Origin of the sequence: Mesorhizobium sp. M0910, from assembly GCF_040319465.1 — a bacterium.
Classification (GTDB): domain Bacteria; phylum Pseudomonadota; class Alphaproteobacteria; order Rhizobiales; family Rhizobiaceae; genus Mesorhizobium.
In genome coordinates, this window is the sequence record NZ_JAMYNZ010000011.1 from 1 (window position 1) to 208197 (window position 208197).

189 protein-coding genes and 2 pseudogenes are annotated in these 208197 nt (G+C 61.8%); 89 read left to right on the top strand and 102 right to left on the bottom strand.

Going from position 1 to position 208197, the window contains the following annotated elements; translation table 11 throughout:
* Positions 1-44 precede the first annotated feature (44 nt).
* From NKH78_RS24440 to NKH78_RS24450, 3 genes are read right to left on the bottom strand one after another with little or no spacing between them, the layout of a single operon-like run.
* Positions 45-2366 carry a xanthine dehydrogenase family protein molybdopterin-binding subunit gene (locus NKH78_RS24440; RefSeq protein ID WP_352740124.1) on the bottom strand — a complete coding sequence of 774 codons (2322 nt, stop codon included), beginning with the start codon at positions 2364-2366 and terminating at the stop codon, positions 45-47.
* Positions 2363-3346, bottom strand: coding sequence for an FAD binding domain-containing protein (locus tag NKH78_RS24445; protein WP_352740122.1), 984 nt, complete (start codon positions 3344-3346; stop codon positions 2363-2365). Before NKH78_RS24445 ends, NKH78_RS24440 begins: the two co-directional genes overlap by 4 nt.
* Positions 3343-3828 (bottom strand): (2Fe-2S)-binding protein, encoded by a 486-nt coding sequence (locus tag NKH78_RS24450; RefSeq protein ID WP_352507171.1) that lies wholly within the window; start codon positions 3826-3828, stop codon positions 3343-3345. The genes NKH78_RS24445 and NKH78_RS24450 overlap by 4 nt, the downstream gene beginning before the upstream one ends.
* 719 nt (positions 3829-4547) lie before the next feature.
* Here NKH78_RS24450 and NKH78_RS24455 point away from each other — a divergent pair.
* A complete protein-coding gene (locus NKH78_RS24455; protein WP_352705635.1) occupies positions 4548-5180 on the top strand; it encodes a TetR/AcrR family transcriptional regulator in 633 nt (210 codons plus the stop codon).
* Positions 5181-5198: 18 nt separating this feature from the next.
* Here NKH78_RS24455 and NKH78_RS24460 read toward each other — a convergent pair whose 3' ends face one another.
* Entirely contained in the window at positions 5199-5639 is a 441-nt protein-coding gene (locus NKH78_RS24460) for a lipid-binding SYLF domain-containing protein (RefSeq protein WP_352507169.1), read from the bottom strand.
* A gap of 264 nt (positions 5640-5903) precedes the next feature.
* On the opposite strand from NKH78_RS24460, the gene NKH78_RS24465 reads away from it, so the two are divergent.
* Positions 5904-6839 (top strand): hypothetical protein, encoded by a 936-nt coding sequence (locus tag NKH78_RS24465; protein ID WP_352740121.1) that lies wholly within the window; start codon positions 5904-5906, stop codon positions 6837-6839.
* 29 nt (positions 6840-6868) lie between these two features.
* On the opposite strand, the gene NKH78_RS24470 is transcribed toward NKH78_RS24465, so the two are convergent.
* Both NKH78_RS24470 and NKH78_RS24475 read right to left on the bottom strand, forming a co-directional pair.
* Positions 6869-8392 (bottom strand): serine hydrolase, encoded by a 1524-nt coding sequence (locus NKH78_RS24470; protein ID WP_502896214.1) that lies wholly within the window; start codon positions 8390-8392, stop codon positions 6869-6871.
* Between the two features lie 171 nt (positions 8393-8563).
* Positions 8564-9997, bottom strand: coding sequence for a coiled-coil domain-containing protein (locus tag NKH78_RS24475; protein WP_352756019.1), 1434 nt, complete (start codon positions 9995-9997; stop codon positions 8564-8566).
* A gap of 453 nt (positions 9998-10450) precedes the next feature.
* On the opposite strand from NKH78_RS24475, the gene NKH78_RS24480 reads away from it, so the two are divergent.
* Positions 10451-11191, top strand: a complete 741-nt coding sequence (locus NKH78_RS24480) for an ATP-binding cassette domain-containing protein (protein ID WP_254819718.1) — start codon at positions 10451-10453, stop codon at positions 11189-11191.
* 55 nt (positions 11192-11246) lie between these two features.
* Positions 11247-11972: an ABC transporter permease gene (locus NKH78_RS24485; protein ID WP_352884519.1), complete on the top strand. Its 726-nt coding sequence runs from the start codon at positions 11247-11249 to the stop codon at positions 11970-11972.
* A 69-nt stretch (positions 11973-12041) separates the two neighbouring features.
* Here the strand turns inward: NKH78_RS24485 and NKH78_RS24490 are convergent.
* Positions 12042-12314 (bottom strand): annotated as a pseudogene (locus NKH78_RS24490) (ABC transporter permease); the annotation flags it as partial.
* On the opposite strand from NKH78_RS24490, the gene NKH78_RS24495 reads away from it, so the two are divergent.
* The 4 genes from NKH78_RS24495 (at position 12309) to NKH78_RS24510 (ending at position 16127) form a co-directional block, all read left to right on the top strand.
* On the top strand, positions 12309-13283 hold the full coding sequence (locus NKH78_RS24495; RefSeq protein ID WP_352884521.1) for a sugar-binding protein: 975 nt from the start codon (positions 12309-12311) through the stop codon (positions 13281-13283). The pseudogene NKH78_RS24490 and the gene NKH78_RS24495 overlap by 6 nt on opposite strands.
* A 48-nt stretch (positions 13284-13331) precedes the next feature.
* A complete protein-coding gene (locus NKH78_RS24500; RefSeq protein ID WP_254819721.1) occupies positions 13332-14081 on the top strand; it encodes a glucose 1-dehydrogenase in 750 nt (249 codons plus the stop codon).
* Between the two features lie 181 nt (positions 14082-14262).
* The gene (locus NKH78_RS24505) at positions 14263-15174 is read left to right on the top strand and encodes a DUF930 domain-containing protein (RefSeq protein ID WP_352705644.1); all 912 of its coding nucleotides are present in this window, start codon (positions 14263-14265) and stop codon (positions 15172-15174) included.
* A 152-nt stretch (positions 15175-15326) separates the two neighbouring features.
* Positions 15327-16127 carry a class I SAM-dependent methyltransferase gene (locus NKH78_RS24510; RefSeq protein WP_352507161.1) on the top strand — a complete coding sequence of 267 codons (801 nt, stop codon included), beginning with the start codon at positions 15327-15329 and terminating at the stop codon, positions 16125-16127.
* 122 nt (positions 16128-16249) lie between these two features.
* Here NKH78_RS24510 and NKH78_RS24515 read toward each other — a convergent pair whose 3' ends face one another.
* From NKH78_RS24515 to NKH78_RS24530, 4 genes are all read right to left on the bottom strand, one after another.
* The gene (locus tag NKH78_RS24515) at positions 16250-16825 is read right to left on the bottom strand and encodes a dihydrofolate reductase family protein (RefSeq protein WP_352507160.1); all 576 of its coding nucleotides are present in this window, start codon (positions 16823-16825) and stop codon (positions 16250-16252) included.
* A gap of 93 nt (positions 16826-16918) precedes the next feature.
* A complete protein-coding gene (locus tag NKH78_RS24520) occupies positions 16919-17452 on the bottom strand; it encodes an SRPBCC family protein (RefSeq protein ID WP_254819403.1) in 534 nt (177 codons plus the stop codon).
* Positions 17449-17838 carry an ArsR/SmtB family transcription factor gene (locus NKH78_RS24525; protein ID WP_352740146.1) on the bottom strand — a complete coding sequence of 130 codons (390 nt, stop codon included), beginning with the start codon at positions 17836-17838 and terminating at the stop codon, positions 17449-17451. Before NKH78_RS24525 ends, NKH78_RS24520 begins: the two co-directional genes overlap by 4 nt.
* A 143-nt stretch (positions 17839-17981) precedes the next feature.
* The gene (locus NKH78_RS24530; protein WP_352740115.1) at positions 17982-18617 is read right to left on the bottom strand and encodes an ankyrin repeat domain-containing protein; all 636 of its coding nucleotides are present in this window, start codon (positions 18615-18617) and stop codon (positions 17982-17984) included.
* Positions 18618-18846: 229 nt separating this feature from the next.
* Between NKH78_RS24530 and NKH78_RS24535 the strand changes: the two genes are divergently transcribed.
* Positions 18847-19701: an aldo/keto reductase gene (locus tag NKH78_RS24535; RefSeq protein WP_352884524.1), complete on the top strand. Its 855-nt coding sequence runs from the start codon at positions 18847-18849 to the stop codon at positions 19699-19701.
* A 536-nt stretch (positions 19702-20237) separates the two neighbouring features.
* Here the strand turns inward: NKH78_RS24535 and NKH78_RS24540 are convergent.
* Positions 20238-20543 (bottom strand): hypothetical protein, encoded by a 306-nt coding sequence (locus tag NKH78_RS24540; protein WP_352507157.1) that lies wholly within the window; start codon positions 20541-20543, stop codon positions 20238-20240.
* A gap of 165 nt (positions 20544-20708) precedes the next feature.
* Here NKH78_RS24540 and NKH78_RS24545 point away from each other — a divergent pair, with 165 nt between their 5' ends.
* From NKH78_RS24545 to NKH78_RS24600, 12 genes are all read left to right on the top strand, one after another.
* Positions 20709-22100, top strand: a complete 1392-nt coding sequence (locus NKH78_RS24545) for an Nramp family divalent metal transporter (RefSeq protein ID WP_352740111.1) — start codon at positions 20709-20711, stop codon at positions 22098-22100.
* Positions 22101-22706: 606 nt separating this feature from the next.
* Positions 22707-23264 carry an FMN reductase gene (gene msuE, locus NKH78_RS24550; RefSeq protein WP_352740109.1) on the top strand — a complete coding sequence of 186 codons (558 nt, stop codon included), beginning with the start codon at positions 22707-22709 and terminating at the stop codon, positions 23262-23264.
* Positions 23265-23317: 53 nt separating this feature from the next.
* Positions 23318-24682 (top strand): LLM class flavin-dependent oxidoreductase, encoded by a 1365-nt coding sequence (locus NKH78_RS24555; RefSeq protein ID WP_352740107.1) that lies wholly within the window; start codon positions 23318-23320, stop codon positions 24680-24682.
* A gap of 44 nt (positions 24683-24726) precedes the next feature.
* The gene (locus NKH78_RS24560) at positions 24727-25575 is read left to right on the top strand and encodes an ABC transporter permease (RefSeq protein WP_352740105.1); all 849 of its coding nucleotides are present in this window, start codon (positions 24727-24729) and stop codon (positions 25573-25575) included.
* A gap of 64 nt (positions 25576-25639) precedes the next feature.
* Positions 25640-26638, top strand: a complete 999-nt coding sequence (locus NKH78_RS24565) for an ABC transporter substrate-binding protein (RefSeq protein ID WP_352884527.1) — start codon at positions 25640-25642, stop codon at positions 26636-26638.
* Positions 26639-26670: 32 nt separating this feature from the next.
* Positions 26671-27441, top strand: a complete 771-nt coding sequence (locus tag NKH78_RS24570) for an ABC transporter ATP-binding protein (RefSeq protein ID WP_352740101.1) — start codon at positions 26671-26673, stop codon at positions 27439-27441.
* A 178-nt stretch (positions 27442-27619) separates the two neighbouring features.
* The gene (locus NKH78_RS24575) at positions 27620-28258 is read left to right on the top strand and encodes a BA14K family protein (protein ID WP_352737390.1); all 639 of its coding nucleotides are present in this window, start codon (positions 27620-27622) and stop codon (positions 28256-28258) included.
* 121 nt (positions 28259-28379) lie between these two features.
* A complete protein-coding gene (locus NKH78_RS24580; RefSeq protein WP_352737389.1) occupies positions 28380-28703 on the top strand; it encodes a DUF2934 domain-containing protein in 324 nt (107 codons plus the stop codon).
* A gap of 14 nt (positions 28704-28717) precedes the next feature.
* Positions 28718-28867: a hypothetical protein gene (locus tag NKH78_RS24585; protein WP_352737388.1), complete on the top strand. Its 150-nt coding sequence runs from the start codon at positions 28718-28720 to the stop codon at positions 28865-28867.
* Between the two features lie 161 nt (positions 28868-29028).
* Positions 29029-29235 carry a BA14K family protein gene (locus tag NKH78_RS32685; RefSeq protein ID WP_502899839.1) on the top strand — a complete coding sequence of 69 codons (207 nt, stop codon included), beginning with the start codon at positions 29029-29031 and terminating at the stop codon, positions 29233-29235.
* Positions 29236-29416: 181 nt separating this feature from the next.
* Positions 29417-30358 (top strand): KAP family P-loop NTPase fold protein, encoded by a 942-nt coding sequence (locus tag NKH78_RS24595; protein ID WP_352737387.1) that lies wholly within the window; start codon positions 29417-29419, stop codon positions 30356-30358.
* Positions 30322-31608 (top strand): hypothetical protein, encoded by a 1287-nt coding sequence (locus tag NKH78_RS24600; RefSeq protein WP_352737386.1) that lies wholly within the window; start codon positions 30322-30324, stop codon positions 31606-31608. Before NKH78_RS24595 ends, NKH78_RS24600 begins: the two co-directional genes overlap by 37 nt.
* 56 nt (positions 31609-31664) lie before the next feature.
* Here the strand turns inward: NKH78_RS24600 and NKH78_RS24605 are convergent, their stop codons facing one another.
* The gene (locus NKH78_RS24605) at positions 31665-31841 is read right to left on the bottom strand and encodes a hypothetical protein (protein ID WP_352705670.1); all 177 of its coding nucleotides are present in this window, start codon (positions 31839-31841) and stop codon (positions 31665-31667) included.
* A 136-nt stretch (positions 31842-31977) separates the two neighbouring features.
* On the opposite strand from NKH78_RS24605, the gene NKH78_RS24610 reads away from it, so the two are divergent.
* The gene (locus NKH78_RS24610; protein ID WP_352507145.1) at positions 31978-32238 is read left to right on the top strand and encodes a hypothetical protein; all 261 of its coding nucleotides are present in this window, start codon (positions 31978-31980) and stop codon (positions 32236-32238) included.
* 3 nt (positions 32239-32241) lie between these two features.
* Positions 32242-32502, top strand: coding sequence for a hypothetical protein (locus tag NKH78_RS24615; RefSeq protein WP_352737385.1), 261 nt, complete (start codon positions 32242-32244; stop codon positions 32500-32502).
* Here the strand turns inward: NKH78_RS24615 and NKH78_RS24620 are convergent.
* Entirely contained in the window at positions 32499-33203 is a 705-nt protein-coding gene (locus NKH78_RS24620) for an SOS response-associated peptidase (protein ID WP_352507144.1), read from the bottom strand. The genes NKH78_RS24615 and NKH78_RS24620 overlap by 4 nt on opposite strands.
* A 112-nt stretch (positions 33204-33315) precedes the next feature.
* Positions 33316-33537 (bottom strand): hypothetical protein, encoded by a 222-nt coding sequence (locus tag NKH78_RS24625; RefSeq protein WP_254819423.1) that lies wholly within the window; start codon positions 33535-33537, stop codon positions 33316-33318.
* 301 nt (positions 33538-33838) lie between these two features.
* Between NKH78_RS24625 and NKH78_RS24630 the strand changes: the two genes are divergently transcribed.
* Positions 33839-36037 carry a sensor domain-containing diguanylate cyclase gene (locus NKH78_RS24630; RefSeq protein WP_352737384.1) on the top strand — a complete coding sequence of 733 codons (2199 nt, stop codon included), beginning with the start codon at positions 33839-33841 and terminating at the stop codon, positions 36035-36037.
* An 852-nt stretch (positions 36038-36889) separates the two neighbouring features.
* Here NKH78_RS24630 and NKH78_RS24635 read toward each other — a convergent pair.
* The 6 genes from NKH78_RS24635 to NKH78_RS24660 all read right to left on the bottom strand — a co-directional run bounded on the left by NKH78_RS24635 (position 36890) and on the right by NKH78_RS24660 (position 44178).
* The gene (locus NKH78_RS24635; protein WP_502899840.1) at positions 36890-38677 is read right to left on the bottom strand and encodes an ABC transporter ATP-binding protein; all 1788 of its coding nucleotides are present in this window, start codon (positions 38675-38677) and stop codon (positions 36890-36892) included.
* Positions 38678-38686: 9 nt separating this feature from the next.
* Positions 38687-39673, bottom strand: coding sequence for a glycosyltransferase family 2 protein (locus NKH78_RS24640; RefSeq protein WP_502899842.1), 987 nt, complete (start codon positions 39671-39673; stop codon positions 38687-38689).
* 48 nt (positions 39674-39721) lie between these two features.
* A complete protein-coding gene (locus NKH78_RS24645) occupies positions 39722-40828 on the bottom strand; it encodes a glycosyltransferase family 2 protein (RefSeq protein ID WP_352737383.1) in 1107 nt (368 codons plus the stop codon).
* 2 nt (positions 40829-40830) lie between these two features.
* Positions 40831-42024, bottom strand: coding sequence for an acyltransferase family protein (locus tag NKH78_RS24650; RefSeq protein ID WP_352737382.1), 1194 nt, complete (start codon positions 42022-42024; stop codon positions 40831-40833).
* Positions 42024-42359: a hypothetical protein gene (locus tag NKH78_RS24655; RefSeq protein ID WP_352690348.1), complete on the bottom strand. Its 336-nt coding sequence runs from the start codon at positions 42357-42359 to the stop codon at positions 42024-42026. Before NKH78_RS24655 ends, NKH78_RS24650 begins: the two co-directional genes overlap by 1 nt.
* A gap of 226 nt (positions 42360-42585) precedes the next feature.
* Positions 42586-44178, bottom strand: coding sequence for an MFS transporter (locus NKH78_RS24660; RefSeq protein ID WP_352884529.1), 1593 nt, complete (start codon positions 44176-44178; stop codon positions 42586-42588).
* Positions 44179-44196: 18 nt separating this feature from the next.
* On the opposite strand from NKH78_RS24660, the gene NKH78_RS24665 reads away from it, so the two are divergent.
* Positions 44197-45099, top strand: a complete 903-nt coding sequence (locus NKH78_RS24665; protein WP_352737381.1) for a sigma-70 family RNA polymerase sigma factor — start codon at positions 44197-44199, stop codon at positions 45097-45099.
* Positions 45100-45187: 88 nt separating this feature from the next.
* On the opposite strand, the gene NKH78_RS24670 is transcribed toward NKH78_RS24665, so the two are convergent.
* A complete protein-coding gene (locus NKH78_RS24670) occupies positions 45188-46390 on the bottom strand; it encodes an MFS transporter (protein ID WP_352743691.1) in 1203 nt (400 codons plus the stop codon).
* A 217-nt stretch (positions 46391-46607) separates the two neighbouring features.
* Here NKH78_RS24670 and NKH78_RS24675 point away from each other — a divergent pair, with 217 nt between their 5' ends.
* Positions 46608-47027, top strand: coding sequence for a VOC family protein (locus NKH78_RS24675; RefSeq protein ID WP_352884531.1), 420 nt, complete (start codon positions 46608-46610; stop codon positions 47025-47027).
* Positions 47028-47118: 91 nt separating this feature from the next.
* On the opposite strand, the gene NKH78_RS24680 is transcribed toward NKH78_RS24675, so the two are convergent.
* A complete protein-coding gene (locus tag NKH78_RS24680) occupies positions 47119-48012 on the bottom strand; it encodes a LysR family transcriptional regulator (protein WP_352884532.1) in 894 nt (297 codons plus the stop codon).
* Between the two features lie 97 nt (positions 48013-48109).
* Here NKH78_RS24680 and NKH78_RS24685 point away from each other — a divergent pair, with 97 nt between their 5' ends.
* Together NKH78_RS24685 and NKH78_RS24690 are read left to right on the top strand one after the other, a co-directional pair.
* Positions 48110-48859 (top strand): SDR family NAD(P)-dependent oxidoreductase, encoded by a 750-nt coding sequence (locus NKH78_RS24685; protein ID WP_352884533.1) that lies wholly within the window; start codon positions 48110-48112, stop codon positions 48857-48859.
* A gap of 152 nt (positions 48860-49011) precedes the next feature.
* Positions 49012-49395, top strand: coding sequence for a YybH family protein (locus NKH78_RS24690; protein WP_023677276.1), 384 nt, complete (start codon positions 49012-49014; stop codon positions 49393-49395).
* Positions 49396-49464: 69 nt separating this feature from the next.
* Here NKH78_RS24690 and NKH78_RS24695 read toward each other — a convergent pair whose 3' ends face one another.
* Positions 49465-49926, bottom strand: a complete 462-nt coding sequence (locus NKH78_RS24695; protein ID WP_352884534.1) for an Lrp/AsnC family transcriptional regulator — start codon at positions 49924-49926, stop codon at positions 49465-49467.
* 155 nt (positions 49927-50081) lie between these two features.
* Between NKH78_RS24695 and NKH78_RS24700 the strand changes: the two genes are divergently transcribed.
* Positions 50082-51089 carry an ornithine cyclodeaminase family protein gene (locus tag NKH78_RS24700; protein WP_352884535.1) on the top strand — a complete coding sequence of 336 codons (1008 nt, stop codon included), beginning with the start codon at positions 50082-50084 and terminating at the stop codon, positions 51087-51089.
* An 80-nt stretch (positions 51090-51169) separates the two neighbouring features.
* Here NKH78_RS24700 and NKH78_RS24705 read toward each other — a convergent pair whose 3' ends face one another.
* Both NKH78_RS24705 and NKH78_RS24710 read right to left on the bottom strand, forming a co-directional pair.
* Positions 51170-52102: a dimethylarginine dimethylaminohydrolase family protein gene (locus tag NKH78_RS24705; protein WP_352884536.1), complete on the bottom strand. Its 933-nt coding sequence runs from the start codon at positions 52100-52102 to the stop codon at positions 51170-51172.
* Between the two features lie 33 nt (positions 52103-52135).
* On the bottom strand, positions 52136-53728 hold the full coding sequence (locus NKH78_RS24710) for a zinc-binding metallopeptidase family protein (protein WP_352884554.1): 1593 nt from the start codon (positions 53726-53728) through the stop codon (positions 52136-52138).
* A gap of 75 nt (positions 53729-53803) precedes the next feature.
* On the opposite strand from NKH78_RS24710, the gene NKH78_RS24715 reads away from it, so the two are divergent.
* The 6 genes from NKH78_RS24715 (at position 53804) to NKH78_RS24740 (ending at position 59259) form a co-directional block, all read left to right on the top strand.
* Complete coding sequence (locus NKH78_RS24715; RefSeq protein WP_352617243.1) at positions 53804-54691, top strand: LysR substrate-binding domain-containing protein; 888 nt, start codon at positions 53804-53806, stop codon at positions 54689-54691.
* A gap of 252 nt (positions 54692-54943) precedes the next feature.
* A complete protein-coding gene (locus NKH78_RS24720; protein ID WP_352884537.1) occupies positions 54944-56038 on the top strand; it encodes an ABC transporter ATP-binding protein in 1095 nt (364 codons plus the stop codon).
* A 67-nt stretch (positions 56039-56105) separates the two neighbouring features.
* Positions 56106-57221 (top strand): ABC transporter substrate-binding protein, encoded by a 1116-nt coding sequence (locus NKH78_RS24725; protein WP_352884538.1) that lies wholly within the window; start codon positions 56106-56108, stop codon positions 57219-57221.
* A 17-nt stretch (positions 57222-57238) separates the two neighbouring features.
* Positions 57239-58072, top strand: a complete 834-nt coding sequence (locus tag NKH78_RS24730; RefSeq protein ID WP_352473751.1) for an ABC transporter permease — start codon at positions 57239-57241, stop codon at positions 58070-58072.
* 4 nt (positions 58073-58076) lie between these two features.
* The gene (locus NKH78_RS24735; protein WP_352685248.1) at positions 58077-58883 is read left to right on the top strand and encodes an ABC transporter permease; all 807 of its coding nucleotides are present in this window, start codon (positions 58077-58079) and stop codon (positions 58881-58883) included.
* A gap of 88 nt (positions 58884-58971) precedes the next feature.
* Entirely contained in the window at positions 58972-59259 is a 288-nt protein-coding gene (locus NKH78_RS24740; protein ID WP_352475640.1) for a DUF982 domain-containing protein, read from the top strand.
* Positions 59260-59302: 43 nt separating this feature from the next.
* On the opposite strand, the gene NKH78_RS24745 is transcribed toward NKH78_RS24740, so the two are convergent.
* The 4 genes from NKH78_RS24745 to NKH78_RS24760 all read right to left on the bottom strand — a co-directional run bounded on the left by NKH78_RS24745 (position 59303) and on the right by NKH78_RS24760 (position 62939).
* Entirely contained in the window at positions 59303-59611 is a 309-nt protein-coding gene (locus NKH78_RS24745; RefSeq protein WP_352455430.1) for a HigA family addiction module antitoxin, read from the bottom strand.
* Between the two features lie 26 nt (positions 59612-59637).
* Positions 59638-59916: a type II toxin-antitoxin system RelE/ParE family toxin gene (locus tag NKH78_RS24750; RefSeq protein ID WP_352737374.1), complete on the bottom strand. Its 279-nt coding sequence runs from the start codon at positions 59914-59916 to the stop codon at positions 59638-59640.
* 154 nt (positions 59917-60070) lie between these two features.
* The gene (locus NKH78_RS24755; RefSeq protein ID WP_352737373.1) at positions 60071-61138 is read right to left on the bottom strand and encodes a glycosyltransferase family 2 protein; all 1068 of its coding nucleotides are present in this window, start codon (positions 61136-61138) and stop codon (positions 60071-60073) included.
* A gap of 469 nt (positions 61139-61607) precedes the next feature.
* On the bottom strand, positions 61608-62939 hold the full coding sequence (locus tag NKH78_RS24760; protein WP_352737372.1) for a dicarboxylate/amino acid:cation symporter: 1332 nt from the start codon (positions 62937-62939) through the stop codon (positions 61608-61610).
* 236 nt (positions 62940-63175) lie between these two features.
* Here NKH78_RS24760 and NKH78_RS24765 point away from each other — a divergent pair, with 236 nt between their 5' ends.
* The gene (locus NKH78_RS24765; RefSeq protein WP_352737371.1) at positions 63176-65035 is read left to right on the top strand and encodes a sensor histidine kinase; all 1860 of its coding nucleotides are present in this window, start codon (positions 63176-63178) and stop codon (positions 65033-65035) included.
* Positions 65036-65041: 6 nt separating this feature from the next.
* Positions 65042-66397, top strand: a complete 1356-nt coding sequence (locus NKH78_RS24770) for a sigma-54-dependent transcriptional regulator (protein WP_352737370.1) — start codon at positions 65042-65044, stop codon at positions 66395-66397.
* 31 nt (positions 66398-66428) lie between these two features.
* Here the strand turns inward: NKH78_RS24770 and NKH78_RS24775 are convergent, their stop codons facing one another.
* Positions 66429-67172, bottom strand: a complete 744-nt coding sequence (locus NKH78_RS24775; protein WP_352737369.1) for a 2OG-Fe(II) oxygenase — start codon at positions 67170-67172, stop codon at positions 66429-66431.
* Positions 67173-67333: 161 nt separating this feature from the next.
* Between NKH78_RS24775 and NKH78_RS24780 the strand changes: the two genes are divergently transcribed.
* Positions 67334-68059: a 3-keto-5-aminohexanoate cleavage protein gene (locus NKH78_RS24780; RefSeq protein ID WP_352737368.1), complete on the top strand. Its 726-nt coding sequence runs from the start codon at positions 67334-67336 to the stop codon at positions 68057-68059.
* 217 nt (positions 68060-68276) lie between these two features.
* Positions 68277-69323, top strand: a complete 1047-nt coding sequence (locus NKH78_RS24785) for an acyltransferase family protein (protein ID WP_352737367.1) — start codon at positions 68277-68279, stop codon at positions 69321-69323.
* Positions 69324-69480: 157 nt separating this feature from the next.
* On the opposite strand, the gene NKH78_RS24790 is transcribed toward NKH78_RS24785, so the two are convergent.
* Positions 69481-70332, bottom strand: a complete 852-nt coding sequence (locus NKH78_RS24790) for a hypothetical protein (protein WP_352737366.1) — start codon at positions 70330-70332, stop codon at positions 69481-69483.
* 383 nt (positions 70333-70715) lie between these two features.
* Between NKH78_RS24790 and NKH78_RS24795 the strand changes: the two genes are divergently transcribed.
* From NKH78_RS24795 to NKH78_RS24820, 6 genes are all read left to right on the top strand, one after another.
* Positions 70716-71219: an Lrp/AsnC family transcriptional regulator gene (locus NKH78_RS24795; RefSeq protein ID WP_023677254.1), complete on the top strand. Its 504-nt coding sequence runs from the start codon at positions 70716-70718 to the stop codon at positions 71217-71219.
* Entirely contained in the window at positions 71216-72379 is a 1164-nt protein-coding gene (locus NKH78_RS24800; RefSeq protein WP_352737365.1) for a saccharopine dehydrogenase family protein, read from the top strand. Before NKH78_RS24795 ends, NKH78_RS24800 begins: the two co-directional genes overlap by 4 nt.
* A 99-nt stretch (positions 72380-72478) precedes the next feature.
* Positions 72479-73267 carry an ABC transporter substrate-binding protein gene (locus NKH78_RS24805; RefSeq protein ID WP_254819451.1) on the top strand — a complete coding sequence of 263 codons (789 nt, stop codon included), beginning with the start codon at positions 72479-72481 and terminating at the stop codon, positions 73265-73267.
* 110 nt (positions 73268-73377) lie between these two features.
* The gene (locus NKH78_RS24810; RefSeq protein WP_352737394.1) at positions 73378-74049 is read left to right on the top strand and encodes an amino acid ABC transporter permease; all 672 of its coding nucleotides are present in this window, start codon (positions 73378-73380) and stop codon (positions 74047-74049) included.
* Positions 74046-74720, top strand: coding sequence for an amino acid ABC transporter permease (locus NKH78_RS24815; RefSeq protein WP_023677250.1), 675 nt, complete (start codon positions 74046-74048; stop codon positions 74718-74720). The genes NKH78_RS24810 and NKH78_RS24815 overlap by 4 nt, the downstream gene beginning before the upstream one ends.
* Before the next feature lie 29 nt (positions 74721-74749).
* Positions 74750-75478 carry an amino acid ABC transporter ATP-binding protein gene (locus NKH78_RS24820; protein WP_352737364.1) on the top strand — a complete coding sequence of 243 codons (729 nt, stop codon included), beginning with the start codon at positions 74750-74752 and terminating at the stop codon, positions 75476-75478.
* Between the two features lie 24 nt (positions 75479-75502).
* Here the strand turns inward: NKH78_RS24820 and NKH78_RS24825 are convergent.
* The 6 genes and pseudogenes from NKH78_RS24825 to NKH78_RS24850 all read right to left on the bottom strand — a co-directional run bounded on the left by NKH78_RS24825 (position 75503) and on the right by NKH78_RS24850 (position 81893).
* Positions 75503-75933, bottom strand: a pseudogene (locus NKH78_RS24825) (DUF6841 family protein).
* A gap of 246 nt (positions 75934-76179) precedes the next feature.
* The gene (locus NKH78_RS24830; RefSeq protein WP_352507114.1) at positions 76180-76536 is read right to left on the bottom strand and encodes a hypothetical protein; all 357 of its coding nucleotides are present in this window, start codon (positions 76534-76536) and stop codon (positions 76180-76182) included.
* 207 nt (positions 76537-76743) lie between these two features.
* Complete coding sequence (locus NKH78_RS24835; RefSeq protein WP_352737362.1) at positions 76744-77802, bottom strand: Gfo/Idh/MocA family protein; 1059 nt, start codon at positions 77800-77802, stop codon at positions 76744-76746.
* 53 nt (positions 77803-77855) lie between these two features.
* Positions 77856-78641 carry a ThuA domain-containing protein gene (locus NKH78_RS24840; RefSeq protein ID WP_352737361.1) on the bottom strand — a complete coding sequence of 262 codons (786 nt, stop codon included), beginning with the start codon at positions 78639-78641 and terminating at the stop codon, positions 77856-77858.
* 360 nt (positions 78642-79001) lie between these two features.
* Positions 79002-80510 carry a tlde1 domain-containing protein gene (locus NKH78_RS24845; RefSeq protein ID WP_352737360.1) on the bottom strand — a complete coding sequence of 503 codons (1509 nt, stop codon included), beginning with the start codon at positions 80508-80510 and terminating at the stop codon, positions 79002-79004.
* Between the two features lie 570 nt (positions 80511-81080).
* Positions 81081-81893 carry a class I SAM-dependent methyltransferase gene (locus NKH78_RS24850; RefSeq protein WP_352475658.1) on the bottom strand — a complete coding sequence of 271 codons (813 nt, stop codon included), beginning with the start codon at positions 81891-81893 and terminating at the stop codon, positions 81081-81083.
* Between the two features lie 191 nt (positions 81894-82084).
* On the opposite strand from NKH78_RS24850, the gene NKH78_RS24855 reads away from it, so the two are divergent.
* On the top strand, positions 82085-82507 hold the full coding sequence (locus NKH78_RS24855; protein WP_352649657.1) for a hypothetical protein: 423 nt from the start codon (positions 82085-82087) through the stop codon (positions 82505-82507).
* Between the two features lie 231 nt (positions 82508-82738).
* Here NKH78_RS24855 and NKH78_RS24860 read toward each other — a convergent pair whose 3' ends face one another.
* The 4 genes from NKH78_RS24860 to NKH78_RS24875 all read right to left on the bottom strand — a co-directional run bounded on the left by NKH78_RS24860 (position 82739) and on the right by NKH78_RS24875 (position 86509).
* Positions 82739-83335, bottom strand: coding sequence for a cation efflux transmembrane domain-containing protein (locus tag NKH78_RS24860; RefSeq protein WP_352645553.1), 597 nt, complete (start codon positions 83333-83335; stop codon positions 82739-82741).
* Between the two features lie 179 nt (positions 83336-83514).
* Positions 83515-84735: an NAD(P)/FAD-dependent oxidoreductase gene (locus NKH78_RS24865; protein ID WP_352884540.1), complete on the bottom strand. Its 1221-nt coding sequence runs from the start codon at positions 84733-84735 to the stop codon at positions 83515-83517.
* The gene (locus NKH78_RS24870; RefSeq protein WP_352737357.1) at positions 84732-85445 is read right to left on the bottom strand and encodes a class I SAM-dependent methyltransferase; all 714 of its coding nucleotides are present in this window, start codon (positions 85443-85445) and stop codon (positions 84732-84734) included. Before NKH78_RS24870 ends, NKH78_RS24865 begins: the two co-directional genes overlap by 4 nt.
* On the bottom strand, positions 85442-86509 hold the full coding sequence (locus NKH78_RS24875; RefSeq protein WP_352737356.1) for a type III polyketide synthase: 1068 nt from the start codon (positions 86507-86509) through the stop codon (positions 85442-85444). The genes NKH78_RS24870 and NKH78_RS24875 overlap by 4 nt, the downstream gene beginning before the upstream one ends.
* A 264-nt stretch (positions 86510-86773) precedes the next feature.
* Between NKH78_RS24875 and cueR the strand changes: the two genes are divergently transcribed.
* Positions 86774-87172 carry a Cu(I)-responsive transcriptional regulator gene (cueR, locus tag NKH78_RS24880; RefSeq protein WP_254819466.1) on the top strand — a complete coding sequence of 133 codons (399 nt, stop codon included), beginning with the start codon at positions 86774-86776 and terminating at the stop codon, positions 87170-87172.
* A 42-nt stretch (positions 87173-87214) separates the two neighbouring features.
* Here the strand turns inward: cueR and NKH78_RS24885 are convergent, their stop codons facing one another.
* On the bottom strand, positions 87215-87697 hold the full coding sequence (locus NKH78_RS24885) for a DUF2127 domain-containing protein (protein WP_352452336.1): 483 nt from the start codon (positions 87695-87697) through the stop codon (positions 87215-87217).
* A gap of 41 nt (positions 87698-87738) precedes the next feature.
* Here NKH78_RS24885 and NKH78_RS24890 point away from each other — a divergent pair, with 41 nt between their 5' ends.
* Together NKH78_RS24890 and NKH78_RS24895 are read left to right on the top strand one after the other, a co-directional pair.
* Entirely contained in the window at positions 87739-88281 is a 543-nt protein-coding gene (locus NKH78_RS24890) for a phosphatase PAP2 family protein (RefSeq protein WP_352507104.1), read from the top strand.
* A gap of 17 nt (positions 88282-88298) precedes the next feature.
* On the top strand, positions 88299-88856 hold the full coding sequence (locus tag NKH78_RS24895) for a cytochrome c (protein WP_352737355.1): 558 nt from the start codon (positions 88299-88301) through the stop codon (positions 88854-88856).
* A gap of 5 nt (positions 88857-88861) precedes the next feature.
* On the opposite strand, the gene atzF is transcribed toward NKH78_RS24895, so the two are convergent.
* Genes atzF through NKH78_RS24935 form a run of 8 tightly spaced genes read right to left on the bottom strand, consistent with a single transcriptional unit; the run spans position 88862 to position 97135 of the window.
* Positions 88862-90670 carry an allophanate hydrolase gene (atzF, locus tag NKH78_RS24900; protein WP_352737354.1) on the bottom strand — a complete coding sequence of 603 codons (1809 nt, stop codon included), beginning with the start codon at positions 90668-90670 and terminating at the stop codon, positions 88862-88864.
* Positions 90667-91017 carry a cupin domain-containing protein gene (locus NKH78_RS24905; protein WP_352884542.1) on the bottom strand — a complete coding sequence of 117 codons (351 nt, stop codon included), beginning with the start codon at positions 91015-91017 and terminating at the stop codon, positions 90667-90669. The genes atzF and NKH78_RS24905 overlap by 4 nt, the downstream gene beginning before the upstream one ends.
* Complete coding sequence (locus tag NKH78_RS24910; RefSeq protein WP_352737352.1) at positions 91010-91678, bottom strand: cysteine hydrolase family protein; 669 nt, start codon at positions 91676-91678, stop codon at positions 91010-91012. The genes NKH78_RS24905 and NKH78_RS24910 overlap by 8 nt, the downstream gene beginning before the upstream one ends.
* On the bottom strand, positions 91678-93210 hold the full coding sequence (locus NKH78_RS24915) for an ABC transporter ATP-binding protein (RefSeq protein WP_352737351.1): 1533 nt from the start codon (positions 93208-93210) through the stop codon (positions 91678-91680). The genes NKH78_RS24910 and NKH78_RS24915 overlap by 1 nt, the downstream gene beginning before the upstream one ends.
* A 10-nt stretch (positions 93211-93220) precedes the next feature.
* Positions 93221-93922: a biuret amidohydrolase gene (gene biuH / locus NKH78_RS24920; RefSeq protein WP_352576462.1), complete on the bottom strand. Its 702-nt coding sequence runs from the start codon at positions 93920-93922 to the stop codon at positions 93221-93223.
* 14 nt (positions 93923-93936) lie between these two features.
* Positions 93937-94863: an ABC transporter permease gene (locus NKH78_RS24925; RefSeq protein WP_352737350.1), complete on the bottom strand. Its 927-nt coding sequence runs from the start codon at positions 94861-94863 to the stop codon at positions 93937-93939.
* Positions 94863-95987, bottom strand: coding sequence for an ABC transporter permease (locus NKH78_RS24930; RefSeq protein ID WP_352778036.1), 1125 nt, complete (start codon positions 95985-95987; stop codon positions 94863-94865). Before NKH78_RS24930 ends, NKH78_RS24925 begins: the two co-directional genes overlap by 1 nt.
* Before the next feature lie 20 nt (positions 95988-96007).
* Complete coding sequence (locus tag NKH78_RS24935; RefSeq protein WP_352737348.1) at positions 96008-97135, bottom strand: BMP family ABC transporter substrate-binding protein; 1128 nt, start codon at positions 97133-97135, stop codon at positions 96008-96010.
* A 322-nt stretch (positions 97136-97457) separates the two neighbouring features.
* Between NKH78_RS24935 and NKH78_RS24940 the strand changes: the two genes are divergently transcribed.
* Positions 97458-98117 carry a GntR family transcriptional regulator gene (locus NKH78_RS24940; RefSeq protein WP_352737393.1) on the top strand — a complete coding sequence of 220 codons (660 nt, stop codon included), beginning with the start codon at positions 97458-97460 and terminating at the stop codon, positions 98115-98117.
* 99 nt (positions 98118-98216) lie between these two features.
* Here the strand turns inward: NKH78_RS24940 and doeB are convergent, their stop codons facing one another.
* The 10 genes from doeB to ehuR all read right to left on the bottom strand — a co-directional run bounded on the left by doeB (position 98217) and on the right by ehuR (position 107935).
* Positions 98217-99218, bottom strand: coding sequence for a N(2)-acetyl-L-2,4-diaminobutanoate deacetylase DoeB (doeB, locus tag NKH78_RS24945; RefSeq protein ID WP_352737347.1), 1002 nt, complete (start codon positions 99216-99218; stop codon positions 98217-98219).
* 5 nt (positions 99219-99223) lie between these two features.
* Positions 99224-100402: an ectoine hydrolase DoeA gene (doeA, locus tag NKH78_RS24950; protein ID WP_352737346.1), complete on the bottom strand. Its 1179-nt coding sequence runs from the start codon at positions 100400-100402 to the stop codon at positions 99224-99226.
* A 38-nt stretch (positions 100403-100440) separates the two neighbouring features.
* Positions 100441-101433, bottom strand: a complete 993-nt coding sequence (locus NKH78_RS24955; RefSeq protein ID WP_352778032.1) for a cyclodeaminase — start codon at positions 101431-101433, stop codon at positions 100441-100443.
* Positions 101430-102422, bottom strand: a complete 993-nt coding sequence (gene eutB / locus NKH78_RS24960; RefSeq protein WP_352737344.1) for a hydroxyectoine utilization dehydratase EutB — start codon at positions 102420-102422, stop codon at positions 101430-101432. Before eutB ends, NKH78_RS24955 begins: the two co-directional genes overlap by 4 nt.
* 10 nt (positions 102423-102432) lie before the next feature.
* The gene (eutA, locus tag NKH78_RS24965; protein ID WP_352737343.1) at positions 102433-103206 is read right to left on the bottom strand and encodes an ectoine utilization protein EutA; all 774 of its coding nucleotides are present in this window, start codon (positions 103204-103206) and stop codon (positions 102433-102435) included.
* Positions 103203-103862 (bottom strand): ectoine/hydroxyectoine ABC transporter permease subunit EhuD, encoded by a 660-nt coding sequence (gene ehuD / locus NKH78_RS24970; protein WP_254819480.1) that lies wholly within the window; start codon positions 103860-103862, stop codon positions 103203-103205. The genes eutA and ehuD overlap by 4 nt, the downstream gene beginning before the upstream one ends.
* Before the next feature lie 16 nt (positions 103863-103878).
* Positions 103879-104538 carry an ectoine/hydroxyectoine ABC transporter permease subunit EhuC gene (gene ehuC / locus NKH78_RS24975; RefSeq protein WP_352507092.1) on the bottom strand — a complete coding sequence of 220 codons (660 nt, stop codon included), beginning with the start codon at positions 104536-104538 and terminating at the stop codon, positions 103879-103881.
* Positions 104539-104724: 186 nt separating this feature from the next.
* Positions 104725-105576 (bottom strand): ectoine/hydroxyectoine ABC transporter substrate-binding protein EhuB, encoded by an 852-nt coding sequence (gene ehuB / locus NKH78_RS24980; protein ID WP_254819482.1) that lies wholly within the window; start codon positions 105574-105576, stop codon positions 104725-104727.
* Positions 105577-105641: 65 nt separating this feature from the next.
* Complete coding sequence (gene ehuA / locus NKH78_RS24985; protein ID WP_352524912.1) at positions 105642-106427, bottom strand: ectoine/hydroxyectoine ABC transporter ATP-binding protein EhuA; 786 nt, start codon at positions 106425-106427, stop codon at positions 105642-105644.
* Between the two features lie 122 nt (positions 106428-106549).
* A complete protein-coding gene (gene ehuR / locus NKH78_RS24990) occupies positions 106550-107935 on the bottom strand; it encodes a MocR-like ectoine utilization transcription factor EhuR (protein WP_352737342.1) in 1386 nt (461 codons plus the stop codon).
* A gap of 82 nt (positions 107936-108017) precedes the next feature.
* Here ehuR and NKH78_RS24995 point away from each other — a divergent pair, with 82 nt between their 5' ends.
* The 4 genes from NKH78_RS24995 to NKH78_RS25010 all read left to right on the top strand — a co-directional run bounded on the left by NKH78_RS24995 (position 108018) and on the right by NKH78_RS25010 (position 112653).
* Positions 108018-108509 (top strand): Lrp/AsnC family transcriptional regulator, encoded by a 492-nt coding sequence (locus NKH78_RS24995; protein WP_352737341.1) that lies wholly within the window; start codon positions 108018-108020, stop codon positions 108507-108509.
* A 127-nt stretch (positions 108510-108636) separates the two neighbouring features.
* Positions 108637-110130, top strand: a complete 1494-nt coding sequence (locus tag NKH78_RS25000) for an NAD-dependent succinate-semialdehyde dehydrogenase (RefSeq protein ID WP_352737392.1) — start codon at positions 108637-108639, stop codon at positions 110128-110130.
* 33 nt (positions 110131-110163) lie between these two features.
* Positions 110164-111543: an aspartate aminotransferase family protein gene (locus tag NKH78_RS25005; RefSeq protein ID WP_352737340.1), complete on the top strand. Its 1380-nt coding sequence runs from the start codon at positions 110164-110166 to the stop codon at positions 111541-111543.
* A 9-nt stretch (positions 111544-111552) separates the two neighbouring features.
* Positions 111553-112653: an alcohol dehydrogenase family protein gene (locus NKH78_RS25010; protein ID WP_352737339.1), complete on the top strand. Its 1101-nt coding sequence runs from the start codon at positions 111553-111555 to the stop codon at positions 112651-112653.
* 5 nt (positions 112654-112658) lie between these two features.
* On the opposite strand, the gene NKH78_RS25015 is transcribed toward NKH78_RS25010, so the two are convergent.
* On the bottom strand, positions 112659-114035 hold the full coding sequence (locus tag NKH78_RS25015; protein WP_352737338.1) for an aspartate aminotransferase family protein: 1377 nt from the start codon (positions 114033-114035) through the stop codon (positions 112659-112661).
* A 165-nt stretch (positions 114036-114200) separates the two neighbouring features.
* On the opposite strand from NKH78_RS25015, the gene NKH78_RS25020 reads away from it, so the two are divergent.
* Both NKH78_RS25020 and ftsZ read left to right on the top strand, forming a co-directional pair.
* Positions 114201-115319 (top strand): NAD(P)/FAD-dependent oxidoreductase, encoded by a 1119-nt coding sequence (locus NKH78_RS25020; protein ID WP_352737337.1) that lies wholly within the window; start codon positions 114201-114203, stop codon positions 115317-115319.
* A 220-nt stretch (positions 115320-115539) separates the two neighbouring features.
* Entirely contained in the window at positions 115540-116547 is a 1008-nt protein-coding gene (gene ftsZ, locus NKH78_RS25025) for a cell division protein FtsZ (protein ID WP_023677189.1), read from the top strand.
* 96 nt (positions 116548-116643) lie between these two features.
* Here ftsZ and NKH78_RS25030 read toward each other — a convergent pair whose 3' ends face one another.
* The 6 genes from NKH78_RS25030 to NKH78_RS25055 all read right to left on the bottom strand — a co-directional run bounded on the left by NKH78_RS25030 (position 116644) and on the right by NKH78_RS25055 (position 125632).
* Positions 116644-118014, bottom strand: a complete 1371-nt coding sequence (locus NKH78_RS25030) for an alpha-glucosidase/alpha-galactosidase (RefSeq protein WP_352737336.1) — start codon at positions 118012-118014, stop codon at positions 116644-116646.
* A 21-nt stretch (positions 118015-118035) separates the two neighbouring features.
* Entirely contained in the window at positions 118036-119703 is a 1668-nt protein-coding gene (locus NKH78_RS25035; RefSeq protein WP_352475744.1) for an ABC transporter ATP-binding protein, read from the bottom strand.
* 10 nt (positions 119704-119713) lie between these two features.
* Complete coding sequence (locus tag NKH78_RS25040) at positions 119714-120847, bottom strand: ABC transporter permease (RefSeq protein WP_292653801.1); 1134 nt, start codon at positions 120845-120847, stop codon at positions 119714-119716.
* A 1-nt stretch (position 120848) separates the two neighbouring features.
* Entirely contained in the window at positions 120849-121856 is a 1008-nt protein-coding gene (locus tag NKH78_RS25045; protein ID WP_352650414.1) for an ABC transporter permease, read from the bottom strand.
* Positions 121857-121961: 105 nt separating this feature from the next.
* Positions 121962-124040 (bottom strand): ABC transporter substrate-binding protein, encoded by a 2079-nt coding sequence (locus NKH78_RS25050; RefSeq protein WP_352884544.1) that lies wholly within the window; start codon positions 124038-124040, stop codon positions 121962-121964.
* A 125-nt stretch (positions 124041-124165) separates the two neighbouring features.
* Positions 124166-125632 (bottom strand): alpha-glucosidase/alpha-galactosidase, encoded by a 1467-nt coding sequence (locus NKH78_RS25055; RefSeq protein ID WP_254819493.1) that lies wholly within the window; start codon positions 125630-125632, stop codon positions 124166-124168.
* A gap of 277 nt (positions 125633-125909) precedes the next feature.
* On the opposite strand from NKH78_RS25055, the gene NKH78_RS25060 reads away from it, so the two are divergent.
* The 5 genes from NKH78_RS25060 to NKH78_RS25080 all read left to right on the top strand — a co-directional run bounded on the left by NKH78_RS25060 (position 125910) and on the right by NKH78_RS25080 (position 131035).
* Positions 125910-126707: an AraC family transcriptional regulator gene (locus NKH78_RS25060; protein ID WP_352475745.1), complete on the top strand. Its 798-nt coding sequence runs from the start codon at positions 125910-125912 to the stop codon at positions 126705-126707.
* A gap of 490 nt (positions 126708-127197) precedes the next feature.
* On the top strand, positions 127198-127635 hold the full coding sequence (locus tag NKH78_RS25065) for a CBS domain-containing protein (protein WP_352472517.1): 438 nt from the start codon (positions 127198-127200) through the stop codon (positions 127633-127635).
* 113 nt (positions 127636-127748) lie between these two features.
* Positions 127749-128675 carry an NADP-dependent oxidoreductase gene (locus tag NKH78_RS25070; RefSeq protein ID WP_352737335.1) on the top strand — a complete coding sequence of 309 codons (927 nt, stop codon included), beginning with the start codon at positions 127749-127751 and terminating at the stop codon, positions 128673-128675.
* A 360-nt stretch (positions 128676-129035) separates the two neighbouring features.
* A complete protein-coding gene (locus NKH78_RS25075; RefSeq protein WP_352737334.1) occupies positions 129036-130727 on the top strand; it encodes an FAD-dependent oxidoreductase in 1692 nt (563 codons plus the stop codon).
* Positions 130724-131035 (top strand): UBP-type zinc finger domain-containing protein, encoded by a 312-nt coding sequence (locus NKH78_RS25080; protein WP_036238601.1) that lies wholly within the window; start codon positions 130724-130726, stop codon positions 131033-131035. Before NKH78_RS25075 ends, NKH78_RS25080 begins: the two co-directional genes overlap by 4 nt.
* A gap of 111 nt (positions 131036-131146) precedes the next feature.
* Here the strand turns inward: NKH78_RS25080 and NKH78_RS25085 are convergent, their stop codons facing one another.
* From NKH78_RS25085 to NKH78_RS25095, 3 genes are all read right to left on the bottom strand, one after another.
* The gene (locus NKH78_RS25085) at positions 131147-132316 is read right to left on the bottom strand and encodes a GNAT family N-acetyltransferase (protein WP_352737333.1); all 1170 of its coding nucleotides are present in this window, start codon (positions 132314-132316) and stop codon (positions 131147-131149) included.
* Positions 132313-133308, bottom strand: a complete 996-nt coding sequence (locus tag NKH78_RS25090) for a sterol desaturase family protein (protein WP_352737332.1) — start codon at positions 133306-133308, stop codon at positions 132313-132315. The genes NKH78_RS25085 and NKH78_RS25090 overlap by 4 nt, the downstream gene beginning before the upstream one ends.
* A gap of 236 nt (positions 133309-133544) precedes the next feature.
* Entirely contained in the window at positions 133545-135473 is a 1929-nt protein-coding gene (locus tag NKH78_RS25095; protein ID WP_352737331.1) for a heparinase II/III family protein, read from the bottom strand.
* A 116-nt stretch (positions 135474-135589) separates the two neighbouring features.
* Between NKH78_RS25095 and NKH78_RS25100 the strand changes: the two genes are divergently transcribed.
* Entirely contained in the window at positions 135590-136831 is a 1242-nt protein-coding gene (locus NKH78_RS25100; RefSeq protein ID WP_352507200.1) for a glycoside hydrolase family 5 protein, read from the top strand.
* Between the two features lie 166 nt (positions 136832-136997).
* Entirely contained in the window at positions 136998-138923 is a 1926-nt protein-coding gene (asnB, locus tag NKH78_RS25105) for an asparagine synthase (glutamine-hydrolyzing) (protein ID WP_352507201.1), read from the top strand.
* Here asnB (NKH78_RS25105) and NKH78_RS25110 read toward each other — a convergent pair.
* Complete coding sequence (locus tag NKH78_RS25110; RefSeq protein ID WP_352507202.1) at positions 138897-140015, bottom strand: glycosyltransferase family 4 protein; 1119 nt, start codon at positions 140013-140015, stop codon at positions 138897-138899. The genes asnB (NKH78_RS25105) and NKH78_RS25110 overlap by 27 nt on opposite strands.
* A gap of 169 nt (positions 140016-140184) precedes the next feature.
* Between NKH78_RS25110 and NKH78_RS25115 the strand changes: the two genes are divergently transcribed.
* Complete coding sequence (locus tag NKH78_RS25115; protein ID WP_352507203.1) at positions 140185-141624, top strand: lipopolysaccharide biosynthesis protein; 1440 nt, start codon at positions 140185-140187, stop codon at positions 141622-141624.
* A gap of 43 nt (positions 141625-141667) precedes the next feature.
* Here the strand turns inward: NKH78_RS25115 and NKH78_RS25120 are convergent, their stop codons facing one another.
* From NKH78_RS25120 to wecB, 3 genes are read right to left on the bottom strand one after another with little or no spacing between them, the layout of a single operon-like run.
* Positions 141668-142471: a WecB/TagA/CpsF family glycosyltransferase gene (locus NKH78_RS25120; protein WP_352507204.1), complete on the bottom strand. Its 804-nt coding sequence runs from the start codon at positions 142469-142471 to the stop codon at positions 141668-141670.
* Complete coding sequence (wecC, locus tag NKH78_RS25125) at positions 142468-143799, bottom strand: UDP-N-acetyl-D-mannosamine dehydrogenase (RefSeq protein WP_352507205.1); 1332 nt, start codon at positions 143797-143799, stop codon at positions 142468-142470. Before wecC ends, NKH78_RS25120 begins: the two co-directional genes overlap by 4 nt.
* On the bottom strand, positions 143792-144946 hold the full coding sequence (gene wecB / locus NKH78_RS25130; protein ID WP_352507206.1) for a non-hydrolyzing UDP-N-acetylglucosamine 2-epimerase: 1155 nt from the start codon (positions 144944-144946) through the stop codon (positions 143792-143794). The genes wecC and wecB overlap by 8 nt, the downstream gene beginning before the upstream one ends.
* 201 nt (positions 144947-145147) lie before the next feature.
* Here wecB and NKH78_RS25135 point away from each other — a divergent pair, with 201 nt between their 5' ends.
* Entirely contained in the window at positions 145148-146590 is a 1443-nt protein-coding gene (locus NKH78_RS25135) for a glucosamine inositolphosphorylceramide transferase family protein (RefSeq protein WP_352689625.1), read from the top strand.
* A 19-nt stretch (positions 146591-146609) separates the two neighbouring features.
* Here the strand turns inward: NKH78_RS25135 and NKH78_RS25140 are convergent, their stop codons facing one another.
* Positions 146610-148055, bottom strand: coding sequence for a VpsF family polysaccharide biosynthesis protein (locus tag NKH78_RS25140; protein ID WP_352507208.1), 1446 nt, complete (start codon positions 148053-148055; stop codon positions 146610-146612).
* Between NKH78_RS25140 and NKH78_RS25145 the strand changes: the two genes are divergently transcribed.
* Both NKH78_RS25145 and NKH78_RS25150 read left to right on the top strand, forming a co-directional pair.
* On the top strand, positions 148054-149604 hold the full coding sequence (locus tag NKH78_RS25145; RefSeq protein ID WP_352507209.1) for a GumC family protein: 1551 nt from the start codon (positions 148054-148056) through the stop codon (positions 149602-149604). The genes NKH78_RS25140 and NKH78_RS25145 overlap by 2 nt on opposite strands.
* 8 nt (positions 149605-149612) lie before the next feature.
* Complete coding sequence (locus NKH78_RS25150; protein ID WP_352507210.1) at positions 149613-150719, top strand: glycosyltransferase; 1107 nt, start codon at positions 149613-149615, stop codon at positions 150717-150719.
* Between the two features lie 93 nt (positions 150720-150812).
* Here NKH78_RS25150 and NKH78_RS25155 read toward each other — a convergent pair whose 3' ends face one another.
* A complete protein-coding gene (locus NKH78_RS25155) occupies positions 150813-151673 on the bottom strand; it encodes an alpha/beta hydrolase (protein WP_352507211.1) in 861 nt (286 codons plus the stop codon).
* Positions 151674-151912: 239 nt separating this feature from the next.
* On the opposite strand from NKH78_RS25155, the gene minC reads away from it, so the two are divergent.
* The 3 genes from minC to minE are packed head-to-tail and all read left to right on the top strand — an operon-like array spanning position 151913 to position 153736.
* Positions 151913-152632, top strand: coding sequence for a septum site-determining protein MinC (minC, locus tag NKH78_RS25160; RefSeq protein ID WP_352737328.1), 720 nt, complete (start codon positions 151913-151915; stop codon positions 152630-152632).
* Positions 152633-152651: 19 nt separating this feature from the next.
* On the top strand, positions 152652-153467 hold the full coding sequence (gene minD / locus NKH78_RS25165; protein ID WP_254819515.1) for a septum site-determining protein MinD: 816 nt from the start codon (positions 152652-152654) through the stop codon (positions 153465-153467).
* Positions 153464-153736 (top strand): cell division topological specificity factor MinE, encoded by a 273-nt coding sequence (minE, locus tag NKH78_RS25170; RefSeq protein ID WP_023677151.1) that lies wholly within the window; start codon positions 153464-153466, stop codon positions 153734-153736. Before minD ends, minE begins: the two co-directional genes overlap by 4 nt.
* 183 nt (positions 153737-153919) lie before the next feature.
* On the opposite strand, the gene NKH78_RS25175 is transcribed toward minE, so the two are convergent.
* The 6 genes from NKH78_RS25175 to NKH78_RS25200 form a co-directional block, all read right to left on the bottom strand.
* Complete coding sequence (locus tag NKH78_RS25175) at positions 153920-155239, bottom strand: ABC transporter substrate-binding protein (RefSeq protein ID WP_352737327.1); 1320 nt, start codon at positions 155237-155239, stop codon at positions 153920-153922.
* 93 nt (positions 155240-155332) lie between these two features.
* Positions 155333-156178, bottom strand: coding sequence for a carbohydrate ABC transporter permease (locus tag NKH78_RS25180; RefSeq protein WP_352475707.1), 846 nt, complete (start codon positions 156176-156178; stop codon positions 155333-155335).
* Positions 156175-157110, bottom strand: coding sequence for a carbohydrate ABC transporter permease (locus NKH78_RS25185; RefSeq protein ID WP_352737326.1), 936 nt, complete (start codon positions 157108-157110; stop codon positions 156175-156177). The genes NKH78_RS25180 and NKH78_RS25185 overlap by 4 nt, the downstream gene beginning before the upstream one ends.
* Position 157111: 1 nt before the next feature.
* Positions 157112-158203: an ABC transporter ATP-binding protein gene (locus tag NKH78_RS25190; protein ID WP_352737325.1), complete on the bottom strand. Its 1092-nt coding sequence runs from the start codon at positions 158201-158203 to the stop codon at positions 157112-157114.
* 49 nt (positions 158204-158252) lie between these two features.
* Positions 158253-159764: an arabinosylfuranosidase ArfA gene (gene arfA, locus NKH78_RS25195; protein WP_352778028.1), complete on the bottom strand. Its 1512-nt coding sequence runs from the start codon at positions 159762-159764 to the stop codon at positions 158253-158255.
* Positions 159765-159949: 185 nt separating this feature from the next.
* Positions 159950-160876, bottom strand: coding sequence for an ArsR/SmtB family transcription factor (locus NKH78_RS25200; protein WP_352507219.1), 927 nt, complete (start codon positions 160874-160876; stop codon positions 159950-159952).
* Between the two features lie 252 nt (positions 160877-161128).
* On the opposite strand from NKH78_RS25200, the gene NKH78_RS25205 reads away from it, so the two are divergent.
* Genes NKH78_RS25205 through NKH78_RS25220 form a run of 4 tightly spaced genes read left to right on the top strand, consistent with a single transcriptional unit; the run spans position 161129 to position 165158 of the window.
* The gene (locus NKH78_RS25205) at positions 161129-162007 is read left to right on the top strand and encodes an ABC transporter permease (protein ID WP_254819522.1); all 879 of its coding nucleotides are present in this window, start codon (positions 161129-161131) and stop codon (positions 162005-162007) included.
* A complete protein-coding gene (locus NKH78_RS25210; RefSeq protein ID WP_352507220.1) occupies positions 162004-162825 on the top strand; it encodes an ABC transporter permease in 822 nt (273 codons plus the stop codon). The genes NKH78_RS25205 and NKH78_RS25210 overlap by 4 nt, the downstream gene beginning before the upstream one ends.
* Positions 162826-162847: 22 nt before the next feature.
* Positions 162848-163990: an extracellular solute-binding protein gene (locus tag NKH78_RS25215; RefSeq protein ID WP_254819524.1), complete on the top strand. Its 1143-nt coding sequence runs from the start codon at positions 162848-162850 to the stop codon at positions 163988-163990.
* A complete protein-coding gene (locus NKH78_RS25220) occupies positions 163983-165158 on the top strand; it encodes an ABC transporter ATP-binding protein (RefSeq protein WP_352507221.1) in 1176 nt (391 codons plus the stop codon). Before NKH78_RS25215 ends, NKH78_RS25220 begins: the two co-directional genes overlap by 8 nt.
* Positions 165159-165177: 19 nt before the next feature.
* Here the strand turns inward: NKH78_RS25220 and NKH78_RS25225 are convergent, their stop codons facing one another.
* The 7 genes from NKH78_RS25225 to NKH78_RS25255 form a co-directional block, all read right to left on the bottom strand.
* The gene (locus NKH78_RS25225; RefSeq protein ID WP_352507222.1) at positions 165178-166155 is read right to left on the bottom strand and encodes a branched-chain amino acid ABC transporter permease; all 978 of its coding nucleotides are present in this window, start codon (positions 166153-166155) and stop codon (positions 165178-165180) included.
* Position 166156: 1 nt separating this feature from the next.
* On the bottom strand, positions 166157-167044 hold the full coding sequence (locus tag NKH78_RS25230) for a branched-chain amino acid ABC transporter permease (protein ID WP_352507223.1): 888 nt from the start codon (positions 167042-167044) through the stop codon (positions 166157-166159).
* Positions 167045-167051: 7 nt separating this feature from the next.
* Positions 167052-167762 (bottom strand): ABC transporter ATP-binding protein, encoded by a 711-nt coding sequence (locus NKH78_RS25235; protein WP_352507224.1) that lies wholly within the window; start codon positions 167760-167762, stop codon positions 167052-167054.
* Positions 167755-168528 (bottom strand): ABC transporter ATP-binding protein, encoded by a 774-nt coding sequence (locus NKH78_RS25240; RefSeq protein WP_352507225.1) that lies wholly within the window; start codon positions 168526-168528, stop codon positions 167755-167757. Before NKH78_RS25240 ends, NKH78_RS25235 begins: the two co-directional genes overlap by 8 nt.
* 11 nt (positions 168529-168539) lie before the next feature.
* Positions 168540-169748, bottom strand: a complete 1209-nt coding sequence (locus tag NKH78_RS25245; RefSeq protein ID WP_352507226.1) for an ABC transporter substrate-binding protein — start codon at positions 169746-169748, stop codon at positions 168540-168542.
* A gap of 312 nt (positions 169749-170060) precedes the next feature.
* Positions 170061-170141 carry a hypothetical protein gene (locus NKH78_RS32690; protein WP_502895561.1) on the bottom strand — a complete coding sequence of 27 codons (81 nt, stop codon included), beginning with the start codon at positions 170139-170141 and terminating at the stop codon, positions 170061-170063.
* Positions 170142-170336: 195 nt separating this feature from the next.
* The gene (locus tag NKH78_RS25255) at positions 170337-170558 is read right to left on the bottom strand and encodes a hypothetical protein (protein WP_352507227.1); all 222 of its coding nucleotides are present in this window, start codon (positions 170556-170558) and stop codon (positions 170337-170339) included.
* Positions 170559-170863: 305 nt separating this feature from the next.
* Here NKH78_RS25255 and NKH78_RS25260 point away from each other — a divergent pair, with 305 nt between their 5' ends.
* The 6 genes from NKH78_RS25260 (at position 170864) to NKH78_RS25285 (ending at position 178992) form a co-directional block, all read left to right on the top strand.
* Positions 170864-171112: a hypothetical protein gene (locus NKH78_RS25260; protein WP_352507228.1), complete on the top strand. Its 249-nt coding sequence runs from the start codon at positions 170864-170866 to the stop codon at positions 171110-171112.
* 260 nt (positions 171113-171372) lie between these two features.
* Positions 171373-174111: an AMP-binding protein gene (locus NKH78_RS25265; protein WP_352689627.1), complete on the top strand. Its 2739-nt coding sequence runs from the start codon at positions 171373-171375 to the stop codon at positions 174109-174111.
* On the top strand, positions 174108-175091 hold the full coding sequence (gene nadE / locus NKH78_RS25270; protein ID WP_352884555.1) for an NAD(+) synthase: 984 nt from the start codon (positions 174108-174110) through the stop codon (positions 175089-175091). The genes NKH78_RS25265 and nadE overlap by 4 nt, the downstream gene beginning before the upstream one ends.
* A gap of 3 nt (positions 175092-175094) precedes the next feature.
* Positions 175095-177116, top strand: coding sequence for an asparagine synthase (glutamine-hydrolyzing) (gene asnB / locus NKH78_RS25275; protein WP_352737314.1), 2022 nt, complete (start codon positions 175095-175097; stop codon positions 177114-177116).
* Entirely contained in the window at positions 177113-178669 is a 1557-nt protein-coding gene (locus tag NKH78_RS25280; RefSeq protein ID WP_352737313.1) for a class I adenylate-forming enzyme family protein, read from the top strand. Before asnB (NKH78_RS25275) ends, NKH78_RS25280 begins: the two co-directional genes overlap by 4 nt.
* A gap of 56 nt (positions 178670-178725) precedes the next feature.
* Positions 178726-178992, top strand: a complete 267-nt coding sequence (locus NKH78_RS25285; protein ID WP_254819389.1) for an acyl carrier protein — start codon at positions 178726-178728, stop codon at positions 178990-178992.
* A gap of 85 nt (positions 178993-179077) precedes the next feature.
* Here NKH78_RS25285 and NKH78_RS25290 read toward each other — a convergent pair whose 3' ends face one another.
* Positions 179078-179770, bottom strand: coding sequence for a N5-glutamine methyltransferase family protein (locus NKH78_RS25290; RefSeq protein WP_352737312.1), 693 nt, complete (start codon positions 179768-179770; stop codon positions 179078-179080).
* Between the two features lie 405 nt (positions 179771-180175).
* On the opposite strand from NKH78_RS25290, the gene NKH78_RS25295 reads away from it, so the two are divergent.
* Positions 180176-181927: a type I secretion system permease/ATPase gene (locus tag NKH78_RS25295; RefSeq protein ID WP_352737311.1), complete on the top strand. Its 1752-nt coding sequence runs from the start codon at positions 180176-180178 to the stop codon at positions 181925-181927.
* Between the two features lie 242 nt (positions 181928-182169).
* A complete protein-coding gene (locus NKH78_RS25300; protein ID WP_352507233.1) occupies positions 182170-183468 on the top strand; it encodes an HlyD family type I secretion periplasmic adaptor subunit in 1299 nt (432 codons plus the stop codon).
* 37 nt (positions 183469-183505) lie between these two features.
* Here NKH78_RS25300 and NKH78_RS25305 read toward each other — a convergent pair whose 3' ends face one another.
* The 6 genes from NKH78_RS25305 to NKH78_RS25330 all read right to left on the bottom strand — a co-directional run bounded on the left by NKH78_RS25305 (position 183506) and on the right by NKH78_RS25330 (position 189682).
* Positions 183506-184768: a polysaccharide biosynthesis/export family protein gene (locus tag NKH78_RS25305; RefSeq protein WP_352507234.1), complete on the bottom strand. Its 1263-nt coding sequence runs from the start codon at positions 184766-184768 to the stop codon at positions 183506-183508.
* Positions 184755-186029 (bottom strand): hypothetical protein, encoded by a 1275-nt coding sequence (locus NKH78_RS25310; RefSeq protein ID WP_352507235.1) that lies wholly within the window; start codon positions 186027-186029, stop codon positions 184755-184757. The genes NKH78_RS25305 and NKH78_RS25310 overlap by 14 nt, the downstream gene beginning before the upstream one ends.
* On the bottom strand, positions 186026-187030 hold the full coding sequence (locus tag NKH78_RS25315; RefSeq protein WP_352480477.1) for an SDR family NAD(P)-dependent oxidoreductase: 1005 nt from the start codon (positions 187028-187030) through the stop codon (positions 186026-186028). Before NKH78_RS25315 ends, NKH78_RS25310 begins: the two co-directional genes overlap by 4 nt.
* Before the next feature lie 74 nt (positions 187031-187104).
* Positions 187105-187779, bottom strand: coding sequence for a sugar transferase (locus NKH78_RS25320; protein WP_352507236.1), 675 nt, complete (start codon positions 187777-187779; stop codon positions 187105-187107).
* Complete coding sequence (locus NKH78_RS25325; RefSeq protein WP_352480475.1) at positions 187776-188912, bottom strand: DegT/DnrJ/EryC1/StrS family aminotransferase; 1137 nt, start codon at positions 188910-188912, stop codon at positions 187776-187778. Before NKH78_RS25325 ends, NKH78_RS25320 begins: the two co-directional genes overlap by 4 nt.
* Positions 188913-188959: 47 nt before the next feature.
* Positions 188960-189682 carry a nucleotidyltransferase family protein gene (locus tag NKH78_RS25330; RefSeq protein ID WP_023675619.1) on the bottom strand — a complete coding sequence of 241 codons (723 nt, stop codon included), beginning with the start codon at positions 189680-189682 and terminating at the stop codon, positions 188960-188962.
* A 511-nt stretch (positions 189683-190193) separates the two neighbouring features.
* Between NKH78_RS25330 and NKH78_RS25335 the strand changes: the two genes are divergently transcribed.
* Complete coding sequence (locus tag NKH78_RS25335) at positions 190194-190868, top strand: LuxR C-terminal-related transcriptional regulator (protein ID WP_352480474.1); 675 nt, start codon at positions 190194-190196, stop codon at positions 190866-190868.
* A gap of 181 nt (positions 190869-191049) precedes the next feature.
* On the opposite strand, the gene NKH78_RS25340 is transcribed toward NKH78_RS25335, so the two are convergent.
* Positions 191050-192789, bottom strand: a complete 1740-nt coding sequence (locus tag NKH78_RS25340; protein ID WP_352507237.1) for a PAS domain S-box protein — start codon at positions 192787-192789, stop codon at positions 191050-191052.
* Positions 192790-193076: 287 nt separating this feature from the next.
* Between NKH78_RS25340 and NKH78_RS25345 the strand changes: the two genes are divergently transcribed.
* The 5 genes from NKH78_RS25345 to NKH78_RS25365 all read left to right on the top strand — a co-directional run bounded on the left by NKH78_RS25345 (position 193077) and on the right by NKH78_RS25365 (position 198993).
* Complete coding sequence (locus NKH78_RS25345) at positions 193077-193787, top strand: helix-turn-helix transcriptional regulator (protein ID WP_352507238.1); 711 nt, start codon at positions 193077-193079, stop codon at positions 193785-193787.
* Positions 193788-194030: 243 nt separating this feature from the next.
* Positions 194031-195113, top strand: coding sequence for an NAD-dependent epimerase/dehydratase family protein (locus NKH78_RS25350; RefSeq protein ID WP_352689632.1), 1083 nt, complete (start codon positions 194031-194033; stop codon positions 195111-195113).
* Between the two features lie 447 nt (positions 195114-195560).
* Positions 195561-196811, top strand: a complete 1251-nt coding sequence (locus tag NKH78_RS25355) for a lipopolysaccharide biosynthesis protein (protein WP_352507239.1) — start codon at positions 195561-195563, stop codon at positions 196809-196811.
* Positions 196808-197851 (top strand): glycosyltransferase family 2 protein, encoded by a 1044-nt coding sequence (locus NKH78_RS25360; RefSeq protein ID WP_352507240.1) that lies wholly within the window; start codon positions 196808-196810, stop codon positions 197849-197851. The genes NKH78_RS25355 and NKH78_RS25360 overlap by 4 nt, the downstream gene beginning before the upstream one ends.
* A 95-nt stretch (positions 197852-197946) precedes the next feature.
* Positions 197947-198993, top strand: coding sequence for a class I SAM-dependent methyltransferase (locus tag NKH78_RS25365; protein WP_352884548.1), 1047 nt, complete (start codon positions 197947-197949; stop codon positions 198991-198993).
* 315 nt (positions 198994-199308) lie between these two features.
* Here the strand turns inward: NKH78_RS25365 and NKH78_RS25370 are convergent, their stop codons facing one another.
* From NKH78_RS25370 to NKH78_RS25385, 4 genes are read right to left on the bottom strand one after another with little or no spacing between them, the layout of a single operon-like run.
* Positions 199309-201525, bottom strand: a complete 2217-nt coding sequence (locus NKH78_RS25370; protein WP_352884549.1) for a GumC family protein — start codon at positions 201523-201525, stop codon at positions 199309-199311.
* Position 201526: 1 nt separating this feature from the next.
* The gene (asnB, locus tag NKH78_RS25375; RefSeq protein ID WP_352884550.1) at positions 201527-203521 is read right to left on the bottom strand and encodes an asparagine synthase (glutamine-hydrolyzing); all 1995 of its coding nucleotides are present in this window, start codon (positions 203519-203521) and stop codon (positions 201527-201529) included.
* A 4-nt stretch (positions 203522-203525) separates the two neighbouring features.
* Positions 203526-204734, bottom strand: a complete 1209-nt coding sequence (locus NKH78_RS25380; protein ID WP_352884551.1) for an O-antigen ligase family protein — start codon at positions 204732-204734, stop codon at positions 203526-203528.
* Positions 204735-204778: 44 nt separating this feature from the next.
* Positions 204779-205999, bottom strand: coding sequence for a glycosyltransferase family 4 protein (locus NKH78_RS25385; protein ID WP_352884552.1), 1221 nt, complete (start codon positions 205997-205999; stop codon positions 204779-204781).
* 985 nt (positions 206000-206984) lie between these two features.
* On the opposite strand from NKH78_RS25385, the gene NKH78_RS25390 reads away from it, so the two are divergent.
* Positions 206985-208197: calcium-binding protein (locus tag NKH78_RS25390; RefSeq protein ID WP_352884553.1), on the top strand; the 1213-nt coding region annotated here is incomplete at its 3' end.

The window sequence follows — 208197 nt, forward strand, 5'->3', positions numbered from 1 at the left end:
ATCTCCCCCACAAGGGGGGAGATTGGCAGCTTCGCTGTCTGCTCTTAAATCAGCTTCTCCAGCGTGATCGGCAGGTCCCGCACCCTTTTCCCGGTGGCGTGGAACACCGCGTTGGCGATCGCCGGCGCCACGCCAACAATGCCCAGTTCGCCGACCCCCTTGCCGCCAAGCACCGAGGAGTGCGGATCGGGAATACCGACCGAGATCACCTCGATATCGGGAATGTCGGCATTCGTGGCGATGAGATAGTCGGCGAGATTGTTGTTGACGATGCGCCCATGCCGGCGGTCGACGATGCCTTCCTCGAGCAGCGCCTGGCCGATGCCCATGATGATACCGCCCTTCCACTGGCTTTCGGCGAGCTTGGGGTTGTAGAGCCGGCCCGAATCCAGCGCCGACACCACACGCGACACACGAACCGTGCCAAAGTCCTCGTCGACGCGCACTTCGATGAAATGCGCGCACCAGCTGTAGCGGGAATAGTCGCCCTCGGTGTGTGGCAGCGCCATGGCTATGGTGGTGTAGTTCTTGTAGCGGTCCTCGACCGTCGAATTGGCCGGCATGGTGTCGCCCTTCGCCTCGATATGCTCGCGCCCGACGCTCCTGAGCAGTTCGGCGATGGAAACTTCAGGGCCGTTGCCGCGCGGTGAAGCGATGCGGCCATTGGCGACGACGAGCGTGTTGGCCTGCAGCGCATGGAACGGCGAAGCCGGATCGCTGATGGCGAGCCCGATCAGTTGGTCGAGCGCGGCACTCGTCGCCTTGTGGACGGCGCCGGTCATCACCCCGGCCAGCCGCGAACCGCCGGTGACGCCGGCTCGCGCATAGCGGGAATCGCCAAGCTTGACGACGACGTTTTCCGCCGGCACGCCCACCACCTCGGCGGCGGTCTGCGCCAGGATCGTGTAGGTGCCTTGCCCCATGTCGATCGATGAGCTTTCGACCTCGACCGAGCCGTCGGCCAGGATGCGCACCATGGCCTCGCCATAGGCGCGCCGCACCGGATAGGTGCCGGCGGCGACACCCCAGCCGATCAGCTGGTTGCCGTCGCGCATCGAACGCGGCCGGGGGTTCCGCTTCGACCAGCCAAAGGCTTCGGCGCCGGCGGCGAAGGCCTCACGCAGCTGCCGTGTCGACCACGGCTTCTTGGCATGCGGGTCCTGCTCGGCATAGTTCCTGAGCCGGATTTCCAGCGGATCGATGCCGGCCTCGTAAGCGAGCTCGTCAATGGCGCTTTCGATGCCGAAGGCGCTCGGGTTCTCGCCCGGCGCGCGCAATGCCCCCGGCACCACCGTGTTGACCCGCACGACGTTCTGCCGCGACGAGAAATTCGGCGTCGCGTACATGACCGAGGTGACCGAGCCGAGCGGCTCGACCCACATGCCGTCGACAGAGGTCTCGTTGACGCCGCGATGCACGATCGACTGGATTTTGCCGTCGCGATCGGCGCCGAGCGCTACCGTCTGGCGCGTCGCCGCCCGTCCGCCATAGGCGGTGAAGGTCTGCGGCCTGGTGACCGCCAGCTTCACCGGCCGTCCCAGCATTTTCGCGGCCGCTGCCGCCACCGCGCCGTAGCCATAGGCGAACGCCTTGGACCCGAAGCCGCCGCCAATATAGGGCGAGACAAGGCGCACATTCTCGAACGGCACGCCAAACCATTCGGCATAGGTCCGCGCCATGCCGTCGACCCATTGACTCGGCTCCCAGACCGTCAGCTGGTCGCCCTGCCACTTTGCGATCAGGCCATGCGGCTCCATCGGCGCCTGGTATTCGCGCGGCGTGTTGTAAGCGTTGCAGATCCTGACCGGAGCCGAGGCGAACGCTGTCTCCGCCTCGCCCCATTCCTTGGTCATGGCGTCGACCGGGATGCCGTCGCCGGCCTTCGGATCGCTGAGGTCGACGATCGCCGGCGCCTCGTCATAGGCGATCTTGACCAGCGCCGCGGCCGCTGCCGCCTGCTCGAAACTCTCGGCCACCACCGCCGCGACATGCTGGCCGCTGAAGGTGATGTCGCGCGCCAGCGGGCAATAGGCGACATCCGGCGGCGGCGTGCCCAGCCAGTCCGTTGCGGTTCTCAGCGGCAGGATATTGTCAGGCGTCAGCACCAGCAGCACGCCGGGCGACGCTTCGGCCGCGGCCGTGTCGATCGAACGCACCCGGCCGGCGGCAATGGTGCTCTCGACCAGCACCGCATGGGTAAGTCCCTCGAGCTGCTGCTCGACGGCATATTTGGCGGCACCGGTGATCTTGGCCGGGCCGTCGACGCGAGACAGCCGGCCGCCGACCTGATCGGCGAGGACGGCACCGTCCGAAGCGTCGCCGTGTTTGGCATCGCCGGGTCTTGCTCTCAACTCGTGAACGGTCATGCCGTTTCTCCCATTTTTAGGATGGCGCGGGTGACGACGCGCGGCGCCAGTTGGATCTTGTGGTGGTTGGCGCCATGGTCGACGGCGCCCTCGACGGCGAGCAGGCTGGCTTGCCTGACGACCTCCGGCTCGAGCACTTTGCCTTTCAGCGCCTCTTCGACGGCGCGGGCGCGCCATGGCTTGGTGGCGACGCCGCCAAGCGCGACGCGAAGATCGCGGATCGTCCTTCCGTCGGCCTCGAACTCGATACCGACCACGGCACTTGCCGCGGCGAATTCATAGGACTGGCGGTCACGGACTTTGAGATAGGTCGAGCGGCGGGCGGCGGCCGAAGCGGGAATGCCGATCGCGGTGATCATCTCGCCGGGCTCGATCGCATGTTCGTTGTCGGGCGTGCTGCCCGGCAGCAGAAAAAAGTTATCGACGGCGATTTGGCGGTCACCGAGATGGACGATTGCGTCGAAAGCGGCGAGTGCAACCGCCAGGTCGCCGGGATAGGTGGCGATGCAGGCCTCGCTGGTCCCGAGCACGGCATGGCCGCGGGTGACGCCGCCGATAGCCGAGCAGCCGCTGCCGGGCGAGCGCTTGTTGCAGGCGGGAAAATTCGCCGGGTCGCGGAAATAGGGGCAGCGCGTACGCTGCATCAGATTGCCGCCGATCGTCGCCATGTTGCGCAGCTGCGCCGATGCCGCCTGCCACAGCGCCTCTGAGACGGCAGGGAACCCGCTCTTGATACCGGCATGGTCGGCCACGGTGCTCATCCTGGCCAGCGCCCCGACCGTGGCGCCCCGGTCATCGATCACGATCGTGTCCAGTCCGGTGAGATGGGTGATGTCGACCACGATCTCGGGTTCGGCAACGCCGCATTTGGCGAGATCGACAAGCGTCGTGCCGCCGGCGAGCAGCATGGCGCCGGGCAGTGCTGCTGCCTCACGCGCTGCGTCGACCGAGCCGGCACGGAGATACGAAAAGTCCCTCATGATGTGGCCTCCACGGCTGCCTGGCGCACGGCGGCGACGATATGCGGATATGCGCCGCAGCGGCAGAGATTGCCGGCCATGTATTCGCGGATCTCCTCATCGGAGCCGGCATGGCCTTCGCGAATGCAGGCGACCGCCGACATGATCTGGCCCGGCGTGCAATAGCCGCACTGGAAGGCATCCTGTTCGAGGAAGGCGGCCTGCACCGCATGTAGCGCGCCATCCTCCCCGGCAAGCCCTTCGATGGTGGTGATGGCACGTCCTTCGGCCTGCGCGGCAAGAGTCAGGCAGGCCAGCACGCGCTGGCCGTCGATATGGACGGTGCAGGCGCCGCACTGGCCTTGGTCGCAGCCCTTCTTGGTGCCGGTCAGGCCGAGATGATCGCGCAAGGCGTCGAGCAGGGTAACACGCGGCTCTGCCTCGAGCTCATGTCGATGTCCGTTGATTTGAAGTTGGATCGGAGTTCGGGTTTTGCTTGTCATGGGGCGTCTGGCTCCAGTTGCTTGACGCGAGAGGGGATGATCTGGCGCCCGGCCAGCGAGCGGCAAGGTCAGCTTATGGCTAGGTGAAGGCTAATCTCCCCTTGCGGGGAGATGCCCGGCAGGGCAGCGGGGGTCCGCTTGGCTTGATGCGACCTCCGGGAGGGCCGCGGTTTGCGAGGTTGAAAGACGTGACATACCCGATCCCGTGATTACATGATCCCGTGATTACATGATAAAGGCGCTCCACAAATCGGAGGCGCCTCCGTTTATTAACTAGGGGCCTGCTCCGCCCTGTTCAAGCCCCGGATCGAAATTGATCGAAATTGGAGAAAATTGGGGGCGGGCAGCCAGCCGTCATGCCGGGAGACAAAAAAGCACCACCGGCCCAAGCCGGTGGTGCTCTCTGGACTGTCTGTAGGGGCAGGACAGTCCAATGATCCTGAGGGGATCGCGCTCAACGTGGGCTCATTTTTGCCCCACGGCATCGGCCGAACAGATGAGGAGTGCCGGCCGCGAGGAAATATCCTCCGTCGTCACCCGCCGTGCACCGGAGGCGGGCAAGATGCCTCGCCTGCCGGAACGCCGGCCCAAACTCGATCCTGTGATTATAGTTACTTGCGATTATATTTGTCGGAGACGTAACGAAGGTGGAAGAGTCTGCGTTCTTGAAACGGGGCCTGCCTATCCGGTTATGCTTCGGATCAGCACTGGAGAAGAAATTGGCCGCGGAGCCGCCCGTCATACCTGGAGACAAAACCGAAACCGCCGTTGCAAAACCGCTGCGCGCCGACGCGCAGCGCAACCGCGACGCGCTGGTCGAGGTCGCGGCAAAGGCCTTTGCCGCGCATGGCGTCGACGCCTCGCTGGAGGAGATTGCGCGCCAGGCCGGCGTCGGCATCGGCACGCTCTACCGGCATTTCCCAACCCGCGAGCATCTGGTCGAGGTGGTTTATCGGCGCGAAGTGGAAGGGCTGTGCCAGGCGGCCGACGAACTCGCCCACGATCATTCGCCCGACGTGGCGCTTGAACAATGGATGCAGCGCTTCGTCGACTACATCGCCACCAAGCGCGGGCTGTCGACAAGCCTGCGCATCCTGCTCACGACCAACTCCACCCTGTTCTCCGACGTTTCGGGCAGGGTGACGCTCGCCTTGCGGCGGCTGATCGATGCCGCGGTCGCCGACGGCTCGATCCGCAGCGACGTCGATGCCTCCGACGTGCTGCATGCGCTGGGCGGCATCTATTCGGCCCCGGACACCAAGGACTGGCGCGACCGCTCGCGCCGATTGGTGTCGCTGCTGATGGATGGGCTGCGGTTTGGAGCGGCCAAATCCCGCCCATCCAAGGAATAACGAATGCAGTGACTGTCCTTATTTCAGCGAGATGCTCATACCGCTGAGATCGGCATTGACTTGCAGGCCTACCTGCCTGCCTGTGAGTTCGAGTTGGGCACCCTTGTCATTGGTCATGACGATCACCTGGGCTCCTTTGCCGAGCGCGCCGCCACCGCCCGCTGCGCCGTAAACCCCCGTCACATCCCGGGCGCGCCGTATGTGGCGCACGGTACCTTTGAAATAGGTCTTGGAGGCACCGAAGGCGAGGCCGCCCGAGATGCCGCCGACCGAGATGGGATACCGGCGACCATGGAAGGTCAGTGTGCCCTCGCCTCCGGCGCCGCCGATGAAGAAGGCCGCCTTGTAGATGGCGAAGCGGATCGTACCGCTGTCGGCATGTGCGACGCTGGCAAAGCTAACTGCCGCCGCAGTTATGACGGCAACCGCGACTGAACGAAATCTGGACGAAATCTTCATGATGAGAACTCCTCAAGATCGCCGCATGCCCAGCCGGCCGGGCACGTCGGCGCCGTATCAAAGTCATAGCTGAACAGTCTCGCCCGTCATTGGTTCCAAGCACGCGGCCTGAATCCGGCTGCGAGAAGACCGCTACGAAACGAGGCGGATGGCGAGCGTAGTCCTGGCTGTAAGAACATGACTGATGGTGGGGATGATCGTAGGTGTTGAGGCGGAATGGTATTAGTCTGCGCTGTCCTGGGGTTTCGGGAGCGCGGCAAAGGAATGGATTTCAACTCACGGCATGGCTACCTCCTGATCGGCGGCCTTATCCTGGTCGGTGCCGGGCTGCTGGTCCTTTCGCTGATCGTCAATCTTCGCGTGGCGCACAGCGTGCGCGACGACGTACGCCATCGTGAAAAGCTGCTGGAATATTATCGCAACATCTTTTCGCAGCTGGGCGTGATCATGATCGGGATTGGCGTGTCCCTGTTCATCTTCTTTTTCCAGCAGAATTATCAGGACCAGCGCAAACGCGAAGCGGAGCTCCAGCAGGTTCTCGCCAAACTGGCGGCACGTGTTGCCCGCGGCAGCGCTGTCGTGGAGGCCCTCGGCGAATTCGACGCGCTGCTGGATGATGGTGGTGCTTATGTCAGTCCGGAACACGGCGGTGACAACGCCGCTGTCAGCGCCCACGGAACGGCGCTCGCCAAGCAGGTTTCCCAGATCCTTCTGGTCGAGCGCGACGTCGATGTTCAGGGGTTCGATATCCTGAATCTGTCGCGCGATTTCGAAGCATCGTTCGTCGTCAACGAGCTCAACCCAACGCTATGGTTCAACGTCGTCCGGGACGAGAGCGACATCAAATATGCCACCACCCAGATGGCCCTTGATTACAAGGACCTGCAGGATGCGATCGGCGGCGAGCCTATCGAGGTTGCGATCGCCAAGCCCGAAAAGGAGCGGAAGATCAAGCAGGAGGTGCTCGACGTGTTTTATGATGCCGACCTCCTGCGCCAGCGCAGCAGGCGGTTTCTCGGCCGCGCGTGCTGGCTTTTCAGCAAGGGGCGCGACTTCGTCAAGCTTGCACCGGCCAATGAGATCGAAGCCGATGCCACGTCGCACCAGGAATGGATCGATCGGTCAAAAGGCTTCCTGACGCAGTTGAAGTCGGGAAGCGGCGATTGCTTCAAATTGCTCCAGTTCGGCCCGGCATCCTGAACCGGCAAGCATCGCCCGCCCGGCGGCGGCTAATCCCCCACGCGTTGCAGCGTGCCGAGACGATTGTCGTCGAGAAATTCGACGGTCATGGCCGACGCCTTGCCGTCGGGGCCGAGGGCAAAGCTGACGGCCGAAGGCCTGTCCGGCATCTCGGCATCGGGGAAGGTCACGAAGAGGTCGCGGTTGAAATGCTTCAGTGGATAGGACCGCGCACCGGCAGGCCCGACCTTGAGGACAAGAGCGTCTCCTTCGCCTGACACAATAGCATCGCCGATGAAGTCGTTGAAGTAACGGCCCGCATAGGCGCTGGCCGGCGCCGCCGGACTTGCTGGAGAGGGCGGCGCGGCATAGGTAGCCTTGGCCGCCGCAATCACCGGGCCGAACATGCCTGCATAGATATCATTCCAAGCCTTTACCTTGTCCTTTCCCAGCGTTCCGTCGAAGACGAGATCGGCGAAGCTGTCGGACAGTCCCTCCGGCACGCCTGTCGGAAAGGCGTTGGCGATGACGACGATGCCAAGCTTCTCCTCGGGAAAGAGCATCACCAGACTGCGGGCGCCGGCGCTGAAGGCGCCCGCATGACCCCAGATCGGTCCGTGCCGGCCGAATTCGACATTCCAGCCGAGGCCGTAGAAGGCCTCGCCTCCGGAGACGGGGTTCTTGCCGCGAACCATCAAGGGAATATGTGTCTGGTCCAGCGCATCGGCGGCAATGAGTCTCTTGCCGGCGTAGTCCCCGTTGCCGAGCACAAGGCGCATCCATTGCGAGAGGTCGCGTGCGGTGGAACTGACGCCGCCTGCTGGCGCCTGCGCATCCGGATAGCGCTGGACCTTGGCGGTCCACGCGCCATCGATTTTGGCGTGGAGCTCGGCGCGGTTGGCGTGCTTGATGAAGTCCGAATGACGGGAACTGGTCGAGGCCATTCCAAGCGGACGGTAGAGCTTCTCTTCGGCGACCTCTTCCCATGATTTGCCTGTCGGCTTCGCGGCCGCGACGGCACCCTCGGTCAGTCCGAAATTGCTGTAGGAATAGCCCGCGCGAAAGCTGGATGACGGCGACACGAACCGCAGGCGGCGCAGGATCTCCGCGCGGTCATAGCCGATGTCCTCGAGGTCGTCGCCGGCGGTGCCGGGAAGCCCGCTGCGGTGTGCAAACAGATCGCGGACCGTGAGTTCGCTGGTCGGATAGGGCTGAGCGAGCCGGAAAGCCGGATCGAGGTCGGCGATCTTGGAATCCCACGAAGCGATCCCGTCGCTGACCAGCGCCGCCACGACGGTGGCGGAGACCGGCTTGGAGAGCGAGGCAATCTGGAAGACCGTGTCGGCATCGACGATCTCCGGTTTTCCGGCTTCGCGATGCCCGAACCCCTTGAGGAAGATCACCTCGTCGCCGTGCACGACGCCGATGGCCAGACCGGGCACGCTACCATCCGCGACGACGCCTTCGGCAAGCAATTCGAGCTTCGACAGAGCGGCGGCGATCCTGTCGGGTGGGATGGTATCGGCCGACGCCGCCTTCGGCAAAAGCGTCATGATTGCGATGAAGGCCAACATCCTCCACCGGAGGTGATTCCGGTTTATGAACAGCCGCATGCTCAGCCCCTCCGCTTCACCGGCGTGCACTATTGCAGGCCGACGCAGGGAAGGCCAGCCTCACCCTCGACCCGCCATCCATTGACGGATGTCCGCATCACACCAGTCGAAATTCAGACAGCCGCGCCTGAGCTAGGATGCAGCGCGCAGGCGGAGGCGCCGCCTGCCGGCGCGGGCCTTCTCCGCCACCGCGGCGGTGATCTCGACCACGCCGTCTTCACGCGGTCTGGCGTTGGTGACCTTGTGGAGCCGCTCATAGGGCAACAGTTCCTTGACCCGGGCTTGAAGCGACGCGACTTCGGCTCGCAGATCCTCGCATTCCTGCCTCTGGACGTCGAACTGTATCTGTTCGGATGCCTGTTGCAGAGAAAGCTGCGAAAAATTTGCGCTGATTGCGGAAAGGTTCATCTTGTCGTTTTCGCTCTCTTTCATGAGAGCAGACAATTTTTGCTCGACAATTTGCCTTTCGGCCACCGCGTCGCTCGCTTGGGCCTTGAGCCTGGCGATCTCGCTGGCGGCTTCGCTGTTCTGGTTGGAGGCGGCCTCCAGCCGCGATCGAAGGTCCTCGATTTCAGAACGCAAGCCGGTCATCTCCGCGACACTGCGTGCAAGCTCGGCTTCCCTGTCACCGTCCCTGAGGCGGGCTGCTTCCGTTATTTCCGATAGCTTCGCCTGCGCCATATCGAGCGATTTCTGCAGCCGCATCTCCTCTTTCTCGCTCTTGCCAAGCGCGGCCAGCAGTTCCGAAAGCTGCGCGGCATCATTGGCATGGACAGTCGAGAGTTCGTCCAGCCTGTGCCGGGCCTCGGCTTCCCGTTTCAGCGCCTTGTCGAGGTCGATCGACAAGCTGACATGTTTCTCCCGCAGCATTTCGTTCTCGCGCGAGCGTCTGTTGGCCTCGACGGCTCTGGCTGAGAGTGTTTTGACAAGCTCGCCGAACTCGGCCTCGCGTTTTGCGCTCGCATTGCCTGCCACGACAAGTTCCAGCCTTGCCGCAGCCAGCGCGCCGCGAAGTGCTTCCTTGTCCTCGACCAGGCTTGCCTCGTGCTGCTGCAGGGCCTCGATAGCGCTGTCGCGCTCGCGCTGCTTTCTGGTTGCATCGTGGAGCTGTTCGGACAGCACCCTTTGCTGCGCGGTCAGGCCAGTATTTGCCAGCTCCAATTCGTTGGCGCGAAGAATGTCGCCGTGGAGCAGTTTTAGAAATTCGCCCGTCAGATGATGCGAGGTCGCGATCTCCGACAGTTTCGCATTGATCTCCCCCAGATACTCCTGCGCGTCGTGAAAGAGCCCATCGACCGCGCTTAAGGCAGCCAGCCGGGTTTGCGTATGGGGGGACAGCCGTCGTGCGGTCTCGAAGGCGTCCGCATTGGCCTCGATCTGCGAGCTGTCATCCGTTGCCCCGAGATTCTCATCCGATACCGTCTCATCCGGCACAGTGACGTCGTTCAGCGGCGGCTGATCGTCCACGTTGAGACATTCGCTAAACGCATCCGCCAAATCGGTTTCGAGCTCCTTGAACGCTCTTTCCACAGTCTCGGCACGCTTGATCAAACCTTTGAAATTCATGACCGAATATCCCTCTCGTGCAGCGCCGTTAAGGAGCGGACTTTCAACTCTTGACCTCGCCTCCCCGAATACGGGGTTCATCTCCTGACGTGCGCTCTGGCCGACGCAGGCTAGGGACAGGCTTGGCCACTGTCCTCGTGTGTTTGAATGACGTAAAGCCGTGTTCTGCCGCGCTCCATACCCGAGGCGTTGGCACCGCTCGCAAAATGCCACTCATTTCACCCGAGACGGATATGAAGCGGCGCAAGCCTGAGAATCGCCTGGTAATTGTCTTAAGGACCGGCCGAGCGCCTCGGTGTTCTGCAGCAGCTACAAGGTCACGGCCTAGGACGACGCGTGTCACTGCCGAGAGGCCTGACCTAATAAATGATTGTGTTGAATACGTTTCGCTGATTAGCTGCTGTGAATAGACCAGGGACAAGACCGACAAAATGTTGTCCCGGGAGGACCGCGATGCCGGTGCTTGAGGTTCGCCACGTCTCCAAGAATTTCGGGGCTATCCAGGCCCTGACCGACGTCAGCTTCCAGGTGGAGCGAGGCGAAGTCGTTGGTCTCATGGGGGATAACGGCGCCGGCAAATCGACGATAGTCAAGACGGTGGCCGGGAATTTTCCTCCGAGCGACGGCGAAATTGTAGTCGAGGGCGAGGTGTGCCACTTCCACCAGCCTGTGCAGGCCCGCGCCAAAGGGATCGAAGTTGTTTATCAGGACCTGGCGCTCGCCGATAACTTGACAGCCGCGCAGAACGTCTTTCTGGGGCGCGAGATCAAGAAAGGCTTCTGGCCGATCAGGATTCTTGACAAGCAGGCGATGATCGATCGCTCGGCTGCGCTGTTCAAGGAACTCAAATCGGAAACCCGGCCGCGCGACCTCGTCAGAAAGATGTCGGGTGGGCAGCGCCAGGCGGTCGCCATCGCGCGGACCCGACTTTCAAATGCCAAGCTGGTGCTGATGGACGAACCAACGGCCGCCATCTCAGTGCGCCAGGTGGCGGAAGTACTCGAACTGATCCGGCGCCTCAAAGCACAAGGAGTCGGCGTCATGCTGATCAGTCACCGAATGCCTGATGTGTTCGCCGTGGCAGATCGTATTATCGTCCTCAGGCGGGGCTCAAAAGTTGCCGACAAGCCAGCCGACAAAACGTCGCCCGAGGAAATCACTGGACTGATAACGGGGGCCATCCGTGGCGAATAGTGTTCAGGAGTCAGTTGGCGTTCAGGGCTCAGTCGAAGAACATGGCCGGCCGGCCATGTCGGATTTCGTTCCGACCAAGGAAAAAACAGTTCTCCAACGTGTGATTTCAAGTCAGCCCTTCTGGGTGACGATCGCGCTCATTGCGCTCGTCATGTTGATGACTGCGATGGAGCCGAGCTTCGGCACCTCTGAAAACGTCGCCAATGTGACGCGCAATTTCGCACCTTTCGGCATCATGGCACTTGGCATGACGATCGTCATCATCACCGGCGGCATAGATCTGTCGGTCGGCTCCGTCATGGGTCTCGTGGTCATCGTCGCCGGCCTGTTCCTCACCTGGCATTATCCCTGGTACGTCGCCTTCGCCATGGGCCTTTTCTCCGGTCTGGCGTGTGGCGCGGTCAATGGATTCTTTGTCGCCTATGTCGGGATGCCGTCCTTTGTGGTCACCCTCGGCATGCTGTCCGTCGCGCGCTCGCTGGCGGTCGTATTCTCGGCCAACCAGATGCTCTACCAGTTCGGGCCCGATGCCCCGATCGTAAAGGCAATCGGTCAGGGGAAATGGCCGCGGCATGGTCTGGACGACTGGGCACCGCATTGGATACCAGAACTGTCGTCACAATTCTGGACCATGGTGATCCTGGCCCTGATTGTCGGCTTCGTGTTTAACTTCACTGCCTGGGCCCGGCATCTCTTCGCCATCGGCGGCAATGAGGAGGCGGCACGGCTCACCGGCGTTGAACGGCGAGCACCATTGCGCCAAGCGCGACGGCGGCCGTGAGCAGATGTTTTTTCATGTGACGTTCTCCTCCTTGGTGTGATGTCCCGCAAGCCTCCCGCCGGCGGGTTTCTAGCGGCGTTTTTTGGGCATCAAGACTGCCAGCGACGCGGCGAGAATCGATTTGCCGCCGGTTTGCATGCCCAAGAGAACCGCAAGAACGATGAAGGCGCCGACGAAGGCACCCTGCCAGTTTGAATCGATGCCGGCCATCAGCAGCGCGTTCCTGATCACCTCGAGGAAGGCGGAACCGATGATCGCACCGAAGGCCGTGCCGGCGCCGCCCATGAGGCTGGCGCCGCCAATGACTGTCGCGGCGATAACGCGCAGCTCATAGCCTTGGCCCATGGCATTGATGGCCGAGCTTCCGGCGCCCAGGCGAAATACACCTTCGCCCTGGTGCCGAAGAACATGAACAATCCTTTCTTCGACCAGGCACGCGACGGCTGCAAGAAGGCCGAGGCCGAATCCAATGGCGCTGTAGAGTGCATGTATATCGGCCCCGGCGAACATGGCGGCGGCGACGAGCAGGTGCAGATCGTGCAGGACCTCGTAGCCAAGAAGGTGGACGGCATCGCCGTGTCGCCTTCGAACGCCGCAGCGATGGCGGTTGCGCTGCAGGCCGCCAAGGAGGCCGGTATCCCGGTTCTCACCTGGGACTCCGATCTCCTGCCCGAAAACAAGGATCTGCGCGTTGCCTACATCGGCACCCACAATTACGAGATCGGTGTGAACCTCGCCAAGCTTGTCATGCAGATCAAGCCCAAAGGCGGCACGATCTGCATCCAGTCCGGCGGCGCCGCGGCGGCCAACCACAACGAGCGCATGCAGGGCATTCGCGATACGCTTTCGGGCACCAAATCGGCGGCCTCGCCCGGAGATCGGCTGACAGGCCAGAACGGCTGGACCGAAATCGAAGGCTGTCCGCTCTACACCAACGATGATTTCCCGCTTTCGGTGCAACAGTTCGAGGATATCATGGCGAAAAACCCGAACCTCGACGCGTTTGTCCCAACCGGTGGCTTCCCGCAGTTCATCCCTGATGCCAACCGCGCCGCCGTCGCACCGTACAAGGACAAGATCGCCTCGAAGGCCCTGGCCCTTGTCGTCGCCGACACGCTTCCGGTACAGATCGACCAGATGAAGGAAGGTTTCTCGCTTGGCCAGGTCGGCCAGCGGCCGTTCGAGATGGGCTACAAGACGATGATGGCGCTGAAGGACATGAAGGATGGCAAGGCTCCGCCGGCCGACCCGACCTACACGGGCCTCGATGTCTGCACTCCGGAGACAGCCGACACCTGCGTCGCTAAATAGTGCTTTTGGGCGGGAGGAAACTCCCGCCCTTTTCCATAGGGGATCTCAATGCCGGAATTGTTCTCGCTCAAGGGCCGTGTCGCATTGGTCACGGGCGCCTCGCGTGGCCTTGGTTTTGCCATGGCCAAGGCACTTGCGGAGAACGGCGCGACGGTGGTCGTCAACGCCCGCGACGTGGCCGCCCTTTCCGCCGCGGCGGACAGGATAGGTGCAGAAGCCCTGCCGTTCGATGTCACCGACGCGGCGATCTCAAGGGCGTCGCTCGAAGGAATCGTCGAACGCCACGGCCGCCTCGACATTCTGGTCAACAACGCCGGCATCCAGCATCGTAAGCCGCTGGTCGAATGGCAGGACGAGGATTTCAACCACGTGGTTGCCGTCAATCTGTCGGCTTGCTTCCGCATGATGCGCGACGCGGTGCGCCTGATGCTGCCAAACAAGTTCGGGCGCATAATAAACACCGGATCGGTCGCTGCGATCCTTGGCCGTCCCACCATTCACGCCTATGTGGCGGCAAAGGCGGGGCTGCACGGGCTGACACGCTCAACTGCCGCTGAGCTGGGCCGCCACGGCATCACCGTCAACGCGATCGCCCCAGGCTATTTCGCCACCGAGCTCAACACCGCACTTATGCACGACGAGGCCTTCACCAAATGGGTCGAGGCACGAACCCCCGCGGGCCGCTGGGCCCAGCCTGAGGAACTCGGCGGAGCCGTGGTGTTTCTCGCCTCCGACGCTGCCGCTTACGTCAACGGGCACGTGCTGGCCGTTGACGGCGGGCTATCGGTTTCCCTGTGATTTCAACCGGCGACACCGTGCCGACAGGGCGTGCCTGCTAGCCGCCTGAAACGACTTGCTGCATGTGCTGCTGGCCCGGTCCCCCTGCGCGGACGCAGACGCCACACGATTGGATGGCGCGCCGTATTGCAGCCGCCGACTCTCGATTCGCAACGGGTTATTTCGACGTCTGGCGGCATCGATGCTTGATGCCGCCAATATTTCATTCCACACACCGGCCACGATGAGAAACGACATACGGGATCAGCGCCGGGTATTCGGGTGGGCCTTGCCCACTTCGATTGCCCTGCATCTGCTCATCGTCGCGTTTTTGTTGTTCGGACTGCCGGCAACGCTCTCGCAGCCAGGGAAGGAGCAGGCCATTGCGGTGGATATCGTGCCGCCGCCCAAACCGCCGGAAAAAACCAAACCTCCGTCCCCCGCTGAACCGCCCAAGCCGGAAAAGCCGCCGGAAGCAAAGGTCGAGACCCCGGCGAGCCGTGAGGTCGCCGCGCAGAGACCTGTCTTCCAATTCGGTGAGAAGGACGCCGGTCCTCGCAAGTCTCTGGACGGCAACAGTGCGGAGGATGGTTCGGAACAACCGCCCGCGCCGCAAGATCCCAATAACCAGGATCTTGCACAGCCACCTGCCGTGACTGCGGTCGACGGGAAAGACCAGGCTCCGCCGCCTGGCGCATCACAGCCGCCAAAGCCCAAGCCGGCGGATGTCGCTAACGTGCAAAAGCCGTTGAAGCTTGAAGAAGCGAAAAGATTGTTCTCGCAAGCAGCAACCGATGATCCAATCGCGACAACCGCCATGAGAAACGTGCCGCGCGCAGTACGAATCGGTCAGCTCTGCAACACGGAGCTCGCGCAGCAATTGGTGCACGCGTCGCCCCCCTATTTCCCAGACAGCTTGCTTGAGTATCGGCTGAAGGCCGGCACGGTCATGAACGTCGCCAGTGCGCCGTTCCCCGCAAACGGGCAGTGGTACGATCTGAGCTTTCGTTGTGAGGTCGATCCGGACGCAACGAAAGTCGTGTCGTTCGCCTTCCGTGTTGGAAATCCGGTGCCGCGCAGTGAATGGAAGCGCCGCGGGTTGCCCGCCGAATAGGTGGTCAAGGCCACGGAGGCCGGCTGTCCGGCGCCATCAAATCCGGCCGGCGATGTCTTCGCGCGGCCCGAGTGACCGAACCAACACGCGCCAAAAATGGCTTTCGTCAGTGGCCGCCGAAGTCTAGCATACGGCTTTGGGAGGAGGCTTCGATGACTTCAAGTTTCAATGTTCACCATGCTGCCGGCTATGAGCAGCTCATGGGCCGCTGGAGCCAAAGGCTCGCGCCGCTGTTCATCGACTTTGCGGGCCTTAAAGACGGCGAAAAGATCCTCGACGTCGGTTGCGGCACCGGCAGCCTGACCTTCGCGCTCGTCAAGGCCGCTGACCTCCGTGAGGTCGCCGCGATCGACTTTTCAGGCGTTTTTGTCGAGGAGGCAATCCGGCGCAACTCCGATCCGCGGATAAAAATCCGTCAGGCGGATGCCTGCGCCCTGCCCTTTGAGGACGGCGCGTTCGACCGTGCCCTGGCCCTGCTCGTGCTCCATTTCGTGCCCGAAGCCGGCAAGGCAGTCGCCGAGATGCGCCGCGTCGTGCGGCCGGGCGGCGTGGTCGCGGCGACGGTATGGGACCATCTCGGCGGCATGCCGGGGATGCGCATGATGATCGACACGGTGGCGGTGCTCAGCGAAGGCGGACGCCAGCTGCGCGCCCGCTATTGCACGCAGCCGATGATGCAGCCGGGTGAAATGAAACGGACCTTTGTCGAGCAGGGTCTCCGCGACGTTACGGAGACCGAGCTGATGATCCGCATGGACTATCAAAACTTCGACGATTACTGGGCGCCGATAGCCGCCGGCGAAGGGCCGCTCGGCAAGTATGTGGCCACGCTCGATCCAGAAGAGCGGGCGCGCGTCGACGCCGCCATGCGCGACGCCTATGAGGCCGGCCGGCCCGACGGCCCGAGATCCTTTGCGAATGTCGCCTGGGCCTGCCGCGGTATCGTTGCCTGACCGGCCGGCAGCCGGGATGCATTCTTCGCATAGGAAGCATCGCTCTCCTCGCGCCGGCTTGTCCCGCTGTTGACGGGACGGCCTCCGCTTCGGCCCCGCTAGATCCGCCAAGGGTGGCTGCATTAGCCGATCCCGTAGACCAGCCTGACGCGGCCGTCCGAAAGCTGCTCCACTTTGCGCAGTTCGAGCCCACGACGATTTTTCGCCGTCCCAAACAGCGCCTTTCCTTCACCGGCGAGCAGCGGATAGACGATCAGCCTGAGCTCATCGACCAGCCCGGCATCGATAAGGCTCGCGGTAATTCGGGCGCCGCCCATAAGGTAGATGTCTTTGCCGGGCTTCTGTTTAAGCGCAGCGATATCCTCGAAATTCCGCACGAAGCGCGTCTTTGGCCAGGCGGCCGAAGTCATTGTGTTCGACAGCACATAATGCGGGGTCTGCGCGGCGAATCGGGCCCATTCGAGCTCGGCCGGCTTCGGCAATTTGCCGGTCATCGGCAGCGGCTTGTCGGGCTCGTTCTGGATGGCGCTCCAGTAGCGCTCGTAGCCGGCATACATGACGCTGCCAAGCAGGCAGGCGTCGATTTGCGGCGTCAGGCCATATTCGTCCGACCACGCGTCGACCCAATCGGCGTAACCCTCGGGCCCCTCCATCTTGCCGTCGACGGAGATTTTCATCCCAGCGATCAATTTGCGCATGACTTCCTCCATCAGGCTTGCGGGATGCAAGCACGTTTCATCGTTGCTTCGTGTTGCTGGCGGCGACCTCAGGGATGGACGCCGCGAGTTACATCAGGCCGGCAGGCGGCGATCGTATTCTTCCCGCAGGCGGCTCCAGCCGTCCCAGAACGAGGTCGGCGTCTTGCCAGCCAGGCGGGCGGCCAGCAGGTCGAGGTGTATGTGCCAGCCGGCCGTGATGTTGAGCTGGATTGCACGTTCCGGCAGGCGGCGATGGACGACGGTGAGCAGCACATCGCTACCCTTCGCCTCCAGCAAGAAGGAGACGCCGCCGGTATTTCCCCAGGTGATGGAAAGCTTGCGCGGCGGATCGAGGTCGGTGATCCGGCCCTCCATCCGATGCTCTTCGGGAAAGCCCGCGGGGCGCTGGCCAGGCGGGTCCGTCAGCTCGTCGTTACGCCAGACCAATTCGAACGAGCTGCCCGCCTTCATTTCCATCTGCCCCGCTGCCATCCACTGCCGGCGCAGGTCACTCTCGGTGAGATAGGCCCAGACGCGCTCGATGGGTCCGGGCAAAAGGCGTTGGATAGTGAACGTGGCGGGCTCGCTTAGCGCGCCATAGGCGTCGATGCTTCTCATCTGGTTCATTGCTCGTCTCCTTCTTTCGGATTGGGCGATTTCCTGGGCTCATCCTGGGCTTTGCGTGCGTCCTCTTCGCGAAGAAGGCGTTCGAGAACATCGAGACGACCGGTCCAGAAGCGCTCGTAGAAGCTGAGCCACTGATGGGCGCTGGCCAGCGGTCCGGGGGATAGTCGGCACAGATGCGTGCGGCCCCTCACCTCTCGACGAATAAGCCCTGCGTTCTCCAGCGCCTTGATGTGCTTGGAGGCCGCCGCGAGCGACATCGCGAAGGGTTCCGCCAGCTGGCTTACCGTTTTCTCGCCATGGGCGAGATCGCGAAGCATGTGCCGGCGCGTGGCGTCGCCAAGGGCGTGAAAGACCGCATCCATCTGAGGTGTTTGTAATTCAACCATGTAGTTGAATATAGACGCACGCTTTGAGATAGTCAACCGTTTGGTTGAATAAATTATGTGAAGCGCCGCAGGGCCGTTTGCGCCATCGAGCGCATCGACGTGACGGGAGATACGGACGGCCCGCGACAGTAAGGGCGAGGCCCTTATTTGCCGTTGAAGAAACTGTGGATCGCGGCTTCCAGCCTTTCGATAAGCTGAGGGTTGTGGCAGCTGCCAGCCCAGATCAGGGCGTTTAGCCTTATTTCTTTGTTGATAAAGCTCACTTTCCCAGAATCCAGCAGGTATTCCGCGATCTCGTAGTGCCGCCCTTTGATAGCCTCGATGAGCGCGTTGTTTCTCCCCGTCTTGTCGGTCAGATTTACTTCCGCGCCATTCTCCACGAGCAACTTGACGACTTCGAGATGCCCGTTCTTCGCCGCCTCGATAAGAGCCGTTCTACCGTAGTAGTCAGCTCGCGCGTTGATCTCTATTTGGGGGTGTCTCACGAGGCCTGAGATACACGCGTAATGTCCCTTGGCCGACGCAAGGCTCAAGGGCGTGCTCTTCCACTTGTTTCTGGCATTCACATCGATTTCCGGGTCTTCGATCAGCACCTCGACCACCGCTGTGCGGTCATTGAGGGCTGAAAGGTGAAGTGCAGACCAGCCGCCGTCGTCCGACTGATTGATCTCGGCGCCAGCCGCCAATTCCGATCGAACCGCATCCGCATCGCCTTGTTCTGCCGCGACCAGCAGGGGCGACCAGTCTCTTGCTCCTTCGCCTTCCAAGCTGTTGGTCAACGCAGTCGCCTCCTCGGATAGTCCACAGAATACCACAGAATCCGCGACAGCGGGATCGTCCTGAATGGAGTTCCCTGGACTCCGTGGGTCACAGAGAGCTGTCGGCCCGAAGCGGAAGATCAGCGCTTCACGTCCGTCTCCTCACATTCTCATGATATCGACTGGCTTTGGCGGCCATCCAGACTAGATAGAGCGTGCGCCGGGCGGAATGATGCAGAAGGACCTGAACATGGCTGAACAGATTACCCTAGATAGACCTGAACAAATCAGATTGAACGACGGCTCCGCCATTCCGCAAATCGGCCTTGGCGTGTGGCAGGTCGATCCAGCCATCACGGCCAAGGTGGTGGGCTGGGGGATCGAGGCCGGCTACAAACTGATCGACACCGCCGAAGGCTACCAGAACGAGGAAGGCGTCGGGCAGGCGATCCGCTCGGCCGGCGTGCCGAGAAGCGAGCTGTTCATCACCTCGAAACTTCGCAACGGCGCCCATCAGCGCGACGCCGCCCTGCGCGCTTTCAACGAGACGATGAGCAAGCTCGGCATCGAGCAGCTCGACCTGTTCCTGATCCACTGGCCGGTGCCCGGCCAGGACAGATATGTCGAGGCCTGGAAGACGCTGATCGAGCTCAGGCAATCGGGCCGGATCAAGTCGATCGGCGTTTCGAACTTCAATCAGGACCATCTCGAGCGGATCATCGGCGAGACCGGCGTCTCGCCGACAGTCAACCAGATCGAGCTCCATCCCCGTTTCCAGCAGCGCGACAAACGCGAATTTCACGACAGGCACAACATCCGCATCGAAAGCTGGAGCCCGCTGGGCAGCGGCCGGCTGTTGAGCGACCCGACGCTCGAAAGCATCGCCAGGAAACACGGCAAGTCGGTGGCGCAGGTGATTATCAGGTGGCACCTTCAGGAAGGGCTGATCGTCATCCCGAAATCGATCCACCAGGACCGGATCGCCGCCAATTTCGATGTCTTCGATTTCGAATTGGAAGCGAAGGACCTCGAGCTCATCCGGGGCATGGATTCGCCCGACGGCCGCACCGGCCCGAACCCCGCCACCGCCGCGTTCCTGTTCTGACGAAGGCGGGCATCACCGCGGCGTTGGCATTCCTTTGCGACCCCTGTGTCCTGCCCTCTTTGGCACCACTTGGCATCTCCCCCCGGGGGAGATTGGCAGCTTCAACGGGAGCGCCGTTCTTGCAACGTTGGAGACTAGCGAAAAGCCGAGATGAGAGCCAATCTCCCCCCTCGTGGGGGAGATGTCCGGCAGGACAGAGAAGTGGTCGTTTCCAAGTTACAAGGGGGGCGCTGTCCCGCCGGTCTTGCCAGGGTTCTGCTGCCCATCCGTCGCTCACGGAACTCGCGCTTTGGCCACCCATTCAGGATGCAGCGGCGAGCCCAGTCACAATGCCAATGTGCTGGCCTTGGGCATCGATTTGGCATTTGCGCGGTGTCGTGGAGGCAATGGCGTGTAAGGCATTGTCAACGCTCTTTGGCGATCGAGGTCGGCGTTCTACGGCGCCCCCCTCTGTCCTGCCGGACATCTCCCCCACGAGGGGGGAGATCGGCAGCTTCGGCCCCAACGCGGTCCTATAGCGACCGCGACAGCTCACCTCAGATCCCCGAGCCATCCAGCAGCGGGACATCATCCTCCTCCCAGGGGCTCGGCATCGAACCCTTGCTCAGATTGGCCGACGGCAGCGGCATCCAGCACTTCAGCTCCGGTTCGGCATATTCGACGATGCGTCCCGGAGAAGAGTCGGAAGCCCTCCAGCCTTCGCTGCCGAACTGATCGGCCCGGGCCCAGAAAGCCATGTCGACTTCGGCCGGCCCCTGTTCGGATGGCCGAACCGTGACAAGGATTCTGCTGCCGTCCCTTGGCGCACTCGACATGTGGCGCCACCGATCGGGCTCGTCCATCGTATTTCCTCCTACGGAATTCACCTCGCACAGATAGTCGCTTCGCCTTCACAAGCGGTCAACCCGAACTTTCAGGCTTACCCCCCGGAGGGAAGGATCTGGGGCAAGCCTCTGCTCCGCCAGGCCACGGAACAAGTCATGGCGCGCCGGGTTTGGGCAAAGTTGTTGAGGAAGCAAAATGAGATCAGCGGCGCGACCGATCCTTACGATCGTGGCATGGAAGGCCGTGCCCACGCCCTTCCATCCCAACCCGGTCCGATCGCAATGAGGCAGGCCGGTTCTGACCGTTCCAACTCACCGGAGGAGAGGAATGGCGGCATAGGACGAGCACTCGGCCTTGGCCTGATAACAGGGGCGGCCGACGACGATTGTTCGGCGATAGGCACCTATGCCAGCGCCGGCGCCCGCTTCGGACCCGACCTGCTCTGGACGGCTCCGGTGACCTTGCCGATGATGTACGCGGTCGTCTACCTGTCGTCGAAGCTCGGCCAGGTATCCGGGCGCGGATTGTTCCACGTCATCAAGGACTTCTATCCGCGGTGGCTGCTCTGGTCCGTGCTGTTGGGTGTGCTCATCGGGAATACCATCGAGGCGGCGGCGGATCTTGGCGGAATGGCCGCCGCGATCAACATATTCGTGCCGCTTCCCATTCCGGTGATCGTGCTGTTCGTCGCCGCCCTCATCTTCGCCCTTCAGGTCTTCGGCTCCTATACCTTGATCCGCAACGTTTTCCGCTGGCTGGCGCTGGCGCTGCTCGCTTATGTCGGTGCCGCCATTCTGGCCAAGCCGGATGCCGCGGCGGTGCTACGCGGAACGCTGCTTCCCAGGATCGAATTCAACCGTGAGTTCCTGTCGATTCTGGTCGCCATCATCGGCACGACGCTGTCCGCCTATCTCTATACGTGGCAGTCCAACGAGGAGGTCGAGGAGGAGATTGCCCAAGGGCGAGCGACGCTCAAGGAAAGGAAGGGCGCCACCGAGGGTGAACTGCGGCGCTCTCGCCGGGACATCCTCATCGGCATGATGTTTTCAAATCTCATCATGTACTTCATCATCCTGTCGACAGGCGCGACGCTCTACGAAGCGGGCCACCACGACATCGACACAGCGGCACAGGCCGCGGAGGCGCTGCGTCCGCTCGCCGGCCAGGCCGCAAGCATTCTGTTCGCCGCAGGCGTGATCGGCGTGGGTTTCCTTGCCGTTCCTGTCATGACCACCGGCGCCGCCTATGACGTGGCACAGGCCATCGGCTGGAAAAACAGCCTGCACGCCCGTGCTCGAGAGGCGCCCAAATTCTATCTCACCATCGGCTTCTTTACGGCGATCGCGGCCGGCCTCAACTTCCTCGGCTTCAATCCGATGAAGGCGCTGGTCTGGTCCGGCATCGTTCAAGGCTTTTCGACGCCGCCCTTGCTGCTGCTCATCATGCTGATGACGAACAGCCGCAGGATCATGGGCGACCAGGTGAACAGCCGGAGCACCAACATACTCGGTTGGGCAACAACCGCCGCCATCTTCTCGGCGACGATCGGCCTGGTGGCGACCTGGTTCTTGTGATCCGGCGGAACAAAGGCGCGCTGTCCCGCCGGTTGGATTGCCTCTGCCGCTTGCGGAACTATCGCAACCTTGCCGATCTTGGAAATTCCACAACGTCCGCAGGCGGACGCGTGTACTGGGCCGCGACAATTGCATCGACCAGGAGATCCAGAGCCGCACGAGCCGTGCGGCTCGTCTCGTCGTCGCCGCGCAAATAATGGCAGGCTCGTTCAAGGTGCAGGTGTGCGGCGGCAAAGTCGCTCGTCATAGGCTTCTCCTTTTTGCCCACCGGCCGGCCGGCAAGATGACCGCCCGGATTTACCCAAAAGCAAATATCCACAGCCGGATTTGAATCAAGATTGACCGAACTACCGCATGCCGCCGAGCCACTCCAGCACCTTGACCTGTGCTTCGCCCGCACCTTCCCCCAGCACCGCGAGGCCGTCCGGGATGGTGGCGCCAGGACATGGTACACCGCGTTGAATGAACCAATTACGGGCGGTGTTCCGCAAACTCTGTCCGCTCACCGCGCTGCTTTTGAAATTTTCTCGCTCTTTTAATTCTACAAACTCTCTAGACTTAACATGATCACCAGACTTGAAATCGAGCGCTTGAGAGGAGCCGGGAATGTCGAAAAAGCTCGTGGTGGGACTGTCGGGCAATTTGACCCGGCCCTCAAAGACCAAGGCGTTCGTCAGCCACATTGTCGGGCAAGCCGCCGAAAGCATCGGCGCGGCCTCGGCGGTCTTCGACATCGATGATCTCGGCGCGTCCCTGCCGCAGGCAAGGCGCCTTGGCGACCTCGAGCCGGCGGCCCGCAACATCGTCGAACGGCTGCTGGTCGCCGACATCCTGGTGGCCGGCTCGCCTACTTTCAAAGGCAGTTATACCGGGCTTTTCAAGCACTTCTTCGACCTGCTCGACCCGTCCTCGCTGAGGGGCAAGCCGGTCATCCTCGGCGCGACCGGCGGTGGCGAGCGCCATTCGCTGATCGTCGAGCACCAGCTGCGGCCGCTCTTCGGCTTCTTCGAGGCGCTGACCATGCCGACCGCGATCTACGCCTCCGACAAGGACTTCGCCAATGGCGTGCTGACGTCGGATGCCATCCACGCCCGTGCCCGGCAGGCGGTGGCCGAGGCGTGCCGGGTAACCGGAGTGCCTTACGGCGTCGGGCTTGCCGCCTGAAACACGCCGCTGATCCGAGATCCCCGTCCCGATCCATCCAGGAGCACGCCGCAATGACCCGATCCAAAAAATCCAGGCAAATCAAACTTGGCGCTTTCCTGCCCGGCGGCGGCCAGCACATCGCCGCCTGGCGCCATCCCGAGGCGCCGGCCGACGGCGCGACCAATTTCGAGTTTCACAAGCAGCTTGCGCTGACCGCTGAGCGCGGCCTGTTCGACGCCTATTTCCTCGCCGATAATCTGACCGTCGGCCTCGGCGCCCGCGAAGGCGGCAACGCCAAGATCGCCGGCTTCGAGCCGGTGACGCTGTTTGCCGCCCTTGCGCCGCTCACCACGCATCTCGGCTTCATCGCCACCGCCTCGACCACCTATGAGGAACCCTACACCCTCGCCCGCAAGTTCGCCTCGCTCGACCTGCTGTCGAATGGCCGCGCCGGCTGGAATGTCGTCACCTCGGCCGGCGACGACACCGCGCGCAACTTCAATCGCGACATCCAGCCGAACCATGCCGAGCGCTATGCGCGCGCCCATGAGCATGTCGAGACGGTCAAGGCGCTGTGGGACAGCTGGGAGGACGACGCCTTCATCCGCGACAAGAAATCGGGCCGCTTCTACGACAAGGACAAGCTCCACGACATCGATCACAAGGGTGCGCATTTCAGCGTCAAGGGCCCGCTGAACGTGCCGCGTCCCGTGCAGGGGCACCCGGTGGTGGTGCAAGCGGGGCAGTCGGAGGACGGCCGCAAGCTCGCCGCCCATTCTGCGGAAGTCATTTTCACCGCCCATCAGAACCTGGCGTCGGCGCAGGAATTCTACCGCGACATCAAGGCGCGCGTGATCGCCGCCGGCCGCGATCCCGAGCAGGTGCTGATCATGCCCGGCGTAGCACCTTTCGTCGGCCGCACCGAAGAGGAAGCCCGCGCCAAATACCAGCAGCTGAACGATCTCATCCTGCCCGAGGACGGCGTCGCCCTGCTCAACGGGCTGGCCGGCCAGACGCTCGACATCACCGGTTATCCGCTTGACGGGCCGCTGCCGCCGAGCAGGGAAACCGAAGGCATGAAGAGCCGCCAGGCGCTGATCCGCCAGATTGCCGACGAGCACAACTTCACCATCCGCCAGCTCTACCAATGGGTGGCAACGGCGCGCGGCCATTACACCGTCATCGGCAGTGCCACTCAGGTCGCCGACCAGCTGGAGGAATGGTTCGGCAACGAGGCCGCCGACGGCTTCAACATCCTGCCGCCCTGGTTGCCCGGCGCGCTTGACGATTTCGTTGAGCTGGTGATCCCCGAACTGCAGCGCCGCGGCCTGTTCCGCACCGCCTATGAAGGCAGGACGCTGCGGGAGAACCTCGGCCTCAGGCGGCCGGAAAATCCCTGGACCGCCGCCCGGCCGGCCGTGCTGGCCGCCGAATAGCTCCCTAAGCGCCCGATAAGCCCTCGAAGCAAAAGGCAAAGACGATGACTTTGCAGCACATCGAACAGGCCGCCGGCATCGGCACGCGTGATCGCAACACCAGCATCGGCACGGATTTCCTGCGCCTCGGCGGCCGGGCGGGTGCTCGCTTCCTCGCGCGCTACGGCGTCCTCATAGCTTTCCTCGCACTCTGGCAGGTGTCGAGCAGCGCCGGATGGGTCAACGCGGCGGTGCTGCCGCCGATCGACACGATTGCCGCGGCACTTTGGAAGGGGCTGGCCGGCGGCACCTTGCTCGGCGACATAGCCATCAGCCTGCAGCGCGCCGGTTTCGCCTTCGCCGCCGCCGTGCTGGTCGCCATCCCGCTTGGCCTGTTCATGGGCCAGGTGCGCGCGGTCGAAACCGCGCTCGATCCCATCCTGCAGGTTTTCCGGCAGACCTCGGCGCTGGCGCTCTATCCGGTGTTCATCCTGCTTCTGGGGCTGGGCGAGGCGTCCAAGGTGTTCGTCATCTTCTGGGCGACGCTGTTCCCGCTGCTGCTCAACACCATCGGCGGCGTCAAGGAAGTCGATCCGAAACTGCTCGAAATGGCCCGCGTCTACGGCGCCAATCAGCTCACCGTCTTCCGCCGCGTCGTGCTGCCCGGCGCGGTGCCCTCGATCTTCGTCGGGCTGAGGCTCAGCGCCACCACGGCGCTGCTGCTGTTGATCGCCTCCGAAATGATCGGCGCCAACAAGGGCATCGGCTTCCAGGTGATGAACGCGCAGTACAACTTCCAGATCCCGCTGATGTTCGCGGCGATCGTCATCCTCGCCGGCCTCGGCCTGATCGCCAACCAGGCGCTGGTCAGCCTGCAGCGGCGGCTCTGCCGCTGGAGCAATGCCGTCGACTGAGCAGCCTTTTTCGCCATCTCCCAACCAGGCCCCCGAACCGGGCCAGACAGAGGAAGACCGGACCATGAAAATCTCCCGCCGTTCCCTGCTTGCCGGCGCGCCCTTCGCCGCCGGCCTTCTCGCCGCCAGCCTGCCGCGCTTCGCCCTTGCCGAAGCCGCACCCGTCAAGTTCCGCTCCCTCGCCAGCCGTGGCAGCATCTCTCCGCATGAGCTGGCCGGCGAGCTCGGCTATTTCAAAGGCCTCGGTATCGAGGTCGAGAATGTCGGCTATTCCGGCGGCGGCCCGGAATCGTTGTTTGCGCTCGCCTCCGGCAGCGTCGATATCGGCTCGGCCGCAACCGCCGCCGTGATCAATTCGATCTCCGGCGGCAACGACTTCGTCGCCGTCTATCCGAGCAACGGCATCAACAGCAAGGTGCGCAGCGTCTTCTACGTGCTCGACGACAGCCCGATCAAATCGATCGCCGACATTGCCGGCAAGACCATCGCCGTCAATACGCTCGGCGCCCATCTCGACTACACCGTGCGCGAGGCGCTGCACAGCGTCGGCCTGTCGCCGGACGCCGCCAATCTCGTTGTCGTACCCGGACCGCAGCTCGAGCAGACCTTGCGCTCCCGCCAGGTCGACATCGCGGCGCTCGGCTACTGGCAGGCGACGTTTGCCGGGGCGCTGGTCGACAATGGCGGCGTGCGCGGCGTGTTCAACGACACCGACGTGCTGGGCGAGCTGGCCGGCGGCTTCGTCGTGCTCAGGCGCGACTTCATCGCCGCGCATCCCGACGCCGCCCGCAATTTCGTCGAGCAGTCGGCGCGCGCCTCCGACTGGTCGCTGCAGAGCCCCGACGAAGCGCGCAAGGTGCTGGCAAATATCCTCGACAAGCGCGGCGAAAACGGCGAGCTGGCGCGCTACTGGACCGGCTTCGGGCTGCGCCAGGGGGCCAAGGCGACGGACCGCGACATCGATTTCTGGGTCAGCGTGCTCGAACGCGACGGCCGCCTGCCAAAGGGTAAGCTGAAGGCAGCAGACATCCTCTACCGGCCCGGCGAAACCAAGACCAACTGACAAGGCCAACCGGCAAGGCAATCAGCTGGGAGATGAGCGCGATGAGCAGCACAAGCGGCGGTGAGGTCAGCATACGCGACCTGTCCAAATCGTTCAGCATCGGCGGGCGTTCGCTTGCCGTGCTGAGGACCCTCAATCTCGACATCCGCTCGGGTGAATGCCTGGTCATCGTCGGCGCCAGCGGGTCAGGCAAGACAACGCTGCTGCGCATCCTGGCCGGACTGGAGGCGGCCGACAGCGGCGGCGTCGCCATCGATGGCAAGCCGGTGCACGGCGTCGGCGCCGAGCGCGCGGTGATTTTCCAGGAACCGCGCCTGCTGCCCTGGCTGACGGTGCTCGGCAACGTCGCCTTCGGCCTCGAAGTGCGCGGCGTGCCGAAGGCCGACGCCGAGGAACGGGCGCGCTTCTATATCGCGCTCGTCGGCCTCGCCGAATTCGGCGATGCGTTTCCAAGGCAGCTGTCGGGCGGCATGGCGCAGCGCGTCGGCATTGCCCGCGCCCTGACCGTGCAGCCCGAGATCCTGCTGCTTGACGAGCCGCTGGGCGCGCTCGACGCGATGACCAAGATCGGCATGCAGGAGGAACTGGCGCGCATCTGGAGCGAGGAGAACGTCACCATGGTGATGGTGACGCACGACCTCGAGGAAGCGATCTACCTCGCCGACAGGGTGCTGATCCTGCCCAAGGAGAAAGGCGGCGCGGCGCGGCTGATCGACATCGACCTGGCCCGCCCGCGCGAGCGCAGCGAAAGCCGCTTCGTACGCTACCGCGAAGAACTGCTGCGCGAATTCGGGCTGCACTGAAAGCCGCCTAAGAGGCTTGGATCCCGCGTCCCGCGAAGCGGGAGCGAAGCGGGGAGAGGTGTCTCGGCGAAGCCGAGACGGAGATGGGCCTTCCTTCGAGTGCCCTGCACTACGCTCTTTCCTGGAACCGGATTCCCCACCTCGGCATTTCCTTAACCGGGAGGCAAAGGAGCGCGGCATGAAAGCTTTGTTCGCAATCTTTGGCGGCTTCGTCCTGACGCTCGCCGTATTCGCCAGCGGTCTCGCCTTCGCCACCTGGCTATTGATAGCCAAGCCGGTACCGCCGGCCGCCCCGGTCTCCAGCGTCGCCGAACTGTGGGCCAAGGATCCGCGCCCGGTAAACCCGGCCTCGCAGCGCCTCGAGCGCCTCCCGGCCCGCCCGGTTCCCGTTCGCACCTCGGAAGTTGATCGCACCTCCAAACCCGCCGACACCGCCGCAGCTTCGACAGCCGACGCCACCGCCACCGGCTCCATCAAGCCACCAGCGGAAGAGCAGCAGCAAGCGCTGCCCGCCGCTCATGTCGAATGGTGCGCCAGCCGCTACCGCTCCTACCGGCCGGACGACAACCGCTACACCTCCTACAGCGGCCAACAGCGCCCCTGCATCTCGCCCTATCTCGACATCACCGATGACGGCAGCTACGTCGAGGCGAGCGATACATCGTCGGTGGAGGGCTACGCCCCATCGGATGAACCCGGCGACGCCGAGCTCTCATCCGATCACGTGCAATACTGCTTCAGCCGCTACCGGTCATATCGACCGGAAGACAACACCTACCAGCCATATTCCGGCGGGCCGCGCCGGCAGTGCGAGTAGCGCGGGCCGCGGTGGCTGGCGGCCGCAGTGCATGGCGCCTTGTGCGACCAACGATCACGCAGATTTCTTGGATCGTTCGGGTTGGCACGGCGTTCATCCGATACCCAAAGGAGAAATCAACATGGGCGACGACCGGGAAGACAAGATTCGTGAGCGCGCATACCAGATCTGGGAACGTGAAGGCGGGATCCATGGCGATCCCGAGCGGCATTGGCACCGGGCCGAGGCCGAGATCGACAGGGAGGCAGCCCTGCCGCTGACGGCAGGCGATGCCCTGCCGGAAACCCGCGAGGTCGCGAGCTCCGACGTCTTGACGGTGGAGGCCCTGGCGGTGCGCACCGGCATATCGGGCGAACAGGCGCAGGAGCTGATCGACAGGCTGGGCAACGACCGGGCGGCGATCGAGCAAGCCGCGCGCAACCTCAAGGGGAAGCGCCGGCCCTAGCCAGGGAGAGACAGATGATCAGAAAACTCAAAGACGGAAAATACCGCCTCTATTCGCGCAAGAAGGACGAAAAGACCGGCAAGCGCCGCAATCTCGGCACGTTGGATACCCGCGAGGCCGCCGAGAAGCACGAACGGGAGGTGCAGTACTTCAAGCGCCATTGAGGGCGGCGTGCCGTCGCTTGCCAGGCAGCCGCGCCGGAATGCCTGGCGGAACCTGAATTCCAGCCCGTAACAAGGCGTCGCGAAGCCGCTACCGCTCCTACAGGGCAAGGGACGGTCCTACAGCGGAGCGGCGCCCCTGCATCTCGCCCTATCTCGATGCGGTGCTGCCGACCGCGCAACTCCCCGCCGATGGCAGCGACTACGTCGAGGCGAACGACGCTTCGATGGAGGTCCCGCCGGATGAAACCGGCGCCGCCTGGCTTCCGCCCTACCACGTGCAATATTGCTTCAGCCACTATCGTTCCTATCGGCCGGAAGACAACAGCTACCAGCCCTATTCCGGCGGCCCGCGCAGGCAGTGCCAATAGGTGGGCGCTGAGGGCGCCTGGCGCGCGTCGGTCGGCATCTATGTGCTGCACCTTCCGGAAGTAGGCGATCTGTTACATGTGTCGTCGGAATATCGCGCGACGGGCGATAGTCTCCCAGTGAAGAATTGCTTGTACCGGCTGGTTGCAGATAGATGGTCTGCAATATTGGGGGGTGTTCGCAGTGGCTGAGGAAAAAGGCTATAAGCTGGGCGACGATCTGCCGAAATCCAACCCTTGGCGGGATGACCGTCTAGGGTATGCTCCGTTTGCAAAGCGGATAGCGACAGTCATCATCAAAATGACAGCACCAAACGGCTACGTGATCGGCGTTCACGGCCAGTGGGGGAGTGGGAAGTCGACCGCGCTCAACTTCATCTTAGAATATTTGAAGAAACACAACGCCGAGCACGAAAATGATCAGATAACCCATATCGATTTTCGGCCTTGGATTGTGTCCGGTCATCAGGATCTGATTGTCGCTTTCTTCAAGATACTGTCGGAGAGACTAGGACCGAAAGGCACCCGTTGGACGCGGTTTCAGAATTGGATTGCCGGGTTGATTAGCGGAACAACGGATAATCTGGTGGACGCTGCGGCGACTGTGGCCTTGACTGTCGACCCGAGCGGCGGTGCAGCTTCCGGATTTGCAGGCAACTTGGCAAAGAAGTCGGTCAACGCACTATTAGGTCGGTACCTCGAAAATCCGTCTTTGCAAACGGCATATGAGGACTTGAAAAGTCAACTTGGCCGTAGCGGCAGACGCTTTGTAGTCACGATCGACGATATGGATCGGCTAGAAAACAAAGACGTGAAATCGATCATGCAGATGGTAAAAAGCATCGGCCAACTGCCCAACGTCGTTTATCTTTTGGCCTACGATCGCGATATAGTCTGGGAAGCTTTGGATCACGGGACGGATCGTGGAAGACCGCGCTTCGCGGAGAAAATCGTTCAGCAAGAAATTGAACTTCCGCGGCCCGCCAAGAACGCACTTCTTACCATCCTTGATCAGGAGATCTCCTTTCTAACCGGCACGACTGAGGACACCTCGCGCTGGCACTACATCGTCCGCGACGGGATTCGGCGGTGGATACGGTCGCCACGCGATGTGGTGAAACTCTGAAATTCTCTTGGCAAGCGTTGGAGGGAGAAATTGACGCTCAAGACCTCCTCGCTATTGAAGGGGTGAGACTGTTTGACCAAGGCTCGTTCAACTGGATTCGAGACAGCAGAGATTTTCTCTTCACGGAAGGGCGCTTTGTTATGGCGCAAGACGACGTGAGGAAGACCGCAGTGGAGGGCCTCAAACGGCGAATCCCCGACGAAGTCCAGCCGCAGGTCCTTCGGGTGCTATCAGTGCTGTTCCCGCAGGCGGCCAAATGGTTAGAAGGTCAGCAAGCCTCTGGTGATGAAGCCTTCATAGACGTGACCAAACGACGTGGTATTGGGAGCGAAGCCGGCTATGACGCTTACTTTGGTCTTCACCCGTCTTCCGATGCAATTCCTAAGGCGGTCATCAACGATCTTATGTCGAATCTGGAAGATGCCGACGCGATCGAGACCATCATTCGAAGCTACAGCGGAAAGAGAAATAGCCGTGGCGAACTGATGATCGCCAAGCTCCTTGACGAATTGCGCGTGCAGTACCGTGCAAGCCGTCCTGCGCAGCCGACCCAAGCCCTTCTGGATGCCTTGTTTCGGATCGGTGAAGACGTCATCGGTATTGATTGGGACGGTAATATGTTTGGGCTATCGCCGCGGGCACAGCTCGGGTTTCTTATTTGGAATATGCTGGAGCAGTGGGGGGTGGAGGAGGCAGGTAGCCACCTGATTGCAGCATTCGAAAAAGCTGCCTCACCAGCATTTGCAGCCGACATATATGTCGATCGTGGCCGTGAACTAGGCGTATTTCGCTCCGACTCCGGCGAACGGCCAGTAGTCAGTCAGGAGCATTTCGAGAAGCTCGGTGCCATTCTCATCACGAAAATCCAAGCCGCGGCTCACGACGGCACTTTGGAAGCCGCACCATTCTATTTTGACCTCACTAGGGCGTGGGCGCATATCGCTGGTGCGGCGGCTCCTAAGGCGTGGCTTGCTGCTGGTATATCCGAGAGCGCCGAGTTCATGGCGAAAGCCGGCAGAGGCTTGGTCAGTTATAGCGTTGGAACGAAAGAGCGCCGATATACAATGCGAGACGCTCCTGAGCCGCAGTTCTACGATTTGTCGTTGCTCGTCGAAGCAGGGAAGAAGCACCTAAAGTCCGACCTGAGTAAGGACCAGCGAAATCTGCTGACAGAGATTGTGCGCGGGTCCGAGCAACTGCTAAAGGGCCAGTCGCCGGAAGAGACGCGAGATGAACAACATGAAGGATGACGGCGCGTCAACCGCATCGCCCAACTGGATGTCCGGGTCTCGCCACCTCTGCACCCCTACCGCGCTGCCCGCCGGCTCTCCACCGCGTCAAGTCGCTCCTGCAGATGCCCATTCAAAACAATCATCTCCTTGAGCGCCTTCACCGCATCGCCCTTATGCCGGGCGATGAACCTGTCGGCGATGGCCTGCAGCGCAGCCTCCTGGCGGCTGTCCAGCGTCACGATGTGGTCCATGGCGGTGCCTCCGAGCGTTCCTGTTGAAATTGAACAAAACGGGAACAAAAGTGTCAAGAGCGAATTGACTCTGCGAGGAATGCCTTCCTATTTGTCAGTAGGTGGGGCGGTTGCTCACAAATCGAGGAGAGCCGCGATGGGCAGACGAAAAAGCCGGTTCGACAGGCTGTCGGCGAGGGATGCGGAGGCGATCATCAGGGACGCTTTGAGCCTGCGCCGGACGGTGCTGTCGTCGCAGCTGCATCTGAAGGCGCATGGCGAGCTGTTCTGGCAGCTTTACGGGCTTGTCGAGAAATTGCACGAGGTGCTGGCCAGCGTAGCGGAGAAGGAGCCCGATTATCGGATGGCGGAGCTTGGCCTGCTTCCCCTCCCCGAGGATTACTCGACCCGGAAATGAGCCATGGCCGGGCCGATGGACAGCGTTGGGCGTGCCGCCAAGGCCAACATGCTGCCTATCGTGGAGTGCGGCCACTGCTACCACGTCGGGCGCTTCAGGGCGAATGACGTGGCCCAGGTGGTGGGCTGGAACAAACCGCTGGAAGCGATCAGGTTCAGGTGCAAGCGATGCAGCCGCAAGGACACGACGGTGAAGACGCAGTTCATCGATCAGGATCATCCGCCCAAGGGCTACATCTGGGTGCTGCAGAAATTCAAGCGCTAAAACAATGAGCCTTGCGCCGGCGCCTGCTGCGGAAACTTGATCTGCGTCGCCGGTTTGTCGACGATCACTAGCGCGTCATCGGGCGCCGTGCGCTGCAGGTGTCTTGCCTCCGACCATGGCGCGCTGAGCCAAGCCTCGGTTTCTTCCGGCGTGGTCAGGATCACCGGCATTGCCTTGTCGTGGATCGGCGCGATCAGCGCGTTGGGCCTGGTCGTCATGAAGCCATAGACCTGGTGCTCGGCGGGGCCGTCCTTGACCTTGCGAATGCCCTGCCAGCGCGTCCACAGGCCGGCAAAGAAGAACAGCGGGCGGTCCTCGCCGAGTGCAAACCAGAAGTTGCGCTGAATGCCGGTCTCGGGGTCCTTGTCGCCGGGCGTCGGGCTGGGCTCGGCGAAGCTGGTGACGGGCACCACGCAGCGGTTCTCGATGCCGAGATATTGCTGCCAGTGGCCGTATTGCGGATTGCGGATGTTGGTGGTGCCGTAGTCGGCCTTGCCCTTGACCCGCTCCAGTGGCGTCGGCATGCCCCACAGCAGATTGGCTAATTCGCGTTCGCCGTCCGGCGCATTGCGCACCACCGGGCCTGGCTGGTTGGGATAGATGTCGATGGAGGGTTCGAGATTGCCGAGGATATCGCGCAAGGCGCGGGTCCACTGGCGAATGGCCTCCTGGCTGGTCGTGATATTGTAAAGATTGCACATTTCAGGCCGTTCCCGGATGCTCAGGCATCTTGTTGGAAACGGCCCGGAATTTCCAGCGCTGTCCGTCGGGTTGCTGACACGGCAGGCCGTGTCAGCAATGGTTTTGTGAGACCTACCGCGCCGATTGTCTCATAGCTTGTGCGGCGACTGCCGCGAGAAAAGCCCTGGCCGCGGCATCGCAGGCCGCTCGGGACGGACCCTTGGCGAAAAGGAGAAGCTCGGCGGCTCGCATGTTGAGCCCGTGCTTTCTCGCGAATGTGACCAGATCGTAGGGTTTGTTGTCGTAAGGCTCGTCGTCGTCGTAGTCGATCGTCAGATCGTAGTTTTCTTTCATTTTCTTCCTCCCTTTAGCGATCTCCCCCCTCCTGTCGCTAACGCAAAATTAACGTCGATGGCGTCGGGCGAGTCCACCAATCAGAGATTGTGTAAGAAACGTACCGGGGCTGTGCGAGGTCAGATGTGCAGCCTCGCACCGGGTCCGGTGGGCAAGCGCCGCGTACCGACCCGATCGAAACCCGGCCTTCGGGCAGGCTAATTGTTAGGACGTTGATAAGCATTTGGTAATAAAAGGCGGGAAATGAAATGCTGGCTTGATCGGGCATCTATGATGCTGTCGTTCTCAGTGGGCCTGTGACGTGCGCATCAAAAGCCAGATCCTTCTCAGTATGATGGCCGCCGCGGCTTTGATCGGGGTGGTCGGCGGCGTTGCGATTTTCACGCAGATGGCGGCGATCAGGGCGTTGGGGTTGACCGAAGCGACCAATGTCGCGCGCGAACTGGCCAACACGATCGTGTTCAGGTCATCCGATGGGGCGCCGTCGCTGTTCGACCGACCCGACGCGCTCCGGGAGTTTTTGGAGCATCAGCACCATGGTTCGCGCAGGGATTTCCTGGTCGTCGATCGCAACAAGGTCCTTCTGGCCCACGCTTCCGACGAGGACCACAAGGTCGGCGACAAGTTCGATCACGACGCCGGCGATGAAGTCGGCCAGACTCTGAAAGATGGCATCTCCCGCAGGTTTGAGGATGCTCATGAGGCCAACGACATGCTGGTCGTTCCGATCGAACATCCCGAGGACACGATCATCGGTGCCGTGCTCCTGGAATACGACCCGTTGCTAGGCGATGCCGAACGGCGCACCAGCAACATGCTTTGGTTGGTTGGCCTCAGCGCGACAGCCGCCATGCTGGTTGCGGCGGGATTCGCCGCTGTACTGCTGCGTCGTTTCGGTACCGGCCTTTCTGGCATGATGGGAGGCATGGAATCGCTGGCCAAAGGCAATGCCATGACGCGTGTAAGCTACACCGGCAAAGATGAGTTCGGGCAGCTGGCGCACGGCTTCAACATGATGGCCGCCGAATTGGAATCGGCGCGGGCCCACATCGAGGATATCGTCGAGACGGCGGCTGAAGGCATTGCCGTCCTCGACGGTGATGGCCGGATTGCCAGCGTCAATCCCGCGGCGGTCTCGATGATCGGGCGGCGCGCCAACAAGATCGTCGGCCAGGAGTGGCGCTCGGTCATGACGATACGTGATCCGAAAGGCGACGAATTCGCCGCCGGGACGTCTCCCATCGAGCTGGCCTTGACCTCGGGCCGCCAACACCAGGGCGAAGTGCGCTTGACCAAATTGGACGGCTCGCATTTGCCGGTGATCGCGAGTTGCAGTCCGCTCAGCAAGTCGGACGGAAGCCTCGTCCTCACGCTCAACGACATCAGCGAACTGCGCCGCGCGGAGAGCGTTGTGAACGAGCGTGCCAATCAGCTGGCTGGGCTGAACCGCGAATTGCACGAGAAGTCGGAAACAACGTCCCGTCTGGTGAAGCTGGGGGAGCTGCTGCAGGCCTGCGTTACGTTTCCTGAAGCGTTTTCAGTGGTCGGCACCGCCATGGCCGAGTTCCTCGGCGGCTTAAGCGGAACCGTCCACCTGACCAGCGCCTCGCGTAACCTGGTGGAAGAGGTAGCGCATTGGGGCGCCGTCCGGTCGAGCGCTGGCCAATTTGCGCCGGAAGACTGCTGGGCGTTGCGGCGCGGCCAGGAGCATGTCGCCGGCCCGGGCATGTTGTCGCCGCGTTGCGCCCATATCACCGAGAATGGCGGCAAGGGTTACGTCTGCATGCCGCTGGCGGCGCAAGGCGAAACACTGGGCATCTTGCATTTGTGTGAACCGAATGCGGCGGACAAACCGCAATGGCTGGCTGAAAGGCAGCAGATCCTGCGCGGCGTCGTCGACACGCTGGCATTGGCGCTGGCCAATCTGCGCCTGCGCGAGACGCTGCGGCAGCAATCGATCCGCGATCCGAATACCGGTCTGTTCAACAGACGGTATCTCGAGGAGACCAGCAGCCGTGAACTGCGCCGAATGGAGCGCTCGGGTCAGCCATTGGTCGTCATGATGCTTGACGTCGATCATTTCAAACAGTTCAACGATACGTTCGGCCACGAGGCCGGTGACCTGGTGTTGAAGCAAGTTGCCGCCACCTTGATCGAGCATGCCAGGGATAGCGATGTCGTATCGCGCTATGGCGGCGAGGAATTCGCCCTTGTGATGCCGGGGTGCTCGCTTGAAGAGGGTGCTGAGCGGGCGGAGGCGCTGCGCCAGGCAATCAGACAGCTTCACCTGGCGCATCGAGGCAGGACGCTGGGCACTGTTACCGTTTCGTTCGGGGTGGCCGCTTACCCCGACCACGGAGCGGGCTGGGCCGAACTCACAAATGCCGCGGATCATGCGCTCTACGAGGCCAAGGGTGAGGGTCGCGATCGGGTCGTGGTTGCGCGCAACAGCGCCCCCGGCGAGCGACAAATCCAGTTGGTAACGGCTCCCAAAAAATAGCCGGACGCCATCTTGCCGCTGATTGCCAAGCGACGCTCGCACGAAGGCCAAGCCGGCCTCGTTGGGTTCGACTAAAGAATAAATCCGGCTAATAACACCGTAAGGAGCAGTGACAGCGGAACGGCTGCAAGACACCAGATCTCCAACGTGTTGTTTTGCCGCGGGTCCATCGTCAGCCTCACTTTTTTATTTTGTCATTGTGACACCAACGGTTGGCCGGAGGTAGCGGTTCCAAGCGACGGTGTTCATAGAGCGCTGCCTGTGCTGCATATTAGCAACAGCTTGACGACCGCTGAGCCCTGTCCCGCCTGGACAACTTCAGTTGGCGCCGGATTGGATGCGCATTCCGCAGGAATGCAAGCGCCCTCCGCATCAGCCGTGCGGGGATTGATCGACGCCCATGATCAGCGCCGAGCCGCATGCCCCGGAACCCGATGGCTGCATCTATCCCCGGACGAAGTTTCGCTACCACCGAGCCGATCCGATCTTCACTCACAGCCAGCGATGCCCGTTCGCAGGGACCTAAGTCTGACCTGCCTGCGCAATGGTCCCGTGCACAGGCAGTTTCGGGAACAACTGCGCCCGTCTTCAGTTGATGGCGTCACCTCCTCGAGGAGACATCGGCGCAGAATCAGTCCCTTCATGCGCTGATTGGGGTCCGCCTGCCATTGCTGGATTTGGCTGGCGGACCCTTGGTTCTGTATGCTCCAGATCGAAGGCGGGTAAGCTCGGGATCACACATCACCCCAGAAATCCTGCAGAGAAGCATGGCGGAGGTCTTCCTCATCCCTGAGATGCTTGACCTGGCTTGACATTCGAGACGACCTCACAGCGCGCGCAGCGGGGTCGCCCTCAGCCCTCCAGCGCCTCGTGCTGGTAAAGCTCGTCCATGCTGAGCGTCGCCAGCGCGGCGAAGGGTGCCTGCTTTTTCACGCGGCCGTGGCTCAGGATCACGACGTCGTCGCAGAACGAGATGGTGCTGCGATGATGGCTGATGACGATGGTGGTGCGGCGGCCGGCGCGCGACTTCAGCGTTTCGACGATCGCCGCTTCCGATAGCCCGTCCACAGCATTGGTGGCTTCGTCGAGGATGAGGATATCGGGATCGCGCACCAGGGCCCTGGCCAGTGCGATCCGCTGCCGCTGTCCGGCTGAAAGGTTAACGCCGCGGTAGCCGACGACGGTCCTGTAGCCTTGCGGCAGTTGCTCGATGAAGCCATGCGCTTCGGCCAGTTTTGCCGCGCGCTCGGCATCGTCGGCCGAGGCGGCGTCCTGGCCGTAGACAATGTTTTCGAAAATCGTGCCGTCGACCAGTTCCAGCTCCTGGCTGGCAAGTGCAATGTGCTTTCGCCACTGGCTGGGGTCGATGCGGTCCAGCGGCGATCCATCGACGAGGATCCTGCCGCTATCCGGTTCGACAAAGCGGCACAGGAGATTGACGATCGTCGTCTTACCGGCGCCCGACCGGCCTATCAGCGCGGTTGAGCGGCCGCTGCGCAGGTCGAAGCTCGCCGCATGCAGCACCACCGCGCGCTGTTCCGAACCGGAATAGGTAAAGGTGACGTCCTCGAACTTGATGCCTTGGCTGAGCCCGGGGAACGCCGCGTCACCTTGCGGCGGCTGGGGCTTGCCGGATGGGTCCAGCATCCACGTCACCTCTTCAAGCGATCCGCTCAGGCCCTGCAGCTGGCTCCAGGCCATTTGCAAAGACCGCATATAGGGCTGCAGCCTGTAGAGCAGGATGACGAAGGCGACGATCAGCGGGAAGCTGACATTGGCGAACCAGGCGCCGATCACCACCGCCAGGAACAGCATGGCGTGCAGGATTTCGGTCAGCGGCGGCAACGCTCCCTGACGGGTCAAAAGCACGAAGGCGGCGCGGCGCACCGCATCCGACGCCTGGTCGAATGCCGCCTTCTCGCGTTGCTCCTGGCCGAAGATGCGGATCAGCCGCCCGGCATGCACCAGATGCAGCATCTGTGAGGCGAGCTGGCTGTTACGGGAGGCGACGCTGCGGCTCGGCGCCTTCAGATTGGCGGACAGCATGGCGTGCGCGACCTGCACCAGCGCCAGGCCCAGCGTGACCAGCAACGTCATCTGCCACGACAGGAGCAGCAGGAAGGTCAGCAGGATGATCGCGGCCGATGCGTTGACGATTGCCCCCAGCGTGATCTGGATGGCATCCGAGGCCCGCCAGGATTCGTTGGAGATGATGTTGAGCAGCCGCCCGGGACTTTGCTGCAGGAAGAACGGGTACCCTACCCTGACCAGCTGCTCCGACAGCGCGCTGCGGATCGAATGGCTGGCCTTGCCGTAGATGAAGGTGGTCAGCAGCGTGTTGGCGTAGGCGAACAGATTTTTCAGAACGATCGAGCCGAGGATGGCGACCGATATGACGATCAGCCGGTCGCGTTCGCTCAGGCTCGCTCCGACATGCTGGAAGACGGCGGAAAAGCCTGCCATGCCGGTCTGCCCCTGTTGCCCCATGATTATGTTCAGCAACGGGATGATCAGGCCGATACCGAAGCCTTCAAGTGCCGCGCTGAGCAGCCCGAGCACCACTACGGCCGGAAGCAGGCGCAACTGCTTTTGCCCGAGCGCGCGACGCAGCATCGGCAGGCTGGGCGGCATCAGTCGCATGATAGCGGATCACCTCGCCTCGGCATTTGCCTGTTGCTCCTGTCGCATCTCCGTTGTCTTTGGCGATTTCGCCAGCAAAAGCACCGCGAACTTGGCCGCGCCGAGCAGATTCATGCCGATGATCGGCCAGTGCGACAGCTTGAGTTCACGATCGAACAGCGGGCCTTTCCTCAGTTCGCGCAAGGCTGCCCTCATCGACCAGTAGAAATGCCGAAGCAGCCACGGCGCGTGGCGGATATGCTTCAGGCAAAGCCCGCCATTGCCCATGCTGTAATCGCGATGCAGCTTTTCGATGGCCTTGCGGTCGCGCCGGCCGTGATGGTGATAGATGGTCATGTCGGGCACATATTCGACCGGAATGCCGAGCAGCACGGCCCGGACGAGATAGTCCGTATCTTCCGCGGAGCGCAGCGGGCCGCCGGCGCCGAAGCGTTCGTCGAAACGCCCGATTCGGGCGGCAACATCGCGGTGCATCGTCATGTTGCAGCCAAGCACGAAGCCGCCGGGATGGACATCCGGCGTAAGCCGCGCGCGCACCGGCGACCACTTGATGGTGAACGGCAGGTCGCGGGGGTCGCCGATCTCGACGCGGCCGCCGCGGATGACCCGTTCGCCGGCCGCATAGTGCCGCTGCAGATCGCGCAGATAATCCTTGTGAACCGCGCAATCATCATCGACGAAGACCAGCACGCGGCCCCGCGCCCGCTCCAGCCCGGCGTTGCGCGCGGCCGCCAATCCGGGTCGCGGCTCGCAAATGGCAGTGAACGGGATGTCCGACAGTTCGGCGATGCTGGCCAGCCGTTTGGCCGTGCTGTCGGTCGAGCCGTTGTCGACAACCACCAGCTCGGCGGCAAAGTCGGCATGGGCACGACACGCGGCCTGGATCGAGCTGATGCAGGGCTCGAGTACGGCGACACGGTCGCGTGTGCAGACAATGAAGCTGACCGCCGGCGCCGGTCCTTGCTGCGGCCGCGGCGACATGGCCGCCGGCATCATCGAGCGGCCGCGTTGCTGGAGCTGGTGCGATTTGACGAACATGGGTTGCTAGCTCAACTGGTTCGAAGGCAAAACCGCCGCGGCCGGCACGGACTGCAGATACCGCGACAGGGCATCCACCTGCCTGGTGACCGACATCGAGGCGAGACTGAAGCGCGGCGCGAAAGCACCGGTGCGAAACACGTACTGCTCGCGGCGCCGGATGAGTTTCCATTTCGCCGTCCGTGTCAGGAATTCGTGCATCAGCAGCGGCTGTCTTTCTCCCGATATCAGCTGATAGAGGAAATAGAACAGGTTCAGCGTGCCGGCCTGGTAGCTCGGCCTCGTCTCGACCGGAAGCGCGGCTATCCTTTCTTCCAGCGCGAGGATCCATTCGGCGGCACGGCGAATCGTCTCCATCGACAGGACATCACCGGTGGCGCGGAGGTCCTGCGTCTCTTGTGCGAGCCCTTCGCGTTCTAGGTTCTCGGCGACGATCTTCAAATGCGTCCTGCGCATTTCGCGCTTGTGCCTGTTGGTCACGCTGTCGTCATGGATACGATAGGCGATGAGGCTTTCGGGGATCATTGCTGCCGGGTAGCGATCAGTCAGTCGCCTGAACAGGTCGAAATCCTCGGCGTGCTTGTAGCTCTCGTCATAATGTAGAACGCCGTCTTCGATGACCTTCCGGTTATAAACGACCGTTGAATGCATGAAGATCGTGAAGAACATCGACAATATGCGCAGGCTATTGTCCTGGAATATCGGATCGGGCGACCCCCTGACGATGCGGTTGCCGAGCAACGTGTCGAAGCTTGCACCGCATAGAGCGAGGTCAGGCTGCTGGTCGAACAGTGCTACCTGCCGCGACAGGCGCTGGGGATACGCGATGTCGTCGGCATCCATCCTGGCAACCAGATCGCCGCGGGCCATGGCCAAGCCTTCGTTCAGCGTTGCGATCAGGCCGCGGTTTTCGCGTGAGATGATCGAGATGCGGCTGTCGGCCTGGCGATATTTCCGCAGGATTTGCAGCGAGTTGTCCGTCGAGCCGTCATCGATGGCGATGACCTCAAGATGCTTGTAATCCTGGCGCAGGATGCTGCTCAGCGCAGCGGCCAGATAAGGTCCCGCATTGTAGATCGGCAGCAGAACGGAGACCAAGGGAGCAGCAGCCATAGTCAGCCCCGATCGGTTTGTTGCAGCTTGCGCGGCAAGCGTGGTGCGCCATCAAGCGGCCTGCCCAGATATGCTCCGGCCGCAAGCCATCCGGCATTGCCCACGTCGATGCCTGCCGGGGCGGCGCCTGGGCCTCTTCGAGCGACATAGGGGAAGTGGCGCTTGAGGCTGTTGAGCGGCTTTTCGAAAAGCAGCCACGAAACCGAAGCCAGCATGAGCGTTGCCGTTCCCGCAACCAGGAACCGCCCCGGCCCTTGCTCGGAGACGTTGAGCGGGATCCACGGCTGCGATTTGACGACCAGCGCCAGCACAATGGGATGGTAGAGATAGACGCCGTAGCTGATGCGGCCAAAACCGAGCAGCGGCGGCAGTTCGAGAAGTTTTCCGGCGCGCCCGCCAATGCCCCTCGAACAGCTTGCAACGATGACCACCAGCGGCGCGACAGGCAGGATCTGCAACAGCAGCCAGAGGCCCCATTCCTGCACCGGATTTGCAGGCGTCGGCGCAAACCACTGCAGAACGAAAAACGCCGCAGCGAGCCCCGGCCAGCCAACTCGAAGCCATTGCGGCAAGCCAGCAGCTCTTGACCGGTAGGCGGCGAGCAGCGCGCCTGACGCCAGTGCATCCATAGACGCCGGCGGCAGCAGGTCGCGCGCCAGGCTGGGCGTTCCCGCGATCGGCCAATAAAAGCGATAGGCCAGCGACAGCGCGATAACGCCGATGCAGATCGATTCCAGGCGCCGGCGCGGCGCCAGCAGGATGATCAGCGGCCAGGCGATGTAGAACTGCTCCTCGATGCTCAGGCTCCAGAAATGGCAGAGCAGCCAGGGCGTCCATTCATTCTGCGATGCGTACCAGAAGTTCGACAGATAGAGCGCATGCCAGGCCAGCGACCCTCTGGACTGCTCCAGGTCCACCAGCCAGACGAAACCCAGCACGGCGAAATAAGGCGGGAATATCCGCAGCGCCCGCCTGATATAGAAGGATTTCAGCGCCGGTCCGGTTTCGAATTCGGCGGCCGCTCTGGCTTCCAGCAGCAGTCGCGTGATCAGAAAGCCGCTCAGCACGAAAAACAGGCGCACGCCAATATGGCCCCAGAACGAGGATCCTCCGGCCGCGAAGAAGTGGGCGTACAGCACCATCGTCACGGCGATGGCCCTCAGCGCGTCCAATTGGGTGTCGCGCGCATTTCCCATTAGCGGCGTACGCCGGCGGGACGGCGAAACTGCCAATCGGTCAACATGGCGGCGTCGTTCACGGCGCATTTCCAATCGGTAGCGCCCCCCTCACCCAGAATAGGGCCACCATTGTGCAACGCAACACAAAAAGTTGACACATTTGAAACAGGAACGTGAGACGCTACTAATAAAGCACAAGAAACAGCAGGAACCAGCCCGAATTGTCCATTTTTGACGATTTTCACACCCTGCCTTGGCCGACCAATTTCGGCGGCAGGGGTGCTGCGATGCAACATGCTCGCCGCCGCCGCGAAGCTCGTCCGCTCGATCGCCGCCGGCAGCACCGGCGTCATCCTCGTCGCGCATGATCTCTCCACGGTGCGGGCGCTGGCCGACAGGATCGTGGTCCTCAGCCTCGGACGCGTGGCCTATGATGGATCCCCCAGGCACCTGAGCGCCGACCAGCTGTGGGACCTCATAGCGAGCGGCACCCTCGCATCCGCCGGGCCAATAGGAAGGCGTGTTGAAGGAGGGGCTGCTTCGCGGGACCCACTCACGCGCAAGCTTCCCGCCTCCGGGTTACGCCTCCTTGCTCGCGTTCGCGAGCGCCACTGTGCGACGCTCCGGCAGCCCCATTCCGACGAGCGCACCGGCGAGCGAGAGCAGAGCGGAGACGTCGATTGCCGAGGTGAAGCCATCACTGAACGCATCGGTGGACGCGAAGCTTCCGGTCCCGGCGAACACCGCACCGGCGATCGCGATCCCAGATACGCCGCCAAGAAAGCGGAACGTGTTGAACGTGCCGGCAGCCTTGCCGACCTCCGGCCGCGCAACCGCATTGAGCACCGCGTTCTGCGCGGCAGGCATGGCCATCGATACGCCTGCGCCGGTAATGATCAGCGGCGCGACGAGCTGGATGTAGGGCAAATCAGGTGCTGCGATCTGCGCCAGCCAGGCCATTCCGGCCGCTTGCAGGATCAATCCGGCCACCACAAGCCAGCGCTCACCGACGCGGTTGATCAGGCTGCCGGCGATCGGTGCGACCACAAAAAGCGTGGCGGTCCAGGGCAGCAATCCCATGCCGGCGCCGAGCGGCCCACGGCTCTGGGAAAACTGCAGAAACTGCGGCAACAGGAATACGAGGCCGTACATGGCGGCGCAGAGCAGGAAGTTCGCACCTACGCCCGAGGAGAATGCGCGCGCCCGGAAAAACCGCAAAGGCAGCATGGGCTCACGGGTACGCAACTGCCAAAGGACGAATGCGATGGCGAGAAGCAGCCCGGCCGTCAGCGCCGACAGCACTTCAGAGCTGCTCCAGCCCACGATGTTGCCGCGCATCAGACCCCAGACCACTCCAAATGCCGCCGCAGTTACCAGGACGACGCCGAGGACATCGATTGCCGTGCCCGGCCCGTGACTCTCCGGAATCCGACGCAGCACCAGCGGGATGAGAACGATGCCGACCGGAACATTGAGCCAGAAGATCCAGTGCCAGGAGAGGCCTTCGGAGATCGCACCGCCGGCCATCGGACCGATGATCAGGGCCAGGCCGGTGATGCTGCTGAAGATACCCAGCGCCTTGCCTCGTTCCTCCGGAGGAAAAGCGACGCTCAGCAGCGCCATGGCCAGCGGCATGACCATTGCGGCACCCGCGCCCTGAACCGCGCGGGCCGCAATCAGCAATCCGGCATTTCCAGCGAGCGCGCAGGCAACCGACGCTGCGACGAACAGCGCCAATCCGGCGATGAAGATGCGGCGGCGGCCGAACCTGTCACCGAGCGCCGCCCCGGTCATAAGCAGGACGGCAAAACTCAAATTGTAGGCGTTCATCGTCCATTGCAGCGTCTCCAGCGAGGCATCGAGTTCGACCCGCATCGTGCTCAATGCGGTCGCCACGACCATCGCATCGAGAACGACCATCAAGGAGCCTATCGACGTGAGGGCGAGAACCCAGACCTTCGTTGACCCCGCACTTTGCTTGCTCATGATTATGACGCCTCCGGCTTGAACAGATGGCCCGCCAGTCTCGCGGGCCCGTGATCCAGTGACGCGGAGGCACCACCAAAGGATTCCAGCTAAAGAAAGTTTTTTTCGACCGAATCCTTTTGCCATCGTCGAGCGTCTATAGGACGCTGCCCGCGATGGCGGGCGCCCTGCCTGGGAGATACGCATGAAATCGACGCTTGTGCGATGACCGGATCCGCAATCGGCACGCCAGAAGGACGGGAGCCATTTGACCGGCTGCTCGGCGAATTGCGGCCGAAACTGCACCGTTACTGCGCCCGCATGACCGGTTCGGTGATCGATGCCGAGGATGTCGTTCAGGAAGCTACGGTCAAGGCGCTCGAGGCGTTCCCCGGGAGCGGGCCGATAGCCAATGTCGAGGGCTGGCTGTTCCGCATCGCGCACAATGCCGCGCTCGACCACCTGCGCCGTCGCGCCAGGGCGGATGCCGCGCATGCCGTCGATGATATCGACATGATACCTGACCCCGGTATGTCGGCCGAGGGTCGTCACACTGCAGCCGCAAGCCTGCAGACCTTCATGCGGCTGCCCGCGGCGCAGCGTAGCAGCGTCATCCTCATGGATGTGCTCGGCTATACGATCGAAGAGATCGGCAACATTATCGACAGCAGCGTTCCGGCGGTGAAAGCCGCTCTGCATCGCGGCCGTCTGCGCCTGCGCGAGGTCGCCGGCGAGCCTGACGATCGGCCTGTGCCGGTGTTGACCGAGCCCGAGCGGGCGCGTCTGGCAGCCTACGTAGATCGGTTCAACGCCCGCGACTTCGATGCGATCCGCGACATGTTGGCCGAAGACGTGCGGCTTGACCTCGTCAACCGGCTCCGGGCGAGCGGCCGCGCGAAAGTGGGCCGATACTTCCACAATTACGCGGGTATCCACGATTGGCAACTGCTTCCAGGCCAGGTCGATCGGCACCCAGCCATTCTTGTGATCGATCCGGATGACCCGGCCGGAGGGCCAAAATACTTTATCCTGCTGGAATGGGCGGGCGACAGATTGGCGAGAATTCGCGATTTCCGCTATGCGCGCTACACGCTTGATGGCGCCGAAGTAGTGCCTCTGCGGGCATAGCAATTCGCGTTTCATAATGCCGAACAACCACTGCCAGGATCGCGGCCGCTTGCCATCCAAGCGGCCGCCCTTTTTCGTCGATCCTGCTTTAAGCCGGTTGCAACTCCCTGCGCGGCAGCGGCGGGAAGGCGATCGCAATCGCCATCGCACCAAGCCCGACAAGGGCCGAGCCGATGAACAGCCAAGAATAGCTGGCATAGGCATCGAACACCATGCCGCCGGCGAGCGGGCCGAAAGCCATGCCAAGGCTGGACAGCATGGTTACGGCACCGAACACGGTGCCGAGGATGCGCTGGCCAAAATATTCGCGCGCCAGCACCGCATAGAGCGGCATGACGCCGCCATAGGTGGCGCCGAAGATGACGGCGAGCGTGTAGAATTGACCAAGCTCGCTGACGGCCAGATAGGCGGCGATAACCACGGCCTGTATGGCCAGCCCGGTGATCAGCACCGGCTTGACGCCCAGCCGGTCGGCAAGCACGCCGTAAAGCAGCCGGCCACCCAGCCCTGCTAGGCCCTCGATGCTGTAGATGCTGACCGCCGCCATCGGCGCTATGCCGCACAGCATGGCATAGCTCACCATGTGGAAGATTGGCCCGGAATGCGCCGCGCAGCAGGCAAAGAAGGTCAGTCCCAACACGATGAATTGCGGCGAGCGCAGCGCCTGCGCAACCGTCATGCCGGCACCCTCGGCGGCAACGCTTGGGGCAGCGCCGTCGGCAGCGGGCTTGGGCGGCTGGCGCACCAGAAGCGCGGCCGGTAGTAGCAGCACCCACGCGGTTATGCCGATGTCGAACATTGCGGTGCGCCAGTCGTAGGCCGAAATCAGCCAGCGGGCGAAGGGCGAGATGGTCATTGGCGCCACGCCCATGCCGGCCGAGACCAGCGAGACGGCGAGGCTGCGGTTCGTGTCGAACCAGGCGGAGGTCAGCGCGATCATCGGCGCGAAGAAGGCGCTTGCCGCGAGGCCGACGAGCACGCCGTAGGCCAACTGGAAAACGAGCAGCGAACCGGTGCGGCTGGCCAGGACCAGCGCCAGGCCAAGCAGCACGGCGCCGGTCATGACGACGATGCGGGCGCCAAAGCGGTCGTAAATGGCGCCCCAGGCGAAGCCGCCGAGGCCCATTACCAGGAAGTTCAGCGTCATCGCACTCGATATGCCGGCGCGCGACCATTGTGTGTCGAGCGCCATCGGTTCGAGGAAGATCGCCAGCGAGAACATCGCCCCGAGAGCGACACAGGTCATCAGCGCGCCAGCCGCGACGATAACCCAACGATAGGGAAGGCTCATTTCAATTTTCTCCCATGCCGGAAGCGTTGATACGGCACGACCTTTTCGAGCTTCGCCGAGCCGCTTGCGTCCGAAGGACGTTGGACATGTTTTGAATCCGACAATCCGGTTGCATTTTTTATCCAGTCAGAAAATTGCGCCGCTCAACTGCTCCAATGCATTGACCGTGCATCGTCCCGAGCTAGATTTCCAGCCTGGCCATCAGGAGCTATCGGGTATGGAACTTCATCGCGGCCGTCTCATCGACCACCTCCAGCTGGTGGTCAGGGATATTGCGGCCAGCCGTCGTTTCTACGAGGCGGTTCTCAACGTGCTCGGCATCCCGATCGGTGGCGCCGGCAATGATTATTTCTGGGCCGACGAGCTGTTCATTTCCAGCCCCGACAGCCCGGCGGCCCTGGGAAAGCTGACCGGCCGCCATCACCTGGCCTTCCAGGCAAATGACCGCGCCATGGTCGACGCATTCCACGGGGCCGGGCTTGAGGCCGGCGGCACCGACAATGGCGCGCCCGGCGAACGATCCTACCATCCCGGCTATTACGCCGCCTTCCTGCTCGACCCCGACGGCAACAACATCGAGGCCGTCCACCACGGCGCGGCCAACCGCAGCGCCGATTCAGTGAAGATCACGTTCTAGCTCTATGGACAGGTAACGAAGGCGGGGGGTCGCTTGTGCTACTAACAGGGTAATCTCGAAGCCGCCGCTGTCTTTGCCACGGAGCCCTGCGCTATCGCGCCAGCGCCGCCATTTGGCCCGCAAGGAAGTCGACGAACAGCCGCGCGCGAACGGGCAGCTGTCGCCCGTACGCATGGACAATGTGCACCGGCATGGTCGGCATCGCCACCTCGGGCAGGATGCGGACCAGGCGACCCGTGTCGAGATCGTCCTGCACCGCAAACCGCATCAGATGCGCGATGCCGGCGCCGGCAAGTGCCGCATTGCGGATGGCGCCGCCGTCGTCGGTATCGAGCCGCCCATCCGGCACGATCATCGTACCGTCGGCAAATGTGACCGGATAAGGCCGGCCAGCCATCTGGTGGCGGACGAATTCATGGTCCCGTAAATCCTCGACCGATGCCGGACGGCCGCGCCGCTCGACATAGGCCGGTGAGGCCACCAGCATGATCGGCAGATTGGCGATCTTGCGCGCGACGAGCCCGGTGTCTGAGAGCGGCCCCATGCGCACCGCAACGTCATAGCCTTCGCGGATCAGATCGGCGTGACGGTCGGTGACGCTGAGCTCCAGTTTGACTGCGCCGTGCTGCGCAAGGAACGCTTGCGCCCATGCCGCAATCAGGCCACGCCCAAGCTCGACCGGCGCTGTAACACGCAGCAGGCCGCGCGCCGTATCGGCCATCTGGACGATGTCTTCGGCATCGTCCAGCGCTCTTAGCAGCGGCGCAACCCGCTCGTAGTAGGCGAGGCCTTCGCTGGTGAGCCCGAGCCGACGCGTCGAGCGCTGGATCAGCTTGACGCCGAGCCGGCGCTCGAGCCGCGCCACGCTTTTCGACACCGCCGACGGGCTGGAGCCGACCAGCCGGCTGGCGGCATGGAACGAGCCGGCATCGACCGTGCGGACGAAGGCGACGAGACCGGCGGTCTTTTCGAGGATGGTGGTCATTCCGGAATTCCAGGCACGAAAGAACGGATTGTGGGCACCATAATACGCGTTTCGATCATGATTAAATACCGCTCATCGTCAACAAAGGAGAGATTTGATGAGCAAGCTGAACGGCAAGGTCGCCATCGTCACCGGCGCCTCCAAGGGTATCGGCGCAGCCATCGCCAAGAGTCTTGCCACGGCCGGCGCCGCAGTGGTCGTCAACTACGCCTCGTCACGGGAAGGCGCCGACCGCGTTGTCGCCGAGATCGAGGACCGTGGCGGCCGCGCCGTCGCCGTCCAGGGCGACGTGTCGCAAGCGGCTGATGTGCGCCGCCTGTTCGAGGCGGCGAAATTGGAGTTTGGCGGGCTCGACATACTGGTCAACAATGCCGGAGTCTTCGCATTCGAGCCGCTGGAAGCGGTTACCGAGGCCGAGTTTCACCGCGAGTTCGACACCAATGTGTTGGGCATCATTCTGACCACGCAAGCAGCAGTGAAGCATTTTGGCGCGGGCGGCGGCAGCATCATCAACATAAGCTCGGTCGCCAGCCGCAATCCGCAGCCGAACTCGCTCGTCTACGCCGCCACCAAGGGCGCGGTGGACACGATCACGCTGTCGATGTCGCGGGAGCTCGGCGCACGCAACATCCGCGTCAACGCCATCGCGCCCGGCGGCATCGATACCGAGGGCCTCGCGCGCATCGGCATCGTCGGCAGCGAATTCGAGAAGCAGATTATAGCCATGACGCCGCTCGGTCGCTTCGGCCTGCCCGACGATGTCGCCCGCGTCGCGGTGTTCCTCGCCTCCGACGAAGCGTCCTGGCTGACCGGCGAGCGCATCACCGCCTCCGGTGGCTGGCGATAGGCATGGAGGGCGCGAACCTGCCGGCTCGCTGACCGTGCTACCCGCGGCGCGACGCACTGCAATCGATGACGAGAGCGATCTAAGCCCTATGTAGCAGCGAGGGAGGAGCGCCGTGCGCCATCGATGACGGCGAGATGCCAGGGAGGTAACGAATGACGGGCGACGAAAAAGCAATCCGAAAGCTGGTCGAGACGTGGATGGATGCGAGCAAGCGTGGAGACATCGCGACCGTCCTCAGCTTGATGACGGACGACGCAATCTTCATGGTTCCCGGCCGGGAACCCTTCGACAAGGAGATCTTCGCGGCAGCCGCGCGGGAGACGGCCGGCGTTCATATCGACGGCACGAGCGATATCGTGGAACTACAGCTTCTCGGCAATTGGGCCTTCATCCGCAGCCGCATCAATATGACCGCGACCCCGCCGAATGGCGAGCCGGTCCATCGATCGGGATATGCGCTGACGCTCCTGCGCAAGGAGGCGGATGGTGAGTGGCGGCTCGCACGCGACGCAAACCTGCTGACCCAGCAAGGCTAGAGCCGGTCTCCGGCATCTCTGCACCTGGGCGAAGATGCGATGCAGGTCGCTCTGATTCCCTCCACCTGATCACACCGGCAAGAGGGCGTTCGACTTGACATCGGCGATGGAGGCGAACGTGTGCGTTTCGCGCACGCCGGGCAGCGGCAGGATGACCCGCTGCAGGAAATCCTGGAACACCGCCATATCGGCGATCCGCGCCTTGACCAGATAATCGAAACCGCCAACCACCATATGGCACTCCAGAACCTCCGGAGCTTTCGCCACGGCTTCGGCAAAGCGGTCAAAGACGTGCGGCGCCGTGTGGTCAAGCCGGACCTCGATGAACACCAGCGTTCCCCGGCCGATCTTGCGCGGATCGAGCACGGCCCTGACCGCGGTGATAAAGCCGTCGCGGAACAGGCGCTTCACCCGCTGGCTGGTTCCGGTCGGCGACAACCCGACGCGCCCGGCAAGATCAAGCGTCGTCCGACGGCCGTCTTCCTGCAGCAACCGGAGCAGGCTGCGGTCTATCTGGTCGAGGTCGCTCATTTCACAATCCACTCTATCTAAGGGATTTGCGTGTTGATTTCACGCAGAGACGCCGAAATCAACGTATTTCATAACATAAAACCTCGCAATAGCCTGCGCTTCCCTCACCGCTGAAAGCAAACGTGGTGAGCCGATTTCGAACACAGGAGTGCAGGATGACCAAGGAAGCGTTCAGCCCAGCCGGCAAGAGTGCGGCAGAAATCAGCAAGGGAGCGACCGAGATCCTGGTGCTGAGCGAAACCGACGTGATGGAATGCATCGACCTCAGTCAGCTTCTCGATGTTCTGGAAGACGGCTTCAAGGCGCTGTCACAAGGCAAGGTCGTCAATCCACCCCGACCACAGCTCGACGTCCCCGGAGCCGGCTACAGCCTCGCCATGCCGGCCTGGATGGAGGGCATGAACCTGACCGTCAAGATCGTCAACGTCTTCGAAGGCAACCTGGCCAAGAACCTGCCCAGCCACCTCGCCACCATCAGCCTGTTCGATCCGCTGTCCGGCCTGCCGGTCTGTATCATGGACGGCACCTTCATAACCGCGGTGCGGACCTCCGGCTCCGCCGTGCTGTCGGTGCGCGCGCTTGCCCGCAGGGACGCCAGGATAGCAACCGTGGTCGGCGCCGGCGTGCAGGCCAACCAGCACCTGCATCTGTTGCCGCTGGTGCGCGACTTTGCCGAAATCCGTGTCGCTTCAAAGAGTTTCGACGATGCGGCAGCGCTTGCCCGGCTGCATCCGTCGGTGGTGGCGGTCGCCGACCTTGAGGCGGCAGTGCGCAGTTCCGACGTGGTGTGCCTGGCGACGCATTCCTACGAGCCGGTGATCGAGGCAGGCTGGGTTCGGCCGGGAACGCATGTCTCCTCGGTCGGGGTGGCGCCGCCCGGCGGTGAAATGCCGATCGAGCTCATCGGCAGATCCAGTCTTTTTGTCGAAACCAAGGATGCGTTCAAACCGACCCCGGTCGGATCTTGCGAGCTTGCCGGCTTCGACCCGGATTTCGGCACCGAGCTTGGCGCCATGCTGCTCGACCGCGCGCCGGGCCGCGTTTCGGATCAACAGATCACCACCTACAAGGCGATGGGCATTGCGATGGAAGACATGGTCGCTGCCGACCTCGTCTATCGTTGCGCCCGGCGTCTGCACAAGGGAAAGCTCATCGTGCTGTAGGCGCGTGCCGCGAGCCAGGCGGGATCGACGGTGCTGACAATGGCGCTTTCGCGCAAGCGGCCGGGCTAAAGGCCGGCCCCTCAGGCCGGCTCGCGCTTCAGCGCCTGCGCCATGCAGTGAATGCCGCCGCCGGTCTTCGAGATCTCGCTCATGTCGATGGCCGCCACCTCGAAGCCGCGCGCCTTGAGCTGACCGATCAGCGTCTGGCTCGAGGTCGGCGCGATCACCCGGTCCTTGCCCAGCGACATGAAGTTGCAGCCGAGCGCCATGGTATCCTGGAACGGCACGTCGATGATTTCGTGGCCCTTGCCCTTCAGCCAGTCGACGATGCCCGGCTCCGTGCAGGCGAGGCAGACAGCGGTCAGTTTTTCAGCGATCGGCACCACCATCAGGTCGATATGGACATAATATTCGTCGATGAAGGCGATGCGGGTCTCCCAGCCCTCCTTGTCGAACCAGGCCTGCACCTGGCGCGCGCCCTCCTCCTGCGTGCGGGCGCCGCCGCAGCCGATCAGCACCGTGCCGTCCTCGATGACGTTGAAGTCGCCGCCCTCGAACGTGCCGGCGGTGACCATGTCGTAGATCGGGATGCCGAGCCTCTCATAGGTGCGGATCGCCGCGTAGTTCTCGCCGCGCCGCCACCATTGCGACATGGCGGTGATGATGGCGCCGTACGGCGTCATGACGCTGGAATCGCGCGAGTAGACCTGCATCGGCAGTTCCGGCGTCGGCTCGTGCCAGTGGATGTTGACACCGAAATGCTCATAGGCGGCGACCAGGTCCTTGTGCTGCGCCTGCGCGATCTGGACGTTGCATGGCGCTTCGCGCAGATGCTTGCGCGACAGCGAGCTGGTCGAGAGATGGCGCAGGAAATTCGGCGAGCCGAGCAGCACGTCGGTCAGCACGTCGGTCTCGTTGGCGAAGCCCCAGGCGGTCAGCGGCTTGGTTCCGCCGGCCGGGTTGCGGTGCTGCAGCGAAAACGGCTCGGCGACGATGCGGTCATGGACGGTCATGGGGTTTCTCCTCGTGAAGGGCGGCTTGGTTGATCATGCGGCTTGGTTGCCTGGTATCCACCAATCTCGTCCGCGCGGGGTGGTGATGTATTCCGGCCAGCGAAATCCGATTGGCGGATCGTAGTCGCAGAGCGGCGCGATCCAGTTCGAGCCGCCGATGCCGCCGCCGGTGCGGGTGACGAATTCATCCATCGCCGCGTCGCGCGCAGCCTCGTCTTCCAACAGGCGAAGTGCTGCCAGCGCGACCGTCTTTGCGGCGCAGATGACCATCGGGTCGATGGTGGCAGAAATGCCGCCCAGCGCATTCATAGCCCAGGACGGAAACGCGTGGCCGTTCTCGGATCGCAGCGCCGGCCGGGCGACGTAGAATCGTGCCGTCGGTGTATGCCACGACATGTCGGTGTAATCGTCAGAGGTGGAATTGAGCTGCCAAGGCGGCAGGTCGCGGCGCAGGAGCGCCTCGGCCGCCTGTGGTGCAATCAGCCGGTCCAGTTCGTCGATGAATGGTTCCTCGGTCGCCTCGCCCCCGGCATTGAGCTGGACTTCGCGGGCGATCGCCTTGGCCGTCTCGTCCCAGCACGGCGGCCCGACCGCCGCCAGCGCGTCGAAGGCAATACCGGCCATGACGTGATTGGCCAGCCCCGGTCGCGACTTCGACACCCAGTGCCGCTCATGGCGGCAGCCGCTCATCCTGGCTGCGGCTTCCGCATTGCGGTCGAGCACGGCGGTGACCTGCTCGGCCATCGCCAGCGTCGGCACGCGGATCATGTACTGGATCTCGGCCAGCCCGGCCAGCAGATTGTCGGCGGTCGCCTGGCCCGCCGTCAGGATCGCCTCGCTGATCGACCAGCCGCCCTGATGCGGCAGCATGGAATCGCGCAGCGCCTTGGACGCCATATACATCATCATCAGCGCGTCGTTGGCGCCGGGCGCCCTGACTGCCGAATGCGCCTGCGGGATGGGTGCTGCGCCGCCTGCCGCCCTCGCCCAATGTTCCGGCTCGTCGCACACAAAGCGGTAGATCATCGCATAGGCCGCACCGCAATGCGTATTCCAGCGCGCGGTATTGCAGAGCGGCAGCATATAAAAAGGATGGAAGGAGACCATGCCCGCTAGCCCATCGTAATAGCCCTTCGCGGCATGGATCGGCTTCGACCCGCGCACCTTCTCCGCCGGCTCGCCGGTGAAGCGCAGCGTGCCTGATATGCCGTGGCGCTGCATCGCCGCCTTGGTCGCCAGCAGCCCGCCGAGGCTGGCAATGCCGAGGCCGGAATGCGGATCGGTGTGGCCGCCAGCCTGTTCACCGAGGCCCGGGCGCGGTCGCTTCACCGTCGCCGCATCCTGGCAATTGCCTGGCACCGCGTCGTACTCGGCATACATGCCGATCGTCGGGCCGGGCCCGTTGGTCCAGTGGGCGCAGAAGGCGGTCGGCATGCCGCCCGATCCTTCCTCGACCGAAAAGCCTTCGTGCTTCAACTGCTCGACATACCAGGCGGCCGACTGGTATTCGCGCCAGGCGGTCTCGCCGAAATCGAAGATCGTCCGCGTCCACGCCGACAGCGACGGCTGGATGTCGTCCAGACAGGCAAGTGCGGTCGCTTGCGCGGAGGTCACCGGTTTCTCCATGGCGGAAAGAAAGCAGTGAAGCGCCCCGCCAAAAAGTGATATGTTTTCCCGGCTCATGCAAATTCGGTTCACCTCTTGAGAATTCCCTCGACGCAGGCGCTGCGCGCCCTCGACAGTTTTGCCCGCCACGGCAGCGTCTGGCGCGCCGCCGACGAACTGCATCTGACCCGCAGTGCCGTCAGCCATCAGCTTCGCCTGCTCGAACGCGATCTCGGCTTCGACCTGCTCGAGCGCATCGGCAAGGGCGTGGCACTGACGCCGCGCGGTCAGCGCTATGCCAGCGACGTGCGCAAGGCGCTGACAGTGCTGGGCGACGCGGTGACACGCCATGCCGGCACCGGCATAGGCGGCTCATTCAGTGTCAGTTGCACGCCGGGTTTCGCCTCGCTGTTCCTGTGCACCCATATCGGCGAGTTCCGGCAGATGTACCCCGATGTCGCACTGCGCATCCTGACGCCGCGCCGTCTCGATGATGTCAGCAACGCCGAGGCCGACGCCTTCATCGCCTTCGGCGTCGGCAACTGGCCGAACCGCGCGGTCGAGCTGCTGTGCGAAATCTCGTTCACGCCGTTGTGTAGCCCTACCCTGCTCAACAAGATCGGCGGCTTCTCCAAGCCGGCAGACGTGCTGCGCGCCAATCTCCTGCATCTCGGCGATACCGAGGACTGGGCGCGCTGGCTGGCCCTGTCCAAGGTCGAGAACCCCGACCCGGAAGGCGGCATCTTCTTTTCCGACATGAACCTGGTCTTTTCGGCGGCGATCGCCGGCCAGGGCATCGCCATGGGCGACGAGCTGACCAGCGGCCGGGCACTGAGCGAAGGCCGGCTGGTCCGCCCCTTCGACATAGCGATCAATTCACCGCGCTCGTATTTTCTGGTTTCCGAGCACGCCAAGGCGGCGCATCCGGTGCTGGAGGCGTTTGGGCGGTGGCTGCGGTCGAAGCTGTCGGAGAACCAGCGTTAATCTCCCCCCTCGAGGGGGAGATGGCCGCGAAGCGGCCAGAGGGGGTCGGTCCAACTGGGCTCGGCCTGCTGCTGCAGGGGAGGTTGGCACTTCAAGTGAAGCGACCCCTCTGTCGCCTTCGGCGACATCTTCCCCTCGAGGGGGGAGATTGGCACCATAGATGAATCAAATTTGCCGATCAGGCGAAAACTATTCGGTTGCGGTGAGCCGCCGCCCTGCCTACGATTTCGCCTACGCTAAGGAAAGGGCAGGATGCAGCAACCCGGCCGGGCCGCAGAGATCAAGGCAATCGGGATCGGCAAGAGCTTCGGCTCGTTCCGTGCGCTGGACGATCTGACGCTCGATATCGGCCGTGGCGAGTTCCTCACCTTGCTCGGCCCCTCCGGTTCCGGCAAGACCACCTTCCTGATGATCCTTGCCGGCTTCATTCAGCCGACCGACGGTCGCCTTTACAGCGACGGCGTCGACATCACCGAGCGGCCGGCCGAGCAGCGCGCCGCCGGCATGGTTTTCCAGGGCTATGCGCTGTTCCCGCATATGAGCGTCGAGGCCAACATCGCCTTCCCGCTCAAGGTGCGCAAGAAACCGGCGGCCGAAATCAAACGCCGCGTCGGCGAAATGATCGAGCGCGTCGGGCTCAAGGGCCACGAGAAGAAACTGCCGTCGCAATTGTCCGGCGGCCAGCAGCAACGCGTGGCGCTGGCGCGGGCGCTGGTGTTCGAGCCGGGCGTACTTTTGCTCGATGAGCCGTTTTCGGCACTCGACAAGGGCCTGCGCGGCCAGATGCAGGCCGAGATGAAGCGGTTGCACCAGGAGACCGGCACCACCTTCGTCTTCGTCACCCATGACCAGAGCGAGGCGCTGGCGTTGTCATCTCGCGTCGCCATCTTCAACCATGGCAAATTGCTGCAGGTCGGCGCGCCGGACGAGGTCTACGACCGGCCGGACAACCGCTTCGTCGCCGAGTTCCTGGGCGAGATCAACATGCTGCCGCTGAAGGGCGTGCGCCCGGCCGACAATGGCTCGACGGGCCTCTGCGAAGACCGCGCGATCAGCATGCGCTGCAGGGCCGAGAAGGTCCGTGGCGATGCCATCCTGGCGATCCGGCCGGAATACATGTCGATCGCCCGCGAAGCCGCGGCAGGCGAGAACGGCATTGCCGCGACTGCCGTCGCCTCGACCTATCTCGGCGCTGCAACGCGGCTCGATCTGACGACGCGCCAAGGCGCCAAGGTGACGGTCTCGGTGCCGAACGAGGTCGCCGCCTCTGCCCTCAGCAAGGGCAATTCCGTCTGGCTGACCTGGCCCGCGGAGAAAGGCTTCCTCCTTCCGGATAGAGAGCAATGACGATCGGCGTGGCGAATTCGCCAAGCTGACATTCAGGAAATACCAACGACAAAAAAGGGGAACTGACATGACAAACCAAACCAAGAAAAATTCCATCGAGGCGCTATCCGCCAGGGCAGTGCACGGCGAGATCTCGCGCCGGCAGTTCACGCAGCTGGCCGCACTGGTGCTGGCCGGCACGCCGATGCTGCTGCGCTCGACCGGCGCCTTTGCCGCGGCGAAGGAACTGGTGCTCGTCAACTGGGGCGGCGACGCCATCACCGCCTACGATGCGGCTTACGGTCAGGCCTTCACCAAGGAAACCGGCATTGTCGTTAAGATGGACGGCTCCGGCCCGACCGAAGGCGCGATCGCGGCGCAGTTCAAGAGCGGCGCGCCGACCTGGGACCTGGTCGACGTCGATCCGTTCTCGGCCATCACGCTCGGCGCCCAAGGCATGCTCGAGCCGATCGATTATGCGGTCGTCGACAAGAAGAAGATGCGGCCGGGCTTCGGCTGGGAATACGCCGCCTCTACCTATTTCTTCTCCTATGTCATCGCCTATGATGCCGAGAAATACGGCAGCCAGGCACCAACCGGCATGGCCGACTTCTTCGACGTGGCAAAATTCCCCGGCAAGCGCTCGCTCTACAAATGGGGCGTGTCGAGCTGGGAAGCGGCACTGCTCGCCGACGGCATCGCGCCGGCATCGCTCTACCCGCTCGACCTCAAGCGCGCGCATGACAAGATCGCCGCCTTCAAGGAAAACGTCGTCGCCTATTGGGGTGGCGGCGCCGAAAGCCAGAGCGTGCTGCTCAATGGCGAGGCCTCGATGGCGATCGTCTGGTCGACCCGCGCTTCGCTCATCGAGCAGGATTCCGGCGGCAAGATCAAGTTCATCTGGGACCAGGGCCTGATCTCGCCCGGCGCGCTCGCCGTGCTCAAGGGCAATCCCGGCGGCAAGGACGCGGCGATGAAGTTCATCGCCAGCACCCAGGACCCGGAGAAGGAACTCATCATGTTCGAAAAGCTCGGTCAGGGTCCGGCCAACCCGGCCACCGATGCGCTGATACCCGCCGACAAGAGGCGCATCAATCCCGTCGATCCCGAGAACATGAAGAAGCAGATCCCGCTCGACATGGATTGGTACGCCAAGAACTACGGGGCGGCACTCGACGAATACACGAAGATCATCTCCGCCTGACAAGCCGGGATAACCGGATGAGAGCATACCTCTCCGACAGGATGGGCGCGGCGCTGTTGATGGCGCCGCTGCTCCTCTTTCTTGTGCTGGCCTATGCCTGGCCATTCCTTGGCGTGGTTAAATGGAGCTTCACCCTGCCCACGCCGGGGCTGGGGCAGTACAATGCGCTGCTCACGGATCAGTTGGTGCAGTCGGTCTTCATCCGCACGCTGCGTATCGCCGCGATCGTGACGATCGTTTCGGTTGTCGCCGCCTACGCCATCACCGTTGTCTGGGTACGCGGCACGCCGGTGCAGCGCGTCGTGGCCGAGTTCTGCATCCTGGTGCCGTTCTGGATCTCGGTGCTGACGCGCGCCTTCGGCTGGGTGGCGCTTTTGTCCAATCGCGGCCTGATCAACACCTGGCTGCAGGCGGTCGGCTTCATCTCAGAGCCGCTGGCGCTGGTGCGCAACGAGTTCGGCGTTATCGTCGGCATGACGCATTTCCTCATTCCCTTCGCCGTGTTTCCGCTGGCCTCATCGATGCGCAGCCTCGACGACCGTGTGCTGCTGGCGGCGCGCGGCCTCGGCTCCAGCCGTATGCGCACCTTTTGGTCGGTATTCGTGCCGATGACCAGCTCCGGCATCATCGGCTCGGCGCTGATCGTCTTCGTCTTCTCGCTCGGCTTCTTCGTCACGCCGGCGATCCTCGGCGGCGGCCGCAGCGTGATGATCGCCGAGCTGATCTACCTTCGCATCTTCCAGAGCCCGGACTGGGGCCTGGGCGCCGCAATCAGTGTCGTGCTGGTGCTGTTTGTCGGCGCGCTGATGGCGCTGCTGTTCCGCTATATCAGACCCAAGCAACTGGTGTAGCGTGATGCCGACCTACCGCCCCGGTCCCGTCTCGCTGGTCCTCGCCGCCCTCGTCGCGCTGTTCCTGCTGCTGCCGCTGCTCGCCGTCATCCCGGTATCGCTGACGCCGAGCCGCATGCTGGCGATGCCGTCGGGCGAATTGTCGCTGCGCCATTACCGGGCGCTGATCGAGGATCCGCGCTGGATCAATTCGATCCTGCTCTCGATCAGGATCGGCATCGTCAGCAGCGCCTTTTCCACCGTGCTGGCGCTCTGCTTCAGCCTCGGCATCTGGATGTTCCAGCCGCGCTTCACGGCAGCATTGGTCGGTTTCGTGCTGCTGCCGATGGTGGTGCCGCCGGTGGTCTCGGCAATCACGCTCTACTTCCTGCTGACGTCGATCTCCGGGTTCTCGTCGTTCTTCGGCTACGACACCTGGCTGGGTGTCGTCATGGCGCATGCGGTGATGACGGTGCCCTTCGCCACGGTGCTGATCCTGGTGTCGCTCAGCCAGCTCGACCGCCGCATCGACCTCGCCGCCCGCGGCCTCGGCGCGACCGTATGGGAGCGCGCGACCCGCATCATCATGCCCAACATCAAGTTCGGCATCGTCACCGCAGCACTGCTCTCCTTCGTGCTGTCCTGGGAAGAGATCGGCGTCACCCTGTTCATCACCTCGGTCAACGCCATCACGCTGCCGCGGCTAATGTGGATGGGCCTGCGCGACAACATCGACCCGGCGATCGCAGCGCTCTCGGTGATCCTGATCGTCATCACCGTGCTGGTGCTTGTGGCGCGCAGCGTCGTGGTCAGGCTGCGCGCGGCGCAGTAGACGCGCCTCACGCCGTGGTGACTGGCGCAAATGAAACCTTGCGCTACGATTTTCGTTATAGGTAGTTCAACACGTCGAAGGCTTCGCCATGAACCAAGGATGGTTTTCCAAGCCGGTTGCGGTTGCGGTCGGCATCGTGGGAGATATCCGCAACATTTCCAACGCACGTCAGGCTGTCGAATTGCTGGAAGCCCACTGGCGCGACGCCGGCAGCGCCAAACACGGCTTGGCACTGCGCACATGCCGCCGCGCCATGAGCGACGATCGCTGGACCGAAGCCGCCAGGGACGCGTTCATCGAGGCCGCGCGGGAGGCGCATGTCCTGGTCGAGCGAGCCGTCGAACCGCAGGACCGGTCCAGGCAGGCGGGACCGTGATCGATTTATGAGAGCCTCGGTGGTTCGGCCGATCTATTGCATCTCAGGCAGCATGGAGCCTGGGAATGGCGCTGACGTCGACCTCGCGCTCCGCGTGCCACGCATCGTAAGCGGCCTGCATCCTGAGCCAGATCGCGGCGCCGTCGCCGAACATCTTTCCAAGGCGCGCCGCAACAGCCGGCGACACCGGCTTCTTTTCGCGGATGATGTCGTAAAGCTGCTGGCGCGAGATTCCGAGCAGATTGGCGATTTCCACCTTGGTCTTGCCGGTTGCCGGGATAATGTCGTCGAGCAACGCCCCGGGGTGGGATGGGCAGCGCTCCATCGGACGCATCGGCTCATACACGCTCATAATCGATTTCTCCAATCTAAGCCGTCTCAATGGTACTGTTCGAAATCGACGCGGGCAGCATCATTGGCGTCGAATTCGAATGTGATGCACCACGGCCCGTTGACATGCACCGTGTAGCGGGTCGGGCTGAAGCCCTTCAAAGCGTGGAAGTCGAAGCCGGGCAGGTCCATGTCGTCAGGCCTTTCCGAGACTTCCAAACGGTCAAGCCGGACAAGGATGCGCTTATGCATCTTGGCGTCGATCTTTCCGGTCTTTCCGGTTTGAAAGAGGTCCGCCAGCGCCTTGTGCTTGAACGACTTGATCATGCAACAGGTAAGCATGTTGCTTACGGGGGTCAAGCAGGTGTAAGCAAATGATTTACAGAATGGTCCCGGGCCCATCGGAGGCTATAACTGCGTCCGCTGGACGCTGGGCCGGGCCAGCCGAATACCTGGCGGACCTATGTCACGGCATTATCCGCTAACCCATCGCCTGGCGGATTCTCTTGGACAGGCGGCTCAAAAATGCCGGTCTGGACGACGCGTCAAGCTTCCACGACAGGACTGCCGTCGCCATTTTCCGCGGCAGCACCCCGACCGACAGGAACCAGGCGGCGAGGATGGCGCGCCGCCGCAGCGATGCCGTCATCTCGAGGCTGGCGACGGCGCCGGCCGCCCCGAGCGCCAGCCGGGAATCGTCGGCCACGGGGTGTCGGTCTCTATCCGCGCAAAGCGATGCCAGCCGCTCTTCCAGATGGATCGGATCGTGGCGGACAGCATCCGACGGCACGATGGTCAGGCCGATCCCGGAGGCCTGGTCCGACAGCGCCTGCATGCGGCGGAAATCGTGGGTTACCCGCCAGCGTGCCCGCTCGGCGAGTTTTTCACCGAAGACCGAATGGTTGGCGCCGTGGATCCGGTAGGCGCCGAGGCATTCGTCGATCGATTGGACATGCCCGTACATCGGTGCCAGCGTTGCCAGATAGCCATCGGCGCCCTGGCGGAACTCCGGCTCCGGGATCGGCATGATCGATTCCAGGGTTGCACGGTCGAAGGCCAGCCCACTGGTCACGGTGGTCTGGTAACGGCCTTTGTGCAGCAGTTTCGGCATGACGTCGCCGCTGTCGAAAGGCAGTTCGGGGGGCGGAAAGACATCCTTGATGCGTTGCCCCTCGTCGACGATGTGCAGTCTGGACTGGACCTGAGCGGTTGCCTCGTCCCAGGTCTCGACGATGGTGGAGACGGCGGTCGGATAGAGATAATCGTCGGCATCGAGGAACAGGACGATCTTGCCCGAGCTCGCAGCGAAGCCGGTATTGAATGCCGCCGCATGTCCGCCATTTTGCGCTCGCGGGCATGCGAGGATCTCGTCGTGATACGATTCCATGATTGTGGTGGAATTGTCCTGCGATGCATCGTCGACGACGATGACCTCGACATCCGCGTAGTCCTGCTCGAGAGCGCTGTCGATGCTGCGTTTGAGGAACCGCGCATAGTTGTAGTTCGGGATGATGATGGATACCGGAAGCCGGTTTTGGACAGACTGCATCGCGTTTGACCTCGCATCTTGCTTTGGTTCGGCAAAAGCCCGCTCATGGGCCTGCCCCCTCTTCAAGCGCCCCTCTTGGCGCGCAACGAGTTCCCTGGGAAAAGCTTGCGCCTTCCAACAGGAGACGGGTCACGTTTCGCATTGCGACTTCGTACTGAGGCCGCCATTGCCTTCGAGGGCTGCTGCCATGTCACGATCGGCGGCAGCAAAAGCTCCGACGTTCGGCCAAGGTGATGTCGCAACCGAGCCCGACGGAAATGTCTCGCCTCGCGATCAGGTCGGGGAGCGAAGCGGACGGTGCCCTGAAGGCATGGCGGATAGTGGCCTGCAAATGCGGCTGGAACAAGCCCCGCGTCGAAAACAGGGCCACTTCAGGTTGCGTTTCAAGGCGGCATGCCGCGACCGTCAGTGCTTTTGCCCCGGAGCCGGCGAACCGCCTCCGGGGCTTATGGTCATGTGGCCTAAATAGTCAGGCGGCCTGCAAACCCGGCAGCGACAGGTCGACTTCCTCCGGCAAGTCGCCGGCCATAGCGGCGGCGAACTTCGTCTGGTCGAGTTCTCCTTCCCAGCGTGCCACCACGACCGTCGCTACCGCATTGCCGATGAAGTTGGTCAGCGCCCGGCACTCCGACATGAAGCGGTCTACGCCGAGGATCAGCGCCATGCCGGCGACCGGCACGGTGGGGACGACCGAAAGCGTCGCCGCCAGGGTGATGAAGCCGGCGCCGGTGATGCCGGCGGCACCCTTGGAGCTCAGCATGGCGATCGCAAGCAGCAGGATCTGGTCGCCATAGGTGAGTGGCGTGTCGGTCGCCTGTGCGATGAACAGCGCGGCCAGCGTCATATAGATGTTGGTGCCGTCCAGATTGAAGGAATAGCCGGTCGGGATGACCAGGCCGACCACCGAGCGGTTGCAGCCGGCGCGCTCCATCTTGGCCATGAGGCCCGGCAATGCCGCTTCCGAGGACGAGGTGCCGAGCACCAGCAGCAGTTCTTCCTTGATGTAGCGGATCAGCGCCAGGATCGAGAAGCCGTTGTAGCGGGCAACCGCGCCGAGCACCACCAGCACGAACAGCAACGCAGTCAGGTAGAACGTGCCGATCAGCATGGCCAGATTGGCGATCGAGCCGATGCCGTATTTGCCGATGGTGAAGGCCATGGCGCCAAACGCGCCGATCGGCGCGGCCTTCATCAGGATGGCGACGAGGCGGAAGATCGGCGTGGTCAGCGCCTGCAGGAAATCGACGACCGGACGGCCGCGATCGCCGACCAGCGCCAGGGCGACACCGAACAGCACCGAGAAGAACAGCACCTGCAAAATGTCGCCTTGCGCGAAGGCGCCGGTGATGGTGTCGGGGATGATGTTCATCAGGAAGCCGACGATGGTTGTGTCGTGCGCCTTCTCGGCATAGGCCGTCACCTTGGCGGTATCGAGCGTGGCCGGATTGATGTGCATGCCGGCGCCGGGCTGGACGACATTGGAGACGACCAGGCCGACGACCAGCGCCAGCGTCGAGAACACCAGGAAATAGATCATCGCCTTGCCGGCGACGCGGCCGACCTTCTGCAGGTCGGAAACACCGGCGATACCGGTCGCCACGGTCAGGAAGATCACCGGCGCGATCACCATCTTCACCAGCTTGATGAAGGCGTCGCCGAACGGCTTCATCGCCTCGCCGGTTTCGGGATAGAAATGGCCGAGCAGCACGCCGGCGGCAATCGCCGCCAGCACCTGCACATAAAGATGCCGGTATAAGGGAAGTTTGCCGCGCGGCTCGGCGGCAGCGATTGCTGTCTGCATGACGTCCTCCATGGCGCCCCGATCGAAAGCTCGACTCCCCGGGGCAGTTGTTTTGACCAGCAGCCTCGCGACTGCTGAATTCGTGTTTGCAACAGCCGTGCCAGATACGCAGAAGAATTATTCATCATTGATTTTATTGAGCATTCACAAACGGCCGCACTGCCGGACACATGGTCAAGTGCGACTCTCCGCATAGGTTGAATTGTGTTTTGTGCGAATTCATGCACAAATAGGCGATGCTGCAACGCCCCGCCGGTGCCTTGTCTTCGACGCCCGAGCAACTCGCCAGGCGCGCGCGCCGAGCCTGGCTGCTGTTTGCGGCCGTCGCGCTTTTGATCGTCACGGCAGCGCTCTACGGCGCCGGCCTTTACGGCCGCACCGCCGAGATCGGGGCCTTGGCGGCGCAGGGGCGTACCGATGCCAATCTGAAGGTCGCGCTGCTGCGCGCCGTGCTCGAAAGCCCGCGCGCCCTGCCCCTGCTTTTGTCTGCAGACCAGCAGGTACGTGATGCGCTGTCGCAGAAAAACGCCGCGGCAATCGATGTGCTGAACCGCAAGCTCGAGGGGCTGGTCTCCGGCACCAAGGCGTCGGTGCTCTATGTGATCGGCGCCGACGGACTGGCGATCGCCTCCAGCAACTGGCGCGAGCCGATCAGCTTCGTCGGCAACGACTACCGTTTTCGCGATTATTTCTCCGGCGCGATGCAGGCCGGAACCGCCGAATATTTTGCGCTCGGCAATGTCAGCAAGCGTCCCGGCCTCTACATTTCGCGGCGCGTCGGCGATGCCGCCGCACCGCTCGGCGTCGTCGTCGTCAAGATGGAGTTCGACCAGCTCGAAGCCGACTGGCGCGAGGCCAACCGCCCGGCCTATGTCAGCGACGAGAGTGGTGTCGTGCTGATCACCAGCGTGCCGTCCTGGCGCTTCATGACAACCGCGCCGCTGGCCGCACCCAAGCAAGCCGCAATTCGCGACAGCCAACAGTTCGGCGACGCGCCGCTTGTGCCGTTGCCGATCATGCACGCGCAGGCGCTCAGCCCGGATGTGTCGATCGTCCACGCGGTGACGCCCGGCGGCAGCGACGCGCAGTATCTCAGCCTTTCGACGCCGGTTCCTTCGACCCCCTGGCGGCTCGACTATCTGATCCCGGCTGAAGCGCCGATCGCCGCTGCCGTCCGCGAAATGCGGCTTCTGGCACTGGGTGTCGTCGTGCCGCTGCTCGGCCTGGCCGCGTATCTGTTGTGGCGCCGGCAGTCGGCGCAGATGCGGATTGCCGCCGAACAGGCGGCGCGCACCGAACTCGAACGCCGCGTCGTCGAACGCACCGAGGATCTGAGCCGAGCCCGCGACCGGTTGCAGGCCGAGATCACCGGCCACCGCAACACGGAGGCAAAGCTCCAGGTGGTGCAGCAGGACCTGGTCCAGGCCAACCGCCTCGCCATCCTCGGCCAGGTCGCCGCCGGCGTCGCCCACGAGATCAACCAGCCGGTCGCCACCATCCGTGCCTATGCCGACAACGCCCGCACCTTCCTCGACCGCAAGCAGACCGGGCCGGCCGAGGAAAACCTCGGCGCCATTGCAGCCCTTACCGAACGCATCGGCTCAATCACCGAGGAGTTGAAGGCATTTGCCCGCAAGGGCCGCACCGCCGCCGAGCCTGTCGAATTGCGCGGCGTCATCGAGGGCGCCGTCATGCTGTTGAGAAGCCGCTTTGCCGGCCGGCTCGACGCATTGGTCGTCGACCTGCCGCTGCCGAGCCTCAAGGTCATGGGCAATCGGGTGCGGCTCGAACAGGTGCTGATCAATCTTTTCCAGAACGCGCTGGAGGCGCTCGACGGCCGCGACGACGCTCATGTGCGGGTCTCGGTCGAAGAGACCGCGGATGGCGTGACCATCAGCGTATCCGACAACGGACCCGGCATTCCGCCGGCGATCCTCAAATCGCTGTTCACGCCGTTCAACACCTCCAAGGAAAAAGGCTTGGGCCTCGGCCTCGTCATCTCCAAGGACATCGTCGCCGACTATGGCGGACGCATCGAGGTTTCGAGCGGCGACAGCGGCACCCGCTTCACCATTCATCTCCAGAAAGCAGCGTAAGCCATCATGACGAACGACAATTCCGCACCGGTGGTCCTGATCGATGACGATCGCGATCTCCTCAAGGCCACCGCGCAGACGCTGGAGCTTGCCGGCTTCTCGGTCTCGGCCTTTGCGGTGGCGGCCGAGGCGCTGGCCACGCTCGACGCCGGTTTTGCCGGCGTCGTGGTGTCGGATATCCGCATGCCTCAGATCGACGGCTTGCAGCTTTTCAATCGCATCCTGCGGCTGGATGCCGACATTCCCGTCATCCTCGTCACCGGCCATGGCGACATCGCCATGGCCGTCAAGGCGATCAAGGACGGCGCCTACGACTTCATCACAAAGCCCTTCGCCGCCGACCGGCTGGTGCAGAGCGTGCGCCGCGCAGCGGAAAAGCGCCGCCTGGTAATGGAGAACCGGGCCTTGCGCGAGGCGGCCGGAGAGGCGCAGGACAGCCTGCCGCTGATCGGCCAGACGCCGGCGATGGACAGGCTGCGCCGTACGCTGCGCCAGATCGCCGATACCGACGTCGACGTGCTGGTGACCGGCGAGACCGGCTCCGGCAAGGAGGTGGTGGCAAGTCTTCTGCATCGCTGGAGCCGCCGCGCCAAGGGCAATTTCGTCGCGCTGAATTGCGGCACGCTGCCGGAGACCGTCATCGAGAGCGAGTTGTTCGGCCATGAGGCCGGCGCCTTCACCGGCGCGCAGAAGAAACGGATCGGCCGCATCGAGCACGCCAGCGGCGGTACGCTGTTCCTCGACGAGATCGAAAGCATGCCGGTCTCGACACAGGTGCAGATGCTGCGCGTGCTGGAGATGCGCGAGGTCACGCCGCTCGGCACCAACGAGGTGCGGCCGGTGGATCTGCGCGTCGTCGCCGCCGCCAAGGTCGACCTCGGCGATCCGCGCCAGCGCGGCGCTTTCCGCGAGGATCTCTATTACCGGCTCAACGTGGTAACGATCTCGATCCCGCCGCTGCGCGAGCGCCGCGACGATGTCGCCCTGCTGTTTTTCTATTTCGCCGAGCGCGCCGCCGCCCGCTTCCACCGCCCTGTGCCGGCAGTGCCGGCGACGGTGCATCGCCATCTGAGCGACCATGACTGGCCGGGCAATGTGCGCGAACTGGCGCATTTCGCCGAGCGGTTTGTGCTTGGACTGGAGGAAGGCGCCGAAGCACAACCCCCTGCCCCGACCCAATCGAACGCCGCCATGAAGCTGCCGGAGCGGCTGGAGCGCTACGAGGCCGACATCATTCGCGAGACGCTTGGCCGCAACGACGGCGATGTCAGGCGCACGATCGAAGCGCTGGGGATTCCGCGCAAGACTTTCTACGACAAGCTCCAGCGCCACGGCATCGTGCGCAGCGATTTTTCCCGGTAATCGCCGCCGGCCTCGCGACCGGGCGGCTCGGCTATTTGGCGTCGTGGAAGATGATGCCGACAGTGTGGCGCATGCCGGAGCGTAGTCGGCTTACGCCGTGCCTGAGGTTGACGCGGTAATTGCCCTTGCTGCCCTGGACCGGACGATTGTGGACCGCGAAGGCGACTGCATCGCCCTGGCGCAGCGGCACCACCTCGACGCGGCTTTGCATGCGCGGACGCTGCTCGGTCAGCACGAACTCGCCGCCGGTGAAATCCTTGCCTGGTTCCGACAATAGGATCGCCACCTGCAGCGGGAAGGCAAGATCGCCGTAGAGATCCTGGTGCAGGCAGTTGAAGTCGCCGGGGACGTATTGCAGCAGGAGCGGCGTCGGCCGCGTCTGGCCCTGCTCGTGGCATTGCTCGAGGAACGCGGCGTGTTCGTCGGGATAGCGCTGCGCGATACCCATGCGCGCGTTCCAGTCGTTGGCGACCGCGGCCAGGCGCGGATAGAGCGCTGTGCGCAAGCCGCCGATCAAGTCGGGTAAGGGATAGCGGAAATAGCGGTACTCGCCCTTGCCGAAGCCGTGCCGCGCCATGTGGACATGGCTGCGGAAATGGCTCTCGTCCGGATAGAGGCTGGCTGTCTGTCCGCACTCCTGCGGCGTCAGCAGCTTTTCCATCACCGCGCAGCCATAGCCGCTCAGCTCATCGGCCAGCGTCCGCCAATCATATCCGGCAACGCGCACCTCCGCCGATTTCACCGCCGCTTTCGCGCCTATCGAATGGATGGTCATGGCTTCGCCTCCTGTGGCTTCTCTGTCATTGAGATGGGTGAAACGGCGCGCGCGGACCACCCGTTTCTTGCCGGGTGAGGTTCGCGGGACGGGACGTCATTCAATTTCCGATTTCGTGGTCATGGGCTAAACTTGTTCCACTCAACGGGACCGCCACCTCCATGATCGTCCAGACCTGCATCAATGGCGCGCGCAGCGCTGATTTCCACCCCCGACTGCCGCTTGATCCCGAAGCCATTGCGCGAGACGGCGCGGCCTGCGTGGCCGCAGGTGCGGCCGAGTTGCATGTCCATGCACGCGGGCTCGATGGCCGCGAAAGCCTTGCCCCTGACGCGATGGACCCGACCGTGCTGGCGCTCCGCCGCGCCTGCCCGGGAACGCTGATTGGCGTGTCGACGGGTGCCTGGATCGAGAACGACGACCAGCGGACGCTGGCCGCGATCGCCGGCTGGAGCGAGCTTCCTGACTACGCCTCGGTCAATCTCAGCGAGAACGCAGCGCCCGCCGTCATGGAAAGCCTGCGCCAGCGCGGCATTGGCATCGAGGCCGGGCTCGCCTCCGTTGCCGACGCCGAACGCCTGGTGAGCCTCGACCATGGCAACCGCGTGCTGCGCATCCTGATCGAAATCTCCGAGCAGGAGCCGGATGCTGCGCTTGAGATCAGCGACGATATCGCCGCCGTGCTCGACGGCGCCGGAATCCGCCGGGCGATCCTGCTGCACGGCGCCGACGCCACGGTCTGGCCTTTCGTGCACCGGGCGGCGGAACGCCGTTGGTCGACGCGCGTCGGACTGGAAGACGGCAAGGAGCTTCCTGATGGAACAATAGCACCCGGTAACGCTGCGCTGACAGCGGCAGCCGTCGCTATCCTCGAGACCAGTCGTTAGCACGGGGAAAGCGTCGATGGCCGCCGATCCCCTCTTCACGGGGAGATGCTAGGATTTGACGGAGAGGCAGGCCAAAGTCGGGCGGGTCTAAAGTATGGCCGCGTGCTGATGTCAGTAAAATCTATCTAAAACTTTAGATATTAATTACACGGGCAATTAATCAGCACATCAACGACCCCGTATGTTAAATGCTCTCCTGCACCGGGGACCATTTTTTATGAACATCATTCCACAGAATGATCACGCTTCGCCGCGCCGGATTCAACAGTATACATCGGTACAGATCCTGCGGGGGCTGGCAGCCCTCATGGTTGTCATTTTTCATCTTCCGGCCGCACTGGGCATGCTCGATCTGGATATTCCCGTTCTAAACAGTGGCGTCGACCTGTTTTTCATCATCAGTGGTTTTGTCATGGTTCTCTCGACGGAGAACAGACGCCCGGACCACCGTGCTTTTTTGATGCAGCGGTTCACGCGCGTCGTTCCGTTCTATTGGATTATGACCTTCCTCATGGTCGCTGCACTTTGGTTGATTGCCGGTCGCGCAGTGTCTCTTGAGCAGACCACCAACAGCCTGCTCTTTATACCCTACCTCGATACTGTCACGGGCTATGTCCAACCAGTGCTTGGCGTGGGTTGGACGCTCAATCTGGAAATCCTGTTTTATATTCTGTTCGCGGCGACCATGAGTTTTGGTAAGTGGACGCAAATGGCCGCGGTCGGCGTTGTCTTTGCAATCGCCGTAGCGGTGCGCATCATCTTCAAACCCGCCGCCGACACTGTGCTGTTTTTCTACACCACGCCAATCCTGTTTGAGTTCCTTGCCGGCATGGCTCTCGGCCATCTGGTCGGCAGGCTGACGCGTTTGCCTGCCGTCCTGGGTGCCTCGGCACTCGTGTTCGCTATCATGTCCATGCTGGTGATGGTACTTGGCTTCAACTTGCCGCGAACCCTTGCTCAGGGACTCCCCGCGTTGATCCTTGTCGCGGCTTGCATCAGGCTGGAAAGCTACTTCCGGCTTTTTGCTCCTCGCGTGCTGGCAAGGTTGGGTGATGCTTCCTACTCTCTCTATCTGACGCATCCTATCGTGCTGCTTGCGACCGCTCCTGTCGTTGCAAGCGCCAATGTATCACCATGGCTTGCAGGCATGGTTCTTGTCGCCGCCTGCATTGCCGTCTCCCTGGCCAGCTATAGTTTTATTGAAAAGCCGCTTTTGGCCATTTCGCGGATGAGCCTCTCCGCCTATCAGGTGAAGGCACAATAAGTTGCGGCTGCGCCTCGCAACGATTTTGCGACACGACATGCACAGAACAAAGACTTAAAGGGCATTCAAACGCGACGCGCTCAAAGTGCAAAAAAAGCTGCCCGGTTGGACCCGAAGCAGCTTATTGTTTTATGCACATTCGACAATGTGCCAGTGGCTACTTTGCAATCATGTAGGCATCGTCAGTATAGAGTCTGCCAACTCCACCATAGTGACCCACGCCAAACACGAATGACTGAGGTGTACCTGATCCGTCGGAATCCCGCCCGACCGGCCAGGTTGCGTTCGACGATGACTGCCAAAACACCCCGTCCAGATACCAATCGATGCCTACCCCTTCATAGAGATCCGCACGAAGCTGAAACCAGCGGCCTTTCGGTGCGGCAACATCGTTCTCCGGATTGTACGTTCCGTCCGCCCAATTTTCCACGTGCAGCAACAGCGTGTCATCAGTCAGACTGTCGCGCAGGTTGACCCACCACGTTGGTTCCTGCTTGAAAGGCGATTGCTCGGTCACCTTGAACTGGAGGATATTCGTCCAGTCGTTCTTCGACTCGTAATTGGACGGAATGAAAAACCACGCGACATAGGTTCCATCGATCCCTGACGGCGGCACCACCTGGAGCGGACGTCCGAAAGCGTCGTTCTTGGCTAGGCCGCCTGGAAAGAGCCACTCTTTGTAGACTTTGGAGTGGGGCTTTCCAGCATTGATGGCAGCCAGCGTCGTTTCGAACTTTCCGAAGCTGTTGCCGCCGTGCGAGGATACATTCCCTGCGCTGGTCGAGACAAGGCCGCTGACAATTGCGTTCAGGCTGGGATCGGCTTGCGCGGAATCCTCCGCCTGAACGAAAGACCAGTCGGTGTAGCACGAGACGCCGGTGCAAGGCCCCTCCTCCCAGTCCGCTCGCCAGTAGGGCGCATTCTGGGCATATGCGGCGCCAACTGGCGCCATAGCGGCGGTAATGGTGCAGATTGCCGTGAGCACCAACAGATGAAAAATCTTCTTCATGTCGATTTACCGTTCCTTTCTAAACATGAGATTCCAGGCACCTCTTGCGCCGTTTGCTTTTCCACCCTCGAACACAGCGCGTCCCGAACGGCGCTGTCCCGCCAACCTCAAGCCGGCGGCGCTGAACCTTCAAAGGTATGGGAAAACAAAAAACCCGCCTCGGGGAGGCGGGTCTTTGGAGCCAATTAGCACCATACCCAAATTAGTAGCATAGCTGCCGGCACAAAGCAAGAACAAAATGTGACGTCCTCGACGAAACTGCCGACAGGCATAGGGGACCGCGGACGACGTGGCTCTTGCCATTGTTAAAAATCTCTCATAAGGTATTTTCATATCCGAAAGAAAATCCGACCGTTTATTTCCATTTATGAAAGCCTGAGCGTTTGCGGGAACATCTCGATCAGACCGACCGGCGACTGGTCAAGCTGCTGTCGCAGGACGCGCAGCTTGGCGTCAACCGCCTCGCCGAGAAGATGGCGATCTCGGTGCCGACGGTGCGCATGCGGCTGCGCAACCTGCTCGACCGCAACCTGCTCAAGATCGTCGGCCTGCTCAACCTGACCGAACGCCCCGAGCTGATCTCGGCGATCGTCGGCATCAATGCGCAAGGGCGCGGCCGGGCACGGGAACTGGCGCAACGCATCTCCGAACTGCCTTTCGTGAACTCGGCCGCCGTCGTCACCGGACGCTTCGACATCATCGTCGACGTGACCGTGGCCGGTGATGTCGCCGATCTCTACCGCGTCACCAGCGAGCTGATCCCCGGCGCCGGCGAGCCGGGCGAGGTCGTGCGCAGCGAGACTTTCGTCGTCATGGCGTCCTGCAACAAATGGGTCAGCCTGCCGGAAGGTTGCTGGTCGGACGAGACGCGGAAGGAAATGGCATGAAGATCGCGGTTCTCGGCGGGCTCGGCCTGCAAGGCCGGGCGGCGATCGCCGATCTCGTTGCCAGCGACGGCGTCGAGCAAGTGGTCTGTGTCGACACCGCAACCGACGGCGCTGCGCGGCTTGGCGGCCTGACCGACCTTGCCCGGGTGCGTTTCGTCGTGCCGGAGGGCGCGATCGGTCCAGCATTGGCCGATGTGATGAAGGACGTCGACGCGGTCATCGACCTGTTGCCGCAACCGCTGATGCGCGAGGCGGTGCAGGCGGCGATCGCGACGCGCACGCCGCTGGTCACCACCAATTACGGCAAGGCCATCGCGGATCTAGCGCCCGAGGCCGAAAAGGCCGGCGTCTCGATCGTCACCGAATGCGGGCTCGACCCCGGCATCGACCTTGTGCTCTACGCGCGCGCCGCAAGCCAGTTCGACACCATCACCGCGATCGATTCCTACTGTGGCGGCATTCCCGAGCCGAAAGCGGTGGTCGAGCCGCTGCGCTACAAGGTGAGCTGGAATTTCGACATGGTTCTGGTCAGCCAGAACCGCGACAGTGTGCTGGTCGAGAACGGCGAACAGGTCGATGTGCCGGCCGCCCGCCAGCACGACAATCGTTTCATCCACGAGATCGAGGTGGCGGGGCTGGGCAGGCTGGAAGCCTTCCCCAATGGCGACGCCCCGCATTATGCCGGCATGCTTGCCGCCGCAAAGGGGCTGCAGCGCTCCGGCCGATATTCGCTGCGCTGGCCTGGCTGGTCGGCGTTCTGGGCGCCGCTGAAGCAGCTCGGCTTCCTGTCCGAGGAAAAGGTATCCGGCACCGGTGTCAGCCCACGCGAATTCCTCGGCCGGCTGCTTGGCCCGCAACTGCAATACGGCGCGGACGAAAAGGACCTTTGCGTCATGCGGAACGTGTTTGTCGGCAGCGAAGGCGGCCGCCGCAAGACGGTGACCTCGGAGCTGGTCATCGAACGCGACCTCGCCTCTGGCCTGTTCGGCATGAGCCTTGGCGTCGGCTATCCCGCCAGCATCGTGGCGCAGATGCTGGCACGGCGCGAGATCGCCACGCCCGGCCTGCTCAACCCACTGCTGCATGTGCCCGATGGCCGCTTCCTCGACGAGCTGGCCAGGCGCGGCATCAAGGTCGCCGAAACGGTGAGCTGGGATTGAAGATTTTCGAACGGTGGTTGCCGCCGGCAACGGCGCTGCCGCTCAAAAAGCACCCGATGGGGTGAAACAACAAGTGGAACAACAAGGAGGAATGCCCAAATGAAGATTGCCAAGCTTTTCATCGCCGGACTTGCGCTCGCCGGCCTCACCGCTGCCGCCAGTGCCGGAACCCTCGACGAGATTACCAAGCGCGGTGAGTTGCGCGTTGCGGTGCAGACGCAAGGCCCGCCCTTTTCGCTGGTGGGTGCCGCCGGCGAACGCACCGGCAGTTCGGTCGAACTCGCCGAATTGATGGCCAAGGAAATGGGCGTCAAGATCACCTTCCTCGACTTCGACTGGGACGGCCTGATCCCGGCGCTGCTGTCGGGCAAGGCCGATCTTCTGGTCGCCGACATGACGCCGACGCTGGCGCGCGGCATGAAGGTCGCCTTTACCAAGCCCTACATGTACACGGGCAGCACCGTCTTCACCAAGGCTGGGACCGCCTTCAAATCCACCGAGGACTGCAAGGCCAAAGGCACCAAGATCGCGGTGCTGCTCGGCGCCACCGGCGAGAAGGAAGCCAAGGCCGCCTTCCCCGATGCCGACATCAAGAGCTACAAGGGCGGCGGCCCGCTGCTGCTCGACGCCGTCAACAACGGCCAGGCCGATTGCGGCGTCAACGACGTCTCGGCGGTCAAGGGCCAGTCGACCGCGTACCCAGCCGGCAGCTTCAACATCATGCCGGATATGCTGTCGAAGGAGCCGCTGGCCTTCGCCACGCGCTATGACGAGCAGGACCTGCTGGTCTGGATGAACCTGTTCCTCGACCAGGTCAGCCTCGACGGCCGCCTGCAAAAGAACCTCGATTACTGGGTGAATTCCGACGCCTGGAAGAAAGACCACTAACGGATAGGGAGTAGGGAGTAGGAAGTAGAAATAGGGAGCATGGAGTGGCTGATGGCCATTCCGGACACCTTCACTACTCACTACTGCCTACTCACTACTGCCCACTCACCATGCTCGAAAACTTCAGCTTCCGCACCATCGTCGAATATCTGCCCCTGTTCGGGCAGGGCCTCGTCACGACCGTGTGGCTGTCTGCGCTCTCCTTTGCCGGCGCGCTCGCCGTCGGCATCGTGCTCGCCGCGATGAATTTGCAGCGCGGCCGGCTGTTCCGCGTCCCGGCCAAGGCCTATATCGACGCGGTGCGCGCCACGCCCTTACTGGCGCAGCTCTATTTCCTCTATTTCGGCCTGCCGCGGCTCGGCTTTATCCTGCCCGAGTTCGTCGTCGGCATCCTCGCTTTATCGCTGAACAGCGGCGCCTATGTCGCCGAGATCATCCGTGCCGGCATCCTGTCGATCCCGCGCGGCCAGGTCGAGGCCGGCGTCGCTTCGGGCATGACCTATGTCCAGCGCATACGTCTCGTCATCCTGCCGCAGGCGTTCAAGGTGACGATCCCGCCGCTGCTCGGCCAGGCGATCGTGCTGGTCAAGGATTCCGCCCTGTTGTCGCTGATCTCGGTTGCCGAGCTGACGCGCGCCGGACAATTGCTCGCCTCCGACCGCTTCATGCCGGCCGAAGGTTTCATCACCATCGCCGCCTTCTACCTCCTGCTCTATTACGGGCTGAAGGGGCTGGCGGCGCTCTCCGGGCGCTGGCTCGGCCTCGCGGGGGCACGGACATGATCTGGCAGCAGCTGCAAAGCATCGCCGGCAGCTATCCCCTCGCCTTGCGCGGCCTCGGCATGACCGTGGTGCTGTCGCTGATCAGCCTGGTGCTGGGCACGCTGCTCGGCTTCGGCCTCGGCATCCTGCGCACCGGCGGCAACCGGCTGATCAGCGGCGCGATCGGCGCCTGGGTCGACCTGATCCGCGGCACACCGTTCCTGGTGCAGATCTTCCTGATCTTCTTCATCCTGCCGGAACTCGGCATCGAGCTCGACGCCTTCACCGCCGGCATCATCGCGCTGACCAATCTGGCCGCCTGCTTCATCTGCGAGATCGTCGTCGCCGGCATCCGCTCGGTGCCGACCGGCCAGGTCGAGGCGGCGCTGGCATCCGGCCTGTCGCGCTGGCAGCGCATGCGCCAGGTGGTGCTGCCGCAGGCGATGCGCATCGTGCTGCCGCCGCTGGTCGGGCAATATGTGCTGCTGATCAAGGATTCCTCGGTTGTCTCGGCCATCGGCCTGACCGACCTCACCCGCGTCGGCTGGCTGGTGGTGCAGCGTGTGCCGAACGGCCTGCTCGTCTTCTTCCTCGTCGGGCTCGGTTACTTCATCGTCTGCTACCCCCTGATCATGCTGGCCCGCCGGCTGGAGCAACGCATGGGCGCGGCGCATGGCGAGGTGCAGTTGTGATGTCGAACCTTAGCAAAAATGGCACTGGCATGATCGAATTTCGCGGCGTCAACAAATGGTTCGGCCAGCTCAACGTGCTCAGGGATATCACGCTGAGCGTCGAGCCGCGCGAAGTGGTCGTCGTCTGCGGCCCTAGCGGCTCGGGCAAGAGCACCCTGATCCGTTGCATCAACGGGCTGGAGACGATCCGCGACGGCGACCTGACGGTCGACGGCCAGCGCCTCGGCGACGCCGCCACCAACATGACGCGGCTGCGCACCGAGATCGGCTTCGTCTTCCAGTCGTTCAATCTCTACCCGCACAAGACCGCGCTCGAAAACGTGACGCTGGCGCCGATCCATGTCCGCAAGATCCCGCGCGCCGAAGCCGAAAAGGCCGGACGCGAGCTGCTCGCCAAGGTCGGCCTTGCCGACAAGGTGAATGCCTATCCGGCGCAACTCTCAGGCGGCCAGCAGCAGCGCGTGGCGATCGCGCGCTGCCTCGGCATGCGCCCCAAGATCATGCTGTTCGACGAGCCGACCTCGGCCCTCGATCCCGAGATGATCTCGGAAGTGCTCGACGTCATGGTCGCGGTGGCCGAGGAAGGCATGACCATGATGGTGGTGACGCACGAGATGGGCTTTGCCCGCAAGGTCGCGCAGCGGGTGGTGTTCATGGACGCCGGCGCCATCGTCGAGAGCGGCACGCCGGACGAGTTCTTCTCGCATCCGAAGACCGACCGCAGCCGCGCTTTTCTGAGCAAGATCCTGCGGCATTAGGGGGGCATCAGGAGAAAGCGGACCTCAGACGATGCCGTGCTTTCTCAACAGCGCCTGCTCGTCGTCCGATATCCAGCCGAAAACCTTCGGCTCGCCGTCCAACTTCTGCACGAGGTAGTGGACGTCAAAATCTATCGCCACCTTCGATTGATCCTTGCGGGCATAGGTTGCTGTCCAGGCGACATGAGCCACGCAATGATGTTCGTCTATCGGCGAGAGCCGGACATTGCGTATCCGCATTTCCTTCGTCCCTATCGCGCGATAGTGCGCATGGCCTTGCGCCATGACCTGCTTGATTGCTTATCGTTCTTTCCAGTCATGACCCCGGCGGGCGAAGCCGCTATGAAGTCCGAAGCATACAGCGATGCGACCTCATCCATGTCCATGTCGCCGCCGAGGGACTGGTTGAAAAAGCGCTCATATCGCTCGAATAGCTTCCTTACGCTGGTCTCCATAGTTTCATCTCCCAGGTGCGGCTATGTTGGGTGGGACCAGGAAACGCTCCGCCGATCTCCGACATCCGCGATTGCCCCTCAGCCAATCATGACTTCGTCCCAGGGCGGAGCAAGATCCTGCGGCATTGAGGCTTAGATTCAGTCAGTTGGTTGCCACCGATGGCCCAGATGGGTGGTTGGACTTATCCGGAGGTGCGGATCTATCGGCAAAGATTTGACGTCCTATTGGAGAGACCGATCGTGCGCTCAATTGCCTTTATCTGACTCAACACTGCGGTTGGCCGACGCGAGGAAGCGTGCAGATAACAAGTGAATGGATCTCGTCGCAATAGACCATGTTGTAATAAGAAAAAATAGCGTTGCGACAAAGGCAACTAGGGAAAGGCTGACGACGCCAAGAACAGCAAATGGGTCACTTTCCACGGTCGCGATGAAATTGTCAGACGGCCGAAAAGCCCCGGCAATGGCTGATCGGAGCTCAGGATTGTAATGGAAGAAGGCGAGAATCGCAGCGAAGAGACATAAAACTAGAATAGCCGCTAAAACCGATTCTGCGCTTTCAAAGGACGTGCGTTCTTTAAATTTATGGGAAGATTGGATCATCTAAATACCTATGCAAAGAAGAATTTAGCGATCTGGTTTGCTCATTTATCCATCGGTTTTCTAGCGATTCGATAGAGTCGCGATGCCTTGTCCGCACATTATGAGCAGCGTCGAGGCATATGCAAGCGATGCAGCCAGATGCTTCCGCTGCTTGTGCCGTTGAACAGCATCGGTCGACCGCCCCGCCCTACGGCGAGGAACCCAAGCCTATTGCGCGTCCGCGTGAGTGCTCAATTCGGCCCGCTTCTCATCCGACACGACTGCGAGGTCGAGCACCTTCTGCAATTCGGCCGCATGGCGAAATGACGGTTCGGGCTGGACACCGCTGCGCACCGCATCGACGAAGCGCTGGTAGTTGGTCGCCACCGTTCCGGCGTCCAGAACTTGCCATTTGGCGTTCTCGACATCCTCGCCGATGCAGGCTTTCAGCTCCGAGCCGGTCAGATTGTGCACGACTTCGATGCCGCCCTTGTCGCCGTAGATGCGCAGGCGGAGTTCGTTGAGATGGCCGGTTGCCCAGCGGCTGGCATGGACGACGCCGAAGGCGCCATTGCGGAAATCAAGCGCCATGGTGAAACTGTCATTGGCGTCGAGCTCGTATTCGCCGATGCGGTTTTCGGGCGCCTTGTCGAAGGATCTCAGGCGGCAGAACACATGGTCGATGTCGAGCGCCGCGCCATAGCTGGCGAAATCGAGGATGTGGATACCGACGTCGCCCAGCACGCCGTTGGAGCCATGGCCGCGCGACAGCCGCCACAGCCATTTCGAATCGGTGCGCCAGTCGCCCCAGAATTTGGACACCAGCCAGCTCTGCAGATAGGACGCCTCGACATGCCTGACCGTGCCGATGTCGCCGGCCAGCACCATGGCGCGCGCTCTCTGCAGCGGCGCGACATTGCGATAGGTCAGGTTGACCATGTTGATGATGCCGGCCCGCTCGGCGGCAGCGGCCATCTCACTGGCTTTCTCGAAGTTTTCGGCCAGCGGTTTCTCGCACAGCACCGGCTTGCCCGCCGCGATCAGCATCATGGTGGTCGGATGGTGGATGCGATCAGGCGTCACGTTCGCCACCGCATCGAACTTGCCCCATGCCAGCGCCTCGTCCAGCGACGCGAACCGGTTGGGGATACCGTAGATGTCCGAAAACTTGTCGACGCGCGTGCGGTCGAGATCGACGGCGCCGATCAGTTCGACGCCCTCGATCTTGCCGAACTGCCTGGCGTGCTCCTCCGCCATCCAACCGGTGCCGAGTATCAAGAGGCGCATGATTCTTATCCTTAGGACAGGGCTTTATCTTCTTGTTCGATCATGGATTTGGTCTAGCGAAAGCCGGCTTCGCCCGCGGAATGAAGTTTTCCGCCGCGCTCGACGATCGGCTCGAGCGCCTTTTCCACCGGCACGTTCGGCGCATCGAGGATGGCCGGATTGGAGCCTTGGGGGTTGTGCGCCCATCTCACCGCATTGCGCAGCACCTTGTGGACGTTGGCGTCGTGATAGGTCGGATACGTCTCGTGGCCGGGCCTGAAATAGAAGATGTTGCCGGCGCCGCGGCGATAGGTCAGCCCCGACCGGAACACTTCGCCGCCCTGGAACCAGGAGATGAACACGGTCTCGAGCGGCTCCGGCACGGCGAACTGCTCGCCATACATCTCCTCGTTCTCGAGCTCGAAATACTCGCCGATCCCGGCAGCGATCGGGTGGCTTGCGCTGGTCACCCAGAGCCGTTCGCGCTCGCCCGCCTCGCGCCATTTCAGCGTGCACGGCGTGCCCATCAGCTTCTTGAATATCTTCGAGAAATGGCCGGAATGGAGAACGATCAGCCCCATGCCTTCCCAGACGCGGCGCGCCACGCGCTCGACCACTTCGTCGGCGACGGCGCCATGGTCCTTGTGTCCCCACCACAGCAAGACGTCGGTCTCGGCCAGACGGTCGGCCGGCAGCCCATGCTCCTTCTGCTCCAGCGTCGCCCACGATACCGAAATCTCCGGGTCGAGCTTCAGCGCATTGGCGATCCTCGCATGCATGCCCTCGGGATAGATGCCGGCGACCACCTCGTTGGTCCGCTCATGAATATTCTCGCCCCAGACGACAGCGCGTATTGTCATGATGTCCTCGTGATTGTTTGAAACTCGAGCCGCCCCGGCCGGTCAGTCATAATATCCTCGGCCGGGAATGAAAACCTCGAGATTGGCCCAAACGTCCCCAGCGTCGTCATCCCAGGGCGAAGCAGGAGCGAAGCGACGTCGCGAAGACCCTGGGATCCATGCCGTGACTTCTATGCGCTGCGACGGTGCAGAACCTTGATGCAAGAGGGATAAGAGGTGAAAGGGATTGCGACAGAACGGCGTCAAATCTGCATCGTTGCTTTCTTCGGCTGATGCAACGGCATGGATCCCAGGGTCTGCGCTTCCGCTTCGCGTCCGCTCCGCCCTGGGATAACGAAGCCGTAAAGGACCGCCGCGAACCTAAGCGCCGCGGCCTTCTTGGGCGACGCGTGTCAGCGGCTTCGACAGCCGCGGCACCACGACGAGCCGCTTGATCTTGCCCTTCTTGTAGGCGGCGAGAAAGCGGGCATAGTCCTTGAAGACGACACAGCCATTGGATTCGGCGCGGCCGCCGCGCAGCATGTAGGTGTGGGCGAGCAAGCCGTCGCGGCCATATTTGTTGCTGCCGCTGGCAGGGGTGAGACGCAGGGCCTCGACGCCATGGAAGCGCGATTCCCGCAGCGTCAGATTGTAGGTGTCGGGCGGCGTCGGACCGACATTCTTCTTGTGAACGTAGCGCGGCTGGTCGACCATCGCGCCCAGTCCCGAATGTGCCTCCAGCCGCGAGCCGTCGGGCATATAGACGGTCTTGGCCGAGATGTCGTAGACGGCGACGCCGCTGCCCATGTTGGGCGTGGTGAACAGGTTCCTGAAGGCTCCGCCGAGACCGCCGGAAGGCATGTCGGGCTTGGCATAGGCCAGCATGTCGCCGCCCTGCGTCTTCGACCGTTTGCCCGGCTTGCCCGACACGGCCGGCACTGCCGCTTGTGACGAATTGCGAGGCGACAGACTGCCGGGTAGCGTCTCGACCGGCGGAGCGTCGGCCGTCTGGACCTTGCTCGCCCTGGATGCCTGGGCCCTGGATTTCTGGGGCGGCTCCGTTTTTACTGCCTGGGCCTTTGATGCCTGATCCTTTGGCGCCCGGTCTTTCGAGGCTTGAGCCTGGGGCGCCGGCTCATCGATGTCCGCCTGCGGACGCAGGGTCGGCAGCGGAACGCTGTCGGGCATGTCGTCCTGCGGCGGCAGCGAGGCCAGTTGGACCTCTGGCTCTTGCGGCTCTTGCGAAGCTGCCGGCTCGCTTGCCACGACGGCTGCCGGGAGCACGTCGATCATCTGCTCCGGCAATGTATTCGCCAGCGCCAGAGCCAGGCGCGACGAGCGTTCGATCTCCGCCACCGCCGGCCCGAAGCGCACCGATGCCGGGCCGTTCGGGTCGGGAATGCGTACCGGCTCGGCGAACCGGGCGGCGGCCGGCAGGCTTGCGAGCATGACGGGTGAGCCGGCACGGGCAAAGGCGGCGGCAAGCTTTTGCGGCGACAACCCTGCTTTGGCCACCACGTCGTCGAAGCTCGATTGCCGCGATGCATCGGCGACGAGCGGCACCGTATTGCGCTTGAGACGCGCCGATTTTCCCTGGTGAACGAAATTCGACGCCGACCGCAGGCAGTTGGCATCGCACCCGTGCTGCAGCAGCTTGGCCGACAGCGCTGCGTTTGTCGCGGCCCATGTCGGGGCCTGCGCCTTTGCAAGGCTGCGGCGAGGATCGGCGAGCGCGATGGTGCGCGGCGCGAGCAGGCTTTGCGGGAGACCGTTGGAAGCGGCGGTGAGCGAGGTTCCCATCGAATAAAGGCCGGCCAAGGTCGCCACCGACCATAAAGCAATGGCTGCGCCGACGGCAGGAACCGCGACCCAGCGCAGGCCGGGCCTCATCGAAGTCAATCCAGTTGCAGGACTGTCACCCCGGGTTTTCGCACTTACAAACGCCATTCAACCACTCTCAATCGGCCGATGCCGGCTAGCGGATTTCGCAGCCGTGACATTCACAGCTCGCCTGGTGCCCCCAGCACGCTTCGCGTCTGTTGCCGATTGATTCAAAAGATGGACAAAGTTGGTTAACCAATCCCTCTACCGACCGCCGATTGGGCGACGGTCACACCAAAAAACGCCCTCCAAAACCTGCATAGTTGGCAAAACTGCCCTCCAATGATGACTTTGCTGCCCGTTTTTGTCGGCCGAGTCAAGAAAGCGAAATGACTAGGCCTTGCTGGGCGGAGTCGGCCATGGCTGCGAAAGTGAAGCCGGGCCGACCAGAATCTTGCGGCCGGCAGCCACCGTCATCAAGCCCCGGCGTTCGATCAGAACGGCGATTATTGAGCGGGCACTTGTCGACCTGCCACTCGGGCGAATGAACGATTAACGTCTGAGAATTCGGGACAGCGGCAAGATGTTTGCCGCGCAGCAACTGAATGTCGCCAAGTGCCGGAGCGGGATATCCAACACCTAGACCACAGCCACCACTATGTGAGCCTGAATTTTGGCAGTAACCTTGCCGCTGCCATGCCTGTCTGCAATGGCGGCTGCGGCATAGTCGGTTGCAGAGTCCAGCTTCCCCGCCTCTCTGGCCTCGATTTCGTTGCGAAGGAGAGTGCCCTGGCAATAAGCAACGGCCGGAAGGCGCGGCGAGGAGGCACGGCTTTGTTCGGCTCTCGTCTCGATCACCACACCGGAAAAACCTGCGTCCTCCAGCTCGCCACGGATCAGTGCCGTATCGTGGTAGCCATGCGGCGTGCGTGCCAGAAAGCGCGGCGGATCGTTCGGAAAAATCCTTGCGAGAGCATTCGTCACATCGTCGGCAAACACGTTCTCCTCGATGCGATCCCATACGCTGAATAGAAAATGTCCTCCGGGCTTCAGGACTCGCCGGGCTTCGCGGTAGGCAGATGAGCGGTTGGGAAAGAACATCGCGCCGAACTGACAACAAACGAGATCGAAGGCCGCATTTTCAAACGGTAGCGCCAGAGCATCCGCCTGACGCCATTTGATGCGATCGTCGGGAGCTTGCCGCGAAGCGGCGTAGTCGAGCATCGGCTGGTTGAGGTCGGTTACGACATAGCTTGCACCGGGCGACAGTTTTGGCGCCAATGCGCGGGTGACAACCCCGGTGCCCGCGGCGGTTTCCAGAACGGCGCTTGGCGACAAGGACGCTGCTCGCCGTGCAAGATCTGCGGCGAACGGCTCGAAAATCAACGGCACCATATAGCGGTCGTAGTTTTCCGGAATTGAGCCGGCGAATACCTTGTCCGTTTCCAACATTGCTATCCCCCGCCGTCCGTTTGATGGCTCGTCAGCATAGCATGGAATTGTTTGCTATTCGGTCGCATTCGACCGGGAGGCGGTTCGCTCCCGGAAGCTCCGAAACGCCGTGCTGCAATTATCTGCATATGTGTTAATATCTTGTGGTCATGCGCATTGGTGCGTGGCCAAACATAAAATGGGAGGATGCGATGAAAACCATAAGTCGCAGGTCTGCAATCGCGCTTGGCGTGACGGCGGCAGCGGTGACGCCTTTGTTCACGCTGGCGGCTGCTGCAAAGGTCAAGAAATACGGCCCGAAGGAAGGCAAGGAAATAGCCCCCGGCGTCAGATTGGTCGAGGTCGGCACCGGCAATTCCGATATCCCCGCTTACAAGAGCATCTCAATTGTCGACATAGTCTTTCAGCCCGGAGCAGCCGCCCCTCAAATGGTGATGGACAACGACATGGTGTGCACCATTGCTGCCGGTGAATTCACGATCAAGAAGGCGGACAAGGAATTCAAGCTTAGGGAAGGTGACGTGTACACCTGCTCCAAGGGCAAGACCGACGAGGCAGCCAACACCAGCAAGGTAGTCGGCATCCACCGCATCGCCGTCTTGATACCTGCCTAGCGCATGCCAGCGAAAACCGGCCCGCGTCCTCGTCCGGACGCGGGCCTTTTGATGAGGTGCGTGCTTATGAGCCGTTTCTCCCTCCGCCCGCTTTGCAAGCGTGCGCTATATTAGAAATCACGCAAGTTTCTGGATGACTGCACGCCGGTCTGCGGGCCTGCATTGGCGCCCCTACATTGGCGCCCCTGCATCGCCGCATTCGCAAGCCGGCGCCGCGCTGGGCGTTTGGCTTCACGAAATGGCCCGGTGCTCTTCCCGAGCTGCCTCCCAGACCTCGCGCGCCGCGTCTGCATTCAGTGCCGCGATTCCCAGGCCGACGATCAGATCCGGCCACGCCGAGCGCCACAGGAAGGCCGTCACCAATCCGGCCAGTATGATCGCAACATTGGCGACCGCATCGTTGCGGGCCGAGAGGAATGCCGCCCTGGTAAGACTGCCGCTGTGATGGCGGTAGCGCGCCAACATGTAGGCGCATGACAGATTGACCGCGAGAGCGCCCAACCCCGCCAGCGTCAGAGCCGTTGGCTGCGGCGGCACCGGCATGTTGAACTTTTCCCACGCGGTCCACAGCGTCGCCAGGCCCGGCACCAGCAGGATAAGCGCCAGCGCCATGCCGACCCGCGAGCGGGCACGCAGCGACCATCCCATGGCGAGCAGTATGAGGAGATTGACCGAGGCATCTTCCAGAAAATCGACGCTGTCGGCGAACAGCGACACCGAGCCGATCGCCAGCGCGACGGCGAATTCAATGCCGAAATAACCCAGGTTCAGCAGTGCGACGACAAGCACCACCCGGCGAAGGCCGTCCGACGTGATGGCTTGCTGCATGGTCTGCCCCGATGTGATGGCGTTAATGTTATTGCTGGGCGTCCCGTTCCTCGACCGTCTCGATCTCGCAGGCTTTGAGGCCAGCCTAGGCCGAACATGGCACGTCTGTCACCAAAACACCTGCGAGCCAAAACAGGATGGTCACCCTGTTTTGGGCGTGCCCTCATGCGCGCCGCTCGTCAGGCAAAGCCGGGAACCGGCTTGGTCTTGCCGCTCAGTTGCGCGCCCAATGTCAGCGCCTGCGGGAAATTCCGGACGATCGCCGCCATCGCGGTGGCGCTGCCGGGGCGAAGGGCAATTCCGGCAATAGCAGCGGCAGCGTAGACCCGGGTCGAAAACAGTCTTTTCCAGGCCGCCTCGTAGCGTCTGGCGGCGGCCTCGCGCCCCGCTTGGCCACTTGGCGCGGATGCGAGTTCGCTAGCCAGCAGCCAGCCGGACTGAAGCGCCATCGAGATGCCCTCGGCGATAACGGGATGAGACTCTCCGGCTGCATTGCCGACCCGGAAGATGTCCTGTTCGTAGCAGGAGCGAATTCCCGGCCGGATCGGACCCGCGGCAAGCCACGGGCCGTCGAGGTGCGCCGGTTCCAGGGCGCCTCGCACGCCCCGGCATGAATTCATGACATGGCGTGAGACGACATCGGCGGCCGACACATGGCCCAGGTATTCGGGATCATGTTGTTTACGCAGCCGCGCGAGCACATCGCGGCGAATGCAGCACGAGATCGACAACCGTCCATGATCCGCCGAGACCATGCCGCCATAGCCGCCGGGAAAAGCCAGCAGAGGCATCAAATCCGGTGCGAGCGACGACCCGGTGAAATGCGCCTTGAAGCCGAGCAAGTCCGACGGCCGATTGGTCTTTGCGAGCTGGCTGGGTAATGGTCCCGGCTCCCAGGAGCCGTGTGCGGCGACAATCACCGGCGCACGCAACATCACCGCTTCATCCCCGGCCTGAACTCGTACACGTTGCATCTCACCATCCCGGTCGATGGCGACGGCGCGGCAGGGCTGGAAGATTTCGACGCCCGCCGATCGCGCCGCCTGTAGAAGCAGAGAGTCGAGAATGTCCCGGCCGAGCGCCCGGGCGAAGCCGTGTTTCGCACGAGACCCAGCTCCTGCACCAGGCATTGCAGCCTCGACGGAGGTCTCACCGGAAAACAAACCGACGCGGCGGATTTCGGGGCCGGCATTGGCACGCCAGGCATCGCCGATCTCGAGCCGGTCGAGAAGCGCAAGATTGCTTGCCGAGATGTATTCGCCGCAGACTTTGCGGCGCGGAAACGCACTCTTTTCCACAATGGCCACGACCCACCCGCGCCGGGCCAGCGTGAGCGCGACGGAGGTGCCCGCCGGGCCGGCACCAATGACGATCGCGTCATGAGTCGACAATCGCGTCATGGCTCGACACTGGCACTGGCGCCGACGAAAATGTGGGAAAACAGGCCGGCGCGCCGCTCCTCGACCGGTTTGCCGTTGGCCGCAAGCCAGAGACGGGAAAGCTCGCTGCCGCGAAAGCCGGCACGCACGCTTTGCGCCGCATCGTTTCGTGTGACGTCGTTGGCGCCGATTGCCGGCAGAAGACGGGTTGCGGCCAGCGGCAGTTTCGCCCGCAGCGGCTCTGTCGCGATGAGCAACGGGACTTTCGGCCTGATCAGCGAAAACAGACGCACGAGCTGCGCATCATCGAGGTGATGCAGGAACAGATTGACGGTGACGGCGTCGAACGGCGCACCCTCGATCTTTCCTGCCCAGTCGAAGACATCGGCGGTGACGCCTTCGGCCTTCCATCCCAGCCTGTCAAAATCGCTGCGCAATTGCCCGGTGACGAGGCCGACGCGGTCGAGCATTACCAGTTCGACCCCGGGCCAATGCGTGGCCATGCGCCGCGCCACCGCCAGCATGAAGGAGCCATCGCCGGCGCCGATCTCCAGGATGCGGCGTGGCGGCTTTGGCACGAACCTCTTGAGCAACGACGTCATGATCGGCACCTGAAACATCAGCATATTGATGCGCCGAAGGTCGCGGCGCGCGGCCAGCGCTCGCGGATCGTCGGCCGCAAGTCCGTCGAGGATTTCCGGCGCAAGCTGCCGATGCTCCAGGCCGCTCATGACACCGTTCGAAAGAGCATGGTTTCGGCCGTCAGCCCGGGCCCGAACGACATGCCGCAGCCGAGTAGGCCGGGTGGCGCCTTCAACATCTCATTCATCACGAACATGACGGTCGCCGACGACATGTTCCCATACCGGCGCAACACCGCGCGCGATGGTTCCAGTGCAGTGGGCTCCAGTTCCAGAGCCCTTTCGACAGCATCGAGCACCGAACGTCCACCCGGGTGCACGGCCCAAAGGTCGATGTCTTTCGCCGATCGGCCGCCGAGGATGGCGGCCTGGCTGTTCCGCAACGCTTCATGAATCGCTGCCGGCACCTGGCCGGAAAGAACCATTTCGAAGCCGCGGTCGCGAATGTTCCAGCGCATCAGGTCCCGCCGTTCCCTCGCCACCAGACAGTGAAAGCTATCGAGCTCGATGCCGGCCGGCTCGGCAGTGATGAGCGCAGCCGCGCAGCCGTCGCCCCAGAGGCAGAACGACAGCAGTTTTTCCAGTTCGGTGGTTTCGCGCAGATGCATCGTGCAGAGCTCGATATTGACCAGCAGGACCTTGGCCTGCTGGTCGGAGCGGACGATGTGGCGGGCCAGCTTGAGCCCGTTGATCGCCGCGTAGCAACCCATGAAACCGATCATCGTGCGTTCGACACTATCGGGAAGCCCGCAACGCGCGATCAGCTCCAGATCGATGCCCGGCGCCGAAAAGCCGGTGCAGGTGGTGACGATCAAATGGGTGATGCGGGAAGCGTCGTCGCCAAGCTGCAATCCGTCGATGCCCTTTTGCGCCAGAACAGGTGCGGCATCGTCGAACATCGCCATTCTCATGGCCGTTCCGGGAAACGCACCGCGGATGAAGGTCCCGGCCAAGTCGGCGGACGGTCCTTCGGGGTCGGACGCCGGCGCAAAGCAGGAATAGCGGTGCTCGATGCCGGCAAGATCGGCCATGCGTTCGAAGATCCTCCGGCGATCGGCCGCGAGCATGGAGGCCGCGAAACGCAGGTAGAATTGATGAACCTCGTGCTCCGGCACCGCCGTCGCGATCCGGTTGATATAGGCGTTGACGGGCATATTCTGTCTCCTCGGCGTCTGCACGGTGTAACGTGCCGCCGGAGGGTCCTTGCTCATCGTTACCCGGTGTCGAACACCGGGTTTTGAGCGCTGTTCGATAAACGTTTCCGAAAACTGATTTCTTCCCGAAGGTTCAGTGTGCGCTGCTGGCAGGCAAACGGTTGGAGCGGGCGGGCGGTTGCGTCAGGCATCCAAAATCGCCACATCATGTTGACCTTCCATCTACTGGAAGGTCTATTTCCTCCAATAAAGGAGATTTCCGCCATGAACATCGGCGTCGCATCCGAAAAATCCGGCCTGCCGGCCAAGACGATCCGTTACTACGAGGATATCGGGCTCTTGCACCCGGCTCGGACAGACAATGGCTATCGCGATTACTCGACGGCCGATATTCACCGGCTGCGCTTCCTGCAGCGCTCGCGAAGCCTGGGGTTTTCGGTCGACGAATGCCGCCAGTTGCTCTCGCTGTATCAAGACAGGGAACGTGACAGCGCCGACGTGAAGGCGATCGCGAAAGCCAAGCTGGTGGAGATCGACAGGAAGATCGCCGAACTGGTCGGATTGCGCGGCTTGCTTCACCATCTGGTCAGTCACTGCCACGGTGACGAGCGGCCGGATTGCCCAATCATCGACGAGCTGGCAGGACAAGGCGTCGCCCAGTGAGGTGGATTGAAAATCGGAGCGGCTGACGTGCAAACTTCGCTGTCATGCCGGCTTGTGCTGCCGCACGACCTTCCATTCATGCCAGATCAGCACCATGACGACAGCATCGAATACGGTCAGGACAAGCAGGCCGAACGAATGGGTGTAGGAGTAGCGGTAGACTTGATAGAACATAAATGCGCCCAGCGCCGCAAGCGATGCCGGATACGACCACAGCTTGCCTCTCAAAAGCCCGACAACGAGCAGCAGTTTTATCAGGCCGTGGCTAAGCAGGTAGAAGGCATAAAACTCCTTGCTGGCAACGGAAAAGTGGCTTGCCATCTGCGACAGATAGCCAGCTATGAAATCGTTCGGATCTTCGATCAATTCCTCTTGGGTGAATGTATTGACCCAGGAGGCAATGGCGTCGGTGGTGACGACATAAAGCAGGATCCCGCCCACGCATTCGATCAGGGCATGCGCCCCTTTAAGCCAGATGCTGAGCTCGAAAATCTGATGGATGCGGCGTTCGTCTACTGCTTTCACAAAATTCACCTTGCGATCGACAACAGCGGAAACGAGAAACGATGGATGCAGCCCTAACCCACTGGATCAACGCGGCAGCCGGGATCAGCCCTTTTCTTGATAAGGCAATGATCGCTGTCTCACAAATCGGCGTTCCGCTGATGGTGCTGGCTGTTGCCCTGCAATGGTGGGCAAAGGCCGACCGCTACCATGTGCGCCATGCTGCCTTGTCCGCCGGCTTGGCGTTCCTGCTCGGTCTGGCGATCAATCAGTTCATTTTGCTATTCGTCCACCGGCTGCGGCCCTACGATGCCGGCGTGACGCATCTGCTGATTGCGCCCAGCGCCGACTGGTCGTTTCCCTCCGACCACGCGACAGCCAGCTTTGCGGTTGTTGCGGCTCTTGCAATGCAAGGTCTGCCGCGCCGGACGCTGGCCCTCTCCATCATGGCATTGCTGATCTGCTGGTCGAGAATTTATATCGGCACCCACTATCTCACCGACGTGATAGGCGGTGCCATCACTGGCGTCTTAGGTGCCGTTGTGGTCCGATTGGCCTATCGCGAGAACTCCCGACTGGACAGTCTGGTCACAAGAATTCTCTAGCTCCTTATGTGCCAACGATGAGACGAGCAGCTATCATAGCGGTCCTGTCGCTTGCCTGCGTCTCTGTCGTGCTCGCCGCCGCCCATTCGGGTCGTGATGCGGTCATCCAGGCTCGCCAGGCCTCGATGAAGGAAATGGCCGCGGCGGCAAAGGCGATCGCTGGGATGTTCGACGGCAAGCAGGCGTACGACGCCGCAGCCTTCAAGGCGGCGGCCGAGACCATCCGCGCCCGCACCGGCCGTGCCCTGATTGCCGAATTCCCCAGCGCGACATTGGGCGCGCCTTCAGGCGCCAAGCCGGATATCGACCCCGCCCGCGCGGAGTTCGAAGAGCTGGCTCGCCACATCGGGACGCTGGCCAGCGCCTTGGGCTCCGACGCCGAGCGGGCGCCGCCGCGCATCACCGACGACATGAGAATGGGTTCCGGCCTGGCGATGGGCGGTGGCAGCCTGCTTGGCAAGCGACCATCACTCGCGGAAGCCGATCCCACTAAATTGCCGGCGGAGCACCTCCTGCATCTCATCTTGCAGGATTGCTCGAGCTGCCATTCGAAATTCCGGCAAAAGGTCGAGTGATAGCGTCAGCTCCGCTGCAGCTGACCCGCCATGAAATTGCGCCAGCCGCCGAAATGCGAAATCTCCTTTGCATCGGTGAGGCCGGCACTTTCGACGAGGAAGCCTTTCGGCGAAGTTCCGTCATCAAGCAGAAGCGTCCCGATGCCGAGCGGCGGCGGAATCGCGGCAACAAAGCGCCCGAACGCTTGTGGCGAGAGCCGCCAGACTTCGACCTCGATCGCTGCCCCCTTGCCATTGCAGATCCGTTCGAGCCCCGGTCGCGGCACCGACTGGCCGGCGAGTGCGTAAAGCCGATAGAGCGGCGCCGTTCTTGCCCCCCGGGCGAAAATTGCGCCGAGCTGCTGCAACTGGCCGTTCAGCGCCATCCCCGATAGATGCGCGCCGACCACGGCCAGCTCGATCGTGCCCTCGTCCACGTCCACGCGAACATCGCCACGCGGCGGCAGCGGCCAGCCGGTAGCGCCCAGCGAAAGGCCGCTTGCCGCATGCACGTCGCGCGCAAGCGACGCCGTCAGATGGTCCTTGCCCGCCGCGGCAAGCAAGGTGACGCTCATCGGCAAACCGTCGCTACGAGTTCCGCTCGGCACCGAAATGCCGCACAAGTCGAGCAGATTGACGAAGTTGGTGTAGGTGCCGAGCCGGCTGTTGGTGACGATCGGATCGGCGAGAACCGCCTCGACTGTGTAGTGCGTCGGCGCGGTCGGCACGCAGAAAACGTCGACCGAGGCGATGACCGGCGCAAGCTTGGCCTTATAGCCTTGCAGGGCATAGAGCCCCTTGAAAGCGTCCGCCGCGGAAAGTTTTCGCGCACCGCCGATGATCTGCCGCGTCACCGGATGCATGGCGGCCTCGTTGGCAACCATGAAGTCCCTGATCGCGGCGTAACGCTCGGCTACCCAGGCGCCTTCGTAGAGCAGGTTGGCGGCGGCGTAGAAGTCACCGAACGGGATTTCGACCAGCCTGCAGCCCAGCGTCTCCAACGAGGCAAGGGCGGCCTCGAAGCCCGCCTGCATCGCCTGGTCGCCGAAGAAGGTCCAGTCGGCCCTGGCCGGCACGCCAACCGTCAGCACCGGCGGGCGCGCGGCAAGAGCCTGAATGCAGAGGTCACGCGAATAGGGATCGGCGTCGTCCTTTGCCGCCGCCGCCTCGAACACGTGATAGGCGTCATCGACGGTGAGCGCGAACACCGAGACGCAGTCAAGCGTCCGGCAGGCCGGCACGACGCCGGCGGCTGATAGCGCGCCGACGCTCGGCTTCAGCCCGACGATGTTGTTGAGGCCGGCGGGTATGCGCCCCGAACCGGCGGTGTCGGTGCCGAGCGCGAACGAGACGATGCCGCGCGCCGTCGCCACGGCCGAGCCGCATGAAGAGCCGCCCGGCACCAGTTTCGGGTCGATCGCATTCCTCGGGACCGGATAGGGCGTGCGCACGCCGACCAGGCCGGTGGCGAACTGGTCGAGATTGCTCTTGCCGATAACCAGCGCGCCGGCGGCCTTGAGTCGCGCGACGACGGTGGCGTCTTTCGCCGGCAAGTAGGCATATTCCGCACAACCCGCCGTGGTCGGCATGCCGGCAACATCGATGTTGTCCTTGACCGCGAACGGCACGCCCCACAGCGGCTTTGCCGCCGGATCGAACGGGCCGAGCTTTTCCGCCTCGGCAAGCAACTCCGCCCTGCTCGCCAGATGGATGAAGATGCCGGGGTCATCGGCCGCCGCGAGCCGCGCATGGACCATATCGATCACGTCGCCAATGCTGAGGCCGGCCTGATAGGCAACGTGCAGGCTCGCTATGTCGAAGCGGATGTCGCTCATTTGGCCTCGCCCAGAATGACTACCGGCAGGTTCCACTGGATGAGCACGACGCAGCTATGCTTCGTCCACACCGAATGCTCGGTTCCGACCGCGTTCAGGATCGCGCTGCCCGCGGCATGATCGCCGTTCTCGTCGCTCTGCGTGCCGTCCAGCACGATGATCGTCTCCAGCCCGGCATGGCGATGACGCGGCACGCTGGCGCCAGCCCGGTAGTTCAGGATGGCGACCGACGGTTCCATCGGCCCACCCTTGAGCAGCCAATGCACTGTGATGCCTTCGCGGAAAGGCTCGAACGGCAGATCGCGCCAGCCACCATTGAGGAGGCCGGCAAAGGCAAGGTTAGGCATTGGAAATTCCCTCGAGCACCTGGTCCGTTGTCGCCGTCCAGCCGACGATCGCGCCCTGCGCCCTGATCATGGCCAGGGCGGCCGCCTTGAACTCGGCAAAATAGCTCTCGGTAGCATCCTCGGCCAGCAGGCATTCATAGCCGCGGTCGTTGGCCTCGCGCATCGTCGTCTGCACGCAGACCTCCGTCGTCACTCCGGCAAAGACCAGTTGCTGTGCGCCGAGCCGCTTCAGGTCATCGCCGAAGCTGGTGGCATAGAACGCGCCCTTGCCCGGCTTTTCGATGACGATCTCGCCAGGCAGTGGCGCAAGTTCATCGAGGATCGCCGTTCCCGGCTCGCCGACGATCAGCACACGACCCATCGGCCCGACATCGCCGATCCGGATCGACGGGTTGCCGCGGTTGCGCTTGGCCGGCGGCAGATCCGAAAGGTCTGCCTTGTGGCACTCCATCGTGTGGATCACCGGCAGGCCGGCGGTGCGGAACCCCTCGATCAATCTCTTCACCGTCGGCACAATCGCCACCACCCGGCTGACGTCGTTGCCGAGGCTGGCGCCGAAGCCGCCCGGCTCAGCGAAATCGCGCTGCATGTCGATGACGACCAGCGCCATCGCCTCGAGCTTGAAGGCAAACGGGAACGGCAGCGCCTCGATCTCCGCCATCAGTGATGTCCCGCCATGTGCTCGCCGATCGTCTGCACGCTCGCCTGAGCAATCGGCGTCTCGTAGACCAGCGCGCCGTCCGACATGACGAAGATGCGGTCCGAGAGCTCGAGCAGCTCATCAAGGTCCTCCGACATAAGGAGCACCGCGGCGCCGGCATTGCGCGCCTTCATGATGCGGGCGCGTATTTCGGCGACGGCGGAGAAGTCGAGGCCGAAGCAGGGGTTCGACACGATGAGCAAATCGACCTCGCCGGTCAGCTCGCGCGCCAGCACGGCGCGCTGCACATTGCCGCCTGACAGCGACGAAATCGGCGAAGCGAGCGAGGCCGTCTTGACCTTGAACTGTTCTATCAGGCGGGCCGCGTAGTCCCTGATCGCACTCATCCTGATCCAGTTGACCGGCTTGCCGGCCTCGTTGAGGTCGAAGGTCCGGAAGGCCATGTTTTCCGCCACCGTCATCTTCGGTGCGCAGGCATTGCGCAACGGCTCCTCCGGAATGAAGCGGACATTGAGCGTGCGCGCCTCGCTGCGGCTGGCGCCATAGGGCGAGCCTTTCACCAGAACGTCGCCGCCATTGCGCGCCCGCTGTCCGGCAAGGACTTCGAGAAACTCCTTCTGGCCGTTGCCGGAGATGCCGGCAATGCCGACGATCTCACCCGACTTCACATCGAGTTCGCCGATGTCGATGGTTTTCAAACCGGTGCGGTCGGGCGCCTTCAGCGACTTTACCGTCAGCACCTGTCTGGCGCCGGCCGGCACCGGGGCGCGGCTGTCGAGTGCGGCGATCGGTTGGTCGCCGATCATCATCGCCGCCATCTGCTTGTGGGAAAGTTCGGAGACCTTTCCGGTTCCGGTCAGCCTGCCCTTGCGCAGCACGGTGATATCGTCGGCAAACGCCGTCACCTCGTGGAATTTATGCGAGATCATCAGCACGGTGAGGTCGCCGGTCCTGGTCATGTCGCGCACCAGGCCAAGCACCTCCTGTGCTTCGCCGGGAGTGAGCACCGAGGTCGGCTCGTCGAGCACCAGGAAACTGCGGCCGAGATAGAGCTGCTTGATGATTTCGAGCTTCTGCTTCTCGCCCGCCGCAAGTTCCGCCACCTTGACGTCGAGCGGCAGCTTGAACGGCATACGCTGCATGAATTGCGCAAGTGCGGCGCGCTCCTTGCGCCAGTCGATGATGCAGGGCACCTTCTCGCGCGAAATGACCAGGTTCTCCGCGCCGGTCAGCGACGGGACGAGCGTGAAATGCTGGTAGACCATGCCGAGCCCCAATGCCGAGGCATCCTTCGGACTGGCGATCGCGACCTCGCGGCTATCAACCAGCATGTCGCCGGCGGTCGGATGGTAAAAACCCATCATGCACTTGACCAGCGTCGACTTGCCGGCGCCGTTTTCGCCGAGCAGCGCATGGAACGATCCCGCCGGCACCTTGATCGAGACGTCGTCCAGCGCGGTGAAGGCGCCGAAGCGCATGGTCATGCCGATGGTCTCGATGCCGACGGCTTTCTTGCCGATGCTTCCGCTCAAGATCGTGTCCTCACGGCAGCTGCGCGACGAAGGATGCCGAATTCGACACCGCGCCGAACACGCCGCCCTGCATCTTGATCATCTTGATCGCGGCGAGATGGTTGCCGTAATCGGTCGCGCCGCAGCAATCCTCCAGCATCACGCATTCAAAGCCGCGATCATTGGCCTCGCGCATCGTCGTGTGGACGCAGACATCGGTGGTGATGCCGGTCAGCACGATGTTTTCGATGCCGCGCTGGTGCAGGATCAGCTCCAGGTCGGTGGCGCAGAACGAGCCCTTGCCCGGCTTGTCGATGATCGGCTCGCCAGCCGCCGGATAGAGGTCGGGGATGATGTCCCAGCCGGGTTCGCCGCGCACGAGGATGCGCCCGCAAGGCCCGGGGTCGCCGATGCCGGCATTGATGCGGCGCGAGCGCCAGCGCTTGTTGGCCGGCAGGTCGGCGAGATCGGGCCGGTGGCCCTCGCGCGTGTGGATGATGGTGTAGCCCTTGGCCCGCATGGCTGCGAGCACCGACTTGATCGGCTCGATCGGCGCCCGCACCAGCGAAAGATCGTAGCCCATATGATCGACATAGCCGCCCGGCCCGCAGAAATCGGTCTGCATATCGATGATGATCAGCGCCGTATTGTCTGGCCGCAGCTCGCCATTATAGGGCCATGGATAGGGATCGGCATCGATGTAGCGCTGGGTGATCTCGGCTCTGGCGTTCATCGGAAAAACTCCAGTCATTTGGTGATCGACAATTCGCCCGGCGCGCCGGCAAGCGAGCGGCTCGGCGACGAGGTGGCGATCATGATGATGAGCGTGAGGATGTAAGGCGCGGCGTAGAAGAGATAGTAGCCCTGCGTCACCCCGACCGATTGCAGTGCCGGGCCCAGCGCGCCCGCACCGCCGAACAATAGTGCCGCGGCAAAGCAGCCAAGCGGATTCCAGCGCGCGAAGATGACCAGCGCCACCGCCATCAGCCCCTGCCCCGACGAGATGCGTTCGGTCCAGCTGCCGGGATAGTAGAGCGACAGATAGGCGCCGCCGATGCCGGCGAGCGCACCGCCGACACCTGTCGCAAGCAGGCGCACGGTGTTGGGATTGAGGCCCATGGCGCGCGCCGCATCGGAGCTGTCGCCGACGACGCGCACGATCAGGCCGGCACGCGTGTTGCGGAACGCCCACCACAGAAACACGGCAAGTGCCGCACCAATCAGGAACAGGATGTTGACGTTGAGCGCCGCCTGCACCTGCGGGATATTCGACCAGCCACCGAAGGCGATGGCCGGCAGGTCTGGTGCCGAGGGCTGGATGAACGGCTTGCCGAAGAAGAAGGCGAGACCGGAGCCGAACAGCATCAGCGCGATGCCGATGGCGATGTCGTTCACCCCGCGGAATTTGCAGATCCAGCCGTGGAACAGCCCGAAGCAAAGACCGGCACCTGCGGCAGCCAGCAGGCCGAGCCATGGCGAGCCGGTCATCACCGCGACGGCATAGGCGGTCATGGCACCGAAGACCAGCGTGCCTTCGAGGCCGAGATTGATGCGGCCGGAGCGCTCGGTGATGGCTTCGCCAAGCGAGACGAAGATGAAGGGCGTCGAAACGCGGATGGCGCCGCCGAGAATGGCGAGCGGCACGCCCCACAGGCCGATCTCGGTCGCGTCCATCAGGAGCCCCTCTTCCACAGATCGGGATTGAAGACCTTGAAGCGGCCGTAAAAGGTTTCGCTAAACAGGATGACGACGAAGAGCATGCCCTGCAGCACCAGCACGGTGGCGTCGGGCAGGTCCATGCGGCGCTGGATCAGCCCGCCGGAAGCGCCGATGCCGCCGAGCAGGAAAGCGACCGGGATGATGGCGAGCGGATTGTGGCGGGCGAGGAAGGCGACGAGGATGCCCGTATAGCCGTAGCCGGCGGCGAGCGAGGCGTTGGCGCTGCCTTGCACCGCGCCGACCTCCAGCATGCCGGCTAGCCCGGCAAAGCCGCCGGCGAGCCCGGTGAAGCCGACGATCAGCGGCCCGACGGCAAGCCCCTGCACCTGGGCCGCCCTGACATTGCCGCCGGCAATGCGGGCGGCAAACCCCCAGCGCGTCTTTTCGATCAGCAGCCAGGACAGGACGCAGGCGACGATACCGAGGACAAGGCCCCAGTGCACGTCCATGCCTGGAATGTTGCCGATGCGGTAGGTATCCGCCAGCGGCTCGGTCGAGGGTTTGTTGAGCGAGGCCGGATCGCGCAGCGGCCCTTCGACCAGATGGTTCATCACCGCGATGGCGATATAGGCCATCAGCAGGCTGGAGATGGTTTCGTTGACGGCGCGGTAGTGGCGGAGTGCGCCGACGGCACCGACCCAGATGCCGCCGGCGACCACGCCCGCCACGACCATCAGCAGGATGACCAGAAAAGCCGGCGCGCCATTCACTGCCACGCCGATGGCGGCGGCGGCAACACCGCCCAGCACGATCGCGCCTTCGCCGCCGATGACGACAAGGCCAAGTCGTGCGGGCAGCGCCACGCAGAGCGCTGCCAATAAGAGCGGTGCTGCCCGCGACAGCGAGTTCTGGATCGAGAACCACGAGCCGAAGCCGCCACGCCACATCGTCTCGTAGAGTTGCACCGGCGATTTGCCGACCAGCGCGATGAACACGCTGAACAGCGCCATGCCGACGATCAGCGCCGCGAGCGGTATGACGAAGGCTTCCGCCCGCCGCGCCGCCCATTCGAGCGCCGCCGGATAATTCCTGGCGCCAAACAGCGCCGGTGCGCCCGCAGTGCCGACCGTGTCTGCCATGGCCCCGTCTCCGATCCGGTTCAGGCGGTCGAACCGACGACGCCCTCGACCAGGTAGTCCATGCTTTCGAGTTCGAGCGCGGTCTCGACGAAGGCTTGGCCCTCGGTCGCGACGACGACGCCCTTGTTGCTCTTCAGCGGACCCTTGATGACGGAAAATCCGCCTTTCATCATTTCGGCCAGCGTGCCGTCGAACTGCTTGCGGGCGGCATCGCCGACGGCGGGGCCGAGCGGGCTCATCTTGACGAAGCCGTCGGCCAGGCCGCCGCGCGTGAAATTGGGCAGCGGTGTGCCGGCCACCAGATCGTCGACGAACATCTTGTAGACCTTGGCCCAGTTCCATTCCGCGCCGGTCAGGTATTTTTCCGGCGCCAGGGGGCTCTGGTTGGCATGATAGCCGCAGACGAAGGCGCTACGCCCGGCCGCCGTCTCGACCACCACCTTGGGGCTGTCGACATGACAGGTGATGACGTCGGCACCCTGGTCGACCAGCGCATTGGCGGCCTCCGCCTCCTTGACCGCCAGTGACCACTCGCCGGTGAAGATCACCTGGCAGGTGATGGTCGGGTCGACCGAGCGCGCGCCGAGCAGGAAGGAATTGATGTTGAGCAGCACCTGCGGGATCGGCTTTGCCGCGACGAAGCCGAGCTTCTTGGTCTTGCTGGTGTGACCAGCGACGACGCCGTTCAGATACTGGCCCATGCCGATATAGCCGAAATAGGAGCCGGCATTCATCGGATGCTTGTCCTTGCTCCACATGCCGCCGCAATGGCGGAACTGAACGTCGGGGAATTTCGCGCACATGGCGAGCATGTGCGGATCGAAATAGCCGAACGAGGTCGGGAAGATCAGCGACGCGCCGTCGAGATTGATCATCGATTCCATCGTCTTCTGGACGTCGACGGTCTCAGGCACGTTCTCCTCTTCGACCACGGAAATGCCTGCGATCGCCTTCAGCGTGGCAGCGCCTTCGGCATGCGCCTGGTTGTAGCCGTAATCGTCCTTTGGCCCGACATAGATGAAGCCGACCGTGGCCGTCGCGGCGAAGGCCCTGCTGATCGGAAACGACGCGGACGCAAGACCTAGCGCCGCTCCGACGGCGGAGGTCTTGAGCAGCTCGCGACGGCTAAGCATGAATTTCTCGGACATTGAATGCTCCCTCTATGGGGCCTTTGGGGCCGGTTAACACCTCAATGAAAGAAGTGTATGCAATCAGCATGCCAGTTTCAGAAATTGGATTTATTCAGCAATATCAATGAGCGTGCCGATGTGGACTGCACAAAGCCGGAGCAATTGCATACACTTTTTGCCTTCAAAATCGCCAATTTGACATGAAGGCTAAAACATAGGCATACAGAGCTGCGGAGGAATCGAAGCCGGTGAGTGGCTTGCGGCTCTAGCGAAAAGACTGGACGGAGGAGACGTGTCGGGAAAGCGCAATTTGATCAGGTCGGGCACGACCGTCGATCAGATGGTGAGGGCGATCAGCGACCGGATCGTCACCGGTTTCCTGCGTCCCGGCGAAAAACTCGACGAAGCCTCGCTCGCCGCCCGCTTCGACGTCTCACGCACGCCGATCAGGGAAGCACTAGGCCGGCTCAGTGCTATGGGACTGGTCGAAAGGCGGCCGAACCGCGGCGCCACCGTCGCCGTGGTGACGCAGGAGCACCTCGCCTCGATGTTCGAGAGCATGGCCGAGCTTGAAGCGATCTGCGCGCGGTTCTCGGCAGAGCGCATGACGGCGGGCGAGCGCCGCACGCTGGAGGCCGAGCACCAGGCCTCGGCGCGCTTGGTGCAGCTCGGAGCCGAAGAAGAGTATGAGCTTTTCAACACCCAATTCCACACCCGGCTCTATCGCGGCGCGCACAGCAAGCACATTTATGAACTGACCGTCATGACCCGCAGCCGCCTGGCGCCGTTCCGGCGCGCGCAGTTCATGCTGCCCGGCCGGCTGGCCCAGTCATGGCAGGAACATGACGCCATCGTCACCGCAATCATGCGCGGCGACAGTACGGCCGCCGGAACAGCCGCCAAGGATCATGTCTCGATCGTCAGCGAGGCGAGCGCCGTCTTTGCCATCGGCGATCGCCCCAAAGGCAAGGCCGAGCCGGTCCCGACATCGGCTTCCTAGAGCATTTTGCAGCCAAGGGGATCACTTGGCGTCGCAGAAAATGCGGCTAAACAAACAGATAAGAGCGGGATGGCCGTTGAACGCATCCCGCTCTAGCCCTCAATCGACCAGCACGGCGACCACGGCAGCGCAGTCGCCGGCCTTGACCAGCCCCGGAAAATGCCGCGCCGCCAGCAGACCGGACATTTTGGCCCGGATCTCCTGCGGAGCGCCGCCGGTGCGGCCTATGGAATGGATACGTGCCAGCACCTGGTTCTCTGCCACTGGCTCGCCGAGATCGATCATCGTTTCGATCATCCCGTCGTCCTCGGCGAACGAGAAGCAATCGCCGGACGGCATGTCGAGCCAGCGGGTTGGCTGCATCTCGACCGCGCCGGCGACGATGCCGGCATGGCGCAGCACGTTGAGCACGCCCCGACGGGCGATCCGCACCGTTTCCGCGCGCGAAGTCCCGCCGCCACCGAGTTCGGTTGTGATGAACAGCTTGCCCATCTCCTCGGCGGCAGTGTCGAACATGCCGACCGCATCGATCTCCAGCATCTTCATCGACCAGGGCGCGGAGAACGCTTCGACCGCCGCGAACCCTTTCGCTTCCAGCACCTTGTCAGGTCGGATGTGGGCGGCGCAGAACGGCACGAAGTCGAGCGTCTTGCCGCCGGAATGGAAGTCGAGCGCGATGTCGGTGCGAGGCAGAAGTTCGCGCTGGAAATAATCGGCGATCTTCTCGGTCACCGTGCCGTCGGGCCGGCCGGGAAAGCTGCGGTTGAGATTGCCCTTGTCGATCGGCGAGGTGCGGGTGCCGGCGCGGAACGCCGGATAATTCATCGCCGGCACGATGATGACCGTGCCGCTGACTTGCTTCGGGTCGAGCGTACGGGCGAGATTGTAGAGCGCCAGCGGCCCCTCATACTCGTCGCCATGATTGCCGCCGGTCAGCAACGCGCTCGGCCCCTTGCCGTTGCGGATGACGCAGATCGGGATCATCACCGATCCCCAGGCGGAATCGTCGCGGCTGTAAGGCAGGCGCAGGAAACCGTGCTGCACGCCGTCGCGCTCGAAATCGACGGTCGGCGTGATCGGTGACGGGCGAAGGCTGGACATCGGGCTCAATTCTTCACCACCAGTTTGCGCGGCACATTCGCCAGGCACTCGACGCCCGTCTCGGTGATCAGGATGGATTCGGTGATTTCCAAGCCCATCGTCTCGAGCCACAGGCCGGTCATGAAATGGAAGGTCATACCGGGCTTCAACTCGGTGCGGTCGCCTGGGCGCAGGCTCATCGTGCGTTCGCCCCAGTCCGGCGGATAGCTAAGCCCGATCGGGTAGCCGGTACGGTTGTCCTTGACGATGCCGTATCTCTTCAGCACCGCGAAGAAGGCGTTGGCGATGTCCTCGCATGTGTTGCCGGGCTTTGCGGCGGCAAGTCCCGCCTCCATGCCTTCCAGCGTCGCCTTTTCGGCGTCGAGGAACTCCTGCGTCGGCTTGCCGAGGAAAACGGTGCGCGACAGCGGGCAGTGATAGCGGTTGTAGCAGCCGGCGATCTCGAAGAAGGTACCCTCGCCCGATTTCATCGGCCGGTCGTCCCAGGTCAGGTGCGGCGCCGATGCGTCGGCGCCCGACGGCAGCAGCGGCACGATCGCCGGATAGTCGCCGCCGACGCCGTCGACGCCGCGCGTGCCGGCATCGTAGATCTCGGCGACCAGGTCGCATTTGCGCATGCCGACTTCGATTTTGTCGACGATGCGCTGGTGCATCGCTTCGACGATGCGGGCGGCTTTGCGCATGTAGTCGATTTCGGTCGGGCTCTTCACCGCGCGCTGCCAATTGACCAGCGCCGTGGCATCGACGAAGCGGGCATTGGGCAAGTGCTTCTGCAGCGATGCGAAGGCAGCGGCGGAGAACCAGTAATTATCCATCTCGACACCGATGCTGAGCTTCCCCCAGCCGCGATCGGAGAGCACGCCGGACAGAAAATCCATCGGATGGCGCTCGGTCGACTGCACGTAGTTGTCGGCATAGCCGACGATGTTGTCGTGCGCGAGATAGGCGGTGCGCTTGGCGCCGTTGGCGTCCTGGCCGCGCCCGTACCACACCGGCTCGCCCGACGGCGGCACGATGACGGCCTGGTGCACATAGAACGACCAGCCGTCATAGCCGGTCAGCCAGGCCATGTTGGACGGATCGCTGACAATCAGCAGATCGACGCCCTTGGCCTCCATCGCCTTCCGCGTCTTGGCGAGGCGCTCCGCATATTCACCCCGCGAGAATTTCAAATTTGGCTGCATTGTTCTTGGTCCTCGTTTGTTGGGCCTTGCGGCCAGCATCAGCTTTCGAAAATCGTACCGGTCTTGGCCGCACGCGCCCGGTCGCGGGCGAGCGTGGCGATTGCCGTGTCCTGCACGCCTGTGCCCGTCAGATCGGCAATGGTGATGTCGCTGTCCGAGCGCCGGCCATGCCCTTCGCCGGCGATGATGTGGCCAAGCTCGGTGATTTCGGCATCGGCCCCCATCACGCCCGCCGCGATAGCATGGTGCAGTTCGCCCAGGCGCCGCGTCTGCTTGGCGCTATCGGCGACGTAGAGATCGGCCATGCGCAGGATCGCCGGCGCGATCTCGTTCTTGTGCTCGGCATCCGAGCCCATGGCAGTGATATGCTGGCCGGCGGAGACGAAGCCGGGCTTGATCAGCGGCTCGGTCGACGGCGTCGTGGTGACGATGACGTCGGCATCGGCCGCAGCCTTTGCCGCGTCGGGCTCGGCGTGAACGGCGATGCCCAGTCTTTCGGACAATGCGTCTGCCGCAGCTTCGGCCTTGGCGGCATCCCTTGCCCAAATGCGGGCTTCCGTGATTGGCCGCACCAGCATCAGCGCCTCGAGCTGCAGTCCGGCCTGAACACCGGCGCCGAAGATCGCGGCAACGGAGGAGTCCGCCCGCGACAGATGTTTGGCGGCGACCGCACCGGCGGCGGCGGTGCGGATGTCGGTGAGATAGCCATTGTCGAGCAGCAGCGCCTCGACCAATCCGGTTTTGGACGACAGCAGCACCATCATGCCGTTGACGCTGGGCAGGCCGAGCTTCGGATTGTCGAAGAAACCTGGGCTGATCTTGATCGCCAAACCGTCGATGCCCGGCACATAGGCGGTCTTGACGTCGACCTCGCCGCGATGCTCTGGAATGTCCAGCCGCAGGATCGGCGGCATCGCCACCGGCAAGGTAGCGAGCGCCCGAAACGCGTTCTCGACGCAGGCGACGGCATCAAGATCGAGCTTCACGATCTTGCGCAATTCAGCTTCGGTGAGGATCGTCATCCGGCTCATGCTGCGCTCTCCGCAATTGCTTCGCCGCAGATGATCTTGCGGTGCAGTGCCATGTCGATGTTGCGGCCGGACAGCACGAGCACCGTCGGGCCGCTCGCCCTGACCTTGCCGGCAAGCACGGCTGCGATGCCGACCGCGCCGGCGCCTTCGACGATCTCGCGCTCCTGTTCATAGGCATGGCGGATGCCGGTGGCGATCTCGTCCTCGCTGAGCAGGATCACATCGTCGAGCAAGTCGCGACACATCGAGAAGGTCAGCCGGTTGTCGAGGCCGATGCCGCCGCCGAGCGAGTCCGCCAGCGTCGGCAGTTCCTCGACCAGCACCGGATGCCCGGCGTCGAGGCTCGCCTTCATCGCCGCACCGCGCGCCATTGAAACGCCCATCACCTTCGTCGCCGGGCTGACGCCCTTGACGGCAGCGGCAACGCCCGCCGCCAGTCCACCGCCAGACAGCGGCACCAGCACAAGGGCGGCATCAGGAACCTGTTCGATGATCTCCAGCCCGAGCGTGCCTTGCCCGGCGACAATGGCAGGATGGTCGAAGGGCGGCAGCATGATCAGCCCGTCTTCCGCGACCAGCCGTTCGACCTCCCGCTGCGCATCGTCCTGGCTGTTGCCGACGATGCGGATCTCGGCGCCGAGCCGGCGGATCTCGTCGAGCTTGTTCTGCGGCACCAGCCGCGACATGCAGATCGTCGCGTGGATGCCTTGCAGTTGTGCGGCATAGGCAAGCGCCCGGCCGTGGTTGCCGGTCGAGGCGGCGACGACGCCGCGCGCCCTCTCCTCTTCTGTCAGCGAAGCGATAGCGTTCGAGGCACCGCGCAGCTTGAAGGCGCCGGTGGTCTGCCGATGTTCGAGCTTGAGATAAACAGGAGCGTCCAAGTGCTGGGAAAGACTCCGGGAAGGAACGGTCGGCGTACGTTCGATCTTTTCTGCGATGCGCTCGCGCGCGGCGCGGATATCGGGGAGGCTTATCTGGGAAGCGGTCATGGCTCATCAATCAGTTCAACGGCAGCGTCATCAGACGGCCGAATTCAGGGCGCGGCTCGTCGTCGTCGCAAAGCCGCAGGCAATTCCAGGCCGTCGCCTGGTTGCTGGTGACGACGGGGCGGCCGATAGCCTCTTCCATGCCGACAACTGCCGCCGCCGACCGCAGCGCCGTGCAGGACACGAACAGCGCGTCGGCCTGCGAGGCCATCGCATCACGGGCCAGATCGACCAAGGATTTCGGCACAATCCGCGCCATCTCGCGATCATCCTCGAAGCCGAGGCAAGTGAAGCTGGCGATTTCGAAACCATGCTCGGTGAAATAGGTCGCCATCGGCCGGCTGGTCTCGACCGTATAAGGGGTAAGGATGCTGATCGTCCTGGCGCCCAGCGCCTTCAGGCCGCGCATCCCGGCCATCGGCGGCGTGACCACCGGCGCGCCGGGCTTGGCGGCCTGCACCGCCGCCTCGATTTCGGCATCGCCGATCACGACGGAGGCCGAGGTGCAGGAATAGCAGATCGCGTCGAGCGGCTCGTCGGGCAGGATGAGGGCCGCGGCCGCCGTCAGTGACGGCTGCATCTTGCGCAAATTGTCCGGCGTCGTCGGGTTGGCATAGGGAATACGCGCGACATAGATGCCGATACGATCGCTTGCCACCATGCGGTGAAAATCCGGTTCGCTGGTATGGTCGGTGGCAAGGATGATCAGGCCGACCCGCTTTTCCAGCGGACGCGCATCGAGCGGCGGCCGGACCGAGCGCAGGCGGATATCGGGTGCAGCGCTCATCGTTCGATCCGCCCATAACGGTGTTCCAGCCAGCGCAGCAACACCACCGAGAACAGGCTGATGGCGAGGAAGAAAGCGCCGACCAAGGTGATCGGTTCGATATACCGATAATAGGTGTTGGCGACGCTCTTGGCCTGGTTCATCAGTTCCAGCACGGTGATCGCCGACAGCAGCGGCGTCTCTTTGAACATGGCGATGAAATAATTGGCAAGCGCCGGGATCATCGGCGGGATCGCCTGCGGAATGATGATGTGCGTCCAGGTCTGTGTGGCATTCAGATTGCAGGCCTTGGCCGCTTCCCATTGGCCGCGCGGCACATTGTCGATGCCGGCGCGGTAGACCTCGGCCGTGTAAGTGCCGTAATGCAGTCCGAGACCGATGACGCCCGCCACCAACGGCGGCAACAGGACGCCGAAATCCGGCAGCACGTAGAAGATGAAATAGAGCTGCACCAACAGCGGCGTGCCACGGATGAACTCGGCAACGAAACCGACGGTGCGCGACAGGGCCCGGTTCGGCGAACGGCGCGCCAACGCAATGCCCAGCCCGACGACGGCCGCCAGCACCGAGCCGAGCAGCGTCGCCAGGATGGTGATCTTCACTCCCTCGATCAGCGTCGGCAGGATCTGCCGGACAAAATCCCAATCCCATTCCATTAGCAGGCCCGATCCATCATAGGCGGACCCCGTCCAGGCCACGAGCCATACGGCGTTCCAGCGACCGCACGCCCCAGGAGATGAGCAGCGCCAGAACGAAATAGATGACGAGGATGGTGCTGAACGGCACCAGTGTATTGCCGGTTTGCGAGCGAACCACCTGCGCCTGGAAGGTCAGGTCTGCAAGCGAGATCAACGAAACGACGGCGGTGGCCTTGAGCAGCTCGATGGCGTTGTTGCCGAAGGTCGGCAGCATCACCAAAAGCGCTTGCGGCAGGATGATATGGCGCATGGCTTGCCAGCGGCCGAGATTGAGCGCGGTGCAGGCCTCATATTGTTCGCGGCCGATCGACTTGATGGCGCCGCGCACGACTTCCGCCGCATAAGCGCCGACATTGAGGCCCAGCGCCAGCACGCCGGCCTGCAGCGGCGTCAGCGAAATGCCGGCGAAAGGCAGCACGAAATAGGCCCAGAACAGCTGCACGAAGATCGAGGTGCCGCGGAAGAACTCGATATAGGCGGTGGCCAGCGCGCGCAGCACGAAGAACCGCGACAGCCGCCCCAGCCCGGCAAGAAAGGCCATGACCAAGGCCAGCACCGACCCCATCAGCGTCAACTCGATGGTGACGAGTGCTCCTTGCAATATCAGGCCGAAATAGCCGGACCATTGGGTCATTGGGTCGAGAGTTTCCGCGTTGAATGTCCAGCGAGACGTTGGCTTCAGCCTCCTTCTCCCCGTTCACGGGAAAAAGATGCCGGCAGGCAGATGAGGGGCAGAGCCAGCTTGGCAGAACTTTGTGCTGCCCCTCATCCGGCCCTTCGGGCCTCCGTCTCTCCGTGAACGGGGAGAAGGAAGACCCGCCTATTTCGCCGAGCAGAGCTTGTCGCGGCTCGTCGACATTGCCGCCGCCGCCGAGAAACCGTAAGGCTCGATGATCTTGGCGAACTCGCCGGACTTCTTCAGTTTCGCCAGCTCGACATCATAGGCGTCGCGCAGCGCTTCGTCGCCCTTCTTGAAGGCTGCGCCGTCGCAATAGACCGGCGCACCGACCACCGGCGCGATGACTTCGAGGTTCGGATCATTGGCTTTCTTGACCAGGTCGTTGATCGACAGCACGGGCAGTGAATAAGCATCGATGCGGCCGTCCTGCAGCATCTTCAGGCCGCTCTGGCCGTCCGGCACGACGATGACGCGCTCGCGCGGCACACCTGCGGTTAGCGCCAGCTTTTCCTCGGTGCCGCCACCCGGTGCGCCGATCGTCGCGCTGGTGTCCTTGGCGACGTCCTCGTAGCTCTTGAAGCCTTTCGGGTTGCCCTTCTTCACCAGCATCGCCTCGGCGTCGCACAGCACCGGTTCCGAATAGGCGACCGCAGCGCAACGTTCCGGCTTCATGAACAGGCCGGCGGTGACGACGTCGAAACGGCCGGCCTGCAAGCCGGGGATCATGGCGCCATATTCCGAGATCGAGGCGACGATATCGTTGACGCCAAGACGTTTGAAGATTTCACGGGCAACGTCAGGCGCCGCACCCGAAACCTTGCCGTCGGCAGCGACCGCCGTATAGGGCGGCTCGTTGGCGATAGCGACGCGGGCAAAGCCTTGCGCCTTGAGCTCTTCGAGCTTGCTGTCATCGGCCGAGCCGGCCGTCGAGGCGGCCAGCACCGCCGCCAGCGCAATACCGGCGACGCCGGCCAAAATGGCAAATTTCTTCATTGTTCCCAACTCCTTGTTTGTCTGTCTTCTTGGCTTGCTTGAGGCGTCGCCGCCTCGCATGGCAGTCAGACCCGATGTCCGGCCGCAATGATCTTCTTCAGGAAACCTTGCGTACGCTCCTGTTTGGGATGGCGGAAAATCTCGTCGGGCTTGCCTTCCTCGACTATTCTGCCGCGATCGAAGAACAGCACCCGGTCGGCGAAGTCATGGGCGAAACCCATCTCGTGGGTGACCAGCAGCATGGTCATGTCGGTCTCGGCGGCGAGCTTGCGCATGACGTTGAGGACCTCGTCGACGAGCTCCGGGTCGAGCGCCGAGGTGACCTCGTCGAACAGCATGATCTTCGGCGACAGCGCCAGCGCGCGCGCAATCGCGACGCGCTGCTTCTGTCCGCCGGAAAGCTGCGCCGGCATCGCTTTGGCCTTGTCGACCATGCCGACCATGTCGAGCAGTTCCATCGCCCGCTTTTCGGCGGCGGCCCGCGGCATGCCTTTGGTCAGCATCGGTGCCAGCGTCACATTGTCGATGACGCATTTGTGCGGAAACAGATTGAACAGTTGGAAGACCATGCCGATCTTCTGGCGCATCTTTGCCAAATGCCGTTCATCGGCCGTCAGCAGCCGGCCGTTACGCTCCATGTGGTACAGCTGTTCGCCATCGACCTGGATGTGGCCGCTGTCGATGCGCTCAAGCGTCATCAGGATACGCAGGATCGTCGTCTTGCCCGAACCCGATGGGCCGATCAGCGCCAGCTTCTCGCCGGGCATGACTTGCATCGAGAGGCCGTCCAGCACCTTGAAGGTGCCGAAGCTTTTCGAAATGCCGTCGATCTTGATGATGGGCGCCGACAATGAATTTCCCGTGCTGGAGAAGCTATGCCTTTAACGATGCGGATCGCAGCAAATCATGTCAATCAAGAAAATAGTATCATGACAATATTTCGAACTCCGCACAATTCCCCGCCATTTGTTGCCTAGATGGCAAGCAGGAGATGCTCGGGATCGCCGAGCAGAAGCTTTGTGACAACGCCGAGACCGGCACGCAGTTCCCCCTCCGTGGTCGAGCCCAGCGAAATCCGGACGGCTGGATGCCAAGGCATCTGCGAAATGCGAAACGACGTGCCGGGCGCAATCGCCACGCCCTGCAGGCGCGCCTGGGACACAAAGCTTTCCTCGCCGCGATCCTCGGGCAGCCGCAGCCAGACGTGAAGCCCGTCGCGATGAGCGCGATAATCCACCCCGGCAAGCACCTCGGCGGCGATGTCCAGACGCCGCCGCAAAGCCAGGCGCTGCCATCGAACGAGTTCCATCGCGGTGCCGTCGGTCACCCATTTGCTGGCGATCTCGGCCACCATCGGAGTCGCCATCCAGTTCGAGACCAGGTGGCGGTTGGCAACCGCGCCGACATAACGATCGGGTGCCGCGAGATAGCCGATGCGCAGGCCGGGCACCACGATCTTGGTGAAGGAGGTGACATAGAGCGTGCGCTCGGGGGCAAACGCCGCGACCGGCGGCGGCCGGTCCTCGACCAGCGGGCCGAGCACATCGTTCTCGATGATGGCGATGTCGTGCCTGCGCGCAACCGCCGCGATCTGCTCGCGCCGGGCGGCATCCATCAGCGTTGCCGTCGGGTTGATCACCGAGGGCTGCACGAACACGGCGCGGATGTCGGACAGCCGGCAGGCCGCGTCGAGCGCTTCCGGGATCAGCCCATTGTCGTCGATCGGCAGACCCTCGAGATTGAAGCCGAGATAGCGCGCCAGCGGGATCAGCGTGTGATGGCCGATCGCTTCGGTGGCAACGGTCGAACCGGGCGGCGCCACGCTCATCAGCGCTACCGTCATACCGGCGGTGGCGCCGTTGGTCAGGCTGATGTTCTGCGGCGACGCGTCGAGCCCGCAGAGCCGCAGCCACTCGACACCCACCGCGCGGTGGCGCGGGAACACCATGTTCGGCCTGAACGACAGCGCCGAGCTCGACGGCAGGTTTTCGGCGAGCCAGCCCAGTGCCTGCCTCAGCCGCTCCAGATGCATCGGTTCGCAGACCGGCTTCAGGATGGAGAGGTCGATGACCTCGCCCAGCCGCTCCGGCAGATAGGGCGGCTCCGGCTCGCGGCGCTGCGTCTGCACGAAGCTGCCGCGGCCGACCTCGCCGGAAACCAGCCCGCGGCGGATCAATTCCTCGTAGGCGCGGCTGACCGTCTGCACGGAAAGTTTCAGATCGTCGGCCAGTTGCCGGTGCGTCGGCAAGCGCGCGCCATTGGCCAGACGCCCGTCATGGATGGCCCGCGCGAACTGGTCGGCGAGCGATTGATACGCCGGCCGCCGGATAAGAGCGGGATCTGGTCGCCAAAATGTCATGACTTATTAGAGATCGAAATCAGTGCAATTGACAATCGAAATAATGCGCCGTCATGGTGTCGGGCACTGGAAGTGGGTGATCATGGCTGCAGCGAAACTCGATCCGATCGATCTCAAGATCCTCGACGCCATCCAGCGCGACGGGCGCATCACCAAGCTGGCGCTGGCCGAGAAGGTCGGCCTGTCGCCGACGCCGTGCTGGATGCGGCTGCGCAAGCTGGAAAAGGCCGGCATCGTCTCGGGCTACCATGCCAGGATCGCCATGCGCGCCATCTCGCCGGTCGCTACCGTGCTGATGGAGGTGACGCTGGCAAGCCACCGCCAGGCCGATTTCGACCGCTTCGAGCGCGTCATCCGCGACATCCCCGAGATCGTCGCCTGCTGGTCTGTCGGCGGCGGCGTCGATTACCTGCTGAAGGTGATGGCGCGCGACATCGACGCCTATCAGCGGCTGGTCGACACTCTGCTCGAACGCGAGATCGGCATCGACCGCTATTTCACCTACATCGTCACCAAGACGGTAAAGGAGGAGAGCGTGCTGCCAGTGGTGGATCTGTTGCCGGCATCTTCCTGATGCCGGAGAGATCGTCTGGCTGGGCAGGGCAATAGAGACAATCTCTCTACGTGCAGGCACGCAAACAGCCTCTCTGTTTGCGCGGCAGAGATAGTCTTGCGGCATCACCCGAACCGGGAGCCCGATGATGTCCGCACATTTTGCCCGCTCGCACCGCCATGAAGCACTTGATCGCCTCGCCGACCGACGGCTGCTGCGCGAACTCGCCTATGTCGCTGGCCACTGGACGGCGAGCGAGACCGCGGAGAGTTTCGAGGTAACCGATCCGGCCACCGGATCCACCGTCGCTTTTGTTGCCGCGCTCGATGCCCGGCAGACGACATTGGCGATCGATGCGGCATCGCGCGCCTTTCCTGCTTGGCGCGCATCGCTGCCGCAGGAAAGGTCGAAAATCTTGCGAAAATGGTTCGATCTGATCGTCGCCGCCAAGAATGACCTGGCTCTGCTGATGACGCTCGAACAAGGCAAGCCGCTGAAGGAATCGCTCGGCGAGATCGACTATGCCGCCTCTTTTGTCGAATGGTATGCCGAGGAGGCCAAACGTCTCAACGCCGAAAGCGTCACCAGCCATCTGCCTGATACCGAGATGATGGTGCGGCGCGAGCCGCTTGGCGTCGTCGGCGTCGTCACGCCGTGGAATTTTCCAGCGGCCATGCTGACCCGCAAGGCGGCTGCCGCCCTTGCCGCCGGTTGCACGATCGTCGCGCATCCTTCCTCGGAAACGCCGCTGTCGGCACTGGCGCTGGCCGAGCTTGGCGAACGCGCCGGCCTGCCGGCCGGCGTTTTCAACGTCCTCACCGGCAGGGCTTCGACTATCGTTGGGCGGATGTGCGAAGACCCGCGGGTTCGCGCCATGAGCTTCACCGGCTCGACCGAGATCGGCAGGCTGATCGCCGCACAGAGTGCGCCGACGATGAAGCGGCTGGTGATGGAACTCGGCGGTCATGCGCCGCTGATCGTCTTCGCCGACGCCGATCTCGACAAGGCTGTCGTCATTGCGGTCGACGCGAAATTCGCGACCTCCGGCCAGGACTGCCTCGCCGCCAACCGCATCTATGTCCAGCGCCCGCTCTACGATCGGTTCTGCGCTGCTTTCGCCAAACGCGTCGAGGCATTGCGGACCGGCAATGGCCTGGCTGACGACACCGAAATCGGACCCTTGATGCACGAACGCGCCGTCAAGAAGGTCGAGGAGCAGGTGGCCGATGCGCTCGCCAAAGGCGCGCGCTGCCTGACCGGCGGCAAGCGCCATCCGGCCGGTCCGCTGTTCTACCAGCCGACCCTGCTGGCCGATGTTGACGACGACACCCTGATCATGTTCGAGGAGACCTTCGGTCCGGTCGCCGCCGTGACGCCCTTCGACAGCGAAGAGGAAGTCGTCGCCCGCGCCAATGCCACCGAATACGGCCTCGTCGCCTATGTCGTCACCGAAAACGGCGGTAGGCAATTGCGCATTGGCCGCGCGCTCGACTATGGCATGGTCGCCATCAACCGCGTCAAGATCACGGGCGCGCCGATCCCTTTCGGCGGCGTCAAGCAGTCCGGCATCGGCCGCGAGGGCTCGCGTCACGGGCTCGAAGCCTTTACCGATCTCAAATATCTCTGTCTCGACGTGGCGTGAGCCGCGCCCGACACTTTCCCTGAGGAGTTAAAAATGCTCGACCAGTCAAACGAACTCGCCGCCTGGGACCGCGATCACTTCTTCCATCCCTCGACCCATATGGGAACCCACGCGCGTGGCGAGAGCCCGACCCGTGTGATCGCCGGCGGCGAAGGCGTCACCATCTGGGACAACAACGGGCGCAAAAGCATCGATGCCTTCGCCGGGCTCTACTGCGTCAATGTCGGTTATGGCCGCCAGAAGATCGCCGACGCCATCGCCGCGCAGGCCAAGAATCTCGCTTATTACCATGCCTATGTCGGGCACGGCACCGAGGCGTCGATCACGCTGTCCAAGATGATCATCGACCGCGCGCCGCAAGGCATGTCGAGGGTCTATTTCGGGCTCTCCGGTTCAGACGCCAATGAAACCAACATCAAGCTGATCTGGTACTACAACAACGTGCTCGGCCGGTCCGAGAAGAAGAAGATCATCTCGCGCTGGCGCGGTTATCACGGCTCCGGCATCATGACCGGATCGCTGACCGGCCTCGACCTGTTCCACAACGCCTTCGACCTGCCGCGTGCGCCGGTCCTGCACACCGAGGCGCCCTACTATTTCCGCCGCGCCGACCGTTCGCTAAGTGAAGAGCAGTTTTCGCAATACTGCGCCGACAAGCTCGAGGAGATGATCCTCGCCGAAGGGCTGGAAACGGTCGCCGCCTTCATCGGCGAGCCGATCCTCGGCACCGGCGGCATCGTGCCGCCGCCAGCCGGCTACTGGGAGAAGATCCAGGCGGTGCTGAAGAAATACGACGTGCTTTTGATCGCCGATGAAGTAGTCACCGGCTTCGGCCGATTGGGTACCATGTTCGGCTCCGACCACTACGGCATCAAGCCCGACCTGATCACCATCGCCAAGGGCCTGACCTCGGCCTATGCGCCGCTCTCCGGCGTCATCGTCTCCGACAAGGTGTGGCAGGTGCTCGTCCAAGGCTCCGACAAGCTCGGCTCGCTCGGCCATGGCTGGACCTATTCGGCGCATCCGATCTGCGTGGCCGCCGGCGTCGCCAACCTGGAACTGATCGACGAGATGGACCTGGTGCGGAACGCCGGCGAGACCGGCGCCTATTTCCGCGCCGAGCTGACGAAAGCCGTCGGCGGCCACAAAAACGTTGGCGAGGTGCGCGGCGACGGCATGCTGGCGGCAATCGAGTTCGTCGCCGACCGGGACGACCGCGTGTTCTTCGACGCCTCGCAAAAGATCGGACCGCAGGTCGCGACCACCCTTGCGGCAAGCGGCGTCATCGGCCGCGCCATGCCGCAGGGCGACATTCTCGGTTTCGCGCCGCCGCTCTGCCTGACACGGCAAGAGGCCGACATCGTCGTCTCCAAGACGGCCGACGCGGTGAAGAGCGTGTTTGCCAGCATCTGAAGAACCGACATGAATGCCATGACCAAAACCCTCCCCACCACCATGGCCGCCGTGCAGCTGATCGGGCACGGCGGGCCGGAAAAGCTCGTCTACCGCACCGACGTCAAAGTGCCCTCGCCCGCTCCGGGCGAGGTGCTGGTCAAGGTCACCGCTTGCGGCATGAACAACACCGATGTCTGGGTGCGCCAGGGCGCCTATGGCACTGAGGAGGATGCAGCCGCCGTCTCGACATGGCGGCGGCAAGGCAACACACTGACCTTCCCGCGCATCCAGGGCACCGACACGGTCGGCAACATCGTTGCCGTCGGCGACGGCGTGTCGCCGGCCCGCATCGGCGAGCGGGTGATGGTCGATTTCTCCATCTACAATCGCGACGACGATTCACTCGCCGACATCGACTATATGGGCCACGGCCGCGACGGCGGCTATGCCGAATACCAGACAGTGCCGGCCGAGAACGCCCATGTCGTCAGCACCGATCTGAGCGACGTCGAACTTGCCACTTTCTGCTGCGCCTATCTCACCGGCGAGCAGATGTTGGAACGCGCCGCATTGAAAGCCGGCGAGCGTGTGCTGGTCACCGGCGCCTCGGGCGGCGTCGGCTCCGGCATCGTGCAGCTGGCGCGGGCACGCGGCGCCATTCCCTATGCCGTTGCCGGCAAGGGCAAGGAACAGGCCGTGCGTGACATCGGGGCCGAGGCGGTGATCACCCGTGGCGTTGCCGATCTGCCGGCCGCCGTCAACGAGGCGACCGGCGGCCGGCCGATCGACGTGGTGGCCGACCTCGTCGGCGGCGCGATCTTCAACGACCTGCTGCGCATCCTCAGGCCGGAAGGCCGCTATACCACGGCTGGTGCAATTGCCGGCCCGGTCGTGCAGCTGGATCTGCGCACCATGTACCTGAAACAGCTCCAGCTGCATGGCTCGAGCCAGGGCACACGCGCGGATTTCCGCCGCATCGTGCGCTACATCGAGGAGAAGAAGATCCGGCCGCTGGTCGGCGGCGTCTACAAGCTGTCCGATTTTCATCGCGCCCAGGCCGATTTCATCGCCAAGGACTTCGTCGGCAAGCTGGTCGTCGTGCCGGACGCGGGCGGCGTCGCTAAATAGTGCGATCAGCTCTGTGATTCAACCTGTTTGGCGGCAGCCTCGAGCGACCGTTCAAACGCGTCGATCACCTGGTCGACCTGAGGCTCGGTGGTGATCAGCGGCGGGCAGAAAGCCAGCGCATCGCCCATATTGCGCGAGATGACGCCGTTCTGCTGCATGAACCCGTTGACGAGCCCGCCCAGCGCCCCGACCGTGTCCCACGGCGCCTTGTTCGGCTTGTCGCCGACCAGTTCGACCGCCGCGATCAGGCCGACGCCACGCACCTCGCCGACAAGCGGGTGCGAAGCGAGTGTGCGCAGCCGCTTCTGCATATGCGCACCGACTGTGCGCGCATTGCCGACAAGGTCGCGCTCCTCGATCAGCTTCAGGTTCTCGAGGGCGACTGCGGCCGCAACGGGATGGCCGCCGCCGGTGAAACCGTGGCCGAAGGTGCCGATACGATTGCTTTCATCAGCGATCGGCCCGAATACCTTTTCGTTGATCAGCAGGGCCGAGATCGGCAGATAGGACGAAGAGATCTGCTTCGACAGCACCATGATGTCAGGCCTGATGCCGAAGGTCTGCGAGCCGAACATCTCACCTGTTCGGCCAAAGCCGCAGATCACCTCGTCGGCGACGAGCAGGATGTCGTATCTCGACAGCACCGCCTGTATCTTCTCCCAGTAGCCGGCCGGCGGAACGATGACGCCGCCGGCGCCCATGATCGGTTCGCCGAAAAAGGCGGCGATGGTTTCCGGTCCTTCGGCCAGGATCAGCGTTTCCAGCTCGTCGGCGAGCCGCGTCGAAAACAGCTCTTCGCTTTCACCCGACAGCGCCTCGCGCCAATGGTGCGGCGTCGAGGTGTGCAGCACATTGGCAATCGGCAGGTCAAAGGAAGTGTGGTTGTTGGGCAGTCCGGTCAGGCTTGCCGAGGCGATGGTGACGCCGTGATAGCCCTTCTTGCGGCTGATGATCTTCTTGCGCGCCGGCTGGCCGAGCGCATTCGACCGGTACCAGATCATCTTCATGGCCGTATCGTTGGCCTCGGAACCGGAATTGGTGAAATACGCCTTGCTCATCGGCACCGGCGCCATCTGCACCAGTCTCTCGGCGAGATCGATCAGCGGCGAATGCGATTTGGAGCCGAAATCGTGATAGTAAGGCAGCTTCGACATTTGCCGTACTGCCGCATCGACCAGCCGCTTCTCCGAAAAACCGACCGCGACGCTCCAGAGCCCCGCCATCGCCTCGATATAGCGGTTGCCGCCAAGGTCCTCGACATAGATGCCGTCGCCCTTCTCGATGACGAGCGGCCCCGACTCCTGATGCTTGCGCGCATTCGTATAGCCATGCATGTGAAAGCTTATGTCGCGGGCTTCGGGTGAATTCGGTCGTGCGTCCATGACGGCTCCTGTGCTGCACGCGAAACAGTCCTGCCGCCGGTCCGGCTCAGAAGGTCCCCGTGCGTTATGCCTTTGATGCATCTTTCTCGAACGGTATAGTGTCAAGCGCTTTCGACAGGGCCAGCGGATGGGTGGACGCATGCAGAACTTCGGCTTGACCTAACCGTGGACCATGTCGACTGCATTGTCGCCGGCGCCGGTGTTGTAGGCCTGGCGATCGCGCGAGAGATGGCGCAGCGCGGCATCGATACGCTGGTCCTGGAAGCCGAGAACGCCATCGGCACCGGGACAAGCTCGCGCAATTCCGAGGTCATCCATGCCGGCCTCCACTATCCGGTTGGATCGCTGAAGGCCCGGTTCTGCGTGGCCGGCCGGGAAAGACTCTATCGCTATTGCGAGGAGCGGGCGATCCCGCACGCGCGCTGCGGCAAGCTCATCGTTGCCACAAATGCCGAACAGGAGCCGGTGCTCGCCTCAATCCGGGCCAATGCACGCGCTTGCGGCGCCGGCGACCTGGTGCCGTTGCGCGAAGCCGAGGCGCATGCGCTGGAGCCCAGCCTTAGGTGTACGGCAGCGTTGCTGTCGCCGGCCACCGGGATCATCGACAGCCATGCCCTGATGCTCGCCTTGCTGGCTGATGCCGAAGCGCACGGGGCGGCACTTAGTCTCAACACGCACATCGCCTCCGGCCGCATCGAAGCGGGCCGCGTCGTGCTCGAGACGGTGGACGCTGCCGGCGGCGAGCGCTTCGAAATCGCCACTCCGCGTTTCGTCAATGCCGCCGGGCTTGGCGCGGCAGCACTTGCAGGTTCGCTTGAAGGGCTCAATCAGCAATTCGTGCCTAAGCTCCATTATGCCAAGGGCAATTATTTTTCGGTGACCGGCCGGGCGCCGTTCTCGCGATTGGTCTATCCGGTGCCCGAACCCGGCGGGCTCGGTGTTCATCTGACGCTCGATCTCGACGGCGTCATCCGCTTCGGGCCGGACGTCGAATGGACCGATCAACTCGACTATCGCGTCGACCCAACTCGTGGCGAGCGCTTCTACAGCGAGATCCGCAAATACTGGCCGGAGCTGGCCGATGACAGCCTGCAGCCCGCTTACAGCGGCATCCGGCCAAAACTGTCCGGTCCCGGTGAGGCCAATGCCGACTTCGTCATCCAGGACGTGGCGGTGCACGGCGTGGATTGCCTGGTCAACCTGTTCGGCATCGAAAGCCCCGGCCTGACCTCCTGCCTGGCGATTGCCGACCATGTCGCGCAGTGCCTCGCGCCGAACTTGTAGCGTGCGGCGCCCGCGCAACGATCTGCACTGTATCAAGGCGCATTGCGTGAACTTTCAGGCGCAAGTCGCCTATGAGGCACATCGCGCACTTGCAGCCCGCTCCGCGCTCTGATTCCCTGCACTCTGGGCTGTCCTGATTCGCACTGGCCGGTTCAAAGTTTTCGCAGTGCGCCCGGGACAAGCTTCCAGCGACCACTCGGCGTATCCAGGGAGAACGGCAATGAACACCGCGACGAGGCCGGTAATCTCGGAGATGAGGCCCAAGATCACCGTCGTCGGGGTCGGCGGCGGCGGCGGCAACGCCGTCAACAACATGATCGCCGAAGGCCTGCAGGGCGCGGAATTCATCGTCGCCAACACCGATGCCCAGGCCCTTGCGATGTCGAAGGCAACGAGGCTGATCCAGTTGGGCGCTCATATCACCGAAGGTCTCGGCGCCGGTTCCCTGCCCGAGGTCGGCCGTGCCGCGGCCGTGGAATCCATCGACGAGATCATGGATCACCTTGCTGGAACGCATATGTGCTTCGTGACCGCCGGCATGGGAGGCGGGACCGGCACCGGTGCCGCGCCTGTTATAGCGCAGGCAGCACGGGCAGCCGGAATACTGACCGTCGCCGTCGTTACCAAGCCATTTGTCTTCGAAGGCAGGCGCCGCATGTACGCTGCCGACGAGGGCATCGAGCGCCTGCGCGAAAGCGCCGATACCGTCATCGTCATCCCCAACCAGAACCTGTTCAGGATCGCCGACGCCAGAACCACGTTCGCCGATGCCTTCGCCATGGCCGACCGGGTTCTTTACGCGGGTGTCGGCTGCATCACCGATCTGATCGTCAAGGAAGGCCTGATCAATCTCGACTTCGCCGATGTAAAGTCGGTGATGCGCGACATGGGCCGCGCCATGATGGGGACCGGCGAGGCCGCCGGAGAAGGCCGCGCCAAGAAGGCGGCGGAAGCGGCAATCGCCAACCCGCTGCTCGACGAAGCTTCGATGATGGGCGCCAAAGGCGTCCTTGTCTCGATATCGGGCGGCATGGACATGACGCTGTTCGAAGTCGACGAAGCCGCAACCCGCATCCGCGAGGAGGTCGACAACGATGCCGACATCATCGTCGGCGCCATCTTCGACAAGGCACTCGCCGGAAAATTCAGGGTATCGGTCGTGGCGACCGGCTTGCGGCGTGGCCTGGAGATTCCACTGCTTGCCGAACCGGAAGTTCGCATGAACTGAACGCGTATCGCTGACTACCAGCCTCGCGTCACCAGGGCCGCGCGCCGTCGATGACTTCCCATCAGCCGACGGTTGCTCGCGAGCTGTATCCGCTACTCAGGCCGCCCGAACGCTGCGCGCTCCACGCGCCCAGGCCGGCAGCCAATCGCCATGCGCAACCAGCAAATCGTCGACCAGCGACCATATCTGGTCGAGGTCGAGCTCAGCCGCCGTATGCGGGTCCATCATCGCCGCGTGATAGATGTGCTCGCGGTTTTCGGTCATCAGCGCCTGGACCGTCAGCTCCTGGACGTTGATATTGGTACGGATCAGCGCGGTGAGCTGCACCGGCAGCTCGCCGATGAAGGTGGGTTGAATGCCCGAGGCGTCAACGAGGCATGGCACCTCGGCCGCGCAATTATATGGCAACGACGTGATGCAGCCATTGTTGCGGACGTTGCCGTAGATCACCGACGGCTCGCCGGTCCAGACCGAGTTCATGATCGAGGACGCATATTCCTTCGACTGCTCCACTTCGATCTTGTCAGCCGAGCGATAGGCTTCCGCTTGCCCCTTCCAGCGTTCGATCTGCTCGATGCAGCGCTTCGGGTATTCGTCGAGCGGGATACCGAATTTCTCGATCAGATCGTCGCGCCCGTCCTTGATGAAATAGGGCGTGTATTCCGCGAAATGTTCGGAGCTCTCGGTGACGAAGTAGCCGAGGCGTTTCAGCATCTCGTAGCGCACCTTGTTCGGGCAGCGCGGATTCCATCCGGGCTTCGGTGCCCGCCCTTCGCTGTAGGCGCGCAGCAGATCCGGGTAGAGGTTGCGATAGGAGCCATCCGGCTGGCGATGCTCGAACTTCAGGTAGAAGGCCATGTGATTGATGCCGGCCGAGCGGTAGCGAATCTCCTCGTAGGGAATGTCGAGATCGTGCGCCAGTTCCATCGCTGTGCCTTGTACCGAATGGCAGAGGCCGACCTGCTTGATGTCGGGATATTTCTCCGCGATCGCCCAGGTGTTGATCGCCATCGGGTTGACATACTGCAGCATGATCGCCTGCGGGCAGATTGCGAGCATGTCCTCGCAGATCTTCCAGAGATGCGGCACGGTTCTCAAGCCGCGCATGATGCCGCCGACACCGAGCGTATCGGCGATGGTCTGGCGCAGACCGTATTTCTTCGGAACTTCGAAGTCGGTGACGGTGCAGGGCTCGTAGCCGCCGATCTGGAAGGCGACGACGACGAAATCGGCGCCCGCCAGCGCCTTGCGCTGGTCCGAATAGGTTTCGGCTTTGGCCTTCACGCCGAGCGTCGAGATCAGCTTGCCGACCACGATTGCGCTTTCCTCGAGCCGTTGCGGATTGATGTCCATCAGTGCGATCGTCGCGCCGGATAAGGCCGGACGCTGCAATATGTCGCCGACGATGTTCCTCATGAACACCGTCGAGCCAGCTCCGATGAAAGCGACCTTGGGATTTCTTGCCACAACGACCTCCGGCTTAAGCAATCAGGCTACCTCGAAAGCGGCCTTGACCAGCCGTTCGGTGTAAGCGGTTTTGGGATGGGACAGGACTTCGTCGACCGGCCCCTCTTCGACGATCTTGCCGTGCTGCATGACGATGACGCGGTGGCACAGCGCCCGAACGACCTTGAGGTCGTGCGAGATGAAGATGTAGCTCAGGCCCCGTTCGCGCTGCAGCTTGCGCAGCAATTCGATGATCTGCGCCTGGACGGAGAGATCCAGTGCCGATGTCGGCTCGTCGAGTACGATGAATTCCGGTTCGAGCGCGACGGCGCGGGCAATCGCAATACGCTGGCGCTGGCCGCCGGAAAACTCGTGCGGGAAGCGCGACAGGATATCGCCGGGCATGCCGGCGCTGATCAGCGCCTCGCGCACCCGCTCTATCCGATCGTTCCTGGTGGCGCCGATTCGGTTGACGACCAGCCCTTCCTCGATGATCTGGCCGATCGTCATGCGTGGGTTGAGCGACGAAAACGGATCCTGGAAGACGACCTGCATGCGCGACCGCAACGGCCGCATCTGCGAACGTGAACAGCCATGGATCGGCTGGCCATCGAAATAGATCTCGCCGCTGTCCGTGGTGTTGAGCCTGAGCAACGCCTCGCCGAAGGTGGTCTTGCCGGATCCGGATTCGCCGACGAGACCCAGCGTCTCGTGCCGCCGAAGGGTCAGGCTGAGACTGTCGACGGCGACGAGTTCGCGCAGGTCCGGCCTCATGAACGTGCCATGCCGCAGCATGAAGGAGACGCGCACATCCTTGGCTTCAAGAATGACGTCGGCGCCTTCGGGCAACGGATTTGCCTGGCCGCGCGGCTCGGAGGCAAGCAGGTGACAGGTGTAGGGATGCTGCGGATCGGCAAACAGCCTCTCCGTCACATTGTGCTCGCGCATCTCCCCATGCTGCATGACGTAGACATAGTCGGAGAACTGCCGCACCACGGTCAGGTCGTGCGTGATCAGGATCACCGCCATGCGCAGTTTCTTCTGCAGGTTTCGGATGAGATTGAGGATCTGCGCCTGAACCGTGACGTCGAGCGCCGTCGTCGGCTCATCGGCGATCAGCACATCGGGATCGTTGGCCAGCGCCATGGCGATCATCACACGCTGGCGTTGGCCGCCGGAAAGCTGGTGCGGGTATTGTTTCAGCCGCGCCTGGGGCTCAGGAATCTGTACCTGCTGCAGCAGCTCGAGCGCTCTTGCTTCGGCCTGCCTGCGGCTCATCTTGCGATGCACCCGTATCGCCTCGACGATCTGGCTGCCGATCGTGTAGATCGGGTTGAGCGAACTCATCGGCTCCTGAAAGATCATCGAGATGCGGTCGCCGCGCAGTTTGCGCCGCGCACGCTCGGAATATTTCAGGATGTTCGCCCCGTTGTATTCGACAGTCGATTTCGGCGACACGACCGCGCGTTTCGACAACAGTCCCATGACGGTGCGCGCCGTCACCGACTTGCCCGATCCCGACTCGCCGACAATGGCGATCGTCTCGCCGCGATAGAGCTGGAAGGAGATGTCCTTGACGGCTTCGATCATGCCGTGCTCGACCTTGAAATCGACGGCGATGTTGCGGGCATCGATGACCGGTTTTTCCGAACGGCCGTCATGGTCGAGCCGGACAGGCGGTGCGAAGGATTTGACGAGCGCGTGTTGCATCATGTCACGCTCAATACGGATCGACCGCATCGCGCAATCCATCGCCAAGCGCGTTGAACGCGAAGACGGTGACAAGCACGAAGCCGACCGGCGAGAGGATCCAGGGATAGGTGCCGATGACCGAATAGGTCGCGGTGTCCTGCAGCATCAGGCCCCAGGAGATCAGCGGCGGCTTCACCGCGAAGCCGAGAAAACCGAGGAAGGATTCGAGCAGGACGACGCTGGGGATCGCCAATGTGACGGCAACGATGACGTGGCTCATCACGTTTGGAAAAATGTGCTGCATGATGATGCGGCCATCTGTGGCGCCGACCGCCATCGCCGCACGGACGTAGTCGATCCGCGCCAGCGCCAAGGTCTTGCCGCGCACCTCGCGCGACATCTGCGCCCAGCCGAGCGCCGACATGACGACGATGACGAAGGCCAGGAAGACATTCGTCGGCGCCGTCACCGGAACAAGCGACGTCAGCGCCAGATAAAGCGGCAATTGCGGAAATGCGAGCACCAGTTCGACGAAGCGCTGGACCCAGACATCGAATGTGCCGCCGAAATAGCCCGACACCATGCCGACTGTCGTACCGATCACGGTGACGATGAAGACCACCGTCAATGCGATCATCAACGAGATGCGCGAACCATAGATCGCACGAGCCAGCACATCGCGGCCGAATTTGTCGGTGCCAAGGAAATGCACCGGCTGGCCGTCGGTCGAGCCGAAAAAGTGCCGGTTTGCGGGAAGCAGGCCGAGCAGTCTGTACTCCGCTCCCTTGACGAAGAAGCCGAGCAGCCGCGGATGGTCGTAGTCCGGCCCGACGACGGGTTGGAAGGTAACCGGGTCGAGGTCTTCCGAATCCGCCAGAGCATAGACGCGTGGCTGGAAGACGAAGTTGCCATCTTTGTCATGGAAGCTCATCATCTGCGGCGGGGCAAAGCCGACATCGGTCACCTTGGGATCCATCGGTGCGAAGAAGTCGGCGAACACCGCCAGCAGCACCAGAAACGCGACCAGGATGAGCCCGGCCATGCCGGTCCAGGACCGTTTCAGGCGGCGCCAGACGAGCGCGATGTAGCTCTCATTGCCGCGCGGCTTGATCTTGGCCGATTCCTCGGCAAGCGGCGGCAGCGAGGGCTCGAAGGCAAGCATCTCAGGACCCTGCATATTGGCGCACACGCGGGTCGAGCATAACGAGCAGCATGTCGGCGATGATGTTGCCAACGATCAGCGTTGCCGACAGCACCATCATGAAGGTCGCCGTGACATAGACGTCGCCAACCGCCATCGAGCCGACGATCGCCGGGCCAACGGTCGGCAGGGCAAAGATGATCGCCGTCTCGATCTCGCCGGTCAGCATATAGGGCAGCACCACGCCCTGATACATAACCAGCGGATGCAGCGCATTGGGCACCGCATGGCGCATGACGACCGCACCGCCGCTGAGGCCCTTGGCGCGAGCGGTCTCGACATACTGCGCGTTAAGCGTGTCGAGCAGATTGCCGCGCATCACCCGCATGTTGTAGGCGAGCCCGCCGAAGGTCGCGATGGCGACAACCGGCCAGACATGCCGGACGAGATCGACGAACTTCGCCCAGGACCACGGCGCCCCGCCAAATTGCGGCGAAAAGAAGCTGCCGATCTCGGAGACGTTAAACTGGAAGACCAGCAGATAGACGATGATCAGCGCCATCAGGAAGCGCGGTACCGTCATTCCGAGGAAGGAAATCGCTGACAGCGTACTGTCGATCCAGCTGTACTGTCTGGTCGCCGCCCAGATGCCGAAGCCGATGCCCAGCACCGATGCCAACAGGTGGCAGACAAGCGCAAGCAGCAGCGTGCGCGGCAGCCGCTCGCCCACCACGTCGGCGACGGGCTTGTTGTAATACAGGCTGTGGCCGAAATCGCCGCGGGTGATGATGCCGCCGATCCAGTTCAGGTATTGGAGCGGAACCGGCTTATCGAGGCCGTGCTCCACGCTGTAAGCCTTCGCCTGAGCATCGGCCTCGGCAAAGGAGGCTCCACCCTGGTTGATGAGCTGCAAGCGGATATAGTCGGCATAGTTACCCGGCGGTGCCTGGATGATCGCGAAGGTAACCACGCTCAAAATGGCGAGAACCGGTATTGCGGATGCTATGCGCATAAGCAGAAATCGCAGCATCGACCGTTTTGCTCCTCGCTCAGATTCTCAGTTATCCCTCACCGCTGGCTTTGTCCCGGCCGCGCCAGCAGCGCGGCCGGGAATTTTCAAGTCAGGGGAGGAAACTCAGTTCGTCGGACCCTTGTCCCCGGGCTTTCCGGGAAGCTGTTCGGGAAACAGCTCATATTTCTGCTGCTTGTCGGCGGCCACCCAGACCCGCTCGCGGACGATCGAGTCCTCGGCCCAGTTGAACATGAAGATTGGCGTTCCCTGCGGGATATTGGAGAAACGTTTGTTGATGATCAGCGCGCCGGGATATTCGGTGAGCCCGACGGTATAGACGTGTTCCGTCGAGATCTTCTGGAACTGCTTCATCAGGCTGGCCCTCTGGTCATTGTCCTGCGCCGAGACAAACTTGTTGACGATATCGACAAGGTCCTTCTCGAAGGGCATCAGATCTACCTGGCCGTTTTCCGGAGCGCGGTGGTTCCAGCTGGTGCGTGGGCCGACCGGCGCCAGTTGCTCGGTGTTCTGCACGACCGAGGTGAGTTCCGTTTCGTTGCGCCTTATCAGCCAGTCGAAGCGACCGGAGTAATTGGCCTGATCGCGCTGGGTACCGTTCAACCCGTTCAGGACAACGCGAATACCTAACTTCTCCATCTGACCGACGACGCCCTCCGCGAGGCTCTTGTCGGTGGTGTAATCGTTGTTGACGAGCATCACGATCTCGACATTCTTGCCGCCGGCGGTGCCGGCAGGAAAATTGACGAAGCCGTCGCCGTCCTTTAGGCCTGCCTTGGCGAGTTCCGCCTTGGCGCCTTCGAGATCGAAGGGGTAGTAGACCGTCGACTTCCGGTCGTAGAAGCTCGTGCCCGAGGAGAAGCCGCCGGGATAGATGGCAGTGAACGGACCCTTGACCAGCGAGTCGCCGAGCGCCTTGCGGTCGAGCGCCATGGTGACGCCCTTGCGGAAATCCTCGTTGCGGTTCAGCTCGCGTATCGCCTGTCCGCGCTCGTCGGGGTTACCCCAGCCATTGGCTGAGAAATTCATGCGCAGATTATAGCCGATCAGCCGCGGACCGAACGCAAGCCGTGCCGGCGCGTCCTTTTGTGCCGCGCGCTTCAGCGAGGCGACGAAGTTCTCCGGCTGCTCCAGATTGGAGAAGTCTCCCGCCCCCGATACCGCCTGAACGTCGCGGTCGGCCCAGGTCGACAATTTGTAGTGCAACTCGTTGAGATACGGCAGCTGGTTGCCCTTCTCGTCGACCTTCCAATAGTACGGATTGCGACGCATGACGATGATGTCGTCGGGGCGGTATGCCACCGGCACCCAGGCACCCATCACCGGCATGTTCATATATTCCGGCGGGAAGGCGTTCTTGAACTGCTCGTAGGTGTTCTTCGAATATTTCGGATGCTGCGGCTTGAGGATATGCGACGGGCCCGGACAGAAGGTGCCGTAAGCCATGGCGTAAAGGTATTGCTTCGGAAAGGCGTCCTTGAACGTCCACTCGACGGTGTAGTCGTCGATTTTCTTCAGCGTCGTGCCGACGCCGAAGGTCTCCTGCGTGGCACCGTTCAGCGGCGACACATTAGGGTCGATCACCTCGTCGTCCCAGTAGAACATCACATCGTCGGCGTTGAACGGAACGCCGTCCGACCATTTCGCGCCCTCGACCAGATGCATCGTCAGCGTGTGGCCGTCCTTGGACCAGTCCCAGCTCCTGGCGAGGTTCGGCAGCGGCTCCGTGTCCTTGGCCTCGACCTGGAACAGCGGCGCGGTGCGCGTCAGGCATTCGGAAAGGCCGATGTCGATGCCGCCCCAGCCCTGCGTCTGGCCGGCGCCATAGTTCCAGCCCTCCGGCCGGCCGCCGATGACATGACGCATCGTATCACCGTAGACACCGACGCCGTCCGGCATATTGCCGGTCTTGAAGACCAGCGGCTCCTTCGGTAACCGGTCCTTGACCGGCGGCAGCTTGCCTGCCTTGACGTATTTGTCGGTGACCCAATCGGGTTCGTGGTATTCCGGAAGTGCCTTGAACTCCAGGATGGAGTCGCGCGCGACGTACTTGATCTTTCCCTCGGCCGGAAATTGCGCGGGCACCGGCGGCACGGTCGGCTCGGATGCATACGCGTTCAGGGCCGAGGCCGAGACGCTAAGCGCCAGCCCGGCGAGAATGCCAATGTTTCGGAAATTCCTCATCGTCTCTCCTCCCTGTTGTTCAGGAGCGCGTTGACGCCGCTCCATTTCTCCTCGAACGAATGTACTTCCGGGTGCGGTGCCGAAAATTCCTCCCGAAAGCTTGCCGCGATCCGTCCTGGCGAAATTCAGACGGCCTGCTTGAGAGCCGTTTTTTCCGCACGTAGTTCCTCGATCGAACGGACGTCGCGCCGTGCCGCTCCGGCCCATTCACGGGTCTTGATCCTGGATTTCGAAAGCCGCTCCTTCGCGGCCGGCACCGCATCGGCATATTGAGGCAGCCAGCGGGCCTGGGCGACGACCATTTCGTCCACCATTTGCCAAACCTCTTCCGGCGTCGAAACCGCGCCGACCAGCGGATCGTGCAGGACGGCGAGCTTCAGCAGGTCGATATCGCCTGAGATCGCCGCATGAACCGACATGCGCTGGACGTTGATCGAGGAAGTGCAAGTGGCGGCGCAGGCCTCCGGCAGCGTGATGCCTGCAGCCATGTTGATGCCGAAGCGATCGACGAAGCCGGGCGACTCGATGATGGCGTCCTGCGGCAGGTTGGTGACGATGCCGTTGTTCTTGACGTTGAAATGGCCGCGATAAACGCGGTTCGTCTCCAGCGCCTCGAGAATGTGGCTGGCATGCTCGTTGGAGCGCTTGGCGGGGTCTATCGGCCTGGCGGCGGATTCCAGAAATTGCGGGAACTCCGTTTCGAACCAGTTGCGTGTTTCGGTCGAATAACGAAGGTAGCCGCCGGTCTCGCCGTGGATCCAGTCGGACATGTCTATCCAGCGGGTGATTTCGTCCGGCCGCTTGCGATACCAGGGCAGGTATTCGGAAAGATGGCCGTTGCTTTCGGTCGAATAGACGCCGAAGCGCTTCAGGACATCGATGCGCAGCTTTTCCTGCTGCGAATAGACCGGATGCGCCTCGAAGGCGGCAACCAGTTCGTCCTTACCGATCTTGCGGCCGTTGAGACGCAGGTCGATGAACCAGGTCTGATGATTGATGCCGGAGCAGATGTAGTCGAGCTCGGTGCGCGACTTGGCGCCGAGCACTTCGGCGATCTGGTCGGCGCCATGCTGGACGCCGTGGCAAAGGCCGACGGTATCGACCTTGCCATATTCGATCGCCGCCCAGGTGTTCATGGCCATCGGATTGGCGTAGTTTAGGAATTTCGCCCCAGGCTCGGCGACTTCGAGGATATCCTTGCAGAAATCGAGGATTACCGGAATGTTGCGCTGGCCATAGAGGATGCCGCCGGCGCAGATCGTGTCGCCGACGCACTGGTCGATGCCATACTTCAAGGGAATGCGGATGTCGTCCGCATAGGCTTCGAGACCGCCGACGCGAACGCAGCTGATAATGTAGCGGGCACCCTCGAGGGCGGCACGGCGGTCGGTCGTTGCCGTAACCTTGGTCGGCAGCCTGTTGAATTCGACGACCCTGTCGAGGATCGACTTGATCATCTGGAGGTTGCGTTCGCTGAGATCGGTCAGTGCGAATTCGACATCCCTGAATTCAGGAACGCACAAAATGTCGGTGAAGAGCTTCTTGGTGAACCCGACGCTTCCCGCACCGATAATAGCGATCTTGAAACTCATCAGCCTCACCTCGACCTGATCGAACGCTAGGGCAAAGGCGGCGAAAAGAGGCCTGGCCCGCCTGCCACATTATGCAGGCTGGAATCCGGCACTTCCTCCCATCCGCTCGTTGACCGCGGTTTCTTTTGCTTTTCTCGAGGGATTATGCGCCTAATTCGGCACGCGACCAGAGAAGGATTATGCTTTTAGGGGTAATTTTGTGCTGCGGAACTTGATCGACATCGGGCCGGCGGGCAGGACGGTATCGCTGCCGCGCGGGCGCCAGCGCCTACACACCATGCCGACAAGCACCGGCTATGAAGTGCGCGAGAACGAGGTCTACGACTGGGATGGGCGCAAGCGCGGCCAGACGCCGTTTACCGTGCTCCAGCATACGATCAGCGGCACCGGCCGATTGCGCTACGAGAACCGGAACTACCGCCTGCAAAAGGGCGACACTTTGCTGGTCCTCGTGCCGCACAACCACCGTTACTGGCTGGCCAAGGGCGAACGCTGGGAGTTCTTCTGGATATCGATGAACGGCGAGGAGGCACTGCGCATCCACAAGTCGATCCTTGCCGCCGTCGGTCCGGTGCTGCGGCTGCAGCCCTCGACGATCGATCATCTCGCGGATTGCAGCGTACGCCTGATCACGGGCGCGGTCTCGCCGGGAGCCGCCTCGGCCGTCGCCTATGAAGCCGCCATGGCGCTCTACGACGATGTCTTCGGCTCGCATGCCGTCACCGACGACAAGAGCGCCATGCAGCCGGTCATCGACCACATCAGGGCCAATCTCGACAGGCCGCTCCGCGTTGCCGATCTCGCCGAGATCAGCGGCCTGAGCCGCGCGCATTTCTCGCGCTGCTTCGCCGAGAGCGAGGGACTTCCGCCCGCCGAATTCGTGCTGCAGCAGCGACTGCAGCGCGCGGCGAAGTTGCTGACGAAGGCCGATTTCCTGCCGGTCAAGGAGGTCGCCATCATGTGCGGCTTCGAGGATGCCAATTATTTTTCCAAGGTCTTCCGCCGCCTCTACGGCATCAACCCGACGCAATTCCGCACCAACGGAATGTATGCCAGCCTGGGAACCGCCCGATAGATTGGCCCCGCTTGGCACCAGGTGAGGGAACGCTTTTGCTTCCCCTCGGTTTAGGACAAGAGAGCCCGCTCGCCGCTGCCGCACCCCGCTCTGGTGGAGATCAGGCCACAGATATCAGGGGAGTGATCGATGAACAACCCCGATCCGAACAACCCGAATCCACTGCCGGACAATCCCAATCCGGAGCCGGCGCGGCCGCCTGCCCCGCCGGAGACTCCGCCGGGAGAACCTCCAGGCGTACCCCCGCCCTCGCCGGATCCAATTCCGACGCCGGATCAGGAGCCACTTGGAGTTCCTCCTGGCACGCCTTCCGAAATTCCTTCGGAACCGACCTTTCCCGGGCCGACCGCGTGAAGGCGGTCGGAGTGGAGGATGGGTGATTTGGCGGAGCGCTCGAAACGGGTCTTGCCATGGAACGTTTTGCGCTGGCGCTCATTCACCCTTCCATCACGAAATTCGGCGGCGGGCCCTGCAACCAACGGAGGTTAAAATGAAAGTTGGCAACTGCATGACAAAGGACGTCGAGATCGCCAGTCCGCAGCAAACCCTGCGCGATGCGGCAGAAATGATGGGTCGCCTCGACGCCGGCGCGATGCCGGTGGGCGAGAACGATCGACTTGTCGGCATGGTAACCGATCGCGACATCGCAATCCGCGGCGTCGCCCAAGGCAAGACACCTGACGCCAAGGTACGGGAAGTGATGAGTACCGAGGTCAGGTATTGCTTCGAAGACGAAGACGCGGAGGATGTTCTGCGCAACATGGCTGACCTGAAAGTGCGCCGCTTGCCAGTGCTAAACCGTGACAAGCGCCTGGTCGGCATCGTTTCGCTGGGCGACCTCGCCACCAACAGCGAGACCGCGACAGCAGGTGAAGCGCTGAGCGGCATCTCGCAACCCGGCGGCGAGCATTCGCAAACGATACACTGACGGCGCGCCACCGGCCGGCCTTTGCCACGACCGAACCGCCGGCTTGATAGACGCCGGTCTGCCGGCGAAACAGTTCAGAGGCGAATTGGACTCAACCCGACGAGGAGCAAGCCATGATTACTATGAAGGCCGTCCGTATCCACGATTTTGGTGGACCGGAGGTTCTTTCGCTGGACGCGGTTCCGTTGCCTCAGCCCCATGACGACGAGGTCACGCTCAAGGTCTACGCGGCAAGCGTCAATCCCGTCGACTACAAGGTTCGCAAGGGCTCTTCGGGCGCGGATCTGCCCGTCACGCTCGGCCGCGACGTGTCCGGCGTGGTGGAACTGTGCGGCACGCGAGCCCATACGCTGAAGAAGGGCGATCCGCTATATGCCATGCTCGGCAACGACCGCGGCGGCAACGCCGAATATGTCGTCGTCAAGGCAACGGAGGCGGCGGCGAAGCCGCAACGCTTAAGCCACGCCGAAGCCGCCGCGGTGCCACTTGCGGGCCTTACCGCGTGGCAAGGCCTTTTCGATCACGGCGGCCTCAAATCCGGGCAGCGGGTCCTTATCCATGGCGGCGCCGGCGGCGTCGGTCATCTGGCGGTGCAGTTCGCAAAGGCCGCGGGCGCGTTTGTCGCGACGACCGTGTCCGCGCAGGATTTCGATTTCGTTCGCGGGCTTGGCGCCGACCAGGCGGTCGACTACAAGAACCAGAGCTTCGAGGAGGTTGTCAAGGACGTCGACCTCGTCTTCGACCTGGTAGCGGGTGAAACACAGGACCGCTCGTGGGACGTGCTCAAACCCGGGGGGACGCTCGTCTCAACGCTTTCCGAACCGTCGGCGGAGAAGGCCCGCCTGCATCGGGCTCGCGGCGTTTCCTATTTGACCAAGCCTAACGCGGCGCAGCTTGCCGAGATCAGCCGCCTCATCGACGCCGGGAAGGTCAGGCCATTCGTGCAGGCAATCTATCCTCTTGAGGAAGTCGCCAGGGCCGAGGAACAGCTCGAGAAGCAGCACACGCGCGGCAAGATTGTGCTTCAGGTAGCTGCCTGAGCACTCGCCGAACAACAGGCCGCAGGCGAGTTTGCGGAGCGCTCGGACACAGGCCGTTTTCTGCCGTCCAGAAGCCCGGCGGCCGAGAGTTTGACACAGGACGGCCCGCCGGGCCTGGCCGGCTTAGGCAGATGCCGGTTGAAGCAGCATGCGCCGGGTTTGCCGGGATGCGCAAATCAAACAAATCAAGGAGATGCAACGGATTGTGAGGCACGTCACGACGACACCGTCGCACGGCCGTCGTCAGTTAACTGCGAAGCGAAGGGCACAGCGTTTACCGACAGGCGGGCTAGGTTCCTACCGGCCGCAAGCCGCAAAAAACCGCTTCAAACTGTGGGAAACCGGCGATAGGTTCGAACCATGTCTCAACCCGCCAATCCGATCTCCATTGCCCGTCGCGATCAGATGTTTCCAGCGCTGGCTGAGGCGGACCTGGACCGCATCGGCCGTTTCGGCGAAGCCGTGTCCTATGCCGCAGGCGAACAGATCGTTAAAGCCGGCGAGCTGGCGCCCGGTCTGATCGTGGTCCTGTCCGGCAAGGTGGATATCATCCAGGGGAGCAGCTTCGGCCGGCGCGAAACAATCGTCACGCACGGTGCAGGCAATTTCGTCGGCGAGTTGGCGCAGCTTTCAGCCCGGCCCTCACTGGTGGATGTGGAGGCGATCGAGCCGGTCGAGGCGCTCGTCATCCCCTCGCAAAGGCTGAGGGACCTGATGGTGCAGGAAGCAAACCTCGGCGAGCGCATCATGCGGGCGCTGATCCTGCGCCGTGTCGGCCTGCTCGAGAGCGGCACAGCCGGCCCGATCATTGTCGGACCGGTCGACAGCGGCGACGTATTGCGGCTGCAAGGTTTTCTGGCTCGCAGCGGTCAGCCGCATCGCGTTCTCGATTCGGCTGCCGATCCCTGCGCCAGGACCCTGATCGAACGCTTCCATGTCGATATCCACCATTTGCCGATCGTGCTTTGTCCAAACGGCAAGCTGCTGCTCAACCCCGGAGAGAACGAGCTTGCCCGCTGCATCGGCCTGGTGAGGCCGATCGACGCCGGCAAGCTGTACGACGTGGCCATTGTCGGCGCCGGACCGGCCGGCCTCGCTGCGGCCGTCTACGCGGCTTCCGAAGGGTTGTCGACGATCGTGCTCGATTGCCGTGCCTTCGGCGGACAGGCGGGTGCCTCCTCGCGCATCGAGAACTACCTCGGTTTTCCGACCGGCATTTCGGGAATGGCGCTGATGGCGCGCGCTTACAACCAGGCGCAGAAATTCGGCGTCGAGATGGTGATACCGGACGAGGCGAAGCTGCTGGGCAGCGCAAGCGACAGGTCCGGTGCCCACTACACGCTCGCCGTCGGCGGCGGGGAGACCGTGCGGGCACGGTCGGTGGTGATCGCCAGCGGAGCGCGCTATCGCCGCCTCGACATGGCAAACCTGGCGCAATTCGAGGGAACCTCCGTGCATTACTGGGCTTCGCCGATCGAAGCGCGGCTTTGCGCCGGGCAAGAGGTAGCCCTGGTCGGCGCCGGCAATTCGGCTGGACAGGCTGCTGTCTATTTGGCGGCGCATGTGAAGAAGGTATGGCTGCTGGCGCGCGGCAGCAGCCTGGATGCGAGCATGTCGCGCTATCTGGTGGAGCGCGTCAGCGCACAGCCGAACATCGAAGTGCTGGCTGAGACGCAGATCACGGCGCTGGAAGGCGCCGACGGCACTCTTGGCAAAGTGCGCTGGCGCAACCGCGACACCGAGACAACACGTCCGATCCGCCACCTCTTCCTGTTCATCGGCGCCGATCCGAACACCGACTGGCTGGCGCAATGCGGCGTGGCGTTGGACATGAAGGGCTTCGTTCGCACCGGGCCTGACATTGGCCAGGAACGTGGTGCACTGGAGACGAACCGCGGCGGCGTGTTCGCCATCGGCGACGTGCGCTCAGGCTCGATCAAGCGCGTCGCCGCTGCCGTCGGCGAAGGCGCCCAGGTGGTTGCGGCGCTGCATGCATATCTCGCGCGAAACGGCAGCCTAGCCGTGGCGCCACAATTGGTCAGGAGCGTATGATGGCAGACGAATGCAGGCACGCCGGGGACATTCGCGACGTGACGCCGAGCGCGCTCGGCTGCGAGGAATGCCTGAAGAGCGGTTCGCAGTGGGTGCATCTGCGGCTCTGCCGCACATGCGGTCACGTTGGCTGCTGCGACGACTCGCCCAACCGTCATGCCACCAAGCATTTTCGGGCAACCGGCCATCCTGTCATCGAAGGCTACGATCCGCCGGAAGGCTGGGGATGGTGCTACATCGACGAAATCTTCCTCGACCTCGGCGACCGCACCACGCCGCAAAACGGACCGATACCGCGCTTCATTTGAGCTTTTTTGCCAGCGGACCGCTCGAGCAATTCCAGGAAAAGTGTGAACGGTTTTCGTCCGCAATTGCGTCAAAAAAGATGGAGCTGTTCGGCGTTTCCGTGAAGAACCGTTCTAGTCCAGGGCTGCTTCGGCCGGAGGGGGCGTATCGCGTCCCTTTGGTGGTGCCGATGACCGCTCGCGCATTTGCCTGACGGTCTGGAGGACACGATCGGCAAGAGATGCAAGCGCACCCTGTGCCGTGCGCGTCCCGATGACGGATTCCAACGTAACCGCCTGCGTTGAGAATTTGTGTTTGAACGACTCTGCTCCACAGAGGAAATCGACCATGCTCAAGCCGTGATCGATCGACCACTGCACGTAATCCATCAACAGGATCACACCCGGCGACGCCCGGGCGAAATCCGGATCGAATGTCGTCACGAAGGCCATCATTACGTCGTGCTGGACGAAGTTGATCGACACCGCGACCATCACGCCATTGCATTCGAGGACGAAGATATGCAGCACGCCGGCGCGCGCCAACGCATCGACGAGCGCGGCGAGTACCGGCACGCCCTCTTCGAACAGGTCTGACTCACGCATGCGCTCGGTCAGCCATTTCCGCTTCAAGGCCGCGAGGCGCTCCAGTACCGGTTGCAGCGGCTCGTCGGGGGCAAGCAGGCGAAATCTCACCTCTCCGGTTTCTTCCAGCGCTTTGATGCCGCGCCGATAGTTTTGGCGCGTCTTTTTCGACTGGTCCGCGAACCATGCCGCTCCGCTTTCCCATTGTCCGGCAACGCGATAGCTGACTTCCGTTCGGTGAAAGTGACGAAGCCTGATGGCGCCGAAAGCTCCCGGCGTGAAAATTTTGCGGGCCGCCGCATCCGGCGAGAGACGACTGATCAAGGCAAGATCGAAGCCACCTGCATCGCAGAGTTGAGTCCATAGCTCCTGCAGCGCCGATAACGAGCATTCCGGAGCAACGAGAATATCCCCATAGTCGGTATAGCTGCCGGCCGCCCATTCGAGAAACCGCAGCCCCCTGCGCCTGCCGATCGCCAGCGGAACGACAGCAACGAGTTTCTCGCCCTTCCAGACCAGGCCGATCCGCAACGCGCGCTGGTCACGGCGTTGTACAGTACTCCACCATGCCGAAATCCAGGCATGGCTTTGAAAGATCAGCCCGTCGGTACGATGCCAAAGGTCCATCCAAGCGGCTTCGACCGCAGCCAGACGATCCGCCGAACGGACGATTTCCAGGCGCTCCGCGCCTAGGACGTCGATGGAAACAACAGTGTTCATGAAGGAGAACTGTCCTGTGGCTGCGCGACTACATTGGGCCGCCTGTGAAACAGTCGCATGACATGCCTTGCCATCTTCTTGAGCGGCAGGATGTAGAGCCCAAAGAGCGACTGATAATCGCGCACATCGCGATCGATCAGGCCAAATTTCAGGTCTTCATCCGGTTCCGGGACAAATTGCGTTCCGAACAGACGATCCCAGAACGAAAAAAGCAGGCCGAAATTCTTGTCATAATGACGAGGGTCGATGCTGTGATGCACCTGGTGCCAGTGCGGACACAGGATGATGTTGTTCAACGGGCCGAACGAGATCTTGAGATGCGTATGACGAACAAAGTCCATCATCAGGATGTTACGGATGACGTAGACGTTGATGCCGAAGATAGCGACCTCTACCGGATCGAGTGCGATCAGGCTCCAGATACCGAAGCAGATGCCCGGGATGACGCCATCCCACATACGGTTCATCAGATCGTCCAGCGGATGAACCCGGTCCTTGGTGATCCCCACCATCACCTCGGCCGAATGATGCACCTTGTGCAATTCCCACAGGAACGGGAAGCGGTGCTGGGCGACGTGGTAGAGGTAGTATGAAATATCATAGGCGACCAGCATGGTTGCGGTGAAGATGACGATCGTCACCGGTCCCGCCGGGCCGCCGAGAAGCGGCGCGTGAATGTTAAGGAGCCAGCCGATTGCCTCGCGTGTGCCATAGCCCATGGCGACGACGAAGGTGACGCCGGCGGGAATAAGCAGGAAAGGCATCATCGCCCGTTTCGTGATCCAGAACAGGGCGTCGGCTCGCGCCGACGGGTGCAGGATGATTTCCTGGGGGAAGGCGAAGTCGAAAAAATCCCTGAGGGACTTATGTTCGGCAGTTCGCCAGTAGGCGATCACCGCGCTGCCCAGTGCGGTGAGGAGAAGCAGGCCGAGCGTGGTCAGACTGACGTTCGAAAGCTTTTCCACAATCGCTCTGGCAAATTCGGAAAACATCGTTGCAGCGGCTCCTGGTCTAAAAAGGCAGTCTGGGGTTGCAAGCAGGCGATCTGGCGAATAGCAAAGCACAAAATTCCCGCCAAACTTGCTACGCCGCCTGCAACCAGTGGCTGTTGCGGACGCAGCGGGCAAAGCAGGCTGGATGGTGCGAGACTAGCAGATCAACGGTAACGAAACCGCTAAATGTCCAAACGTAATTAATGTCGAATACGGCTGGAACTCGCCCGGCAACTCTACGTTGGCGCGGGTTTTTGCCGTTGTGGCGGGTGAATTGGGGCAAGATGGATATGGATTCCGGCTTCGCCCACTTCACCGTGCCAGGCGAGGCGTTCGGCCTGCTGCCTGGTGCCAAAGCGCAGTGAAACCCAACCGCCTTGCCCCGGCATGTCACCGCCGGCGCCGACGTCGAGCGCAGCGTCAGGAAAGCGGATGGCCAACAGCGCCTCGTCGCCGCGCAATACCGTGACCGTATCTTCGTGCCGGTCGGCATGGAGGCCGACGGCCAGCTGGAAGACGATCTCGGACTGACGCCCGCCGCCGAGCAGTTGGTCGGTGATGAGGATGCCATCGGCCTGGCGCGCCAAAGTGCGCTGATGCACGACGCCGAAGCGGCTTCTATAGCCATCATGCCGGGCGCTCAGCCTCCAGTGCGGTCCCGGCTCGCTCTCCACCAGCGCTGCGACTGCCTTGTGCGACCAGTTGAAATTTCCAGCGATGGTACTTTGGCTCTTGCCCTCGATGTTCAGCGTGTTGTGCGCTGGTGTGGAGCGGAACCAGTCGCGCCATGCGCCTCCCGAACCGTAGAGCCAGGTGGCTGGATCGACCAGCACCGGCTCACCGTCGATGCACAGGGTGAGCGACAGCGCGTCGGCATGGCCGTGCGCCGCTATCGAGAGATATCCGAGCGGTCCATGGTCGAACGTCAGTTCGACATTGCGGCCATTCATTGCCCCGCGCCAGACTGAGAGCCCGCCTTGCGCGAATGTCTGCAACCCATGCACCGCGGGAGCCGGACCCGACGGCGTACCAAAGAAAAGCGAACGAAAGTCGTCGGGCTCCGGCGCGTTGCCCGGCGTCCCCAGTAAGCCTTGGATGGCGGACGCGACGGATCGGATATAGTTCGGCTCGTCCCCCAGCTTCAGCACGTGGCCCTCATCGTCGTCGCCGAAGCGGGCGGCTTTCTGTGGCAGCCAGCCGACGAAATTGGCGAAGGCGCCCAGACGCGCTTCGACAGCCGAGGGAAACGGCGTTCCCGCCTGGCGTGCCGCGGCGGCGCACAGCAAGATGAGTTCGGCGCTGAAGGCTGCATAGGTCGGTGTTTGCTCGGCACCTGCGCCATCGGCAAGTATCTGCTTGTGCGTCTCATTCAGGAGGGCGCCGCGGGCGATTTCGGATCCGGCCCCGAGCGCCAGGCCGGCCAGATATTCGCCGGCCAACTCTGCGACGAGATGGTTGTTGGCGGAGGAATATCGCGACGGAAACCGCGGCAGCCAATAGGCGCTTGCCGCGAGTATCTCACCAGCTTTCCGCAGCGTCACTGGGTCAAGCTGGTCGCCGACGAGGTCCAGGGTGACGATCAGGCTGATGGCCCGCAGCGCTACTTCGATGCCGGACGCCCAGCCGATGCCTCGGAACGGTGGATTGGCGGAATGCCAACTGCCGATTGCCGCCTCGATGGCACTCCGGGATCGATCGTCCTCGCCGAGGAGCAGGTGTGCAGCCAGTGGCGGCAATTGCTGCAGCCGGTTGATCTCCCAGACATATTTTATATCGCCAAGGTCGCCGCCATGGCGAAAATCGATGTCGAAAGTATGAGCCTCGGGGCCAGGCCAAAGCCTGCCGGTCACCGGATCAAGACGCCAAAGCTCGGCAGGAAACAACAGTTCGGGCTCACGCTTTGGCCATGTCCGCCCGAGTGCAGAAAACCGGCCCTGAAGCATCTCTTGCGCGGCCGCCGCTATGGCTTGCCGTTGGGCGTCGGTCGCTGCCAGCGCAGCATGGCGAAATCCGGGCAGCACTGGGTGCAACCGCGGCGATGGATAGCGCTCCCACCCATCATCGCGGCGGCGCGACGCGATCCTTCGACGTTGCTCGCCCAGCCGGTGCAGCACCTCGGCCGGTCCCATGCTGCGCAATCGGTTGATGTACCAGCCGATTCTCATGCACGCCCCGTCAACGTTTCGGTCGTTGTATACCATGCCGTCGAAAAGCTGCGCGCCGGCAATCTTCTTTCCCGTTCGTTGCGGTTAATATCTCCGGCGACCATACGGAGAGAGCGATGCGAAAAGCGGCGTGTGTTGTTGCCTGGGTGCTCGCCTTGCTTGTGGCTGCCGACGCAGCGCCCATCGCTCTCAAGCGCGGCGTTGGCGTGCATCAGTGGCTCAACTGGTCGCCGGTGGAAAAAGACGGAACCTACGTTTGGCCGCCCTATCGCCGCGAAAAGGAGTGGCTTGCGGAAAGCAGGCCGCTCACCGACTGGCCGTCCGGGGAGGTGTTCGCCCACATCCGATCGATGGGCTTCGACTTCGTCCGGCTGAGCGTCGATCCCGGCCCGCTGCTTGCCAGCGAGGGCGCCAAGCGGCAACAGGCGCTGGACATACTTGCCGCCGCCGTCGAGCGGATCACGTCGACCGGCCTCAAGGTGGTTTTCGACCTGCATGGCGTCACTCAGGTTCCCGACTACAGCATGGAGATGATCTATGGCGGCGCCGACAGCGAGGGCGTTGCCCGCTATCGTCAAATGGTTGTGGCGGTCGCCGCCATGCTGGTCAAGATAGGCACCGACAAAGTCGCCCTCGAACCTTACAACGAGCCCGCATACTACCCTTGCGATGCGAGCGGCAGCGATGACTGGCAGCGGATCATGGCAGGGACCGTCCACGACATTCGAGCGGTCAGCAGTGAACTTACCATCGTTGCAACCGGCGCCTGCGGCGGCAGCATTGCCGGATTGGTCAACCTCAGCCCCGGCTTTGATGACCCAAACCTCTATTACAGCTTCCATATGTATGAGCCGCACAGCTTCACCCACCAGCGGCCCGATGACACAATCAGCTTTGCTTCGGGACTTCCCTGGCCGGCCGACAGCAGTACACCCGAAGTGGTGACCGAAACCCTTAGAGCGCGGATGGAGGCTGCCGGCTTGAGCAGGGTCGAGCAGGTCATGAACATGGCCACCGCGCGCCAAGCAATCGCGAGGTATTTCGAGCAGAACTGGGGCCAGAGCCAACTGGAGGCGAGCTTTCGCCAGGCTGTCGACTGGGCTGAAGGCCATGGCATCCCCAGTCGGCGGCTCTTCATGGGCGAATTCGGCGCTATCCTCATGTCCGCGGACGGCCGCATGGGCGCCTTTGAGGCCGACTGTTCGCGCTATCTTAAGGCAGTGCGCGGAGAGGCCGAACGCTTTGCGATCCCATGGTCTGTCTGGGAGTTCTCCAATCCCTATGGGATGAGCCTCATCCTGCCCGATGGCCCCCCGGTACCCGACCCGGAGATGCTGCAGGCATTGGGCCTGCCATAGGTGCCGTCACTCGCCCTCACCAGCGAACAACCGGTGGCAACCCCTGACCGCCAGGCTCCATCGAGGATGGCCCGTGGCAGCTTTCTCCCGGTCGGGTTGTGTCGGCACGAAGTGTTTAACACATTTGTTGTACTGAAGTGAGGAATGCGCGCGCCTAGGGGGAACAATGTGTGGAATTGCCGGATGGATCGGTCGAAGGGCTAAAAATCCACAAGAGCGGGCCGCCAGAATGTCAAACGCATTGCGGCATCGCGGTCCCGATGCCGAAGGCACCGAGATATTGGACCTGAATACCGGCGAGCAACAATTGGCATTGGTCCATCGCCGCCTGGCGATCATTGACTTGGCGCCTGAGTCAAATCAGCCGATGCAGATTGAGGACGGCCGTCTCAAAATAATTTTCAACGGAGAGATATATAACTACATCGAGTTGCGCCAGGAACTGATCGGCCTTGGCCATCAATTTCGAACGCGCTCCGATACCGAGGTGCTGCTCCGAGCCTACGATCAGTGGCGCTTGTCAATGTTCGACCGGCTGAGCGGCATGTTCGCCTTTGCACTCTGGGATGCTCAGAGGCAGGAATTGATCCTCGCCCGGGATCCCTTCGGGGAAAAGCCGCTTTACCTCATGCAAAGCGAAAAATTGCTGCTGTTTGCCTCGGAGATCAACGCATTGCTGTCATCGCAGCAAGATGCTCAGGAACTGGATCTGGATGCCGTGCACGAGTATCTGAACTGGCGTTATGTGCCCGGACCGCGCACGCTTTTCAAACAGATCCGCAAGCTCAATCCCGGAAGCTATGCTGTCTGGTCGCAAGGGGTAGTCAAGGAAACGCGCTACTATACGCCTCCGGACCAGGCGGCCCTGACCGAGCGGATCGACGGAAAAACCGCCAAGCGGCGATTTCTGGAACTGCTCGACCATTCCGTCGAGATCAGGATGCGCAGCGATGCACCTTTTGGGGCCTTTCTCTCCGGAGGGCTCGACTCCTCGGCTATCGTCGCGCTGATGGCCAGGCACAGCGCCACGCCCATTCGCACATTTTCTGTCGGGTTCGACGACGCAGCCTATAGCGAATTTGCATTCGCCCGGCGCGTTGCCGATCATTTCAAGACCGATCATTGCGAACTTGTAATCCAGCCAGGCGATCTGATGGATCACCTGCCGGCGATGGTTCGCCAACGCGGGGCACCTGTTTCGCAAAGCAGCGATATTCCAATTTACCTGATGTCGGAGCGAGCCTCGCAAGACGTCAAGATGGTGCTCACCGGCGAAGGAGCCGACGAGATTCTCGGCGGCTATCCCAAGCATCGCGCGGAATCACTGGCCGGGATCTACCAGTCGCTTGTCCCAGCCTCGCTGCACGATAACGTCCTTTCCCCTGTGGTACGCGCGATGCCGGGCGCGTCGGCCAAGGTCGATACGTTTGCCCGCACCGCGGGCGAAAGGGACTTTGCCGCCCGGATGGTCTCCTGGTTTGGAGCCGTTTCCGCGCAGCAGCGCGCTTGCCTGATCGGTGCATCCGCAAGTCGCCGTTATGAGCACAATGAGTTTCCGTTCTCGTCAAGCGCTGCGGCCTCCCATCTTCGCCGCGTGCTGTTTTTTGATCAGACGTCGTGGCTGCCTGACAATCTCCTGGAACGAGGCGACCACATGATGATGGCCGGTTCAATCGAAGGAAGAATGCCGTTCCTCGATCGCGACCTGGTTTCATTCGTCAGCAAATTGCCCGATCGCTACAGGCTGGGTTGGTTGCATAGCAAGCAGATCCTGCGCGACAGCATGGCCAATATCCTCCCGGAGGAAATTCTCAGCCGCCGCAAGGTCGGGTTCAAGGTACCGGTCGCCGAATGGTTTCGCGGATCGATGAGGAACTACGTGCATGACCATCTTTGCTCGCCTCACTCCGTCATTCGCAGCTATCTGAGTCCGAAACAGCTTGATCAAATCGTCTCCGAACACACCACGCGTGCCGCCGACCACGAAAAGCTGATATGGGCGCTGTTGAATTTGGAGATATTCCACCGCGAATTCAGGCTCGAAGCACCGCCGCGATCGTCGGCCTCAGCCCTTGACCGGTTGACGGCTTGACGCGGCCGACCGCCAGACGTCGCAGATTGCGCCGACAAACGGGGCGAGCTCAAGCCGTTCCCGATGCACGGCCATGGCACCGGCACCAAGCCTTGCCCTCAGTGCCGGGTCCTCCACGAGGCAGCTCAACGCGTCGGTCAACGCTGTAACATCGCCTGGCGGCACCAGCAGCCCGGATTGCCCGTCGGTGATTATGTCTTCGACCGCGCCAACCGGGGTCGCCACCACCGCCAAACCGGCTGCCATGCCTTCGATCACCGACATCGGCAGATTTTCGGCGAAGGAGGGAAGAACCAGAATATCGGCCGAAGAAATCAGCGATGCGACATCGTCAGGTCCCACCCAACCTGGAAAGGCGATCCGGTCTGCAATCCGCAGCGCGGCTGACTTTGTCCGTGCCGCCTCGACTTCGCCATCGCCGGCAATCGTGGCGCGCCAATTCTTGACAGGGCTCATGCGGTGCAGTGCCTCCAGCAATTGCGGTACGCCCTTGCGGTCGCCGATGCGGCCCAGGAACAGGATATGCACATGGTCGCCGCCGCCGACATGCGCCAGCGGCGGGACTTCGGTCGCATTGGGCACGATCACGATATTACCGGCTGCGCCCGGCGCCCGGCTGGCGACGAAATCGCGCCAAAGCCGACCCAAAACGATCACCCGATCGGCATGCTCGAACAAAGCTTTGATACGGCGGCTTATGAAACCGCGGTCGGCTTTCCAGAATGTCTGATACTGCGCCCCGTGCAAATGCAGGACATAGGGTATCGACAGCAGCCGTGCCCAGGCGGCGATCACCATCTTTCGGTAGGTGCTGCCGGAAACTGAGATATTGATGTGAATGACATCGGCACGTCCAGCCACACGCGCTTTAAGCATCCGTAAGCAAAAGCCGAGCATATAGAAGATCGAAAGTCCGACATGCCCCGGGCCACGGCTGGCAAGGAAGCACACATCGATGTCGGCGATTTCTTGCCGTTCGAACTCCTGCTTCAGCGCCCCCATGATGCGGTCGATGCCGCCCTGCCCCGAAACGCCCGACGGCGTCGCGACCAGGACATGTATTTTTCGATCGGATATGAGGCGCTGCAACATGATGGTACCCTAAATAACACAGACTGGGTAACTGCAAAGCAAACGTTCCCAATAAGGTTTACGGCAAATCTTTTAGTTCAAACTGAATCTGTTCACCCTTCGCCGTCATCGCGCTGGATTTTCCGCCAGTCGGCGGCTAGTCGAAGGTGAGTTTTCCAGGGACACGCCCTTGCTGCTCCGTTCCACGCTCATTTATGCTCCGGCGATCCTGCTGACGCGAATTTCGGCGCTGCTCCTGCTGGTCGTCGTGACGCGTTTGATCGACCAGACCGAGTATGGCCTGCTCACTCTGGTGGTGACCGTCGGTGAAATGACCGACATTGCCGTCACCAACTGGCTGCGCATCGCCTTGCTCAGGCTTGGCGGCAAGGGCGAGGTCAGCCGCGGCAGCCTGATGCTGGCGGGGCAGGTGTTGCTTGCGACCACGGCCCTGGCGCTGGTCATATCGGTAGGCGCGTCGGCGGTGATCGTGCCTGAACGCTGGGTCGAGTTCGCGATCGCGGTCTGCGGCTATCTGGTCGCTGGGTCCATCAGCCGCTTCGCCTTGACGGTGCTGCAGATGCAGCAGCGCCATTCGGTCTATTCGATGCTAGAAGCCCTGCGTGCCTTGCTGCAACTCGCGTTACCGATCGGCGCTATCCTTGTCTTTCAGGACAGCTTTCTGACGGTGTCGCTCGGTTCGAGCCTCGGCGCCTTGATTGCCGGCATCGTGGCGGGGATCATGGCATCCCGACGCGTCGTTACCGGTCCGCCGCGTTTCACCCACAGAGACTTCTTTGCGCTCGGTGTGCCGCTGATCATCATGGCGCTGGTTGGGTTCGGGCTCAACAGCGCGGAGCGTCTGTTCCTCAAGTTCTATTACGATGCCAGCGCCGTGGCGATTTTCGCCGCGGCCTATGCGCTGGCCCGCCAACCGATCGATATGGTCGCCAACGCCATCAACATGGGCGCCTTTCCCGAGGTGGTTAGCCGCTTCGACGAGGACGGGCCCGCGGCATCGGGTCGGTTGCTGTCGCAGTTGATGGCCTTGATGATGCGGCTTTGCCTGCCTATTGCAGCGATGCTGGTCGCGCTCAGCGGCAATATCACCGAGCTCATGCTGCCCTCGCAATATCACGGCCGCTTCGGCCTGCTGTTTCCAATCATTGCCTTCAGCGTGCTGTGCGCCAACCTCACCAGCTTCGTCTATGGCGTCGTGGTGCACGCGCACAAGCGGCCGTGGCTGCTGATCATCGCCAACCTCTTCGGCTCGGTGGCAACAATCGCATTGTCCCTGCTGTTGATCCCCCCGATGGCCGAGATCGGCGCGGCTTTGGCGCTTGCGGGCGGCTCGGTAGTGGGCTCCATAACCTGCATTGTCATCAGCGAGCGGCTCACGCCGGTGCCGGTGCCGTGGCGCGACATCGGTGTCTCGGTAATCATCTCGCTCAGCACGGGGGTGGCCGCCAAGCTTGCCAGCATGGTGGCCGGCGACGTGCCGGCGATCTTCTCGCTTGTCGCCGGCGGCACCGCCGGCGCTGCGGTCTTCTTCGGGCTGACCTCGTTGTTCCATCCTGTAGCAGCGACGCAATTCGTCGCCCAGCTGCGGGCGCGGCTGCGGATCGCGTAAGGGGAAGTCCAGGGCCGAGGCCTGTTTGTGAGGGAACGCGAATCTATAAACCGGCGTTTCGGCGCCAGCGACGCTCCCAGAACTCCCGGCAGAGCAGCCCGGCATAGGCAGTGTTGGTATCGTAGTAGCGGCGCCACAAGCGTCGCGGCTCCTGGACGACGCGGAACAGCCACTCCAGGCCGGCCGCTTGTATCAGCCTCGGCGCACGGGCAACCTTGCCGCCATAGACGTCGAAACTGCCGCCCACGCCCATCACGAAGCTTGGGGCGAGTTCATCGCGGTAGCGTTTGAGAAAGCGTTCCTTCCGCGGTGTCGGCATGGCCACCAACAGGCAGTCGGCATCCGAGGCGTTGATCGCCGCGACGATCCCGGCCTCGTCCTCCGGCTTGAAATAGCCGTTGCGCGTTCCCGCTATGCTGAGGCTCGGATGGTCATTGGCAAGTCTCGCTACGACCGCATCGAGAACGTGCTGTTCGGCCCCCAGCAGATACGGCCTGAATCCACGCATCGCGCAGAGGCTCAGCAGATTGATCATGATGTCGACGCCCGCCACCCGCTCGGGCAACGCGACGCCGCACAAACGCGCTCCCCAAAGCACGCCGATGCCATCGACATTGACCACGTCCGCCCCGGCCACGTCGTCGCGCAGTTCGGCATTCTGGCGCATGGTCACCAGCTTGGCGACGTTCACCACCACATGATGCAGCGGCCGCCGCAGGGTCATCGCCTCTTCGGCGATGGCCAGCGTCTCTGCCATGGTCAGCGCATGGATAGGTGCGCCAAGGAACTCCCGGCGCCGTGATGCCAAAAGGGAATGCTGCGCCCATGCCGGGGCGTGCGCGTTCATGCGGCCTGCTCCCTTGCAAGCGGCACTTGTGCGATCTCTGGTTTCTTGCCTTCGATGCGGGCGTCCGGCTTGCGCGCCTTGCGCCACGTCCACAGGCCCCTCGTATCGACGAGCTTCTTGTCCTTGAGCGCTTCGGGGTCGACCAGATTGAATTGCCGATGGTCGACCAGGAGGACGACGATATCGGATTTGTCGATGGCCGAAAGTGCATCGGTGAACACGATGCCCCTGCCCTCGAGCTCGTGCGGCAGCGCATTTGTGTTAGGTTCAGCCGCAATGATCTTCACATTGGGGATATCGGACAGAAGCTTCACCACTTCGACGGCCGGGCTCTCGCGCAAATCGTCGATGTTGGCTTTGAAGCTGAGGCCAAGACAGGCGATCGTCTGTTTGCGGGAGGGATCGAGCAAGGCCTCGATATCCCTGACCACCGACATGGGCCGCTCGGAATTGATCCGGCGTGCCGAAGCCATCAGCCGCGTGCTGTTGGGTGCGGCATCGATGATAAAATATGGATCGACCGCAATGCAGTGACCGCCAACGCCCGGGCTCGGCTGGAGGATGTTCACGCGAGGGTGCCGATTGGCGAGATCGATCACTTCCCATACATTGAGCGACAGATCCTGACACACTGCGGCAAGCTCGTTGGCAAAGGCGATGTTGACGTCGCGGAATGCGTTCTCCGTCAGTTTCACCAGCTCAGCACTTTCGGCCGTTGTCATGAACAGGTCGCCGGTGACGAAGGTCGAATAGAGTGCCGCGGTCCGTTCCGACGATTTGCGGGACAATCCACCGATCGAGCGATCATTGTTGATAAGCTCGGTCAGCACCTTTCCCGGCAGCACGCGCTCGGGCGAATAGGCGACCAGCACATCGGCGTCTTCGCCATGCTGGACAGGAAATTTGAGATCGGGCCGCAATTCGGCAAGCAGCCCGGTCATGATCCGCGTGGTTCCGACCGGCGATGTCGACTCCAATACCACAAGGTCTCCCCGCTTCAGCACTGGGGCGATGCTTCGTGCCGCCGCGAGCACGTAGGTCACGTCCGGCTTATGGTCGTGGGTCATCGGGGTCGGCACAGCGATGATATAGGCGTCCGCCGGCTGCGGCGTGCTGTAGGCCATGAGCTTGCCGTTCGCCACGACCTTCTGGATCAGACCGTCAAGGTCTGGCTCGACGATGTGGATTTCGCCGCGGTTGACCTTCTCGACCACCGCTCCGTTGACATCGACGCCAATGACGTTGAGCCCGCGGCTGGCGAAAATGGCGCAGGTCGGCAGGCCGATATAGCCCATGCCGATTACGGAAACGGTTTTGATTTCAGCCATGATGCAGCAGTTCCTCAACAATCCGGTTACTGGCCCGGCCATCGCCATATGGGTTGTGTCGTTCCGCCATGCCGCGATAGGCAGCCTGATCGTCGAGCAGGCGATTGGCGTTGAACAGGATTTTCTCGACATCGGTGCCGACAAGACGGGCGGTGCCGGCCACGATCCCCTCGGGTCGCTCGGTATTTTCGCGCATTACCAGCACCGGCTTGCCGAGTGAAGGCGCTTCTTCCTGCACGCCACCGCTATCGGTAAGCACCAGATAGCTCTGCTTCTGCAGGTACAGGAACGGCAGATAGTCCTGCGGCTCGACCAGGTGGATGTTCGGCACGCCTTCCAGCTCTGCGTTGACCACTGAGCGCACATTGGGGTTTGGATGGACAGGGTAGACGATCTGCACGTCTCCGCGCGCCGCCAATCCCTTCAACGCCGTACAGATGCGCTGGATGCCGCCGTCGAAATTCTCGCGGCGATGGCCGGTGACGAGGATCATCTTCTTGGAAGGGTCGAGGAAAGGGAAGCGGGCAGCGAGCTTCGCGTTCATCAGCCTGTCGGCATCGATCGCGCTTGAAAAATGCAACAGTGTATCGATCACCGTGTTACCGGTCACAAAGATGGTGCTTTCGGCTTTTCCTTCGGCGATGAGGTTGTCGCGCGCCTGAACGGTCGGCGCAAAATGCCAGGTGGCGATGTCGCCGGCAATCTTGCGGTTCAGTTCTTCAGGAAACGGCGAGTTGACGTTGTGGCTGCGCAATCCTGCTTCGACATGAGCGACCGGGATACGCTTGTAGAAGGCAGCCAGAGCCGCGGCCATCGCCGTGGTGGTGTCGCCCTGCACCATGACGATATCGGGCTTGGCCTTGTCCAGCACCTCGGCCATGCCAAGGAGCACGCGCGAGGTCACGTCGAACAGCGACTGGCCGGGTTGCATGATGTTGAGATCGTGATGCACAGGCAGGCCGGTCAGCTCGACAACCTGGTCGACCATTTCGCGATGCTGGGCGGTTATGCATATTTCGGTGATGAAGCCTGGATGAGCAAGGGCGGCGCGCGCCACTGGAAAGCATTTGAGTGCCTCCGGCCTCGTGCCGAACACGATCAGCAGTTTCTGCCTCGATGGCAGTTTTGGACGTGAAAGGACGTTCATCGCTGATCCTGGTCGCCTGCAGCCTTCGGGACATGCCGACTATTGCCCGCACGAGCTATAATAGCGTCGAGAAGCGCCTTCGTGATCTCAATTCTTAATATATGATTAACAACCAAGGCCGCGTTCTCCCGGCTTAACTCTTGTGAAAGGTTGGGCTGACAAGTAGTCTACGGTAGTAGTCTTGAAAAAGAATATATTGGATTGACTAATATTTTAATCATCGGCCACGCCGACGCATCCCGGCGCTGGGAAAATGAGCTTCTGGCGCGGTTGAGTGCGGCTGGACATGCGGTTTCGAGTAGCCGCGCGCCGACGCCTGAACCCAATGCGCGCGGAATGGATAATGTGCTGGCGCTCGAGGGCCGGCGCTTCGGCCCCTCATTGGCAAGCCGTTCCGAGCCGTTGCGATCCGGCGATACCGGCCCAGTCGATCTTGTAGTCGATCTTACCGCTATCGCCGCCCGACGGGGCACGCCTGTCCTGACGCTCGAATTTTGCGGCCACAGCAGCTTTGCCGCGGGCATGACCGAGATGCTGGCGAGCGGGCGGTTGCCCGAACTCACCGCGCGCCTCGACGGCGTTGCCGTCGCCAGGGCGCGGCCGATGATCAGCGATCGGCTATGGCTCTCCCGGACCAGCAACGACCTGCTCGCCGGCGCCATCTCCCTGATCGCCCAATGTGTCGCCCGCTTTTCCGCGGGCAAACTTGCGCCGATTATTGAGAGCCCGGCGCCGCCCCTGCAGAAAGGCGGATTTATCAGGCACTATCTGCCCTTTTTCGGCAGGGGAATGGTCGACCGCGCGGTGCAAAAACTGCGACGTGGTCGGCGCCCCTTCTATTGGCAGGTTGCTTACCGGCTGATCGACGGTCCAGGCGTCGCCGAGACCGGACGACTCGACGGTAAGCCGTTCACCGTGCTTGCCGATGACGGGCAGCGCTTCTACGCCGATCCGTTCGTTCTCGAGCGCGACGGCCGCCATTTTCTGTTTGTCGAGGAATTTCCCTATGCCACGGGCCGCGGCGTGATTTCGGTAGCCGAACTCGACACCGACGGCACTTTCGGCGTGCCGAAGGTGGTGCTGGAGGAAGCACACCACCTGTCATATCCGCAGGTGTTCGCTCGCTCCGGCGAGATTTTCATGATCCCGGAAAGCGCTACGGCGCGCGAACTGGTGCTCTACCGTGCCGTGCAGTTTCCGGATCGCTGGGTACGCGATACGGTGCTGATGACGAACAGGGATTTCAACGACGCCACGCTGCTCGAATCCGACGGCCGCTTCTGGCTGTTGGGGACTGAGCGGTTCGGTCACGGTAGCGCGTCTGACACGATGGCGGTCTATTCCGCCCCGGCGCTGCGTGGGCCGTGGGCTGCGCACGCGCTCAATCCCGTCGCGGTCGACCACTCCGCCACTCGGCCGGGCGGCGCCTTTATCCGCCAGGAGGGCTCGCTGCTGCTGCCGGTGCAAAACGGCTCAAGAGCCTATGGTGGCGGCCTGGGGTTAATGCGACTGGATCGGCTTGATGATTTCGATATCCGTTTCGAACTGCCCCGCCCAATCGATCCGGGGCCGGCATGGGCCCGCGCGGGCATTCACACGCTCAACCGCGCGGGACGTGTCGAGGTCGTGGACAGCGCCGGCTGACCGGATTTGAGGCCCGTGCTTAACGAGATCCAGCCGGCTTCAATGCCGCGACCGAAGACTGGTCCCTGTAGGCAAGCAGCAACACCACGATGATCGTCATGTCCGGCGTTTTTGACGAAAGCGCGTTGTTCGACAGCGCAGCAAGCAAGAACGTTATGGTGCCGATCCATGCCGGCAGCGGCGCCCCTCGCAGCAGCCGGAAGACAAACCAGAATATCAGCGCTGTAAACAGCAGGGCTATGGGCAGGCCGAAGAGCAAGATGATTACCACAGGCGCGCTTTCGATGTAGGGCAGATGCAGCTTCTGCCTGACGATCGCCAGCAGGTCGTCAACGTTCATGCCGAACAGGATGTCGTTCCAGCTGACTAGTCCGAACACCTGGTAAATGGTCACCCGGGCCATGAAGTTTTCGTCGAAGATGGTGTTGCTGAACCGATTCAGCAGACCGCCCGCAAACAGTACAGCTACGAGCACCGCACCACCGGCGACGGTGAACATCAGTACGACAAATTTGGCCTGCCGCTCGTATTTGAGCGATAGGCCCGGCCAGGGCACGAACAGCAGCAGAATGAGGATTTCCGCCGTCGCGAGCATCAGCGCAGCGCGAGCGCCTGACGCAGCGCAACCGATGAATAACAGCAAGATCGCCATCACCCGCGCCCAAATGCGCCAGTGCGTCAGCGGCACAAATCCGATGGTCGTGGCGCAGAGCGCGCCCAGTGCCAGCGGATGAGCCGACAGGCCAGTTGGCCTGAATTGCAGTTCGTTCAAGCCATAGGGCAACAACCGATGTTGAGTCACCGCCTCGATGGTGCCGATGACAGCGCTCAGGACCGCCATTCCAAGCACGACGTCTCCCAACGCCCGCCGCACCTCTGCATTCAATGCCAGCATCAGCAGGCCTGTGGCGCCGGCCACCAGATAGGTATCGATGATGAAGCCGGAGGAGCCCGCACGGCCGGTAACGAACAAATAAGGCACCAGCGCGAACATCAGCACCGAATAGCGGATCAACGCCTTGAATATTCCAATTTCATCGCCGTGCAGCAAAAACGGCCGGCTGAAAAGAACGATAGGAAGCAGTAGGATGATCGCATAGGTGCCGAAATGCAGCTTTTCGTAGAACGAGCCTCCCTGGGCCGTATAGTCGACGACCATGTTCATCACTTGCGGCGACACCGTAAAGCGAAGCAGGAGCGCGAACGCTGCACATAGGAAAAACAGCAGCGACAGCGCGTTCTGACGGCGCGCTCGACTGGACAACACTCGTTCCGAAGTGGCAGCGGGATAGCTCATGGCCCATCCAAATGGCGATATTCGAACGGCATTCTGGGCAACGAATCCCTTCAGCGTCCGCCAAGCGGACCGTGTGAACGGCAAAATGGGCCAACTTGGAAAATAAGATGTTAACGATGTTTCTGTAGAGCAGGCCAAGCGTAATGATTTAACAAGGGTTGTCACCATGCCTGCCGGTTCCGGCACACCCCCTATCTCCGCGACGGCTTCCAATAACAGTGCATTCGAGCGTATTGCCAATGCACGGCGCAGGGCATTGCTGCAACAGCATGGCCCAGTCGCGGCGCTAAGCTCCGCACCGGTGACGCCGCAACCTCCGGAGCCTGTCGCCACGGTGACCCTGGACAAGATCGGCGATTTTCTCGAGCTCGATTTTCGACGCCTGTTCGTCTGGCTGCGGGCCGGCCTCGCCCTGGCGTTCATGCTGGCGGTAATCGGCGGCATTGTCGGCGGCGCCTATGCATTGCTGAGCAAGCAGCGTTACACCGTCACGACGGAGGTCCTCATCAACCCTTCCAATTTGCAGGTTGTGGAAAACGACCTCTACTCGCAACCGGGCCAGGTCGATAGCCAGCTGCTCAGCACACGCAGCAAGCAGCGTATCCTGACCTCGGGCAACGTGCTTTCCCGTGTGGTGGACGAACTGAATCTGACTCACGATCCGGAATTCTTCGATCCGGACCGGAGCACATCCTCGTCCGGCGCTGTGGCGAAGCCCGACCCGAGGCTCATCGCCTTGAAGAACCTGGCGGACCGGGTAGACGCCATCGCGGATCCGACCTCGTTTGTCACAACCCTCTCGGTATCTGCGGAAACCACCGCCAAGGCGATCCTGATCTCGCAGGCCATAGTCAAAAACTTCCAGGAAGAACTGGCTAAGGCGGAAGCTGCCGGCGCCAGCCGTGCCGCGGCTGCCCTTGACAGCCGGCTTGGCCAACTCAAGAGCGACGTGCAGGCAGCCGAAGAGAAGGTCGAGAGCTACAGGCGCAGCCACAACCTGTCGTCCAGCAATGGGCAGCTCGTCAGTTCGCAGACGCTGACGCAGCTCAATGGCGAAATCGTCGATGCGCAATCGCGTGTCATCGCCGCGCAGGCAAGCTACGACGCCCTGGTTGCCTCCGGTATCAACGGGGCCAATCCCGACCCCACGGTTTCGGAAGCGCTCGCGGCGCTGCGCGACAGGTCAAACAGCCTGCGGCAGCAGATCGATTCACAGTCGATGACCTTCGGTCCGCGCCACCCGACGATTGTCAGGCTCAGGACGGAACTCGAGACCGTCAACTCGCAACTCCGGGCCGAGTTCTCCCGCACCATCGGCACGGCAAAGGCCAGCCTGGACAAGGCCAAGGCCTCGTTGGCTTCTCTCAACGCGAGGATGAACGATCTGAAGAGCAATGTATTCACCGACAGCGAATCCGAAGTCGCCCTGCGTGAACTTGAACGCGATGCCGCCTCGAAGAGAGCGGTCTATGAGAGCTTCCTGTCACGTGCGCGCCAAATCAGCGAGCGCGAGCAGATCGACACCACAAACGTACAGGTGATTTCGACCGCGGTGCCCCCGCCAGCGCGCTCATGGCCCCCGCGCACTGCCCTGGTGGCAGGCGCAGGAGCGTTCGCAGGCTTTGCCCTGGGCATGCTGCTGGCCATCGGCATGGGCATCATCCGCGACATGCGCCGGCCGCCGAACCGATCAGGCCTTGCCGCCAGCCGAGCCTGAAGCAAGGCATGGCGAAGCGCATCGTTTTCCACATCGCCAGCCTGAGGGGCGGCGGCGCCGAACGTGTTTTCGTCCTGATGGCAAATGAACTGGCGTCGCGTGGCCACGAGGTCACGCTTTTTACCTGGAACGCGGAAGGCCCTAACGCCGCGCTGCGTTCCGCTGCCGTGCATCTGGTCGACTTCGGCCTTCTCTTGCGCGGCGAGGGTTACGCCAAGTCGGCGACGCTGAAAGGCATCGTGCGAAGCGCAAATTTGTTCCGCCGCCTTGATCCTGATGCGGTCTATAGCGCCCCGGAATTCGCCAATCTGGTGATGGCGCTGTCACTCATGTTGGCCAGAAGCCGGGCAAAATTCTTTCCAAGTTTCCATGCCGCCGCCTCGCTGCCTGCCAGCGGCCTCGGCGCGAGGCTGGCGATCTGGCTTTCCGCGCTGGTTGCAGCGCGTGCAACCAAAGCCATCGCCGTTTCAGCGGGTGTCGGCCGTGACATCATCGCCCGCGGCTTTCCCGAATCCAAGGTCGTCGTCATTAACAACCCGCTGCCGCCGGCTGAAGCACCGCAGGGGAATTCTTATGCCTGGCAGGCAGCATTGGCGGCGATGGGCGATGGCCCGGTCATCGCCACCGCCGGACGCCTGGTGCCGGTCAAGGACCACCGGACTTTGCTGCGGGCCTTCGCTGCCCTGCGCGCCGGCCGCCCTGCCCGGCTTGTCATCTTCGGCGAAGGTCCGCTGGCTGCCGAATTGCACGCCTATGCCGAAGAGACCGGCATCGGCGCGCACGTGCTCTTTGCCGGCTACGTCAACGACCCCGCAGCTTGCTATGCCGCAGCCGATCTGTTCGTCCTTACATCCACGAGCGAAGGCTTTGGCAACGTGTTGGTCGAGGCCATGGCTGCAGGTGTCCCCGTAATTTCTACCGATGCTCCGCATGGCCCGCGCGAAATACTCGGTGACGGCCGCTTCGGCACCTTGGTACCGGTCGGTGATGCCGCAGCCCTGGCAAAGGCGATGGCCGAAATGCTGGATCACCCCATCCCTGCTGCCGTGCTGAGAAACAGGGCGCTGGATTTCACAGTCGACAAGATCGGCGATCGCTACGAAGCGTTGCTCTAGTTGTCGCGCACGGCCAGCAGATCGCTGTTGGATGCGATCGACGCGGTCGGGTTTTGATTGCCGTAATCTCTTCACAAGCTGAAGCGCAACGATTCATGGTGAGGCGTCCCGTCGTTCCTTGAGTTGCTGGGCGAGGAAGTCCTTGACGGAATCGAGAACCGCGTCCCGTTCATGAGATACGCCTGGCAGCAAATCGAAACGCACGCGCGCACCCGCCTCCTCGAACGATCGACACAATGCCCTGAGGCGTTCCGGCCGTGTTCGCCCGGCATCGTTGGCGCCTGGCATCCAATGGGTGCTGCCTTGGACATGAGTGATTTCCCAAGTCTCCAGGTCAGCGTCGCCGATGATCATCTGGAAAGGCACTTTTGCCAGCGCTGCGGCATCGACGGTGATGCCGAACTTCTCCGGCAGATCGCGAATGCCCACCCACCAGTCATGCGTCGGATCGAGTAAGGTCACCGAGCCTGGCGCGCCGATTGAGGCCGCCCAGAGCCTGTCGGGATGCAGGATAGCAAAACGATGCGTGAAATGCCCGCCGCCGGAAAATCCGAACATGGCAAAGCGGCTCCAATCCTGACTGTATTTGGCGCTGACCTCCTCAATCATGGCGAGCAGCACCTGATCGTAGCGTATGTTGCCCTCGAGCATATATTTGTACCCGCTGCGGGCATCGTCCCCGAGAACGCCGATCGGAAACAGCGGACACAACACGGCGCAGCCGTTCCAGCGTCCGAACTCGGAAAACGCGTCGCGGAATCCAAGAAAAGAGGTGCGGCCGGTGCCATGGACAGCAACCATCAGGTCGACTTTGGCCCCTTCTCCAACCGCGGGAGGCACATACAGGCAATAGTGAAAGCGCGGGTCTGATTTGGAAGCAAAGATGGCGGTCGCGCCAAGGTCATAGGTAACGCGACCGCGATCTGCGACAGACCCCCTGGCAACGCTTGTCAAACCGATAACTCCTTAATAAGCCCGGCGTTCACGGCAATCTTATACCGGTCGGCCGACCTCGTGAACTGGATGCGCCTCCAGGCAGCCGCGAGGAGGACCTCGTCGTGCACCGGAAGCAGGGCGCCGGCGGGACGATCGGAGGCAAAAAGAATGCCTCCGCCAAGGCCTCGAGAAGCCGCCATTAACTTTTCGTTAACCATGCCGGGCTAGCCTTAACCAATCAGTAAGGACTCGCCTCTGTGACCTGCGTCGCTCCCATCCAAAACAAGTCCATACGCTTTCGAGCGCGCTCGTTTGTAGCCTTCACCCTCACCCCTGAGGCCCCGCTAGGGGAATGGCTGCAAAGCCTCGATCACTGGACCGAAAACTCTCCCGGCTTCTTTGCCGGCCGCCCGGTTGTGCTCGATCTGACTATGTTCAAGCCCGAGGTGGGCGAGATGCGGGATCTGCTCTCACAACTCGCGGAGCGCGGGATTCGCATTTACGCGATCGAGGCCAATGGCAATGTTGCTCTTGATGCCGATCTGCCGCCGCTCCTCGTTGGCACCAAGGAGGCCACCGCTGATACGCTTTACGCGCAGCCGAACCCGAAGGCCGCCGCTGAGGCCAAGACGGAAGAGCCGCAGGCGCCGAACTCATTGATGATCAAGGCACCGATCCGCTCCGGCCAGTCGATCTTTCACCCCGATGGCGACGTGGTCATTGTCGGCTCCGTCAGTTCCGGATCCGAGATCATCGCCGGAGGATCGATCCACGTCTACGGCACGTTGCGTGGACGTGCCTTCGCCGGCGCCACGGGAAATTCCGCAGCTCGCATCTTTTGCCGGAAAAATGAAGCCGAACTTCTGGCGGTAGACGGCTGGTACCGCACCGCCGAGGAGATGGACGCCTCCTCGCGAGGAAGGCCGGTACAGGCCTTTCTCGAGGACGGCGCACTTTGCGTCGCACCGCTCAACTAACAACATTGGAGGCACAAATATGGGCAAGGTAGTGGTTGTCACATCCGGCAAAGGGGGTGTCGGCAAGACGACCTCGACGGCCGCTCTCGGCGCCGCGGTCGCGAAAACCGGCAAGCGGGTGGCCCTCGTCGACTTCGATGTCGGCCTGCGCAACCTCGATCTGATCATGGGCGCCGAGCGGCGCGTTGTTTTCGATATCGTCAACGTCATTCAGGGAACCGCCAAGCTCTCGCAGGCGCTGATCCGTGACAAGCGGCTCGAAACGCTGTTCCTGCTGCCGGCCTCGCAAACGCGCGACAAGGATGCTCTCACCGAGGAAGGCGTCGCCGACGTCATCGACAAGCTCCGATCGGTTTTCGACTACGTCTTCTGCGACAGCCCGGCCGGCATAGAGCGGGGCGCGCAACTTGCCATGCGCTTTGCCGACGAGGCGGTAATCGTTACCAACCCGGAAGTGAGCTCGGTCCGCGATTCCGATCGCATCATCGGCCTGCTCGACTCCAGGACGATGAAAGCAGAGCAAGGTGAATCGATTGCCAAACACGTCCTCGTCACGCGCTACGACGCTGCCCGCGCTGCCCGCGGCGAGATGCTCAGCATTGATGACGTTCTCGAGATCCTGTCCACGCCTCTGCTGGGAATAATTCCCGAGAGCCAGGACGTGCTGCGCGCATCCAATGTGGGCGCGCCGGTTACCCTCAGCGAAAACACCAACCCCGCCGCACGCGCCTATATCGACGCGGCAAGAAGACTCGAGGGCGAGGACCTGCCGGTCATTCTGCCTTTCGAACGGAGGGGCCTCCTCGACCGGCTGTTGGGAAGGAGGGCAGCATGAACCTGCTCGATATCTTCAAGCGCCGCGGCAGCGCGCCCGTGGCGCGCGAGCGCTTGCAACTGCTGTTGGCTTACGAGCGTCGAAGCCGCAACCAGCCCGATCTCGTCTCCGTGTTGCGCGAGGAGATCATGGCGGTGATCGCCCGGCATGTTCAGGTCGACCAGGATTTCCTGCAGGTAAGCATGGATCACGGCGAAACGACGTCGAGATTGGAGATCGACATCCAGATCCCCAACAAAGTCGCAATGCCCATGGCCGCGGCGTTCTAACGAAACCCTCCAGTCAGGGCTTGCGTCGGCTGCTGCCGAAATTGCGGCGCCGTGGTTGGTGTGCTTGAGCCGGTCGCCACCGGCAAGTTCTCGCAAGTCTAGGACAGTAACCATTCCCTCACCAAAACCCCGCGGCCGTTTCCAGCCGCGGGGGGCCTTGGGAGGGCCTTTCGAAACCCGTGGTCAAATGTTGGCGAGCAATTCGTTGACGCGGCTTTCCATGTCGGCAAGGGCGGTGTCGACGTCCTTCTGGCCACTGATTGCTGCACTCATCTCTTCGCCAATAATGTCCTGGATCGCAAACTGACGCTGTACGGCGGACGGCAGCGGCTTGCCGAGATCAGCGACCGCAGAGATCGTGTTGCGATGCGGCAGTGCCTTGAAGGCGTCCGAAGTGATGACGGCCTTGTAGGCCGGCAAGTGGCCGGTGCGCGACCATTCGAAGTCGTTGTCGGCGAAGAACTTCAGGAATTTACCGATAGCCGCGATCTGTTCAGGCGTGCGGTCTTTCTGCGAAACGGCCCAGGTGTGGCCGTCGGCATATTGCGCATGGGCGCCGCCAAACAGCTGCGGATACGGATAGACCGCATATCCGCCCTTGTTGAGGGCCGTCCCCTTGGTCTCGGACTGGGCGTTGTAATCGCCGACCACCCACGTACCGTTGAGATGGACGCCACCCTCGCCGGCAAGGAAGGCGTTGATCGAGCCGCCATAGTCGAGATCCTTGGTGGTGTAGCCCTTCTCGAGGATCGCCTTGTACATCTCGACGACCTTCTTGGCTTCCGGCGTATTCAATTTCACATGCTTCGGATCGGCAAAGAAATCGGAATCCTGCTGGAAAAGATAGGTGTAGAGGTTGCGTGTGTAGAGTGCAGTCTCATTGGCCAGGTTCTGGACGAAATAAGGCTTGCCCGTCTTCTGCTTGAACTGTTCGGCCTGGGCGAGCAGTTCCTCGGGCGACTTTGGAAAAATCGGCGTGCCGTCGGCATTGACGAGGCCGGCTTGTTTGAAAAGATCCATGTTGACGTGATAGAGCATCGTCCAGCTGTCGATCGGCAGGCCATAAATCTTGCCGTCTTTGGTGGCGCCATTGCGTGCCGCGTCGGTGAAAGCGTCGGGTGTCACGCCGACCGACTTCAAGAGATCGTCGAGCGGCATCAACAGGCCCTTCGACTGATAATCCGACAGTACGGATTCATGGATCGTGACGATGTCCGGAGCGTCGCCTGAAGCGAACTGGGCGGTCAGCTGATCATAGCCGGGCCATTCCACGGTGGTGACGTTGACGTGGACATCGGGATTGTCGGCGTTGAACTTGTTGATCAGCGAGGTAATGATGCCGCATTCGCCAACGGCCTTGGTGGCATCGGTGTTGGTGCCAAAATCGGCATCGCAGGCGCCGAAAAAGCGCTGCACGCTCAGTTCCGTGGCCGCGAAGCTTGGAGCTGCGAGCAGCATTGCGCCCGCAGAGACTGCGGCAAACAGTATTTTCTTCAGTTTCATATCAGTTCCTCCTACTGAGTTTCCGCCGCTCCACCCTGGATTGGCTTTCGTGCTTCAATCGCTGCGCATTCCCCGGCCGGCAGGCTAGCTTCGTTATCTCACCGCAGCGCCGGAGACCGCCGTGACGATGTATTTCTGGAAGAACAGGTAGACGATCAGGATCGGGGCACCGGCGAACACCGCCTGCGCCATCAGGAAGCCGATGCCTTCGGACTGGGCGAAATTGGTCTGGGTCGAGGCCATGCCGACCGTCAGCGTGAACATGTCCTTCCTCGTCGCCGAAATCAGCGGCCAGAAGTAGTCGTTCCACGCGCCGAGAAAGGTGAAGATGCCGAGCGTCGCCTGCGCAGGCAGCGTGAGCGGCAGAAGCACCTTCCAGAAAATCCTGAGCCGGCTGGCGTTATCGAGCATGGCGGCTTCGTCCAGCTCCTTCGGGATGGCCTTGAAATACTGGGTCATCAGGAAGACGCCGAACGGAGCCGAAAGGCCCGGCAGAATGAGCCCTTGATAGGTGTTGTGGAACTTCAGCATGCTGAAGATCTGGTGGCGGGCGACAAGCACCGCCTGTTCCGGAACCGCCAGGCCGAACAGCACGATCACGAACAGCACATCTCGGCCGGGGAAATTCAGCCGCGCAAAGCCGTAGCCGGCGAGCGACGACAGGATCAACGTGCCGAGCGTCAACCCGCCCGAGACGATGATGCTGTTGCGCACCCAGATAAATACCGACGAGGTGCCGACGGTGTTGATGTAGTTCTTCAGCGTATAGGGCGCGTGAAACACCGAATTCGGATCGGCCATCAGCTCCGTATTGTCCTTGAGCGACAGGCCGATGACCCACAGAACCGGCGCGATCATGACGATCGAAAGCAGGATGACCAGGGCCAATAACAAATGGTCGCCAAATGCCCGGCCCTTGATGGAAGCTGTGGCGCTCATGCCTGGTCTCCCCTGCTGCGTGTCACCAGGTACTGGGCCATGGCCGCGACCAGGATGAGGATGAACAGGATTTCCGATGCCGCGGCGCCCAGGCCGAGATCCCAGCGACGGAATGCGGTATCGTAGATGTAGAGCACGATCGGCTTGGTCAGGTTGTTCGGACCGCCGCGCGTCATCAGCCAGGCCTGGCCGAACAGCTGGAATTGCAGCACGATCTGGATGATGATCACCAGGATGAAGGTCCGCTTGATCGACGGCAGCGTGATCGAGCGTAGCGTCTGCCAGCGGTTGGCATTGTCCAGCGCTGCCGCCTCGTAAATATCCTGTGGAATCTGCTGGAGCGCCGAGAGAAAGAGCATCATCGGCAGGCCGATGCACCACCAGATGGTGGCAATGGCAATGCCGATCATCGCAAGGCTGGGATCGGAAATGAAGGCCGGTGCGGTTGCGCCGAACCATCCGTAGATCGTCGACAACAGGCCGACATTCGGAATGAAGACGATGCGCCAGATCAGCGTGACGATGGTGACCGACAGCACCGACGAGGAAAAGAACAGCGTCCGCAAAACCGCGGCAGTGCGCGTGCGGCGGTTGAGGCAAAGCGCCAGGAAAAGCCCGATCAGCGCCAGCGTCGGCACCGTCAGAAGCACGAAGTAGAAGGTGTTCCAGATCGATTGCAGGAAGACCTTGTCGTGATACAGCCTGGCGTAATTGCCGAGACCGACAAAATTTCCGGACGAAAACGTGTCGGCCTTGTGGAAACTCAGCCACATCCCCCAGAGCAGCGGGAAGAGCAGCAGCGTGGTGAAGAAGAACAAGAATGGCGCAACGAAAATGAAGTTTCGCCATTGCGGCGCATAGATGTCGGCGGTAGGGGCTCTGACGCCGACAGCAAGCGTCGCGGTCGGGGACGTCGCCAGCCGGTCAACCATCTCAGGCCTCCCTCGCATGCCAGGCGCGGCCGGTCTCGTTGAACAGATGCGATTTCTGGCCGTCGAAGGCGAGCCCGATTCTGTCGCCGACGGCGACGCGGCTGTTGCCGGCATCGGAGCCGACGATCTGCTGGCCATCGCCCAGCCGCGCGTAGATCAGGGTGCGTTCGCCGAGCCGCTCGAGCACATCGACGACGCCGTCGGCATTGCCCTGTCCGGCGGCAACGATGCGCACGTCTTCCGAACGGATGCCGAAAGTGTAGTTGCCGTCGGTCAATTGGCTGGAGGCGATCTCGGTCTGCACCGAGATGCCGTCCGCAAATCTGGCCGTGGCGTTCTTGCCCGATCTGTCGAGTATCGCATCGACGAAGTTCATCGCCGGCGCACCGACGAAACCCGCGACGAATTTGGTCGCCGGGCGTTCGTAGATCTCCATAGGGGTACCGATCTGGTCGATCTTGCGATTGTTCATGACGACAATGCGGTCGGCCAGCGTCATTGCCTCGACCTGGTCGTGGGTGACGAAGATCATCGTCGATTGCAGCCGCTGGTGAAGCTGGGCAAGCTCGATGCGGGTTCGGGTGCGCAGCGCCGCATCGAGATTGGAGAGCGGCTCGTCGAACAGGAAGGCCTTCGGCTCCTTGACGATCGCACGGCCGATCGCGACGCGCTGCCGCTGACCGCCGGAGAGCTGGCCCGGCTTGCGATCGAGCAGATGCGCCATTTCGAGGATGCGGGCGGCTTCGTTGATGCGCGCCTCGATGACCTTGCCTGGTACGCCGATATTCGCAAGGCCGAAGGCCATGTTGTCGCGCACCGTCATATGCGGATAAAGCGCATAGGACTGGAACACCATCGCAATGCCGCGCTTGCCCGGCGGCAGATGATCGATGCGCTCGTTGTTGATGGCAATCTCGCCGCTATCGACAGCTTCAAGACCGGCGATCATCCGAAGAAGCGTCGATTTTCCGCAGCCGGACGGCCCCAGGAACACGATGAATTCGCGTGCCCTTATGGAGAGCGACAGATGATCCAGCACCGTCATGGCACCGAACTGCTTGCTCACGTTCCTGATCTCGATATCGGCCGTCACGTCGACGCTCCTCCTCAGCGTTTGCGCTTTCTCGATGATCCGCCCGAACTCAGAGCCTCAGGCGTATGAACTGATAGGAATACGCCGGCAGCGACAGGTTTAGTTTGCCGCCGGCGACTGCGGCGCCCTCACCCTTCCTGGGGCTGACATTGCCAGGGTTTTCGGCCGAATTGACGGCTTTCAGATCGGCGTGTGCCATCACCTGGTGATCGACGATCTCCGCCGCGCCGAAGCCGGAGAGGTCGACCACTGTTTCGATTGCCTCGCTCGAATGGCGGTTGACGGCGAAGAAGGTGACGTGGCCGGTTTGCCTGTCGTGCACGCCGGCAACATCGACATAGGCGACGTCGCCCGTAACGCTGGATTTGTAGGTCGGGCTTTCCACCTTGAGATCCAGCGCATTGCCGCGGCCATAGTTAGAAGCAAACAGATAGGGATAAAAAATCGTCTGCCGCCATGCCGGGCCATTCGGAACGGTCATGATCGGCGCGATGACGTTGACCAGTTGTGCCAGGCAGGCGATCTTGACGACGTCGGAACGGCGGATGAAGGTGTTGAGGATCAGGCCGACCTGCAGCACATCCTCGAAATTATAGATGTCTTCGAGCAACGGCGGGGCGAACGGCCAACCGTCGCTGCCGCCGAGTATCTTCTTGTCCTGCTCCTTGGAATGGTACCAGACGTTCCATTCGTCGAACGAGATGTAAACCTGCTTGTTGGAGCGCTTCTTGGCCTTGATATAGTCGATGACGCCGGCGACCGAGACAATGTAGGCGTCGAGCTTTTCGCTCATGGCGAGATAGTTCGGAGCGTCGTTGGCTTCGTTGTCGAAATACATGTGCAGCGAGATGTAGTCGACCTCGTTGTAGGTATGGTCGAGAACCGTCGCTTCCCATTCAGGGTAGGTGGGCATCTTGGCGTTCGAAGAGCCGCAGACCACCAGTTCGAGTGACTTGGAGAAGGCGCGCATGGCCTTGGCCGTCTCATGCGCCAAGCGGCCATACTCGTCCGCGGTCTTGTGGCCGATCTGCCAGGGGCCATCCATTTCATTGCCGAGGCACCAGAGCTTGACGTCGAAGGGCTCCTTGCGGCCGTTGGCGATGCGCTTGTCGCTCCATTTGCTGCCGCCGGGATGGTTAGCGTACTCCAGCAGGTTGCGGGCTTCGTCGAGGCCGCGCGAGCCGAGATTGACGGCAAGCATCATCTCGGTGTTGGCGCAGGTGCACCAATCGGCAAATTCATGCAGGCCGACTTCGTTGCTTTCCGACGTATGCCAGGCGAGGTCGAGCCGCACCGGGCGCTCTTCCTTGGGGCCAATGCCGTCTTCCCAATTGTAGGCTGAGACGAAATTGCCGCCGGGATAGCGGACGATCGGAACATTGAGTTCCCTGACGAGATCGATGACGTCCTGACGCATGCCGTTGGCATCCGCTGTCGGATGGCCGGGCTCATAGATGCCGGTGTAAACTGCCCGCCCGAGATGCTCGATGAAGGATCCGTAGAGTCTCGGATCGATCTCCGAGACAACAAAATGCGGATGTGCCGTAACGGCTGCCTTCATGCATTCCTCCCATCGATATCACAAATGATGATTTAAATCACCTTGCCCGATATCAAAGAGGAACTGGCAACCCTTCGTCAAGTCAAAAATGCCCAAATGTAGGACAATTAGACCAACGCTTTGGCACAGCAGAAAGCCAAACAGTTGAAGTTGCTGCGTTATCTTCAGAACCCGATTTCATGATATCAACCAGTTTTGATCCTGAGCAGAATGTCCTGATCGTAGTTTCCAAAGCCCTTGCCGAAAATGTTGATCCCGCCGGGGCGCTCGGCGTCGTCCTTGACGCCGATACGGACGCGGATTGAATGATGGCTCTTCAGATCGAGAGCGGCGAGGCCGGTTTCGGAAATCCTGAGACCGTCGACATAGGTGCCGTCATTGGCAATTCGCCAGTTCTTCAGCTTGCCGTATTGCGAGCCCTTGAGCTTCCACCAGGAGGGCGTGAAGACGCCGCGCTTGTCGCCGAAATCCCCCGGCGACGTCCAGGTGCCGACATCGACACCATTGATCGTCAGCGTGATGTCCGAGGGCCAATCGGCGCTGGTGCCCGGCACTTCCGAAGACAGCTCTATCGCCACTTCGAGTCCGGTGATCTCGGCATTGGCGAGCTTGGCATTGTTGGGGAACTGGTATTCGACAAAACCGCGCGTGAACCACAGCAAACCGGCTTTCATGCGATCCGGATCAAGGAAAGTGTTCGGCACATCGAGCAAGCCGATGATGCCGTCCGGCGAACAAAGGCCGCAGGGCGCGGTAACCTCAAAGCCGGTGTAAAGCCCGATCGGCATCGACACTTCGATCGCATCGTTCTTGACCGCACGGTATTCGCTCTTGAACACGACAAGCACTTCTTCGGCCGTCGGATAACAGATTTTCTGACTGCCTTTCTTCGCTTTCAGGTTCTCGGTTCGGATCAGCCCCGCATCCTCCAGCACCTGGATGTTGGTTGAGACGGTCGACTGCGGCAGCGACAGCACGGCGGCGATTTCGTTGATATTCATCGGCCCCTTTTCATGCAGCAGTTTCAGCATCGAGATCCGCGCCGAGGAGGCAAGCCCTTTGAGCACGGCAATGCCTTCCTCAGGTTCAATCACCAGAAAATTGCGACTCATGAAATTGCCCGGCCCACGCGAAATCCATATTCGAAATTTACCCTGTATATCGAGATAGCTGATTTAATCAATGCGCAGGCGGAACGCCGGGCAATTTGTTGAATCCGGCAGGGCGAGGGTCAACCGGTGGCCCTGCACAGAGTTTGTGCTGGAGTCACATGCAGAGTGGACACCTGAACGCCGATCGCCCAATCTAGTCCCGAGCCGAGCCCCGGTGATGGCGGCTTGCACATAAATTGGTGTGGACGGGTCGTGACCAAAGGGTGGAAATTATACGATCAGCGACTGGCCTGGGTCCTCGTCGCGCCTGTGCTTATACTGCTTACCCTGCTTCTGCTGCTGCCGATCGCGATGATGACGGTCTACACGTTTTTCACCTTCGTCACCGCCGGAGTTGAGTCGGCGGTGCTGACCTTCGATAACTGGAAGGAATTCCTCACCGACAGCTACTATCACGGCTTTCTTTGGAAGACCGTTCGCGTCGGCGCCATCACCGCGGTGATCTGCGCGATCCTTGGCTATTTCCCCGCCTATTTCATCTGGGCCACGACCTTCAGGCACAAATGGCTGCTGTTGCTGCTGCTCATCGTGCCGTTCTGGATCAGCTTCACCATCCGGACGTTCTCGTGGATCCACATCCTCGGCGAACAGGGGCTGATCAACGTGGCGCTCATCAGGCTGGGCGTCATCAACGAGCCGTTGCCGATGCTCTACACCGAGGGCGCCGTCATCATGGGGCTGTTGCATTTTCTGCTGCCCTACATGATCCTGAACGTCTATGTCAGCCTGGAAAGCATCGACCGCACGCTGATCGCCGCCGCGCGCTCGATGGGCTGTACCAGCGCGCAGGCGTTCCGCGAAGTGACCTTGCCACTATCGATGCCGGGGCTGGGCGCTGGGCTGCTGCTCTGCTTCGTGCTGGCGGCCGGTTCCTATGTGACGCCGCAGTTGCTCGGCGGTAGCCGCGATGCGCTGTTCGGCAACCTGATTTACGATACCATTATGGGGCAGCTCAATTGGCCGATGGGGGCAACGCTTTCCATCGTCCTGTTCGTCCTGCTCGGCGCCGCCGCGGCCGCCTACAGCCGCTATATGGGCCTGTCGCAGATCATGAAGGGCCTCAGCGCATGAGAGCGGATCATCCCGATCGCGAAGGCAGATGGGCCTGGCGGCTGACCGGCGCGATCACGGTGTGCGTCTACATCTTCATGTTTGCGCCGATCCTCGCCACGGTCGTGCTTTCCTTCAACGCCTCGATGTTCGGCGGCTTTCCCCTCACCGGCTTCAGCCTGCGGTGGTATGAGAAGCTGCTCACCAACGAGCCGGTTCTCGACGCCTTCCGGACATCGATGTGGATTGCCCTGGTAACGGCAACGGTGACGACACTGCTCGGCATCATGGCGGCATTAGCGCTGGTGCGCTTCGAGTTTCGTGGCAAGCAGGTGATCAACACGCTTGTCATTCTTCCCGCGCTGGTCCCCGAAACGATACTCGGCGTCGGCCTGCTGGTCATGATCAAAGCCGTCGACCAGCCGCGCAGCATGACGCTGCTGGTGCTCGGCCACATTCTGCTCACGCTCCCCTACGTGGTGCTGATCGTCCAGGCGCGCATGGTCGGCATAAAGCGTTCCTATGAGGAGGCGGCGCTGTCGCTCGGGGCGCCGCGTGTGTCGACATTCCGCGAGATTACGCTGCCGCTGCTCATTCCCGCAGTGCTTGCCAGCGTCCTGCTCGCTTTCACCATTTCGTTCGACAACACTTCGGCCAGCCTGTTCTGGCGGCCGGCGGGCGTCGAGACCATGCCGACGCAAATCCTTTCGATGCTGAAGATCTCGATCAGCCCCGAGGTGAACGCGCTCGGAACCGTCATGATCCTTTTGACGGTCGGCATTCCCTTGGCTGGCGGGCTCATCCTGCAAAGCCTCACCTGGTTCAAGGCAGGCAAGTGAAAATGAAAATGGGAGAACGGAAATGAAAGTGACAACCACCAAACGACTGGAACGGCTGAATGAGCGCTATGCCGATGGCGACATCAGCCGGCGATCATTCCTGACGCTGACGGCCGCCGCTGCCGCCGCCACCGGGCTTTCCATGCCCTGGATGGGACGGGCGCTGGCCGCGGTTTCGGAAGTGCGCTTCGACGGATGGGGCGGCGTGGTGCAGGAAGCGATCGATAAGTACGCGTTCCAGCCTTACACCGCCAAGTCCAAGGTCAAGGTCGTCCAGGGCACCTTTGGCGACGAGAACGAGATCATCACCAAGATCAAGACGTCGAAGCCGGGCGACTTCCAGATCGTCCATTCTTCCGGCGTCAACTACTACATCAAATACGTCAATGGCGGTTTCAATTCGGAGATCAACGAGGCGAACATCCCGAACATGGCAAATGTGCTGACCGCCATGATCGAGCCGTTCCGCAAGATCACGCCAAAGCTGTCGGCTGTGCCCTATGATTACGGCACCACCGGCATCGCCTACAACAACAAGGTCATCTCGCCGGAGGAAGCCAAGGAAAAGGGCGCCAACCTGCTTACCGACAAGAAATATGCCGGCAAGATCGGCGGCTACGCCGATATGACGACGCGCGTCTGGTATGCGGCGCTGCAGACGAAACAGGACCCCAACAACATCCAGGACATGGATGCCATCTGGGCCAAGGTTCGCGAGACCCGCGACCTGGCCAAGAAGTTCTGGAGTTCCGGCGCGGAACTGATGGACCTCCTGTCGCGAAACGAGATCGTCGTCACCGACGCCTGGTCAGGACGTGTCGCCGCCCTGCAGCAGCAGGGCCAGCCAATCGGCTATCTCGACCCTGCCGGCTCATACGCGTGGATGGAGGACATGCTGGTGCTCAAGGGTTCGCCCATGGCCGAATGCGAGGAACTGATCAACTTCATGCTGGATCCGGCAACGTCGATCGCCGTCGCCGAGGGCCAGAACTATCCGCCATCGCTTGACCCGACCAAGGTGAAGCTGACCGACAAGATCGCGGCACTTCCGGCCTTCGATCCGACCGGATCGATGAAGTCGCTGACCTTCGCCGATCCGCTCTACTGGGCGAAGAACGAAGACGCCTGGACCAAGCAATGGGACAGGGTGTCGAAAGGTGCATGACGACAACAGCCACGACCAGCAGCCCCGGCCGGCTTCGGCCGGGGCCGCTGGCGACCCGCTCGCCCAAGGTGAGAGACAGCCGACAGGAAAGCCTGCGGTCGAGTTTCGCGACATCGATATTTTTTACGGCAAGTTCGCCGCTGTGCGCGATTTTTCACTGGCGATCCGCAAGGGTAGTTTCGTCACCTTGCTCGGGCCGTCCGGCTGCGGCAAGACGACGATCCTGCGATCGATCGCGGGCCTGGTCGACATCTCCAGCGGCCAGATCTCGATCGGCGGAAAACGGGTCGACGACATCCCGATCTACAAGCGCAACATTGGTCTGGTGTTCCAAAACTACGCGCTCTTTCCGCACAAGAACGTCTTCGACAACGTCGCATTCGGCCTGAAATATCGAAACGTGCCGAAACCGGAAATCGTGCGCCGGGTCAAGAAGGCGCTGGACATGGTGCGGCTGCCCGGCAGTGAGACAAAGCTGCCATCACAGCTCTCTGGCGGCCAGCAGCAACGCATCGCACTGGCCCGCGCCATCGTCTTCGAGCCGGAAGTGCTGCTGCTGGACGAGCCTCTGTCGGCACTCGACGCCAACATGCGCGAGGACATGCGCGTCGAGATCAAGAAAATCCAGAGGGAGACGGGCATCACCGCTATCTTCGTGACGCACGACCAGGAAGAAGCTTTGTCGATGTCCGACCACATCGTCGTCATGAATGCCGGCCTGATCGAGCAGATCGGCTCCCCCGCGCAGGTCTATGACCAGCCGGCCACCGCATTCGTCGCCAATTTCCTTGGCAAGGCCAACATGCTGCCCGGCAGCGTGACTGTGATGGACGGCAAGATGGCGACGATCGCGCTGGCCAGCGGCCATGTCGTAAAGGCGGCCGCGCCGAAGGCGCTCGCGACCGGCAGCGCGGTCACCGTCGTCGTTCGCCCGCAGAAGCTTACCGTCGGTACCGTCGGTGCTGCCAACAGGCTGGCGGGACGGATAGTCTCGACCTCCTATCTGGGCGGCAATGCGGTCTACGAGATCGACATCGGCGCCGGCACGCTGGTGCGCGCCAACACGCTGATCGACGGCCAGCCGCTGCGTGAAGGCGAAATGGTCGATGTCTGCTTCGATCCTCTGGGCTGCGTGCTTCTCGACGCGCAAGGCTTACGCATCGCGTAGCGAGGCGGAACTGAGCCGTTCAGTCTTTCCCGTTACCCTTTGGCCCGAGAAACCGCGCATAGACCTCACCGACAATACCGCGCCGGAAAACCAGCACGCAGACCATGAAGGTCAGGCCGGTGGCGATGGTCACCGGAAAACTCGAGGTGGCGAGCGTGTTTTCCAGGCCGACGACCAGACTGGCCCCGATGATCGGCCCGACCATGGTGCCGATGCCGCCGAGGAGCGTCATCAGGATCACCTCGCCCGACATCTGCCAGGTGACGTCGGTGAGCGTGGCAAACTGAAAAACGATCGCCTTGAGCGCGCCGGCCAGCCCGGCCAATGTCGCCGACATGACGAAAGCCGCCAGCTTGTAGTTGGCGACGGAATAGCCCAGCGAAATGGCCCGGCTCTCGTTTTCCCGGATGGAACGCAGGATCATGCCGAAAGGCGAGTTGATGATGCGCCAGATGGCGAACACGCCGATGAGGAAGACTGCCAGCACGAAATAATAGATGTTGATCGAGACGTTCAGGTCGAGCATTCCAAGCAGCCTACCACGCGGCACGCCCTGGATGCCGTCCTCACCTCCGGTGAACGGTGCCTGCACGCAGAAGAAGAAGAACATCTGCGACAGCGCCAGCGTGATCATGGCGAAATAGATGCCTTGCCGGCGGATGGCAAAGAAGCCCATCACAAGGCCGAGCAGCGCGGCACCCAGGACGCCGAGCAGGATGCCGGCTTCCGGCGGCCAGCCCAAGACCTTGACCGCGTATGCGGTGAAATAGGCCGCCCCGCCGAAGAACGTCGCATGGCCGAAGGACAACAGGCCGGTGTAGCCGAGCAGAAGGTTGAACGCGCAGGCAAACAGCGCAAAGCACAGCATCTTCATCAGGAAGATCGGATAGACGAAGAAAGGCGCCACCAGCAGCGCCAGGATGCCGAGCCCGACCAGCGCCCATTCAAGCCGTGCGGAATTCTTGGCACGCGTCTCGCGAAGGGTCAGTTCGGCCATCTCAGGCATCCCTTCCGAACAGGCCGGCTGGCCGGACCAGAAGCACGATCGCCATGATGACGAAGACCACCAGATTGGAGGCTTCGGGATAGAAAACCTTGGTCAAGCCTTCGGCGAGGCCAAGCATGTAACCGGTGACGATCGCCCCGAGGATCGATCCCATGCCGCCGACCACGACAACGGCGAAAACGACGATGATGAGGTCAGATCCCATCAGCGGGCTCACCTGATAGATCGGCGCGGCGAGAACCCCCGCAAGCCCGGCAAGAGCGGCGCCGAGGCCGTAGGTAAGGGTCAGCAGCAACGGCACGTTGACGCCGAAAGCCTGCACCAGGCCGGGGTTCTCCGTTGCCGCGCGCAGATAGGAGCCCAGCCTGGTCTTCTCGATCAGCGCCCAAGTGCCGAAACAGACGATCATCGAGGCTACCACCACCCAGCCGCGATAATTGGGCAGGAACATGAAGCCGAGATTGGTGCCGCCGGACAGCAGCGGCGGCACGGAATAAGGACTTCCCGATACGCCATAGTAGTAACGGAATACCCCTTCGAGCACGAGCGCGAGGCCAAAGGTGAAAAGCAGCCCGTAGAGCGGGTCGATGTCGTAAAGCCTCGACAGCGCCAGGCGCTCGACCACGATGCCGAAGCCGCCGACGATCAGCGGCGACAGGATCAAAGCCGGCCAGTAGCCGATACCGAACCGGGTGAGAAGCAGGTAGCCGATGAAGGCGCCGAGCATATAGAGCGCGCCGTGAGCGAAATTGATGACGCGCAACAGGCCGAATATGACAGCAAGGCCCAGGCTCAGCATTGCGTAGAACGAGCCGTTGATGAGGCCGACCAGCAATTGGCCGAGGAATGCCTGAACGGGTATTCCGAAGATCATCGTCATGGCGCCATCATACACCCAGCACTTCATGCAGCAGCGTCATGCGATCCGGCAGTTCGCCGACCGGAAAGGCCGCCACGACCTTGCCGTGCTCCATCAGGTAGAAACGGTCGGTGACGCGGCTGGCAAAGCGGAAATTCTGCTCGACCAGCAGGATCGTCATACCGCGCTTTTTCATCGTCGCCAGCAGATCGCCGATGCGCTGCACGATGACCGGAGCCAGGCCCTCGGTCGGCTCATCGAGAAGCAGCATTTTCACGCCGGTTCTGAGCATGCGCGCAATCGCCAGCATCTGCTGCTCGCCGCCCGAGAGCCTGGTGCCGGGGCTGTTACGGCGCTCCTTCAGATTGGGGAAAAGATCGAATATTTCCTCCACGCTCATGCCGCCTTCGGCGACGATCGGGGGCAGCACCAGATTCTCGTCCACGGTCAGCGTCGCGAAGATGCCGCGTTCCTCCGGCACCAGGCCGATGCCTTGCTGCGCAGTCCGGTGCAATGGCAGGCGCATCAGATCCTTGCCGTCGAAAAAAATCTGGCCGGTCCGCTGGCGGATTAGCCCGATGATGGCGCGCAATGTCGTGGTCTTGCCGACGCCGTTGCGGCCCAGCAACGTCACAGTTTCACCTGGAAAGACCTCCAGATCGACGCCGTGCAGCGCATGGCTCTCGCCATACCAGGCGTTGAGGTCGCGGACTGCAAGAAGCGGCGCGGCGTCAGTCATCGGCGGTGCCCATATAGGCGACCCTCACCCGCTCGTCGCGGCTGACCGTGGGGTAGTCGCCGGCGGCAAGGATTTCGCCGCGCTGCATGACGGTTATCCAGTCGCAAAGATCGGCCACCACTGTCAGATTGTGCTCGACCATCAGCACGGCGCGATCCCTGGCAACCGAGCGGATGATGTCGGAAACCGTACGCACGTCCTCATGCCCCATGCCGGCCATCGGCTCGTCGAGCAGCAGCACTTTCGGCTCGAGCGCCAGCGTCGTGGCGATCTCGAGCACACGTTTCCTGCCATAGGAGAGATCGGCGGCGGGCCTGTTCTTGGCATCGTCGAGACCGACAGACCGCAAAAGCTCCTCGGCGCGCGGCGTCAATCTATCGAGCGCCGATAGCGAGCGCCAGAACTGAACGCTGAGCCCGCCCGGTCGCTGCAATGCAACGCGCACATTGTCGAGCACGCTGAGATGCGGAAACACTGCCGATATCTGGAACGAGCGCACCAGGCCCATCCGCGCGACTTTGGCCGGCGAGGTGCGGGTGATGTCGTGGCCGAGCAGTTCGATCCTGCCGCTGGTCGGCGGCAGGAACTTGGTGAGCAGGTTGAACACGGTGGTCTTGCCGGCGCCGTTGGGTCCGATCAGCGCGTGGATATTGCCGTGGTAGACGTCGAGATCGACATTCCTGACAGCAACGAAGCCGGCGAAGTCGCGCCGCAAACCGCGGGCGGAAAGCACTACCTGCGGCCGATCCGGTTCAGGCGGCGCCATCGGTCCGCCAATCACTCGCCGGCCGTGGGACAGCCGCTCTCTTTGGCGCTCAGGAACGCCTCGTTACCGGGGATCGTGGCGAGGGGTTTGTAATAGTCCCACTCCTTGGTGCTCTCACTCGGCGACTTGACCTGATAAAGATACATGTCGTGAACCATGTTGCCGTCGGGCTGCACTTTGCCGTTCGCCGTAAAGACGTCGTTCACCGGCATCGAATGCAATTCCTTGGCGACCGCCTCGGTTCCATCGGTGCCGGCTTTGTCGATCGCCTTCAAATACTGTGTCACGGCTGAATAGGTGGCGGCCTGGATCATATTCGGCATGCGGTTGGTGCGCTTGAAGAACCGCTGGGCGAACTCGCGGCTCTTGTCGTCGCGATCCCAGTAGAAGCCTTCGGTCAGCACCACGCCTTGCGCCGCCTCGAGACCGAGCCCATGCACCTCGGCCAGCGTGAAGAGAAGCGCTGCAAGGCGCTGACCGCCCTGCACGATACCGAATTCGGCCGCTTGCTTGATCGAGTTGGAGGTGTCGAGGCCGGCATTCGCCAGGCCGATGACCTTGGCGCCCGACGATTGCGCCTGCAGCAGGAAGGATGAATAGTCGGTCGAGCCGAGCGGGTAACGCACCTCGCCAACCACCTTCCCGCCATGGCTCTCGACGAACTTTGCGGTCTGCTCCTTGAGCGAATATCCGAATGCATAATCGACGGTGACGAAGAACCAGCTGTCGCCGCCTTGCTGGACGAGAGCGCCACCGGTCCCCACTGCCTGCGAATGCGTGTCGTAGGCCCAGTGGAAGCCATAGGGCGAGCACTGTTTACCAGTTAGCTCGGTGGTCGCGGCGCCGGTGACGATATCAATTTTCTTCTTTTCCTTGGAAATCCCCTGGACGGCGAGTGCCACCGAGGAGGTGGTGAGTTCCATGATGGAATCGACCTGTTCGGTGTCATACCACTGCCGCGCAATGTTGGAGGCGATGTCCGGCTTGTTCTGGTGGTCGGCGCTGACGATCTCGACCGGCGCACCTTGCACCTTGCCGCCGAAATCCTCGACCGCCATCTTGGCGGCCTCGACCGACCACTTGCCGCCGAAATCGGCATAGACGCCCGACTGGTCGTTGAGAATGCCGATCTTGACCTTGCCATCGGAAATCTCGGCGGCTGCAGCAGGCATCGCAGTCGCTGCAAGAAGCGCGGCCGAGACCAGGTACGATAGCTTCATTGGTGACTTCCTCCCTTATGGTCGACAACCGAGCAACATGTCGGCGGCTGCCTGCTGCGGCACGAAGAGCGGCCTCCCATATTCCATCCTCTCCAGCGCAAAATCACGCAGCGCTGTACGGCCACCGTCCTTCAAATCGTAACATCGCTCGGCAACGCGAGAACAGTTACTTTAGTATTAGGCATCCGCGATACCCGGCCGCCGAAGCGCAACATAGCGCCGGATCGTGCGGCGTCCAGATCGGCCTTTATTCTCGCCGAAGCAACAATTACGGCTGACGGTCCGGATATCGTTGAACGAGAATTCCCCTCGTCAACCGTCGGCTGGATGATGGCAGGCGACCAGGCGGCCCTCGCCGATGCTTTGGAGAAGCGGGCGCTCGCTGCGGCAGATCGGGGTGGCAGCTGGGCAACGGGTGTGGAACCGGCACCCCGAGGGGTGGGTTCATCGGGCTGGGCAGGTCACCCTTGAGCACCAGCCGGCCACGCCGCGCCCGGTCGATGCCGGGTATCGGCACGGCGGAACGCAGCACCGCGGTGTAATGGTCTCCCGGACATTCGCGGCAATCGAGGAAGATCCGACCGTCTATCACACCATAAATGGTCCCAATGAGTTCCACGTCATCGGCACGATGCGGGACTGGACCATCGTCGACCGCCTGCATCGGATCGAGGCGCCGACCTGGTTTTCCGCGGCTTCTACAACGAAGCGACCGAGGCCTGCGTCCAGCCCTTTCTGGATCTTATCCCCTACGTCGAAGGCCTGGTCTTCCCGAATTCCAGCCACATGCCGCATGTCGAGGAAAAGCACGACGGCCTCGCCGCCGTCGGGCGCTTCCTGGCCAAATACGATTGACGTTGCAGCACCAGGCCTTCTGCTCCAACGGATCGTCGACACGGCGCAGTGGTCATGAAGGCCGGCATGGCCGGAATCAGCCTGCCTTCACCTGTACTGGCTTCCCGTCGCTGAAAAATCTGACGGATACGGAGTGGGAGGGACCCCCGGCGCCGGTGGGTATGGAAACCATCGCCTCCAAGTTTCGCAAAACACGTTGCAACCGAATTGATTAGCCGTCGTTAAAGTGCGGGTGATCTAGCGGGGCATGGGGAGCTTTCATGCAGACGTATCTCGTCGAGCGTATGGACGGCGACGATGTTATATCGGTGCGCGTTGTCAACGCGCCGAGTCCGTTCAGAGCCGCAGCTATGATGACGGGCGGGCGTATTACCTTCCGAACGTGGGAAAAGGATTGGATTCGTGTGACCGACGAAAATCGGGGACAGATCTATGCATATTGTTTCGTCTCCGGCAGCTATTCCGACACCGAAGCATCGCCTGTATCGCCCGGGAGAACCACAGAATAGGCAATATGCCTGCGTAGCGGCAATTCCGTCTTCAACCCGCCTTGGTCTTCGATCCCGCCTTGGCATGTGTCCAACAGGTGTTGCCAACTTGGCACAAACGCCAGTGCTCGCCGTGTCATGCGCACCACGGCAGCCAGCGAGCTCGGCATGATTGGCTCGGCCCGCGGCTTGCGAAACAGGCGAAGGGCATCATCAGAATGATCGATGAAAAGATCGGGGCGGGGGGCGATAAGTGACCCTAATCTTAGCGTAGGCAACTCATGTCTTCGGCATATTTGGGATCAGAAGTCGCGGATCAGGATCTAGCGGTGGATTGTCAGACAACGACCTCCGATAATTGGTCAAGTGTCCCACAATACCCACTGGATCAGGGTGGTCCCGTACTGCGCCCATTTCAAAGATTGGGCGCCGATTTTGCCAACATTGCGGCCTTCGAGCACCTGAGAAATATCGTCCGCCAGTACCCCGACAAGCTTGCAATCAGCGACGGCGCCAATCGTCTGACCTATTCCCAGCTTCTCCGGTCAGTCGAGACGCTGTCCTACCAGATCGCGGCGGCCGTCCCAGATGGACAGGCGATAGGGATTCTTCAGGCCAACTCAGCCTGGTATCCCATCGCCATGCTGGCCAGCATGGCGGCTGGGCGCCCTTCGGTGCCGCTCAACGCACGAGATCCTGGCTCGCGGATTCTTGAAATCGTGGCCGGGGCGCGACTCTCAGCTATTCTGGGCGAGGGCAATGTCCGACCCGAACGTTTGCCTCACCGGGTCAGTTGGATCGATGTGTCGACCAGTGCGGCCTCGCAGGGTGGGCAAGTGCCTCAGTCTTATTCCGCCTCGGTCGATGCGCCCGCCATCGTGCTTTATACATCAGGAAGCACGGGCCGGCCCAAAGGCATCGTTAACAGCCAGCGCAGCTTGCTGTGCCGGGTCCAGCAATATGTCGATGCATGCCACATCAACTCGGATGATGTTTTCCTGCCATTGACCGGACCCGCCACAATCGCCGGGTGCCGGGAGATTCTTGCGGCTCTTCTCACCGGCGCCACCTTGCATCTGGTCGAAGTCGAAGCGGTCGGCTTGCGCGCCGTGCAACGTCTGGTGCGATCCGCGGGCGTGACAATCACCTATCTGGTGCCGGCACTGCTTCGCGCGCTTATGGCAGACGGACCTGCGGAAGCATTTCATTCACTCAGAGTCGCCCGGATCGGTGGCGAGAAGGTGCCGTGGAGCGACATCGCCCTGCTGCGCAAGGCCGTCTCCGATACGTGCCTCATCCAGATCGGTTACTCGTCAACCGAGACCACGGGCTCGCAATGGTTCCTGCCGCGAGACTGGCCGGAGCATGGAGATTCGGTTCCAGTTGGCTGGCTACTGCCTGGCATCACCTTTGCAATTGTCGACAAAACGGGCCGCCGCGTTCAACCAGGCCGCAGCGGAGAGCTTCTGATCAGGAGCCCCTATGTCTTGCTTGGCCATTGGGAGGACGGGGCTGTTGTGCCGACAACATCAGACCCGGACGATCCAAGCCTTCGGATTTTCGCGACGGGTGACCTCGTTAGACTTGATGACCAAGGCCTACTGCACATCGTCGGTCGCAAGGGGCGCCAGGTAAAGATCAATGGTCGACGCGTCGAGCCAGCCGAGCTCGAACGGGTGCTGCGTTGCGCACCCTCTGTTGCGGATGCTGTGGCAATCGTGGCTGCGGCGAATGAGCTTGTCGCCTTTGTTGTTCCTCGGCGCTCGGCCGAAGCGGCCTTTTCAGACGAGCTTCGCCAGCTTGTCAGGTCCAATCTGCCGCCGCCGCTGCGTCCCCTGCGGTTGCACACGATCGCCGAGATGCCGCGTCTGCCGAGCGGCAAAGTCGACATCACGACACTTGCAGACATGGATCTTTCAGCCAGAGAGACGGCAGCGATCGAGCGTCCGCTCGAGCCGCGAGGCAAGCTGACGGCGCAGCAGGTCGTCCAGCGGGCATGGACCAGCATTCTTAATACGCGGGTGGCGGCAGGGCGCTGGGACGACGCCGGAGGAGATTCACTGAAGCTGCTGCACTGCGTCATGGAAATCGAAAGCGCTATCGGGCAGGAACTCGGTCTTGAGGCCTTCACCGTCGGGATGAGCCTGGACGAAATGGTCAAGGCGGTCGTATCTGCACAGGCAGGCGACCAAAGCGCGCGCGCCGAGAAGCACGATCCTCCCATTCTTTTTCTGTTCCCGGGGTCGGTCGGCTATGGCCCGAGCCTTGCTGCCTTTGCAGCAGCGATGGGCAAGGTCACCCGCGTTGCCCCGATCAGGTATCCGGCCCTGGCTCTGATACTGCGCGGGCAAAACAGCCTCGCCGACATGGCCGATGCCGCCGTCGAGCAGATCCGCCGCACTCAACCTTCGGGTAACATACGACTTCTTGGCCATTCGCTCGGCGGCGCTGTTGCTTTCGAAGTGGCGGCGCGGCTGCTGGCCGCGGGGCGAACCATAAAGTTTGTCGGCATACTCGACACCAGCCTCGTCGGCGAGCGAAGCGCCTACTTGGAGACGTTTACGCGCACATTTAATCGAATCCGGACCAACCGCGTATCCGCTTACCGGATGGCTTGCCGCGCCCTCGCGAAAGTCGCCGTGAAAATGGGGCGAGAGGCGCAACTGGTCCGGTTTCTCGATCGCTACGCTCAGGGACAATTCAATGCGACGAGCTTTAGAACCAAACTGGAACTGCAGGAGGTTTTGCGGGCACGGGCCTTCTTCCAATGGCTGACAGAGCCGAAGCCGGCGCTGCCGATCACCGGCACCCTGTTTCGCTGTGCTCGACCCGGAATGACTCTGGCCATCGGCTGGGATCGCGTTTTCGCCCATCTGGACGTGATTCCGATCGTCGGCACCCATATCGACCTGGTCATAGAGCCTCACCTCGCCACCAACCGTCCCCTTATCGAGAAAGCGGTGGCGCAAACCTATTCGCCAACCGAGTCTCGCAAACTGGAGTACAAGCCATCGACCTGATCTCAACATTCGGCAAGGACGCGCTGGTGCTCGAGGCTGGCGCGGAAGTCGATCGTATCGTCCAGATCTTGCGCCAGCAGGTCTTTGGCACGCTGCGACGTCGAGGGGTGGTTGTCGGCCTCTCAGGCGGCATCGACAGCTCAGTCGTCGCGGCGTTGTGTGCTCGCGCCTTTGGAAAAGACAAGGTCCTCGGGATATTCATGCCGGAGCGCCATTCCTCCGGCGACTCGCTAAGGCTCGGCCGCACCGTCGCCGCGCAGCTTGCTATCGATACGGTCCTGGAGGATATAACGCCGGCCCTGGAAGCGATCGGCGCCTATAGACGGCAGATCGAAGCAATCAAGACTGTCGTTCCCGAATATGGGGACGGCTGGAAATGCAAGCTGGTGCTCGCCTCGGTTCTCGAGAGCAACGGTCTCAACATCACGCGCCTCACGGTTCAGGACCCCGAGGGCAGGACCGACACGGTGCGTCTGCCGTCGGCAGCCTATCTGCAGATCGTCGCGGCAACCAATTACAAGCAGCGCCTGCGGAAGATGACCGAATACTACCATGCCGACCGCCTCAACTACGCGGTAGCGGGCACGCCGAACCGCCTGGAGTACGACCAGGGCTTCTTCGTCAAGCAAGGCGACGGAATTGCCGACCTGATGCCAATCGTCCACCTCTACAAGACCCAGGTCTATCAATTGGCCGAATATCTTGGGGTGGAGGAAGAGGTCCGGCGAAGACCGCCCACCACGGACACCTTTTCGATGCCGCAGAGTCAGGAGGAGTTCTACTTCGCGCTGCCTTATTATTTGATGGATCTGTGCCTCTACGGCTTGAACCACGGGATAGCCAGCGAAGAGGTCGCTGAGGCAACCGGCCTCACCGAGGCGCAGGTCCAGAAGGTTTTCAAGGATATCGATAGCAAGCGGCGCGCCGCACGTTATCTTCACGCGCGGCCGTTGGTGTCCTCTTCAATGGGCGAGGGCTAGGCGATGTGCGGCATCGCCGGAATTGTGTCGCTGAGCGGCGCCGCGGCTCCCCCTTCCCGGGATGCGCTGATGCGCATGGTGGGCGCGCTGGCGCATCGCGGCCCGGACGAGCGTGGCCTCTACCGGGACAGACGTGCGGGATTGGCACATGCCCGCCTGTCCGTCATCGATCTCGCGAGCGGCCAGCAGCCACTCGCCGGCGCGGGCGACACGATGTGGATCGTCTTCAACGGCGAAATCTTCAATTACGTCGAGCTGCGACAAGACCTGGCCGCGCTCGGTTATCGCTTCCGCACACGCAGCGACACCGAGGTCATCGTCCATGCCTATCATGCCTGGGGCGAGGCCGCCTTCGAGCGAATGAATGGGCAGTGGGCAGTCGCCATCTGGGACTCCGTGGCAGGTCGTCTCGTCCTGTCTCGGGATCGGTTCGGCATCTGCCCGCTGCACTTTTGCGAGCATGGCGGACGGCTTTACTTCGCCAGCGAGGTGAAGGCCATTTTCGCGGCCGATGCGGACATACCCCGCGCGTTCGATCCAGCCGGCATCGATCAGACTTTTACTCTTTGGACTGTCGCGCCGCCACAAGGCGTGTTTGGAGGAGTAAGCGAACTCACGCCTGGGCATGTCCGCATTTATGACCGCGGCGTCGTTCGCGAGCGGGCTTTTTGGAAGCCTGCCTATCCAGAGGTTGACGGGCCTGGCGATGATGAATTCAGCGGCTCGCTTGATGACGCGGTGGAGGAAGTGCGCAGCGCCCTGGAGGCCGCGACGGCGCTCAGGATAGTACGCGCCGACGTGCCGGTTGGCTGCTATTTGTCCGGCGGGCTCGACAGCTCACTGGTCGCCACGCTGGGGAGACGCTTCGCGGGCGAGCGCTTCCAGACTTTCTCGCTGCGTTTTGCCGACGCCGAATATGATGAGACGCATTTCCAGCGCCTGGTTGCCGGCGTGGCCGGCAGCGACCATCATGAGGTGGTTGTTTCGCGCAGCGATATCGCTGGCATCTTCCCTGAGGTGATCTACCATGCCGAGCGGCCAATCCTAAGAACCGCGCCGGCGCCGCTGTTCCTGCTCTCGAGACTGGTGCGCCAGCATGGCATCAAGGTCGTGCTGACCGGCGAAGGGGCCGACGAAATGTTCGCCGGCTACGATTTGTTCCGCGAAGGCAAGGTCCGCCGCTTCTGGGGACGCCAGCCCGCCTCGAAGCGACGCTCCCGTTTGCTGGAGCGCCTCTATCCTTATCTCAGCCGCTCGCCGGTACAGCAGCAAGCGATGGCACGCCAGTTCTTCGGGCGCGACATCCACGCCTGTGACGCGCCTGGTTTTGCGCATGGCACGCGCTGGCGTACCACAAGCGCCATCAAGCGGCTGTTTTCGGCAGACATGCGCGCCCAAACGGAGCGCCATAACGCCGTGTCCGAGCTGCTTGCCCGCCTGCCGTCGGAGTTTTCGCGATGGGGCTCTCTTGCGCAGGACCAGTATATCGAGATCCAGACGCTGATGTCGGGCTACCTGCTGTCCTCACAAGGGGACAGGATGCTCATGGCTCATTCCGTCGAGGGGCGCTTCCCGTTCCTCGACCATGAACTCGTGAGGCTCGCGAATTCGCTTCCGGCCGCCTACAAGCTGCGTGTGCTCGACGAAAAGCATGTGCTGAAACGTGTGGCGCAACCGATCGTGCCGTCGGAAATCGTCACCCGCAAGAAACAGCCTTACCGGGCCCCCAACGCGCTTTGCTTCGTCGCAGATGGCGCTCCGGCCTACATTCGCGAAGCACTTTCGGAGGCGGCGCTGCGCGAAGCGAACGTCTTCGATCCCAAATCGGTTACCCGGCTCCTGAGCAAGTGCCAAGCCAGCGCCGGCGGCGGCGACCTGTCCAACTCCGACAATATGGCGCTGGTCGGAGTGCTGTCGACACAGCTTCTCCATCGGCAATTTATCGCGAGCCGTCCAAGTGGGGCTCGCACGCTCAAGCTCAGCATCGATATCGACCGCGAGCATCGTGAAGAGGTGCTCGCATGATGCATGGCGCCGTACCCCTCCTGCACGACTATCTCACCAACTCTGCCAGCCGGTTCGGCGCCAAGGTGGCCCTGGTGTGCGGCAATCAACGTGTCACCTATGGCGATCTCGACATGCGCTCGAACGCCGTAGCGCACCATTTGACCGAGGCTGGAATTGCGCGTGGCGATCGAGTGGTGATCTTCGCCGACAACACTGTCGAGGCCGTCGTCGCTTTCTGGGCGGTGCTCAAGGCCAACGCCGTGGTGTGCATCGTCAATCCGCTCACCAAAAGTGACAAGCTCGATTATTTGCTCAACGACTGCCGCCCGACCGCACTGATCACCGACAAACACCTGCACTCGATTTTCAGGGACCCGGCGCGGAATTGCCCATCGTTGCGCCGCATGATCGTCTCCGGGCCGATCGAACGCAACGACTTGCAAGAACTGCCGCATGCTGTGCGCTGGGATACTGCGGTCGCGGCAGCCCGCAGCACGCCGCCCGCGCGCCGCTGCATCGACATCGATCTCGCTGCGATCATTTATACGTCCGGCTCGACGGGCGAGCCCAAGGGCGTGATGCTGACGCATCGAAACATGATCGCCGCATGCGCCTCGATTTCCTCATACCTGGCGCTTGCCGAAGACGAGGTGATCCTCAATGTCCTGCCGCTCGCCTTCGACTACGGTCTTTACCAGATGATCATGGCGTTCGGCGCGGGCGCCCGGCTGGTGCTTGAGCGTTCGTTCGCCTTCCCGGCGCAGATCCTTGGGCTGATCAAGCAAGAAAGGGTGACGGGCTTTCCCGGCGTACCGACCATCTTTGCCGCACTCGGGGAGCTCAAGTCTCTGAGGGATCAGGATTTTTCGAGCATTCGCTATGTCACCAACACTGCGGCCGCCCTGCCGCTCAAGCACATTCTCCTGCTGCAGGAGCTGTTTTCTGGCGCCCGTATCTATTCGATGTACGGCCTTACCGAATGCAAGCGCTGCACCTACCTGCCGCCGGACGATCTTGAGCGAAAGCCGTTGAGCGTCGGGATCGCCATCCCCAACACGGAAATGTGGATTGTCGACGAGCATGACAGGCGGGTCGGACCCGGCGTCGTTGGTCAGCTCGTCATCCGCGGAGCGACGGTGATGAAGGGCTATTGGGGCAAGCCGGAGGCGACAGCCAGAAAGCTCAAACCCGGACCGCTGCCGGGTGAGCAGGTCCTGTACACCGGCGACTACTGCCGGATGGACGCCGAGGGCTATCTCTACTTTGTCGGTCGCGGCGACGAGATCATAAAATCGCGCGGAGAGAAGATAGCGCCGAAGGAGGTGGAAAACGCGTTGATGAACATTGCCGGCGTACGGGAAGCCGCGGTCATCGGCGTTCCGGACGAGCTGCTCGGGCAAGCAGTGAAGGCGTTTGTCGTGATGGAGAAGGGAAGCATGCTCGGCGAAAAGCAGTTGCAGAAAGAGTGCCAGAGACGGCTGGAAAACTTCATGGTTCCGAAGTCCATCGTCATCGTACCCAGTCTGCCGATGACCGACACGGGCAAACTCAAAAAAACGGCCCTGTCATGAGTCGGCACCAGAGCGAAGTTGATCAGCATTCATCTTTTGTACCGGAGGCGAAATCAATGTTATCTACCAAGGATAGAACCGATACCTTCAGTGAACAAATTCGCGCTTTCCTGGCCTCGAATTTCTATATAGCCGATCCGGACAGTCTGGAGAGCGACACCTCGCTTCTCGACCAGGGCATCGTGGACTCGACGGGGGTGCTCGAGGTTATCGGCTTCATCGAGGAGACCTTCGGCATCACGGTCGAAGACAGCGAGCTGCTGCCCGAGAACCTCGATTCCATCCAGGGAATTGCGCGATACGTTATGCGCAAGAGAAACTGATTGCCGAAAGCCCGCAGCTCTGTTTCAAATCCCCGGCTGTTTTAAGCCGCGACAGCGCGTCTGAAGCCTGCCGCGACTGTGGCGCTTATGCCTGCGCCTTTGTATGTGCCACAACCACCCGGCCCTCGCCGGCTGGATTGGTGACTGACCGGATACTCTCATAGACCTTGGAACGCTCGAGCAAACTCATGACCTGCCGGTCCTGGCCAAGGCCGACCTCGAAAAGCAGGATGCCTCCGCGCCGCAAATAACGCGGCGCCTCCTTGAGCACCCGCATGTGGATGCTCAGGCCGTAGGGGCCGGCTGCGAATGCTTCACGCGGCTCGAGTTCGACCAGATGCGAACGGTCGCCCTCGAGCCGTTTTTCCGAAATGTAGGGCGGGTTGCAAACGACCACATCGATCGTGCCGTCAAGCTCCAGGCCGGAGAAGGCGCTGAACAAGTCGCCCTGAAGCACCGTTACCCGCTCCTCCAAATCAAGATGGATGACGTTGCGGCGCGCGACCTGCACGCATCCGTCGGTAAGATCGCTTGCCCACACGCGCGCGGTGGGGGCGTGGTGCGCGATGGCGCACGCCAGATTGCCCGCCCCACAGCACATGTCGACAACGCGAGGTACCGGCAAGTTCAGTTGGCTCAGAACATCGAGAGCGGCGTTGGCGAGCAGTTCCGTTTCCGGTCGAGGAACAAGCGCACCGGGCGAGACGAGCAGCTGCAGTCCCATGAAGGTGCTGCGGCCCCTGCCATAGGCATCGGCGACATTGATCTCTTCGCTCACGACACTCGCCTCCCGTTTTATCCGGCGTTGGTGGCCGACAATGGCGCACCGATAAAGTGTATCTTAAAACCGCTTAACTCTCGATCGACAAAATCAAAACCCATCCCGCCTCAGACGCTTTGAAGCCCTGATGCTACAAAGATGACCATAAGCTTCTGCGCCGTGTCATGATTAGGAATATCTCCTTACTCGAGCCGGTTATCCCCAGGCTGGCGAGCCAGTTGCCGAATTCTCAGCCTAGCGTCACGATTTTGCTACATTTTAATCAAAGAAGGCACATATGTAAGCAATTCGTAATGTTCCAGCAGCGGGGCGGAGCTGCTGCTTCCCGGAAGGTTAAAGTTTGTCCCTCATCGAAAGAATCGACGAGATTGCGCGGCAATTTCGCGTCAACGAGCGCGCATCATGAAGTCGACCAAAGAGCGCTCGCTCGATCTACGCTCCGCAATGTTTGGCTGTGTGCACGGCCTCGTCGGCGTAGGCGTTTTCTCCGCATTGATAAATATCCTCGCCTTGACCGGCTCCGTCTACATGCTCCAGGTCTACGACCGCGTGCTGCCTTCGCAGAGCGTGCCGACTCTTATCGGATTTACCGTCGGGATGCTGGGACTTTACGCGGCCTATGGGCTCCTCGATTTCGTGAGGCTTCGCCTGTTGGTCCGCATCGGCAGCCGCCTGCATAAAAATCTGCAGCAAAAGGCGTTTGCAGCCTCGCTTTCCCTGCCCCTGGTCGCCGGGCCGGATGCGAACCGGATACACCCGCTTCGTGATCTGGACCAGCTACGTGGCTTTCTTTCCGGGCTGGGGCCGACGGTCTTATTCGATGCTCCCTGGATACCATTTTATATGGTGGTCATCTATCTGCTGCACCCCGCCCTTGGCGTGCTGGCAACGCTCGGTGCATGCGCCGTTGTTTTTTTGACGGTGGTTGCCGAGATCATCGGCCGCAAACCTGCGGCTCGTGCATCTGAAACACTCGTCGCGCAGCGGCTGCTGGCCGATTCCGGCCGCCGCAATGCAGAGGTCGTTCAGGCGATGGGCCTGTCTGCTCCGCTTAGCCGGCGCTGGAACGAGGTCAGTCATCTTTATCTGAAGAACCAGGAACGGCTTTCGGACGTCGTCGGCGCAGCGAGCTCACTGTCGAAGACGCTGCGAATGGCCTTGCAATCATGTGTGCTGGGGCTTGGTGCCTACCTTGTGATCGGGGGCGAGGCCTCGCCCGGCGTGATCATTGCATCGTCCATTTTGCTGGGCCGCTCACTAGCGCCGGTCGATGTGGCCATCGCAAACTGGAGAGGGTTTCTGGCAACCCGCAAGAGCTATTCCGAGCTGGCGGCAGCGCTGGATGCCTTTGCTAGCCAGCAAGAGACAATGGAACTGCCGCGCCCAAAGGCGGAGCTTGCGGTCGAAGATTTGACTGTCGCGCCACCAAGCCTGCAGAAGCCAACCATCTTCAATGTAAGCTTCCGCTTGGCAAGAGGCGCAGGGTTGGCGGTCGTCGGCCCGAGCGGCTCCGGCAAGACCACGCTCGTACGCGCTTTGGTCAGGGCGTGGAAGCCGCTTCGTGGCACGGTAAGATTGGACGGCGCCTCGCTCGATCAGTGGAACTCAGAACTGCTCGGCATTCATATTGGCTACCTGCCACAGGACGTTGAGCTGTTCGACGGGACGATCGCCGATAACATTTCGAGGTTCGGTGGCAAAAGCGACGCAAAAGGCGTGCTGGCAGCTGCCAAGGCTGCGGGCGTGGACAAGATGATCATGCGTCTTCCGCAGGGTTTTCAAACACGCATCGGAGAAGGCGGCGCGGCCCTTTCGGCTGGGCAGAGGCAGCTCGTCGGGCTTGCCAGGGCACTTTACGGCGATCCCTTCCTCGTCGTTCTTGACGAACCAAATTCCAATCTGGACGCAGACGGCGATGCTGCTTTGGCCGGCGCAATCCTGGCTGTGCGTCAGCGCGGCGGTATCGTGATCGTCGTTGCGCATCGCCCCTCCGCTCTCGTCAACATCGATCAGGTACTCGTCCTGTCGAACGGGATGCTCCATTCGTTCGGCTCGCGCGAAGACGTTCTGGCAAATGTGGTCCGGCCCTTCCCGCGTCCGGACAAGCCAAACATTGTCGTTCCGCTGCAGCACGGTGCAAGCGGGCATGCGTGAGGTATTGCTTAGTGTCTAACGTGACCATGTCGTCATATGCTGCGGTTGGCGGCGAAGGCCAGCCGACCGGGGCGAAGCCGGAGTCGGATGGCATTCGAGCCAATCTACCCTGGGGTAATCTGGTCCGGAGCCTGGCAACAAATTGTCGTTCCGCCGCGCAAAGGTGCGGCCGAGCATATGCGAGGTATCGCTCCACTGTTACCGTGTCGTCATACGTCGCCGCCGGCGGTGAGAGCCGTTCGTTGGAGACGAAGCCAGATCCGGATGGCATCCGGGCCAATCTGCTCCTGGGCCTGGCAACCAGCTTGCTGTTGGTCTTTGGCGGAGGGCTCTGGTTGGGATTGACCAAGATTGCCGGCGCGGTGATTGCGCCTGCGACTGTGGTGGTCGAAAGCAACATAAAAAAAGTGCAGCATCAAACCGGCGGCACCATCGGCGGAATCTTCGCGCAGGACGGCGATCATGTGAAGGCCGGCGACGTGTTGGTCAGGCTGGACAACACCTTGACCCGAGCAAACCTGCAGATAATCACCGAGGACCTCAATCGCGCCACCATTCGTCTGGCCCGACTGGAGGCCGAGCGCCAGGGTCTGCCGGAAATGCAGATCCCGCCCGACCTTCGCGCTCAAATGGGTGATCCGCAAGTGGCGGCACTTGTCAGTGGCGAGCGTGCCTTGTTTGAAAGCCGTGCTGCGGCGCTGGCTGGCCAGAAAGCCCAATTGCAAAGCCGCTCGAAGCAGCTGGAACGTCAGATCGATGGCCTCAAATCGCAGCAGTCTGCGACGGACGAGTCTCTGGATCTGCTGACCAAGAACCTTGCAGATGTCGAATCTCTCTATGCAAAGAAGTTGGTGTCCAAGGAGAGGTTGAGCAATGTCAGCCTGGAGAAGACCCGGACTCGCGGCGAATCGGGACGCCTTGTCGCGGCGATAGCGGAGGTACAGGCTCACATCAGTGAAACGGACCTGCAGGTGCTTCAGCTCGACGAACAAATGCGGAGCGACGTGACCAACGAACTTCGCGAAACGGAAGCCAAGCAGACCGAACTCAGTGAGCGCAAGGTGGTGGCCGAAGACGAACTCGGCAGGACAGACATTCGTGCCCCGCAGTCGGGCACGGTACAAGAATCCTCGGTCCACACCGTCGGAGGCGTAATTGGCGCCGGAGAGGTGCTCATGATGATTGTGCCCGATTCCGACAACCTTGTCGTCGACGCTTCCATTCCTCCGTCGCGTATCGATGAGATTCATCCCGGACAGCAGGTATCGATCCGCTTTCCGGCGTTCGACGCCGGCACCACACCTGCTTGCGAAGGCTCGGTCAAGCGCGTCTCAGCGGATCTGATCAAGGATCAGCAACGCCAGCTTTCCTATTTTTCGGCTCGCATCGACGTCGAGAATGAAGCGACCTGCCTGACTGGAGAGAAAATACTCAAACCCGGCATGCCCGCCGAAGTCCACATAAGAACCGACGAGCGCAGTGTCTGGTCCTACTTGATGAAGCCTCTTACCGACCAGTTCTCCAGGGCCTTCAGGCAGTAAGGAGGCTGCCACACTCTCAACCGGCAGCCCGGCCGATTCATCGGGTCGCCGCGTTTTCGAGAGCGCTGCTGAACCTGACCTCGATCGTGTCTCCCGGCATGACCTCGGTGTCTTCTTGGACAAGCTGTTTCCGCCATTCTTCGCCGAGCTTGCGAATGATCGTTACCTCGGCCTGGATCCTTTCGCCGGCAACCGGCAACGGCAGGGCGGCCGCTCCCGTGGGCTGCAACTTCTGGCTGGCGGCGCGAAGTCTTGCGCTGACGTCGGCAAGGCGCACGTTGGTATCCTTCAGCTCGGTCAGCAGACCGATCCTTCTTTGGTTGTCATTGCGTTCGCGCTGTCTGGCAAAATCGTCCTGCTGACGTCGTGCTCTCATAAGTTCAACCGAGGTTTCGAGTGCCCGGCTGGAAGAGAGCACCAAAGCGCGCCGGACGTCGGCGAGCCGGGTATTGGTTAGATTTCCCGACTCAAACGCTTTCCTTACGCGCGCCAGTTCGTCTTCGTCCGCCTTCACCCCATCCGCTTCGGCCCGCTCGCGCTCGAGCAAGGTCTCGGTTTGCGCTGCAGCATCCTTGCCACTTTTGTCGAGAAAGCTCTGCTCTTTCTGGAAATTGTCCAACGAGAGCTTCAGCCCTTCTGCTTCGGCCTGCGCGATCGCCGACGCAAAACCTGCCGACAACGGCGACCCTTGTGGTGGCTGCATGTCGAAAGTCGACTTACCCTGAAGTTCGGCGCGCAGACGGGCGCTGTGAAAATAGTCTCTCGTGTATTCCCCCCAAAGCGACTCATAATCGCGCCGCAGATCCACCGGATCGGGGCCAACCTGGTTTGCCCGGGACCGCAAAAGGCTGAAGCCACCTGACACCGCAATCGCCTGCCGCACGGTCATCAGCGGGCGATAGGCCTGCTGTCCGGGAGTGAGCACGTCGCCAGTCACATAGATCGGCCTGTACTCTGCAACCACGGCGGTCACGTCTGTCGGCTTGATGACGATCATTTGCTCCCGCCCGTCAGGCAGCCGCTGGTGGAATATCTTGGTTGGCAAGATCGTCTGCATGCGTGTCTGCAGTTCGGCCGGAGTCAGGCCGCCAACCGAAACCATCCCGACTTCGGGAAGCGCGATCGTGCCGTCCATCTGGACCACCGCACGTTGCGTTCGCTCAGAGATGGAGGCAATTCCTATCTCGACGGTATCGCCGGCGGAAAGTCGATAAGCAACCCGTGCTTCCGCCGCAGCGGCCGTTTCCATCGCGGCTAGCATGCCGAGCACGACAAGAAGGATTCGATTAACGAGGACCATTGGCGGCAATCTCCTTCTGGTTCGACCGCGACTCTTCCGGCCAATCGAGACGGGTGATGAATTCGTAGACTGGCCCGCCAGGCACGCCCCAGTTGCTCGACCAGATCACCTGTGAGCCGTCGGGGGACGGCGAGGCATGGGTTTCGCTCCAATAGTCGGACGGGACGTTGTGGGTTTGCGTGACTCGTCGAACCTCACCGCTGCCGTCGAGGCGCAGCGCGATCACCTCTCGCGCATATGGCGCCCAGTCGCGATTGGCAGATATCTCATCGGGATTGCCGCCATAGCTCACGAACACCCAGCCGCTCCTGTCCAGTGCCCGCGCGGACGCATGCTCCGCTTCGCCAAATTTCATAAGCGAGGTGACCTTCCCGTCAATCAGTCTCCTTTTGATGACGTGATATTTGTCAGGGTCGGATTTGCTGATGCCCACGAAAACTTCGCTACCGTCATCATCGACCGTCATATCGCCATGGCCGGGCCGATGATGGTCCGTCCACCTCTGCCGCAACGTCCCGTCGACGGAGAAAATAGCTCGCTGTTCTGTGTCTTCGTTCACGTTCTGAAAGCACAGGATGTTCGCTCCCAGCGGGGAGATCGAGCAGGCGCTGACCGTTCCGGCAAGCTGGGCAAGATCGATGTCAGGAAATTTCCGGCGCTGCTTGAGATCATAGGCAAAGGCAACCATCGCACCATCCCCACGGATCGCGCGCACTGCTATGCGGTCGCCGTCGCGGCTAGGATTGCCTTTGGACGGACCGAACTGAAGATCATGGTAATTCGGCGACACGAACAGCACGTCTTCGCGATTGGTCCGTGGCGCCCAGGTCGAAATTTTCCGGTCCTGAACGCAAATCATCAGATCGGGATTTTGCGGATGCCATTCGCATTCAGCCGATCGAGCGCGACGGAAAAGCGGGACATAGGTGTGCCCGTCGAAAAAGCACATGCCATTGCAGCCGTTGGTGATGACGAGGAGGCTCTGGTCTGAATTCCATGCCTGGGAGCTGGAATAACGGTGGCTGCAAAATTTCTTCTCGCATACGACGCCATTGCCAAGAGCGCCAGGCTTGGTGATGCGCATGAAAACTGTCCCGAAGGCTGGATCCGTCGCGGGTTGGAGATAATCGGGCAGATCCATCATCACTGGCGCGACAAACTGTGTCGGCGCGCTGTCTTGCCGGCCGCTGGCCGTGGACAAATCCAACGACAAGGCAGCCGCAATCAACAGCGGAGCCAACCCACGCGGGCGAAAGGTCATGTCATGTAGCCCATTTCGTGTCGCACCCGGCCTTCGCTGAGGCGCCCTTGCCACCATCCGATGGTCCGCTCCAAGCCTTCGCGCAGGCTGGTCTGGGCGCGCCATCCAGTCTTGCTTTCGAGGAGCGAAGAATCGGCCAGCAAGGCACGCACCTCGGAATTCTGCGGCCGCAGCCGGCGCTCGTCGCGGTGAATTGGTTTCTTGCAGCCACTCAACTCGATCACCAGATCCAATATGTCCGAGATCGTCACAGCGCGCTGGCTTCCGGCGTTGTAGGCATGGCCAAATTCGAGCTCGGCCGAACCTGCGGTCAAAAACGCCGCCGCGGTGTCTTCCACGAAAGTAAGGTCGCGGATCGGGCTTGTGTCTCCCACCATGATCGCAGGGCATTTTTTATCGAGAGCCTGACGTATGATGGTCGGTACGATGGCCCGCTCACTTTGGCGTGGGCCGTACGTATTGAAGGGCCGCATGATAACCACGGGAATGTCGAACGATCTGGCGTAGGACTCCGCCATCATGTCCGCACCGATCTTGGATGCCGAATACGGTGACTGTCCCTGCAATGGGTGGGACTCGCTGATAGGCATTGTCAGCGCGGTGCCATAAACCTCGCTTGTCGAGGTGTGCACCACACGCTCTGTCTCCCATTGGCGCGCCGCTTCGAGGACGTTGACCGTGCCCAGGATGTTGGTTTCCACATAGGACTGGGCGGCGGCATACGAATACGGGATAGCGATCAGTGCGGCGAGATGAAACACGACCGCCTGGCCGCGCACGATCCGATTAACGAACGCGCTGTCGCGAACATCGCCGCGGATGAGGTTCAACTGGCTTCGTATAGTGTCCGGTAAATCGTCCAGCCAGCCGTGGCTGTCGAAGGAATTGTAGAGAGCCACCGCGGTGACGTCGGCACCGCTGCGGACGAGCGCCTCGGTGAGATGCGAACCGATGAACCCATCGGCACCCGTAACCAGAACTTTCCTGCCCTTGTATGCCATGACCCAAGCGTTCCCCCTATGACGTGAGGCACTGACTTTGCAAATCCACGAGAGCGCCGATGTCCCATCTGCTCTCAAGTTTCGATCGGCGGCGGCGAAACGACGCCAAGCACCGCCAGCAGGCCGCGCACCATCCAGACGACATCGGAGACGATCGTGCGTTGCGGATAATAGGAAAGGTCAAGCCTGGCTTTGGCCGGAAACAAGACCTCACGGTAGAACAGTAACGGGTCCACGGATCGCGGATAAAAATGCGCTTCATTCCGGAAGAGAACCTGGGCTGGACCAAGCAAGCCTGGCTTGTATTGTAAAATACCCTCGAAGCCCCCGCGAAAACAATCGGCGAAGACAAGGCTCTCCGGGCGCGGCCCGACGATTGCCATCTCGCCCCTGAAGACGTTCCAAAGCTGCGGCAGCTCGTCGAACTTGGTGACGGCGAGGAACCGTCCTACCGGCGTCATGCGGCTGTCATCGGCCATGGTCAGCGCCAAGCCACCGGGATCGCATTTTACGCTGAACTTGCGGAACTTGTACATGCGGAATGGGCGAGCACCGGCCCCGACGCGGGTCTGCGTAAAGAAGATGGGCCGACCGCCTTCCAGCAGCAGCGCCACGGCAATCAGCAACATCAGCGGAGCAAAGACGATCGCCGCGGCCGCAGCAATGACGAGATCAATTGCTCGTCTCACAGTCCCATGGGCGGCACTTGAGACGTTAGGCCGGTGAATGGCTACGTCCAGGGCATTCATGCGGCTGTTCCTGTCTGAGCGCAACCGCTAACCGCTGCGGCAAGAGCGACAACCACCGTTTCGACCAAAGGTGCCGTGACCTGCGGATGCAGCGGTACCGTCAGCTCGCGCTGCGCGAAATCTTCGGTGCGCGGCAAATGAGTATCGGGGATAAGCTCACGATAGAGCGTCATCTGGTGCACCGGCGGGTAGTGGATAGTGGTTTGTATCCCTTGCGCGCGCAGTGCGTCGATGACGTCTTGCCTGTCGGCGTAACGTGGCAAAAGGATAGGCATGATGTGGTAGGCCGACGTCCGCGGCTCGTGGAACGGGATGGTCACGGCCGGACAATGCTTGGCTATGAGACGGCGATACAGCATGACCAGGATACGCCTGATCTCATTCCACTCCTGCAAATTTTGCAGCTGGACGAGTCCGATCGCAGCCCGCAATTCATCCATGCGATAGTTGAATCCGAGCATGGTGACATCATACTGAGGGGTGCGGCTGTTCAGCCTTTGACGTGTCCCGGTGGTCATCCCATGTCCACGCGCCTGGCGGATTGTCTCGAGCAGACCGGCATCCCTGGCGATCACAGCCCCGCCTTCCGCCGTGGTCATGTTCTTGTTGCCGTAGAAGCTGAAGGCGGCCGCGGCACCAAATGTCCCCACCTCCTTCAAGCCCGGCGCATGCGCCGCGTCCTCGACGATATGCAGCCCCCGGGCACGGGCGAACCTCTGCCATTGTTCCCGATCGGCGAGGTAGCCGGCGAAATGGACGAGAATGATTGCCTTGGTGCGGGTCGTGCATTTCGCTTCGGCTTCCACGATCGACATCAGCGGCACGTCGGCTGACTCGATGTCCACGAAGACCGGTGTCGCACCGACATAGAGGACCGCATTTGCGGTCGCCACGAAAGTCAAGGATGGCACCAGCACCTCGTCGCCCGGTCCGATGCCAAGTGCGTGCAAAATGAGATGAAGCGCTGCCGTACAAGAACCGACCGCGACGCAATCCTCCGCACCATGGACGTCGGCAAAAGCTTGTTCGAAGGCTCGTACCTGCTCCCCCATTGTCAGCCAGCCGCTGTCGATGACCTTGGTCAAAGCAGTCTTTTCCGGCACACCCAGGATCGGGGCACTGACCAAGAGCATCACAACCTCCTAGACTGATAATTGTGGGAACCGAGCTCGTGACTTCATCATGCAGCCGTCGCGGTGACCTCGATCGAGGCCGATTGGTCTTCCCAGGAAATGGTCTGTGCGTTCTGGAAGTCGTCGACGCGCCCGATATCGAGCCAGAGACCCTCATGCTTGTACACGTGCACGGTTGTGCCGTTCTGCATCATCTGCAGCATCAGGTCGTCGAACCCAAAGGGTATGCCGGATGGGATAAACTGCAGAACGTCCGGGTTCATGCAGTAAATTCCCATGCTGACCAGATGCGAGAGGGTCGGCTTCTCGCGAAAGACCTGCACGGTATTGTCGACTTCGTCGATGACGCCGAAATCCATCTTGATCAGACGACAGGCTGTTGCGATCGTCACCGGATCGGTGTGCTTACGGTGCGCTGCTACAAATCGACTGAGGCTTAGATCCGTAAGGACGTCGCCATTGAGAACGATAAACGGCTCCGTCAGTTCATCCCTGATCAAAGACAGTGGCCCGATGGTGCCAAGCGGCTCCATCTCCTGCGTATATCGAATTTTCAGGTTCCACTGCGAGCCATCTCCACACACGGTGCGGATCAAGTGGCCGAGATACCCGGTTGTAATATAGACTTCCTGAATACCGTTGCGTCGCAACCATTTCAGAAGCATCTCGAGAACCGGCCGTGCGCCGATCGGCATGAGCGGCTTCGGCAAGACCGAAGTGAAGGGGCGGAGGCGTGTTCCCATTCCTCCACATTGAATCACCGCTTTCATCCTGGTCCTCCCTTGTTCATTCGGCCTGAACGCTATCGTCACGGGCCGGCTATCCTGCCTTGGTCAGCACCCGGGAAACACGTTCTTTGCCCCTCCGAAGAACCGGTGAGATTTCCCGCAGAAGACCGGTGAGATTTCCCCACCGATCCCTGATCCGGACATTGCATCTGGATGGTATGTGGCCGTCGGGGTGGATGTCGTCGTGCATTCGAATGGTAACAATTCGGCCGTTTTGCTGTTCTATATCTTTGGATCTATGGCAGTGCTGAATGACCAGCCGGTCTGTCAGCTTTCCAAAAGGTCAGAACGTATGTTCGACGACGTTCGGCGGGTTCGCTCACAAGGGGCAAAAAAAAGAGGAGCGTTTCCCGTTATTTAAGATTATATTAGAAATTCGGCGTTTGTGGTGTTGGGGGTGCCGCGGCGTCGGCTGGATGAATCGACGAGTGAATGGCTACGACTTCAGGCCCATCACCGTTCAATCCATTCAGATACGCGTTGGGGTAGTTCAATGTATCGAATCGTCATCGCCGACGATCACGGCTTGTATCGTCGCGGCTTGCGATTGGCACTGACCGCAGGCATTCCAGGTGTAGAGATATTTGAAGCGTCTTGTTTCGACGCGGTGCTCAGTTTGCTGGCGGAGCAATCGTTCGTGGATCTCGCGATCCTGGATCTGAATATGCCAGGCCTGTTCAATCAAGAAGTGCTCGGCGGGATCCTGTCCGCCTATCCGGATACGCGATTTGCGATCGTTTCCGGAAACGATTCACGCTCGGAAATACTCACGGCTCTGTCGATCGGGCTTCACGGTTACATCGTAAAGTCGCAGACGGACGAAGAGGTTGTTTTGGCCGTCAATGAAATCCTCTCCGGGCGCATCTATGTTCCCGCACTTCTGTCACGCTCGGGTGCAACGCAAGCAACCCACGCGCATACCCACTCCGAGAAGGGCCCACAGCGACGTACCGCTGGCGTCAACCTTGGCAGGCTGACCTCGAGGCAAAAGGAAGTCCTCAAGCTGATGGCGGAAGGCTATTCAAACAAGGAAATTGCGCGCGATCTGGAAATCGCGGAGGCGACCACGAAAATCCACGCTGCTGCGGTTCTGCGTGAATTGGGGGTACGCAATCGGACCGAGGCTGCCGTTATGCTGAAGACTTGGCTTTCGAGACATGCCAGCTAGAGCGCCGCGCGTCCTTTTGGACGTGCAACGGCATCCCATGACTCCTCACGCATATTACTGCATATCCCAAAGCCACGGCGCAGCTTTGGGCCAACGACATTCTTGGAAAGAACACTGCCCATCTCAAAGGCCGCTCAGCGCCACCCGCCTTTAGATATCTGCTTCCGATTGTAGCACTGCACTACAATCCGATTTCCTTGCGCGACAGCCGCAGCGAATACCGCAACCCTTGGTCCGATATTTCCAGCCTGGGAGAGTGACCGACAAGCGGCGCTCCATCCACTCCGATTATCATGGAACCGAAGCCATGACGGACTACACTTGAGGTCCGCCGCCGCCCCGATTCCACCCACTCGAACACGACATCGCTGCCTGTGTCTTCAGCTGCGAACGTCCAGCTTACGTCGATCCGGCCTTTTGAATCGCCAAGCGCTCCGTATTTCATGGAATTGGTGGCAAGCTCGTGAACGATCATTGCAAAACTCTCGGCGGCGCCTCCCGATATCGCCACGGACGGACCGCTGACCGATATGGCGCGTGTCCCCATATAAGGGTGCAACTCTTGCGCAACGAGATCGTTTATCGCCCCCGATACGCTGCCGTTGCGTGAAAGAAGCAAATGGGTTGCCTCGAGCGCGCGTATCCGATCGATCAGCATTTCCTTGTATTTGGCGACGTTGTTTCCGGGAACATCGACCATCTTCACGAGCGCCGTGATCACCGCGAAAACATTGCCGAATCTATGACGCTGTTCGAGCATGATGCGCTCCCGCTTCTTTGCCGCGGCACGCAGCAGCGTGGTTTGTCGTCTCTCGCTCAGATCGGCAGCCACTCCAAGCCGCTGTCCACCATCATCATGTCTTTCCTCCCTTCCGCGCAGCGCAACCCAGCGGATATGTCCGTCCGGTCGGCGGACACGTATCTCAACATCGTAATTCGTGACCGATGGTGCGGCCTTTCTCGATGCCGCCAGCTTTGGCCAGTCCGCCGGATGGACGACAGCTGACAGTTCCTCCAAACTGCGGCTATTGGCCTGGGCCAGGCCGAGAATGTCCCAGAACGTGTCCGAGCCCGTGACTGTCCCGTCTTTAAGGTCGATGCGCCACGTGCCCAAGCGTCCAGCAGACAGAGCGAGGTCCAGCCATTCCTTCTGAGCCCGAAGCGCTTCGTGAACAGCGCGTCGTTCCGAAATATCGTCGACCACCACGAAGATGCTCTCCGAGAGTCCCCCCTTGGGCACGGACGAAGAAAGCGTTAGCCGAGCCCAGAATGCCATACCGTCCTTTCTTAACAGACGGACCTCGGAAACGAACGAAGAGATGTCATTGCCCAGCCTTGCCAACAATTGCGCCAAGGTATGCCGGTCGTTCGGATGGGCGAGCGTATCGAGCCGCAATTGGGCAAGCTCCTCCTCCTTGTACCCGGTCATCTCGCAAAGGCGTTTGTTGGACTGAAGCAACTCACCTTTCTCGTTGGTGTTCGCGAATCCCAGGGCAGCACGTTCGAAGGCCCAACGATAGCGGCTTTCTGTCGCTTCGACGGCAGCTAGCCTGGCCTCCGCGACTTCCAGCAACTCACGCAAGTCCTGCCGAAGGCGATGGAACGTCATGGCAATTACCCCGCCCGAAACCAGAAGCAGGATTGCGCGTGCCCAATCTCCATTTGAAATGTGATCGTGTCCTCGCGCCCACAGGCCGACAGTCACCATCAGAATGGTCGCAGCAAGCGCTGCCACGCGGTCTTCGAGATAGGCGATAATAATAATAGCCGGAATAAATTCCAGAAAACTGGCGCCTTGCCCAATATAGGCTGACGATTTGATTTCAAATATCAGTGTGGCAGCTAACACCGATGCAGAGGCAATATGAGTTAGCAATCTGCCCGACGGGTTCGAATTCGACCTGCGCGACTGCGAGCTCATGGACACAGACTACAACCTTCTGACTAGCCCGTCGAGACTAGAGCAAAAAACGTACAGCTTAGTACCACTGCCGGATTGCCATACCGCTATCATAGCGCGCATTTTATCGGACGCAGCGGGGCCTAAGAGCTGCCTTAGAACTGTCGGATCATATTAAGTTTTTCAAGGTGGCGATGAACATATTATCCGTCAGCGCATAGAAGACTAGAATCCAGCGACACATAGAAGACTACATGAATCCCGAATACTTATTTCGGGCGTGTGAAACTTTGGGTTAGGGGTAGAAAATGAATCTGATCGATAGACAGGTCAATGCTTCTTCGAGCAATCGGTACATTGCTACGAGGACCAGGTATGATTTTGAAGCGCGGAATACGCGGCCCTCTTCTGGTCACCTTGCCGATCGCGCATCGGATCTATTGGACGCAAGGTTCGGCGAACAAAAAGGCCGCAGTCTGGAATCCATAACCGGCGTGCTTGATCGCATTGGCTGTGGCTATCTCGTGCTGAATCGCGAGAGAAAGGTGGTCGAGTGGAACGCAGCCGCCCAAACCACGCTTGAGCGCCAGGGGGAAGCGGCCGACACTGCGAGCGGGCTTACGACCGCCCTAAGGCGGCTGATCGCAAATGTTCCGGGTCAATTCCTGCCGGGCTCACTATCCTGGGTGGTGATCCGCAGCAGAGGCGACCGTCCGGTGATTCTGAACGAGAACGGCGTTATCGCTCCCGACGGAACGAGCATTGTGGCGTTGCTGGATCGGGATAACAGATCTGGGCCAAATCCTCGCACGTTGCAAAGAATGTTTGGCCTGACGAGCGCAGAAACGCACCTCGCCTTGCGCCTGGCTCAGGGCGACGCTCCTTTGGAGATCGCTCGCAGCTGGCGCCTCAGCCGCACCACGATCCGTTCCCAGCTTGCCTCGCTGTTCGCCAAGACCGAAACAAAACGCCAGGCGGAACTGGTGGCCCTTCTTGGCCGCATTTCGGTCCTGCCGTAGAGGCAGGCCACTGGATACCATCGCCGGACGTCGGCATCCGCCCGGGGATTCAGACGGCGCAAGTTGGAGTGTCATGACTTGGCAGGTCGTGCACCGCATGACGGAAGCCGCAATCCCGGACCGGCCATTCGGTACTGTCGAACGGATTCGAAAGGCGACAAGTTGGACAACGATCTAGGCAGCGAGTCTGTTCTTGCCGCAGCGGAGAAGGTGGAAATCGCTCGATCGCGTTCGGACCGCGCGGTGAAGAGACTGGCACGGACCGGACCGATCGTCGTCACCGGCGCGGCAGGCTTCATTGGTTTTCACGTCGCTTTGCGGCTTTTGCGTCTGGGTGTCGAAGTCATCGGCGTCGACAATTTCTCCCCCTACTACGATCCACGACTCAAGGAAGCGCGATTTGCGCGCCTCTGTACCGAGTCGGGCTTCACTCCGATGCGAATTGATCTGGCGGATGCGGCGCGTGTCCAGTTGCTGTTTTCAGAAGTTCGACCTTCAAACGTTGTGCATCTCGCGGCTCAGGCCGGCGTGCGACATTCACTAGTTGACCCGCATGCCTATCTGCAATCGAACATAATAGCCTTTCTCAACGTTCTTGAGGGCTGTCGGCACTTCGGCGTTAGTCACCTCGTCTATGCCTCTTCGAGCTCCGTCTACGGCTCAAATCGAACCATACCGTTTTCCGAGCATCACGGCGCCGATCATCCTGTCAGTCTGTACGCCGCAACCAAGCGTTCAAACGAATTCATGGCGCACTCATACAGTCACTTGTTCGGCTTACCTATGACTGGACTGCGCTTCTTCACCGTTTATGGCCCCTGGGGCAGGCCCGATATGGCGGTCTATATGTTCACGCGTGCGATTATCGAGGGGAATCCAATCGAAGTAGCCAATGCCGGCCGCGTGTGGCGAGACTTCACCTATATCGACGATATCGCTGAGGGCGTGGTTCGAGCACTTGCTGCACCGCCGCGGCCCGATCCGCATTGGGACCCCTTCACCGCCGATCCTGCTACAAGTTCCGCGCCGCATCGCGTCTACAACATCGGCAACGACTGGCCCGAGGAGATCAACCGGCTCATTTCGATCATCGAGACCGCCCTTGGCTGCCGGGCGCTTCGCGTGGATGTGCCGTTGCCGCCTGGCGACGTTTTAGAGACACGCGCCGACGTCAGCGACCTTCGCAAGGCCGTCGGCTTCGCCCCGACGACGCGGCTTGAGGACGGAGTGCAACGCTTTGTCGAATGGTACCGGGACTTTCATGGAAGGGATGCCGCGACCAGCATACGGCAACAAACGTTGGTGCATGTAGAGGCCACCGTGTGATCCGCGCCTTGTCGGAGCGACGGATCCACGCGTCTGTTATCCTGTCGGGGCTGCTGGTCTGGTCAAAAGATCAGCTGATGCCGCACAGCGTCACGACGACATTTTCCGGTCATCGATGCCCCGCGCGATCCTCGCGCAAATCAGCTTATCGCGGGCAGTTCCAATGAGCGATCTCGATTCGGAGACTGAAGTTGCACTTGGCACGGAGCACAAAGAATTCGCCGCATCCGCGCTCTGCCGAACAATGTCATTCAGATGGATGATGGTGACGTTCGGGCTCCATCGTAAGCTCTATTCGACCGCATTTTGCCTCCTCGGAATCGCGAGCTCATGTCCCAAAGCTACTTTCTGAGATCCAGGACGGTTGCTACGGTCGAGAAAATAATCACCCGTGTTCCTCCAAGCCCGATCGGCGGTATTCTTCGCGCGGCAGGAGGCGTTTCGGCCATGGCGATTGCCGGCCAGCTGACCCTGGTCGCCGCCATTCCCGTTTTGGCCCGGCTCTATTCCCCGGCAGATTTCGGGATCTTCACGATTTACCTGTCGATCGTAAACATCCTCGGTGCGATCGCAGCATTGCGTTTCGAGGCCTCGCTTTATGGGGTCAAGGACAGTGCGCAGGCGTACGTGACCGTTAAGCTCATTCTCCTGGCTGTCTTGGTGACGAGTGTCCTGGCCTTTGGGGCAGGACTGCTGTGGGCGAGCATCGCTCCAGCGCGAGTTGGCCACCTCGCCTGGCTCATTCCACTTGGGATGGGGGGTGCCGGCCTCGTCGAAGCAATGAACTGCTGGAGTCTGCGCGTAGGCCTGCTACGCGACTTCGCCCTCGGCCGCCTGATTTTGCCGGTGACCATGGCCCTGCTGCAACTAACTTTTGGGCTCGCCCATTTCGGAGGCGACGCGATGGTGCATGCTCATATCCTGAGCCAATTCATCTTCATCGGAATCCTCGGCTCTCGGATTCTGAGCAGGAAGGACATAGGCGGCATCGCCCGAGCGCCGTGGCGGACCGTCTTTGCAGTCGCCAGGCGAGAATACAAGTTTCCATTGTTTGACATTCCGTCGGCCCTAGCGAGTTTTGCCATCATCAATCTTCCCGCAATACTCGTTGGTTCGCTGTTTGGCGCCGCTTTTGCCGGCTACCTGGGAGTTGCGTCACGGCTGGTGACTGCACCCGTCACGCTGATCGCCAACCCGCTTAGCAATGTTTTTGTATCTGAGGCGAACAAAACCAGCAGTCGCGCCCATTTGCTCGGCACCGCGCACGGCCTCTTGATGCTTTCAGCCGGCCTCACCGCATTGCCAATATTAGCGCTTGGCCTGGCCGCGCCATATATCGTCGTTCCCCTCTTGGGCGCGCCCTGGGTTCCCGCCGCAGACATTATGACCGCGCTGGCGTTCATGGGTGCCACGCAGGCGTTGTCGACACCGCTTCAAGATGTCCCGGCTCTTCTGCGACGGCAAGAGGTACGACTTCTCGTCGACGGCGCGCGGACGGCGCTTGTATTTGGCCCGCTACTCGCCGGTGCTGAGGCAGGTTGGGAACCACTCAAAGTCATTTATCTGATGGCGGCCGGCGGCGCCGTCGGGTTTGCACTGAAAACGGCGGCCTCTCTGTATCTTCTCCGCCACTACGTCGAACCATCGGGAGCCGCCATACCAAAGCAGAGTCATCATCTCGAGGGAAAAACACCATGAAGCACTCGCAGCTTGATCAGCTTCTAACGACCGATGTGGTTGACCAACATCATCGCGCTGATGCTTCGCGACTGCGCCCTTTCATTTCAGTTGCCATCCCGACCTTTCGCCGACCGGACACGATCCGCCGGGCGATGGATAGCATTCTGAGTCAAGATTTCGCCAGTTGGGAGCTGGTCGTCAGCGACGACGAGGGCCGAGAGGGAGCGACCTGGGCAATCGTCACCGAGTATGCACGGACCGAGCCTCGCATCCGAATTGTCGAGAACGGTCGGGGCCGGGGTCAGGTCGAGAATACCAACAACGCCATGCTCGCTTGCGTCGGAAAATGGATCAAGCTGCTCCATGACGATGACTGGCTCGCCCCAGGCGCACTCAAGACCTTTGCCGAGGTTTCCACCAAGCATCCCTCGGCTGCATTTATGACCTGTGCCGCGAATATAATTGAAGACGATCGGATGAAATTCCGATTGCCACCGCAAGGGCGACAACGGATCTCCGTCTACTCGAGCCAGCAATGCCTAACGGACCTCTATCTGGTCCGTACGACGCGGAGCCTCGGGATCATCCCGTCGACGCTGTTGATCAACCGCGACGTCATTCACGCGGGTTGCCTGATGCGCGCGCACAATTCTATCCCGGCCGGAGTCGACCAGCTGTTCTTTGTTGACCTGGCATGCCACGGAGACATGGTCGCGATAAATGACGGCTTGATCTTCTACGACGCGACCAATCACCCGAGCATCACTACAACTAAGAATTTTGATGAAGTTGATCAAGTAACTCTTGCCGTCAAAGAGCTTAACTGGAATCTAATTCAGGATCGTAAACACCTCCCTCGCCCCGAGACTTTGTTACGGGCGCTGCGGGTTGCTCGTATTCCCAGCAGATTCCACCAGCAGTCATGGCGAGCGACGATCCAAGATGCCATGCAAATTCTTCGCCCATCAGTTATGAAAATTGCGAGCCAGCACATTCTTACTTACGTGTTCGCCATCCGCCCGAGACTGGGCCGGTTGCGTAGCCAGAGGCGAATTTAGCGTGGCGGCATCATTGAGGCCTGCGTTGGCCGGCTGGCACGCATTCTACACCGTCGAAGGCGGCTTTCCTTCGTCCAGGCTTCGGGGATAGCGAGATGACCATTTGTCCGGCGTGTGGCAGTGTATCAACCGCAAAATTGTTCGAAGTGACAGCAGACGAGGCCTCTCGACATTTCATCAATCCGCGTCAGGACCCCGATCGCTCCCGAAAGTTAACAAGCCACCTGTCGGATCTCTGGGGCCGTAACACTTGCGACATTCGCAAATGCGCAGATTGTGGATTCGGTTTCGCAGATCCGTTCGTCGCCGGCGGCTTTGAGTTTTATAACTTAGCCTGGGCGTACCCTTCTTATCCAACTATGAAATGGGAATATGCAAGAACAATCGAAGAGCTCGCGGGCCTGAATACTGGCGGAAAGACTGCTCTCGAAGTGGGATCGGGGTTTGGGTATTTTCTCGACCGCATCAAGAATAAATTCTTCCATACTTCGGATATTTCTGCCGTCGACTACAATGAAACGGCGCGATCAGTACTGGCGTCAAAAGGCTTCAAGACATTTGCAAGCGACTTTCGAGATGGCAGCTTCAATTCCATGAAAGGGGCGTTCGATTTTATTTTCATGTTTCAGGTCTTCGAGCATATGGACCAAGTGGATGAGGTTTTTGCTCGCTTAAAATATCTTCTGAAGGCGCAAGGATCTGTTTTCATTGCCGTGCCAAATGAAAACAGAACGTACTATATGGAGTCTCACGGTTCGCTCGTAGACATGCCACCAAACCACATTGGCCGATGGACGAAAGGAGCCTTCGATGCCATATGTCGGCGGCACGGCTTGCAATTGAGCAAATGCGAGCGCGAGCCGTTCAATCTCGCCAAATTCCTGAAGCAAGACATCGTCCACAGCTTTTTGCGTAAGGGACAAAAACCAGGTAGTGTGAGTGAGTTCGTGCGGGCCTTGCCGCGAAGCAAAGCGCAACGAATGGCGCAAGGTTTGACCGCCCTTGCGATTTCACCGTCACGCTTGCCGGCATGGGCATACGCCATCAGGAACGCATCTACGATGGGCGGGAGCGCACTCTGGGCTAAAATCGACAAAGTCTCGTCACCTGCGCCACGGATTCATCGCCAAGCCAAGCAGTAATGAGCGGTGCCACGCCGCTTGCAGCGGGAAGGTGATTTTGACACCACCAGGCTGCTGGACCTGCCAAGCAGACGAAGGATGGCATCAGGGGCGTCGCCTCAGGCGTTGCTCCCGAAATTCATGAATGCCCGTCCGGCGGCTCCTGGCCAGTAGGTTCCGTTGTGACACCTCGGCCCCACGCTCCGGACGGATCTCTCCGCGGCAACCCCGGCTACGGGCGAATGGCCCGCGCCGGCAGCCGATCGGCGCGGCGCCTAAAACGGGGATTTTCAACGGGCGGTGGTGGGAAGTAGGCAACAGTAAAAGCCGAGCTCGTCATGCTCCCTCCAGCAAGAGATCAGCGCTGTCTCCAAACCGGTAACCCGCGTGCTTCCTGAGATTAACCTTCGTGAGAACGCTTGCGACGGGAACCGAAGCTGGCGTATCGCCCGCAAGCAAGTCTAGGACGCCTCGCGCGATGCTGCGTCGCGTTTTCGCCCAGCGAATGGCGAAAAGAACCACGTCACCCCAGCCTGTCAGGAGTCTGGCCTCTGGTCCCTCAAGCCCCAGCGGCCCATTTATGATGACCACCCGATAGACCGAGTGCAGTTCATCTTTGAAAGGGGAGCCATCGACACTGGACAGTAAGGGCAGCAGATCCTCCGACGGTGCGAGCGCCATGAAATCGATTCCGATTGCCGACATTCCAGCTATCGCATCACGCAGCGCACAACGGTCATTGATATAGTCTCCAAAAAAATTGTGCGGCTTACGTGCGCTGAATTCCTTCACAAACTCGCCTGTAAGGCGGCGGTCCGTGCGGTCCAGATCAATAAAGAGTACTCGCCCTCCAAGTCTTGTGGCCGCCAAGGCCATGCTCCATGCGAGCTCGGTCTTGCCATCATCCTCACTGCAGGATGTTATCAAGATTATGTTCGAGCAATCCCTCGCCCGCTGGGGCGCTGCAGCGACAAGCAGGGCCGTCACGGCGCGGCTGTATCTTGACTCCTGCTGACCTGAAACCAGCTGCTGCAGTCGCCTCGCGTGCGTTGTGGCAGCCTGGGGTATCAGCCCGAGGCACGGAACTTTGAGCGCGGCTTCAGCTTCGGCCTCTCCGTGCAAGGTGCTATCGAAGCGCTGGCGGACAAGTATGAAGATCCCCCCAATCAGGCCAAACACAACCATGCCGGGCGGAATAAGAAATATTGGCGACAGAGTCGTTGGATTGGTAGGAGGCCACGCCGCTGAGAGAAGCCTGACTCCGGGGGATGGACTTGCGATACGCCGCATCAAGTCTTGTTGCCGGGTCAAAAGGTCGTTGTAGCGCTGCGTCAGGATGCCGACCTGGGGCTCGAGAGCGCGCAATCCGGAAAGCCGGCCGGCTGTATCGGCCACAACCGCATCCAGGACGTCCTTACGCTTTTGCAGCACCGCTATTTGGGAGCGATAGATGTTCGTCTCGGCAGCGACGCGGGCGATTTCTTGTTCGATCTCACGATCGATCGCATTTGTGACATCCTCATCTGTTGTGCCGTTGGCCTGGCGTGCCAAGAGATCGGCCAGCACGGGTGATCCGATGGTTTCGGCTACCGCGGCAACCGACGCGCCCCCCTTTCGCAAGTCCTGAATGTGTTGAAGTCGAGATTCCGATGCGGAGAGATCGGCTTTCGACAAGGAGATTTGCTGGGTGAGTTCGACTATCTCCTTGGCGGCATTATCCGCTGCACCTTGGTCGATCGCGCCATGGCTCAGCCGATACCTCTCAAGACGATCGGTCGCTTCTGCGAGACTGTTCTGTGTAGCTGGAAGTCCGGCAACTATCGATTCAAGTTCCAGTCTGTCCGATGCTTGGCTTTTCCTTGCCAGATCGCCAATATACACTTGGACAAAGGTATTGGCGATCAAAGCAGCTCGCGCCGGATCGTGATCGGTGAAGCCGACACTGATGACCCTCGATCGCAGCTCCTGGCCGATCCTTATACCCTTACGGAGTATCTTGAGTTCAGCCGCATCTGGCTCCGCCGGAGTGCTTCGCGGCCAAATTTTGGCCAGCAGATCGGCTGTACCCGAGCGCAACTTCGGCGGCTCGACGCCCGCAGGGTCAGCAGCAGAATTTTCGGTAGCAGCATCAACCTTTCTAGTATTGTTGAGAGCGTCCGTTTTGCGCAGCGCTGCCACCACGCTTCGCAGATGGCCTTGCGACGAGAGCATGGTGATGTGGTCGTCAATGCTGGAATCCAGCACATCTTGAGTAGAGACCGAGCCGCCGGCAGGGGCTGCTCTACTAGGTGCGTCGACGATTACCTGTGCGGTGGCTTCATACAGGGCAGGCCGTGCAAGACCCGCAAGCGCGGCTAATACACCGCCAGTGATGACCATGGCCAGCAGGAACCATTTTTTTCTTGAGAGGGTAATGAGGAGCTGATGGAATGGGGTTTGCGTGTCCATCTGTTCGCGTAAAGGCCGTTTCATGCGCGGAGCGATTTCGCGCGCAGGCACGTGCATTTCGTTAACGTGCGGAAGGTGGATGCGGCTAACTATGGACCCTTCCATCTTAATCTCCTGTAAGTTCGGGCACGCGAGAACCCGTTGCTGTGGGCGATGGCCGCCTTGCCTCGTTGTGCCAGGCCTGGAACATCAAAGCGGGCCACAATTCACGAGAATGGTCGTGCCTGCCGTCAACGTGATCGCGCCAGCACGCATCCACCTCTGCAAGGTCGAAAATCCCGTCTCCGGACAAACGCATATCGGCGACAAGGTCGTTTGCCCAACTCAGCAGCGGGCCTCTCAGCCAGACTGCTATAGGAACATCAAAACCTTGCTTCGGCCGCTCGATCAGCCGCTGCGGAACGTACCGGCGCAACAACTGACGAAGAATCCACTTGCCTTTGCCATTACGAACTTTCGTATTCGTCGGCAGGCGCCAGGCAAATTCGACAACCCGATGATCGAGCAGCGGGCATCGCCCCTCGAGGCTGTTGGCCATGCTGGCGCGGTCCAGCTTCACCAATATATCCCCGGGGAGGTATCCAGCCATATCGTCATACAAAAGACGGGACAGCAGCCCATCAAGCCGGTGATCGACGTGAATTGATGAGGGTGGCTGGTGGAGGCTCAGGTTCTCGTTCGATGATCCCGTAAGTCGCCGATACAACTCGTCCTCGTTGGCTGCAGCAAGCAGCTGAGCTAGGCGATTCAGCCGATCCCCCCGAAGCGCATGCCGTGCACCCTCCGAAAGCGGCAGCTTGCCGACGAGATCGTGGCGGGCTGCACGGGCCAATAACCCAGTGCCTGCCGCGAGCGCCCGACGCAGTGCTGACGGCAGAATATGCTGTCGTCGCAGGCGGGCCGCCATGAAGTGGCGGGCGTAGCCGGCGAAGCATTCATCGCCACCGTCGCCCGACAGAGCCACCGTAACGTGCCGCCGGGCGAGCCGCGCCACCAGCAGAGTTGGTATCTGCGATTCGTCAGCGAATGGCTCGTCCCAGATCTGCGGCAGTTCTGGAATGACGTCGCGCGCTACGGCAGCCGAAAGGTGGAGTTCGGTATGGTCGGTCCCCAGATGGCGCGCGACTTCCGCAGCGTGGGGAGCCTCATCGAACCCGCCCTCTCCGAAAGCGATCGTGAACGTGCGCACGGGCTTTTCCGATTGAGCCTGCATAAGGGCCACAACCGTCGAGCTATCTATTCCGCCCGACAGGAAGGCCCCGAGCGGGACGTCAGCGATCATGCGCTCCCGAACGGCAAGTCGAAGCAGGCCGTCCAGTTCATTGGTGAGTTCCTCGTCGCTGCCGGCGACCTGTTCCGCCCGCCCTTCCGTGGCGGCTTCGGCCAGCGACCACCAGCGTCGAATGCGATGCGACAGAGAGGCGACACTGCGTTCCCCGGAGAACTCAGCGGCCGTTACCGACAGGACCGAACCCGGCGGCAGCTTGAACACGCCTCGCCAAATGCAGCTGTCATCCGGTACCCATCCCTTCGAAAGCATTGCCGCGGCCGCATCGATATCGAGCTCCTGGCAAAACCCTGGAAAACGGTTGATCGCCTTCAACTCGGAAGCAAAAACAAGTGCATCGCGTGTTGAGGCGATATAAAGCGGCTTTTTACCCATTCGGTCGCGGGCGAGATGGAGCGTCCTTGTCCTAAGGTCCCACAATCCTAAAGCGAACATGCCGGCGAAACGGGTGAGTGCTTTTTCGAGGCCCCAACTCTCAATTGCGGCGAGCATGACTTCGGTATCGCTGGCGCTCCGAAAATGATGGCCTGTACTCTCCAGCTCACGGCGCAAATCACGGAAATTGTATATTTCGCCGTTGAATGTAATGACATATCGGCCGCTTTCAGAATGCATCGGCTGACGGCCAGCCTCCGACAGGTCAACTATGGCCAGCCGCCTGTGACCGAAGGCGACCCCCGATTCACAGTTTACCCAGAATGCCTCGCCATCCGGCCCGCGGTGACGAAGTGCGGCCGTCATCTGCTCTATTGCCCTGAGCGGCCTCGTGTCGGCTGAATCGGAGGCAAGAAGAATTCCGGCAATACCACACATACCATTACCCCGGATTGTTGGAGATTGCAGAAACTGCTTTCGGCGTACCGGCGACAAGGCAGATGGTTAGCGCAAACCATACGATCGGGTGGCGGATGATCAGATGCGGCATCCCGAAGATGATGATTGACACCACGAGCGCTAACAGCGCGTCGAGCTTCGCACGCCACACCGATATGATGGCGGCGCCGACTATCCAGACCAGCGCCAGAACCGCAATGAGACCACCTTGAGTGTACAGGTCGAGGATCGTGTTGTGAGCCTCGAAGGGCCGTTCCAGAAATTGCGAGTCGAACACTGATGGGCGCTCGAGATGCGGACCTGGACCAAGGCCCAGCGACCCGGATTCGGCGCCCTTCTCCAGCGCTTCGTTCCAGAGATGCACGCGGAGTGCGACGGTTTCGGCAGTGGCCTCGCCGCCTTTGTCCTTGGTCAGGCCCTTGGCGAAATTTTCGAGGACGCTCGCCTCAGTTACGGCGTAAGGGGTTATCGCGATCGCCAACGGAAGGATACCGACAAGCAACAGGAGGACGGCTTGCCGTGAAAAGCTGACTCTGTTGCCACCGGTCTTGAGCCATGTCCTGATCCGCAGCCCGAGGAACGTCAGGCAGGTCAGGATGCTGGTGTACAAATAGGTATCGCTCTTTGTCAGCCTCCCGACATAGAAGGTCAGGAACAAGCTGGCGATCCCAAGAAACCTGCCCCATCGATTGCTGGTGGTGGTCGCAAGATGCAAGGCTAGCGGGCCAAAGATTGCGCAGTAGAGCGCGAGCTGGTTTGGATTATGCGACCAGCCACGAAAGCGGTCCCAGTACCAGGGATCGACGCCAGCTTGGGGGATCCAGCCCCAGCCCTGTCCCAGCTGAATGGCAAGCGCGATATTCGCGATGCCCACAACCCACCAGCCAGTACGACGCAGCCGGCGATCAGCGTCGGGTTCTGCAGCGGCAAGGCAGGTGATGCTGACCAACAGCAGGTAGGCCATCGTATCGTGCATCAGGCCCGTCAGATATAGAATTGTGGTCAGATAGCCGACGACGGTGCCGATCCCGAGAGCAAGCGCCATGATCGTCCAGAAGCTCACAAGGCGTGTCAGCGCCGGCCTTGTCTCCAGGTGGCCCCCGGCGAGTACGCGCCCAATCGACAGCATGATCCAAAGTACGATGAACAGTTCGCCAACCCCTAAGGGCGACCCTGGAATGTCGAGTTGCACCGCATAGGTCGTTGCGAGGCCGCAGGCCAGGATCGCGTCCCGGATCATCGGCGCCAGTCCAATCTGCTTCTCGCAGCACCCTCTCCAAACAAGATCGGAGACGCCGGTCGGGCGAGATCGCTGTGGGGTTTGGCGCCAAGGATATTTTTGTACAGATCGCAATATTGGGCCACCACCCGCGGCAGCGCGAACTGCTCCCGGACAAGTTCGACGGAACGACCGCCCATGACCTTTCCGCGACTGCGGTCGGAAAGGATGTCAACTATTCGAGATGCAAGACCATTGGCGTCGTGCGGTTGGACAAGATAGCCGTTCCATCCATCCTCGACCACTTCATTGCAGCCGGGCATGTTCGAGGCAACGATGGGCAAACCCGCCAGCCCTGCCTCGAGCAGGACGCGCGGGATTCCTTCCCGATATTGTGTGGGGAAGGCGAACACGTCGGCCATGCCAAGAAGGGCTGAAACATCGCGTCGTGGGCCAAGCGCGATAACATGAGGAGCGTGTCGATCGATTTCCGACTTGTCGACTGCAAATGGACCTTCGGACTCCCAAGGGCCGACAAGCACGAAACGAGCGTTAGGTCTTTTGGAAAGGACGCGGGGCACTGCTTGAAGCAGTATCGGGATGCCCTTCTGGCGGGTCAGCCGGCCCACAAAAATCACGATCTCCGCTGACTGGAGCCCTAATTCCTTGCGCATTTTCGTTGCCGGCGGAGCAAGATGCCTCGCCATGGCGAACGCATCGACGTCGATGCCAGAACTGCGGATCACTCTTCCGCTGCCGGGTTCAATTAATCGAAAGCGCTTGAAGAAGGCCTCATCGTCCCGGTTCTGAAACACCGTCGCTGCCGTCCAGAAGGAAGCAAGCCACTGCAGTCCGCAAAAGATTGGACGCAAGGCCAGAGCCCGCGGTTCCAGCGAGGAGAATGTCCAGCCGAGGCCGTTGATCGTGCGTACGACCGGAACTGTTCCGCGCAGCGAAAGGGGTGCCAGCAGGTTAGGCTTGGTGTCGAAACTTTGGACAATGTCAGGCCGGAGTTCCGCAACCAGTTTCCGAATCGCTCTTACGGCGGTCCACTCGCCACCGCCGCTGGCAAATCGGTCGAAACCGTAGCCGCGATGCGGAATGCCATGCCGCAAAAACGCAGCCTCATCGCCGGTCGAAACCGCTGTGACCCGGAAGCCGCTTTCGCGCAGCGACATTAGGAACGGAATTCTCAGGGCGTGATCTTCGCCTCCCACACAAACGAGATGCGGATTCATCCCAAAGCTCCCGTCCGTGCGCCGTGTTTCGGTCGCATGAAGTAACTACCTTTCGCATCTGCTTTCATGGTTCTGCTTCGTTACTTCTGTGCGCGTGAAAGGGTACGGTAGGAGGAGGCTTGCCTACTGTCCTCGTCTGTTTGAATGAGGTAAACCGCATTGGGATCACGGCCTTACGCATAGCGCGAAGCACCTCGACGGCATCTTGTGGATACGCCGATGAATTGTGCCTCGAACTCTGGCGAGTTCTGCCAAGCCGGACTCGTCACTGATAAGCCAACCGAAGAAAGCCCTTCCGACAGTCGTGCGCTGTACGGCTGCTCTACGCTGGGATTCCTAAGCTCCCTGTCCGGTCCGCGTGTTACCAGGCATGATGATCAGCCCTCTCACCCACAACCCCTGACGCGACTTGCCTTCATGCGACCAGCGGGCAAGCCGATTCGACCCCTCCGATGTCGGAAACTGATCTGCCGACCGATATCCCGCGACGCGCGGGCAGACGCTTACGAATTGTCCACAACTAATTGGTTGCGGCAACGAGACTACGAAGGGCCTTGTCCCTTAGATTAAATGTTCTTCTGATATGTAAAGTTGCAGGTTAACAGCTAAATTAACAATTGAATTCCGCGACATGCAGGCTAAATTTTTAGACAATTAAACTATCTATTTCCAATTAATTGGATTGATCTGCATAGCCGTGCGAGCTTAACGTGGTTATATTCTTGATATTTATTTAATACATCTATTGGGATTTCTCTCTTCGTGCAGCATTCCTATTGGCGATCAACCATTCTATCAGCGCCTGCAGGTATGTGATTTGGCGCTAATATACACCCTCTAGTAGGCAATCCCCGGGGCGCTATCGAATGAGACAAAGGAATATTGGATGGCAACTCTGCACTACGCCTCGGGTGGTTCCGCCACCGAAATCGCAACCGCCGGCTTCAATCTGGCTGACGTTCAGTATGTTTCGCTGGTCAACGCATTGCCGGATGGCATGAAGGGTCTGGTGTACCTCAATGAGCACGAGGGCGTAACCTCATCCTTCATCGAGAAAATGACCCCCTTCCTCGGCAATCCGAATGTGTTTGGGTTCTATCTTGTTGACGAGCCCGATCCCACCGGCAGGTGGGGCACCTACGCAACCGCTGAGAATCTGAAGGCGGAATCCGACTGGATCCATGAGCATTTTCCAGGCGCCAAGACCTTCATCACCATGATGAACATGGGGTCCCCGACCAATCCGGATTTTACGAACACCTACAATCCGGCCAACACGCATATCGACTATTTCGGAATAGACCCCTATCCGGTGCGCACGGGAACGGACACGGTCGATTATGACATGATCGATCGAGCCGTGGCTGCAGCGGTGAAATCGGGCATCCCGGTTAGCAACATCGTTCCGGTCTATCAGGCCTTTGGCGGCGGTAACTGGGAGACTTCCGATGGCGGAAGACAGGTCATGCCCACCCCCGAACAGATGCAAATCATGATCGATCATTGGGCCGCACTGGTGCCGTCACCTGCCTTCGACTACACCTACAAATGGGGAACGCAGAACGGCGACACCGCACTTGAAAGCTCCCCGGAACTGCAAGCCGTTTTCCGGGAGCACAACCTCGCTACCACCGGGACCGAACCGCCTCCCGTCGAGACAAGCGACACCTTGTATGGCACCAGCGGCGACGATGTGTTTCACGGAGCCGGCGGCCACACGATGATCGGCTATGGCGGCAATGATACCTATTATGTCGACGATGTCCGCGATAAGGAGATTGAGGCTGCGGGCGGCGGTACCGACAAAGCATTCGCCTCCGTAAGTCATGCGCTTGCGGCCGGATCGGAAATCGAACTTCTCGCCACCAACAGCCCGTCCGGCACCACGGCGATCAACCTGACCGGCAATGCGTTCGCCCAGACTATCCAGGGCAATGCCGGCGCCAATGTCATCAACGGCGCCGGTGGGGCCGATACGTTGGTCGGCTATGGCGGCAACGACACGTACTATGTAGACAATGTCGGCGACAGGGTGTTCGAGTCGGTGGGCGGTGGTACAGACAGGGTGTTCGCTACTGTAAGCCACACGCTTTCGGCCGGCTCGCAGATTGAGCTTCTTGCCACCAACCCGTCAGGCACATCGGCAATCAACCTCACCGGCAATGAGTTCGCCCAGAGCATCGGGGGCAACGCCGGCG

Coding starts and splice junctions, on each gene's coding strand:
- NKH78_RS24925 (WP_352737350.1), bottom strand. CDS start 94,863: ATGGACGCGACCGAGATCGGCCTGTGGGGCGTGCCGCTCGCCATTCTC.
- asnB (WP_352884550.1), bottom strand. CDS start 203,521: ATGTGTGGTATTGCCGGAATTCTTCTTGCCTCCGATTCAGCCGACACG.
- NKH78_RS25285 (WP_254819389.1), top strand. CDS start 178,726: ATGTTATCTACCAAGGATAGAACCGATACCTTCAGTGAACAAATTCGC.
- NKH78_RS25050 (WP_352884544.1), bottom strand. CDS start 124,040: ATGAGGAATTTCCGAAACATTGGCATTCTCGCCGGGCTGGCGCTTAGC.
- NKH78_RS25355 (WP_352507239.1), top strand. CDS start 195,561: ATGGCGATTGCCGGCCAGCTGACCCTGGTCGCCGCCATTCCCGTTTTG.
- NKH78_RS24955 (WP_352778032.1), bottom strand. CDS start 101,433: ATGAGCCGGATGACGATCCTCACCGAAGCTGAATTGCGCAAGATCGTG.
- NKH78_RS25240 (WP_352507225.1), bottom strand. CDS start 168,528: ATGGCGCCGCCTGAACCGGATCGGCCGCAGGTAGTGCTTTCCGCCCGC.
- NKH78_RS24890 (WP_352507104.1), top strand. CDS start 87,739: ATGGATGCAGCCCTAACCCACTGGATCAACGCGGCAGCCGGGATCAGC.
- NKH78_RS24830 (WP_352507114.1), bottom strand. CDS start 76,536: ATGATCCAATCTTCCCATAAATTTAAAGAACGCACGTCCTTTGAAAGC.
- NKH78_RS24910 (WP_352737352.1), bottom strand. CDS start 91,678: ATGGCGGAGATCGAGGCGCTGCCGTTCCCGTTTGCCTTCAAGCTCGAG.
- NKH78_RS24625 (WP_254819423.1), bottom strand. CDS start 33,537: ATGAAAGAAAACTACGATCTGACGATCGACTACGACGACGACGAGCCT.
- NKH78_RS24555 (WP_352740107.1), top strand. CDS start 23,318: ATGACCCGATCCAAAAAATCCAGGCAAATCAAACTTGGCGCTTTCCTG.
- NKH78_RS25070 (WP_352737335.1), top strand. CDS start 127,749: ATGATTACTATGAAGGCCGTCCGTATCCACGATTTTGGTGGACCGGAG.
- NKH78_RS24645 (WP_352737383.1), bottom strand. CDS start 40,828: ATGGCTGCTGCTCCCTTGGTCTCCGTTCTGCTGCCGATCTACAATGCG.
- NKH78_RS25095 (WP_352737331.1), bottom strand. CDS start 135,473: ATGAGAATCGGCTGGTACATCAACCGATTGCGCAGCATGGGACCGGCC.
- NKH78_RS25060 (WP_352475745.1), top strand. CDS start 125,910: ATGCCGACAAGCACCGGCTATGAAGTGCGCGAGAACGAGGTCTACGAC.
- NKH78_RS25140 (WP_352507208.1), bottom strand. CDS start 148,055: ATGGTGACAACCCTTGTTAAATCATTACGCTTGGCCTGCTCTACAGAA.
- asnB (WP_352737314.1), top strand. CDS start 175,095: ATGTGCGGCATCGCCGGAATTGTGTCGCTGAGCGGCGCCGCGGCTCCC.
- NKH78_RS25335 (WP_352480474.1), top strand. CDS start 190,194: ATGTATCGAATCGTCATCGCCGACGATCACGGCTTGTATCGTCGCGGC.
- NKH78_RS24640 (WP_502899842.1), bottom strand. CDS start 39,673: ATGATGCCGGCGGCCATGTCGCCGCGGCCGCAGCAAGGACCGGCGCCG.
- NKH78_RS25320 (WP_352507236.1), bottom strand. CDS start 187,779: ATGAATGCCCTGGACGTAGCCATTCACCGGCCTAACGTCTCAAGTGCC.
- ftsZ (WP_023677189.1), top strand. CDS start 115,540: ATGAACACCGCGACGAGGCCGGTAATCTCGGAGATGAGGCCCAAGATC.
- NKH78_RS24780 (WP_352737368.1), top strand. CDS start 67,334: ATGATCGTCCAGACCTGCATCAATGGCGCGCGCAGCGCTGATTTCCAC.
- NKH78_RS25090 (WP_352737332.1), bottom strand. CDS start 133,308: ATGTTTTCCGAATTTGCCAGAGCGATTGTGGAAAAGCTTTCGAACGTC.
- NKH78_RS24735 (WP_352685248.1), top strand. CDS start 58,077: ATGCCGACCTACCGCCCCGGTCCCGTCTCGCTGGTCCTCGCCGCCCTC.
- NKH78_RS25045 (WP_352650414.1), bottom strand. CDS start 121,856: ATGCTGCGATTTCTGCTTATGCGCATAGCATCCGCAATACCGGTTCTC.
- NKH78_RS24995 (WP_352737341.1), top strand. CDS start 108,018: ATGGCTGCAGCGAAACTCGATCCGATCGATCTCAAGATCCTCGACGCC.
- NKH78_RS24655 (WP_352690348.1), bottom strand. CDS start 42,359: ATGACGCCGGTGCTGCCGGCGGCGATCGAGCGGACGAGCTTCGCGGCG.
- NKH78_RS24930 (WP_352778036.1), bottom strand. CDS start 95,987: ATGGCAGACACGGTCGGCACTGCGGGCGCACCGGCGCTGTTTGGCGCC.
- NKH78_RS24870 (WP_352737357.1), bottom strand. CDS start 85,445: ATGAGCGGCCTGGAGCATCGGCAGCTTGCGCCGGAAATCCTCGACGGA.
- NKH78_RS24445 (WP_352740122.1), bottom strand. CDS start 3,346: ATGAGGGACTTTTCGTATCTCCGTGCCGGCTCGGTCGACGCAGCGCGT.
- NKH78_RS24765 (WP_352737371.1), top strand. CDS start 63,176: ATGCTGCAACGCCCCGCCGGTGCCTTGTCTTCGACGCCCGAGCAACTC.
- NKH78_RS24450 (WP_352507171.1), bottom strand. CDS start 3,828: ATGACAAGCAAAACCCGAACTCCGATCCAACTTCAAATCAACGGACAT.
- wecB (WP_352507206.1), bottom strand. CDS start 144,946: ATGAACGTCCTTTCACGTCCAAAACTGCCATCGAGGCAGAAACTGCTG.
- NKH78_RS25080 (WP_036238601.1), top strand. CDS start 130,724: ATGATGGCAGACGAATGCAGGCACGCCGGGGACATTCGCGACGTGACG.
- NKH78_RS25325 (WP_352480475.1), bottom strand. CDS start 188,912: ATGCTCTTGGTCAGTGCCCCGATCCTGGGTGTGCCGGAAAAGACTGCT.
- NKH78_RS25075 (WP_352737334.1), top strand. CDS start 129,036: ATGTCTCAACCCGCCAATCCGATCTCCATTGCCCGTCGCGATCAGATG.
- minE (WP_023677151.1), top strand. CDS start 153,464: ATGAACCTGCTCGATATCTTCAAGCGCCGCGGCAGCGCGCCCGTGGCG.
- NKH78_RS24755 (WP_352737373.1), bottom strand. CDS start 61,138: ATGCAGTCTGTCCAAAACCGGCTTCCGGTATCCATCATCATCCCGAAC.
- NKH78_RS24700 (WP_352884535.1), top strand. CDS start 50,082: ATGACCAAGGAAGCGTTCAGCCCAGCCGGCAAGAGTGCGGCAGAAATC.
- NKH78_RS24610 (WP_352507145.1), top strand. CDS start 31,978: ATGGGCAGACGAAAAAGCCGGTTCGACAGGCTGTCGGCGAGGGATGCG.
- NKH78_RS25340 (WP_352507237.1), bottom strand. CDS start 192,789: ATGAGCTCGCAGTCGCGCAGGTCGAATTCGAACCCGTCGGGCAGATTG.
- NKH78_RS24895 (WP_352737355.1), top strand. CDS start 88,299: ATGAGACGAGCAGCTATCATAGCGGTCCTGTCGCTTGCCTGCGTCTCT.
- NKH78_RS24650 (WP_352737382.1), bottom strand. CDS start 42,024: ATGGGAAATGCGCGCGACACCCAATTGGACGCGCTGAGGGCCATCGCC.
- NKH78_RS24520 (WP_254819403.1), bottom strand. CDS start 17,452: ATGAACCAGATGAGAAGCATCGACGCCTATGGCGCGCTAAGCGAGCCC.
- NKH78_RS24475 (WP_352756019.1), bottom strand. CDS start 9,997: ATGAATTTCAAAGGTTTGATCAAGCGTGCCGAGACTGTGGAAAGAGCG.
- biuH (WP_352576462.1), bottom strand. CDS start 93,922: ATGAACGCCAGAGCCGAGATCACCCAGCGCTACATCGATGCCGATCCC.
- NKH78_RS24690 (WP_023677276.1), top strand. CDS start 49,012: ATGACGGGCGACGAAAAAGCAATCCGAAAGCTGGTCGAGACGTGGATG.
- NKH78_RS24835 (WP_352737362.1), bottom strand. CDS start 77,802: ATGCGCCTCTTGATACTCGGCACCGGTTGGATGGCGGAGGAGCACGCC.
- NKH78_RS25225 (WP_352507222.1), bottom strand. CDS start 166,155: ATGGCCGAACTGACCCTTCGCGAGACGCGTGCCAAGAATTCCGCACGG.
- NKH78_RS25295 (WP_352737311.1), top strand. CDS start 180,176: ATGAAGTCGACCAAAGAGCGCTCGCTCGATCTACGCTCCGCAATGTTT.
- NKH78_RS24840 (WP_352737361.1), bottom strand. CDS start 78,641: ATGACAATACGCGCTGTCGTCTGGGGCGAGAATATTCATGAGCGGACC.
- NKH78_RS25180 (WP_352475707.1), bottom strand. CDS start 156,178: ATGAGCGCCACAGCTTCCATCAAGGGCCGGGCATTTGGCGACCATTTG.
- NKH78_RS24615 (WP_352737385.1), top strand. CDS start 32,242: ATGGCCGGGCCGATGGACAGCGTTGGGCGTGCCGCCAAGGCCAACATG.
- NKH78_RS24740 (WP_352475640.1), top strand. CDS start 58,972: ATGAACCAAGGATGGTTTTCCAAGCCGGTTGCGGTTGCGGTCGGCATC.
- NKH78_RS24670 (WP_352743691.1), bottom strand. CDS start 46,390: ATGAGCCTTCCCTATCGTTGGGTTATCGTCGCGGCTGGCGCGCTGATG.
- NKH78_RS25330 (WP_023675619.1), bottom strand. CDS start 189,682: ATGAAAGCGGTGATTCAATGTGGAGGAATGGGAACACGCCTCCGCCCC.
- ehuR (WP_352737342.1), bottom strand. CDS start 107,935: ATGACATTTTGGCGACCAGATCCCGCTCTTATCCGGCGGCCGGCGTAT.
- NKH78_RS24525 (WP_352740146.1), bottom strand. CDS start 17,838: ATGGTTGAATTACAAACACCTCAGATGGATGCGGTCTTTCACGCCCTT.
- NKH78_RS24675 (WP_352884531.1), top strand. CDS start 46,608: ATGGAACTTCATCGCGGCCGTCTCATCGACCACCTCCAGCTGGTGGTC.
- NKH78_RS25385 (WP_352884552.1), bottom strand. CDS start 205,999: ATGAATCCGCATCTCGTTTGTGTGGGAGGCGAAGATCACGCCCTGAGA.
- NKH78_RS25365 (WP_352884548.1), top strand. CDS start 197,947: ATGACCATTTGTCCGGCGTGTGGCAGTGTATCAACCGCAAAATTGTTC.
- NKH78_RS24770 (WP_352737370.1), top strand. CDS start 65,042: ATGACGAACGACAATTCCGCACCGGTGGTCCTGATCGATGACGATCGC.
- NKH78_RS25345 (WP_352507238.1), top strand. CDS start 193,077: ATGAATCTGATCGATAGACAGGTCAATGCTTCTTCGAGCAATCGGTAC.
- wecC (WP_352507205.1), bottom strand. CDS start 143,799: ATGGCTGAAATCAAAACCGTTTCCGTAATCGGCATGGGCTATATCGGC.
- NKH78_RS25215 (WP_254819524.1), top strand. CDS start 162,848: ATGAAAGTGACAACCACCAAACGACTGGAACGGCTGAATGAGCGCTAT.
- NKH78_RS24635 (WP_502899840.1), bottom strand. CDS start 38,677: ATGCGACTGATGCCGCCCAGCCTGCCGATGCTGCGTCGCGCGCTCGGG.
- NKH78_RS24575 (WP_352737390.1), top strand. CDS start 27,620: ATGAAAGCTTTGTTCGCAATCTTTGGCGGCTTCGTCCTGACGCTCGCC.
- NKH78_RS24565 (WP_352884527.1), top strand. CDS start 25,640: ATGAAAATCTCCCGCCGTTCCCTGCTTGCCGGCGCGCCCTTCGCCGCC.
- NKH78_RS24905 (WP_352884542.1), bottom strand. CDS start 91,017: ATGCCTAACCTTGCCTTTGCCGGCCTCCTCAATGGTGGCTGGCGCGAT.
- NKH78_RS24850 (WP_352475658.1), bottom strand. CDS start 81,893: ATGTTGGAAACGGACAAGGTATTCGCCGGCTCAATTCCGGAAAACTAC.
- eutB (WP_352737344.1), bottom strand. CDS start 102,422: ATGACCGCTTCCCAGATAAGCCTCCCCGATATCCGCGCCGCGCGCGAG.
- NKH78_RS24585 (WP_352737388.1), top strand. CDS start 28,718: ATGATCAGAAAACTCAAAGACGGAAAATACCGCCTCTATTCGCGCAAG.
- NKH78_RS25280 (WP_352737313.1), top strand. CDS start 177,113: ATGATGCATGGCGCCGTACCCCTCCTGCACGACTATCTCACCAACTCT.
- NKH78_RS25265 (WP_352689627.1), top strand. CDS start 171,373: ATGTCTTCGGCATATTTGGGATCAGAAGTCGCGGATCAGGATCTAGCG.
- NKH78_RS25310 (WP_352507235.1), bottom strand. CDS start 186,029: ATGACCTTTCGCCCGCGTGGGTTGGCTCCGCTGTTGATTGCGGCTGCC.
- NKH78_RS24505 (WP_352705644.1), top strand. CDS start 14,263: ATGCTTGATGCCGCCAATATTTCATTCCACACACCGGCCACGATGAGA.
- NKH78_RS24810 (WP_352737394.1), top strand. CDS start 73,378: ATGCTCGAAAACTTCAGCTTCCGCACCATCGTCGAATATCTGCCCCTG.
- NKH78_RS25305 (WP_352507234.1), bottom strand. CDS start 184,768: ATGGTCCTCGTTAATCGAATCCTTCTTGTCGTGCTCGGCATGCTAGCC.
- NKH78_RS25035 (WP_352475744.1), bottom strand. CDS start 119,703: ATGCAACACGCGCTCGTCAAATCCTTCGCACCGCCTGTCCGGCTCGAC.
- cueR (WP_254819466.1), top strand. CDS start 86,774: ATGAACATCGGCGTCGCATCCGAAAAATCCGGCCTGCCGGCCAAGACG.
- NKH78_RS25100 (WP_352507200.1), top strand. CDS start 135,590: ATGCGAAAAGCGGCGTGTGTTGTTGCCTGGGTGCTCGCCTTGCTTGTG.
- NKH78_RS25040 (WP_292653801.1), bottom strand. CDS start 120,847: ATGCTTGCCTTCGAGCCCTCGCTGCCGCCGCTTGCCGAGGAATCGGCC.
- NKH78_RS24660 (WP_352884529.1), bottom strand. CDS start 44,178: ATGCGTATCTCCCAGGCAGGGCGCCCGCCATCGCGGGCAGCGTCCTAT.
- NKH78_RS24815 (WP_023677250.1), top strand. CDS start 74,046: ATGATCTGGCAGCAGCTGCAAAGCATCGCCGGCAGCTATCCCCTCGCC.
- asnB (WP_352507201.1), top strand. CDS start 136,998: ATGTGTGGAATTGCCGGATGGATCGGTCGAAGGGCTAAAAATCCACAA.
- NKH78_RS24875 (WP_352737356.1), bottom strand. CDS start 86,509: ATGCCCGTCAACGCCTATATCAACCGGATCGCGACGGCGGTGCCGGAG.
- msuE (WP_352740109.1), top strand. CDS start 22,707: ATGTCGAAAAAGCTCGTGGTGGGACTGTCGGGCAATTTGACCCGGCCC.
- NKH78_RS24750 (WP_352737374.1), bottom strand. CDS start 59,916: ATGATCAAGTCGTTCAAGCACAAGGCGCTGGCGGACCTCTTTCAAACC.
- NKH78_RS24725 (WP_352884538.1), top strand. CDS start 56,106: ATGACAAACCAAACCAAGAAAAATTCCATCGAGGCGCTATCCGCCAGG.
- ehuD (WP_254819480.1), bottom strand. CDS start 103,862: ATGGAATGGGATTGGGATTTTGTCCGGCAGATCCTGCCGACGCTGATC.
- NKH78_RS24680 (WP_352884532.1), bottom strand. CDS start 48,012: ATGACCACCATCCTCGAAAAGACCGCCGGTCTCGTCGCCTTCGTCCGC.
- minD (WP_254819515.1), top strand. CDS start 152,652: ATGGGCAAGGTAGTGGTTGTCACATCCGGCAAAGGGGGTGTCGGCAAG.
- NKH78_RS24785 (WP_352737367.1), top strand. CDS start 68,277: ATGAACATCATTCCACAGAATGATCACGCTTCGCCGCGCCGGATTCAA.
- NKH78_RS24440 (WP_352740124.1), bottom strand. CDS start 2,366: ATGACCGTTCACGAGTTGAGAGCAAGACCCGGCGATGCCAAACACGGC.
- NKH78_RS25010 (WP_352737339.1), top strand. CDS start 111,553: ATGAATGCCATGACCAAAACCCTCCCCACCACCATGGCCGCCGTGCAG.
- NKH78_RS24855 (WP_352649657.1), top strand. CDS start 82,085: ATGAAAACCATAAGTCGCAGGTCTGCAATCGCGCTTGGCGTGACGGCG.
- NKH78_RS24845 (WP_352737360.1), bottom strand. CDS start 80,510: ATGAGGCCCGGCCTGCGCTGGGTCGCGGTTCCTGCCGTCGGCGCAGCC.
- NKH78_RS24605 (WP_352705670.1), bottom strand. CDS start 31,841: ATGGACCACATCGTGACGCTGGACAGCCGCCAGGAGGCTGCGCTGCAG.
- NKH78_RS25005 (WP_352737340.1), top strand. CDS start 110,164: ATGCTCGACCAGTCAAACGAACTCGCCGCCTGGGACCGCGATCACTTC.
- NKH78_RS24805 (WP_254819451.1), top strand. CDS start 72,479: ATGAAGATTGCCAAGCTTTTCATCGCCGGACTTGCGCTCGCCGGCCTC.
- NKH78_RS25055 (WP_254819493.1), bottom strand. CDS start 125,632: ATGAGTTTCAAGATCGCTATTATCGGTGCGGGAAGCGTCGGGTTCACC.
- NKH78_RS24820 (WP_352737364.1), top strand. CDS start 74,750: ATGATCGAATTTCGCGGCGTCAACAAATGGTTCGGCCAGCTCAACGTG.
- NKH78_RS25175 (WP_352737327.1), bottom strand. CDS start 155,239: ATGAAACTGAAGAAAATACTGTTTGCCGCAGTCTCTGCGGGCGCAATG.
- eutA (WP_352737343.1), bottom strand. CDS start 103,206: ATGAGCGCTGCACCCGATATCCGCCTGCGCTCGGTCCGGCCGCCGCTC.
- NKH78_RS24860 (WP_352645553.1), bottom strand. CDS start 83,335: ATGCAGCAAGCCATCACGTCGGACGGCCTTCGCCGGGTGGTGCTTGTC.
- NKH78_RS24775 (WP_352737369.1), bottom strand. CDS start 67,172: ATGACCATCCATTCGATAGGCGCGAAAGCGGCGGTGAAATCGGCGGAG.
- NKH78_RS25360 (WP_352507240.1), top strand. CDS start 196,808: ATGAAGCACTCGCAGCTTGATCAGCTTCTAACGACCGATGTGGTTGAC.
- NKH78_RS24730 (WP_352473751.1), top strand. CDS start 57,239: ATGAGAGCATACCTCTCCGACAGGATGGGCGCGGCGCTGTTGATGGCG.
- NKH78_RS24935 (WP_352737348.1), bottom strand. CDS start 97,135: ATGTCCGAGAAATTCATGCTTAGCCGTCGCGAGCTGCTCAAGACCTCC.
- NKH78_RS25200 (WP_352507219.1), bottom strand. CDS start 160,876: ATGAGTCGCAATTTTCTGGTGATTGAACCTGAGGAAGGCATTGCCGTG.
- NKH78_RS25120 (WP_352507204.1), bottom strand. CDS start 142,471: ATGAACGCGCACGCCCCGGCATGGGCGCAGCATTCCCTTTTGGCATCA.
- NKH78_RS25000 (WP_352737392.1), top strand. CDS start 108,637: ATGTCCGCACATTTTGCCCGCTCGCACCGCCATGAAGCACTTGATCGC.
- NKH78_RS24665 (WP_352737381.1), top strand. CDS start 44,197: ATGACCGGATCCGCAATCGGCACGCCAGAAGGACGGGAGCCATTTGAC.
- arfA (WP_352778028.1), bottom strand. CDS start 159,764: ATGAAGGCAGCCGTTACGGCACATCCGCATTTTGTTGTCTCGGAGATC.
- NKH78_RS24720 (WP_352884537.1), top strand. CDS start 54,944: ATGCAGCAACCCGGCCGGGCCGCAGAGATCAAGGCAATCGGGATCGGC.
- NKH78_RS24515 (WP_352507160.1), bottom strand. CDS start 16,825: ATGCGCAAATTGATCGCTGGGATGAAAATCTCCGTCGACGGCAAGATG.
- NKH78_RS25235 (WP_352507224.1), bottom strand. CDS start 167,762: ATGACTGACGCCGCGCCGCTTCTTGCAGTCCGCGACCTCAACGCCTGG.
- NKH78_RS25185 (WP_352737326.1), bottom strand. CDS start 157,110: ATGGTTGACCGGCTGGCGACGTCCCCGACCGCGACGCTTGCTGTCGGC.
- NKH78_RS24710 (WP_352884554.1), bottom strand. CDS start 53,728: ATGGAGAAACCGGTGACCTCCGCGCAAGCGACCGCACTTGCCTGTCTG.
- NKH78_RS24580 (WP_352737389.1), top strand. CDS start 28,380: ATGGGCGACGACCGGGAAGACAAGATTCGTGAGCGCGCATACCAGATC.
- NKH78_RS25015 (WP_352737338.1), bottom strand. CDS start 114,035: ATGGACGCACGACCGAATTCACCCGAAGCCCGCGACATAAGCTTTCAC.
- NKH78_RS24460 (WP_352507169.1), bottom strand. CDS start 5,639: ATGAAGATTTCGTCCAGATTTCGTTCAGTCGCGGTTGCCGTCATAACT.
- ehuB (WP_254819482.1), bottom strand. CDS start 105,576: ATGAAGAAATTTGCCATTTTGGCCGGCGTCGCCGGTATTGCGCTGGCG.
- NKH78_RS25260 (WP_352507228.1), top strand. CDS start 170,864: ATGCAGACGTATCTCGTCGAGCGTATGGACGGCGACGATGTTATATCG.
- NKH78_RS25145 (WP_352507209.1), top strand. CDS start 148,054: ATGCCTGCCGGTTCCGGCACACCCCCTATCTCCGCGACGGCTTCCAAT.
- NKH78_RS24705 (WP_352884536.1), bottom strand. CDS start 52,102: ATGACCGTCCATGACCGCATCGTCGCCGAGCCGTTTTCGCTGCAGCAC.
- NKH78_RS24510 (WP_352507161.1), top strand. CDS start 15,327: ATGACTTCAAGTTTCAATGTTCACCATGCTGCCGGCTATGAGCAGCTC.
- NKH78_RS24485 (WP_352884519.1), top strand. CDS start 11,247: ATGTCGGATTTCGTTCCGACCAAGGAAAAAACAGTTCTCCAACGTGTG.
- doeB (WP_352737347.1), bottom strand. CDS start 99,218: ATGTCCAGCCTTCGCCCGTCACCGATCACGCCGACCGTCGATTTCGAG.
- NKH78_RS24470 (WP_502896214.1), bottom strand. CDS start 8,392: ATGTTGGCCTTCATCGCAATCATGACGCTTTTGCCGAAGGCGGCGTCG.
- NKH78_RS24620 (WP_352507144.1), bottom strand. CDS start 33,203: ATGTGCAATCTTTACAATATCACGACCAGCCAGGAGGCCATTCGCCAG.
- NKH78_RS24745 (WP_352455430.1), bottom strand. CDS start 59,611: ATGAGCGTGTATGAGCCGATGCGTCCGATGGAGCGCTGCCCATCCCAC.
- NKH78_RS24940 (WP_352737393.1), top strand. CDS start 97,458: ATGGTGAGGGCGATCAGCGACCGGATCGTCACCGGTTTCCTGCGTCCC.
- NKH78_RS24560 (WP_352740105.1), top strand. CDS start 24,727: ATGACTTTGCAGCACATCGAACAGGCCGCCGGCATCGGCACGCGTGAT.
- NKH78_RS25150 (WP_352507210.1), top strand. CDS start 149,613: ATGGCGAAGCGCATCGTTTTCCACATCGCCAGCCTGAGGGGCGGCGGC.
- NKH78_RS25110 (WP_352507202.1), bottom strand. CDS start 140,015: ATGTTGCAGCGCCTCATATCCGATCGAAAAATACATGTCCTGGTCGCG.
- NKH78_RS24500 (WP_254819721.1), top strand. CDS start 13,332: ATGCCGGAATTGTTCTCGCTCAAGGGCCGTGTCGCATTGGTCACGGGC.
- NKH78_RS24570 (WP_352740101.1), top strand. CDS start 26,671: ATGAGCGCGATGAGCAGCACAAGCGGCGGTGAGGTCAGCATACGCGAC.
- ehuC (WP_352507092.1), bottom strand. CDS start 104,538: ATGACCCAATGGTCCGGCTATTTCGGCCTGATATTGCAAGGAGCACTC.
- NKH78_RS25315 (WP_352480477.1), bottom strand. CDS start 187,030: ATGGCATACAAGGGCAGGAAAGTTCTGGTTACGGGTGCCGATGGGTTC.
- doeA (WP_352737346.1), bottom strand. CDS start 100,402: ATGCAGCCAAATTTGAAATTCTCGCGGGGTGAATATGCGGAGCGCCTC.
- NKH78_RS24865 (WP_352884540.1), bottom strand. CDS start 84,735: ATGACGCGATTGTCGACTCATGACGCGATCGTCATTGGTGCCGGCCCG.
- NKH78_RS25230 (WP_352507223.1), bottom strand. CDS start 167,044: ATGACGATGATCTTCGGAATACCCGTTCAGGCATTCCTCGGCCAATTG.
- NKH78_RS24695 (WP_352884534.1), bottom strand. CDS start 49,926: ATGAGCGACCTCGACCAGATAGACCGCAGCCTGCTCCGGTTGCTGCAG.
- NKH78_RS25210 (WP_352507220.1), top strand. CDS start 162,004: ATGAGAGCGGATCATCCCGATCGCGAAGGCAGATGGGCCTGGCGGCTG.
- NKH78_RS25065 (WP_352472517.1), top strand. CDS start 127,198: ATGAAAGTTGGCAACTGCATGACAAAGGACGTCGAGATCGCCAGTCCG.
- NKH78_RS25245 (WP_352507226.1), bottom strand. CDS start 169,748: ATGAAGCTATCGTACCTGGTCTCGGCCGCGCTTCTTGCAGCGACTGCG.
- NKH78_RS24480 (WP_254819718.1), top strand. CDS start 10,451: ATGCCGGTGCTTGAGGTTCGCCACGTCTCCAAGAATTTCGGGGCTATC.
- NKH78_RS24760 (WP_352737372.1), bottom strand. CDS start 62,939: ATGCAGACAGCAATCGCTGCCGCCGAGCCGCGCGGCAAACTTCCCTTA.
- NKH78_RS25370 (WP_352884549.1), bottom strand. CDS start 201,525: ATGGAAGGGTCCATAGTTAGCCGCATCCACCTTCCGCACGTTAACGAA.
- NKH78_RS24535 (WP_352884524.1), top strand. CDS start 18,847: ATGGCTGAACAGATTACCCTAGATAGACCTGAACAAATCAGATTGAAC.
- NKH78_RS24685 (WP_352884533.1), top strand. CDS start 48,110: ATGAGCAAGCTGAACGGCAAGGTCGCCATCGTCACCGGCGCCTCCAAG.
- atzF (WP_352737354.1), bottom strand. CDS start 90,670: ATGAGCGACATCCGCTTCGACATAGCGAGCCTGCACGTTGCCTATCAG.
- NKH78_RS24790 (WP_352737366.1), bottom strand. CDS start 70,332: ATGAAGAAGATTTTTCATCTGTTGGTGCTCACGGCAATCTGCACCATT.
- NKH78_RS25085 (WP_352737333.1), bottom strand. CDS start 132,316: ATGAACACTGTTGTTTCCATCGACGTCCTAGGCGCGGAGCGCCTGGAA.
- NKH78_RS24540 (WP_352507157.1), bottom strand. CDS start 20,543: ATGGACGAGCCCGATCGGTGGCGCCACATGTCGAGTGCGCCAAGGGAC.
- NKH78_RS24465 (WP_352740121.1), top strand. CDS start 5,904: ATGGATTTCAACTCACGGCATGGCTACCTCCTGATCGGCGGCCTTATC.
- NKH78_RS24800 (WP_352737365.1), top strand. CDS start 71,216: ATGAAGATCGCGGTTCTCGGCGGGCTCGGCCTGCAAGGCCGGGCGGCG.